Genomic DNA, 225,990 nt, shown 5'->3' with positions numbered 1-225,990 from the left:
CTCCCGGGGGCCGTCGCCGTGCTGGACGGCGGCCGCGCGACGCTCCTCGACGAGGCGCTCGCGCGCAACGGCCTCGACCGCCTCCCCGCGTCCCGGTCCGACCTGGCCGAACGCCACCAGGCGGCCCTCGACCGGATCGCCGCGATCCTCGCCCGGGAGGGGCAGGCATGACGGCGCTGGACGACCTGCTGCGGCGGCTGTATGAGGCCGCCGCGACCGACCCGCCCGACGACGCCACGGCCGCCCTCGCGGACACGGTCCTCGCCCTTCCCGCCTGGACGTCGCTCGACGGGACGGCCCCGCCGATCGGCACGCGGGCGGAACCGGTGCCGCTCGACCACATCGCGGAGACCGACCCGGCGAACCCCGCGATGCTCGGCTGGTTGGCGGCCCGGTTCCGGGGCCGCCACGCGCGGACCGGTGACGCCGCCGACCTCGCCCGGGTACGGGAGCTCGCGGCCAAGGCCGTCCAGCGGACCGGCACCGACGACCCGTCGCTCGGGCTCCGGCTCAACAACCTCGCCGGGGTGCTGCGCACCCTCTACGGGACGACCGGGGACCCCCGCCATCTCGACCTGGCCGCCGAGCACTACCGGCGTGCCGTCGAGGCCACCGCGCCGGACGATCCGGACCATCCCGTGTACGAGGGCAACCTCGCCGTCGTCCTGTCCGACCGGTACGACCTCCTCGGCGACCCGGGCGACCTCGACGCGGCGATCACCGCGGCCCGGCGGGTCGTGGCGCATCCCCTGATCGACGGCGACGACCTGGCGCGCAACCTCGGGAACCTCGCGGTCTACCTGTCCGACCGGTTCGACAGGTCGGGCGACCTCGGCGATCTCAGCCAGGCGCTGGCGCACCTCGCGGAGGCGCTGCGGGTACCGGGGCTCGACGCGCCGGACCGCGCCCGCCTCCAGTCGAACGCGGCGATGCTGCTGCTCGACCGGTACGAGCGCACCGGCAACCTCCCCGAGCTGGAGGTGAGCGTGCGGTACGCCATGGCGGCGGTCGACACGGCGGACGGCGACTCGGCGGAGGGCGAGACGGCGGACGGCGAGACGTCCCGCGATCCGGAGCTGCCGGGCTATCTCAACAACCTCGGCAACAGCCTCCGGCTGCGCTACGAGCACGAGTCGGAGGCGGGCCCCGCCTCCGGCCAGGGCGGCGTCACGCACCTGCGGGCCGCGATCCGCGCGTACCGCCGCGCCACGGAGACTGTCTCGGCCGACTCGCCGTACCTGCCGAAGTTCCTGAAGAACCTCGGCGACGCGCTCCTCGACCTGGCGGCGGTCCTCTCCTCCGCCGAGATGTTCGACGAGGCGGTCGGCGCGCTGGAACGGGCCGTCGAGGTGACCCCGGCCGGCTCGCCCGACCTGCCCGGACGGCTCAGCAGCCTGGCGACGGCCCTGCGGTACCGGCTGGCGCACGGCGGCCCGGACGGCGACCGCGACCGGGCCGTCGGGATCTACCGCGAGGTCTGCCGCGTCGCGCTGGACCTCCAGGTCGAGATCGCGCTGACGACGGCCGAGACCTGGGGCCGGTGGGCGGCCGAGCGGGAGGCGTGGGCGGAGGCGGCGGAGGCCTACGACGCCGGCCTGCTCGCCGCCGCCCGGCTGCACCGGTTGCAGCCGCTCGCCGAGTACCGCCGCACCTGGCTCCGCAGCAGCCGGGGCATGGCGGCCGAGGCGTCCCGCGTCCAGGTGGCGCTCGGCCGCCTCGCCGACGCGGCCGTCACGGCGGAGCGCGGCCGGGCCCTGCTACTCGCCGACGCGCTGGACCGCGATCGCGCCGACCTGGACGCGCTCGGCTCCGCGCGCCCCGCCCTCGCCGAGCGCTACCTCGCGGCGGTGGGACGGCTGCGGGCGATGGAGGACGGCACCCTGGTCCCTTGACGGGCCGGATGCGCGTCGGCCCCGAGCGGTCGCTAGGCCCGCGATGCCCACTTCTTGAGCGCGGCGTGGTTCTTGAAGTGGGCGACGTTCTTGTCCAGCGGCTCGGAGGTGTATTGGTGGAAGCACCATTCGTCGTGGATGAGCGGGTGACCGGCCTTGCGGTAGTCGGCGATCCAGAGACCGTCGGCCTTGTAGTCGGTGGTGCTCTTCCTCGTCCACAGGTCGCGGTTGACGTAGAGGATCAGCCGGTGGTCGGGGCGGAGTCTGGTCACCTCGCGCAGGAACTTGTCCTTTTGAGCGCTGGTGGCGAGCCGTCCCTTGGGATCGGTCTCCCAGTCGAGGGCGAGGATGTCGCCGCGCTCGGCGCCGCAGTGCTCGACGAAGTAGCGGGCCTGCGCGGTGATCCGGGCCAGGCTCAGCCCCTTGCGGCCGTGCAGGAAGTGGTAGAACCCCACGACGCAGCCCGCGCGGCGGGCGTGCGCGGCCTGCCGGGCCCGGTAGGGATTGATGTAGGAGCGGCCCTCGGTCGCCTTGACGATGACGAAGTCCAGCCCCTCGGTCTCATAGGAGGGGTTGTGTGACGAGACGTCGATGCCGTGCAGCATGACGGCCCCCTTCCGGCTCTCACGCCGACCCCGTCCTACGCATTCCGCGAGCACCCGGCCGGCAACGTGCCACCGGGCGACAAAGACCGTTCGTCGCGGCCACACCGCCATGGCGTCAACGAAACTCCATCGGTCTCGTATATGGGGGCGGGGCGCTAGTTCGTGCGGGCGCTGGGGAGGTGCTCGCCGACGTAGCCGATGTGTATCTTCGCCCGGTCGGCCAGGACGTCCAGGAAATGGACCCGGGGGGCGGGCGCCAGCGTGTCGAGTTTGATGTGGGCGCCCATGAAGGCGCGGCCGGACGGGTCGGTGCCGGGGTCGACGGGGAAGGTGCGGGCCTGGCGGTAGCGGTGGTTGCGCTCGGACATGTCCGATTCGCTCATGGCGATGATGTGGGCGCTGATCAGCGCGCCCGGGTGCCCGGAGGTGAGGAAGGCGTAGAAGGTCGCGAGGTCGGGGCCGGGGGGCCGGCCGTCGTCCAGGCATCGGCGCTTCGCGGTCGCGTAGTGGTGGAGCGAGGTGAACGCGTCGGCGAGTTTGCGGCGCCAGCCGTCGGCCTTCGGGTGGTGGTCGAGCCGGTCGCTCGGGTCGAGGTCGAGCCGGGTGAAGTCCAGCAGCGGGTACCGGTCGGCGGCCTGGGCCAGCAGCTCGCGCATGCTGCCGGGGACGGTGTCGGTGATGACGGCGGCGTCCGGGGCGGCCTGCCCGGCGCGGGTGAGGGCGGCCAGCCGGTTGGCGAGGATGCCGCGCTCGCGGACGGCCGTGTCGCGTTCGGCGGACAGGCGCTGGTTCTCGGCCGACAGGGTGTCGTTCTCGGCGGTGAGGTCGGCGAGCAGGTTCAGTTGCGGGCGGGTCTGCTGGAGCTGCTCGTCCAGCGAGGTCACCTGAGTGCACGCGCGTTGGTGCTTCTCGCGCAGTTGCCGGTGCTGCTCGCGCAACCGCTGGTGGGCGTCGCGCAGCCGCGTGAGCTCGGCCCGGGCGTCGGCCAGCTCCGCCTGCTCGGACCGTTCGGGCGGGGCGGCGGGCGAGGGCGGCTTCGGGGGCGCCGGACGCTTGCGGTGGTGGGCGCCGCGCCGTGGAAGGTCGAGGTCGGGCCGGCGCGGCGCGGGCAGTGACGGCGCCGCGGGCAGCGACGGTGCTTGCGCGGGGGCGCCCGCGTCCCGGGGGGCGGCGAGCTTGCGCAGCACGGGGTGCTCGTCCAGGATCACCGCGGCCTCGGCGGCCGGACCGGTGGGCGCCTGCCGGACGCAGGCCGTGGCGCAGTTCTCGAACAGCGGCTCCGACCAGCCGAGCCGCCGCAGCGCGGCCTTGGAGAAGACCACGTCCCGCGCCGCGTCCTCGGCCCGCGTGGCGGGTGCGAACCACCGCGCCCCGCCCACCGGGACGGGACGCTGCGGCAGTCTTCGGGCCAGCGACTTGCGCGCGCGTGCGGAGGCCACCACCACCGTGCACAGTCCGGGCCAGACCGTCGCCGCCAGCTCGTCGGGGGTGGGGCCCGCGGGTCCGGGCGCCGCGGTGATCAGCACTCCGGTGGTCCGGGCCGGGTCGGCGAGGGCGCGGGTCAGCCGTTCGTGATCGTCGGCGGTGGCCATGACGATCAGGCGGCCGAGCGGCGGGCATCCTGGCATCTCGCTCGTCCCGAGCTCGGTGGTCTCCAGGTCCGTCCAGTTCGGGGCGTCGGCCGCGATGACCGGACCGGCGAACACCGGTACGCCGCTCGGATCGCGCACTCCCGCCCCGGCGACCGCGAGCGTGGCGGCGGGCGAGTCGGCGGCGCCGCTCCAGCCGTGGTCGGCGAAGGCGCTGCACCCCCACTCCACCCTGCCGCGCTCGCCCGGGCCCGCCCGCTCCCCCACCACCAGCGCGGCGATCACCAGGCCCGCGACCGGATCCCGCCAGGACGCGGTCGTCGCCATCGACCGGTCGGCGGTTCCGGTGGGCTTCCACGGCCGGAAGGTGACATCGGCCGCGTCGAACTCCTCCGTCAGGTGGGAGACCAGCGCCCCGACCGGATCGGTGGGGCTGCTGTGCAGTTCACCCCGCATCCACAACCGCGTGAAGCGATCGGACCGGACGGCGGCGGCGGGTGCGCTCATGGGAGGGGCCCCTTCTGCCCGGCGGGCGGACGCCGCCGGACGGTAACGCGACGCAAGCATCCGTGTGCTCACTGACACCGATGATGCCGGGCCTCGCCCGTCCCGTCCCCGGATCGTCAAGATCTCGGCGCCCCTATCTCCCACGCCCGACGCCTCCGTACCGCCCGCTCGGCCCCGGCCGGGCGTCCACGTCATCGAAGGAGGTGCGCGGGTCGGCCTACGGGTTCTGCTGGAAAATCTCGACGAGGTGGCGCGCGTCGCCGAAGAGGGACTCGTTCAGCTGCTCGCCTTCGGCGTTGGCGGCGGCGCTTCGGGGGAACATGGCCTGCTCGTACACCTCCAACGCGGTCTCGATGTCGTCGGGGTGCGCGGCGATGGCCTCGCCGAGTTCGGCGCCGTCGAGCAGGGCCAGGTTGGCGCCCTCACCGTTCGGGGCGGCGAGGTGGGCCGCGTCGCCGACCAGGGTGACGCCCGGTGCCCGGTCCCAGCGGTGCCCGGTCGGCAGCGCGTGGTGCGGGCGCGGGACGGGCGCGGTGTCGGACTCGGTGATCAGCGCTGTGAGCTCGGGGGCCCAGCCGTCGAACTCCGCGGCGATGCGCGCGGTGGCCGCGCGGGCGTCGGTGAAGTCGACGGCTTCGAACCAGCCCCGCGGTCTGCGCAGCGCGACGTAGGCGTGCAGGGTGCCGCCGGTCTCCCGGTGGGCGAAGATCTGCCCGTCCCGGGCGGGCGCCATCATGGACCCGCCGCCGACCGCCTTCGCGGCGCCCGGGTGCCGGGTGTCGGCGTCGAACAGGTAGGTCTCGACGAACGTGGTGCCGGTGTACCGGGGCGCGGCGGCGGTCAGCAGCGGCCGGACCCGCGACCACGCGCCGTCCGCGCCCACCAGCAGGCTCGTGGCGAGGGTGCCGCCGTCCGCGAACCCCACCTCGTGGCGGCCCCCGCCCAGCGCGCGGGCGCCGGTGACCTTGCGGCCCCACCGGACGGTGCCGTCCGGGAGCGAGTCGAGCAGGACGCGGCGCAACTCGGCGCGCATCACCTCGGGGCGCCCGCCCGTGCCGTCGTCGGCCTCGTCGAGCAGAACGGTCCCGTCCCGGTCCAGGACGCGCATCTGCTGGCGGCCCTCCAGGACGATGGCGCGGAACTCCTCCGTCAAGGCGGCCGCCTCGATGGCGACCTGCCCGTTGTAGTCGTGGACGTCGAGCATTCCGCCCTGGGCGCGCGCCCGCGGGGAGGACTCCGCCTCGTAGACCGCGGCCGGGATTCCGTGGACGTGCAGGACGCGGGCGAGCGTGAGCCCGCCGAGCCCGGCACCGATGATCGTGACGTCAGCGCTCATGGGAGTCCCCCTACAGATCGGCGCCCGCCGGACGGGCGCCCGGCAGGCATTCACCGAAGCTGCCAAACCCCGCTGACGGGTTGCTGACGTCGGACCGACACGCCTCTGACACCCCGAGGCCGAGGGCTCGGGCCGGTCAGCCGGGGTGGATCTCTCCTCCGGCGGGGACGAGGTTCTGCCCCGTGTAGTAGGAGGACAGCCGGCCGCTGGCGAAGAACACGTAGGAGGGCGCGATCTCGTCGGGGTCGGCGGCGCGTCCCATGGGGGCCTGCTCGCCGAAGCCCTCGACGCGGTCCTCGTCGAAGGTGGCGGGGATGAGCGGTGTCCAGACCGGCCCCGGGGAGACGGTGTTGACGCGGATGCCGCGTTCCAGCAGCGACTGGGCCATGCACTGCGCGAACGTCATCGCGGCCGCCTTGCTGGCCGAGTAGTCGATCAGGCTCTTGTTGCCGCGCAGCCCGTTGATCGAGCCGGTGATGACGATCGACCCGTCGTCGGGCAGGTGGTCCAGGGCCTCCTGGACGGTCCAGAAGAGGCTGTGCACGTTCACGCGGAAGGTGCGGTCGAGCTGCCCGGTGTCGATCTCGCGGACGTCGTCGACGGGCTCCTGGGTGCCGTGGTGCAGGACGAGGACGTCCAGCCCGCCGAGCTGCTCGGCCGCGAGCCGGACGACCTCGCGGGTGTGGCGCTCCTCGGCCAGGTCGCCGCCGAAGGTCAGGCAGCGCCGCCCCTCGGCCTCGACCAGCCCGGCGGTGTGCCGGGCGTCGTCGTCCTCCTCCAGGTAGGTGATCGCGATGTCGGCGCCCTCCTTGGCGAAGGCGACCGCGACCGCCCGGCCGATCCCGGAGTCGCCGCCGGTGATCAGCGCCCGCCGTCCCGCGAGCAGGCCCCGCCCCTCGTAGCCGCGCATCTCGTCGCGCGGTCGCGGGTCCATCTTCGACGTCTCGCCCGGATAGGACTGGCTCTGGCCCGAAGGGCTGTTCACGGTGGTCACCTCTTTGGATCGCTCCTGCCACGGCTTCTCTCGCCGCGCGTGCCCGGTGGCGCCGTCACGGCGGCTCGTCCGCCCCTTCCCGTCTGTCACGGGCCTTAACGCTCGCGCGGTCGTTTCACACCGGCAGGGCGGGAAGGGCGTGGAATGTCCGAACCCACACGCTGGAGGGGATGATCATGCCGAACCCGCAGCAGCCCGAGATGCGGCGGTCGGAGCGGACCGCCGTGACCGAGGAGCCGGCGCCGGAGGCCGCCGACCCGAAATCGACCGGGTCCAAGGGCCGCGCGCACGGCACCGACAAGGGGGACAAGGGCGGCGGCGAGGGCGGCGGGACCCCGCCCGGCCAGCGTCCGCCGCACCCCGAGTAGCGAGGTCAGGACGGCGGGGCGGGGATCGGGTTCGCGGCCAGCGCCGAGGCCGCCGCCACCAGGTTGGAGGCCATCGCCCGGCCGGTGCTGTGCGACCAGTCCTTGCCCTCCTCGCTCTCCAGGTAGCTCGGGCCGGGCCCGGGGCCCCGGTTCCAGTACGTCCACGCCTGGCCCGGGATCGTGTAGCCGAACTCGTTCAGCGCGCCGCTCAGATTGTTGATCACGTGGTGGGCGCCGTCCTCGTTGCCGGTGACGATCACCCCGGCGACCCGGTTGAACGCGACGGGACGTCCGGCGTCGTCGGTCTCCGACAGCATCGCGTCCATCCGCTCGATGACCCGCTGGGCGACCGAGGACGGCTGCCCCGCCCACGTCGGCGACGCGATGATCAGGATCTCCGCCGCCAGCAGTGAGCGGTGCACGGCGGGCCACGGGTCCCCCTCGCCGAGGTCGGTCTCCACGCCCGGCGGGATGTCCAGGTCCACGGCCCGGATGCTCTCGACCGTGACGTCCCGCTCCCGCAGCGCCTCCTCGACCACCGCCGCGAGCGCATGGGTGTTCGAGGTCGCCGGTGAGCGCTTCAGGGTGCAGTTGATCACTACGGCGCGCATCGGCGCCTCCCTCCGGTAAGGCTGGTCGGTCCCCGGCGGGGTACCCGGCCCACCGCCGCGAAACGTCGCTGGTCGCGCGGGCCGCGGGCGGCGGGCGCGGGCGCTCAGGCGGTGAGCGTCGGCACCGGGCGCAGCGACGACCGGCCGCGCGACGCGACGGCGGGGACGGCCTGGGTCAGCCGCGCGGTCTCGTCGTCGGCCGCCACGGGATCCGACATCGCTTGCAGGCGCCTGATGATCAGGCCCTCGCGGATCGCCCACGGGCAGATGTCGACCCGGTCGACCTCCAGCGTCGTCATCAGCGCCTCGGCCACGATCGCGCCGGCCAGGATCTGCGACGCCCGGGGCCGGGACACCCCGCGCAGCTTCGCCCGGGCCGTGGCGCGCTTCGCCGCCAGGACGGGGATCTGCTCGCGGAGCCGCTCCAGCTCCAGCACCCGCCGCGTGTACGGGCCCGCGTCGCGCTTGGGCGCGCCGGTCAGCCGGGCCAGCTGCGTGAAGGTCTTGGACGTCGCCACCGGCCGCACCGGCGGTCCCCCCTCCAGCTCCGCGAGCACCTGCGCGGACGTCTCGCTCAGCCGCTCGTACACCCGGCGGCGCAACCGGCGTATGTGCTTGCGGGAGGGCGGGTCCCCCGGCAGGTGCGCCCGGGTGAGCCGGCCCGCGCCCAGCGGCAGCGACAACGCCAGCGCCGGCTCCTGCCCGTCGCCGTGCGCGACCTCCAGCGACCCGCCGCCGATGTCGGCCAGCAGCAGCCGCCCGCCCGACCACCCGTACCAGGCGCGGGCGGCCAGGAACGTCAGCCGCGCCTCGTCCCTGCCGGACAGGAAGCCGAGCCGCACCCCGGTCGCCGCCGCGACCTCGGCGACGATCTCCTGCTGGTTCGTGGCGTCCCGCACCGCCGACGTCGCGAACGCCACCAGTTCCTCCACCCCGTGCGCGGCGGCGGCGCACACGGCCTCCCCCACCGACACGACCAGCCGCTCCATCGCCTTCCGCTCCACCGCTCCGTCCGCGTCGACCGCCTCGGCCAGCCTGGTCGGACGCTTGACCGTCGTCACCGCCGCCGGCGGCGCCCCCACCCTGAGGTCCGTCACCTTGAGATGAGCGGAGTTGGAACCCACATCGAGCACACCGATTCGCATGCCGACGCCTTACCCACACAAGACCGTTTCATTGACGTTTCTGGCACAACACACCCTTTCGACCCCGCACCACACAGGCCCGTGCCGTCCCCGAGGCCCCTCCCGGGAGGCCGTTTCGCTGCGGGGCGCGTCGCTGCTATTCGTTGCGGGCGAGCGGCTTGGTGTACTGCCAGAAGGCTCTGTTGATGCGGGCCGTGAGGGTTTTGGAGAAGAGGCCGACGGGGCCCGCCCAGCCGATCTCGGCGGTGCGCAGGCCGAGGCGGTCGCGTTGTTCGGCCAGGCAGCGCTTCATCAGGACCGTTCCCAGCCCGGCGCGGCGGTGGGCCGGGTCCACGGCCAGCGGGCCGACGATGTGGAGCTGGTTGAGGCCGTAGGCGACGAAGCCGACGGCCTCCTCCCCGTGCGTCGCCACGAGGAGGCCCGCCTCCGGGTTGTCCAGGATGACCTCGATCTCGTCCGCCCAGGCTTCTTCCATGTCCGCCGCGCCCGTACGGACCCAGGCCTGGAGGGCGGCCCTGTCCCCGGGACGGGCGCGCTGGACGCGGATTCCTGAGTCGCCCAGCCGCTTCTCGTCCTCGGCGGTGTCGAGCGGGGCCTCGAACAGGTCGACGTCCATGTTGACAAAGCAGTGCCTGCGGGAGAATCCCAGGGCTTCGAAGAAGCCGATCGCCGGGGTGTAGCGGAGATCAACTCCCGGCCACAGATAGCAGGGCGAGTTGCCCTGCACGGTGATCGCACCGCAGCCCCGATCCAGAAAGTCCGCTTCGAGATATGCGACGAGACGGCGCGCTATTCCCGCGCGCCGGGCTGACCGGTCGACGGCGATCAGGTCGATGACTCCATCGGGCTCGGATGGCCGCGTCAGGGAGCCGAAAGCCGCGCCCAGCAGAGTTCCGTCGCAGGTGGCGACCACCACGGAACGCGGCCGGCGCATCAGCAGAGCGGGGTATCCGGCGGCCGCCCGGTCGAGGTGGAGTTCTCGTTCGCAAAGGTCGCTGATCGACGGCAGGTCCGCGTCCGAGGCCGCCCGCACCGTGATCTGCCGGGTTGAATCCGCCAATGAGCCGACCCCACTTTCAGCACCGTACGACGCACCTTCGACATCGCGTTGCCCGTACCTTTCCATTGCTTGGTCCTCTGGTCAAGAGGTCCATTCTTCGATGGATTCACCAGTGATCATTCACAAAAAATAGGGGTTGCGAAAGTTCGATCGGTGAGTACTCGGCTCCGGGGGCGCCCGCGTTAGGGACGCGTTAAGCCTGGCCCGCCGGGCGCTAAGAAGGCGTCAAGACACCTCGAATCACCCCTGAGCAGGCGCTCTACTCGTCTGGTGCCCGTCCGGGCGGACGGGCGGCCCTCGACACGACCCCTTAGTGATATGTCGCGATTAGGGGTCCTGTTGGCGCCTTGCTAGATTTCGCCAGGCCGGAAAGCGGGGATGGCCCCGGCGGGGAGGTGAGCCCGGGATGGGCACGCGGGGAACCGGGGGCACGCGAGGCGCCCGGGGCACGCGAGGGACATGGCGCGTCTATCTGGGCGCGGCGCCGGGGGTCGGCAAGACCTACGCGATGCTGAACGAGGGACGGCGGCGCGCCGCACGGGGCACCGACGTGGTCGTCGGGCTCGCCGAGACGCACGGGCGGCGGCACACCGCCGAGCAGCTCGGCGCGCTGGAGGTCGTCCCCCGGCACGAGCGCGTCCACCGGGGCGCGCGGTTCACGGAGATGGACCTGGACGCCGTGCTCGCCCGCCGTCCCGAGGTCGCGCTGGTGGACGAGCTGGCGCACACCAACGTCCCCGGCTGCCGCAACGCCAAGCGCTGGCAGGACATCCAGGAGCTGCTGGACGCGGGCATCGACGTGATCTCCACCGTCAACATCCAGCATCTGGAGTCGCTGAACGACGTGGTCGAGCGGATCACCGGCGTCCGGCAGCGCGAGACCGTCCCGGACGCCGTCGTGCGCCGCGCCGACCAGGTCGAGCTGGTCGACATGACGCCCGAGGCGCTGCGCCGCCGCCTCGCGCACGGCAACGTCTACGCGCCGGGACGGGTCGACGCGGCGCTCGCCCACTACTTCCGGACGGGCAACCTCGCCGCGCTGCGGGAGCTGGCGCTGCTGTGGGTGGCCGACCGGGTGGACGAGGGCCTCGCCCGCTACCGCGACCAGCACGACATCACCGAGCGGTGGGAGGCGCGGGAGCGGATCGTGGTGGCGCTGACCGGCGGGCCCGAGGGCGAGACGCTCGTCCGCCGGGCGGCGCGGCTCGCGGCCCGCGCCGGGCACGCCGACCTGCTCGCGGTCCGGGTGGTGCGCAGCGACGGCCTCAGCGAGGGCTCGCCGCGGACGCTGGCCGACCAGCGCGCGCTGCTGGAGAGCATGGGCGGGACGTACCACCAGGTCGTCGGCGACCAGGTGGCGCGGGCGCTGCTGGAGTTCGCGCGCGGCGTCAACGCCACGCAGCTCGTGCTCGGGTCGAGCCGCCGCCCGGCGTGGCAGGCCCTGCTCGGGCCCGGCGTCGGTGCCACGGTAAGCCGGGACGCCGGCGACCTCGACGTCCACATCGTCACCCACGAGCACGTCGGCAAGGGGCGCGGGATCGCGCGGACGGCCGGTCCGGCGCTGAGCCCCCGCCGCAGGGCCGCGGGCTGGGCGCTGTCGGCGCTCGGGCCGCCGCTGCTGACGGCCCTGCTGTCGCACGGCTTCGGACGGTTCGGGCTGGTCACCGACATCCTGCTCTACCTGGCGCTGACCGTCGGGGTCGCGCTCGCGGGCGGGCTGTGGCCGGCGGTGGCGGCGGCGGTGCTGGGCAGCATGCTCGCGAACTGGTTCTTCACGCCGCCGCTCCACACGCTGACGATCGCCGACGGGCAGAACACGCTGGCGCTGGCGATCTTCATCGGGGTCGCGGTGGCGGTGTCCTCGGTGGTGGACCTGGCCGCCCGCCGCACCCGGCAGGCGGCGCAGAGCAGCGCCGAGGCCGAGACGCTGGGGCTGCTGGCCTCCAGTGTGCTGCGCGGGGAGCGGGCGCTCCCCGCGCTGCTCGAACGCGTCCGGGAGACGTTCGGGGTGACCTCGGCCGCGCTTCTGGAACGCGACGACGGCAGGTGGAGCGTGCTGGGCGCCACCGGGCCCGACCCGTGCGCGCGTCCCGAGGAGGCGGAGGTGCGGGCGCCGGTCGCGGAGGGGCGGAGCCCGGGCGGCGAGGGCGAGACGGTGCTCGCGCTGCGCGGACGGGTGCTCCCGGCGGCCGACCGGCGGGTGCTGTCGGCGTTCGCCTCGCAGGCGGCGGCCGTCCTGGAGTGGCGGCGGCTGGCGGAGGAGGCGGCCCAGGCCCGGCGGCTCGCGGAGGGCAACAAGATCCGTACGGCGCTGCTCGCGGCCGTCTCGCACGACCTGCGGACCCCGCTGGCCTCGATCAAGGCGGGCGTGAGCAGCCTGCGCGCCGCCGACGTGGACTTCGCCCCCGAGGACGAGGCGGAGCTGCTCGCCACGATCGAGGAGTCCGCCGACCGGCTGGACGGGCTCATCGGCAACCTGCTCGACATGAGCCGGTTGCAGACCGGCGCCGTCGTCCCGCTCACCCGGCACGTCAGCGTGGAGGAGGTGCTGCCCGGCGCGCTGCGCGGCGTCCCCGGGGACCGTGTCGAGACCGACGTGCCCGAGACGCTGCCGCCGGTCGAGGCCGACCCCGGGCTGCTGGAGCGGGCGCTCGCCAACGTGGTGGAGAACGCCGTCCGGCACAGCCGCGACCCGGTGCTGGTATCGGGCAGCGAACTGCGGCTCGGGCGCGGGCCGGGACGGATCGAGATCCGCGTCGCCGACCGGGGCCCGGGCGTCCCCGACGCGGCGAAGGAGCGCGTGTTCGCGCCGTTCCAGCGGCTCGGCGACGCGCCCCGGGGCACCGGCGTCGGGCTGGGGCTGGCGGTCGCCCGCGGCTTCACCGAGGCCATGGGCGGGACGCTGCACGCCGAGGACACCCCCGGCGGCGGCCTGACCATGGTGTTCGCGCTGCCGCCCGCGGGGCCGGGCGAACCGCTGGAGGGACGATGACGCGCGTGCTGCTGGTCGAGGACGAGCCGCAGATCGTCCGGGCGCTGCGGATCAACCTGCGGGCGCGCGGCTACGAGGTGGACGCGGCCCCGGACGGTAAGAGCGCGCTGGAGACCGCGGCGCGGCGGCCCCCGGACGTGGTGGTCCTCGACCTCGGGCTGCCCGACATGGACGGCGTCGAGGTGATCCGGGGCCTGCGCGGCTGGACCCGGGTGCCGATCATCGTCCTGTCGGCGCGGCACGCCTCCGCCGAGAAGGTCGCGGCGCTCGACATCGGCGCCGACGACTACGTCACCAAGCCGTTCGGCATGGACGAGCTGCTGGCGCGGCTGCGCGCGGCGGTGCGGCGCGCGCAGCCCGCCGAGGAGGCGCCGGTGGTGGACGCCGGGGACTTCGTCGTGGACCTCGCCGCCAAGCGGGTGGCGCGGGACGGCGCGGACGTCCGGCTGACGCCGACCGAGTGGCACATCCTGGAGCTGCTCGTCCGCGACGCCGGGCGGCTGGTCAGCCAGCGGCAGCTGCTGCGCGAGGTGTGGGGGCCGTCCTATGAGAAGGAGACCAACTACCTGCGCGTCTACCTCGCCCAGCTGCGCCGCAAGCTGGAGCCAGACCCGGCGCGCCCGCGGCATCTGATCACCGAGCCGGGCATGGGCTACCGCTTCGAGCCCTGACGCCGCGCCGCCGGGACCGGGCTCAGAGCATGACCCGGCCGCCCGCGACGTCGACGGTGAGGCCGGTCAGCCAGGACGCCTGCGCGGACGCGAGGAACAGCGCGGCGCCCGCGACGTCGGCGGGCTCCCCCAGCCTGCCGAGCGGGTGGGAGGCGGCGACGGCGTCCTGGACCTCCGGCGGCATGTGGCGCGCGGTGCGCTCGGTGCGGATCGTCGCGGGTGCGAGGCAGTTGGCGCGCACGCCGTCCGGCCCGGCCTCGGCGGCGACGTGCCGGGTGAGCGCCTGGACGCCCGCCTTCGCCGCCTCGTAGGCGACCGGCGCGCCCCACCGGTTGCCCATCTCGCGCCCGCCGCCGCCCGGGAGGTTGGTGGGCAGCCGCCCGGCCGAGGACGACATCGTGACGATCGAGCCCGCCCGCCGCTCCTGCATGCCGGGCAGGAAGCCCTTCAGCGTGAGGAACGTCGCGGTGAGGTTGCCGTCGACGACCGAGCGCCACTCCTGCTCGCTCATGGCCGCGGTGGGCCCGGGCCGGGCGATGCCACCGCCGGCGAAGGCGCACAGGACGCCGACCGGGCCGAGTTCGTCCTCGATCAGACCCCGGGCCTCCTCGATCGCGGCGAGGTCGGTCACGTCGGCGACCAGGCCCAGGCCGCCGGTCTCGGCGGCCACCTTCTCCAGGGCCGCGCCGTCGCGTCCGAGGACCGCGACCTTGGCGCCCTCGTCCGCGAACGCGCGGGCGGTGCGGGCGCCGATGCCGCGCGAGCCGCCGGTGACCACGACGACGGCTCCGTCGAGTTCGGTGTACATCAGGGCTCCTCAGCTGGTGGGTGGGACGGGACGAAGGTGCAGGTGAGCACCGCCATCACCAGACTGAGTGAGCGCTCACCCATTTGTCAAGCACGAAGCCCGGCACGCCGCGCGGCGGCGGGCGTCAGGTCTCGCGGCGGCGGAGGGCCTGGTCGAGGGTCACGGCTGACAGGATCAGCAGGCCTTCGATGACCTGCTTGTAGGTGGGGTTCCAGCCGAGCAGGTTGAAGCCGTTGGAGATGAGCGTGAGGATCAGCACGCCGACCATGCCGCGCCACACCGCGCCCTCGCCGCCGAGGATGCTGGTGCCGCCGAGGACGACGGCGGCGATCGCGGTCAGCTCCAGCAGGTTCCCGATGCCGGGCTGGGCGGAGCCGCCCCGGGCGGCCATGACGAGCCCGGCCGTCCCGGCGCAGGCGCCGCTGGCGGCGAACACCGCGACCCGAACGGGCCCGGTCCTGATCCCCGACAGGCGCGCCGCCTCCGGGTTGCCGCCGACGGCGCGGACGCACCGTCCGAACGCGGTCGCCGACAGCAGCACCGTGGCCGCGGCGGCGACGCCCGCGAGGACGAGGGTCGCGGCGGTGATCCCGCCGAGCGCGGTGGGCCAGCCGATCCGCTGGAACGCGTCCAGCTGCGCGGCGCGCGGGTAGACGATGGCGCCGCCGGTGATCACGACGGCGAGGCCCCGGTAGACGATGCCGAGCGCGAGCGTCGCGATGAACGAGTGGACGCGCGACAGCACGACCGCGAGCCCGGTGGCTGTCCCCATCAGCGCGCCGGTCGCGACGCCCGCCGCGTATCCGGCGGGGACGCCCGCCGACCGGGTGACGATGACGGCGACGACCGCGCTGACCGCGAGCACGGCGCCGCAGGCGAGGTCGAACACGCCGCAGACGACGCACAGCGTCATGCCGCAGGCCAGCAGCCCGACGACGACGGCCTGGTCGAGGAGGTTGACCAGGTTTCCAGTGGTGAGGAAGGTGTCGGTGGCCAGCGACAGCGCGAGGACGAGCACGCCGAGGGCCACCACGACGCCGTGGTCGCGGATCCGCCTCACCGCAGGCCCGCGAGCGCGAGGACGTCCCCGGCGCGCGCCGAGCCGCGCGGGCACTCCCCCGCGATCGCGCCGCCGCGCATGACGAGCACGCGGTGCGCGAGCCCGAGCACCTCCTCGACCTCGGAGGAGGCGACGAGCACCGCCGTCCCGCGCGCGGCCAGGCCGGTGATCAGCCGGTGGATCTGGGCCTTGGCGGCGACGTCGACGCCGCGGGTCGGCTCGTCGGCGAGCAGCACCCGGGGGCGGCGGACGAGCCACTTCCCGAAGACCGCCTTCTGCTGGTTGCCGCCCGACAGCGTCCACGCGGGGCGGTCGAGCCCGGTGCCGCGGACGCCGAGGTCGTCGGCGGTGGCCTGGGCGGCGCGGCGCTCGGCGCCCTTGCCCACGATTCCCAGGAGGCGGCGGCCGGGCAGCGTGGCCATGCGCAGGTTCTCGGTGGTCGGCCTGACCAGCACGAGCCCGTGCTCGGCGCGCGACTCGGGGACGAGCGCCATGCCGAGCGCGATCGCCGCCGCCGGTCCGCCCCGGGCGCGCAGGGGCCGTCCGGCGACGCGCACCTCGCCGGAGTCCCGGCGGTCGGCGCCGAACAGCAGCCGGAGCGTCTCGGTGCGCCCGCTGCCGACCAGGCCCGCGAGCCCGACGATCTCCCCGGCCCTGACCCGCAACGACACCCCGCGCACGGCGTCGCCGCGCGACAGGTCGCGGGCGTCCAGAAGCACCGGCGCGTCGGCGGGGACGGGCTCAGGCTCGGGGTAGCGGGTCTCGACGGGGCGTCCGGCGATCTCCTCCAGCAGCCCGTCGGCGCTGCGGCCGGCTGCGGGCGCGGTGGAGACGTGCCGCCCGTCGCGCAGGACGGTGACGGCGTCGCAGGTCTCCAGCACCTCCTCCAGCCGGTGGGAGATGAGCACGACCCCCGTCCCGGCGGCGGCGAGGCGGCGGGCGAGCGCGAGCAGCCGGGCGGCGTCGGCACGGGGCAGCAGCGCGGTCGGCTCGTCCAGCACGAGGAGCCGCGCGCCGTGCGCGAGCGCGCGCAGGATCTCGGTCTGCTGCCGCTGGACGAGCGGCAGGTCCCCGGCGCGCGCGGCGGCGGGCAGGTCGAAGCCGGTGCGGTCGAGCAGCGCGGCGAACCGCTCCCGCCGCCGGGCCGCGCGCGGGGTACCGAGGAGGACGTTGTCGAGGACGCTCAGCCCCGGGACGAGCGCGCCCTCCTGCGTGACGAGCGCGATGCCGTGGCGCAGCGCGTCGCGGGGCGCCCGCAGCCGGACGGGCGCGCCGTCGACGCTGACGTGCCCGGCGTCCGGACGGACGGCCCCGCACAGCACCCGCGCGAGCGTGCTCTTGCCCGCGCCGTTCTCCCCGACGACGCCGTGGACCCGGCCGCCGGGCAGGTCCAGCGACACCTCGCGCAGGACGGGCGTCCCGCCGTAGCTCTTGCCGATCCGGTCGAGCGCGACATCCATGCCCCGGCTACTCGTCGTACTCGCCGGTGACGCCGGGGAGCGTGGCCTTGGTGAGCCTGCCCTCGCCCGGGACGAGCGAGGCCATGTCGACGGCCGCCGGCACGTTCTGCCCCGCCGCCTTGGCGAGGCCCAGTTCGGCGGCCTTGGCGCCCGCCGTCCGCACCGGCAGGTACGGGATGCCGAACCAGCGGCCCTCCCGGACGGCCGCGACCGCCTGCCGCGACGCGCCGTTGCCGACGTAGAGGATCTTCTTGCCCTTCGCGACGCCCTCCGCGCCGAGCAGCGCCTGCGACGACCCGATCACGACCTGCACGTTCGGGTGGGCCTGGAGCACGTCCTGCATGGCCTTGCGTCCGGAGTCCTTGGTGTAGCCGCCCTCCACGGTCGAGAGCACCCGCACGCCCGGGGAGTTCTTGAGCGTGGACACGACCGCCTGCGTGCGGGCGTTGTCCAGCGGCAGCGTCTTCATGCCCTCCAGGTAGGCGACCTCGCACGGCTTCAGCCTGCGGCTGGCGCAGGCGGCCGCGCCCAGCTCGCCGAGCCGGCGGCCGTTGCGGGCGGGCACGTCCACGAGCGAGACCGCGCCGGGCACCTGCGGCTGCTCGGTGTCGTACCGGGTGCCGACCGGGGTGAACTGGACGACGACCGCGATGCCCTCCCGCACGGCCGCGCGGACGGCGGGGAACACCGCCGTGCCGTCGTTGGCCTGCACGACGAACACGCCGAAGCGCTTCGCGGTCACCGCGTCCTGGATCTGCCGAACCTGGAGCTGGGCGTCGAACGCCGAGTCGAAGAACTCCGCCGTCGCGCCCGACTTTCCGGCCTGCTGTTTCACGCCGTCGAACGTCGCGACCGTGAACGAGTTCGCCTTGGCGAACCCGAAGAACGCGATGTGCTTGGCATTCTTCGTGTCGGCCTTCTTCTCGCCGTCATTCGGGTCGGAACAGCCTCCGACCAGCAACGTCATACCGATGGCGGCGACGGCCGCCGCGTGATGCGCTCTCATGGCTTGCGTCCGACCCCCACATAGAACCATTCGCCACCGGGACGGGTGCGGTCCGCCTCGTCGTCGGGCCGCCATTCGTGCACCTCGGTCACACCGGGTTCGACCAGGTCGAATCCCGTGAAGAAACGGGAGATGGCGGCGTGCGAGCGGTGGACCAGCGGCGCGGTCGCGCCCTCGTAGACCTCGCGCGCGGCGGCGCCCTCCTCCGGGTGCGCGTCGTCGGTCAGATGGGAGACGATCAGGTGGCTGCCCGGTGCCAGCGGAGCGGTGAACTCGCGGACGACGCCCCACGGGTCCTCGTCGTCGGTGAGGCAGTGCAGGATCGCCACGAACATCACCGCGACCGGCTGGGAGAAGTCGATCAGGCGCCGCACGTCGGGGTGCGCGAGGATCTCGCCGGGCCGCCGGATGTCCTTGGAGACGACGGTCGTGGTGTCGTCGATCGCCCGCAGCGCCCGCGCGTGCGTGAGGACCACGGGGTCGTAGTCGACGTAGACGACGTGCGCGTCCGGGACCACGCTCTTGGCGACCTCGTGGACGTTGTCCTGCGTCGGCAGGCCCGTGCCGAGGTCGAGGAACTGGCGGATGCCGTGCCGCGCCGCGTGCCGGACGGAGCGCCCGAGGAACCGCCGGTTGGCCACGCAGATGTCGCGGCTCGGGCCGAGCGCCATGATCTTCTCGGCGGCCTCGCGGTCGGCGGGGTAATTGTCCTTTCCGCCCAGGTAATAATCGTACATTCGGGCAGCATTCGGGGTATCCACGTCCGGCGTGTACGGCTCGGTGCCGGGCTCGGTCAACGCGGCACCTCCCCGGGGGAGCGGCGTTCGGGGCGAAAGATCGTCACCGCAGGGATCATAACGCCGGAAGACCGTGCTCTCGTCGTTTCACCCGCGATAAGCGATATTCATCAATGTTTCACCACGGAACCGGCCAAGAACGACAAGGCGGGCCCGCCAGGGCGGGCCCGCCTCGTCCTCGAAGAGAATTCAGAGCAGGGGGCGCTGCGCCTTCTTGCCCTCCTCGTAGGCGACGCGGGCCCGCGCGGTGGACTCCAGCGTGGAGACCTCCGCGACCGGCACGTCCCACCACGCCTCGCTGTCGGGCGCGGGCACGGCCGGGTCGGTCTCCACGTGCACGACCGTCGTCCTGGACGAGTCGCGCGCCTGCGTCAGCGCCGTGCGGAACTCGGCGGCGGTGCTCGCGCGCAGCACGTCGGCGCCGAGCGCGGCGGCGTTCGCGGCGAGGTCGCCGGGCAGCCGGAACCGGGTGCCGAAGCGCTCCGCGCCGACCGACTCCGACAGGTTGCCGATCGAGGCGAACCCGTGGTTCTGGACGAGCACGACGACGAGCTTCACCCCGTCCGCGACGGCGGTGACCAGCTCCTGCGCCATCATCAGGTACGAGCCGTCGCCGACGAGGACGAACACCTCCCGGTCGGGCGCGGCGAGCTTCACGCCGAGGCCCCCGGCGATCTCGTAGCCCATGCAGGAGTAGCCGTACTCGACGTGGTAGCCCTTCGGGTCGCGCGTCCGCCACAGCTTGTGCAGGTCGCCGGGCATCGACCCGGCCGCGCAGACCACGACGTCCCGCGGCCCGCTGACCTCGTTGACGATGCCGATGATCTCCGACTGGGCCGGGAGCGGGCCGTGGCCGAGCCCGTAGGCGCGGTCGACGGCGGCGTTCCAGCGTCCCGCCAGCGCGGCGGTCTCCCGCCGGTAGGACGCGGCGACCGCGTGGCCGCCCAGCGCCACGCGCAGCGCGGCGAGCCCGGCGCGGGCGTCGGCGAGCAGCGGGACGCCCGCGTGCTTGGCCGTGTCCAGCGCCGCGACGTTGAGGTTGACGAACCGGACGCCGGGACGCGCGAACGCCGTCCGCGAGGCGGTCGTGAAGTCGCTGTAGCGGGTGCCGACGCCGAGCACGACGTCGGCGTCGCGGGCCAGCGCGTTGGCGGCGGTGGTGCCCGTCGCGCCGACCGCGCCGACCGCGGCGGGATGGTCCCACGGCAGCGCGCCCTTCCCGGCCTGCGTCTCGGCGACCGGGATGCCGGTCTGCTCGGCGAGCGCGGCCAGCTCGGCGGTCGCGCCGGAGTAGATCACGCCGCCGCCCGCGACGATCAGCGGCCGCTCGGCCGTCCGCAGCAGCGCCGCCGCCTCCTCCAGCGCGGCGGGCTCGGGGACGGCGCGCGGGACCCGCCAGGTCCGCTCGGCGAACAGCTCCACCGGCCAGTCATGCGCCTCGGCCTGCACGTCCTGCGGCAGCGCGAGCGTGACCGCGCCGGTCTCCGCCGGGTCGGTCAGCACCCGCATCGCCGCGAGCAGCGCGGCGGGGAGCTGCTCGGGACGGTTGATCCGGTCCCAGTACCGCGACACGGGCTTGAAGCAGTCGTTCACCGACACGTCGTAAGACCGTGCGTCCTCCAGCTCCTGGAGCACGGGGTTCGCGACGCGGGTCGCGAACACGTCGCCGGGCAGCAGCAGCACCGGAATCCGGTTGATCGTCGCCAGCGCCGCGCCGGTCACCATGTTCGTCGCGCCCGGCCCGACCGACGTCGTGCACGCGTACGCGCGGAGCCGGTCGTGCATCCGCGCGTACCCGACCGCCGCGTGCACCATCGCCTGCTCGTTGCGCGCGGCGCGGTAGGGCAGCGCGTCGTCCTGGAGCAGCGCCTGCCCGAGGCCCGCCACGTTGCCGTGGCCGAAGATGCCGAAGCAGCCCGCGAAGAAGCGGCGGCGCTCGCCGTCGCGCTCCGTCCACTGGTTCGCCAGGAAGCGGACGACCGCCTGCCCGACGGTGAGGCGCTCGGTCGCGCTCATCGTTCTCCCTCCGGGGTCTCGCGGGGTCCGGCCGCCGAGGTCATCGGCAGCCTCGGGTCGGGCGGCAGTTCCGGCCAGGTGCCGCGGATCCAGGCGTGCGCCGGGTCGTCGCAGATCTTCCAGACGCGCTCGCCGGGCCCGGCCATCACGTTCAGGTAGTACAGGTCGTAGCCGGGCACCGCCATCGACGGGCCGTGCCAGCCGTGCGGGATCAGCACCGCGTCGCCGGTGCGGACCTCCTCCAGCACGTCGGTGCTGCCGTAGACGCGCTGGTAGCCGATGCCCTGGCCGCCGTCCGGCGCGTCCGCGACCTCGAAGTAGTAGATCTCCTCCAGGACGGACTCGTCCGGGGTGTCCTCGTCGTGCTTGTGCGGCGGGTAGGACGACCAGTTGCCGCCCGGCGTCAGCACCTCGCAGGCGATCAGCCGGTCGGCCTCGAACGCGTCCGGCGTGCAGAAGTTGGTGACCTGCCGCGCCATCCGCCCGGCGCCGCGCAGCTCGACCGGGACGTCCTCGGCCGGGCCGTAGCGGGGCGGGAGCCGCCGCTCGCAGCGGGCCGAGGGCAGCGCGAACCGTCCACCGTCCCGCGAGACGACCCGCAGCGTCGCGTCGCGCGGCGCGTAGGCGAAGTCGGTCACCCGGGAGAACACGTCGGGACGGCCTTCGAGGTCGAACGTCTGCGTGACGTCCTCCGCCTGGACGGTGACCGTGCACGATCCGGCGAGCGGCAGCACGAGGGTCTCGGCGGCGCCGGTCTCCAGCACCGCCTCCTCCCCCGGCGCGAGCGTGAGGACGCGCAGGCCCGAGTACGTCCAGCCCGCGCCCTCCGGCGTGATCTCCAGCGAGACCTCCCGGGCGCTCACAGCAGCCCCACCGCGGCGTCGACGGCGGCCGCGACATCGCCGTCCGGCGGGTACAGCAGCGTGCGCCCCACCACCAGCCCGCGGACGGACGGCAGCGCCAGCGCCTTCGCCCAGCCGGCGAGCGCCGCGTCCGGATCGGCGGGCACCTCGCCGCCGAGCAGCACGGCGGGCAGCGTCGAAGCCGCCATGACCTCCTCCATCCGGTCCACCACCGGGACCTTCAGCCACGTGTGCGCCGACGTCGCGCCGAGCCCCGACGCGATCGACATCACCTGGATCATCGCCTCCGGCGTCAGCACGTTGCGGACCCGTCCGCCGCTCCCCCGCGTCGACAGGAACGGCTCGACCATCGCCATCAGCCCGTGCTCGGCGAGGCCCGTCACCGCGTGCGCGCACGACTCCAGCGTCCGCGCGGTCGCGGGGTCGTCCAGGTCGACGCGCAGCAGCATCTTGCCGCCGTCCAGCCCGGACGCCGCGATCGCGGCGGGGGTGTACCCGGTGAAGCGGTCGTCGATCTCGAACGCCGCGCCCGCGAGCCCGCCCCGGTTCATCGACCCGAGCACGACCTTGCCGTCCAGCGCGCCGAGCAGCAGCAGGTCCTCGATGACGTCGGGAGTGCCGAGCACGCCGTCCACGCCGGGGCGGGCGAGCGCGGCGCACATCCGCTCCAGCAGGTCGCCGCGGTCGCCCATGGCGAGCGGGTCCTCCCCGGCGCGCAGCGCGCCGCGCGCCGGATGGTCCGCCGCGATGATCATCAACCGCTCCGGCGGCGCGGTCGGTCGCCTCCGGTTCGCGGCGGCCCGCGCGATCGCGCCCGGCCGCGTCGCCCGGGTCTCGATCACCTCGGCGAGCCGTTCGGCGAACATCCCGGTCAACGCAGCGCCTCCCCGTGCTGGGCCTTCTCCATCAGTTCCTCGACCTCCGGTTCGGTGGGCATCGCGTCCGCGCATGCGAGCCGCGAGGCGACCAAGGCCCCGGCGGCGCTCGCGAAGCGGAGCGTGCGGGCGAGGTCCCAGCCGTCCAGCAGGCCGTGGCAGACGGCGCCGCCGAACGCGTCGCCCGCGCCGAGGCCGTTGACGACCTCGACCGGCGTCGGCGGCACCTGCACGACCTCCTCGGACGTGGCGGCCAGCGTGCCGCGCGGCCCCTGCTTGACGATGGCGATCGACACGCCGCGCTCCAGCAGGGCGCGCGCGGCGGCGTGCGGCTCGCGCTCGCCGACGGCCAGCTCGCACTCGTCCAGGTTCCCGATCGCGACGGTGGCGTGGTCGAGGGCGCGGCCGACGCGCTCGCGCGCCTCGTCCCGCGACTCCCAGAACATCGGCCGCCAGTCCAGGTCCAGGACGGTCGTGCCGGTGTTCGCGGCCATCGCGGCGAGCGTGCTGCCGAAGCTCGGCTCCTGCGACAGGCCCGTGACCGTCGCCCAGAAGATCCGCGCCCCGGCGATCGCGTCGAGGTCCAGCTCGTGCCGGTGGATCTCCAGGTCGGGGGCCTTGGGATAGCGGTAGAAGTACAGCGGGAAGTCGTCGGGCGGGAAGATCTCGCAGAACGCCAGCGGCGTCGGGAGCCCGGGGACGTCGGTGACGAACCGGTCGTCCACCCCGTACCCGGTGAGCGCGCGGTGGACGAAGCGGCCGAACGGGTCGGCGCCGGTCCGGGTGACGACGGCGGCCCGGTGGCCGTACCGGGCGGCGGCGACCGCGACGTTGGTCGGGCTGCCGCCGAGGTACTTGCCGAACGACTCGACGTCCTCCAGCGGGACGCCGGTCTGGAGCGGGTAGACGTCGACGCTGACCCGCCCCATGGTGATCAGGTCGTGCTCGGTCGGGTCGTGCGTCATGCCGCCGCCAGGAAGTCCAGGCAGGCGCGGACGTCCCGGGCGGGGCCGGCGGACGGGTCGGGCTCGGCGTCCAGGACCATGTCCTGCTCCAGCACGTACCAGCCGTTGTAGCCCACGCCCTCCAGCGCGTCGATGATGCCGGTGATGTCGATGTCGCCCTGCCCGAGCGGGCGGTAGATCCCCTCGCGGACGGCGGCGGTGTAGCCGATGTCGCCGGTCTGGACGCGGCGGGCCAGCGCGGCGTCGACGTCCTTCAGGTGGACGTGCGCGACGCGCCCGGCGGACGCGCGGGCCAGCTCCAGGGGGTCGGTGCCGCCGATGAGCAGGTGCCCGGTGTCCAGGCAGAGCGCGGCGTCCGAGCCGTCCAGCACGCGGCCGACCTCCTCGCGGGTCTCCACGACCGTGCCGACGTGCGGGTGCAGCACCGCGCGGTGGCCGCGCGCGGCGGCGTGCTCGGTGGCGCGGCCGAGGTTGGTCAGCAGCGCGGTCCAGTGCTCGGGGCCGAGGACGGGACGCTCGTCGTAGCCGTCCAGGCCGGTCGTCGCGGCGAGCACCACCGTCGCGCCGTGCTCTTGAGAAGCGGGTTCGCCGAAGGAGTCGAGCGCGCGGGACAGCTCGGGCAGCGGGTCGCGGCCGGGGTCGTGCAGGACGAGCGGCACGAACCCGCCCACGGGCCGCAGCCCGTAGGAGCCGAGCAGCGCCGCCCGCTCGGCGGGGTCGGACGGGAGGAACCCGTCGGGTCCGAACTCGGTCGCGGCGACGCCGAGGTCGCGCATCTCGGCCAGGACGCGCTCGGCGGCGAGCTGGTGGCCCCAGCCGGGGACCTCGCAGACGCCCCAGGAGATCGGGGCGGCGGCGACACGGGACGCGGCGATCATCGCCGGACCTCCTCGATCGTGACGGTGCGCCGTTCGCGGCGGGAGATGTCGCATGCCTCGGCCACGTAGAACGCCTCCAGGCTCTCTTCGGGTGGACATGGGCTCTCCGTACCCGCGTTCACCATGTCGACGAACGCGCGCAGCTCGGCGGCGTAGGCGTCGGCGAAGCGCTCCAGGAAGCCGGTGTGCGGCGGGCCCGCGGGGCGGAAGCCCGCGCCGGACGGGGCGAGCGGGGTGCGGTCGTCCAGGCCGACGACGACACCGTCCTCGGAGCCGAGGACCTCCAGGCGGACGTCGTACCCGGCCGCGTTGTAGCGGCTCGCGGAGACGACCGCGAGCGTGCCGTCGTCCAGGGTGAGGACGGCCGAGCCGGTCGAGACGTCGCCGACCTCGGCGAACACCGGGGCGCCGCGCTGGGCGCCGGTCGCGGTGACCTCGGCGACGGCGCGGCCGGTGACGAAGCGGACGGCGTCGAAGTCGTGCACCGAGCAGTCCCGGAACAGCCCGCCCGAGGTCGGGATGTAGGCGTCCGGCGGCGGCGCCGGGTCGAGCGTGAGCGAGCGGACGGTGTGCACCCAGCCCAGCCTGCCCGAGCGGACGGCGTCGCGCGCGGCGACGTGCCCGGGGTCGAAGCGGCGCTGGAATCCGACCTGGACCGAAACCCCCGAACCGCGGACGGCCGCCAGTGTCTGGATCGTTCCATCGAGGTCGGCCGCGACGGGCTTCTCGACGAACACGGGCAGGCCCGCCTCGACCGCGCGCACCACCAGCGGGGCGTGCGCGGCGGTCGGCGTGGTGACGACCAGCGCGTCCAGCCCGGCGCCGAATAGCGCGTCGACGGAGTCGGACCGGTCCACGCCGAGCTTGTCGGCCACCTCGCGCGCGCGTCCGGCGTCCGCGTCGGCGACCACCACCTCCTCGACCAGGCCGCGCAGCGTCTCCGCGTGCCCGGCCCCGATCCGGCCCACACCGGCCAGCCCGACCCTCATACGGTCCCCCTCCCGTTTCCTGTGCCGAGTTTCATGGAACGCTCCAATTCCTGTCAACAGTATGTCCTGACATAAGGACTTTAGCCCCCCGGTGGGACCGCGTCCGCTATCCTCGTCGCGATCAAGGCGAAGGAGTCCTGACGTGCACGGACCCACCGTGAAGCTGGATCGCGGCAGCCCCGTCCCGCTCTACTTCCAGGTGGCCCGCCAGCTTGAGGAGGCCATCCGGACGGGCGAGCTGCCGCCCGGCACGCGGCTGGAGAACGAGCTGGAACTGGCGGCCCGGTACCGGCTGTCGCGGCCGACCGTCCGGCAGGCGATCCAGCATCTGGTGGACAAGGGCCTGCTCGTGCGCAGGCGCGGGGTCGGCACCCAGGTCGTCCAGCCGCGGGTGCGGCGGCCGATCGAGCTGTCCAGCCTGTACGACGACCTCGCCGCCGCCGGGGCCGAGCCGGGCACGAAGGTGCTGGCGCTCGGCCCGGTCGCCGCGTCCGAGGAGGTGGCCGGGCAGCTCGGCGTCCCGGCGGGCACCGAGGTCCTGCGGCTGCACCGGCTGCGGCTCGCCGGGGGCGAGCCGCTCGCGCTGATGACCAACCACCTCCCGGCGGGCCTCGTCGAGGTCACCGCCGAGCGGCTCGCCGAGCACGGCCTGTACGAGACGCTCCGGGACGCGGGCGTGAACCTGCGGATCGCGCACCAGACGATCGGCGCGCGCGCCGCGACCACGGCCGAGGCGCGGCTGCTGGACGAGCGGCGCGGCACGCCGCTGCTCACCATGACCCGCACCGCCTTCGACGACACGGGCGCCGCCGTCGAGTTCGGCACCCACGTCTACCGCGCGGACCGCTACACGTTCTCGCACACGCTCGTCGGCAAGTAGGGCACCGCCGCGCCGGGCCGTGAACTCACGGACCCGGCGCGACAGCGTCACCTCACGTCATCTCACCTGATGGTGGCGACGTCGCTCGCCGTGCCCCCCTCCCGCGCCTCGAAGGCGAGGGTCACCACGCCGCTCGTGCCCGGAACCGTCACGGTCTGGACGCCCGCGCGGGTGATCTCGACCTTCTTCGTGCCGAGCACCTTGCCGTCCCACACCTGGAGGTGCGCCGTGCCGGGCCCGGTGGCCCGCAGCCTGACGCCGACCGAACCGCTGGAGGGCTTCGGCCTCCCGGTGATCCGCGCCGTGTCCGAGCGGGGCGCTTCGGGGCCGGCCGCGAGCGGGACCCCCGTCCGCACCGACTGGAGGATGGACTCCGGCGAGTTCACCGAGGACGCCGCGTCCGTCGGCATGACCGGCTCCGGCGGAGTGGTCGGCATCCCGGCGGGCGGGGTGTGCCCGGGCAGGGACACAAGGCCCCAGCGGTACGGGTCGCCCTGCACGCCGCCCCAGGTGGACCAGCCGATACGGGTCTGGCCGGTCTTGTCCTGGGTGTCGGAGTCGTACACGAAGATGTTCAGGCCCATCCGCGCCGGGTCCACGGCGGTCGGCAGCGCCTTGAAGGGGATCTTCGTCTCGATCACGTACCCGTCGTAGGGGTCGGCGACCGTCGAGGCCACCTGCATCCCGGGCGCGGTCTCGGGCCCCCCCTGGTGCGCGTCGGCGTCGCGCTCGAAGCACGGCTTGCCGTCGGACATCCGGGGGAAGATGCCGGTCTTGAACGTGGTGGAGGTGTTCTCGGAGTCGCCGCGCGGGTCGATCGCGATCTCGACCGAGTCGCTCCGCCAGTGCCGCTTGCAGTCGTCCGCGCCGAGCACGGTCCCCTGCTTGTCGTCGCGGACCTTGACGAGCAGGTACAGCGCGTCGTCGGTCCAGGTGACCTTGCCGGTGGCCGAGCAGTCGTCCGCCGAGGCGCACGCCTCGCCCTCCCAGACACGGGAGAGGTTCAGCTCGGAACCGGGGTACTCGCCGGCCGTCTCCTTGCCGTCCACGGCCGGGGTACCGGTCGCCTTCGGCAGGACGGTGGTCGGGACGAGCTCCAGGCCGCCCTTCTGCACGTCGGCGGCGCCCGAGGACGGCGTCGTCGTGATCGTCACGTCGTAGTCGCCGCCGGTGCCGCCCTCGTTGGAGGTGGGCAGCGAGGCGTCGGTGTTGGTGACGGTGAAGGTCGCCGAGCCCTTCGCGCCGGCCGCGAGCGTGTAGGGCTTGGACGGCGCGTCGGCCGAAAAGCCCTTCGGCAGGTCGAGCTTGACCGTGCCCGACTGCGCGGACGCGGTCGTGTTCGCGAGGTCCACGCGGACCTTGCGGGACTTGCCGGACGCCAGCGACAGCACCGGCTTGACCTGCCCGGTGAGGGACTGGACGCCGGTTTTGGCCGCCCATTCGTCGAAGTCGGAGACGCGCGGCAGCGGCTCCATCGTCCCGGTGACCGCGGGCTGCACTTCGACCTGCGTCGTGGCCTGGCCCGTGGCCTTCCCGGCGGTGAGTGTCGCGGCGAGCTGGACGCGCCCGGCGGCGGCCCCGGCCGGGGGCGTCACCGTGAACGTCGCGGTCCGCTCCTTCGAGCCGACCGTGCCGAGGTCACCCGATCCTGCAACGTTCCAACCGGACGGAACGGACAGAGCAGCCTTCGCCCCGCGCAGCGAGCGCGGCGCGCTGGCGTGCGCGGTCACCTTGAACCCGGCGCCCGGCGTCACGCCGAGCGACTGCGTGGTCAGCGAGAAGCCGGTGCCGAGCGGCAGCCCGCCCTTGCCCGGCTGCACCGCGCCCTCCAGCATCGCCGTCGGGCTCGTGTTGTTCAGCGTGAACGGGACCCGGCTGTGGATCTGCGTGAAGAAGTCGCAGCCGATCTTGGACGGGTCGGACGGCACGTCCGGGAACCCGCCCCAGCCCTGGCTCACGTAGGTGCGCTGCGCCTCGCGCTCGACCTGCGCCCACGTCTTGCCGCCGTTGCGGGCGGACGCGCGGCCGCCCCACACGCCGCGCACGAGCGTGCCCGCGCGGGACGGCTTCAGGTCGGTGGCGCACGCCTCGCCCGTGGGCCCGGACGCGCCGCCGGTCTGGAAGATCCGTCCCGGTGCCCAGGTGCTCAGCCCCTCCTCGCGGAGCTGCGCGGGGTAGGCCTTCGGGTCTGCCGCGGCGAAGTACGCCTCGGTCGCGAGCCGCGCCGCCATCTGGTGGTTGCCGTGCTGGCCCGGCAGCGGCGCCGGGACCATGGTGACGATCACCTTGGGCCGCGTCTCGCGGACAAGCCGGACGACCTTCTCCAGCGACTTGTCATGGTCCCAGGTCTTCGCGGTGAGCGGCGTGCTCACCGTGTAGTAGAAGTCGACCTTGTCGAGGTAGTGGATGTCGGTGACGCCCGCCTTGCCGACGGCGCGCCGCTCCTCGTTCTCCCGGAGCAGGCCGAGCGCCGGCCCCTCCTCGTTCCCGGCGGCGTTGCCGCCGCCCTCGCCGCGCGTGACGGTGAGGACGCCGGTCCTGGCCTTGTCGAACTCGTTCCACTGGCCGAGCGTGGACAGCGTCCCGGCCTCGTCGTCGGGGTGGGCCCCGACGAACAGGACGTCCAGCCTCCCGTCACCGGACGGGGCGCCGCCCTTGGCGGACGGCGCGCCGGCCGGTCCGGGCGCCGCCTGCGCGGGCGGGGACGCCAACGCGAGGGCGGACGCCGCGAGCGCGGCGGACAGGACGGCGGGTAGGGCGAGTCTTCGCAAGTGAACTCTCCTTTACTTTCCCTACTCCTTGATGGCCCCCGAGAGCATTCCTGCGATGAACTGGCGTTGCAGGAAGACATAAACGATCACGATGGGCGCGGCGATGATCAGCGCGCCCGCCATGAGCAGCGAGTAGTCGGTCTTGTGCGTGCCCTGGAAGAACGACAGACCGAGCGGCGCGGTGCGCAGCGCCTCGTCCGAGTTGATGATCACCAGCGGCAGCAGGAACTCGTTCCAGGTCCACATGGTGGTGAGCAGGAGCATCGTGAGGATGGCGGGGCGGCCGATCGGCACCAGCACCCGCCACAGCGTCGTCCAGCTCGACGCGCCGTCGATGCGCGCGGCCTCCAGCAGGGACGGCGGGATGCTGCGGAAGTAGGCGCGCATCCAGAACGTGCCGAACGCGACCGACATCGCGACCTGCGGCAGGATCAGCCCGGCGTAGGTGTTGTCGAGCCCCATCGACCGCAGGTCGAAGTAGAGCGGCACGACGATCGCCTCGGTCGGGATCGTCAGCCCGGCGAGGAACACCAGGAACAGCACCGAGGCGCCGCGGAACCGCATCGCGCCGAGCGCGTACCCGGCCATGATCGACAGGACCGCCGCGATCACGACCGTGCACGCGGTGACGATGACGCTGTTGCGCAGGTAGGTCGCGAAGTGCCCGTCGCGCCAGGCCGTCCCGAACGAGGAGACGTCGAAGTCGCCCGGCAGCTTCAGCGCCTGCGTCACCACGCCGATCATCGGGAACACCGCGATCACCGCGAAGACGGCGAGGAGCGCGTGGTTGACGAACCTTTCCCCGCGCGGGTTCATGCGTCCTTCCCTTCCACCAGGCGGCCGATCCCGGCGGTGACGGCGAACGCCAGCACCGCCAGCGTCACGCCGATGGCGCATCCGAGCCCGACCTCGCCGGTGTTGAACGTGCGGTTGTAGACCTCGTAGGCGGGCACCTTCGTGGCGTTGCCCGGCCCGCCCTCGGTGGCCATGTAGATCAGGTCGAAGTTGCGGATCGCCATGATCGTGGTCAGCGTCAGCGCGACCGCCAGCTCGCGGCGCAGCGCGGGCAGCGTGACCGTGAAGAACTCCCGGATCGCGCCGGCGCCGTCGATCCGCGCCGCCTCGTACAGCTCCCGCGGGATCTTCTGGACCCCGGCGAGGAACAGCACCAGCGCCAGCCCGATCCCGACCCACGTCCCGACGAGGCCGACGGCGGGCAGCGCGAACGTGAAGTCGCCGAGCCAGCCGTGCCGCCAGTCGGGCAGGCCCGCGCTGTGCAGCCAGCCGAGGACGGTGTTGACCGGGCCGTCCGCGGAGTAGACCCACCGCCACGCCACCGCGACCGCGACCATCGCGATCACCTGCGGCAGGAACAGCACGGTCCGGAAGAACACCAGGCCGCGGATCTTCGTCCTGGACATCGCGCCGACCAGCACGAACGCGATGCAGCACGGGAACACCGAGTAGAACACGATGAGGACCAGCAGGTGCCCGAACGCGCCCCGCAGCGCGGGGTCGGTCCAGGTGCTGGCGTAGTTGGAGAAGCCCGCCCACTCCGCCGTCCCGAGGCCGTCCCAGTGGTACAGGGAGAACTGCGCGCCGCGGATCAGCGGCCACAGCAGGAACCCCCCGTACACCAGCAGGGCGGGCAGGACGTACAGCCACCCGATCGCCCGGGGCTCCCCGGGAGGCCGGCCCCCGTTCCGGCCCCCCGGGCGCCCGGCCGCGCGCGTGTCCGCCGGTTCGCTCCGGTTCTTCCCGGTCTTGTGCCGCGCGACGGTCGTCATGTGCGGGCTCCCTCTATCTCCGTGTCCGCCCGGTCACTTCTTCTTCTGGAAGGCGGTGTAGTCGTTCTGCGCCGCCTTCATCACGGCCTCCGCCGACTTCTTGCCGGCGACGAGCTCCTGGAGCGGGCCGCCGAACGCGTCGGTGAAGGTGGGCGTCGCGTAGTCGATGTAGGGCGTGGTGCCGTCGTTCTTGCTGAGCTCGCCCCAGGCCGTCAGCACCTCCTTCATCAGCGGCGCCGAGGGCTGCTTGGACGGGGCGGGCAGCACCGGCAGGCTGCCGGTCTCCACCGCGACGTCCATCGCCTCCGGCGAGGTGATGAAGTTGATGTAGGCGGCGGCCACGTCCGCGTGCTTGGTCTTCGCGGTGATCGACCACGGCAGGCTCTCGCCGCCCATCGTCGCCACCGGCGCGCCGGCCTGGGAGGCGGGCGGCAGCGTGAAGCCGACCTTCTCCTTCATCCGGTCGTTGAGGTCGGGCGCCCACCAGGTGCCGCCGAACATGAACACGCCGTCGCCCTTGGCGAAGTTCACGGGCGTGTCGTCCCACTTGATGGAGTTGGCGTTCGGGGTGAGGTAGCCCTTCTTCGCCCAGTCCGACAGCTTCTGCGCCGCCTGCACGTTCGGGCCGTCCGTCCAGGAGCCGGCGCTGCCGAACACGAGCTTGCGGACGGACTCCTTGTCGGTCAGGCCGTCCTGGAGGAGGCCGTAGAGCTGCATGGCGGGCAGCTTCTCGACGTTGCCGAACGCGATCGGGATCTCGCCCTTGCCCTTCGCGGTCGCGAGCGCCTGGTCGAACTCCGCCCACGTCTTCGGCGGCTGGATGCCGAGCTTGGCGAGCTTCTCCTTGTTGTAGTAGAGCCCGACGATCTCACCGTTCAGCGAGACGCCGTACAGCTTGCCCGACCCGATCAGCTTGCCGTCGTCGGTGACGCTGTTCAGGTCCATCAGGCCCTTGGGGAAGCGCTTCTTCCACCCGTACACCTGGTCGTAGGAGTCGAGCGGCAGCAGCATGCCGGCCTTGACGAACTGCGCCATGGCCGCGTAGCCCTGGTTGGCCTCCACGACGTCGGGCGGGTTGCCGCCCGACAGCGCGAGCCGCAGGGTCTTCTGGAGGTCGCTGAACGAGCGCGCCACCCGGTTGATCTTGACGTTGGGGTACTTGGCCTCGAACCGCTTGTTGAGCGTCTCGATCTGCTCCTTCAGCCCGCCCTGGACCTCCTGGTCCCAGACGGTGAGCGTCACGTTGCCCGCCCCCGCGACGTCGGTGCTGACCGCCGCTGGCGCCTTGCTCTCGGGCTTGTCACTGGACCCGCCCGGAGCGCACGCGGCGGCGAGGGCGGTCACGAGGGCGGCGGCGGCCGCGACCGCTCCCCGCCTCATCAGTGCCGGCATAGCGGCTCCCTTCTCTTGCTGATCCTGCGCGGTGTACTCGTCCGCGTCAGGACGACTGTTGGAGGTCGGCCCGGAGGGTGGGCTCGGCCCGGACGACGGTCTCCGACGCCGAGTCGGGGATGTAGTCCACGACGAAGGCGTACGGTTCGAGCTCGGCCTCGGGGATCTCCCCGGACTCGCCGAACGCGGCGATCTCGCCCCAGCAGGGCGCGCCGAGCGAGCCGCTGCGGTGCCGGACCGACAGGCCCGCGCACAGGTTCGCGAACCGCAGCCGCTCGGCGAGCGGCAGCCCGGCGAGGGTGCCGAACAGGAACCCGGCGGCGAACACGTCCCCGGCGCCGGTCGCGTCGAGCGCCTCGACCGGCAGCGCGGTCGTCTCGGCGACCTCGCCGGTGGTGGAGTCGATCGCGATCGCGCCGTCCCCGCCGCGCTTGACCACCACGACCGGGACCCGCGCGGACAGCGCGCGCGCCGCCTCCTCCGGCGAGCCGGTGCGGGTGTAGGCCATGGCCTCCACGGCGTTCGGCAGGAACACGTCCACGTGCTCCAGCCGGTCGAGCACCTCGCTCGACCAGGTCTCGGTCGCGTCCCAGCCGAGGTCGGCGAACACGGTGGTGCCGGACCTGCGCATCTCCTTCGCCCAGCCCGGCACCGGGCGCTCGATGTCGACGAAGCAGGCCCGCGCGGGGGGCGGTGGGGAGCCGAGCACCGCCTCCTCCGCGTCCGCGCCGTCCTCCCCCGTGCCGGACGCGATGTCCGGCATGGGCTTGGCGTAGGTGACCATGCTGCGGTCGGAGTCGTAGGCGAGCGACACCGTCACCGGGGTCGGCCAGGCCGTCACCCTGCGGGAGTGGCCGAGGTCGACGCCCTCCTGCTCGGCGAGCGTCCGCCACAGGTAGGCGCCGAACAGGTCGTCGCCGAACGGCGCCGCCAGGCCGACGCGGAGCCCGAGGCGGCTCATCGCGACCGCGATGTTGGCGATCCCGCCGGGCGCGGAGCCGAGGCCGTCGGTGAACAGCTCGGTCCCGGGCGGCGGCAGGCCGGGCAGTCCGGTGAAGATCATGTCCATGAAGACCTGGCCGGACAGGAACACGTCCAGCCCGGGTCGCTCGCCCGGCTCGGTGTCGCGGTGGAGCAGCTCGCCCGCCAGGCCGCGCTCGGCGCAGGGGTCGGCGAGCGATGGCTCGGGCGGGCGCCCGGGCGCCGCGGCCTCGCCCCGTCCCGCGTCCGCGGCCGGATCCACCCCGTCAAGGGTCTCTGCTGTCATGACGCCTCCTCACGAGGTCCGTCGGTGCTGATGATGGTGCGGGCTGGGGTGGGGATGGCTGAAGTGGTAGGGGCAGGGGGGTCGGGGGTCGTGGTCGGGGTCGTCCCGGTCACAGGATGGCGGTGAGCAGTGACACGGCCGAGTCCTGGCGGGAGATGTCGGCGCGGTCGAAGGGACCGGCCCAGTTCAACCCGTACTGGTCGCCGCTGCGCCCGCGCTCGTACAGGGACGCCGCCTGCGCGCGCAGGTAGCCCCGGTACGGGTGGCCGGGCAGGACGGCGTCCAGCTCGGCGAGGTTGCGGTCGAAGATCCCCTTGAACGACGCCTGGTCGGCGTTGCAGGTTCCGGCGGGCTCGCACGGCTCGGTCAGGACGCCCCGGGGCGACAGCTCCGGGCTCCTGATCACCGCGTCGGCGATGCGCCGGGCGGAGGCCAGGTACCGCCGGTCGTGGGTGGCCTTGTACAGCTCGGCGAGGCCGCCGAGCACGACGCCCTGGTTGTAGGTCCAGGTCGTGCCGTGGTTGCTGGCGCAGCCGCCGTCCTGCGTGGTGAGGCCGTCGTTGACCAGGTTCGCGCTGTTGATCATGCCGCTGCGCTCGAACCAGCGCCACGCCTCCTGGGCGCGCGCCAGGTACACGCGGTCGCCCCGGACGCGGTTGTGCAGGGACGCCAGCAGTTTGAAGTACAGCTCCAGGCTGATCGCGTTCTTGTACGACTTACCGGGAATGTCCCACCAGACGCCGCCGCCGCACGTGTCGTCCCAGTACTTGCGGATGTAGCGCTCGTCGGTCTCGGCGATGCCGAGGTAGCCCCGGTCGCGGGTGAGGTCGTACATCCGGACCATCGCGAGGGCCCACCAGCCGGTGTCGTCGGTGGAGTCGGCGCGGAACTCGCCGCCGCCCTCGGGCCACCACGGCAGCGGCTTGCGCTGCTGCTCGATCGTGTGGCGCACCTGCGGCATGTACCGGGTGGAGCGGGTCTTGGCCATGTAGTCGAGCAGGGCCTGGAGGGCGTTGCCCGACTGCCACCACGGCGACTCGGGCTGCCAGCGGCCGGACTCGCGGTCGTAGAACCGCATCATCGCGTCCACCGCCGCCGTGGCCCTGGCACGGTCCCGCGCGGGCCGAGACCCGTGCCCGTGCTCCGCCGCCTGCCCGTGCTGGGCCGCCTGCGCGGACGGGACGACCGCGAGCAGCGCCGCCGCCACCACGGCCGCGAGGGCGGCCGCGAGCGCGCGGCCCCCGCGTGGTCCTCGGGTCATCGGTCGCACTCCTGTCGGGGGGTCACGGCCGCCGGCCGGGGGTGAAGACCGCCGCCACCTCGGGGATGCGGTCGATGTAGCCGTCGAGCAGCTTCCGGCCGAGCGTGGCCGAGTCGACGAGGGGGTGCAGCGCGAACGCCTTGACGGCGTCGGTCCGCGAGCCGGTGAGCGCCGCGCTGATCGTCAGCCGCTCGACGGCCTTCATCTGCTGCATGAGCCCGGTCTGGTGCAGGTCGGGCTGCTCCAGGACGAGCGGGTGGATCCCGTTGGCGTCCACGGTGACCGGCACCTCGACGACGGCGTCCCCGGGGAGCGCGGCGACCGTGGAGCCGTTGCGCACGTTCAGGATCATCCGGGCGGGCTCGTTGCGGCTGATCGCGGCCATCACGCTGAGCGCGACCCCGGCGTACCCCTCGTCCACCGGGTCCACCCCGGCGTGGTCCGCCAGGGCCTCGCCGGTCTCGGCGCCCTTCATCTCGGCCATGTAGCTGGCGCTGCGGGAGGCGACGGTCTCGCGCCACAGCTCCAGCGCCGCGCCGCCGGACGCCGCCGCGATCCGCTCGTAGAACGCGGCCTGCTGGGTGGCGAGGAACTCGCCGCGCGTCTGCGGCGCGTCCAGGGTGGCGCGCACCGCCTCCCGGTTGAAGTAGTAGTAGTACAGGTATTCGTTGGGGATCACGCCGAGGTCGCGCAGCCACTCGCGGCCGAACACGACGCCCTCCTCCAGCGAGCCGAGCAGTTCGTCGTCGGCGAGCATGCGGGGCAGGACGTCGACGCCGTCGTGCAGGATGCGGCGCATCCAGCCGAGGTGGTTGAGGCCCACGTAGTCGAGCTGGAGGCGGGCGGGGTCCAGGCCGAGCGCGGCGGCGACGCGGGTGCCGAGCCCGGACGGGGTGTCGCACACGCCGAGGACCCGGTCGCCCAGCACCGACCGCATCGCCTCGGTGATCATCCCGGCGGGGTTGGTGAAGTTGATGACGTAGGCGTCCGGCGCGAGCGCCTTCACCCGGTGGGCGATGTCGACCATGACGGGGATCGTGCGCAGCCCGTAGGCGAGGCCGCCGGGGCCGGTGGTCTCCTGCCCGAGCACGTTCAGGTCGAGCGCCACCCGCTCGTCGCACACCCGTCCGGCGAGGCCGCCGACGCGCACGGCGGCGAAGACGAAGTCGGCACCCTCCAGCGCCTTGTCGAGCCCCGTGCTGGTGTAGACGGCGGGCGCGCCCTCGACGCCCTCGGCGAACGTGGCGAGGACCGCCGCCATCGCCTCCAGCCGGCCGGGATCGGAGTCCTGGAGCCATACCTCCTCGATGCGCGGGGAGCCGTGGTCGTTCAGCAGCGCCTGGTACACGTAGGGCACCCGGAAACCGCCGCCGCCGAGAATGGCCAGCTTCATGCGATGACAACCTTCCCGCCCGCCTGCCGGCAGAGCTCAAGAGTCTTCGGGTCGGCACCGGCGGTGGTGACCAGCGTGTCGATCTGCGCGAGGGAGCACACGCGCAGCGACCCGGTGCCGGGGAACTTGGCCTCGGACGCGACGAGCGCCACCTGGTCGGCGGCCTCGATCATGGACCGTTTGATCTGCGTCTCGATCTCCATGTCGTCCACGACGTGGCCGTTCGGGCGCACGCCGGTACAGCTGAGGAACACGAGGTCGGAGCTGACCTGGCGGAGCGCCGCCTCGGTCAGCGACCCCACGAGCGAGAGGTAGTTGCGCCGGACGACGCCGCCGAGCAGGCACACCCGGACGGCCTCGTCGTCGCGCAGCTCGTCCAGCACCGCGAGGTTGGCGGTGATCACCGTGACCGGGCGGCCGCGCAGGTGCCGCGCGATCAGCCGGGTACTGGTGCCGATGTCGAGCACGACGACCATGTCGTCCTCGACGAGGGCGGCCGCCCGCTTCGCCACCGCCTCCTTCTCGGCGCTGTCACGTTCCGCCGACGCCGCGAAGGAGATCTCGGGCGCCGCCGCCTGCGGGGAGAGCGCCGCTCCCCCGTAGGTGCGCACGAGCTCGCCGTTGCGGTCCAGCACGTCGAGATCACGACGGATCGTCGACTCGCTCACCTGGAGCGTCTCCGCCAGCTCCTTGACGGAGGCGGCCCCCTTCGTGCGCAGGGACGACACGATCTGCGCACGACGCTTGCTCGATGTCACGCAGGCGAACGTAACACTTCTGCACGACTTCGGTCATCTGTCACTGTGAATTTGCTTGAGGTCGGTCAACAAGGGGTCTGACGTGCGCGAACTCGGTCAGGGGCGCGGTCGAGTCAGAGTTGCGTGTCAATCGTGGGAACGTTCCATAAACGAGTGGACCGCCCACGGGCGATCACGTGGGCGGTCCACCCCTACCGGCCAGTCAAGCCGACCGGTCAGCCCGGGCCGGCGGGCCTGGAAAGGTCACGGAAAAATCAAGGCCGGACGAAGACCCCGATCCCGTTGGCGACGGCGCGCTCGACCCCGTCCGAGGGGACGTTCCGCACGGTCACGGCCGGTTCCTCGCTCCGCCGGGCGACGAACGTGGAGGACCCGCCGCCGTCCAGGTTGACGCCGTCGTCGACCCCCGCCTTGTCGAGCAGCGTCGCCAGCTCGGCCACGGTCAGGCCCGCGCTGCGCTGCGAGCGGCCGTCCACGACCATCAGGTAGAGGTGGCGGCCGTCGCGGCTGACGCCGGCGGCGGTGCGCGGCGCCGGGCCCTTCGGGTCGAGCCCCGCGAGCGGCTCGCCGTCGCGCAGGATCGGGAAGCCGCCGACCGCGAACCGCACCCGCTTGGCGCTGGCGAACCGGTAGCGGACGCCCACCCGCTCCCCCGGCGTCAGCGTGCGCAGCTGGTCGGCCGCCGCGCCGCGTCCGACCAGCACGGTCGTGCCGGGCGGGATCGCGCCCGCGCCGATCGTGTCGGTCACCCTCGTCACGACGCCGCGCTCGAGCGTGACCTCGGCGGTGTCGGTGTCGCACGGGTCGTCGCGGCGCGCGTCGCTGCCGCAGACCGCGCGCAGCCGCGACACCGTGCCCCACTCGCTGGTGAACGCCCCGGCGGCGCCCTGCGGCAGCGCGTACTGGTTGAGGCCGCGCAGCGGCAGGTCGAGGCGCCGCGCGCGGACGGTCCCGACCAGGTGCAGCCGGGTCACGCGGGCGCGGTGGTCGTCGGTGACCGCGATGCCGTCCTCGGCGGACGTGCCGGGCGGCAGCCCCGGCCCGAACCGCTGCTTGTCGGGCACGGCGGCCTTGAGCGGCTCGCCGTCCTCGATCTCCGGGCCGGACGCCGAGCCGGTCGGGGTGACGCCGGGGTGCGTCTCGCTGATGTTGAAGAAGTCGCCGTTCACCCCGGCCAGGGCCTGGCGCGCGTTCGCCATCTGGGAGACGGTGCCGCGCGCGGCGACCGCGCCCGGGGACAGCAGGCCGACGCGCACCCGGGGGTCGCTCAGGTCGACGTCCAGCAGGTCGCCGAGCACGGGCCCGGCGGGGGCGGACGTCTCGAACGTCTTGAACTCGACCCCAGGTGCCAGCCGCGTCGTGGACGTGTAGCGCGGCGGGTCGACCTCCCCGGGGTCGGCGGGCGCGACGGTCGCCGACCGCGCGTCCGGCCGCTCGCCCGAGCCCGCGCCGTCCACGTCCGGCGGGCGCGGCCCGTCGGCGGCCGCCGGGACGACGCAGAGCGCGACCACGGAACCGGCGGCCGCCAGCGCGGCCGCGAACCTCCGCACCGGAACCCGCATGCCGATCGTTCTGAACACTCTCAACTCGGACGGTCTCACTGTTGACCACGCCTTTCTCAGCGATCTCGAAGCCTGCCGATCATGGCGTGCGGGGGGTGAAGCGACGGTGGGATCGGAGTCAACAGTGATCGAAGATCCGCGTGCGCCGACGTGTCCCCGGCGGGCGTGGGCCGTCGCGGCGGGCGGCGTGGAGGCGGACGGTGAACGCCGCGCCCGCGCCCGGACGCCCCGCCACCGTGAGTGTGCCGTCGTGCGCGTCCACGACCTCGCGGGCGAGGGCCAGGCCGAGCCCGAACCCCTCCGCGTGGCCGCCCGCGAACCGGGTGAGGTAGCGGCCGGCGTCGCGCGGGTCGAGCCCGGCGCCGTCGTCCTGGACGGTCAGCTCCACCAGCCCGGACGGCCCGCGCGCCACCAGCACGCGCACGTGTCCCTCGGCGTGCCGGACCGCGTTGTCGAGCAGCGCGGTCACCACGCGGCGCAGCGCGGGCTCGGTCCCGCGCACGAGGTGGTCGCCGCCGCGCCGAAGCACGTCGATCGTCACGCCGCGCGCCTCGGCCCTGGCCTTCTCCGCCGCGGCCTCCTCCTCGGCGAGCGCGGCCAGGTCGACCGGGCCCCGCCCCTCCCGCCGGGGCGCGGGCCGGGCCGCGAGCAGCACGTCGTCCAGGACCTCGCCGAGCTGCCGGGTGCCGACGACGAGGCGCTCCATGTCGTCGGCCACGTCGGTGCCGGGCTGGAGCCTGCGGGCGACGAGCTGGGCGCGCAGGTGCAGGCGGCTCAGCGGGGCGCGCAGCTCGTGGCCCGCGTCGGCGGCGAGACGGGCCCGCCGGTCGAGCGCGTCGCCGAGCGGCGCGAGGGCGCGGCGGGCGAGCAGGTGGCCGGCCAGCGGCGCGGCGAGCAGGCCCGCCAGCTCGGCGGCGGCGAGCGCCCGCCGGACGCGGCGCCGCGCCTCCGCCGCGTCCCCGCCGCAGACCGTCTGCCCCGGCGGGCCGCCGCCGATCGCGCGGTGCGACAGCGCCCACGCCAGCGCGAGCGGGCCGGAGACCCCGGCGGCGACCTGGAGGGTGACGAGCCGCCGCGTCCGGGTGAGCAGGCGCCGTTCCAGGTCGGCGGCCGTCACAGCTCCCCCAGCCGGTAGCCGACGCCGCGCACCGTGCGCACGACGCCGTCGCCGAGCTTGCCGCGCAGGTAGTAGACGTAGGTGTCGACGATCGACTCGGTCCGGGCGCCATCGAACACGTCCTGCCGCAGGACGGCGCGGGTGTGCACCTGGCGCGGCCGGGTCGCGAGGGCGCGCAGCAGCCGCGCCTCCCGGCCCGACAGCGCCACCTGCTCGCCGGTCGGCAGGGCGACGACCCGGTTGTCGGCGTCGAACCAGCCCGCGCCGAGCGGGAACTGCCCCGCCCGGTCCAGGTGGCGGCGCAGCAGCGCCCGGACGCGCGCCAGCAGCTCGTCGACGTCGAAGGGCTTGACCAGGTAGTCCTCGGCGCCCGCGTCCAGGCCCGCGACCCGGTCGGCGACGCTGCCCGCCGCGCTCAGCACGAGCACCGGGACCGTGCAGGCGCGGCGGCGCAGCCGCAGCACCAGCTCGATCCCGTCGGCGTCGGGCAGGCCGCGGTCGACGATGATCGCGTCATGGTCGTGGCCGAGCGCGAGGTGCAGGCCGCGCTGCCCGTCGGGCGCGAGGTCGACCGCGTACCCCTGCTCGGCGAACAGGCCCGCGAGCATCCGGCCGAGCTCGCCGTCGTCCTCGACGATGAGCAGCCGGTCGGTGGCATTCCGCCGAGCCGGGCTGGCGGTTCCCGATGGCGCGGACACGACGCCACGGTCGCACCGTGATCAGGAAACCGCCAGCCTTGAGGGCAATTGTGGACACTTCCGGAAATCATTGAACCGGTTCGGGGATTGGCACGTTCTTTTCGTGTGCCTCCAACCGCTCGGGAAGGGCCAGCTTGTAGAGCGGAAGGGTGCCGGCGGTGGTGACGACGGCCACCAGGACGAGCATCGAGAACACCTCCCGGCTGATCATCCCCTGCGCCAGCCCGATATTGATGAAGATCAGGATCATCAGCCCGCGCGCGTTCATCAGCGCGCCGACCGCGTACGACTCGCGCCACCCGAACCCGATCGAGCGCATCGCCAGCGCGCAGCCGAAGTACTTGCCGCTGAACCCCGCCGCCATGATCAGCAGGAGTGAGAGCAGCAGGGTCAGGCTGCTGATTCCGCCGAGGTCGGTGTTCAGCCCGGAGAAGGCGAAGAACACCGGCAGCAGCAGCGTCGAGACGGCGCCCATCATGCGCTCGTGCACGGCCCGCCGGAACGCCATGTCGCGCGGCATCGCCAGGCCCGCGACGAACCCGCCGAACACCGAGTAGACGCCGATCCAGTCGGTGAGCCAGCCCGCGACGAGCGGGACGAGCACGACGGCGTACATCGCGGTGGCGCCGATCTCGCCCCGCCGGGCGAAGTCCTCGCCGAGCGGGCGCAGCAACCGGGTGACGACGGTCAGCATCACCACGGCGAACACCGCCGCGAGCCCGATCGTGCGCCACGCGTCGCCCATGCCCGACCCGAGGTGCAGCGCCGACAGCACCGCGAGCAGGCACCAGGCCAGCGCGTCGTCGACGGACGCGGCGAGCAGTGACAGCCGTCCGAGCGGGGAGTTCTCCAGCCCGCGCTCGTACAGGATGCGGGCGAGCATCGGGAACGCGGTGAGCGACAGCGCGCCGCCGATGAACAGCGCGAACTGGAACCGTCCGACGTCGGGGCGCGAGAGCGTGCCCCACAGCAGGGCGCCGGCGGTCACGCCCAGCAGCAGCGAGGGCACGACGCCCGACACCGCGAGGCCCATGGCCCGGCGCGCCTCACCGGGCCTCGCGGCCTGGTGGTCGAGCCCGGCGCCGACGAGGAACATGTAGAGCGTCAGGCCGATCGTGCTCAGCACGTACAGGATCGGTCTGACCTCGGCGGGGAACACGGCGCGCTGCGCGTCCGGGAACAGCGCGCCGAACAGGGTGGGGCCGAGCAGGACGCCCGCGACCATCTCGCCGAGGACGCGGGGCTGCATCACCGTCAGCGCGAGCCGCCCGCAGATCGCGGAGGCGATCAGGATGACGACGAGCGCGGGCATGACCTTCAGGGTCAGTTCGAGGTTCGGGTCGGTGCCTCCCGAAGCGAGGGCGGGGGTGGAGACGAGGACGGGAGCCGGGGTGGAGGCGAACACCGTTCCTCCGTTTCGTGGTCGGTCGAACGCGGAGCCGGTCGGGTTCAGGAGCGGTGGGACTGGAAGTGGCGGGCGCACAGCCGCTGCCGCCGCGCGTCGCGGACCATGCGGGTGCCGAGGACGAGCTGGACGAGGCTGTGCCACACGTCCTCGAACCGGTCGCGCGCCCACATGGCGAGCAGCGCCGCCCGCCGCGCCCGCACGGGCGCGGCCGTCCGGGGGACGAGCAGGCACGGCCCCCGGTTGGGCAGCGACCGGGTGTGCGAGGCGGACGTGGCGAGCGCGTACCGGCGCAGCACCTCCCGCACCGCGACCCGCATCGTGATCGGTGCGAGCCGCCAGGCGGGGCACGGGCGGTTGGCGGCGACGCCGAACGGGATGTGGTGCGGGGTCGCGCCCCCCTCCCGGCGCCGGAAGGGGGCGAAGCGGCCGGGGTCGAAGCGGTCCGGGTCCTCGATCCCGGCGTGGTGGAACTCCGGGTAGTTGAAGCAGAGCACCGATCCCGCCGGGATCGTCGTCCGCTCGTCGATCTCGATGTCGCCGGTCGTGATGCGGTGCGCGACGCCGAACAGCGGGTAGAGCCGCATCGTCTCGGCCATCACCTGGTCGAGCTCGCGGTCGTCGCCGGTGCGGGCGGTCTCTTGCGTCTCCGGGTGCTGCGCGAGGACCATCAGCAGGTGCGCCATGGCCTCCGACATCTGGACCACCGCCGTGTTGAAGAACGTGCCCTGGAGGTAGAAGCACTTCTCCTCGTCGGTGAGCCCCTCGGGGAGCGGGCACCGGACGTCGTCCAGCCGTCCGGCGAGGTAGCGGGTCAGCCGGTGGCGGCGGTCCATGTGGCGGAGCCCGCAGCACTTCAGGGCGGTGACGACGTCGTCGGCGTTCCCCACGATCAGGTCGCGGGCCTCGCGCGGGCACGGCTCGCCGAACACCAGCTCGTAGTAGAAGACGGCCCAGACCGGCATCATCAGGTCCCGGAGCCGGACCATGCCTCCCCGCATGCCGCCCTGTCCCGCGCCGTCCAGCACCTCGGCGACGCTGCGGCGGGTCAGCTCCTCGGCGTCGGCGCGCGGGACGGACAGGAACCCCCGGGTGGCGCGGGCGACGGCGTCATAGCGCTCCCCCGCCTCCAGGTGCTCCTGGTGGACGTGCGGCCCCGGCGCCAGCCAGTACCAGAACAGGTCCGACAGGACGGCGCCCTCGCTCCGGCCGTTCGCGGCCGGATGCGAGTACACCTCCAGGAACCGGTCCACGCCGATGGTCTGGCCGGGGACGGGGATGCCCTCGTCGCCGTTGATCCGCGCGAACAGCCGGACCCGCAGCGCGACGACCCGTCCGGGCAGCCACCACGGCAGGCTGAGCGCCACCGCGACCGCGGCCAGCGCGACGACCGCCGCCGTCAGCATGTCCGCCGCACCATGGTCGGGTCGAGGTCGGCCGGGGACGCGCACCCGCACAGGGCGAGCGCCTCGCGGACCTCGGCGCGAAGCAGCGCGAGCACGCGGGCGGCGCCGCGCTCGCCGCCCGCCGCCAGGCCCCACAGGACCGGGCGGCCGACGGCGACGGCGGCGGCGCCGAGCGCGAGGGCCTTGACGACGTCGGTGCCGCGCCGGACGCCGCCGTCCAGCAGCACCGGGACGGCCCCGCGCGCGGCCGCGACGACCGAGGGGAGCATGTCGAGCGTGGCGGGGAGCGTGTCGAGCTGCCGGCCCCCGTGGTTGGAGACCAGCAGCGCGGCGGCGCCGTGCTCGATCGCGGGCCGCACGTCCGCCGGGTTCATGATCCCCTTGAGCACGATCGGGAGCTCGGTCATCCGGCGGAGCCGGTCGATGTGCTCCCAGCCGATGTCCGGGGACATCACGAGCGACCGCACGGCCTCGCCGTCGCGGAGGTTCTCGCAGCGCAGGCCGTCGGGGAGGTCGTGGAAGCCGTGCGCCAGCTCGCGTTCGCGGACGCCGCGCGCGGGCGAGTCGACGGTCACGACCAGCGCCGCGCAGCCCGCCGCCTCGGCGCGCCGGACGACCGTCTCGGTGAACGGCATGTCCGGCTGCACGTAGAGCTGGAACCACAGGGTGGCGTCGGGTGCGGCGGCCGCCACCTCCTCGATGCCGACCGTGCTGGCCATGCTCACCATCATGATCGTCCCGTTGGCGGCAGCGGCGCGCGCGGTGGCGCGCTCGCCCTCGGGATCGGCGAGCCGGTGGAAGGCGGTGGGAGCGACGAGCACGGGCATGCTCGCCCGGCCGCCCGGGAGCGCGACCTCCGTCCGGGGTTCCCCCGCGCCCCGCAGGACGCGCGGGAGCAGCGCGAGCCGGCCGAACGCCGCCTCGTTCGCCCGGAGCGTGACCTCGTCGCCGGCGCCGCCCGCGAAGTAGTCGTAGTGCGCCGGGTCGAGGCGGGCGCGCGCCGCCTCCTCGAACTCGCGCGGCGTGGCGGGGAGCCTGGGGATGGTGCCCATCGTCATGCGGAGGCCGTGGGGAGGTGCTTGGCGATGAACGCGCGGAGCGGCTCGACGTGGACCTCCTGGGAGGTCCAGTCGTTCTCCAGGTTCTCGGTGACGTGGTGGACGGCGGGCGGCCCGTCCGGGCCGTGGAAGCGGACGACGGGATGCAGGTAGTGGCCCTCGTGCGCGTGTTCCGCGTCGCGCTGGGAGATCCGGCCGAGCGAGACGTCGAACGGGTCGCGCTTGGCGTGGTCGGGCCCGTACTCCAGCGTGACGGTGAAGTGGCCGCGCCCGCCGCCGGCGAGCGGCTCCCTCAGTTCGAGCGGCAGTTCCTCCAGGTAGCGGGCGCCGTCGCCGGGGAAGTCGATGACGTCGCCGAGCACCTCGAACTGCTGCCACAGCCCGGAGGTCCGGTTGACGCGCTCGATCACCGCCGCCGCGATCGCGTCCGCGTCGGCGGGCAGGTCGCGGGCGGGCCACGGGGTCTCGTGGTGGCGGCTCTCCAGCACGCGGTGCAGCGCGCGGACGCTGTAGCGGAAGCCGTGGATGAACCCGCTGGTGCCGTGCTTGAAGTCGCGGGACTGCATCAGCGTCCCGGCGAAGTACATGCCGGGGACGTTGACCGACTCGAACGCGGGGGTCAGTGCCGGGAAGCGGTCCCGGATCATCGTCTCGGGACGGCAGCCCTCCCCGAAGATCGAGGCGTCCATCCGGAAGCCGGTGCAGACGATCACCTTGTCGTAGGGGATGTCCTTGGTGACCTCGTCGGCGCGGACGAAGGCGACCGTGACCAGGTAGGTCCCGTCGGGCCGCTGCTCGATCCGCCGCACGTGGCCGTCCAGCACCGCGTTCTGGAGCTTGAGCTGGTAGGTGTCGAGGAAGTTGTTGTTCACCGCGCGCAGGTGGCCGACGAAGTGCGTCCGCCACGCGAGGTTCAGCGTGTGCGGCCCGGCCACGTGGATGACGGCGGCGGTCTCCAGCAGGTTGTCGGCCGTCTCGAAGGCCGAGTTCGCCTTGCCGAGGACGAGCACCCGCTTGCCGAGGTAGTCGGCGGGGTCGGTGGACGCGGTGCTGTAGTCGTCGGCCGTCTCGATGCCGGGGATGTCGGGGGTGTTCGGGCCTCCGAACCCGGTCGCGACGACCAGCCGCCGGGCCCGGCGGACCGTGCCGTCCTGGTCGGTGACCAGGAACGGGCCGTTCCGGGGGGTGTGGGGGGTCGTCTCCCCACGAGAGACTGGCCCGTCGGTGCCCTCGCGGGTGACGTTCACGACGCGCGTCCCGTAAGAGATCCGTAGGCCGGACGCGGAGGCGTAGTCGGCTAGGTAGCGGAGCATCTCGTCGGCGGGCGGGAAGTAGCGGTCGCTGTAGCGGGTGAACAGCAGCTTCGGGTCGTCGGACAGGAGCGAGTTCCAGTCCATGCGCAGGTTGCGCTCCGGGTCGTCGGTCCCGGTGTGCTTCTTGTTGATCGAGATCAGTGTGCGGTGGCGCGGGAACGTCTTGAAGAACGTCCCCGGCGCCTCGCCCTCCTCCAGGATCAGATAGTCGCGCCCGGCCTTCTCCAGGAAGTATCCGAGTTGCAGGCCGGCGGGCCCGGCTCCGATGACCAGGCTGTCCAGGATCGTGTCCGGCACGGCACCCTCCATCACGACGATGTGGTTGAACGGACAACATCGATCGTGACGAAGAATTCTCAGAGCTTGATCAGAAAGAACCGGTCAAGAAGGCTCAGAGCAGCCGCAACAGCGCTTGTTTGTCGGGTTTGCCGCTGGCCGCCACGGGGACCGCCGACAGCTCCGTCACCGTGCGCGGGACGGCGTCCCCGCCCAGCTCGGCGCGGACGAGCGCGGCCAGCTCGTCCCGGTCCGGGCTCCGGCCGGCGACGGGCACGACGAACGCGTGGACGGCCTCGCCGGTCCGCTCGTCCGGCGCCCCGGCCACATACGCCTCGGCGACGTCCGGATGAGACGCGAGCGCCCGCTCGACCGGGCCCGCGTACACCACCATCGCGTTCACGATGATCACGTCGCGGGCGCGGCCGGTGAGCCGGAGCAGCCCGTCCGCGTCCAGCCGGCCGAGGTCGCGGGTGCGCAGCATGCCGTCGCGCAGCACGTCGCGGTTCTCCTCGGGCTGCCCCCAGTAGCCCGTCATCTGGTACGGGGTGCGCACGAAGATCTCGCCCTCCTGGCCGACGCCGAGTTCGCGGCCCGCCTCGTCGCGGATGCTGATCTCGACGCCGGCGCAGACGCGGCCGACCGAGTCCAGCGCGGACGGCGCCGCCGCGATGTCGGCCGGGGTGAGCATGGAGATCAGGTTCGCCTCCGTCTGCCCGTACCCCTGGTAGACCACCGGGCCGAGCCGCTCCACCGCCTCGGCCAGCCGGCGCGGCGGCAGCGGCGACCCGGCGACGACCAGCGCGCGCGGGGTGCCGCCCGCCGCGTCCGGGTCCTCGCGCAGGATGTCGAGCATCGCGCACAGCCGGGGGACGGTCAGGATCGAGCCGGTGATCCCGTACCGGCGGAGCGCGTGCGGGAACAGCGGCCGCCCGTCGTCCTCGGGGATGACCGCGACGCCGCCGCCGAGCAGGCAGAGGCCGAGGAACTCCAGCACGACCATGCTCGCGAGGGTCCCGAACAGCAGGTAGCGCTCGAACCCCTTCGCCAGTTCGGCGGCGAGCGGCGACCAGATCCGGGGCTGCCAGGTCCAGTGGACGGTCATCGCCCGGTAGGTGACCGCGCAGCCCTTCGGGTTCCCGGTGCTGCCGCTGGTGAAGGTCAGGAGCGCGACGTCGTCCGGACGCCTGCGGACGTCCGGCACCCCGGCCCCGCTCGCGGGCGAGGCCAGCAGGTCGATCGCCCCGGGGCACGGGCCGAGCGAGAGCAGCGCGCCCGCCCGCGCCGCTTCCGGGCCGGCCGTCGAGGCGTCGACGAGGACGGCGGCGACGTCGGTGTCGAGGACGTGCGCGAGCTGGCCGGCCGAGTAGCCGGGCCGCACGCACACCACGCGGCAGCCCAGCACGTGCGCGGCGACATGCGCCGCGAACGCCTCCGGTGTCAGCGCCGTGCGGACCGCCACGCCGACGCCCGGCCCAAGGCCCGCGCCGAGCATCGCCTCCGCCAGCCGCCCGATCAGTTCCAGCAGCTCACCACGCGTGACGACGCGGTCCCCGTGTTCGAGGGCGGCGCTCCCGGGCGACTCGTGGAGAACGTCCAACAGCGGCTGCGGAAAGGTGTTCTGGTTGGGCACAGCTCGTCTCCTCACCACCGCGACTCTTGTCCGGTGCGGCGAATCGTCGTACAACCGGTCTGTCGTCCATGAAATTAGGCGGCGCGGATTAGAGAACCATCAGAACATCTCGGGAGGAGCACGGCGTGAAGGTGATAGGCGCTGGATTCGGGCGAACTGGTACATCGTCGTTGCGGACGGCCCTCGAAATGCTCGGTCTGGGTCCCTGTTACCACATGCGCGTGGTCATCGAAGAGCCGTTCCGCATCCGCCAGTGGCTGGACGTCGCCGAAGGCGCCCCACCCGACTGGGATGCGATGCTCGCCGGTTTCCAATCGGCGGTCGACTGGCCTTCCGCCGCGTACTGGCGCGAGCTGGCCGAGCACTATCCGGACGCCAAGGTCGTGCTCACCGTCCGCGACCCGGAACGCTGGTACGAGAGTGCCGACTCGACCGTTTTCACCGCCAACCGGCAGGCTTTCGAGGGCCGCCGCCGGCCGCTCCTGCGGCGGATCCTCAGCGCCCTCGCCGTGCGGCGGCACCCCGAGCTGCCGCTGTTCCCGACCATGACCAGGAAGATCGTCCTGGACGGCGTGCTGGAGGGCCGTTCGGCGGACAAGGCCCGCACCATCGACCGCTTCGAGCGGCACATCGAGGAGGTCAAGGCGGCGATCCCGGCCGACCGGCTGCTCGTCTACGAGGTCCGGGAGGGCTGGGAGCCGCTGTGCGCGTTCCTCGGCGTGCCCGTCCCCGACGAGCCGTTCCCGCGCGAGAACGATCGCGAAGCCTTCCAGCGCGCGTACAACCGCGTGTTCCTGAAGCTGATCCTGCGCCGCCGCCCACACCCGCGGACACCCGTCAAGGCCGGCTCGTAGGCCCGCTGGAAGACAGGGCTATGCCGGCCAGGAGGTGACCTTGACCGTGACCGCGTCGTCCTGGACGGCGGCGACGACGAGGGCCGCGAGGGAGGAGGGGGTCTTCACGCAGAAGCCCGTCCTGGGCCTCGCGCGAAACGACCGGGCGGGCTCCTGACCGGACACGAGCCCGCGGCACCGCTCCTCCGTCGGGGCCGACTCGGGCGACGGCACCAGCACGGTCGACTCGGAGGCGGACAGTCTCCGGTGCCGGTACCGGACGTCGCCGAGTTCCGTCGTCGAGTCGGGCGCCGGGTCGAGCGTGAGCCAGTCCTTGACGGTCACCGTCACCGTGACCGCCCGCGGTGCCGCGGAGCTGGTCGCGCTGGGCGGCGGGTCGAGCGTCTGCCCCGTCGCGTCGCCTCGGCTCGCCGACAGGCCGACGGCGAGCACCGTCACCGCGGCCGCCCCCAGCAGGCCGCCGCCGCCGAGGAGCGCGGGCACCAGCCGGTTCGTCCCGCCCACGGGACGGGGCGCGGGCGCCTGCGGTTCCGGTGCGGGACGCGGCCGGACCGGCGGGCGGGGTTCGGCCGCCGGACGGGACGCGGCGCGTGCGGGCTCCTCGACCACGCCTAACCGGATCGCGCCGAGCCCGGCCGGGGTCACGCCGCGCGGCACGGACTCCCATCCGAGCACGACCGTGACCGGGTGGACGGCGACGTTCGCCTCGTCCCATGCCTCTTCCCAGCCGGACGGCGGCACCACCTCCACCCCGGCCGGAGGAGGGGCGGCGGAGAACGGCCGGAGCGGCGGCGCGGGCCAGGGCGGGGGCTCCGGACGCGACCGGCGCGGCCACCGGAGCTCGCTCAGCGGCGCCGTCCACACCGGGGCCGTCCACCGCTCGTAAACGTCCCCGGCCCACCGCCGGTAGGAGTCCCGCAGCAGGGGCCAGGGCGGCCCGGCCGGCGGCGGCCCGGCGGGACCGCCGGACGCCGCCCATCCGACGAAGCAGTACATCTCGCGCGCGCCGTCGGAGTGCGGGGTGTCGGAGTGCAGGGTGTCGGAGGGCAGGGTGGCGCTGAGGTCGGCGGCCTGGCAGGCGACGCCGACGAGCCGGTGCGCGCCCGACCGCGCGAGGACGAAGCGCGGCGCGCCGCGCAGCCCGGCGCCGCCCGCGAGGGCCGCCCGGACGACCTCGTCCAGCCAGCCGTGCTGGTCGATGCCCTCGGGCAGGGCTCTCCACCATGTGTCGGCGTGCCGGGTGCGGCCGTAGACGACGGGCGCCCAACCGGGCTGGCCCGGCACCGCCTCAGCCACGCCCGGTCCCGGTCCGGATGGACAGTCCGATCCTGTGCAGATCCGTCATCTCGCCCCGTCCTCGCCGCCCGTCCCCGGTCCCCACCGGGGTCTTTACATTGAGACGCGCGACCATTGGCGGCAGAACCCGAGCCAGATATCGATCCGGATAACACTGGTCGGTAATATCGCTTGATCATCTGCCCAAAGAATCGATCACTTTGTTTTCGGATATACCGGACGCGGTGTTGACTGCGGCACGAAAAGAAAGTTAGGGCGGCGGCCAGGAAATGGTCAGTGGGCGGCGGCGTCCCAGTCGGGGCCCACGCCGATCGCCACGTCCAAGCCCGCGATCTGCGGGTAGGCGGCGGCCATCTCCGCGCGGACCAGCCCGGCGACCCGCTCGCCCTCCTCCGGCGCGACCTCCAGCACGATCTCGTCGTGCACCTGGAGCAGCAGGCGGCTGCGCAGGCCGGCGCGGTCGAGCGCCGCGTCCACCCGCAGCATCGCGATCTTGACGATGTCGGCGGCCGAGCCCTGCACGGGCGCGTTCAGCGCCATCCGCTCGGCGGTCTCGCGGCGCCGCCGGTCGTCGCTGGACAGGTGCGGCAGGTAGCGGCGGCGGCCGAGCAGCGTGCGGGTGTAGCCGGTCTCGCGGGCCTGCGCGACGACCCGGTCGAGGTAGTCGCGGACGCCGCCGAACCGCGCGAAGTAGGCGTCCATCAGCGGGCGCGCCTCGGCCACCGGGACGCCGAGCTGCCGGGCGAGGCCGAACGCCGACAGCCCGTAGGCGAGGCCGTAGGACATCGCCTTGATCCTGCGCCGCTGGTCGGCGGTGACCGCGTCCGGTGGGACGCCGAAGACCCGCGCGGCCATGGTGGTGTGCAGGTCCTCGCCCGACTCGAACGCGGCGAGCAGCGCCCGGTCCCCCGACAGGTGCGCCATGACGCGCAGTTCGAGCTGGCCGTAGTCGGCGGTCATCAGCGCCGCGAAGCCGGGGCCGGGCGTGAACGCCCGCCTGATCTCCCGCCCCTCCCCGGTGCGGACGGGGATGACCTGGAGGTTCGGGTCGGTGGAGGTGAGCCGTCCGGTCGCGGCGACGGTCTGCTGGAAGGTCGTGTGGATCCGGCCGTCCGCGCCGATCTCCCGGATCAGCCCGGCGACGGTGGCGCGCAGCCGGGCCTGGTCGCGGTGGCGCAGCAGCACCTGCGGCAGGCCGTTGTCGGTGCGGGTCGCGAGCCAGGTCAGCGCGTCCAGGTCGGTGGAGTACCCCGACTTGATCTTCTTGGTGCGGGGCAGGTCGAGCTCGCCGAACAGGACCTCCTGGAGCTGCTTGGTCGAGCCGGGGTTGAAGCGGCGCCCGGCGATGGCGGCGGCCTCGTCCGCCGCCTTCTCCATGCCCGCGACGAACCGCCGTTCGAGGTCGCGGAGCAGGTCCTGGTCGACGTGGACGCCGGTGCGCTCGGCGCGCGCGAGGAGCGCCGAGAGGGGCAGCTCCACCTCGTCCATCACCCGGTCCATTCCCGCCTCGGCCAGCTCCGGCCCGAGCTTGGCGGCGAGGTCGAGGACGGCCCCGGCGCGCAGCATCGTCCCGGCGGCGCCCTCAGCGGAGGGGCGGCGGCCGAGGTGGCGGGCCGCGAGGTCCTCGACCCCGTACGCGGCGAGGCCGGGCAGCAGGAGGTAGGCCGCCAGCGCCGTGTCGGTGGTGACGCCGCGGAGCGTCCAGCCGTACTCGGGCAGGACGCGCAGCAGCGCCTTGACGTCGTGCGGCGCCTTCGGACGGTCCGGATCGGCGAGCCAGTCGGCGAAGGCGCGCTCGTCGTCCGCCGACAGGTCGCCCAGCAGGAAGGACGCGGCGTACCCGTCGGGGGTCGCGAGCGCGATCCGGACCTGCTCCTCGTAGTCGGCGGCCAACCCGACCGGACCTGTCGCGTGCGAGTCCAGCCATCCGGCCAGCTCGCCGGGGCGCAGCTCGCGGCCGCGCAGCCGCGCCCGCGCCTCGGGCGGGCGCCCGCCGCCGGGGTCGGCGGCGAACAGCCGCTGCCGCAGGCTCGCGTTGCGGAACTCCAGGTCGTCCAGGAGTTTGCTGAAGGCGGCGAGGTCGTAGGGGCGGCGTTCCAGGTCGTCCAATTCGACAGGCAGGTCGAGGTCGCGGACGAGTTCGGTCAGGCGCCGGTTGAGCCGGACGGTGTCCAGCGCGTCCCGCAACCGCTCCCCCGCCTTGCCCTTCACTTCGTCGGCGCGTTCCAGGAGCGCGGCGAGCGACCCGAACTCGCGCACCCATTTTGCGGCGGTCTTCTCGCCGATGCCGGGAATGCCGGGCAGCCCGTCGGACGGGTCGCCGCGCAGCGCCGCGAAGTCGGGATACTGCGCGGGCGTCAGGCCGTACTTCTCCTGGACGAGCGCGGGCGTGTAGCGGATCATCTCCGCCGCCGTCCGGTAGAAGTACAGGACGGTGACGTTCTCCCCGACGAGCTGGAGGGCGTCCCGGTCGCCGGTCATGACGAGCACGCGGAACCCGGCCGCGTCCGCCTCCGTGGCGAGCGTCGCGATGACGTCGTCGGCCTCGTACCCCGGCATCCGGACGGCGGGCAGCCGCATCGCGGCGAGCAGGTCGTCCAGCACCGGCAGCTGCGCGCCGAACGCCTCCGGCGACCGCGCCCGCCCGGCCTTGTATTCGGGGAACGCCTCGGCGCGGAACGTCCGGCGGGACACGTCGAACGCGACGGCGACGTGCGTGGGGCGCTCGTCGCGCAGCACATTGGCCAGCATGTTCGCGAATCCATAGACGACGTTGGTCGGCTGGCCCGCGGTCGTGCTGAAGTTCTCGACCGGCAGCGCGTGGAAGGCCCGGTAGGCCAGCGAATGGCCGTCCAGGAGCAGCAGAGATGGCCGGTCGGTCATGTCCCCATCCTGACATCGGGCCGGCGGGCATGATGGGGCGGTACCTGATGTTGGAGGGGAAATGACGAACATCAACGTTGGACGTTTCGGAGTCTGGCGCCGCTGGCAGGACCTCACCCCCGAGCTGGCCAAGGACATCGAGGACCTCGGCTACGGGACGATCTGGATCGGCGCCTCGCCGAGCGGCGACCTCGAGATCGCCGAGCGGCTGCTCGCCGCGACCGACCGGATCGTGATCGCGACCGGCATCGTGAACATGTGGGCGACGCCCGCCGAGGAGGCCGCCGCGTCCTACCACCGGCTCGTAGGTGAGTACGGCGACCGGTTCCTGCTCGGCGCGGGTATCGGTCATCGCGAGATGTCCGAGGAGTACCGCACCCCGTACCAGACGATGGTGGACTACCTCGACCGGCTGGACGCCGCGAAGGTCCCGGCGTCCGGGCGGGCGCTGGCCGCGCTGGGCCCGAAGGCGCTGCGGCTCGCGGCCGAGCGCGCGGCGGGGGCGCACCCGTACCTGACGACGCCCGAGCACACGCGGAAGGCGCGGCAGGAGATGGGCGAGGGGCCGCTGCTGGCGCCGGAGCAGAAGTTCGTGCTGGACGCCGATCCCGAGCGCGCCCGCGCGGTCGCCCGCGCGAACATCGGCGGCAGCTACCTGTTGCTCTCGAACTACACCGCCAACCTGCGGCGGCTCGGCTGGAGCGAGGAGGACATCGCGGACGGCGGCAGCGACGCCCTCGTCGACGCGCTCGTCCTGCACGGCGACGCGGACGCGGTCGCCGCGCGGCTCGGCGGGCATTTCGAGGCGGGCGCCGACCATGTCGCCGTGCAGCCGCTGTTCGGTGACGCCGGGGCGGACCCGCTGCCCGCGCTCCGGGAACTCGCCGCGGCACTGAAGCCGGCGGAATGATCGGCCGCCCAGATGATCACTGCTCGGGGGCCGCGCCATTCGGTCCGGACACACCTTACGGGCCTGCACAAAAGATATCTGTATAACGGGTAGAAAATCGCGCTATACCGCTGTATGGCTACGCTTGCCTTTCAGCTGACCATCCGGCGGGAGGCGCATGGCGTGAACGCTGATGTCGAGGCCGGCGGGCGGCCCCCCGACCCGGCCCCGGCGGGCACCCTGCTCGCGCGGTTGAACCTGCTGAACCTGGCCGGTGCGCGCATGGCGGGCACGCTGGATCTGGAGCAGGTCGCGCGGCGGTTGGTGGAGGTGGCCCTCACCGGGTTCGCCGATGCCGCCGGCGTGTACGTGGCCGAGCACCTCATCGCCCGCGACGAGGTGCCGCGGCCGTCCGGGGCGCGGTCCGCCGAACTGCGGCGGATCGCGCTGGGCGCCGCCGACGCCGGGCTGGAGGAGTGCTTCCCGTCCGGCGAGGTGGTGGCGTTCGCGGCCGACACCCCCGGCGCGGCGTGCCTGCGGGACGGCGCCGTCCAGCGGTTCGCCGCGCTGCCGCCCGAGGTCGCCCGCGCGCACCCGGGCGCGGCGGTCGGGCTGGGCGACCTGGTCGACTTCCTGCTCGTCCCGCTGCGGGCGGGCGTCGGCGTGCTCGGGTTCGTCGCGTTCGCGCGCGGGCGGGCCGCCGGGCCGTTCACCGCCGAGCAGGTCGGGCTGGCGCGGGAGCTGACCGCGCTCGCGGCGGGCTGCCTGGACAACGCGCGCCGCTACCAGCGCGAGCACGCGGCCGCGCGCGCCCTGCAAGCGGGATTGCTGCCCCGGCTGCTCGGCGACGTCCCCGGCGTCCAGGTGGCGCACCGGTCGGTGCCCGCCGGGCGCACCGACCTGGTCGGCGGCGACTGGTGCGACATCATCCCGCTCGCCGCCGGACGGGTCGCGCTCGTCATCGGCGACGCGATGGGGCACGGCTCGGCCGCCGCCGCGACGATGGTGCAGCTGCGCGCCGCCGCGCGCACGCTCGCGATGCTCGACCTCGGCCCGGCCGAGATCCTCACCTGGCTCGACCGCGTCGCGCCGAACCTCGGGCCCGTCCAGTTCGCGACCTGCGCGTGCGCCGTCCTGGACACCACCGAGCGGACGGGCGTCATCGCCCGCGCCGGGCATCCCCCGCCGATCCTGCTGCGCCCCGACGGCCGCTGCGACACCCCCGACATCCCGCCCGGCCTCCCGCTCGGCCTGGGCGGAACGGTCTACGAGGACGTGCGGGTGCCCTTCCCCGACGGGACGACGCTCGTCCTGTACACCGACGGGCTGATCGAGTCCCGCGACCGCGACCTGGAGGCGGGGATCGCCGCGCTGCGCACCGCGCTCACCACGGCCTCGGCCGGGCTGGACGACGCGTGCGGCGCGGTCGTCTCCGAACTCGTCGCCACGCCCATCCAGGACGACGTGACGGTGATGCTCGTCCGCGCGCACGGCGAGGGCACGGCACGGCACGGCGACGCCGCGTCCCGGCCGTCCGAGGAGTGGTAGCCCGCGAAAGGGGTCAGGACGGTCGTTCGGCCAGCTGGCGGAGGCGGACGTGCAGGCCGTCCAACACGCGCTGGAGGCCGTAGTCGAACTGCTCGTCGCGCGTCGTGCGCGGGTCCGTGCCGGTGAGCGAGTCGAACAGCGCGGCCAGCTGCGGGTAGGGGCCGGTGATCTGGGTCAGGGCGGGCCGCAGGGCGTCCAGCCACTCGGCCTCGGTGTCGCCGGCGAGGGCGATCCTGTTGAGCGCGGCGGCCTCGCTGGTGGCCGCGCCGAGCACGTAGGTGAACACGGTCTTCGTGGCCCGGTCCGCCTCGGCGAGGTCGAAGCCCGCCGCCCGCAGCAGGGTCAGCATGTGGTCGGTGAGCAGCATCAGGTTCGGGCCGAGATGGGTCACCCCGACCTCGCCGACCAGCAGGGACGCGACCCACGGGTGGCGCAGGACGACGTCCCGGGCGCTGTGGCCGCACCGGGACACCGCTTCGCTCCAGCGCGCCGGATCGTCGGAGACGGGCGGGCTCATCTCGCCGTAGATCTCGTCGACGACGAGCTCGATCAGCTCCTCCTTGCTGGCGACGTGCCAGTACAGCGCGTTGGCGGCGACGTTCATGCGCGTGGCGAGAGCGCGCATTGTCAGGGCGGGCAGCCCCCGCTCGTCCAGCAGCCCGATCGCCTCGGCGACGATCTGCCCCCGGTCGAGCGCCAGACGGTCGCGGCGCCTGCGGGGCGGGCGCGCCCACACCGACACGGCCACCTGCTCATCGGCTGACATCGCGGTCAGGGTCCTCTTCGCTGCCGGGCGCGCCTCTCGCACGCCGTCCGGGCCATCGATTCTCGCATGCCGTCCACCGGCGGGATCACCGCCTGCCTTCCTGGACGGCGTCCACTTATTGTACGACGTCCAGTAGCCCTGTACGTTGTCCACCATGAGCGATTCCCTGCCCCTCGTCGAGCAGATGCCGATGGAGCGCCCCGCCGGATGTCCGTTCGACCCGCCCGCCCGGCTGGCCGAGCTCCGGTCGCAGGCGCCCGTGACGCCGTTGCGCTTCGGGGACGGCCACCTGGGCTGGCTGGTCACCGGCCACGCCCAGGCCCGCGCCGTCCTGGCCGACCCCGCCTTCAGCTCCCGTCACGAGCTGATGCACCTGCTGGACCCGCAGCACGTCGACATACCGCCCGCCGGGCCCGGCGAGTTCATCGGCATGGACGCGCCGGAGCACTTGCGCTTCCGGCGCCTGCTCGCGGGCAAGTTCAGCGTCCGCAGGATGCGGACGCTGGCCGAGCGCGTCCACGAGCTCACCGCCCAGTGCCTGGACGACATGGCCGCGCGCGGCCCCGGGGTCGACCTCGTCGAGGCCTTCGCCTTCCCCATCCCGGCCCAGATGATCTGCGAACTACTGGGGGTTCCGTTCAGCGAGCGCGCGCACTTCCAGCACCTGGGCGCCGTCGCCAACCAGGCGGACATCCCCATGGAGGACAAGCTGGCCGCGTTCCAGGAGATGGGCGGCTACATCGCCGGCCTGGTGGAGCGAAAACGCGCCCAGCCCACCGACGACCTGCTCAGCGACATCATCGCCAGCGACCTGGAGCACGAGGAACTTGTCGGCGTCGGGTCGCTGCTACTGGGCGCGGGCCTGGACACCGTCGCCAACATGATCGCGCTCAGCACGTTCGCGCTGCTCACCCACCCGGGCCAGCGCGACGCCCTGCACGCCGACCCCGAGCGCGCCGTCGAGGAACTGCTGCGCTACCTGACGATCGCCCACACCGGCTTCCGCGTCGCCCTGACCGACATCGAGGTCGGCGGCGTCACCATCACCAAGGGGCAGACCGTGGCGGTCTCACTCCAGGCCGCCAACCGCGACCCCGCCCGCTACGCCTCCCCGGACACCCTGGACCTGACCCGCCAGGCCGCCGGGCACCTGACGTTCTCCCACGGCGCCCACCAGTGTCTGGGCCAGCAACTCGCGCGCCTGGAGCTGAAGGTCGCGCTGCCCGCTCTATTCGAACGCTTCCCGGGCCTGCGGCTGGACATCGCGCCGCGGGACGTCCCCCTGCGCGCGGGCGACGACGTGTACGGAGTGCAGCGACTCCCCGTCGCCTGGTGACGTCGCCGCGCGACGCCTATCGGCGCCGGATGTATTGACCATCACTGATCGAGAAAGCAGGACCGATGCCCGCCTATATGCTCGCCCACCTTCGCAAGACCGAGGCACCCCACCCGGAGGTGCTGGAGTACCTGGAGAAGATCCAATCGGCGTTGGACCCGTTCTCGGGCCGCTTCCTGGTGCACGGCGCCGAGGTGGACGTCCGGGAGGGGGAATGGGCCGGGGACGTGGTGCTGGTGGAGTTCCCGTCGCTGAAGCGCGCTCGCGACTTCTACGGCTCCGCCGCCTACCAGGCGATCCTGCCGCTGAGGCGCGCGCACCTCGAAGGCGACCTCATCATCGTCGAGGGCGTCGAGCCCGGCCACGACTCGGCCGCCATGGCCGCCGAGATCCGCCTGGCCACCGCCGAGAACCACCGCTGACCAGCGTCAACGTAAATCTCGGTCGGAAAGTGCAGGCTGGCAATGACCGCCCGACTTTCCGACCGAGATTTACAGATCCGACAGGTCCTTACGATTTTCGCTTACTCGGCCGCGTACTGTCCGGCCCGGCGCGGGGCGGTGCCGCGCGCCGGAGCGCGCCGCTTGGCGAGCTCGTTGCCGTTCACCGTGAGGGTGCTGTTGGCGAACAGCTCCGTGACCGCCGCGGCGGCGTCGATGAACTGGTCGTAGCCCTTGAGGTTCACGTTGTCGTAGCGGTCGCACGCCAGGTGGTAGCACGGGTCGTAGGGCTGGCCCGCCTTGCCGCCGTACGTCGCGGCCTGCGCGGGCGTCTTGATGCCCTCGGCCCCGGCGTCGATGCCGCCGGCCGGGATGCCCGCGACGATGAAGGCGTTGTAGTCCGAGCGTCCGTTGAAGGGCGCCGGGTCGGTCGCGAGCTTGCGCGAGGCGAAGTGGTCGGTGAACGCCTTCTCGATCGCCCCGGACCCGGCGGGCGCCTCGACGTTGTTCTGCCCGCTGCTGTTGTCGCCGTCGTAGACGAACCGCACGAAGTTCGGCGAGGCGAGCATGTCGAAGTTGAGGTTCAGGGCGATCTTGTCCAGCTCGGCCTTCGGCAGGCTGTCGACGTAGTGCTGCGAGCCGAGCAGGCCCTCCTCCTCGGCGCCCCAGAACGCGAAGCGCACCTGGTTGCGGACCTTCGCGCCGAGCTTGCCGATCTGCTGCGCCATCGCCAGCAGCGTCGCGGTGCCCGAGCCGTCGTCGTTGATGCCGGGCCCGGCGACGACGCTGTCGTTGTGCGCGCCGATGACGACGACGTTGTCCGCGCGCCCCCGCTTGGTGTTCGCGACGACGTTGGAGGTCTGCCGCTTCTCGTTGACCGTGTCGGTCTTGACGTGCAGCGTCAGCGGGCCGGCCTGCGCCTGCTTGACCAGGTCGGTGCCGACCGCGTTGGTCGGGCCGACGACCGGGATCGCGTAGGGCTTGGTCAGCGTGCCCGCGACCGGGCCCGGCGTGCCGGGGAGCTGGTAGATGACCACGGCGGTGGCCCCGGCGGCGATGGCGTTGTCGGCCTTCACCGAGAAGAAGCAGCCGCCGCGCTGGATCAGCGCGACATGGCCCTTCGGGAAGCCCGCGAAGTCGGTGGCCTCGCATCCGCTGCCCGCGCCGGTCGCGCCCGGGTCGACGGGGGTCGCGGCGGCCGTGACGTCGCCGCTGCCGGAGTACTGCAACGTCCCGAAGTCGGTCCCGGGCGTGAACGTCTTCGGCGCCGGCGCGGTCTCGGCGAACGTCGCCGGCGTCTTCTCCTGCCAGAAGTCGAAGGTGAAGTCCTGGACCTGCGGGGTGTACCCGGCCCGTTTCAGCTGGTCCGCGATGTACTTCACGGTGATCTTGTTGCCGGCGAGCCCGGCGGCCCGGTTCCCGCCGTTCGCGTCCGCGATCTTCTGTAGGTTGAGCTGGTGGTGCCGGACGTCCTTGAGCGTGACCAGCCCCGGGAGTCTGGACGCGGCCGTGCCCGATGGGGCCGGTGCCGCCTGGGCCCCGGCCGCCGTCAGGGTGGTGGCGACGAGCGACAGGCCGAGGAGCGACGCTAGCGCGGCATTGCGCATGACTCGGTCTCCGAAGGTGAGGGGGACAAAGCATGCGAAGCCTGGCATGCACGATTTATCGCTACAAGGCGTCGCATCCGCTTCCGGTCGGCCGGTACCGGCCGCCCCCGCACGCCCGGGACGCACACCGGGAGGGCACCTGCCGCGTCCACCGCCGCGTCCGCGGCCGCGCCGCGCCAGGCCCTCTGGAACGTCCCACCAGGCAGCATGATCAAGGGACCACCAGGCGACGCGCGGCCGAGTAACGGGAGAACGCTGGTATTCGCCAAATCAAACTAAGTATGCTCACACACCGCTTGATGGCGGTTTCGGATGAGCAGGGAGTAAATCAGTGACGCGACCCGAACAGGTCCCCGCCCCACCGCCGTCACGCCCGCGTACCCGATCGATCACACGCCGGATCTGGCTGCTGCTGGCGATCCCGCTCGTCTCGCTCATGATCCAGTGGGGCGTCCCGACCGTCGTCACGCTGTCCCAGGCGCTCCAGCGGTTCCAGTACTCGACGGTGTACGACAACGTCGCCCAGCCCGCGCGGGCCGTCACCGAGGCGATCCAGGAGGAGCGCGGCGCGGCGGTCGGCGTGCTCGCGACCGGCACCGCCGAGAACGACCGGTACTACCAGTCGCTCGCGGCGCGCACCGACGCGGCGGTCGCGGCGTTCCGCAAGAAGGCCCTCTCGTCCGACACCAAGGACGCGATGGACGACGCCGCCAAGCAGCGCGTGCGGCAGCTCAGCGAGGCCTTCGACGGCCTGGAGGGCGTGCGCACGCAGGTGCGCGGCGCGGTCATCTCCCGGCTCGACGCCATCAACGGGTACAGCGCGATCACCGACACCACGATCCGCGTGATGAGCACGCTGGTGAGCGTCGACGACGTCACCGTCTACCAGCACAGCAACGCGATCGTGTACGACTACTGGGCGCGCGAGTTCATGCTGCGGGAGAACGCGCTGCTCACGGGGATGCGCGCGGGCCGGATGAACGCCGCGGACCGCGCCGCGTTCGCGTCCTGGGCGGGCAGCCGCGCGCAGTACGCCGACCTCGGCCGCGCGGGCGCGGGCGGCGAGATCGGCAAGATCATGACCGACCTCACCGAGACGTCCGCGTTCACGGCCTACGCCGACCTGGAACGTACCGTCGTGCGCACCGGGTACGCGCCCGACCCGCGGCGCTGGCGCGGCGTCGTCGCGTCGGTGTCGTCGGTGTGGCTGCGCGCCGCCACCCGCGCGGGCGACGTCGTGAACCGCAAGGACGTGGAGCCCGCCGGCGACCGCATCCTCGTCGGCTTCTACACGGTCGGCGGGCTCGGCCTGCTCGGCTTCATCGCCTCGGTCGTGCTGTCGATCCTGTTCGCGCGGCGCCTCACCGAGGAGCTGCGGGCCCTGCAACGGACGGCGCAGGTCCTCGCGCACGAGCGGCTGCCCCGGGTCGTCGCGCGGCTGCGGCGCGGCGAGACCGTGGACGCCGAGGCCGAGGCGCCGCCACCGGAGACCGGGCGGACGCGGGAGGTCGCGGCGGTCAGCGAGGCCTTCCACGCCGTCCAGCGGACGGCGGTGGCCACGGCGGTCGGCGAGGCCGAGCTGCGCGCCAACATCAACCGCGTCTTCATCAACCTGTCGTGGCGCAGCCAGTCGCTGCTGCACCGCCAGCTCCGCCTGCTGGACGCGATGGAGCGCCGCGCCCGCAGCCCCGAGGAGCTCGACGACCTGTTCCGGCTCGACCACCTCACCACCCGCATGCGGCGGCACGCGGAGGGCCTGGTCATCCTGTCCGGGTCGCCGACCATCCGCGCCTGGGACCACCCGGTCGCCGCCGAGGACGTGATCCGCGCGGCGATCGCCGAGGTCGAGGACTACCGGCGGGTCGAGGTGACCGGCGCGTCCACGGCGGCGGTGACCGGCGCCGTCGTCGCCGACATCATCCACCTGCTCGCCGAGCTGATCGAGAACGCCGCGTCGTTCTCGCCGCCCGCCACCGAGGTCACCGTGAAGGTCGAGACCGTCGCCAACGGGCTCGCGGTCGAGATCGTCGACCGGGGCGTCGGGCTGCACCCCGAGGAGATGGACGAGCTGAACCGGCGGCTGTCCACCGACCTGGAGTTCGACCTGGTCGACACCGAGCGGCTCGGGCTGTTCGTCGTCGCGCGGCTCGCCGCCCGGCACGGCGTCAAGGTCGCGCTCCAGCCCTCGCCCTACGGCGGGACGACCGCGATCGTCCTCGTCCCGCACTCGCTGGTCGTCCTGGACGAGGAGTTGCAGCTCACCCGCGGCTCCGCCGAGGCGAGGGTGGCCGAACCCGCCCTTCCGGCCCTGACCGCCCCCGCCGCCTACACCCCGGCCTCCTACACCCCGCCGTCCTACACGCCGCAGGCCGAGCCTCCGGCTGAGCCCCCCGCCGAACCCGCACCCGGCGAACCGCCGTCCGGCGTGCCCCGTCCCGCCGAGCCGGCGGGCACCGGGGCGGCCTTCGACGCGCCCGCTCCGTCCAACGGCCGGACCCGGCCGAACGGCGCGGACGCCGAACCGTCCGAGCCGTCCGAGCCGTTCGGCACCGAGCCCGGCACGGAGTCGAGCGAGGTCACCGGCCGCCTCCCCCGCCGGGTGCGGCAACGCAATCTCGCTCCGCAGCTCCGCAAGCGCCCCGCGCCGGGGCGCGCCGCGGAGCAGGCGGAGGAGTTCGAGGAGCCCAGCCCTGAGCTCAGCCGCGACCTGATGGCCTCGCTACAGTCGGGATGGCTGCGCGGACGGGACACCGATGACGACATCCGCGATCCCGGCGCACGCGACGAATGGGGGGAATCATGAAGCAGCAGACCCACGCCACCGGCGAGCTCGACTGGCTGCTCGACGATCTGGTGGAGCGGGTCGGCGAGGTCCGCCAGGCGGTCCTGCTGTCCCGCGACGGCCTGGTCATGGGCGCCTCGGGCGGTGTCACCCGCAAGGACGCCGAGTTCCTCGCGGCGCTGTCGTCGGGCTTCCACAGCCTGGCCAACGGCGCGCGCGAGCACTTCCAGGCCAAGCAGGTGCGGCAGACCGTCGTCGAGCTGGACGGCATGCTGTTCTTCGTCATGCCCGCCGGCGAGGGGAGCTGCCTCGCGGTGCTGAGCGACGCGGGCGGCAACGCGGGGCTCGTCGCCTACGAGACGACGATGCTCATCAAGCGGGTGCGGCGGCAGCTCGGCACCGCGCCGCGCTCCGGCGACCCGGCGGACCCGGCGGCGAGGGCCTGAGCCGGCGGTGGACGCGCCGAAGGAGCGCTGGGTGGGCCGCGACGCAGGGCCGGTCGTGCGGCCGTACGCGATGACCCGCGGCCGCACCCGGCCCCGCGGCCCGGCCATCGACCTCGTCACGATCCTGGTCGCCACCGGGCAGCAGCCGGGCGAGCGGGTGTGGCTCTCGCGCGAGCAGCGGCGGCTGCTGGAGCTGTGCGCGCGGCCCTCCACCCCCGCCGACCTCGCCTCCGAGACCGACCTTCCGTTCCAGGTGGTGCAGATCCTCCTGGCCGACCTCCACCAGTACGGCCTCATCGAGGAGATGCGGCAGTCCGAGGAGCCCGACCGTCCCGACCCCCGCATACTGATGAGAGTGCTCGATGAACTCCGCCGCCTCTGACACCTTCGGCCGCGCCTCCTACGGCGACGCCGACGACATCCCCCAGCACACCCTCAAGATCCTCGTGGCCGGCGGCTTCGGCGTGGGGAAGACGACGTTCGTCGGCGTGGTCAGCGAGGTGCGCCCGCTGCGCACCGAGGAGACGCTGACCGACGCCTCCACCGGCGTCGACGACCTCGACGGGGTCGAGGGCAAGGTCACCACGACCGTCGCCATGGACTTCGGGCGGCTGACGTTCTCCGGCGGCGTCCGCCTGTACCTGTTCGGGACGCCCGGCCAGGAGCGGTTCTGGTTCATGTGGGACCAGATCGCCTACGGCGCGGTGGGGGCGATCGTCCTGGTCGACACGCGGCGGCTGTCGACGAGCTTCGCCTCCATCGACTTCTTCGAGCAGCGCGAGATCCCGTTCGTGGTCGCCGCGAACGTCTTCGACGGCGCGCGCCGCTACACCGCCGAGGAGATCCGCTCCGCGCTGGACGTCGACCCCGAGGTGCCCGTCCTGCTGTGCGACGTGCGCCGCCCGGACGTCGCGCGGGGCGTGCTGGTCACGCTGGTCGAGCACGCCCTGCGGTCATCCGGGCCACGATGAGGGACGCGAGCGCGGCGTAGGCGGCCGAGTCGTCCAGGCCCGTCCGCGCCTTGATCTCGCCCCGGTGGATCGACTCCATCACCTGGCCCGCGACGGCACCGACGAACGCCGCGTCGGACGCGGCGTCGGACGGGGGCTCGGATGCGGCCTCGTCAACGAGGGCCTGCACGCGCCGGACGGCATATCCGGTGTTGCGCTGGTAGATCTCGCGGGCGGGGGCGAACGCGTCCAGATCGGCGAAGAACGCGGGCGAGGCCGGGGCGAGCGCGGTCGAGATGGCGTGCAGGTACGCGCCGACGCGTTCGCGCGGGTCGGCGCTCGCGTCGACCGCGGCCTCGACCTCCTCGGTCGCGCGGCGGAAGAACGCGCGGACGACGGTGACGATGATCTGCTCGCGGCTGGCGGCGACGGTGTAGAGCGTGCTCTTGGAGCAGCGCAGCGCGGCCGCCAGCTCCGCGACGCTCAGCCCGGCGAAGCCGCGGTCCAGGAACAACTCGATGAGGCGGTCGAGAAGCTCCTCGCGCCGCCGCTCCGCCCGTGGTGCGCCGATCCGCGAGGCCGTCCCTCCAGAAGTGGCCGTCCCGTTCATCCGACGACAGTACCAAAATCGGTTCCGTGGTACTCGTTCTGGTACTGTGCGAGGTGCCGAAAGGAGTTGCGCATGCCCGCCAGCCGGTACCTGCCGACCCCCGAGTCCGCCGACCTCATCGCACTCGCCCGCGAGATCGCGGCCAAGGAGCTCGCGCCCCGCGCGGCCGACGCCGAGCGCGCCGGCGCGTTCCCCCGCGAGGCGTTCGCCACGCTGGGCAGGGCGGGCCTGCTCACGCTGCCCTACCCGGAGGAGTACGGCGGCGGCGGCCAGCCGTACGAGATCTACCTCCAGGCGCTTGAGGAGATCGGCGCGGTGTGGGCGAGCGTCGGCGTCGGCGTGAGCGTCCACGCGCTGTCGTGCTTCCCGCTGTTCGCCTACGGCACCGAGGAGCAGCGTCAGCGGTGGCTGCCCGACCTGCTGTCGGGCGAGCGGCTCGGCGCGTACTGCCTGTCGGAGGCGCACGCGGGCTCCGACCCGGCCGCGATGCGCACGAAGGCCGTCCGCGACGGCGACTCCTACGTCCTGAACGGCGCCAAGGCGTGGACGACCCACGGCGGCGAGGCCGACTTCTACACGGTCATGGCCCGCACGTCCGAGGAGGGCTCGCGCGGCATCTCCTGCTTCCACGTCCCGGCGGGCACCCCCGGCCTGGAGTTCGACGCGCCCGAGGACAAGATGGGCCTGATGGGCTCGACGACCGCGACGGTCCGGCTGGTGCACGCGCGCGTCCCGGCGGGCAACCTCATCGGCGCCGAGGGCCAGGGCCTCGCCATCGCGCTCGCCGGCCTGGACGCGGGCCGCCTCGGCATCGCCGCGGTCGCCACCGGCCTCTCCCAGGGCGCGCTCGACACCGCCGTCGGCTACGCCAAGGAGCGCGAGGCGTTCGGCAAGGCGATCATCGACCACCAGGGGCTCGCGTTCGTCCTCGCCGACATGGACGCCGCCGTGGAGACCGCGCGCGCCCTGTACCTGTCGGCGGCGCGCCTCAAGGACGCCGGCCGCCCCTACGGCCGGGAGGCGTCGATCGCCAAGCTGGTCGCGACCGACAACGCGATGCGGGTGACGACCGACGCCGTCCAGGTCCTCGGCGGCGCCGGCTACACCCGCGACTTCCCGGTCGAGCGCTTCATGCGCGAGGCCAAGGTCATGCAGATCTTCGAGGGCACGAACCAGATCCAGCGCCTGGTCATCTCCCGCCACCTGGCCCGCTGATCACCCCGTCCACCCGGGATCTCTTGGCCCTGCAATCATTGCGCAGGCACCAGAAGCGGGCTGTTGTGGTAGGCGGCGATCAGCCACCGGCCGTCCCGCTTCTCGAAGACCCAGGTCGCGTTCACCTTGCGCGCGTCCTCCGGAACCTCGGGGTCGCCGGGGAACCGGATGGCGGACTCGCTGATGACGATCGCGCCGTCCGTCCCGACGAAGCGGATGCCGAGCTGCTTGTTGTAGGTCGAGCTGCCCTTCAGCGGCCCCTCGAAGCCCAGGGCCATGCTCCGGCGGATCGCCTCACGGCCGTCGCGGAGTGAACCGGGCATGATGGCGGTCGCGTCCGCGGTGTAGTCGGCGACCATGCCGTCGGCGTCGCCGGCGGCCCACGCCTTGTAGGAGTCGGCCAGCACGGCCTGGATCGCGGCCTCGTCTTCCACACGACTGTTCGGCATCGGATGCTCCCTTGTGATCGGCTCATCCGGGGTACTCCGGTGAGCTCGCCAGTACCTACCAGCGGGGAGGTCCGAACTCATCGCACGTCCGCCGGGAACTTCGTCGAGGCGGTCGGTTCGACCTGGGTGGTCTACCGAGGGTCGTTGAGCGCCATTCGGGCGGCGCGCATCTCCGCGTACATCTCCCAAGGCCCTTGCGGGAGGACGTGCCCGGTCTCCAGGAGGCTCTTGAGGTTGGCCAGCACGCACGGCCACCCGGCGGAGACCGAGACGTACTCGTCGTGGTCGGCCAGGTTCTCGTGAGTGACGGTGAGCCGGACGATGTCGCCATGCGGCTCGATGTCGAGCGTGACCTGGCCGGGACCGTCGGGCCGCTCCTCGTTCGGACCCGTCCGGGTGTACACGAGCCGCTTGGGCGGCGCGGCCGCCAGGACCGTGCCGACGAGGTCGACGATCCCGGAACCATCGGTGCGCGGGTGCTCCCAGGCCGAGCCGACCTGCCAGTCGGAGACATTGCTGTGCTCCGCCCAGTATTCGGCGGTCGCGTCGGCGTCGGTCAGCGCGTGCCAGACCTGCTCCGGCGTGGCCTGGATGAAGGTGACGTACACGAAAGTCGGCGTGTCGGCCATGTCATGCTCCCCTGCTCGTCGTGTGCGGCAGCGTCGGCATGTCCGCGCCCCCTCTACCTTGAGCTGCCAATGCAAGCTAGGCGAGCTGACCTTGACCCGTCAAGGTAAGGCGCCGATCGGGGCCGCCGCTTCACGGGTCGAGCATTTGCGTCACCAGGTCCCGCCACCAGGTGAGGGCGTCTGCCGCGTCCTGCTTGGGAGGTCCGGTCAGGCCCGCGCTGCGGCGGAACTGCCGGCCGACGATCGGTTCCATCGCGAGCGCCTGATGAAGGGCGGCGACGGTGAGCTGGGTGTGGCGGCGGTCGGGCGCGGGACGGTGCCGCTGCCGCGCTCGGGCGGTGATGCGTTCGTGGAGTGCGTCGACGACCTCGTCGAGCATTCCGCTGCCCTGGTCGCGCCATCCCGACTGGTGCAGGGCCAGGGCCAGTTCGGCATAGCCGTCGGCGTACACCTCCGCGAGCGCCTGGACGAGTTCGCCGATGTCGGCGTCGGCGCTGACCCAGCCCCGCACCACCTCACCGATGCGTTTCCGCACACGTCCACCGCCGTGTTTGAGCAGCGCGGCCAGGAGCTGATCGCGGCCGCCGAAATGGTGGTTCACCGCGGCGTCGGTGACGCCGACCTTGGCGGCCACAGCCCGTACCTGCACGGCCGCGAGCCCGCCGTCGGCGAGCAGTTGCTCGGCCGCCTGGAGGATGAGCCGCTTGGCCTCATCGGGATCACGTCGCACCCGTCGCTGCATCCACCGATCCTACTTTGACGTTCCAAGGTTATCGTGTACCTTGGCAGGCCAAAGTAACTCAGGGAGGGGTGACCCGTGCTGACGCTCGAGCAGATCGTCCACGACCTGCCGGGGACTTCCACACCGGCGTCGCTCACGCCCTTGTTCCGGGGCGTGTGGCGACCGGCTCCCTACGCGACCCTCGACGGAACGCCGGCGGGCACCCGGGTCATCATCGACCTGACGGACGGGATCATCGAAGGCCGAGGCCTCACCGCCCGCCTCCAGGGGGCAGCCGCCGACTGGTTCGTCATCGGCCCCGACGGCACCGGGACACTGGATTGGCGCGGCCGGGTCGTCACCGATGACGACGCGCTCATCTACATGTACGGGACCGGACGGATGGACACCTCGCCGGGCTCCGGCGGCAAGATCGTGGGTGCGTGCCTGTTCGAGACCGGAGCCGAACGCTACCGGTGGCTCAACAGGTTGCAGGCGGTCTACCGGGCGGGCATGACCGGCCAGGGCACCGCCGACGCCCTGTACCACGACGAATACTTCGAGCTGAGATGAAGACGCCGCACGCTCCCCCGCGTGGGGCTCGGAACTGCGCAGCCTCCCTTTGAGCATGTTCATCTACGACCTTTCGCCGCGATGACCACGGACCGTGATGGGCGGCAGGTTCGTGTCGCCGAAAAGCGAGGAGTGCGCGTGCAGCCGGATCCACCGCAGCCCGGGTTTCCCCAGAATGGCCAGCCGCCGATGCCGGGCGGACCCGCGCCGTGGGGTGGCGGGCCGAGGCCGTTCGCGAGGCCGAATGCCGCGGCGACATTGGTCGCCGGCTATCTGTCGCTGCTCACCGCCGGCCTGCTCGTCTGGTTCGCGACCTACAACGTCGTCTACTCCGGCGGGGCGGTCGGTCCTTCGTCCGGACCGGTGTGGGAGAACGTGGTCGGCGGCGTCATCGCCGCCGGGTTGCTGTTGCTCGCAGCGGTGTTCACGTTCGCCCGGACGATGTTCGGCGTGTGGGCACTGTACGCGCTTTGCATGTTCTACGTACTGGCGATCCTGGTGGTGCAGCCGCTGGCGGGGAGCACGACCTTCGGCGCTCAGTTCAAATGGGTCTTCGGCTTCCAGAAGAGCAACGGCATCGCCATGGGGATGGTGATCATCTCCTGCATTCTGACGGCGATCACGGCGGCGATCGCCGGCCTCGCGAAGTCGTACGACTCAGGAGGGCGTTGACGGACGACGAGTTGCGAGCGCACGCGGTCTCTGTGGCGGCGCAGGTATCCGCCAAGCTGAAATGATACTGCCCTGAACAGCACCGCTGCCTGATCGCCACATCGTCGTGGGCACGGGGTCGTCCCATCCGGTCCGCAGGGCGCAGCAGGAAGTGCTTTCCGTCCTCGTCCTCGACCAAGGACGCGGTGTAGCGACTATGAAGCCGTAGTGGCTGAGGTCCTCGCAGCCGTAGAGCGCTCCGGCCTCCAAGTCCCGGCAGGGACGCGGCGCGGTCCAGTTCGCGCATGGGGGTCTCGCGGTCCGGCTCCGCTTTCGCCGTGTGGTGCGCGTGGGCCAGGTCGAAACGGGCGAGGGGTGCGGCGGGGTTGTCCTCTAGCCAGTCGGCGAGGTCCCTCAGCCCCTTGATGAAGGCGTCGCGGTAGGTCTGCTCGCTCCGAGGACCTGTTCGCCGTTGTCGGGGGCGCCACGCACGCCCTGTGCCCTCGTCCACGGTCGGCTCCCCTCGCCTTATCGGGGTCGGCGCAGGCCGTCGACCAGGAGGGCGACGAGCCGGCGCGCGTCATAGCGGGGGTCGCTGCCCGCGCCGACGCACAGGTTCCCCACGGCGCGCATCAGTTCGTAGGCGCCCACGTCGGAGCGGATCTCGCCGGACGCGGACGCGGCGGAGAGTAGGTCGGCGCACACGGGCACGAGGCGGTCGAGGAAGTAGGCGTGCAGGGTGTCGAAGCCGCTGTTGTCGGGTTGCAGGACGGCGGCGAGGCCGTGCTTGGTGACCAGGAAGTCGACGAACCGGTCGATCCAGCGCCGCAGCGCGGAGTAGGGAGAGGCGTCCTCCGCCAGCAGGACGGGGCCCGCCTCGGCGCAGGCGTCGACCTGGTGCCGGTAGACGGCGATGATCAGGTCGGACCGGGTCGGGAAGTGGCGGTAGATCGTGGCCGTGCCGACACCGGCCTCGGCCGCGATGTCGCGCACCGGCGCCTCGACCCCTGCCCTGACGAACACCGCGGCGGCCGCGTCGAGCAGGGTCTGCGCGTTGCGCCGGGCGTCGGCCCGCTTGGGCCGCGCGCCCACGCCTCGTACGGGTCCGCCGTCCTGGCCGTCCTTGTTCACCGCGCCGCTCCTCCGGTGCCGGGGTTGCTAAACGGGACAGCGTTCCGTATCGTCCGAAACGGGACGCTGTTCCGGTTGTGCTCATCATGCCAGAGCGACGGGACGGCGACCAACCCGTCCCCCGCATCCATGGAGGAGCACGAGCATGCAGTACCGCACCTTGGGCCGCACCGGTGTGCAGGTCAGCGCCCTCGCGCTCGGCGCGATGAACTTCGGCGCGATCGGCCGCACCACCCAGGAGGAGGCCACCGCGATCGTCGACGCCGCCCTGGAGGGCGGCGTCAACCTCATCGACACCGCCGACCACTACGGCGGCGGCGAGTCGGAGACGATGGTCGGCAAGGCCATCGCCGGACGGCGCGACGACATCGTGTTGGCGACCAAGGCGGGCCTCCCGATGGGCGAGGAGCGCAACCACCGGGGCGGCTCGCGCCGCTGGCTGGTCGCCGCGCTGGAGGGCAGCCTGCGCCGACTGGGCGTCGACCACGTCGACCTCTACCAGATCCACCGGTGGGATCCGGCGACCGGCGACGAGGAGACGCTGTCGGCGCTCACCGACCTGCGGCGCGCGGGAAAGATCCGCTACTTCGGCTCCTCGACGTTCCCGGCGTACCGCATCGTCCAAGCGCAGTGGGCGGCGCGCGAGAACCACCTGGGCCGGTACGCGACGGAGCAGCCGGGCTACTCGATCCTGCAACGCGGGATCGAGGCGCACGTCCTGCCCGTGGCGCGGGAGTACGGGCTCGGGGTGCTGGCGTGGAGCCCGCTGGCCTCGGGATGGCTGTCGGGCGCGGTCCGCGAGGGCCGGGAGGTCACCACCAACCGGTCGACGTTCATGCCGCGGCGCTTCGACACCTCGATCCCGTCCAACCGGGCCAAGCTGGAGGCGGTCGAACGGCTCGCCGAGGTCGCCGACCAGGCGGGCCTGACGATGATCCAGCTCGCGCTCGGGTTCGTGACCGCGCATCCCGCCGTGACCGGCGCGCTCATCGGCCCCCGGACACCGGAGCACCTGCGCTCGCAGTTCGCCGCCGCCGACACGGTGCTGCCCGGCGACGTCCTGGACGCGATCGACGCGATCGTCCCGCCCGGCGTCGACCTCGCCCCGGACGAGAAGCACGACACCCCGCCCTCGCTGCTCGACCCGTCCCTGCGCCGCCGCTGACCTACTCCGGGCGACCGCGAATCCGCTACGAACGCGAACCTGTCCACCTCACCACATGAGATACGGTCTACGCTTTCCGAACTGTTCCGCGCATCATGGACCGCGGGCGTTCGAACTCCCTCCACAGACGATCCATGGTGAGGACGGGCATGGGGCTTGGTCGGTATCGGGGGCCGTCGAACCGTGTATCACCACCCCGTTCCCTCGGACGGTGGATCACGATCGCATTGGGGCTCGGTGTCCTTGTGACGGCACTCGCCGCCGCCGCCGGTCCTTACCGGCACACCCGGGAATTCCGAACGGCTGTGAACTGCGATCAGCGCGCCGACTGCTTCGACGAAGAGGCGACGACGATCGTCGACCGCCGCACCTACACGACATCGAGCACCGACGCCGACGGCAACACGACCCAGACCACCCACTATGAGCTCACCTGGCGGCGCGCCAACGGTTCGCGGCAGGCCCACGATGTGTCGTGGTCCTTCTATGACAAGGCCCGCGAGGGGGACCCGGCCCGGCTGCGGCTCTGGCGCGACGAGGTCGTCGGGGTGGAGATGATGGGCAGGGAGGCGTGGTTCCTGCCCGGGTCGGGGAGAACGCTCGCCGCCTGGATGTTCCTGGCCCTCTTCGGCCTCGGCGTCCTGCTGTGGGGGCTGCTGTTCGGCTGGTGGGACGGATTCTTCATGCTCGCCTTCCGCGCTTTCTGCTGGATGTTCATGGGCATCCTCCCCATAGCATTCGGCGCGGGTATCTCGGCCTTCGGCCTGGACTCCGGGAGCGAGCTCGCCGTCCTGGCCGGGGTCACCCTCCTCTTCAGCGGAATCGCCGGTTGGATGCTGTTCTCCACGTTCAAGGAGCGATGGTGACGGGCGTCTAGCCTGATGGCCATTTCCCAGCAGAAATCACCGGCTGTTTCACCCTCCAAGCGGCAGTCGGCTCCGCACGCGAACGGCCGCTAGACCGCTCCCCCGGTGCTCATTCTCTCCAGCACCAGACCGATTTCTTCTCGATGAAGTCGATCTGGACCGTCCGGCGCTCAATATGCCAGAAGCCGCCCTCCCGCCGGTAGGCGTCGCTGTAGCGGAAATGCCACGCGAAGTCGGTGGGCTTTCCCGACTCCTCCTCGCTGAGATGGTGCGCGACGCAGGCGACGTGCCCGGTCGCCGTCGCGTTCTCGCGTCCCGGATCGAACACCTGGCCCACGATCTCGTGCGACGTGCGCGGGAACCGCTCCAGGGATCGGAGCGCCTTGCCGATCTCGTCCCGTCCCTTGAAGGAACGGACGGGTTCGAGCTGCTCCGGAGGGTCCGGCAGTACGAGCACCGCGTCGTCGGCGAACAGCCCCACGAGACTCGTGTACCTGAGCTGGTCGGCGTAGAGCGCGTACCTGGCGACGAGGTCGGCGAGCGCGATCCGGTCGCGCGGATCGAGCACCCTCATGAGAGCCCCGGGCGTTCGGCGCCGATCGCGGCGACCCTCTCCGGCGACCAAGGAACCCCGCCGTAACGCGAGGTGGAACACCCAAGATCCAGCGACATGTCCGGAGCATACAGGGGGCGGGAGAAGTTCAGTGGCGGAGCGTTGAGCGGGCTGTGGGCCGGGACGCCTGATGTGCGACGTCGTCGCTGGCGATCCGGCGCGGACTGTCCCGCGACCTGATGGATTTTCTACCAGTTCCGTTACGCCGACATCCGCGACCATCTCGCCCAAACCGCGCCCTGAATATGTGCGTCCACAACCTCGGCCGCCGTCGTAGCTGATCGTCGGCCCTTTATCGTCGGCCACCGCGGCGAGTCAAGGTTTTTGTGTAAGATTGCGTCTGGACGGCAGGCTCGGGGATCGGAGAGATATGCAGGCCAGCTCTGACGGCGCGGCGCCCCACGAGGAGCACTCCGATCGGTCCTCGCAGGAGCACGATGACACCTCGCCGACGACTTCATCGCAGGGAGCGGCGAGTTTGACATCGGATATCGAAGATTCCGAAGATGCTTCGCCCGGCACCGACGATTCAAAAGAATCGAAAAAGAGAAAGAAGAAGGGCTCCTTTTGGAAGGAGCTGCCCGTACTCGTCCTGGTGGCCGTGGTCCTCGCCCTGCTGATCAAGGCCTTCGCGGTCCAGGCCTTCTACATCCCCTCGGGCTCCATGGAGAACACGCTGCAAATCGGGGATCGGGTCCTCGTCAACAAGATCGTCTACCATACGCGCGATGTCGAGCGCGGTGACATCGTCGTGTTCGACGGGATGGATTCCTGGGATCCCGAAGTCGCCTACTCGAAGCCGACGAACCCGGTCGGGAGGTTCTTCCGGTGGGTCGGTGGAGCCTTCGGCGTCTCCCCGGGTGAGAAGGACTACATCAAACGGGTCGTCGGCATCCCGGGCGACAGGGTCAAGTGCTGCGACGCGCAAGGGCGCGTCTCGGTCAACGGCGTCCCCCTGGACGAGCGGCAATACCTCTACACCAACCCCGCCACGCACGAGCAGAACAGGCCCTCCGACCAGGCCTTCGACGTGACCGTCCAGCCGGGCACCCTCTGGGTCATGGGAGACCACCGGGCCTTCTCCTCCGACTCGCGTGCGCATCTCGGCGACCCCGGCGGCGGCGCGATACCGAAGGATCGCGTCATCGGCCGCGCCTTCGTCGTGGTGTGGCCCCTCAACCGCATGGACACGCTGCCCGTCCCGCACACCTTCCGGCAGCACGCCCTTCAGGCCGCGATGGACGATCTCGTACCTGCGGCACCATCGGCAGTCGCACTGCTGGTCACGCAACCGGCCCTCTGGCGGCTGCGACGTCGAGAGCGCAACCGGCCTCAACGTCGGTGACCGCTCCGAACAGCGCGTCGATGTGCGGGCGTCGCTCCGGAGCCCCGGCGCGACCAGGGAGTTGGTCAGTGGTCGGCGGCTCGCCATCCGATGGGGAGGGAGATCGCGTGATAGCCGGGGTCGCCGCTTCGACGACGCTCGTCCAGCGCGCACCGGTCGGCTGCGTCCCGGTCGGTGAAGACGGCGACACCGATCGGGTCGCGCTCGGGATCGGGTTCGCCACCGCCGAGTAGGACGATGTGAACGGTCTCGCCGTCGGCCAGTGGACCGGTCCGGTCAGCGGCGCCCTGAAGCCGAAACTCTTCCCAGGACGCGTAGCGGCTGCGAACGGAACTCGCCTCCTTGACCTGATCCGCTTCTCGCGCGGTCGCGCACACCGCGATCAAAGGTTCGGCGCCGGAGTCTTCACCGGGCGGGCTGGTGCGCTCGTACACCAGTCGCACGATGGGCTCAGGCACCGCAAGGGTGGGTTGTGGGAGAATTGTAGACACGCGCGTAATAGGTCTTGCCGAGGTAGACGAGCGTGCCGAGCGTGGTTCCGGCCCATGTGGTGGAGCCTCTGCCCTTACAGATCCACTGGACGTTTCGTTGCTGGTAGCGCGCCACGCCGTTGTTGCCACCGGTGTAACTGGCGGCAAGGTGCCACCAGGCTCCCCACTGGTAGCGCAGATCGGTCTGGTGGCGGATGGACGAAACCGCCACACCCTTGCAGTCGGTGTACGGCTTCGTGCCCAGACCACCCGAGGTGCGCATGTAGATGGGGGTGGGAAAGAGCTCGCAGGGGCCGTAGACGACACCCGCGGCGGCCGCCCGGGCGGAGGCGCTCGCCCTCTCGAGGGACCGCAACGCGTCGAGGACCCGCACGGCCTGAGCGGGGGACGATGCCTGCACGTAGGGCGAGGCGCCCGTGCTGGTAGCCGCCGAACCCGCAGCGGCGGTGTTCTGCGCGCCGGCCCGGGTCTCGGAGCCGCCACTGGCGTGGGCGGCGACACCGGCCCCCGTGGTCAGCAGACCGGCGGCGGCGATGACCAGCACTCTTGCGGTCGTGTCCATGATGACCTCCGAGCTCACCTCGACTGCACGAAGAGTAAACATATAAGTGCACTGAGTAAGGAAGGTCCACGGTGAGGGCATGATGGCCGCAAGTAGCGATCAAGATGTCGGGGTGGATACCGCGCGGGGTCGGTGACTCCCGTGGGGCTCGGTTCGACCGCGACCGGGGATCAGTTCAGGGGCGGGGTGCTCGCCGGTGGTCGGCGGTGATGTGTCGCCTGCTCGTAGGCGAACCCCAGGCCGAGCAGCTTCGGTTCGCTGAACGGCCGTCCCAGCAGCTCGACTCCCACCGGCATGCCCTCGGGCGTGAACCCGGCGGGAACGGTCAGGGCGGGGAACCCGGTGTTGGCGGCGAGGCCGCAGATCCTGATGCCCTGCTGGGGCTGCCCGACCGGCGCGGCCGGTTGGGAGACCGCCGGGTAGACCAGCGCGTCCAGGCGGTATCGCTTCAGCAGCCCGTGCAGCAGCCGTTGCGCCTGCGCGCGCCGCGCCAGCCGTTGGCGGTAGGCGTCCTGCGGGCCGGTCGAGGTGCCCAGCCGTTCCCTGAGCCGCTTCAGGACGGTGGGCGTGACCTGCCCGGAGGCGACGATGTCGGCCAGCGTGACGACGTCGGCCGGTGGCTCCAGCCGGGCCAGCCGGCGCGGGAACCGCGAGCCCGGCGCCGCGAGGTAGCGGTTGAGGTCGCGTTCCGTCTCGTCGGCGAACACGCTGGAGCCGTCCACCGCCGACGTCAGCTCGGGCTGGGCCGGCACGTCGACGACGGTCGCGCCGCGCGCCGCCATGTCCGCGGTGGCCGCCCGGACCAGCGCCGTCGTCGCCCGCTCGGGCGGCGTGGTGCCGAGGTAGTCGGTGAACACGCCGATGCGGGCGCGGGCCAGGGCGGTGCCGTCCAGGGCGGTGGTGTAGGTGCGGGGAATCCGTCCGATGGACGCCCTGGTGGACGGGTCGTCCGGGTCGTATCCGGCGGTCGCGTCCAGGAGCAGGGCGATGTCGCCGACCGACTTGGCGATGGGGCCGCCGACGTCCTGGGTGTCGGACAGGGGCGCGATGCCGTCGCGGCTGGACAGGCCCCGGCTCGGCCGCAGGCCGACCAGGCTGTTGTGCGCCGCCGGGCTGCGGACGGAACCGCAGGTGTCCGAGCCCAGACCGGCCGCGCCGAAGCCCGCCGCGACACCGGCGCCCGTGCCGCCGCTGGAGCCGCCCGGGTTGCGGGTCTGGTCGTAGGGGTTGCGGGTCTGCCCGCCGAGGGAGCTGATCGTCTCGATGCCGGAGGCGAACTCGTGCAGGTTGGTCTTGGCGACGATGATCGCGCCGGCCGCCCGCAGCCGTGCGACCTGCTCGGCGTCGTCGGCGGGACGCCCGTGCCGCAGCGCCAGCGAGCCGCTGGTGGTGGGCAGGTCACCGGTGTCGTAGTTGTCCTTGATCAGGATCGGGATGCCGTGCAGCGGGCCGCGGACGTGCCCCCGCCGGCGTTCGGCGTCGAGCCGGGCGGCGTCGGCGATCGCCGTGGGGTCCCGGCGGATGACCGCGTTGACGCCGGGCTGGTCGGCGTACGCCTCCTCATAGGCGTCGATGCGCGCCTGGTAGGCCCTGACGAGGGCCACCGACGTGACCCGGCCGCGCGCCAGCAGTCCGCGTAATCCGGTGGCGTCCATGGTCACCACCCATCGGGCGACGTCGGACGGTGTCGCCCGGTCGGCCGTGTCACCGAGCGCGGCGCCGTTGCCTGTCGCCGCGCCGACCGTGACCACGGGCGGCGTCAGGACGAGGATGCCGGCGGCCAGGGCCGCCGCCGGGACGCGCAGGTTCCGCCTTCGCCTTGCCACATCGGCCTCCTCGGCACCGATCGGCGCCTCGACGCACAGCAGGAAGGACGTGCGTTCGGCCCTGCCGATCGTGACCGGCCGCTGACGGGCCGCCTTGATTATGGCTTGGGGTACGAACCGGATCCAGCGGCTGGCCATCTGTCGCCACCTCGACAGGCCGCGTGCGGGCATGAGTAGGGCCGCGCCCTTCCCCGAGTAAGGACGCGGCCCTGATCCTCTATGGCCGTGAGCGGGGGCCGGCTCGTGTCAGCTAGGCGCCGGGGCAGCGCTTCCAGGCGAAGTGGTACGTCGTCTTGACGCTGCCGTCGGTGGAGTCGAAGGCCATGAAGCTCGTCTTGGACGCGTCCGAGCTGCCCTTGTTCACGCGCAGTTCGGTGTTGACATTGAAGTTGCGGTCCTCACCGCAGGGCTTGAAGACCAGTTCGGTGACCGGCGTGCGGTCGGAGAACTGCCAGTCGTCCGAGAACGAACCCTTGATCGTGTGGCTGACCGGGGTCGACTGCTGCATGCCCTGGTGGTAGTAGTTCGCGCGCTCCAGCCCGGACGCGCCGTCCTCCAGGTGTGCGAAGCCGCGGTAGTCGGCACCGGCGATCGCGTAGGTGAAGCCCTGCGGCACGTGCACCCGCAGGTTGATCTGGCAGTTCTTCCTGAAGTCCGTCGCCCTCGAGTCCCCGCCCGCCTGGGCGAGGTAGTTGCTGTAGGTGACGGTGAACGCGGTGTTGTCGCTCGCCGTGGCGACGGCGGTGGTGCCCGCGGGGCAGCCGGAGCCGTTCACGGTAAGGACATCGATGACGATCCGGTCCGACGGGGGCGGGTCGTCCGTGGTGGCGGACGCGGACGGAGCCAAACCGCCGGCCAGGGCCAGTGCGGCGGCGCACGCCGCCGAAGCGGTCATTGCCTTGCGCATGGGTGCTCTTCTCCTAACTCGGGTGGAGAGTGTTTCTCGGGGACACGCTGCTGCCGTTCTAGACGCAATTCCCGGCAGTCGCGATGTGAAAGGAGCGCTGGACTAGGGGCAGCGCTTCCAGGCGAAGTGGTAGGTCGTCTTGATGCTGGTGTCGGTCGAGTCCATGGCCATCATGCTGACCTTGGCCGGGTCCGAGGTTCCCTTGTTGACGCGCAGCTCGGTGTTGATGTTGAAGTTGCGCTCCTCGCCACACGGCTTGTACACCAGCTGCGCGACTTCGTTCACATCGGTGAACGCCCAGTTGTCGGCGTACTCGCCCTTCAGGCCGTGCTCCGCACGACCGGTCTGGGGCATGCCCTGGAAGTAGTAGCTGGCCTTCTCCAGTCCGGTGGCGCCGGGCTCGAGCGAGGCGAAGCCGCGGTAGTCGGCCGACAGGATCGCGTAGGTGAAGCCCTGCGGGACGTGCACCTTCATGTTGAGCTGGCAGTTCTTGCGGAAGTCGGTCGAGTTGGAGTTGCCGCCCACCTGCACCATGTAGTTGCTGTAGGTGACGGTGAACGCCTCCTTGTCCTCGGACACGGCCACGGCCGCGGTTCCGAGCGGGCAACCCGAGCCGTTCACCGTCGCGAGTTCGATGGTGACGCCGTTCGGGCCGCGGGTGAAGTAGGCGGCGGATGCCGTTGCCGGTGGGGCGGCGACGGCGGCCGTGGCGGTCATCGCCAGGGCGGCAGCGGAAATTGCGATCCCTTTACGCATGCGATTTCCTCTTTGCTGGGGGCGGACGCGGTTTCTACGGCCGAAGAGTTGGAACGTGATCCAGGATCTGCCCGAGAGAGTAGACGGCGCCGATCAAGCCGGTCAACGTCTTCTTTTTAACTTCCCTTGAATGTCGGGGTACGGCAACGCGTAATCTCATTCCGTAACCGGGCGAAAACCCGTCCAATCTGCGAAAACGGACTGTCCAACATTCAACCGGCACCCCCCATTGCAGGGGGACCGTTCCAGAAACAGGGTCAATCGAATTTCAGGAACCGTTCAGAGTCGCTAGAAGAGTGGCCCCGCCTGGCGCGGGACGCGGGGTCGCGGGCCGGCCGCCGGGTCGCCCGGCGGCCCATGCAGGCGGGCGGGGCGTAGGCCCGAAATCGCGGGCCCCCGCCGGTCGAACGCCTGGAAAGCGGCACGGGGCCGCGGCGACCCGAGGTGTAGGGCGCGCGACGAGGGGAAGGGTGCCTTGGCCTGGGCGTCGTTGGAGGTCGTGGGGATGAGCAGCCTGATCGGACGCAACCTGCTCGCCGGAGCCGAGCCCGGCGTCGCCGCCGACGCCGGGTACGCCGACGCGCCCCCGCGCATGGGCTTCTTCACCGACACCTCGGTCTGCATCGGGTGTAAGGCGTGCGAGGTCGCCTGCAAGGAGTGGAACGCCGTCCCCGAGGACGGGTTGGAGTTCACAGGGATGTCCTACGACAACACCCAGGGGCTCGGCTCGGACACCTGGCGGCACGTCGCGTTCATCGAGCAGGACAAGCCGGTCGGGAACGCCGAGACGGGCGCCGCCGAGGGCGGGCTCCGCTGGCTCATGGCCTCCGACGTCTGCAAGCACTGCACGCACGCCGCCTGCCTGGACGTGTGCCCCACCGGGTCGCTGTTCCGCACGGAGTTCGGCACGGTCGTCGTCCAGCAGGACATCTGCAACGGGTGCGGCTACTGCGTGCCCGCGTGCCCGTACGGGGTCATCGACCAGCGCAAGGAGGACGGGCGCGTCTGGAAGTGCACGCTGTGCTACGACCGGCTCGGGGCGGGGCAGACGCCCGCGTGCGCCAAGGCGTGCCCCACCGAGTCGATCCAGTTCGGCCCGCTGGAGGAGCTTCGGGAGCGGGCCGCCGCGCGCGTGGACCAGCTCCACGACCAGGGCGTGGACGACGCGCGCCTCTACGGCGAAAACCCGGCGGACGGGGTCGGCGGCGACGGCGCGTTCTTCCTCCTGCTGGACGAGCCGGAGGTGTACGGGCTGCCCCCCGACCCCGTCGTGACGACCCGCGACCTGCCGTCGATGTGGCGGCACGCGGGCGCCGCCGCGCTGACCCTGCTCGGCGGCGCCGCCGCGGTCTTCGCCGTCCACGGGCGCCGGGGCGGCCGCCGGTGAGCGCGGCCGGGGCACGGAAGGGCACCCGCGGACGCCGGGGGCGGCGTGGCGAGCGGGCGATGGTGCCCGACGCGGAGTTCACCTCTTACTACGGCAGACCCGTCCTCAAGGCGCCGAGGTGGAAGGCGCCGGACATCGCCGGGTACTTCTTCCTCGGCGGGCTCGCGGGCGCGGGCTCGGTGCTCGCGGCGGGCGCGCAGCTCACCGGGCGTCCCGCCACCGCCCGCGCGTTGAAGGTCTCCTCGCTGCTGGCGATCAGCGGGTCGGCCGCCGCGCTGGTCCACGACCTCGGACGGCCCGCCCGGTTCCACCACATGCTGCGCGTCCTCAAGCCGACGTCCCCGATGAGCCTCGGCTCGTGGCTGCTGATGGCCTACGGCCCGGCGGCGGGCGGCGCCGCCGTCCTGGACGTGGCGCGCCTGTTCCCCCGGCTCGGCGCGGCGGCCACGGCCGGCGCGGCCGTGCTCGGGCCCGCCGTCGCGTCCTACACCGCCGTGCTCGCGGCCGACACGGCTGTTCCCGCCTGGCATGAGGCGTACCGCGAGCTGCCTTTCGTGTTCGCCGGTTCGGCGACGGCCGCCGCGTCCGGGATGGCGTTGCTCACCGCACCGCCTGCGGAGACGGGACCGGCGCGCAGCACGGCGGTCGCCGGCGCGGTGCTGGAGACCGCCGCGTCCAGGCTGATGCGGCGGCGGCTCGGCATGGTGGCCGAGGTGTACGAGGGGGGCCGCGCGGGCGGCCTGACGCGCGCGGCCGAGATCCTGACCGTCGCGGGCGCCGCCGGGGCCGCGCTGCTCGCCGGACGGAGCCGGACGGCGGCCGCCCTCAGCGGGGCGGCGCTGCTCACCGCGTCCGCGTGCACCCGCTTCGGCGTCTTCTACGCGGGCGTGCGCTCGGCGGAGGACCCGAAGTACACGGTGGTCCCGCAGCGCGAACGCCTGAACGCCCGCGCCGAGGGCGACAGCGTGTCATAACGGCGCACCTCTATCTCCCCTCCCCTCGGCCCGGAGAAAGCCGACCGGCCCGGTCTTTTACCAGGCCATCCCCATCGCGGCACACTCCGCTCGGGGACAGGTGACATAAATCTGTCGCGCCGTTGACTACTGAGTGTGATTAGCCTGTTGCGAGACGTCATCCCGGACATGATCTCGACGAGGGAGGCACACCCCGTGAACGGAGCCATCCACGGCGGCGGCGAGCTGCACGTGTGCATGACGCGGAACGCCTGTGCGGGGCCGGGCGGCTGCGGCTACCTGCGGCTTGAGGCCGAGTGGTCCGTCCCCGGCAGCGCCGCGTGGCGGCGGGCGCGCAGGGTCTTCGAGCAGCGGATGGTCGAGGCGGGCGCGCCGCTCGGTGCGGGCCCCGGGCTCCCCGGAGGGCCCGCCCCGGGCCGCGACGTGCGCGACGCCGGCGCGACGACCTCCGGGTCATGACGGCGGAATCCGCGGAGCGGGCGCCCGTGCCCGAGGCCACGGCCGGTGCCGCCGCGCCCGACCGGCGGTGCGCCCTGCCGGGCGGCGACGCGTCCGGGCTCGGGCTGGGGCTGCGCTCCTCGCACCTGAGCCAGATCCTCGCCGAGTGGCCGGACGTCGGCTGGTTCGAGATCATCTCCGAGAACTTCATGGACTCGGGCGGCTACCCGCGGCACGCGCTCGGCCGCATCGCCGAGCGGTACCCGGTCGTCATGCACGGGGTGTCGCTGTCGATCGGCAGCACCGACCCGCTCGACTTCGGCTACCTCGCCCGGCTGCGCCGGCTGGCCGACTCCACCGGCGCGCGGTGGGTGTCCGACCACGTGTGCTGGACGGGCGTCGCGGGCGTCAACACCCACGAGCTGCTGCCCGTCCCGTTCACCGAGCGGTCGCTGCGGCACCTCGCGCGGCGCGTCGAGATCGTGCAGGACGTGCTGGAGCGGCCGCTCGTGCTGGAGAACCCGAGCACCTACGCCGCGTTCGCGCACTCGACGATGACCGAGTGGGAGTTCCTCGCGCGGCTGTGCGAGGAGTCGGGGTGCGGGCTGCTGCTGGACGTCAACAACGTCCACGTCTCGGCGTTCAACAACGGCTTCGACCCCGAGGAGTACATCCGCGCGCTCCCCCACGACCGGGTCGTCCAGATCCATGTGGCCGGGCACGCCGACATGGGCGACCACCTGATCGACACCCATGACGGCCCGGTCTCCGAACCGGTCTGGGACCTGTACCGGCTGGCCACGTCGCTGGCCGGCCCCGTGCCGACCCTCCTGGAGTGGGACGACCGCCTCCCGCCCCTCCCCGCGTTACTGGACGAGCTGCACAAGGCCCGCGACCACCTGGGCACGCCCGGTGCCGGGCTGCGCGACGCGGGGGCCGGCGATGGGTAGCGCGCCCCCGACGCTGGACGCGGCGCAGCAGTGGCTGCTGCACGCCCTCACCGTGCCGGGCGCGTCGGCGGAGCAGGCCGAGGCCATGCTCGCGGGCACCGGCCGCCTCGGCGCGGCGCGGCGGCTGGAGATCTACCGCCTCGGCTACCGGCGCCGCCTGCTGGACACCATGCGGCACATGCATCCCGCGCTGCGCGAGCTGCTCGGCCCCGACCTGTTCGACGTGTTCGCCGCCGGGTACCTCGACGCGCACCCGCCGCGCGCCTACACACTGGCCCGGCTCGGCGACCGGTTCGCCGCGTACCTGGAGGAGCAGCGGCCCGACCGCGGGCTCCCGGTCGAGGAGCGGGAGCCGTGGGCCGACCTGATGGTCGACCTCGTCCGCTACGAGCGGCTGTTCGCCGAGGTGTACGACGGCCCGGGCACCGAGGAGGAGCCGCCCGCCCCCTGGCCCACGGGGCTGCCCGACCGGGTGCGGGGCGCGCCCGGCGTGCGGCTGCTGCGGGCGTGCGCTCCGGTGCACGCGTACCACTCGGCCGTCCGGCGCGGCGCCCGCCCGGCGCCGCCCGCGTTCGTCCCGGCCCGGATCGTGGTGTTCCGGCGCAACTACCGGGTGGTCACCGCCTCCCCGCCGGCGGACGCGTTCGTGCTGCTGGAGGCGCTGATGGGCGGCGCGCCGCCGGAACAGGCGTCGGCGCGCGCCGGGCTCGACCCCGCCGACGCCCGCCGCCACCTGCGCCGCTGGCTCGCGCAGCGCTGGATCGTCGCGCTCCCGGCGCTCCCGGCGCCGCCGCCGCGGGAGCCGCCCGGGCGGGAGCCGCCGTAGCCCTGCGGCTACTCGGTGGTGAGGCGCCAGTAGCCGTGCGGGTTGAAGAAGATGTCGTCTTCCTCGTACCGGTCGCAGGGGCGGTGCCGCAGGATCCAGCGGGGCGCGTCCAGCGCGAGCCGGAAGCCCTCGCCGTCCTCGATCTCCTCGGCGCGATGCTCGGTGAGCAGGTAGATGGCGAGCCCGTCGATGAGGGCCGCGACCTCCTCCGGGGACGGGGCGAAGGCCGGGTCGCCGAGCGGCGCGATCTCGATGTCGGGCGCGCCGAGCAGGTGCATGCCGCAGCTGTGCAGCAGCGACCCGTCGGCGATCGGGCGCTTCACCCACGCCCGGTACAGCGGCAGCGCCGACTCCTCCGGCCCGCCCCCATAGACGCCCGCGGCGAGGTCGAGCCACCGGTCCCGGCCGTGGGTGAGGCCGCTGCTCTCGTTCTTCACGGCGGTCGCGCCGGAGCGCAGCAGCTCGGCGGTCAGCACGAGGGTCCGCCGCGCGACCGTGAACGCGACGCCCGGCAGGATCGGCGGCGACAGCACGTAGGCGACCGTGTCGTGCGCGTCGACGGCGTCCCAGTCGGCCCGGGTGAAGGACGCCCGCGCCACGCACGCCTCGAACGCCTCCGGCATCCGCGGGTCGGCGCCGGGCCCGGAGTACTCCCAGTCGAGCTCGAAGCCCTCCCGCGCCGCCACGGCCTCCACCGCGTCGAGGTCGAGCCCGGTCCCGAGGACGCACAGCACATGACGGGAGCTCATCAGGGTCTGGTCGTCGATCACGCGGCGCAGGTTACGCGACGGGCCGTGCCCCGGGCAGCGATTTCGGCCGAACCGGAGCGTTCCGGTGAGACCCGTATCACCGCTGGTGATGCCCTTACATGTCACATTCGAGAGGTCCCGCCCATCTCCTGGGGAGAGGTCGGTTGCCGGGTGTGCCGAGGGGCGGGGTGCGAGGGATGGGTGCGGGGTTGGACGACAGCGCGCGGCGGCGTTTCGATCTGACGATGCTGCACGCCGTGCACGGCGCGTTCCGGCGCGACATGACGGTGATGGAGCTCGCGGGACGGCTGGCGGCCGGCGGGCCGTTCATGGCCGACGCGGGACCGTTCCCGGTCGACGCGAACGCCTGGACCCTGTTCCGGTTCCACTGGCTCGCGCAGCGGGCGGCGGAGCGGCGCGCGCTGTGGAGCGTGCTGCGCGGCCGGGTCAGCGGCGGCCGGTCGGCGGCGCTGGAGGCGATGGACGTGCAGGCCGTCCGGCTCGTCGCACTGATGGACCGGGTCGACGCCGCGCTGGAGCACGAGGACGACGACGTCCTCGTCCTGCTGGCGCGGAAGCTTCCGGCGGCGCTGGACGCGCATCTGGACTTCAAGGAGGCGCACGTCCTGCCGCTGATCCACGAGGCCCTCACCCCGTACGAGTGGGGCACCTACGAGGTGGAGTTCCGCCGGGAGATCGGCGTGCGGGGGCTGCGGGTGTTCCTGCCGTGGCTGCTGGACGGCGCGTCCGACCGGACGTGCGCCGCGGTGCTGCGGCTGCTGCCGCCGCCGGTCAGGCTCGCCTACCGGACGCGCTGGCTCCCCCGCTACCGGCGCTCCCTCCGCCACTGACGTCACACGGACGCGCGTCCCTGTGACGAGGGGCACACCTCTACATGTCACGTTCGCGGGTCGAGATCTGTCTTAGGGCCAGAGGCTCGACGAAAGGACTGTGACGATGGCGGGGATTCGGGCGCCCGGAGGCCGGGCGGCGGACGGGCGCACGGGCGGCCGCGCGGGCGGGCGCGGTTCGGGCGGGGCCGTGGACTCGGTGTCCCGGGCGCTGGACGAGCGCTTCGGCAGCACCGGCTTCGCCCGCAAGGCGCTGCGCAAGGCGTTCCCGGACCAGTGGAGCTTCCTGGTCGGCGAGATCGCCATGTACTCGTTCGTGATCATCCTGTTGACCGGGGTGTACCTCACGCTGTTCTTCAAGCCGAGCATGCACGAGGTCATCTACGACGGCTCCTACACCAAACTGCGCGGCGTCGAGATGAGCGAGGCCTACGCCTCGTCCCTGAAGATCAGCTTCGATGTGCGGGGCGGGCTGCTGGTCCGGCAGATCCACCACTGGGCGACGCTGATCTTCATGGGGGCGATCCTCGTCCACCTGCTGCGCAACTTCTTCAGCGGCGCGTTCCGCAAGCCCCGCGAGCTGAACTGGATCATCGGCGTCACCATGCTCGTGCTCGTCATGGTGAACGGGCTGTTCGGCTACTCGCTGCCCGACGACCTGCTGTCGGGCACCGGCATCCGCATCCTCGAAGGGGTCATCGCGGCGGTGCCGCTGGTCGGCTCCTACCTGGTGATGTTCGTGTTCGGCGGCGAGTTCCCCGGGGCGGACATCATCCCGCGGCTGTACGTCGTCCACGTCCTGCTGATCCCGGGGCTGCTGGCGGCGCTGATCCCGCTGCACGCGGTCGTGCTGACCTGGCGGCAGACGCACACGCAGTTCCCCGGCAAGGGCAGCTCGAACACGACCGTCCGGGGCTACCCGTTCTTCCCGGTGTTCATGGCCAAGACCTCGGCGCTGTTCCTGTGGGTCCTCGGCGTGACGACGCTGCTGGCGGCGTTCGTCCAGATCAACCCGATCTGGCTGTTCGGCCCCTACGACCCGGGCGCGATCAGCGCCGGCTCGCAGCCCGACTGGTACATGGGCTGGCTGGAGGGCTCGCTGCGGATCATGCCGGCGTGGGAGATCACGGCGTGGGGCCACACGGTGTCGATGAGCGTGGTCGTCCCCTCGCTGGTCGTCCCCGGGCTGCTGTTCACCGGCCTCGGCGTCTACCCGTTCGTCGAACGCTGGGTGACCGGCGACCACCAGATCCACCACCTGCTCGACCGGCCCCGCGACGTCCCCGCCCGGACGGGCATCGGCGTCGGCGGCATCGTCTTCTACGGATTGCTGTGGCTGGCGGGCGGCAACGACGTCCTCGCGCACAAGTTCAGCGTCTCGCTGTACGCGACGACGTGGTTCTTCCGCATCGCGGTCATCCTCGGACCGGTGCTGGCCTACATCGTCGCCTACCGGATCTGCGTCGGGCTCCAGCGCCGCGACGCCGGCCTCGTCGAGCACGGGCTGGAGACGGGCGTCATCCGGCAGTCGCCCGACGGGCGGTTCAGCGAAGTGGAGCGGCACCTGCCGGCCGAGCGGATCGCGGCGATCACCGACCCGCGGCCGGCACCCGCCGTCGACCTGGCCGTCCCGCCGCCGGTGGACGGCGTCGAGAACCCGCGCGGCCGCCGTCTCACGGGACGGGTGCGCGCCGCGCTCAACCGCCGCTTCCGCGCGGACCTCGCCACCATCCCCGAGCGGAACGGGCACTCCGGGCAGCGGGAGCTCGGCGAGCGGCGCGAACTGGCGGAGTCCGAGAGCAACCCCGGCTGAGCAGCGCCGGCTGAGCGGGGCGGGCGGGGCGGTCAGCGGGCGAACAGGTGCCGGATGACCGGGCTGGCGGCGGCCACGGGGTCATCGCCCAGGCCGTCGCCGAGCCCGCCGCCGAACGCGCCGCTCAGCCACAGCTCGGCGAAGCCGTGCACGATGCACCAAGCGGCGATCGCGGCCGTCCGGTCGTCCTCCTGGTCGCGCGCGCCGGTCTCGCCGGTCGCCGCCCCCGGTGCGACGCTGCGGACGCCGCGCCGGAGGATCTCGTTCGCGCGCCGCCGGGCGGCGTCCACCTCGGGGTCGTCGGTCCGGTACAGCTCGGGCCGGAACATCACCTCGAAGTGCGCCCGGTGGTCGACGGCGAAGCGGACGTAGGCGAGGCCGAGGTCGTAGAAGTCGTCGCCCGCCCGCTCCAGCGCGTCCGCGAACAGCGTGTAGCCCTCGGCGGCGACGGCGGTGAGCAGGCCCGTCTTGTCGCCGAAGTGGTGGGCGGGCGCCGCGTGCGAGACGCCCGCGCGGCGCGCCAGCTCGCGCAGGCTCCAGGTGGCGGGGCCCGACTCGGCGATGGCCCCCACCGCCGCGTGCATGATGGCCCGCCGCAGGTCGCCGTGGTGATAGCTCGGCTGCTCGATCCGGCTCGCCCCCTCGTGGTCGCGATGCCCCCGACGTCACCCGGCAGCCTATCTTGTCATTGACAAGTTCGGATCGTATGGCGCAATCTAGACAGTGACAAGATTCGCCGACCGACAGGACACCGCCATGCCGACCCTTCCGTGGATCCCCCTGGAGAAGGCCGAACCGGACGCCGAGGTGCTGATCATGGCCTCACGGCTGGAGGTGCGCTCGCTCCGCCACGTCCCCGGGTTCTTCCTCGCCTCGCTGCGGCTGCTGCGCCAGGCCCGCCGATCGGACGGCGCCCACGGCGTCACGCTGAAGGCCGAGTTCCTGAAGCGCACCTTCTGGACGCTCTCGGTCTGGCGGGACCGCAAGGCCGTCCACGCCTACGCCGCCGCCGAGCCGCACGCGTCCACGATGCGCCGCAAGCGCTCGGTCATGCGCGACTCGACGTTCGTTTTCTGGACCGTCAAGGAGTCGGAGCTGCCGCTCGACTGGCCCGAGGCGCAGCGCCGCATCGCCGAGCACCCCGGCGGCTCATGACGATGGTCAGTCGTGGTCGTCGGCGACGGCGCGGAGGCCGGACGGGTCGACGACCGTGATCCGCCGCCATCCGGTGCGGATCAGGCCGCGGCGCCGCAGGCCGTTCAGGGCGCGCGCGACGGTCTCGCGGGAGGCGTCCATCCAGCTTCCGAGCTCCTCCTGCGACAGCGGCGGGCCGATCTCGACGCTGCCGTCCGGCGCGGGCGGGGTGTGCTGGGCCGACAGCTCGGCGAGGTCGGAGAGCAGCCGCGCCAGCCGCCGGGTGCCCTTGCTCGTGACGTGCGCCTTCAGCCGCCGGTCCGAGTCGTCCAGGCGCTGGACGAACGTGCCGGTGACCAGCATCCACACCTGCGGGTGGGCGTCCAGGAACCCGGTGAAGCGGGCGGCCGGGACGACCAGGGCGCGGATCGGCGTCAGCGCGGTCACGGTGGCCGAGCGGGTGCGGCCGCCGAGCACCGCGCTCTCGGCCAGCAGGTCGCCCGGGCCCCGGACGGCGAGCACGACGTCGTGCCCGTCCTCGGTGGTCGAGGTCACCTTCGCCCAGCCGCGCTCGATGATGATCACATGGTCGGACTCGTCGCCCTGGTAGACCAGCGGCGCCTTCACCGCGAAGTGCCGGGGGCGCGCGGCGGCCCGGAGCGCCGCCTGCTGGACGTGGTCGAGCGCGGCCCAGAATCCCGGACGCGGCGGGGACGGCGCGTACGGCGGCAACGGCCTCCTCCTCGCGATCGGTCGGTCACCCGAACCGGGTCGGTCACCCGTACCCGGTCGGTTACCCGAACCGTAAACCGCCTGTGCGGGCAAGGGAAGAAGGTTGCGGGGTGGTCCCCGCCACGCACCGTGTCGCGTACGCGACGCCCGTAATGTCTTGCCGCGGCGACCGTTTCGCCGCGGCCGTCCCGCCGCGGCGCCGCCGGGCGGTCGCCCGCCGCGGCGTCGATGGGGAGCCCGCGCCAGGCGACCGTTTCAGTCGGCTTTAGTCGAATTAAGCCGATTCAAGCGTGTTCAAGCCGGTTCAATCCCACAACAACCCACAACGATCCACATCCGTTCGCACCGCCTCACATCGACCCACGTCAACCGCCCTTCGAGGACGGTTCGACCCGCTTGGATCCCGCTGATTTCGCTGATCAGACTGATCGGGCTGGTTCCGTCGCGTCCGGCGTCAGTCCACACGGTCGATGCCGGTCGCGGCCGCGCGGTAGGCGCTGGGCGTGACACCGTAGGCCGCCCGGAACGCGCGGCTGAACGCGGCCGCGTCGGGCAGCCCCCACCGGCACGCGATCGCGCCGATCCGCTGGGTGGCGAGGAACGGGTCGCGCAGCTCCCGCCGGCAGTGGTCGAGCCGGCGGGCGCGGATGTAGCGGGCGACCGTCGTCCCCTTCGGCTGGAAGACCCGGTAGAGCTGCCGGACGGAGATGTGGTGCGCCGCCGCGATCGCGGCGGGCGTGAGCCCCGGGTCGTGCAGCCGTGTCTCGATCCAGTCGACGATGGCGCGCAGCATCTCGGCGGCCTCCGGGGACGGGGTCGGCTCGGCGCCGAGCCACTCGGTCGCGGCGCCGGTCACCAGCTCGACGATCGCGCCGCCGAGGTGGTGGGCGTAGGGCTCGTCCGCAGCGCCGCCGTCCTCGGCGAGCGCGGCGAGCAGCGAGGCGACCATCCGGCCCGTCCCGGCCTGGTCGCTGAGCAGGGTGCCGCCGAGCTCGGCCATGCGGTCGGCCGACAGCGGCACCGCCCGGTGCGGGATGACGACGGTGAAGATGTGGTGGGCGTCGAAGGCGATCTCGACCGGACGGGTGAGGTCGTAGAACACGACGTCCCCCGGCCCGACCCTGACCTGCCGGTCGTTCTGCCGCAGGACGCAGGAGCCGCGCAGTACGAGGCCGAGCTTGTAGCACTCGCGGCTGTCGTGGTGGATCTGCCGGACACTGCGCCGGACGGCGTGCGCCGGCGCGCGTACCTCGCTGGCCTCGATCTGGCCGAGGGCACGGGCGACCAGCCGCGCCGCGAACGGGCCGCGTCCCGCGGGCTGGAGATGGAACGGCCCGAAGGCCGAGGTGATGAGGTGGCGCCAGTAGTCCGCCTGGTCGGCGGCAGGTTGGTCCGAGGTGCTGACGAGCGTGGGCATTGCGCTCCCTCGCGCTGGATGGACTGTTCCCGGACGCCACATGCCAGGCTTCTACGCCGGGTCAAGAAGGTCAATAAGCGAGTCGGCACGACGATGGCGTCGGTCTTTGGCACACGCCGCCAAAGATGCGGCAGGCAAGGCCAAGACCCCCGACTCCGGCGCGGCCTATACATAACCGACGAACGTCCTGGGTGCGCGCCCCAACCACCTCGAAGACCCGCCGAGAGGAACCCGCCATGCCAGAGGACGAGCAGGAAACCAGCGGCATCAGCCGCAAGCACTTCATCGTCGCCGCGGGCGTCGGTGCGCTGGCCGTCCCGGCCGCGCTCTCCGCCGCCGGACCGGCCTCGGCCCGCGTGCGGCCCGAGGCAGGCCGCCTGCTGACGCCCACCCCGAAGTGCACCGACGGGGACAGCACCGCCACCCCGTCGCAGATGGAGGGCCCGTACTTCAAGCCCAACTCGCCTGAGCGCGCCGACCTGACCACGCCCGGCATGCCCGGTACCAAGCTGACCGTGAGCGGCATCGTCTACTCGCAGTCGTGCAAGCCGATCAACCGGGCACTGCTGGACTTCTGGCAGGCCGACAACAACGGGAACTACGACAACACCGGATTCACGCTGCGCGGTCACCAGTACACCGACGCGCAGGGGCGGTTCACCCTGACGACGATCGTGCCCGGCCTCTACCCCGGCCGCACCCGGCACATCCACGTCAAGCTCCAGGCCCCGGGCCGCTCGATCCTGACGACGCAGACGTACTTCCCGAACGAGCCGCGCAACCAGACGGACTCGCTGTACGACCCGCGGCTGCTCATGAAGGTCACGAGCGGCCCCAACGGCCGCGACGCGGTGATCGACTTCGTCCTTCGCGTGCCGTAACGCTCCAGGTGCCGTAAAGCTCCCATTACGGAACCCCGTCCCCGCCAGGCCACCGCTGGGCCTGGTGGGGGCGGCCTATTTCCGCACCGCGACAAGGACGTGACGCGTTTCCACCACGAAACGTCGGGCGAATGGATAGTCTCCCAAGGATCACTCTTGTTTGGGTAAGGAAATCTGGAGCACACCCCGCATGAGCGCTGCCAACCGGGCACAGGCCATCACACGCTGGGGGGCCATCGCTTTCATGGCCGCGGCGGTGATGACCGCCACCGTGGGCGGCTTCGCCCAGTCCTATGCCGGTCTCTACCACTGGGCGCTGGAGCACGGCCTGCGCGGCTGGAAGGCCGACTCGTTCCCGCTGCTGGTCGACCTGTTCATCATCGTGGGCGAACTCGGCCTGTTCCTGCTGGCCGTGGACGCCTTCGTGCTGCACCGCCGGCAGCTGCTGAGCTGGCTGGACTTCTTCCTGCCGCTGAGCATCGCCCTCGCGGGCTGGACAGCGAGCCTCATCTTCAACGTCGGCCACGTCGGGCACCGGACGTTCTCCTACCAGGCGACGGCCGCCGTCCCGCCGATCGTGTCGATGCTCGGCCTGTTCGTCCTGCTGCGGACGCTGCACCGGTACGTCTCGCGCGACGAGGAGCAGGAGCCCAAGCAGCCCGATCCGCAGCACCGCGCCATCGCCGGGCCCGTCACGCTCCAGCAGATCACGCTGATGCCGCTGCGCAACACCGGCCCGTTCCCGCAGATCCAGGTCCCGGGCCACTCGGGCAAGGCGCTGGAGTCGGGCGACGCTGCCACGGTCAACGGGAACGCCGCGAACGGCACCCGGGAGGCCGAGCCCGAGCCCGCCGCGTCCGCCGCCTCCTCAGGTGAGGCGTCCGCGACCCGCGCGGAGGCGCCGCGTCCCGCGCCGGAGCCGGTGCCCGAACCCGAGCCGGAACTGGCGGTCGCCAGCGCGGCGGCGCGCAGCGGCCTGAACGGGCACGGCGGCCTCGGCTCCGTCACCGAGGAGCCCGCGCCCGCGCAGAACGCGGAGAACCTGCGCGCCCTGGTCATCGACGTCCTGGAGCGGCGGCACGGCGACGTCGCGGCGACGCTCGCGGAGGTCCGCGCCGAGGGCTACACCTGCGACGAGGCGGAGATCCAGCGGATCAGCGACAACCACTGGTTCCCGTACGCGGTGTACCGGCTGCTGGCCAAGCACCACGGCGACGGCGACCTGGTCGCCCAGGAGCTGATCTCGCAGGGCATCCTCTACGACCAGTCCGCGCTGGACGAACTCGTCCGCTCCTGGCGCGTCTGACCCGCCGCGCCGCCCCGGCCGGAGGCGGACCCTGAAGCGCGGGACGCGTCCCGATCCTGCGATCCTGCTCGGTATGCAGCGGACAACACGACACGCGATCAGGGCCGACGACGAGCGGCTCCTGGCGTTCTGGCGGGAACGGCACGTGTGCACGCTCGCCACCGTCCGCCCGGACGGGACGCCGCACGCCGTCCCGGTGGGGGCGACGCTGGACGCCGCCGCCGGGGTCGTCCGGGTGATCACCTCGGGGACGTCGGCGAAGGCGCGGCTCGTCGCGGCGGCGGGCCCGGACGGGGCCGCCGCGGCCGTGACCCAGGTGGACGGGGCGCGCTGGGCGACGATCGAGGGGCGGGCCGTCCTGCGGACCGACGCGGAGTCGGTGGCCGACGCCGAGCGCCGCTACACCGAGCGCTACCGGCCGCCGCGCGCGAACCCGCAGCGCGTCGTCATCGAGATCACGATCGACCGCGTCCTCGGCCATGTCTGACGTCACCGTGGTCGGGATCGGCGCGGACGGCTGGGACGGCCTGTCCGGCACCGCGCGCGAGGCGTTCCGCGCCGCCGAGGTCGTCATGGGAAGCACGCGCCAACTGGACCTCCTGCCGGAGGACGTCCGCGCCGAGCGCGTCGCGTGGCCGTCGCCGATGATGCCCGCGCTGCCCGGCCTGTTCGCCGAGCACCGGGACCGCCGGGTCGCGGTCGCCGCGAGCGGAGACCCCATGTTCTACGGCGTCGGGTCGGCGCTGGTGCGGCTCCTGGGCCCGGTGCGGGTGCTGCCGCACCCCTCGTCGGTGTCGCTGGCCTGCGCGCGGCTCGGCTGGCCGGTCGAGGACACCGAAGTGGTCAGCGCCGTGGGCCGCCCGCTCGCCGCGCTGGGCGCGGCGCTGGCTGAGGGACGGCGCGTCCTCGTGCTGTCGGCGGGCGCGGCGACGCCCGGCGAGGTCGCGGCGCTGCTGCGCGAGCGCGGTTTCGGCGGCAGCGAACTGACGCTGCTGGAACGGCTCGGCGCCCCGGACGAGCGCGTCGGCCCCCTCCACGCCGACCCGGACCCGCTCAACATCGTCGCCGTCCACTGCCACGGCGCGGGCAGGCCCGCCGTGCCCGGCCTGCCCGACGACGCCTACGAGCACGACGGGCAGCTCACGAAGCGGGAGGTCCGCGCGATCACCCTCGCCCGGCTCGGTCCCGTGCCCGGCGAGCTGCTGTGGGACGTGGGGGCGGGCGCGGGCAGCATCGCCGTCGAGTGGGCCCGCGCGCACCGCTCGTGCCGCGCCGTAGCGATCGAACGGGACGCGGAACGCGCAGCGCGCATCGGGAAGAACGCCGCATCTCTGGGCGTCCCGGGCATCCACGTGGTGACCGGCGCGGCGCCGGACGCCCTGGCGGGCCTGGACGCCCCGGACGCGGTCTTCGTCGGCGGCGGCGTCACCGTACCCGGCGTCCTCGACACGTGCTGGGACGCGCTCCGTCCGGGCGGCCGCCTGGTGGTGAACGCCGTCACGCTGGAGTCGGAACAGCTCGTCGTACAGGCCCGCGAACGCCTCGGCGGCGACCTGACCAGAATCGCGATCAGCCGAGCCGCACCGGTCGGCGGCTTCACGGCCTGGCGCCCCCTGATGCCGGTAACCCAGTGGACAGTGACTCGCCGGTGAGCGGCACGGCGTGTGCGGGCTTGGGAGCAGGCGTTGCGCGCGTGTGGGGGTTCGGGCGGGACGTGGCACTGCCGGTTCTGGGGGGCTCGCGGATTTACCATGCTCACGTGACCATGCGTGTACTGCTGCTCGCCGGGACCGGTGAGGCCCGCGCGCTAGCCGGGAGGCTGGCGGCCGATCCGTCCTGCGAGGTGATCAGTTCATTGGCGGGGCGCACCGCCGCGCCCGAGCCGCCGCCGGGACGCGTTCGCGTCGGGGGTTTCGGTGGGCCGGACGGGCTCACCGCCTGGCTGCGCGCCGAACGCGTCGACGCGGTGATCGACGCGACGCATCCGTTCGCGGCGCTGATGACCGCGTCCGCCGTGGTGGCGGCCGAGCGCACCGGCGTGCCGCTGCTGGTGCTGCGTCGCCCCGGCTGGACGGCGCGGGAGGGCGACGACTGGCGACGCGTCCCGTCGCTGCGGGCCGCCGCCGCGAACCTGCCCGGCGAGCGGGTGTTCCTGACGACCGGCCGCAAGAACCTCGCCGCGTTCGCCGGGGACGCGCGCCGCTGGTTCCTCGTGCGCTCGGTGGACCCGCCGGAGCCGCCGGTGCCGCCGCGCATGGAGGCCGTCCTCGCCCGGGGACCGTTCAGCGTGGACGACGAGCTGGAGCTGATGCGCGGCCACGCCGTCGACACGCTCGTCACCAAGGACAGCGGCGGCGCGATGACGGCGGCGAAGCTCACCGCGGCGCGGACGCTCGGGCTGCCGGTCGTGATGGTCGACCGGCCGCCCGCGCCCGAGGGCGTGCCCGTCGCCGGGTCGGTCGACGAGGCGGTGGACTGGCTGTCCGCTCAGGGGTAGCGGCGCGGGGTGTAGACGGCGGGGCCGTCCCCGCGCTCGGTCCATCGCGTCCTGGATGAGCCGACGAGCAGCAGGCAGCGCATGTCGACGCCGTCCGCGTCCAGGTCTTCGAGGCGGATCACCCGGACGCTCTCCTCGGGGCCGCCGACGTCGCGTCCGATGACGACGGGGGTGTCCGGGGAGCGGTGCGCCAGCAGGACGTCGCGGGCCTTGGCCATCTGCGCGGTGCGGGTCCGCGAGGCGGGGTTGTAGATCGCGATGACGAGGTCGGCCGCGGCGGCGGCCGACAGCCGCGCCTCGATGACGTCCCACGGTTTGAGCCGGTCCGACAGCGACAGCACGCAGTAGTCGTGCCCGAGCGGCGCGCCGACCCGGGACGCGACCGCGTTCGCGGCGGTCAGGCCGGGCAGCACCCGCACCGGGACGTCCCGCCACCGCTCCCCCGCCGCCACCTCCAGCACGGCGGCGGCCATCGCGAACACGCCAGGATCGCCGGACGAGACGACCGCGACCCGCCGCCCGCGCTCGGCCAGCGCCAGCGCGAACTCGGCGCGCTCGGCCTCCACCCGGTTGTCGGAGGCGTGCCGGGTCTGCCGGGGGTTGGCGGGCACGCGGGCCAGGTAGGGGGCGTAGCCGACCAGGTCGTCGGCGGCGGCGAGGGCGTCCTGCGCCTCGGGCGTCAGCCACGCGCGCCCCGCCGGGCCGAGCCCGACGACCACGACCTCGCCGGTCCGCGGCGCGGCGCGTTCGGGCAGGCTGCGGCGCGTCTGCTCGTGAACGCGGCTCGGCAGCACCGCGACGGAGAAGTACGGGACGGTGCCGGGGTCCACGTCCGCGAGCGGCAGCGCGCGCTGATCCTCGGTCGTGGCGCGTTCCACATACCAGGCGTCGTCCAGGCGTCCGGCCTGGTCGAGGGCCTGCCGGACGTTGCCGAACGTCCGGCCGAGCTTGAGGATCGCGGCGGAGTCGGTCGCGGCGAGCCGCTCGGCCAGCGCGTCCGGCGGCAGCGTCCCCGGCAGGACGGTCAGCACCTCGTCGCGCTCGACGAGCGGCCGCCCCAGCTCGGCGGACGCGCCGCTCACCGACGTCACGCCCGGGACCACCGTCGTCGGGTAGCGGCCGTCGAGGCGCTTGTGCAGGTGCATGTAGGAGCCGTAGAAGAACGGGTCGCCCTCGCAGAGCACCACGACGTCGCGCCCGGCGTCCAGGTGCCCGGCGAGCCGCTCCGCGCACCGCTCGTAGAACTCCTCCAGCACCCCCCGGTAGTCGCCGGTCGCCTCGGTGGTGACCGGGTAGACCAGCGGCTCCTCGATCTGGCCCTCCCGCAGGTGGCCTTGCGCGATGGACCGGGCGATGCTGCGCCCGTGCCGCGCCGAGTGGTAGGCGACCACGTCCGCGGCGCCGATCAGCCGCGCCGCCTTCAAGGTGATCAGCTCGGGGTCGCCGGGGCCGAGCCCGACCCCGTACAGGTGTCCGGTCATCACTCTTCCTCGCTGGCGATGGCGTTGACCGCGGCGGCGGTCATGGCGCTGCCGCCCCGCCTGCCGCGCACGACCAGGTAGGGCAGCCCCGAGGCGGCGAGGGCCTCCTTCGACTCCGCCGCGCCGATGAACCCGACCGGGACGCCGAGCACCGCCGCCGGGACGCCCGCGCCGTCCCGGACCATCTCCAGCAGCCGGAACAGCGCGGTCGGCGCGTTGCCGACCGCCACCACCGACCCGGCGAGGCGGTCGCGCCACAGCTCCAGCGCGGCGGCGCTGCGGGTGGTGCCCAGCTCGCGCGCCAACTCCCGGACGCGCGGGTCGCCGAGCGTGCAGACGACGTCGTTGTCCCTCGGCAGCCGCTTGCGCGTCACGCCCGCGGCCACCATCATCGCGTCGCACAGGACGGGCCGCCCGTCCAGCAGCGCGGCGCGCGCCGCCGCGACGACGCCGGGCGCGTAGTCCAGGTCGTCCACCAGGTCCGTCATCCCGCACGCGTGGATCATGCGGACGGCGACCCGGGCGACGTCGGCGGGCAGCCCCGAGAGGTCCGCCTCCGCCCTGATGGTCGCGAACGACCGCCGGTAGATCTCCGCTCCGTCGCGGACGTAGTCGATCACTCGCTCCTCCGTGTCGCGGCGACGGCCGCCGCCGTCGCCGCCATGTCACCTGGCCGTGCCCGCACCGCCTCGCCGAGCCGCACCTCGTATCCGCCGGGCCCCGCCACGACCGCCACGTGCCGGTCGGCCGGGCGCCCGCACTGCCGCTCGCAGCCCGACCAGTGCACCGGCAGGCCGCCCTCTGCGTGGCGTGCCCGGGCGGCGTCGGCGCGGACGTCGGTGAGCGACTTGGCGCAGCCCGGCCGTCCGGCGCAGGAGGTCAGGCCCTCCCACTCCGGCGCGGTGACCAGGCCAGGGAAGTCTGACATGTCCGGAAGATCCGGGATCACGACCCCCCGCCACGGCGTGACGATGATCTCCGCGAGGCCCGTGAGCGGCGCGGGGTCGAGCCGTCCGAACGGAACGAGGCCGGAGAACGCCGTCCGCCCGTCCCGCTGGGGGATCTCGCCGAGCGGCGTGCGTCGCGGCACCGCCGGAACCGGTACCGGCTCCTCGCGCGCGCCGGGCATCGGGAGGCCGCCGGGCAGCTCGGCCACCCGCCACTCCTTCGATCGGACGCGCAAGAACGCGCGCGCCGCGTCCAGGACGAGCCCTACCGCGTCCTCGGGGCGGGCCCGGAGCCCGCTGTCGGCACCGGCCAGGACGAGGGCCAGCCGGTCGGGTCCGAGCGCGTAGAGGCCGACGTCCCCGCGCATCGCGACCACGTCGCCGCGTCCGTCGTCGAGCGTGAACAGGAACCGGCCGGGCAGCTCCGCCAGCCCGGGGTCGGCGCACAGGCCCGCGTCCAGTTCCGCGACGAGGGGCCGGACGTCGAGCAGCCCGGCGCCGTCCCGTCCGGTGAGCACGCTCGCGGCGATGTTGCGGACCCGCTCGTGCGTCATGGACGGCAGCAGTCCCGCCGCGCGCAGCCGCGCCGCGAGGTCGCGCTCCGCCCCGTCCGCGAGGCCCCTGATCTGCACGTTCGCTCGCGAGGTCAGCTCCAGAAAACCGTCCCCGAGGTCGGCGGCGGCGCCCGCGAGCACGGCGAGCCGCGCCCCGCTCACCACCCCACCGGGCAACCGGACCCGCGCAAGCCCTCCGTCGGCGGCGGCATGTATCCGCAAGGCCCCCGGACACCCGTCCGCCCCTGACCGCATGCCCGGATCCTAACCCCGGTCCACCTGCGGTTCTTACTCGATCACCCGCAGCGACCCGCGCCCACCCCCGGCTTCCGCGCTACCGCGATGACCTCGATGAGCTTTATTCGACCCATTTTGTCAATGGTCGAGTCAGCCAGAAAATTATGACCACCGAGAATTTTAGAAATGCCTGCTCCGAATCTTAAAATGATCAAGAACCGAAGCGAATGGGGGAAAGATGCTCGGTACCAGAATGGCGGCTCTCACCACCACGGCGGGCGCGGCGCTCGCGCTGACCGCGTTCGCCCCGGCGGCGCTGGCCGACGCGGCACCGGTCGCGCCCGCCAAGGCGCCGGCGGCGGCACCGGTGGCGACGGGGGCGGCCGACACGGGGATCGCGGCCGCCAAGAGGAAGTCCTTCAAGTGCGCGTCGCCCAGGAACCAGAAACTCAACATCTCGTGGTCGCCGGGGAACATCTCGATCACGGTCTACTTCAACAACCACTGCAAGCAGAAGCGCCACATCAAACTGGTCTTCAAGCAGGCCACCGACGTGTGCTTCACCGTCAACCCGAGGACCAAGGGAAAGAAGAAGGTCTGGACGACGGGCGGCAAGCTCGAAAAGATCACCTCGCCGTCGAAGTGCTAGCCCAGCAGTAAAGGCACCGTTCAGGGCCGGGAGGCCGACGCGGAAAGGCACGACAGGGGCAGTCCGCCGTCCGATGTGTAGAGCCCGTCGGTCTCCCGGCCGAACGAATCGACTCCGCCCAGGCAGGCGTAGGGGGGCGGGTCGCGCAGCACGACGCTGAAAGACACCGTGAACCCGTCGTCCGGCGGCTTCGTCCTGGTGACGTGGATGCCCCGGCCCTCGGCGAACGTGAAGTAGACGGTCGAGGGCGGCGTGCCCCGCTTCATCGTGCCGTGGCCCGTCCGGCCGTCCGGCCCCATGACGCCGCTGGTCAGCCTCGAACCGTCCGGCGTGCGGAACAGTACCCGCCCCGCCCGCAGGTCCCCGCCCCCGGCGCCGGTGTCGAGCGCGTGGACGGCGGCGTGCTCGATGACGGTGCCGGTCCTCCCGAAGCGCGCCGTCTCCCACTTCCCGCCGACATCGCCGAGGGTGTAGCCGACGGTACGGCTGTCGGCGGCCCAGATGATCTCACCGATCACCGTCGCGCCGGACGCGCCCCACATGCGGCGCCGTCCCGTCCCGAGGTCGAGGACGGTGAGCGCCGCACGCGGCGGACCGGCGGCCGGGCGCCCCTCCGCGCAGGGAGCGGTGGCGAAGGCGAGACGGCGCCCGTCGGGGCTCATCGCCAGCCCCGCCACCAGGGCCGGGACCACCCCGCCCCGCACCGGTTCGAGCCCGGTCACATGCCCGGCCCGGGTCAGCCGGAAGCGATGCAGGCGCGTCTCGCACCGTCCCTCGAAGGACGAGGCCGCCACGAACACGCCCTTCGGCCCCGCGATGACCTCCGTCGCCTCACCGGTGGAGGAGGGCGGCCGCTCGGCGTCGGTCAGCCGCTGCCGGTGATCCGCCGTGCTCGCGTCCACCCGGATCCACGGTTCGGGCCCGCGAACCTGCGGCTCCGCGTTGACCCTTCCCACGGTCACCGTGAACCGCGACGCCCGCTCGTACCCGTACGGGTCGCCGTCCACCCGGAGCGCCACCCCGGCGACGGCGCCGACGACCAGCACCACCAGCGCGACCGGCGCCGCCCACCGCCGCAACCGCCAGAGTCCCGGCACCACGTCCATGATCAGTAGGCTATGGCGACCCGACAAAGGTCGGAGCCGTACCGCGCCGAATACTTCCCCTCAGGCGCCCGGCCGAACGCATCGATACCGTTCAGACAGGCGTAGTGCGATGTGTCGTCCCCCATGACGACGATTCCGGTACTCACGATGCCCCGCTTGGACTGGAACGTCTTGGTGACGCGCATCGGCTCACCCTCGGTGAAGCCGAAGATGATGGTGGTATCGGTCGCCTGGTCGGCCTTGTGGGCGAGGCCGTAGCCGGTTCGCCCGTCCGGGGCCATCGTGACGAAGCTGATCCGCCCCGCGTCGGCGGGCGGACGGAACAGGACGCGGCCGCCCCGCAGATCGGTCCCCGGAGCGGCGGTGTCGAGCGCGCGGACGGCGAGGTGCCGGATCGTCCCCGCCGGGACGTCGCTCAGCGTGTACCCGACCGTCCGGCTGTCGCGGGCCCACACGATCTCGCCGATGATCGACTCCTCGGGCGCGTCCCAGCTGTGACGTCGCCCGCTGCCGAGATCCACCACGGTCAACACGGCGCGCGGGCGGGCCGCCGGACTCAGTCCGCCTTCGCACGGGGCCGTGGCGAAGGCGGCGTGGCGACCGTCCGGGCTTATCGCAAGGCCCGCGAGCAGGCCCGGGACGGCGCCTCCCGCCACCGGCGCGAGGCCGGTCACGTGTCCGTCCACGGTCAACCGGAACCCGTGCAGCCGCGACTCGCACGGCTCGGCGCGGGAGGAGGCGACAAGGAACCTCCCACCCGGCCCGGCCCGGATCTCCCGCGCCTCCCCCACGGCAGGGGGCGGCTCGACCGCATCGACGAACCCCGGCCAGGAACGGCCAGGCCGATGCACCTGGAACCACACCCCGGGCTCGCCCCCGGCGTCGTGCCCGACCGTGACCTCGAAGCGCGGCGTGCGGTACTCCGTCGAGTCCAACGTCTGGGCGGGTGTGTCGTCTGCCAGCAGGCTCGTCATGCCGATGGACGCGGTGACCAGCGCGGCCAGGACGACCGGTGCCGCCCACCGCCGTAACCGCCAGGACGCCGGTTCCCTTTCCTGTGTCTCGATCATCCGATGATCATGCCGTTGACGAGAGGTGTCTGTGCCCGTTCGCGGTGATCGTCCCCGCGACGGGTTAGGGTGTGGGCGGCGACGTGTGGAGGAAGCCGGTGCGAATCCGGCGCGGTCCCGCCACTGTCACCGGGGAGCGGACCCCCAACCGAGGCCACCGCGCGAGCGGGAAGGCCGGGGCGAGCGCCGATCCGGGAGCCAGGAGACTCCGGTCGCCGCCGTTTCAGCCTGCGATTCGGGGCGCGGACCCCGGGTGAGGACGCGATCCACTGTGATCTTGCTGCTGTCCACCTCGGACACCGATCTGCTCAGCGCGCGCGCCAGCGGCGCGGACTTCCGGCTCGCCAACCCCGCGCGCACCGGCGTGGACGACCTCCCGGGCCTCGTCGAGGGCACCGACCTCGTCGTCGTGCGGCTGCTCGGGGGGCGGCGCGCATGGGAAGAGGGGCTGGACGCGCTGCTCGCCGAGCCCCGCCCGGTGGTGGTGCTGAGCGGCGAGCAGTCCCCCGACGCCGAACTGATGGGGCTCTCGACCGTCCCGGCGGGCGTCAGCGCGGAGGCGCACGCCTATCTCGCCCACGGCGGGCCGGAGAACCTCGCGGACCTGTTCCGGTTCCTCTCCGACACCGTCCTGCTGACGGGGTTCGGGTTCGGCCCGCCCACCGCGACGCCCACCTGGGGCGTGCTGGAACGCGAGGGCGCCGGGCGGGACGACGGGCCCCTCGTCGGCGTCCTCTACTACCGCGCCCACCATCTCGCGGGGAACACCGCGTTCGTCGACGCGCTGTGCAAGGCGATCGAGGACGCGGGCGGACGCGCGCTCCCCGTCTTCTGCGCCTCGCTGCGCACGGCCGAGGCCGGCCTGCTGGAGACGCTCGGACGCGCCGACGCGCTCGTCGTCACCGTCCTCGCGGCGGGCGGGACGCGACCGGCCACGGTGGGCGCGGGCGGCGACGACGAGGCGTGGGACGTCGGGGCGCTCGCCGAACTGGACGTGCCGATCCTGCAAGGCCTGTGCCTCACCGGCGAGCGGACCGCGTGGGAGGAGAGCGACGACGGGCTGTCGCCGATGGACACCGCCACGCAGGTGGCCGTGCCCGAGTTCGACGGGCGGATCATCACGGTCCCGTTCTCGTTCAAGGAGACCGACGAGGACGGGCTCAGCGTCTACGTCGCCGATCCCGAGCGGGCCGCGCGGGTCGCGGGGATCGCCGTCCGGCACGCGGCGCTGCGGCACGTCCCGGCCGGGGAGAAGCGGGTCGCGCTGATGCTGTCGGCCTACCCGACCAAGCACGCGCGGATCGGCAACGCGGTCGGGCTGGACACGCCCGCCAGCGTCGTGCGGCTGCTGGAGGCGATGCGCGAGCGCGGCTACGACGTCGGCGACGACCTGCCCGGCGAGGGCGACGCGCTGATGCACGCGCTGATCGCGGCGGGCGGGCAGGACCCCGACTGGCTGACCGAGGCGCAGCTGACCGGCAACCCCGTCCGGATTCCGGCGGGCAGGTACAAGGCCTGGTACGCGGCGCTCCCGGCGGACCTGCGCGCGAGCGTCGAACGGCAGTGGGGCCCGCCGCCGGGCGAGCTGTTCGTGGACGACTCGGGCGACGAGCCGGAGATCGTGCTCGCCGCGCTGCGGTCGGGGAACGTGGTGCTGATCGTCCAGCCGCCGCGCGGGTTCGGCGAGAACCCGGTCGCGATCTACCACGATCCGGACCTGCCGCCCAGCCACCACTACCTGGCCGCCTACCGGTGGATCGCGGACGAGTTCGGCGCGCACGCGGTCGTCCACGTCGGCAAGCACGGCAACCTGGAGTGGCTGCCGGGCAAGTCCGCCGGGATGTCGGCCTCGTGCGGTCCGGACGCGGCGATCGGCGACCTGCCGCTCATCTACCCGTTCCTGGTGAACGACCCCGGCGAGGGGACGCAGGCCAAGCGGCGCGCGCACGCGACGCTGGTCGACCACCTGATCCCGCCGATGGCGCGCGCCGAGAGCTACGGCGACATCGCCCGGCTCGAACAGCTGCTGGACGAGCACGCCAACATCGCCGCGCTGGACCCGGCGAAGCTCCCCGCGATCCGCGCGCAGATCTGGACGCTGATCCAGGCGGCGCGGCTCGACCACGACCTCGGCCTGGACGACCGCCCGCACGACGCGGAGTTCGACGACTTCCTCCTGCACGTGGACGGCTGGCTCTGCGAGGTGAAGGACGTCCAGATCCGCGACGGGCTGCACGTGCTCGGCGCCGCGCCGGTGGGCGAGACGCGCGTCGACCTGGTGCTGGCGATGCTGCGGGCCCGGCAGATGTGGGGCGGGTCGGTGTCGCTGCCCGGCCTGCGCGAGGCGCTCGGGCTGGACGAGGAGAGCACCGTCCGGCAGGACGTCGACGCGATCGAGGAGCGGGCGCGCGCGCTGGTCGCCTCGATGGAGGCGCGCGGCTGGGACCCGGCGGCGGCCGACGAGATCGCGGACGGGAAGGTCGCGGAGATCCTGCGGTTCGCCGCGTCCGAGATCGTGCCCCGGCTCGCCCGGACCGCCGACGAGATCGGGAACGTGCTGCACGCGCTGGACGGCGGCTATGTCCCGGCCGGGCCGAGCGGCTCGCCGCTGCGCGGGCTCGTCAACGTGCTGCCGACCGGGCGGAACTTCTACTCGGTCGACCCGAAGGCCGTTCCGAGCCGCCTCGCCTACGAGACCGGCCGCGCGATGGCCGACTCGCTGCTCGCCCGCTACCGCGAGGACACCGGCGAGTGGCCGCGCTCGGTCGGGCTGTCGGTGTGGGGCACCAGCGCCATGCGCACGTCCGGCGACGACATCGCCGAGGTGCTCGCGCTGCTCGGCGTCCGCCCGGTGTGGGACGAGGCGTCCCGCCGCGTGACCGGCCTGGAGCCAGTCCCGCCGGCGGAGCTCGGCCGCCCGCGGGTGGACGTCACGATCCGCATCAGCGGGTTCTTCCGCGACGCGTTCCCGCACGCGGTCGCGATGCTGGACGACGCCGTCCGGCTCGCGGCGGGCCTGGACGAGCCCGACGAGGACAACTACGTCCGCGCCCACGTCCGCGCCGACCGGGAGGCGCACGGCGACGAGCGGCGCGCGACGCTGCGGGTGTTCGGGTCGCGGCCCGGCGCGTACGGCGCGGGCATCCTCCCGCTGATCGACAGCCGCAACTGGCGCGACGACTCCGACCTCGCCGAGGTGTACGCGGTGTGGGGCGGCTACGCCTACGGCCGCGACCTGGACGGCGTGCCCGCGCGCGGCGACATGGAGAACGCCTACCGGCGGATCAGCGTGGCGGCCAAGAACACCGACACGCGCGAGCACGACATCGCCGACTCCGACGACTACTTCCAGTACCACGGCGGCATGATCGCGACCGTCCGGGCGCTGACCGGGAAGGCGCCGAAGGCCTACATCGGCGACAGCACCCGCCCGGACGCCGTCCGCACCCGCACGCTGGACGAGGAGACGTCCCGGGTGTTCCGCGCCCGCGTCGTCAACCCGCGCTGGCTGGCGGCGATGCGCCGGCACGGCTACAAGGGCGCGTTCGAGCTGGCCGCGACCGTCGACTACCTGTTCGGCTACGACGCGACCGCCGGGGTCGTCGCCGACTGGATGTACGAGAAGCTCGCGCACACCTACGCGCTGGACGAGGAGAACCAGAAGTTCTTCAACGAATCCAACCCGTGGGCGCTGCACGGCATCACCGAGCGCCTGCTGGAGGCAGCCGACCGTGGCATGTGGGAGCACCCCGACCAGGACACCCTGGACGCCCTCAAGCGCCTCTACCTCGAGGTCGAGGGCGACCTCGAAGCGGACTGACCTTCGCGGGGGGTCAGCCGGTGTAGGCGGCGATGGTGCGTTCCGCGCAGGCGCGGGCCAGCGCCTCGTCGCCGTCGGCGGCCGCGTGGGCCTCGCCCCACGCGGCGCCGCTGAGCCGCATGAACTCCTTGCCCTCGTCCGTGCCGGGCCAGTCCATCCCGATCGGGATCGGGGCCCCGCCCGAGGCCAGGTGCAGCGCCAGGCCGAGGACGCTCAGGTCCCAGCCGATGCCGACCGCGCCGGGCCCGAACTCCTCCCAGCGGTCGTCGACGTGGGCGATGTGCTCCAGCTCGAACCGCGTCCGGCCGCCGGCCTCCGGGGTCAGCCGCACCTCGATCCAGCTCACCTGGCCGCCGAACTCCCAGGTCGCGGCGAACCCCTTGGGCGGATCGCAGCGCTCGATGGTCCCGCCCGCGTTGCCTTCGAGCTGGTAGCGGCCGCCGAGCCGCAGCTCGCCCGAGATCGGCAGGAACCAGCGCGGGATGCGCTCGGCGTTGGTGCAGGCGTCCCACACGTCCTCGACGGCGGCGTCGTAGCTCTGGCTGATCGTGGCGGTGCGGGCGGTGCCCGCCTCCAGCACCCGGTCGCCGACCCGGCGCCGGACGGCGTTGATCTGCTCGGTCACTTCGATCATCATTCGCTCCCTGGTGGTCGTCGCGCGCGCCTGCCCCGGGCCAGCTCGGTCCCGAGCGCGTCCAGGCGCGGGGCCCAGTACCGGCGGAAGCGGTCGAGCCAGGCGTCGACCTCCCGCAGCGGCGCCGCGTCGACCGCGTAGAGGCGGCGCGTGCCCTCGGCGCGCACCACCGCGAACCCCGCCTCGCGCAGCACCCGCAGGTGCTGCGACACGGCGGGCTGCGAGATCCCGAACTCCTCCTGGATGACCGCCGACACCTCGCCCGAGGAGCGCTCGCCGTCCGCGAGCACCTCCAGGATCCGGCGCCGGACCGGGTCGCCCAGCACATCGAAGGCGTGCACGGCCACCAAGGTACAGCCTCAGCGTATATAAGTCACCTCTAAAGTTAGCCGTTGCCCGCGAGCAGCTCCGCGAACGGGACCGGGTCCTCGTAGGGGTCGCTCCTGGCGGGCGCGGGACGGGTCTCGACCAGCGCGGCCAGCTCCGCGCCCGCGCGGGCGACACGGTCGGCGAGGTCGGTCTGGGCGGCGCCCGCACCCCAGTCCTCGGGCGCCGCGTACACGGCGGTCGGGACGGGGGCGGCGCGCAGGTAGGCGAACAGCGGGCGCATCGCGTGGTCGATGGCGAGCGAGTGCCGCGCGGTGCCGCCGGTCGCGCCGAGCAGCACCGGCTTGCCCTCCAGCGCACCCGGTTCGAGGACGTCGAAGAACGACTTGAACAGTCCACTGTAGGTGGCGTTGAAGACGGGCGTGACGGCGATCAGGCCGTCCGCGCCGGTCACGGCCTCGACGGCGGCGCGGAACGCCCCCGACGGGAAGCCGGTGAGCGCCGCGTCGACGATCGCGTGCGCGTGGTCGCGCAGCTCGACGGTCTCGACGGGGAGGTCGCGGCCGAGCGCGGCGGTGGTCGCGGCGGCGAGCCGGTCGGCGAGCAGGCGCGTGGACGACGGCTGCCCGAGCCCGGCGGAGACGACGGCGAGCCCGCTCATCGGACGACCTCCTCACCGGTCTGCTCGGCGGCCTGCTTGGCGGCGACGCGGGACGCGTGCGTCGGCGCGGTCGCCGGGACGTGGGCCGGACGGAGCGCCTCGAACTCCTTGCGCAGCACCGGCACGACCTCCTCGCCCAGGATGTCGATCTGCTCCAGGACGGTCTTCAGCGGCAGGCCCGCGTGGTCGATCAGGAAGAGCTGCCGCTGGTAGTCGCCGAAGTAGTCGCGGAACGTCAGCGTCTTCTCGACGACCTGCTCCGGGCTGCCCACGGTCAGCGGCGTCTCGGCGGTGAACTCCTCCAGCGAGGGCCCGTGCCCGTACACCGGCGCGTTGTCGAAGTAGGGGCGGAACTCCCGGACGGCGTCCTGCGAGTTGCGCCGCATGAACACCTGCCCGCCGAGTCCCACGATCGCCTGGTCGGCGGCGCCGTGCCCGTAGTGCTCGTAGCGGCGCCGGTAGAGCGCGATGAGGCGCTGGAAGTGCTCCTTCGGCCAGAAGATGTGGTTGGCGAAGAAGCCGTCGCCGTAGTAGGCGGCCTGCTCGGCGATCTCCGGGCTGCGGATCGAGCCGTGCCAGACGAACGGCGGCACGCCGTCCAGCGGGCGCGGCGTCGCGGTGAACGACTGGAGCGGGGTGCGGTGCTCGCCCTGCCAGTCGACGACGTCCTCGCGCCAGAGCCGGTGGAGCAGGTTGTAGTTCTCGATCGCGAGCGCGATGCCGTCCCGGATGTCCTTGCCGAACCACGGGTAGACGGGGCCGGTGTTGCCGCGTCCCATCATCAGGTCGACCCGGCCGTCGGCCAGGTGCTGGAGCATCGCGAAGTCCTCGGCGATCTTCACCGGGTCGTTGGTGGTGATCAGCGTGGTCGCGGTGGACAGGATCAGGCGCTCGGTGCGCGCCGCCACGTAGCCGAGCATGGTCGTCGGCGAGGACGGCACGAACGGCGGGTTGTGGTGTTCGCCGGTGGCGAACACGTCCAGCCCGGCCTGCTCGGCCCGCTCCGCGATCGCGACCATGGCCTTGATCCGTTCCGCCTCGGACGGCGCGCGCCCGGTCGTCGGGTCGGGGGTGACGTCGCCGACCGAGAAGATCCCGAACTGCATGCCGGCCTCCAAGGTAGTAGAAACTTCAATTAAGCTACCGGAACCGCATCACACCCCACGCTATTCCCCCGGGTCAGGGCCCCCTCTCCCGGCGGCCAGACCGGGCGGTCCCGGCGGCTCGGGAGGCTCAGCGGGCTCAGGCGACCGCGCGGGCCAGGGAGTCGACCAACCAGATGTGCGCGCCGCCGCCGTTGACGCGCTCGCCGGTGACCGCGCCGTACAGCGTCCAGTACCGGCGCATGCGGGGATCGGCGTCCACGGAGGTGCCCGCGAGCAGCGAACGCCGGAACCGCGGGGTGTCGCGCTCGCCGCGCGCGTAGGCATGCGCGTCCACGAAAAGGTCCAGTTCGGGCCCGGGGCGCGGCTCCTCCCCGGCGGCGACCCTCGGCAGCGCCAGCCGGATCGCCTCCGACATGCCGGACAGCAGCGTCCGCTCGTCGCGGACCGCCTCGACGTTCAGCCGCCCGCGCGCGAGCATCCGGCGGACCAGCGACCGGTCCCCCACCAGCGCGACCATCTCGGCGTAGGCGAGCACCTGCCCCGGCGTCGGGACCTCGGGCGGCGGCGGGACGCTCATGTCCACGAACGAGAACTCGATCTCGGGCGAGACCGGCGCCAGGACGAGGCGGCGCCAGAACGCCGCGAGCGCGTCGCGCGCGGCGGGGCCGTCCTCGGCGGCGGCGAGCAGCTCCAGCCGCGCGGCTCGCTCGGCCGGACCCGCCTCCTCGACCGCGCGCAGCGCCGCGCGGCGCCAGGCGAGCGCCGCCAGCTCGACGTCCATCGCGGCCCGCTCGGCGGCGGCCGCCTCGCCGACCGACCGCTCCCCGCGCAACACGGACGCGATCGCGGGCAGCCCGAGCCCGAGGCCCCGCAGCCGCCGGACGAGCCGGAGCCGCTCCACGGCGGCGGGCCCGAACCGCCGGTGCCCGCCCGCGCTGCGCGCCGGTTCGAGGAGGCCCTCGTCGCAGTAGAAGCGGATCGTCCGGACGGGCACGCCGGTCACGGCCGCCAGGTCGCCGATGCCCAGCGCCTCCGCTGTGGCGTGCGTCACATCCACTTGAACCTCCACCCGAGTGGAACTCCTACGGTACGGGCGCACCCGGAGAACGGGCACCCGACGAGAGGACACCGCCATGAGCACACCGGAACCCGCGCGGCTCGCCGAGGGGCTGCGCGCGCACACCGCCGCGCTGGCCGAGGCCGTCACGGGGGCGGACCCGGCGGCACCCGTGCCGACCTGCCCCGAGTGGAGCCTGCGCGACCTCGTCGGGCATGTCGGCCAGGCGCACCGCTGGACGACCGCGCTGGTGCGGACGGGCCGGGCCGACGCCGTCCCCGACCCGGCCGACGCCGACCCCGGCCCGCCGGACGTCTGGCGCGGCTTCCTGAACGAGGGCGCCGAGGACCTGGTCAAGGCCGCCGAGGACGTGGGGCCCGAGACGATCGTGCACCCCTTCGTCGGCCCGCTGCCGGTGCGGTTCTGGCTGCGGCGGATGGCGCACGAGACGGCCGTCCACCACGCGGACGCGGCCCTCGCCACCGGCGCGGCGTTCACGGTCGCGCCCGACCTCGCGTCCGACGCGATCTGCGAGGCGCTGGAGTTCATGGCCTCGCCCGTCGCGGAGACGCTCCGGCCGGGGCTGGCCGCCCTGCGGGGCGAGGACCAGTCCCTCCACCTGGACCCCGAGGACACCGACGACCCGGGATGGCTGATCGTCCGGACGCCGGAGGGGCCGCGCTGGGACCGCGCCGACGGCGAGACCGCGGACGTCGCGCTGGGCGGGCCCGTCCGGGACCTGCTGCTGGTGTTCACGCGGCGGCTCGCCGTGCACGACGCCGACGTGACGGTCACCGGGGAGCGGGCCCTGCTCGACCACTGGCTGGCGAGCACCGCCTTCTGACAGACCAGGAGGCGCCGGGCTAGGGTCGAGATCATGGTGACGCCCGTGGAACCTCCCCCCGAACCGTCCGAGCGGCTGACCGACCCGCGCGAGCTGCTCGCCGGTTACCTCGACTTCTACCGGGACGCGCTGCTGCGCAAGCTGGACGGGATGCCCGAGGCGGCGCTGCGCGCGAGCGCGCTGCCGTCCGGGTGGACGCCGCTGGAGCTGCTCAAGCACCTGACCTACGTCGAGATCCGGTGGCTGCGCTGGGGCTTCGCGGCGGAGGAGATCGCGGTGCCCTTCGGCGAGTTCGGCCCTGACGACCGCTGGCACGTGGGCGAGGAGGAGACCCTCGACGGGCTGAGGGCCGCGTTCCTCGACACGTGCGAGCGGTCCCGCCGGATCGTCGGCGCGGCCCGGCTGGAGGACTTCGCGGCGGAGGGCGGGCGCTTCGACCAGCCGGGTCAGGAGCCATCGCTGATCTGGATCCTGTTCCACGTCCTCCAGGAGTACGCGCGCCATCTCGGCCACCTGGACGTGGTGCGCGAACTGGCGGATGGGACGATCGGCCAGTAGCGCCGCTTCAGCCAGCTCAGGAGGAGACACATTGAGCCGATCCCCGAACGCCCCCGGTTCGCTGCGCGACGACGCCGCCGCGCTCCACGACGACCTCGCCCGGCTGCGCCTCGACCTGCACCGGGAGCCCGAACTCGGCCTCGACCTGCCGCGCACGCAGGAGAAGGTCCTCGCGGCGCTGGACGGCCTGCCGCTGGAGATCACCACCGGGAAGCGGCTGACCTCGGTGACGGCGGTGCTGCGCGGCGCCCGGCCGGGGCCGACCGTCCTGCTGCGCGGCGACATGGACGCGCTCCCGGTCACCGAGCGCGGCGACGCCGACATGATCTCGCGGGCGGAGGGGCGGATGCACGCCTGCGGCCATGACCTGCACACCACCATGCTCGCGGGCGCGGCGCAGCTGCTGTCGGCGCGCCGCGACGACCTCGCGGGCGACGTCGTGTTCATGTTCCAGCCGGGCGAGGAGGGCCTCGGCGGCGCCCGCATCATGATCGAAGAAGGGGTGCTGGACGCGTCCGGGGAGCGCCCGGTCGCCGCCTACGCGCTGCACGTGTTCTCCTCCGGGCTGCCGAACGGGACCTTCTCCAGCCGGGGCGGGCCGATCATGGCGGCCGCCGACCGGCTGCGGGTGACCGTCCGGGGCGCGGGCGGGCACGGCTCGACGCCGCACCGCGCCAAGGACCCGCTGCCCGTCGCGGCCGAGATGATCACCGCGCTCCAGACGATGGTGACCCGCGCGTTCGACGCGTTCGACCCCGTGGTCATCACGATCGGATCGTTCCACTCCGGGACGGTGGACAACGTCATCCCGGACGAGGCGTCCTTCTCCGGGACCGTCCGCTCGTTCTCGCGCGCCGCGCACGAGCGGCTGAAGGAGCGCACGGTCGAACTGCTGGAGGGCCTCGCCCGGGCCCACGGCCTGGAGGCCGACGTCACCTACTTCGCCGACTACCCCGTCACGGTCAACGACGGCGGCGAGGCCGCGTTCGTCGCCGACACCGTCCGGGACGCCTACGGGGAGGACCGCTACGCCGCCGCGCCGCGTCCGATGCCCGCCTCCGAGGACTTCTCGTTCATCTGCAACGAGGTGCCGTCGGCGTTCATCGCGCTCGGCGCGTGCCCGCCCGACCTGGACCCGGCCACGGCCGCCTTCAACCACTCCCCCGAGGCCCGCTACGACAGCGGCGTCCTGGCCGACGGCGCCGCGCTGTACGCCGAACTGGCCGCCCGCCGCCTGGCCGCGTCGCCGCCCCGCCCCTTCTGACCGAGGCGCGGTCACGTCCCGAGCCGCCGGGCGAGGGACGTGACCGTCATCGACACGGCTCAGGCCGTCCCTAGGTCGTCCCCCGGGCGAACCAGGTGCTGATCTGGGCGCGGGACGCGAAGCCCAGCTTGGAGAGGATGTGCTCCAGGTGGGAGTCGACGGTGCGCTTGGCGATGACGAGGCGCTCGGCAATCTGCCGGTTGGTGAGGCCCTCGGCGACCAGGGCGGCGATCTCCCGCTCACGCCGGGTCAGCGCCGCGGCGGGCGAGGCCGCCGGGGCGGACGCGTCGTCCGGGTCGGGCGGGAGCTCGCCCAGCGCCTCGGCCATCGCGGCGGGCATCGCGAGGCCCGCGCCGTCCTGCCGGGCGGCCTCGAACGCGGTGTCGCCGAGCGCCTCGCGCGCCTGCCGCTCGTACAGCTCGCGCAGGACCGCGTGCTGCGGCCCGAACATCGAGGTCCCGGTGTAGTCGCGGGCCCAGTCGGCGGCGGCGAGCAGCCGGACGCCCGCCACCGCGTCCCCGAGGGAGACCAGGCAGCCGCCGACCATGTCCAGCGCGAGCGCGACGCCGAGCCGGTCCTCCATGTCGCGCTTCATGCGGAGCCCGGCGCGCAGGTCGGGCAGCGCGGCGCCGGGGTCGCCGCCGACGAGCGCGGCGAGGCCGCGCACGCACAGCCCGTAGGAGCGGCACCACTGCTCCCCCGCCGCCTCCATCGCCCGGACGACCTCGTCGGCGTGCGCGACGCCGGCGGCGCCGTCGCCCGCCATCGTCCGCGCCACCGCGAGGAACACGCCGGTGATCGGGACGAGCACGTCGGTGTTGGCGGCGCGGCGGTGCAGGTCGCGCGCCTCCTCCAGCCGGGCGGTGGCCTCCTCCAGGTCGCCGCCGCACAGCGCCGCCACGCCCTCGGCGAGCCGGACGTAGCCGAGGCCGCGCGCGTCGCCGCCCGCGAGCGCGCGGGCCTCGGCGCGGCGCAGCAGGTCGCGGGCGGGCGGCAGGTCGGCCTGGAGGGCGGCGAGGACCCCGCCGAGCGCCAGCACCTCCGTCCACTCCGGCCCGGGGACGTGCTCGCGGCTCTCGATGACGCGCAGCGACCAGTGCCGCGCCTCGCCGGTCATGCCCTGTAGGGCGAACAGCCGGCCCAGCCCGAGCGTGACCGCGCAGAGCACGTCGCCCGGCGCCCGCCGCAGCCCGTAGTCGATCATGTCGCGGACGTTGGCCTGCTCGCGCCGGAACCAGGCCAGCCAGCGGGTCTGCGCGGCGCCGCCCAGCCCGCCCGCCGCCTCGCGGATCGCGTCGGCGAACCGCTCGAACGCGCGGGCGCGCATCGGCTCGGCCTCCCCGGCCTCCTCCAGCCGGTGCGCGCCGTACTCGCGCATGATGTCGAGCATCCGGTAGCGGACGGCGCCGTCCCGGTCGACGCGCAGCACGACCGACTTGTCGACCAGCCCGGCGACCACCTCGAAGACCCGGTCGGCGGGCAGCGCCTCGTCCGCGCAGACCTGCTCGGCGGTGTCGAGGTCGACGTCGGCGGCGAACACCGACAGCCGCGCCCACAGCAGCCGCTCGTCGGCCGAGCACAGCTCGTGGCTCCAGTCGATCGCGGCGCGCAGCGTCTGGTGCCGGGGCAGCCCGGAGCGGCGGCCGCGCACCTGGAGGAGGCGGCGGTCGAGCCGGTCGACGATCTGCTCCACCGACAGCGCCCGGAGCTGGACGGCGGCCAGCTCGATCGCCAGCGGGATACCGTCGAGCCGGTGGCACAGCAGCGCCACCGCCGCGCGGTTGCGGGGGGTGAGCGTCCAGCCGGGGACGACGGCGGCGGCGCGCTCGGCGAACAGCGTCACCGCGTCGCCGGGCAGGTCGGGGTCGTAGTGGCCGGGTTCGGGACGGGCGAGCGGCGCGACCACCAGCGTGTGCTCGCCGGGGATGTCGAGCGGCTGGCGGCTGGTGGCGATGATCCGCAGCCCGGCGGCGTTCTGGAGCAGCACCTCCGAGAGCATCGCGCACGCGTTCACGAGGTGCTCGCAGGTGTCGAGGACGAGCAGGAGCTCGCGGTCCGCCAGGTGGTGGACGAGGGCGTCCAGCGCGGCGGCCGGGCTGTGGTCGGGCAGCCCGAGCGTCTCGCCTACGGTCTGGGTGAGCAGACCGGGCTCGTGCAGCGCGGACAGGTCGACGAAGGCCACCCCGTCGCGGAACGATCCGGCGAGCGAGGCCGCAGCCCGCAGCGACAACCGCGTCTTGCCGACCCCGCCCGGCCCCATCAGCGTGACGAGCCGGCACCGGTCGAGGAGCCGCGTGATCTCCGCCAGCTCCTCCCGGCGGCCGACGAAGCTGGTCAGCTCCGCGGGAGGCCGCCCCGAACGCAGTTCCAACCTTTTGATCGGTAACACCGCCGCCTCTGTTCGGATCTCGCCGGCCCGGGGCCGGTACGCGTGGGACGACAGCCCGATCGTACTCGTACATGAACTGATCGCAACCGTTCCATTACACGGAGCGTCAGACCCCGTGGCCTACTCCGGCCCGCGCGGGGTGGTTCGGCGGCGCCGAAGCGGGGGGCGCGGGCAGGAACAGGCGGCCGCTCACCGCACCCAGGAGCGTCCGGTATCCGGCGACGGCCCAGGCGGTGACGAGCAGCAGGTAGAGCAGGACGGCGACACCGGTCAGCGCGTCCAACCCCGTGGTCCGCGCCAGCCCGGACGCGCCTGTCACGCACGTGCCGACCGGGAACGTGAACGCCCACCACGTCATCGCGAACGGCATGCCGCCGCGCAGCGCCCGCGCGTTCGCCGTCCCGGCCAGCGCCAGCCAGAGCAGCGCGAACCCGAGCACCGGCGTCCCGTACAGGACGGCGAACGCCCGCGTCGCCTCGGCGTACTCCGGGAGCGCCCGTCCCGCCGCCCCGGCGATCTGCACGACCGCCGTGGTGGACTGCCCCAGCGGCCCGAGGACGAGGAACAGCGTCGGCGTCATGACCGGCGCCGTCCGTCCGGCGGCGAGCGCGCTCCAGATCCCGGGCAGCAGGACGAGCGTGCCCAGCAGGCTCGCGCCGAACATCCCGTAGCAGCCGTACAGCAGCGTCGCGGCGCCCTGCCCGGGCGGCAGGTGCGGGACGAGCGCGGGCCCGAGCGCCGCCGCCACCATCGGCGCGACGACCGGGAGCAGCCAGGTCGGGTCCGCGCGGCCCGGCTCCAGCCGCGTGATCATGAGGTAGGGCACGCCCGCCGCGACGGCGACGGCGTAGATGGTGCCGAGCGTCCACAGGACGGCGTCCACCGCGACCGCCGCCTGGAGGCCGATCACGCCGGGGCCGAGCACCAGCGTCCCGTAGCCGACCGCGAGCATCGCCATCGGCGGGCAGCCATAGAAGACGGCCGTCGCCGAGTTCTCCAGGAGCTGCGACCGCGCCACGTCCCGATGCCGGACGAGATGGACGCCCCGCGCCGCCATCAGCGCCAGCAGCATCACCAGCGACGCCGCCCACACCGCGACGGCGAACGCGTGCAGCCCCGGGAACCCCACCGGCAGCGCGTTCGCGCCGTTCGCCACGATCGCGGTGCCCATCACCGCCGCGTACCAGTTGGGCCCGAGGTGCCGGAAGAGGCCGGCGGGGCGGTCGAGTTCCCCGAGCGGCAGGCGGGCGGGTGGTGCGGTGGCGATACCCATGCGTCCACCGTGGCCCCGCCGGAACCGCGTCGGTAGAGGTCACCGGCCTATGGACCCATAAGGCGGGCTTATGCTCGCGGGCATGGCGGTCTCGCGTCGCGTCCCCGATCTGGGCGCCCTGGAACTGCTGCTCGCGGTCGTCCGGCTGGGCAGCGTCGGCCGCGCGGCGGCGGAGCTGGGCGTCACCCAGCCCGCCGCGAGCGCCCGCATCCGCTCGATGGAGCGGCAGGTTGGGGTGGCCTTGTTGGAGCGTTCCCCACGCGGGTCGCGGCCCACCGAGGCGGGCGTGCTGGTCGCCGGGTGGGCGCGCCAGGTCGTCGACGCCGCCGAGGCGCTGGACGCGGGCCTGTCGGCGCTGCGCGAGCGGCGCGACGGGCGGCTGCGCGTGGTGGCGAGCCTGACCGTCGCCGAGTACCTGATGCCGGGGTGGCTGGTCGCGTTGAAGTCCGTCCGCCCGGACGTCGCGGTGACGTTGCGCACGGCGAACTCCACGCAGGTGGCCGAGCAGGTCCGCGGCGGCGAGGCCGACCTCGGGTTCGTGGAGGGCCGGCGGACGCCCGCCGGGCTGAACGGCGCCGCCGTGGCGGCCGACAACCTCGTCGTCGTGGTCTCCCCGGCGCATCCCTGGGCGCGGCGCCGCTCCGGGGTGAGCGCGGCCGAGCTGGCGCGGACGCCGCTCGTCCTGCGCGAGGAGGGCTCGGGCACCCGCGAGATCCTCGACCTGGCGCTGGCCGCCCACGGCGGGACGGCGGCGCCGCTGCTCCAGCTCGCCTCCACGACCGCGTTGAAGGCGGCGGCCGTCTCGGGCGCGGGCCCGGTCGTGGTGAGCGATCTCGCCGTGGCCGACGAGCTGGCGAGCGGACGGCTGGTCCGCGTGCCCGTCCCGGAACTGGACCTGTCCCGTCCGCTGCGCGCGGTGTGGCCCGCCGGTCAGCGTCCGGCCGGGCCGGCCCGCGACCTGCTGGCTTTGACGCGCGCCGCGTCCTGACCCGGTCTTAGCCGGCGGGTGCGTGGACGACCTGGATCTCCAACGCGATGCCGATCGTGTCGCCGAGCATGACCTTGTCGCCCTGGAGCGGGACGTTGAACTCGATGCCGAAGTCGCGGCGGCTGATCGAGGCGGTCGCGGTGAACCCGGCCCGGACGCCGCCCCACGGGTCGGCCTCGACGCCGTGGAACTCCGCCAGCAGCCGGACGGGCCGGGTGACCTTCTTGATCGTCAGCTCGCCGTCCAGGTGGTAGCGGGGGACGCGGGCGCGGCGGCCCACGCTGGCGGGCTCCACGCCGGTCCCAACGAAGGTCATGACCGGGTGGTTCTCCACGTCGAGGAAGTCGGCGGAGCGGACGTGCTCGTCGCGTTCGGCGCTGCGGGTGTCGATCGAGGCCATCTGGATCTCGGCCGTCGCGCTGGAGTCGAGCGGATCCGCGCCGATCACCACCTCCCCGCCGAAGTCGGGGAACGAGCCGCGCACCGTCGTCATCAGGTGCCGGATCGTGAAGGTGATCTCCGAGTGGACCGGATCGATCGTCCAGCGGCCGGTGTCGAGATCGGGCACCTCGCGCTCCATTGAACCCCCCAAATAGCATCAATCCCATGCAATCTAGGAAAGTTACCCCAAATCATGACAAGAGCATGCCGAGGCGGCCCACGTCTGACCCGCCGCGCGGAGGGAATGCTCCGTACATGATCGGTGAACACGTCCTGGCCGGATACGCCCACGACGCGGGCGGCCGGGAGGCCCTCGGGCTGGCCCGCGCCATCGTCGGCCTGACCGGCGGACGGCTGAGCGTCGCCATCGTCCACCCGCCCGACGTGCCCGCCGCGCCGGGCGAGGCCCGCGCATTACTGGAACAGGCCGCCGCGTACCTGGACGACCTGCCCGTCGACCTCCTCGTCCAGGAGGGACGCGGCGTCGGGCGGGGCCTGACCCTGCTGGCCAGCCGCACCGGCGCCGACCTCATCGTCGTCGGCTCCCCCGAGGGCGGCGCACGGGGCCGGATTAGCGTCGGCGCCGCCGCCGACCACCTGCTGCACTCGGCGACCGAGGCCGTGATGCTCACCCCGTCCGGCTACACGCCGCCGGAGGACCTGGAGCGGATCACGGTCATGTACGTCCGGCGCCCCCAGTGCGACGACGCCGTGATCCGCGCCGCGCAGGCCGCCGAACGGCTGGACGTCCCGCTCCGCCTGGTCACGCTCGCGCTCGGCGACGCCCACCCCGAGCGGCTCCGCGACGACCTCGCACTGGCCATCCGCCTCGCCACCGACTCCGCCGAACTCCCGCCCGAGGACGTCTCCGCCGAACTCGCCGAGGGCGACGACGTCGCCGACGCCATGGGCGATCTCGACTGGGCCGAGGGCGAGATCCTGGTGTGCGCGTCGAGCGAGGACGCCTCCGTCCACCGCGTCTTCCTCGGCGAGGTGGCGCTGAAGGTGCTGCGCGCGGCTCCGTGTCCGGTGACCGTCCTTCCCCGGGGATACTTCTGAGTGGTCCGTTTCGCCCGTTCTCCCGGAACGACTTGCCGCTACCTCTTTACCTGCACTACATTCCGTCGAGATCGGAACGTGACCTAACACGTTCGGTCACCACCCGGTCGGGCGCCTCCTGCCCGAACGCAGTCAGACGGCGGTTGTCAGGCGGCAGGGAGCGTGATGGACCCGATCGGCAAGAAGCTGCTCGACGTGGCCAAGAGCCAGCTCGGCTACACCGAGAAGGGCGACGGCTACACCAAGTTCGGCGACTGGTACACCGCCAACATCGACGGCGACCACGACTCCTACTTCAAGACGGCCCCCTGGTGCGACATGTTCCTCGCCTGGGCCGCCGACAAGGCGGGCGTCACCGAGCAGGCCGGGCAGTTCGCCTCGACGGTCGAGCACGCCGAGTGGTTCCGCAAGCACGACGCCTGGGGCAGGACCCCGGAGCCGGGCGCCCTCGTCTTCTTCGACTGGAACGGCTCCGGCGACCCCGACCAGATCGACCACGTCGGCCTCGTCGAGCGCGTCGACGGCAAGACCCTGCACACGATCGAGGCCAACGCCGACGGCTACAAGCTCATGCGCAAGACCCGCGACATGGACTCCGTCGTCGGCTTCGGCTACCCGGGCAAGATCAAGGTCGAGGCCCCGAAGTACACCCCCCGGCACGCCGCCCCGACCCCGACCGTCGACAAGGTGGGGGCGCCCGCCGCGTCCACCAACACCCAGGAGCGCGAGCACAGCTCCCCCGACCAGCCCTTCCCCACCCAGGAGGTCGTGCTCGGCGGCATCCTCGCCTTCGTCCTCTGCGGCACCGTCGCCCTCGCCGCCGGACGCGCCGCCGCCGCGAAGGCCCCCACGGCCGCGCCCATCCGCGTCCGCAAGCGCGGCAAGCACCACCGCCCCGCGACCCCGGTGACCCTCCCCGCCGACGTCACCCCGGCCGACCTCGACGCCGCCGACGCCGGCACCACCGTCATGCCCGCCCTCTCCCTCGCCGCCGCGCACGAGGCCGAGGACCGCGAGTTCTGGGGCCGCATCGCCCACCTCGAAGAGGACAGCGAGCTCGCGTTCTGGAACTCCCTGCACGCCGAGGCCACCGACGCCGAGTACGCACCAGCCCCGGGGTTCCGCTAGAGTTGGCCATGCGCGCCGGGAGGAACCCCGGAGCCGGCACGCGGACGTGGCTCAGTTGGTAGAGCATCACCTTGCCAAGGTGAGGGTCGCGGGTTCGAATCCCGTCGTCCGCTCTGAGAGGCCGACGGCCTCGCTCTGGTGGAGTGGCCGAGAGGCGAGGCAACGGCCTGCAAAGCCGTGTACACGGGTTCAAATCCCGTCTCCACCTCGCAGTACACGCAAGGGCGATTAGCTCAGTGGGAGAGCGCTACCTTGACACGGTAGAGGCCACTGGTTCAATCCCAGTATCGCCCACTTGCTCCCTTATGCTCGTTGAGCCCTTCGGGCTCAACTTCGCCGGAGCCTGGCGTCCACCCGGGGGGCGCCCCCCGGACCCCCGAGGTGCTCGCGCGCTAGCGCCCACTGCGCCCTGCCGGTACAGGCCCGCGCACCCCCTGGCGCCCGAATCGATCTTGCAGAGAAAACCTCAATGCATGGTCGGAAACGGTGTTTTCGGGTTGTCCGACTTGTCTCCGCATTTTGGGGACCGGTTGTGTCGAGTCAGACAATTCGCCACAAACATACCGTTCGGCGCACCGATCGACCGCTCGGCCGACAGGCCCTGACCGCCCTCCTGACCAGCCGTCGTGATCATGAGATGCTCCGCCCGAGGACGTCGAACAGTCGATGGGCGGCCCGGCCGCCCCGGCCAGGAAGGGGTTGCGGCGATGCGTGCGAGACGGCGGACGATCTGGGCGGACAGAAGAAGTCGCAGCTGGCGGCTGTCCCTCTTAGCGGCGGCTGTGGTGCTGCTGGGTGGCGTCTCCGCCGCGCCCGGGGCGGCGGCCGGCGCCCCGCCGAAGGCGCAGGAATGCGAATTCAGTGTCCAGAAGGACGTCCCTGCCACTATGCGGGACGGGACGGTGTTGCGCAGCAACGTGTTCACGCCGAAAGGGGACGGCGGGTTCCCCGTCATCCTGATGCGGCTGCCCTACAACAAGGAGGGCGCCCTGAGCTTCGTCTACGGCGCCCCCGACCGTTACGCCAAGGCCTGCTACCTCGTCGTGGTGCAGGACGTCCGCGGCGAGTACAAGTCGGACGGCACCTTCTACCCGTACCGGACTGAGGCTGAGGACGGCTACGACACCATCGAGTGGTCCGCCGCTCTGCCGCACTCCAACGGCAAGGTCGGCATGTACGGGTTCTCCTATCCAGGGCTCACGCAGTGGCTGCCCGCCACCCTCACGCCTCCGCACCTGGTCACGATCGCCCCGGCGTTCACGTCCTCCGACATCTACGACGGATGGACCTACGAGGGCGGCGCGCTGTACCAGGCGTTCATCCAGGACTGGCTGCTGACCTTCCTCAACGGGGGCGTCATCAGCAAGCTCCCGGACGGCGCGAAGCTGCGGGCGGAGATGACCCAGGCGTCGCGGGACCTGCACACCAAGTGGTACCGGTACCAGCCGCTGAACAACTTCCCGCCGCTGTACCCGGAGGACCACCGCATCGCGCCGTACTACTTCGACTGGATCGAGCACCCGAGCGACGACGACTACTGGAAGCGCTGGAGCATCCGCACGAAGTATCCGCAGGTCAAGGTGCCGTCGCTGAATTTCGGCGGCTGGTCCGACATCTTCCTCAACGGGACGGTGGAGAACTTCGCCGGGATGCGCGCCCAGGGCGGGTCCGAGGTCGCCCGGCAGGGCACGCAGCTCCTCGTCGGGCCGTGGACGCACGGCGGCTCGGGCAGCAAGGTGGGCGACGTCGACTTCGGTCCGGAGGCGGTCGTCGCGGTGGGCGATCTGCACCTCCGCTGGTTCGACCACTGGCTGAAGGGGATCGACAACGGCGTGGACAAGGATCCGCCGGTGAAGGTCTTCGTGATGGGCGCCAACAAGTGGCGCACGGCTGACTCCTGGCCGATCCCCGGCACCGCCAACACCACGTACTACCTGCACAGCAAGGGCGACGCGAACACGGCGGCCGGCGGCGGCACGCTCGATACCACCGCGCCCGCGACGGACGAGAAGGCCGACCAGTACCAGTACGACCCGGCGAACCCGGTACCGAGCGTCGGCGGCCGTTTCCAGAGCTCGGTGCCCGGCGGCCCGCGGGACCAGCGGTCCGTCGAGCAGCGGCGGGACGTGCTGGTCTACAGCACCCCGCGGCTCACCAAGGACACCGAGGTCACCGGCCCGATCTCGGTCACGCTGTACGCCAGGTCCTCGGCGAGGGACACCGACTGGACGGCGAAGCTCACCGACGTCCAGCCGGACGGTACCTCGATGCTGGTCCGGGACGGCATCCAGCGCGCCCGGTACCGGGTCTCGCTGGAGAAGCCGGAGCTGATCACCCCCGGGGAGGTCTACAAGTACACGATCAAGCTGTGGCCGACCAGCAACATGTTCAAGGCGGGCCACCGCATCCGGCTGGCGATCTCCAGCAGCAACTTCCCGATGTACGACCGGAACCCGAACACGGGCGGGAAGTTCGGCGCCGACACGACCACGCAGCCCGCGTCGCAGGCCGTCCTGCACGACCCGGAGCACCAGTCGTCGATCACGCTGCCGATCATTCCGACGCCCGTCCGCTGACCCCGGCGTAACGGCTGACCCGCGCCCCTGCCGCGGGTCAGCCGGAGGCCGGGTAGACCTGCTCGAAGCGGGCGTTGCCGAACGTCCGTCCGGAAAAGTCGTTCTTGGGCCAGCCGCCCGGTCTGGACCTTGTGGGCGTTCTCGACGTTGGCGATGAACGGGATGATCCAGCCGCCGCGGTCGGTCCGGATCCGGTACATCCGCTCGGTGAGCCGCACCCGCTCGGCCTGGTCGCCGGTGGCCTGCGCCTTCTCGGAGATCGACCGCAGCTCACGGAGGCCGGCCTCGGGCGGGTGAGTCAGCGTGGCGATGTCGACCTGCCGGACCTTGATGGGCATCCCGATCTCGGCGGCGCCCTTCGCCAGCACCGTACACATGGGCATGGCCTCGGGCGAGACCGGGCCGATGACCAGCTCGACCGTGACGCCCTCCCTACCTGCCTCCTTGAGCAACTGGCGCGCTCGGGCGACGTCCTGCCTGCGCACCAGCGACTTGGGATAGCCGGGCGTGAACGGCTCGGGCAGGTCGTGCGACAACACGCCGTGCCCGGCCGTGCACGCCTGCTACCAATCGATCGCCAACCGCAACGCCTGCCGCACCTGCGGTGTACCCCTGCACCGGCCAACTGCCGGTCCTGATCGACCCCGGCTACCGGGGCGGGTCGGTCCCCGAACGAATCGGCGATCGACGAGGTCGGCTGCTGTCGAGGTCTGGTGGACCGGACGGCGCCGCCGGGAGCCGGGCAGGCCGCGCGGCCCGGCGCGGCGCATCAGCATTTCCACGGCTCCGTGTCCGACCTGGATGCCCGGGCCGAGAGTGAGTTCGGCGTGTACGCGCTGGCCGCTGTAGATGCCGCGGGACTCGCTGTGCGCCCGGCGGACCTGTTCGGTCAGCCAGGCGTGCCGGATCGCTCGCATCGGAGGTGGCCGCTTGTGCGACATGTGGAATTCGGATTCAGAGACGTCCAGCCTACGGGTGACGGCCAGTTCGGCGTGATCGAGTGATCCCCGGCGCCGGCAGGTCTGCGCTGAAGCGCCTGGGACCGCGAGCGGCCTCGGCCACGTCGATCTCCCGAGGCCGTCAGGCGATATCTGGTTTCGGGGATGGCACGGGCTAGTTACCTACTTAATTGGTAGATATAGTGCACTTGGTCGAGGTCGCGCTAGGAGGACGTGATGGCCCTGCCGGACTTCCTGGTGATCGGTGCTCCGAAGACGGGGACCACCGCGCTGCACGCGGCGCTGGCCGGTCACCCCGGGCTCCACCTGTCGGCGGTGAAGGAGCCCAAGTTCTTCCTGACCGGCGGCGCGCCCCCTCCGACCCGGGGAGGGCCGGGTGACGCGCAGACCTACCGGGAGCACGTCTGGCGCAGGGCGGAGTACGAGGCGCTGTTCGCGGATGCCCCGCCCGGCGCGCTGCGCGGGGAGTCCACCCCGTTCTACCTGTACGACCGGGCCGCCCAGCGGCGCATCCACGAGCTGATCCCCGAGGCCCGGCTGATCGCCGTTCTGCGCGATCCGGTGGAGCGGGCCCACTCCAACTGGACGCATCTGTGGTCGGCCGGGCTGGAGCCCATCGACGACGTCGTCCTCGCCTGCCGGGAGGAGGACCGGCGGATCGACGCGGGCTGGGCGGCCTTCTGGCACTACGTCCGGCTGGGCCGGTACGGCGAGCAGTTGGAGCACCTGTACGGGTTGTTCCCCCGCGAGCAGGTCCTGGTCTTCCGGTACCGCGAACTGCTGGAGCGGCCGGCGCCGACGCTGGACCGCATCTGTTCGTTCCTGAACGTCGAGCCGGGCATCCTCACCGAGGTCCCGCGGGAGAACGTCACCGTGCATCCCGGCCGCACGACGCGTCATCGCGTCCTTTCGCGGATGCTGCGGGCCGGTGTGGCGGCGGGCGCGGCCCTGCCCGGCGACCTGGCCACCCGGGTCGCCGCGCCGCTGGAACGCGCGCTCCAGCGCAACGGCCCGGCCCGGCGGCCGCTGACCTGGGAGCAGCGCGAGGCCCTCATCCCCCTGTTCGAGGCCGACGTCAAGCTGCTGGAGAAGGTCACCGGCGAGGACTTCGGCGACTGGCTGGAGCCGAAGGAGGCCTCCGGCGGGCGGGTGGGCGCGCGGCCGGACGGCCAGCGCCAAGCCCGCAACGGCCGTCCGCACGCGCGCTGAGACACGGGACCGGTCAGCGCAACTCGGTACGCAGCTCGTGCGCTCCGTCCGCACGAGTCACCTCGTAGAACAGACGGAGGCGACCGTCCTGAGTGGTGAGGGCGTCCAGGTAGCGGAACCCGCCGCCGTGGTGGGACGAGGACGCCCACGGGGCGGATCCGACGGCCGAGAGCGCGGCGGGGTCGTCGCCGAGGGCGAAGCCGGTGCGCTCCTCGAAGTTCTCGGCCGCGCTGGCCCGGCCGTCATAGGCCGCCACGATCCCGTCGGGCGCGAAGCGCACCGCACTGACCCGCACGCCCCGGGCGTCCCACTCGCCCGGCCGGGGGCTGAGAGCCGTCCCGTGCCAGATCCATTCCAGCCCGTCGGCGCTGGTGGCGTACTCGGTGGTCATCTGGTCGGCCTCGGCCGCGTCGGCCAGCGGATGGCATGAGGCCCACAGGTGCCAGCGGCCGCCGTGCCGGACGATCACCGGATCCTTCACGCCCGTCTTCTCGTCGCCGGGCAGGACGACCCGCCGGTCGCGGGCGCTGAACCGGTCCGGGGCGGCGGCCTGGAGCACCTCCACGCGCCAGTGCTTGGTTCCCGGCGTGGCGCAGCTCAGGTAGAGCCGCCACGTTCCCTCGGCGGTCCGGACGAGGGCGGGCCGCTCCAGGGATTCGGCCTCCATGGCGTCCTTGCCGATCGTGACCAGCGGCTCGAAGCGCTCGCCATCGGCGGAGCGGGCGACCACCACCGCGTAGCCGCGGCCCTTCCCGATGGGCCGCCGCAACCGGTACGCCAGGTAGATCCACCCCTCGCTCTCGACGGCGCTGGGCGCTCCAGCCCAGTACCCGTCGCCGTCACCCGGCGGTTCCACGGCGACGACCGAACGGTCCGGGCGCGGCAGCAGAGCGGCGACCCGCGGGTCAGTTTCCCCCAATTCCATATCGAAATAATAGGCATGCCCCGGGGGTCGAGGTCCAGGCATCCGGCGGGTCCAGGATGGCCGCGCGCCCGAGGCGGTCGATCCCGGAGGGCGCGACGGCCGGGGAGCAGGCCCAAGCCGAGCGACCCAATAACCTAGTCAACTGATCGGTTTTGTCCTATATTTTCGTGCTGATCCGATCGGCAAGGAGCGTGGACCCATGCGCCGCATCATCGCCGCCCTCACCGGGCTCTTCCTGCTGCTCGGATCGGGCGCGCTCACCGCGTGCGGGGGTGAGCGGGAGGCCGGGGCGTCCGGTGGGGCGCTGCGCGTCGGCTACCAGCGGTTCGGCGGGCTCAGCCTGCTCAAGGCGCGGAACGCGGCGCCGCCGGGGACGAAATGGTCGCTGTTCGAGAGCGGTCCGGCGCTCACCGAGGCGCTCAAGGCCGGATCGGTCGACATCGGCCAGGTCGGCGAGGCCCCGCCGATCTTCGCGGCGGCCGGGCGCGTCGACTTCAAGATCATCGGCACCTCGGCGCCCGTCCCCAGGGGCGAGGCGGTGCTGGTGAAGGAGAGCAGGGGGTTCCGGTCGTTCCGGGACCTCAAGGGCAGGACGATCGGGCTCAACAAGGGCTCCAACGTGCACTGGCTGCTGCTCCGGCTGCTGGAGTCCAACGGGATGACGGCCGAGGACGTCCAGATCCGGTACCTCAAACCGGCCGAGGGGCGGCCCGCGTTCGACAACGACCGGATCGACGCCTGGATCATCTGGGACCCGTACTTCGCGTTGGCCGAGCGGCCCGGGGTGAGAGTCCTCGCGGACGCGAGCGGGCTCGCCAACAACCGCGAGTACGTCCTGGTCTCGCCCGAGGCGCTGAAGGAGAAGGCCGAGCAGCTCACCGGGTTCCTGCAACAGTACCGGCGGGTGACCGACTGGGGGCGCGCCAACCCGGCGGACCGCGCGAGGGTCCTGGCCCCGGAGCTGAAGATCCCCGAGGACGCCACCCGGCGGGCGCTGGCCCGCAGCGCGCAGCCGCTCGCCCCCGTGGACGCCACCGTAGGCGCCGAGTTGCAGAGGATCGCGGACGGATTCGCCGGGCTGGACCTGATCCCCGGCAAGGTCGACATGAGGGCCCGGGTGGACGAGCGGTACTCGGGGATCTTCAGGTGAGCCTCCGGGTCCGGCGGCTGACCACGCCGATCATGCTGCTGGCGGTCTGGGAGGGGACGGCGCGCGCGGGCGTCCTGGCCCCGGACAAGCTGCCCCCGCCCAGTGCGGTGCTGGAGGCGGCGTGGCGGCTGTCCCGGGACGGCACGCTCGGGGCCTCGCTGCTCGACTCGCTGCAACGGGCCGTGCTCGGGCTGCTGATCGGCGGCACGGTCGCGCTGGTCCTCGGCGCGATCGCGGGGCTGGTGCGCGCCGGCGACGACCTGGTCGACCCGACCGTCCAGGCGGCCCGGATGCTGCCGCACCTCGGCCTGGTCCCGCTGCTGATCATTTGGCTGGGCATCGGGGAGTCGCTGAAGGTCACGCTGGTGGCGCTGGGCGCGTTCTTCCCGATCTACCTCAACACCTACGCCGGCATCCGCGACATCGACGAGCGGCTGGTCGAGGCCGCCCGCACCTGCGGGCTGACCTGGTCGGAACGCGTCCGGCACGTGGTGCTGCCCGGGGCGATGCCCTCGCTGTTCCTCGGGCTGCGGCTGGCGTTCTCCGCCGGGTGGCTGAGCCTGGTCGTCGGCGAGCAGGTCAACGGGCAGAGCGGGCTCGGCTTCATGATGATGGAGGCGCGCGAGTTCTCCCAGACCGAGGTCGTGGTGCTGGGCCTGCTGGTGTACGCGCTGCTCGGCCTGCTGTCGGACCTGGCCCTGCGGATGGGAGAGAGGAGGCTGCTGGCATGGCGACGCGGACTGCGAGCCGCCTAGTCGAGGCCGCCGGGGTGCGCCGCTCGTTCGGCGGCACGACCGTCCTGGACGGGGTCGACCTGGCCATCGACCGCGGCGAGGTGGTCGCGCTGCTCGGCGCCAGCGGCTCGGGCAAGAGCACGCTGCTGCGCATCCTGGCCGGGCTCGACGACGAGGCGTCCGGGACCGTGTCGGTGCCCGCCTCGCGTGCCGTGGTGTTCCAGGAGCACCGCCTCCTCCCGTGGAAGCGGGTGGCGGCGAACGTGGCTCTGGGCGTCCGCACCGGGGAGGCCGCGTCCCGCGCCGCCGCCGCGCTCGCCGAGGTCGGCCTGGCCGATCGCGGCGACGCCTGGCCCGCCGAGCTGTCCGGCGGCCAGTCCCAGCGGGTCGCGATCGCCCGCGCCCTGGTCCGCCGGCCCGAACTGCTCCTGCTGGACGAGCCGTTCGGCGCCCTGGACGCGCTCAACCGGCTGAAGATGCAGGCCCTCTTCACCCGCCTTCGCGCCGCCCACGGGTTCGCGGCGCTCCTGGTGACCCACGACGTCGATGAGGCGATCCTGCTCTCCGACCGCCTCCTGGTCCTGGACGGCGGCCGCATCGTCGAGGCGATCGGCGTCGACCTGGACCATCCCCGGGCCGTGGACGCCCCCGGCTTCGCCGCCCTGCGCCGCCGCCTCCTGACCCTCCTGCGCGTCCCGGCCACCCCGGACGACGCCCTCTCCTAGAGCGGCGCCTGTCCTTGAGGGGGTATCCGGGTCGGGCGGGAGGGGCGGACCGGCGTCCGCCCGGACGCCTCTCGACGGTCGCGGTCCAGGTCGCGTTCGTCCCCGTCTGGAGCAGCGGTTACGTCGCGGGGTCCATCGGCGCGCGCAGCAGCCACTCGCTCGCCCTGGTGGCCTGGCGCTTCCTGCTCGCCGCCCTCGTCCTCGGCTCGTTCGCCCTGGCCACCCGGGCACCGTGGCCGTCCGGCCGCCGCGTCTGGGGCCACCTCCTCGTCGCCGGGACGCTGCTGCAAACGGTGCAGCTCGGCGGTGTCTTCCTGGGGTTGGGACGCGGCGTCCCCGCCGGGACGTCCGCCCTGATCCTCAGTGCCTGCCCCCTCATCGTGGCCGCGATCGCGGTTCCGCTGTTCTCCGAACGGCTGACCCGGCGCCAGTGGGCGGGGCTCGGGCTCGGCCTGACCGGGGTGGCCCTCTCGGTGAGCGAGCGGCTGGCCGCCGGCGGCCGGCTCACCGGGTACGCGCTCACGGGCGTGGCGCTGGTCGGGCTGGCCGCCGGAACGCTCTACCAGAAACGGTTCGGCCACTCCGTCGATCTCCGCACCGGGACGACGATCCAGTTGATCGGCGCCGCCCTCACCTGCTTCCCCCTCGCGCTCGTCCACGGCGGGCTCGGCCTGCCGCTGACGGCCGAAGCCCTGGGCTCACTGGTGTGGCTGGCGACGGTCAACTCGATCGGCGCCCTCATCCTCCTGTTCGTCCTGCTCCGGCGCGGCTCGGGCGGGGTGGCGACGAGCCTGCTCTACCTGGTGCCGCCGGCGACCGCGCTGCTCGCCGTCCCGCTGCTCGGGCAGGGCCTCACCGCGAGCACCGTCGCGGGCATGGCGGTCGCCGGAGCCGGGGTGCTGCTGGTCGTGCGTCCCGCGTCGGCTAGTCGCGGGCGACCAGATCGGCCAGGTCCGGGAGGACGGCGTCGGCGACGGTGATCTTCCGGTCGATCAGGCCGTTGGCGTGCAGCAGGTCGGCGGCCCGCTGCTGCTCGGCGACGAAGTCGTCGCTGACCGGGAGCAGCCCGAACGGACGGCCGCGCAGCGCGTGCTCCCACGTGTCGAGGTCGCCGCCGTCGTCGGCGGCGAACAGCGCGGCCGCCTCGCGGGGGTTGGCGCGGATCCAGGCGTCCGACTCCTGCAACGCCCCGACGATGGCCGCGAGCGTGTCGCGGTGCCGGACGGCGAAGTCGCGCCGCGTGAACCACAGCGAGCGGTGGCTGAACAGCCCCTCGGTCTCGATCAGCGTCCGCGGCTGCGTCTCGCTCTCCAGCGCGGCGAGCGCGGGGTAGCTGCCGGTCCAGGCGTCGACCTTGCCGTCCAGGAGCAGTTGCGCGCCCTCGTTCCCCGCGTCGACCGGTTCGATGTCGCGCCAGGTCAGCCCGGCCTGGTCGAGCGCGAGCAGCAGCAGCGTCGTCTGCCAGGAGCCGTGGCCGAGGGCGACCCGCTTCCCCGCCAGGTCGGCCGGGGAGTCGATGCCGGAGCCGGGCAGGGAGACCAGCCGCCCGTTGTCCACCCGCGGCCCGGAGATCGCCACGTAGACGATGTCGTGGCCGCGGGCCTGCGCGGTGACCGGCGGCGTGGAGCCCGTGCCGATGAAGTCGTAGCCGCCGTCGAACAGGTGGTCGCCGTGCACGGAGGGCAGGCCCTCCGTGGGCGCGGGACGGTCGCCCGCGGGAAGCGACCGCAGGTCCACCCACTCCACGTCCGGCAGCGAGCGCTCCAGTATCCCCCGGTGCCGCAGCACCCAGAGCGAGTTGTTGTGGGGGAAGTAGCCGACGCGGGTCATCGGGTGGATCCTTTCGCTTCGAGGGTTTCGAGAGAGGGGACGGACGTGCCGGGCGCGCCGTCCGGCCGGCGGCCGCGCAGCAGGGGCAGGACGTTCTCGCCGACGCGGCGCGCCTCCTCCAGGTGCGGCACGCCGGCGAGGACGAACGCGTCCACGCCGAGCGCGATCAGCTCGTCGAGCCGGGCGGCGACCTGCGCGTAGCTGCCGACCAGCCCGAACGCGGGACCGCCGCGCAGCAGGTGGAACCCGCCCCACACGTTGGGGCTCGCCTCCAGCTCGCGGGGCTCGCGCACCGGCCAGTCGATGAACTGCGAGCTGCGCAGCCAGCCGACCGAGTCGCCGGTGGACTCGGGGCCCCGCAGCTGCTCGGGGTCGACGTGCCGCCAGCCGCGGCGAATCTCCGCCCACGCCTCGTCCTCGGTCTCGCGGGCCAGCACGTCGATGCGCACCGCGAACCGGGGCGACCGGCCGATCGCGGCGCTGTGCTCGCGGACCTGGTCGAACTTGGCGGCCAGCGCGGGGAACGGCTCCAGCCACGACAGGTAGTAGTCGGCGTGCCGCCCGGCGGCCTCGATCGCCGCCTTGGACGACCCGGAGAAGTAGATCTCGGGGAAGGGCTGCCCGGCGAGGCGCTCGGGCAGGCCCGCGCCCTCGACCCGGTAGAAGCGGCCGCGGTGGGTGACCGGGCCGCCGTCCCACACGGCCTTGAGGACGTCGAGGAACTCCGAGGTCCGGGCGTACCGGTCGTCGTGGCCGACCTTGTCGCCCCACCACAGCTGGGCGGGGCCGCCGCCGCCGGAGATGATGTTGTAGACGACGCGTCCGCCGGTGGCGCGCTGGAGGCTCGCCGACATCCGCGCCGCCTGCACCGGGTGCAGGAAACCGGGCTGGAAGGCGATCATGAAGCGGTAGGTGGTGGTCTCGCGCGCCAGGCTCGCGGCCGCCGCCCAGGGGTCGTCGGTGAAGGGGAACGAGGGCAGCAGCCCGCCGACGAACCCCGACAGTTCGGTGGAGCGCGCGACGTCGGCCATGTGGTCCAGATGGCTGTACCCGTCCGGCCTGCCCTCGCGGAGGCCCGGGGTGATGCTGCCGGGCACGCCCGGCGACCAGTCGCCGCGGGTCACCAGGCGGCGGCGCAGCGACGGCTGGTCGCCGTGCGTCCCGATGCGCCAGTAGATGTCAATCGACATGGGCGTGCTCCCGAACGAAGAGGGGCAGCAGCTGCTCCCCGAGCCGGTAGATCTCTGCGACGTCCGGCGGCGGCTCCAGGACGAACGTGCTCACGCCCCGGTCGGCATAGCCGCGCAACTCCGCCGCGACCTGCTCGAACGACCCGGTGAGGGCGTGCTCGGGGACGGCCCGGACGCCGCGCGCCTCGTCCTCGTCCTCGCGCGCCGCCACGGTCAGCCGCAGACCGGAGGCGACGCTCCGGCCGTGCTCGGCGGCGCGCTCGCCCAGGTCGGCGATGAGCGCGTCGAGGTCGTCGGACGCGTCGAAGACGTGGACGTCGGCGTGCTTCGCGGACAGCTCCAAGGCGTCGGCGGAGAGGCCGGACAGGTGGACGGCCGGGAAGCGCCGTCCGGCCAGCGGCCCCTGGAATCCCCCGGCGAGGACCTGGAAGAACCTGCCCTCGTAGGTGAAGTCCTCCTGCGCCCACACGCCCTTGGCGATGGTGAGGAACTCGTCGGCGCGGGCGTACCGGTCCGGGCCCTCCAGGAAGTCGCCGTGCGCCCGCGCCGCCGCCGGTGGGAGGTCGACGACCGGCCACCAGCCGAACCGGTCTCCGGTGAACCGTTGCAGCGACGCCGACAGCTTGGCCGCGTACACCGGGGTCCCGATGCCCGGGTGGAGGCCCGCGACGCCGTGGATCCAGCGGTTGCGGCGCAGCAGTCCCGCGACCACCACCAGCGACTCCTCCGCGTCGGGCGCGAAGGGGGCGACGACCCCGTCGAAGCCGACGACCTCGGCGGCGCGCCCCACCTCGCCGATCGCGTCGAAGGCCCCGTACCGGCCCTGGCGGGTGTCGGTGACGAACTCCGGCAGCGGCGCCGGGACCGCGTCCGGCCCGGCCGTCGGCAGCGTGACCAGGAACCTCGCTGGCGGGGTCATGCCGCCGTCCTCTCGGTGACCTCGCGCAGCGGCTCGTGCGCCGCCCACGACGCGACGTCCACGTCGGCGGCGAGGAAGCCGTGGATGAGCAGGAAGTCCTTCTGCTTCACGAGCAGGTCGAGCCGTTCCTGCGAGAGGTCGGGACGCAGCGTGCGGTGGAACCCGTCGCGGTAGGCGGTGCGCACGCCGGACGCGCCCGACCGGGTCTCCCCGGCGAGGATGCCCCGCACACCGTCCAGGTCGGCGGCCGCCCAGTCGGCCGCGCGCAGCGTGGCGGCGAGGAACGCGGTCACCAGCTCGGGCCGCTCGTCCAGCAGCCGCTCGTGCACGGTGATCGGCCGCGGCGTGCCGTTGTTGACGCGGGTCGCCGGATCGGGGTGGGCGTCCAGGTCGACGCCGACGGCGAGGTCGAGGGCGGCGGCCTGCTCGGCGGCGCGGGCGCCCTTGACGTAGACGGCGTCCACCTCGCCGCGGGCGAGTTCGTCCAGGCCGGGCCACGCGATGCGTCCGCCGCGCGCGTCACGTCCCACCGAGGGCGACAGGTCGGCGTCGACCTCGACGAACGTGACGTCGTCCAGAGTGAGGCCGCCCTGGGTGAGCGCGCCCTTGATGCCGTGCAGCGCCATCGCGCGCGGGAAGCTCTGCGCCCTGGTCCGGGCCCAGCCGGGCAGCGCCACGCGGGCGCCGCGCAGGTCCTCCGGGCCTTCGATGCCCGAGCCGGGACGGACGAGGACCGACTGCCACTCCTCGATCCACGTCAGCCCGATCAGCCTGGTCGGCGCGCCCTCGCTGCGGGCGGCCAGCGCGGGGACGTTGCCGCCCTCGCGGAACAGCCCGGGCAGGTCGTGGTCGAAATGGTGGCGGGCGAGCTCGGGTTCGGCGTCCTGAAGGACGCCCACCTCCAGCCCGAACGGCGCGAACGCCTCGGCCAGCCCGCCGCGCCTGTGCGCGAGGCCGCTGGCGGTCGGAACCGGGCAGCGGGTGAACCAGATCTTGTCGACACCACTGCTGTGCGGACTGCTCACGCGATCACTCCTCGGTCGGACGTCAGGCCGGATCGGCCGGACGGCGGGGTCACTTCGCCGGACGGCGGGGTCACCCGGTCGGGCGGCGACAGGACGCCCAGGCGGGTCAGCAGCTCACGGCGGTGCTCCAGCACCGCCGGGTCGGACGCGGTCGACGACGCGCCGCGGGGGCGGGGCAGGTCGATGGCACGGTCCACGACGAAGGCGCCGGCGTCCAGCACCGCGACCCGGTCGGCCAGCCGCACCGCCTCGTCCACGTCGTGCGTGACGAGCACGACCGCGGGACGGTGCCGCGCGCACAGCTCGGCCACCAGGTCCTGGGCCTGGAGCCGGGTCAGCGCGTCGAGGGCGGCGAACGGCTCGTCCAGCAGCAGCACCTGCGGGTCGCGCACCAGTGCGCGGGCCAGCGCCACCCGCTGCGCCTCCCCGCCCGACAGAGTGGCCGGCCAGGCGCGCTCGCGCCCGCCCAGCCCGACCTCGGTGAGCATGCGGCTGCCCTTGTCCCGCGCCGAACGCGGCAGCCCGAGCGTGACGTTGGCCAGCACGCGTCTGGCCACCACCAGCCGCGGCTCCTGGTAGACGGTGGTGACGCGCGGCGCGGTCAGCACCGTCCCCGCGTCGGGCCGCTCCAGGCCGGCGAGCATGCGCAGCAGCGTCGTCTTCCCGGTGCCGCTCGGGCCGAGCAGCGCGAAGAACTCGCCGCGCCTGACCTCCAGGTCGATCCCGTCCAGGACGGTCTTGGTACCGAACGTCTTGCGCAGGCCCCGGACCCGCACCGCCACCTCGTCCCCGTCGCGGGTCATCGGGCCGTCACCTGCCCGCGCCACGGCGTGGCGAGCCGTTCCAGGCCCCTGATCGCCAGGTCGATGAGCAGCCCGAGCAGCGCGTAGATCAGGATGCACAGCACCATGTAGTCGTTGCGGTAGTACTGCTGGGCGAGCGTCACCAGGTAGCCGATGCCCTCGGTCGCGCCGAGCTGCTCGGCGGCGATCAGCCCGGTCAGCGACACCGACAGGCTGATCCGCAGGGCCATCAGCACACTGGGCAGCGCGGACGGGAGCACCACCGACAGCGCCAGCCGGGCGCCGCGGAGCCCGAACCCGCGCGCGGCCTCCACCACCTTGCGGTCGACGCCGCGCACGCCCAGGTAGACGTAGGCGTACATCGGCGCGAACGCCGCGACCGCGATGAGCGCGACCTTGAACGTCTCGCCGACGCCGAACCAGGAGATGAACAGCGGCACCAGCGCCAGGAACGGCACCGCCCGCTTCATCTGGAGGGTCAGGTCGATGAGTTCCTCGCCGAGCGCGGACAGCCCGGCGGCCGCGCCGAGCACCAGCCCCGCGCCGCAGCCGACCAGGACGCCGAGGGCCACCCGGCGCGCCGAGGCGAGCACGTAGTCGGCGAGCTGCCCGGTTGAGGCCAGCTCTCTCAGCGCGGACAGCACCGCTCCCGGCCCGGCCAGGACGTCCGGCGAGATGCGGCCGCTGCTCGCCCCCCACCACCAGGCGACCAGCAGCGCCAGCGGCACTGCCACCCGCAGGGCCAGCGAGACCGCCGGGCGCCGCCGGCGCTGCCCCAGCCACGGCGGCGGACGCAGCTCGTCGACGGGTCCCTCCACCGGCCGCCGCCGCACGGTCGCGGCGTCGGGCGCGATCTCGGCGGTCATCGGGCGGCCCCCAGCTTGAACAGGACGTCCTCGGGCCGGATCGCGTTCGGCAGCACGCCCTGCTCCTGGAACAGGCCGGCCACCGCGGCGACATGCCCGCCGTCGGCGTCGGTGACCGCGCGCGGCACGGACTGGTAGCGGGCCTTGGCGATCGCGTCGTCCAGCCGCGCGCCGGACAGGGCGGTCGGGCCCTTGTCGAGGAACACGTTCTGGAACCTGCGCGGGTCGCGCTTCTCCTGTTCGGTCAGCTCGCGGACCACGTCCAGGAAGACCTGGACGGCGCGCGGGTTGGCCTGGAGCACCTCGGTCCGGGCGGCGAAGATGGTGAGGTCCCGGTCGGGCAGGTCGCGGCCGTGCAGCAGGACCCGCGCGCCCTTGGCGACGACCTCGGGATAGGCGTCGACGATCGCCCACCAGGCGTCCACCTTGCCGGTCGCGAACGCCGACGCGCCCTGCGCCGGGTTCAGGTGGACGCGCTGGACCTGCGACGCCGGGATTCCGGCCTGCTTGAGCGCGAGCAGCAGCAGGTACTCGCCGCGTCCGGCCTTGTTGACGGCGACGCGCTTGCCGACGAGGTCGCGCACCGTCCTGACCGGGCTGCCGGCCTTGACGACCAGGCCGTCCTCGTAGGGTGCGGCCTTGTCGGTGACACGGTCGGCGGCGGCGAAGATGCGCAGGTCGCGACCGTTGGCGAGGTAGCCCACGGCCGGTGAGATCGCGCCCTCCAGGACGTTCACGGACCTGGACCGCACCGCGTCGATCGTCGCCGTGAACGAGGCGTACGAACCGCCCCACTGCACCCGCGCGCCGACGGCTTCGAGCCGCTTCTCCAGGATCTTCTCGCGCTTGGCGTAGGCGAGCACACCCGCGTTGCCCGGGTCGCTCAGCCTGATCACCGAGCCGGGCCCGGAGCCGCCGCCGGCCGTGGCCGACCCGCCGCAGGCGGTGGCCAGGCCCAGCAGCAGGGCGATGACGGCGCAGACCAGCGGTGACCGGCGGCGTGGGACTTTCGCCCGGGAGGCGTGCGGAACAGAACTCGACATGGCTGACTGGCCCTTCGCGAAACGAGCAAGACGACGGCCGCCGCGTCCGGGCAGGACACGACGACGGTTCTCGCAGGAGGGGGACTCGGGGAGGAGGAGGGGAGGGCAGATCCGGATCAGCGACAGAGAGTGCTGTCCAGCCGCATGTGGTCAACCACACGCCGGACGGTCAGTGCGTGCGCCATATTCCTATATTTATGGTAGGAAAAATATATGTCAAGCCCGTATTCGCAGATCAGCCCGACCGCTGACCCCGGCACAGCGGGCGGTCGCTGGTCCGCTCCCCCGCGCTTCTGCATCATCGGAGGCATGACGAGTGATGCCCTGGCGGCGCTGGAGTCGATGACCGAGCAGCAGGCGGGCCGCTGGCGCGACGTCCTGGACCGGGTGGCCGGGATGCTGCCGGACGGCACGGTGTGCGTGCTGGTCGAGGGCGGCGGGCACGCCGGCGCGGTCGCCGCGCGGCTGGCCGATCACCTGACCGCCGCCGGGCGCCGCTGCGTCCGGCCGCGTGACGGCGACCCTGAGATCACGCGGGAGCCGGGCGCGGTCGCGATCGGGGCGGGCACCGGGGAGCGCGCCCGGCCGCCGGGCGAGTGGGACGTGGTGATCCGGCTGCGCACCCGCCATGCCCCGGAAGCTGACACCGAGCAGGTCGCGGACATCGTGATCGACCTGAACGACACCCGCTGGCCGGTGATCCGCCGCGTCGTCCCGCGGCTGGCCGGGCACGACGACTGGTACGTCGCCGAGAGCCGGGCGTTCTTCGCGCCCCGCGCCGCGACCTGGGACGCCAGGTTCGGTGACGACATGCCCGCCTACGCCGCCGCGGTCGGTGAGGCCGCCGTCCCGCCCGGCGCGACCGTCCTGGACGCCGGATGCGGCACCGGCCGTGCGCTGCCCGCACTGCGCGCCGCCGTCGGCCCGACCGGGCGGGTGTTCGGCGTGGACGTCACCCCGGAGATGCTCGCCGTCGCCAGGACGACCGGCCGCGCGCACCGCGCCACCCTGCTCGTCGCCGACGCCCGCCGCCTCCCCTTCACCGGCACCCGGTTCGACGCGGTCTTCGCCGCCGGGCTGGTGCAGCACCTGCCCGACCCCGCAGCCGGGCTGGCCGAGCTGGCACGCGTCACCCGGCCCGGCGGCGAACTGATCGTCTTCCATCCCTCGGGACGGGCCGCGCTCGCCGCCCGCCACGGCCGCACCCCGCGCCCCGACGAACCACTCGCCGAGACCCGGCTGGTGCGACTGCTGGCCTCCACGGGGTGGCACCTGAAGCGCTACGACGACGCCGACCACCGCTTCTTCGCCTTGGCCGTGCGCCGCTGACCGCGCCGGGCGCCCGGGAACGACGAGGACCGGCCCGCATGGTCCGAGGTGAACAGGTCGGTCAGGAAGGGGCCGTCAGCCGGCGCTGCCGTACGTGAGCGTGAACGTGTCCCCCTCGTGCATGGAGAACAGCTCCGCCGCGCTGCCGAGGTTGACCGCCAGCGCGAGCCGGTCGGCCGAGTCGATGTGCGCCAGCGACTCACCCTCGCCGACGCTACAGAAGGTCTCGACATAGGGGACCACGGCCGTGGTGTCGCCGGCGGTGAGGACGAACTCGGTCCCGAGCGCGACGCCCGCCTCCTTGAGGAGACCGATGTCGAGCGTCGTCTGCAAATTGCCGAAGCGGTCCTCGATCACGACCTGGCCGTACAGGGTGTCGTCCGCGAGGCGGCGCACCTGTTCGGGGAGGCGGACGAGTTCGGAGACGTCGACGGGAGGCCCGAGCTCGGCGGGTGCGACGCCGCTGGCCAGGTGCGCCGCCACCGGCGAGAAGATGTCGCGGCCGTGGAACGAGTGGGAGACATTGTCCAGGTGGAACCGGGGGTCGCTGAGCTCGTACGCCGCGTCGACACCGCCCAGGACGTCGGCGGCGGGCAGGAGCAGGCCGTTGTCGGGGCCGACGAACACGTTCTCCCCCACCACGAGCGCCACGGCCTTGCGCGACCCGCCGACACCGGGGTCGACCACGGTCAGGTGCACCCCGGTCGGCAGGAATGCGATCGCCTGCTGGAAGACCTCTGCGCCGTGCGCGATGTTCCCGCGCGGTACGAAATGGGTCACGTCGAGGACCCGCGCCTCGGGCGCGATGCCGGCCATCACCCCGTGGCACACGCCGACGAACTTGTTCGCCAGGCCGTAGTCGGTGAGAAAGGTGATCCACTTGCTGCCGCTCATGGCACGGTTTCCTAACGTAGAGACTTGAGGTTCCCCGATACAGAGGTAATCGCCTTTTTGGGCCCGTGCAAGGCCAGCCCCAGATAACCGATCGGCTCGGTGGAGAGCCGCTTCTCATATTCGTCGTAGGTGCGGCTGTTGCGCGCCGCCTCGTTGAAGTCGATGACGACGATGCCCAGCTTGAGCGCCTTGAGCCGGAGCGGGGCCAGTTCCCCGCTCGGCGCGGCGAGCACGGGCAGTGGGACGGTGCCGATCCCCGGATGCCGGCCGCCCTCGTGGTCCTCCAGGTCGGGACCGGCGGGGATCAGGCCATGGGCGCCCAAAGCCACGCCGAGGACGGCGGTCGTGTTGGCGGCGAGCCAGCGCGGGAGCTCCTCGGCCACCACGAGCGCACAGCGCACCTGTGTCCCGCCGGCCGCGGCACCGCCGGCTGTAGCGTTCCTTCCTTGGCCGGCGCGGTCGTGGCCGTCGCGCGGGGACGCGGCGTCCGGTCGGCGGTCCTCCCCTGGACGGTCGTCGGACATCGGGCTCTCCTCATGCGCGAGTCGTGCGGGGGGATCACCGGAGCCGGGCGGTCACATGCGCACAGCGGCACGGACGACCGCGCTGGCACGGACGCGGGCTGGACCATCGAGACCATAACACCGGGATCGATCCGTACGGCCACAGCCGCACCGTTCAGGACCCACCAAACCGGCAATCTCCGCACTGAATTCGCGGCAACCCATTGATCACCGAATTCTGTTCTGTCTTGCCCTCGACCAAGGGACGCTTTCGAAGGTTTTCGTTGCCCTCCAACGCGGGCGCGATCGCCCCGGCCGGTGGCCGAACCCCTGCCTGACCGGATTACGGTCGCACTATATTGCCCTTTACCGACACTATCCACATTGGGTCCGCGGATCATTCAGCCGCACCAGAAGAGTCGTCCGCTCGCACCACCATCATGATCACCAAAGTTGCCTATATCTCCGCCCATGAAAGCTTTAATAAGCGGAGAGTGACGAGCGTTACGCCTGATGCCACAGGCGTGGAGTGGTCTGGAACAGTCCTTGACAGACCACTCAGGCTCATAAATACTGACTTGCGTCAGCGACCAGATTTTCGCAGGCGATCGATGCCACCCGCATGGCATCGCGCACCGGAATCTGAATTCTCCCGCACCGCCGCTGGCCACAATAAATCGAATCACGGAGTTGACGCCTGCTCACTCGTCAGTGGACGGGAGTGATTCTCCACGGGGTGCAAGTTGGATGGACGGGGGTTCGTCCACACAAGTACATCGCTGAGCTTTGCGGACCGGTCATTACGCTCTCCACTGCCATGCCCGAGTACGGGCGCGATTAAGCAGATGCTTCGGATACCCGGAGCACGCCAAGCTACTTGATCGGAGTGCGACCATGTTGCATGTGAAGATTGTTCAGCAAGGCGTCTGGCACATGTCGAAGGAGTCGATGCCGCTGGCCGCCGGCTATCTGGCTGCGACGATAAAGGCCGACCCGGTCCTGCGATCCAACTGCGACGTCGCCATCGAGAACTTCTCCGGAAGTAGCAGCCCCTTAGAGATGGCGGTGCGTTTACTGCGCGAGCAGCCGCCGGATGTCGTCGGCTTCTCGGTGCTGGGATGGAACGTTCGCCAGTTCGCCATGGTCGCGGAGGCGATCAAGCAGGCGAACCCGCGGTCGCTGATCGTTTTCGGCGGGAACCATGTCGCCAACCAGGGCGAACGGGTCTTCCGCCTCTATGAGGCCGTGGACGTCGTCGTCAACGGCGAAGGCGAGATCCCCTTCCGCGAGCTCGTCCACGCGGTGCTGGAAGGACGCGGCTGGGAGGACATCGACGGCATCTCCTTCCGGGGTGGCGAAGGCGAGGTCGTGACGACCGCCGTACGGCAGCGCATCGACGACCTCGACGAGATCCCTTCTCCGATCCTCACGGGCACCATCCCGTTGCTGAACGACGACGGTGAGTTCCGCTACGACGTGGCGCTCCTGGAGACCAACCGGGGCTGCCCCTACCACTGCGCCTTCTGCTACTGGGGCGGCGCGGTCGGTCAGAAGGTCCGCGCGTTCTCGCGGCAGCGGCTGCGCATGGAGCTGGAGTGCCTCGCCGAGGCCGGGGCGGAGACGATCGTGCTCTGCGACGCCAACTTCGGCATGCTTCCGGCCGACCGGGAGTTCGTGGACGACCTCATCGAGGTCAAGGAGCGCTTCGGCTACCCGCACGCGTTGGAGACCTCCTGGGCGAAGAACAAGAACGCGACGTTCTACGACATCGTCCGCCGGATGCGCGACGCCGGCCTCCAGAGCTCGTTCACGCTGGCCCTCCAGACGCTCGACGACCAGACGCTGACCGCGATGAACCGGCGCAACATGAAGATCAACCAGTGGCGGGACCTCGCCGACTGGCTGGCGGCGGAGGGGCTCGACTCCTATGCCGAACTGATCTGGGGCGCGCCCGGTGAGACGCCGGAGAGCTTCCTTCGCGGCTACGACGAGCTGGCCCAGTATGTCTCCCGGATAGCGGCCTATCCGCTGCTGCTGCTCCCGAACACCGAGTACACCGACCACCGCGAACGGTATGGCTTCGTGACGGTGCGGGGCGAGCGCGACGATTTCGAGTACGTCCTGGCCAACAAGGACGTAAGCCTGGAGGAGAATCTGCGGATGCAGCGGTTCCTCTTCTGGGCCCGCCTGCTGGCCGAGAACCTGGTGCTTCGGGACACCTGGGCGATCCTGCGGGAGGTCGGGGATCTCTCCCAATCGGCGGCGATCCTCTCCCTGGCCGACTACATCGAGGCCCAGGACACCCCCGGTGCCCGCCTGCTCAAGGCGGCCGCGGAGAGCTCCACCGCCGACCCGGACTCGCTCGCCCCCGCCCTGGAGTTCTGCTTCACCGAGGGGGGTTTCGACGAGATGGTGCAGGGCTGGTTCGCCCAGCGGCTGGCGACGGCGGTTCCGGCCGAATGGCGAAAGGCTGTCGGGGAGGTGCTGCAATTCGACCTCGACAGCCGCCCCCTCCCGCAACCCGAGAAGCGCGGGTTCTCGCGTGCGGAACTGGTCGTGGTCAACGGTGTTCGGCAATGGCGGGTGAAACGTGAGTACGGCTACGATGTCGCCGCCATCGTCCGCAACGCCAGGCACGCCGACGAATTCAAGCGGGCGCCGCGTCCCCGTCCGGTCGCCATGACGCTGTGGTTCCGCCACGGCTTCGCCGAGCTCGCCCGTTCGACCAATCACGAGGAGACGACCCACTACGTCGCCCGAGCCGAACGCACGTCCGGGTTGGCGGTCGGTTAACGTCCTTCGAGCCCAGGCCCGCCGCCTCCACTGCCGGTCTCCGTGACCGGTCGCGGAGGCGGCGGGCCGAGCCCATTCACCTCCGATCACAGCTGGCCGAACAGGATGAACACACCGAGCGCACCGAGCGCCGCCCCCGCGCCGGCGTCGATCCACATCCGCACGGACCGCTTCGCCATGACGCGTCCCAGCCGGCCGATGATGGTGATGTAAAGGCCCCACCAGACGGCCGCGCAGCAGACGACGAGAAACCCCAGCAGCAGAGCCTGCCCGAGTATCTGCCTAGCCGGATCCAGGAACTGGGGCAAGAAGGTCAAGTAGAATATCAGCGCCTTCGGGTTGAGGACGTTGTTGAGGAAGCCTTGGACCAGCGGTAGGGCGATCACTTGCCGGGGCGGTGCGGCTACCGCCGTCGTACCCCTGCCGATCGGTTCCGCCGCTTTCAGTACGGGCGCCTCCGCCTCCGCCTGCCGGCCCCTGGCGGCGCCGATCAATTGCCAGGCGAGCAATAGGAGGTATGAGCCACCCGCTATGCGAAGCGCCGTGGACATCGTGTCGTTCTGGGCGATGACCGCCGCCACACCCGTCGCGGTGAGAGCGGTCAGAAAGACCAGACTGGCACAGATGCCCAAAGCGGTGAGGTATCCCTGGGCGCGACTTCCCGTGAGAGTGTTCCTGGTCACCAGCACGAAATCGGGACCGGGCACCACCAGCACGAGGAAGGTCGTTCCTACGAAGATAAGGAGATTGTTGATCATCACCTGAGCCGTTGACAGTCGAATGGACAACGCATCCCAGTCTGCCTGCCGGACGGCTTCGACCAATCAAGCTCGTATAGGATTCGTGGAGTGACTCCAGACCTCAAACTCGATACGACGGACATCAAGATCTTGGCGGCGCTACAGAATAATGGACGGATTAACAACAAGGATCTCGCCGCGACCGTTCACCTTGCACCCTCGACGTGTTTAGAACGGGTGAACCGGCTCCGCCGAGCCGGTATAATCACCGGCCATCGCGTCGAGGTCGATCCGGAAAAGCTCGGCCGTCCGCTGGAGGCGCTGCTCTTCCTTCAGGTGCGCCCGCACAAACGGCCGCTCGTCGATCCCTTCGTCGAGTTCGTGCTGAGTCAACCGGAGACGCGCTACCTCTACCACCTGGCCGGCCCCGAGGACTTCCTGGTGCATGTGGCCGTGGAGAGCGCGAACGATCTGCAACGCATCGTCCTCGACAAGTACACGGCCCGTGACGAGATCGCCCTGGTGCGCACCAATCTCGTATTCCAGAGGTGGAACAGGGCCTCGCTTCTTCCCCCCGGTATCGACCCGGCTCAGTTGTAACACCGCAGCGTGCTCCCGGAGGCGGGCTGTGTGAAAGCGCCCGTCGGGCTCATTTTGTTCGATCAGTTGGACGGGGACGGGACCAGGGCGGCTTGGTGGAGGGGGGCCGAGGGGTCGGTCGTCAGGGTCAGGCCGGCGGGTGGGGCGTCCGCGCCCACGAGGAGTTCGCCGACGGCGGCGATCATCGCGCCGTTGTCGGTGCACAGCCGCGGGGGCGGGACGCGCAGGACGAGACCGGCGGCGGCGCAGCGTTCGGCGGCCAGTTCCCGCAGCCGCCCGTTCGCGGCGACGCCGCCGACGATGGTCAGGGTGTCGACGTCGTGCGCGCGGCAGGCCGCGACGGCCTTGGCCGTCAGGACGTCCGCGACGGCCTCCTGGAACGAGGCGGCGATGTCGGCCAGCGGCGCGCGGGCGCCTGTGTTCTCCACGTGCCGTGCGCCTGAGGCCTCCACGTGCCGGGCGACGGCGGTCTTGAGGCCGGAAAAGGAGAAGTCGAACCCCGCGCCGAGCATCGCGCGGGGGAAGCGGACGGCGGCGGGGTCGCCGTCGCGGGCGGCGCGGTCCACGGCGGGTCCGCCCGGGTAGCCGAGGCCGAGGATGCGGGCGACCTTGTCGAACGCCTCCCCCGCGGCGTCGTCGCGGGTGTCGCCGAGGTGGACGATCGGGTCCCGGGCCAGGTCGCCCAGCAGGAGCAACGACGTGTGCCCGCCGGAGACGATCAGCGCGACGGACCGCCGGGGCAGCGGGCCGTGCTCCAGCGTGTCGGCCGCGACGTGCCCGGCCAGGTGGTGGACGCCGTACAGCGGCAGGTTCCAGGCGAGCGCGTACGCCTTGGCGGCGGCCACACCGGTCTGGAGCGCGGTCGCCAGGCCCGGCCCGGAGGTGACGGCGATCGCGTCCAGGTCGGACGGGCGGATGTCCGCCTCGTCCATCGCCGTGCGCACGCACGGCGCGAGCGCGTGCAGGTGCGCGCGGGCCGCGATCTCCGGGACGACGCCTCCGAAGCGGGCGTGCTCGTCCATGGACGAGGACAGCGCGGAGCCGAGCAGCCGTCCGCCGGACACCACGCCCGCGCCGGTCTCGTCGCACGAGCTCTCGATGCCGAGCACCACCGCCACACCGGCCCCCTTGTCGCAATAGACTCGCAGTTGCAAATCTAATGCAGCAAAGGAGCGGACATTGCGTACGGCAGAGGTCAGGCGGCGGTTCCTCGCGCACTTCGAGGCGGCGGGGCACCAGGTGGCCGCCAGCGCCCCGCTCCCGGCCGACGACCCGACGCTGCTGTTCGTGAACGCCGGGATGGTGCCGTTCAAGCCCTACCTGCTCGGGCAGCGGACCCCGCCGCGCCGGCGGATGGCCGGCGTGCAGAAGTGCGTGCGGACGCTCGACATCGACGAGGTCGGCAGGACCACTCGGCACGGCACGTTCTTCCAGATGAACGGCAACTTCTCCTTCGGCGACTACTTCAAGGAGGAGGCGATCGCGCTCGCCTGGGACCTGGTCGTCAAGCCGGTGGCCGACGGCGGGTACGGGCTGGACGCCGGCCGGATCTGGGCCACGGTCTACCAGGACGACGACGAGGCGTACGCGCTGTGGCGCGACCGGATCGGGCTGCCCGAGGCGCGGATCGTCCGGCGGGGCAAGGCCGACAACTTCTGGTCCATGGGCGTCCCGGGCCCGTGCGGCCCCTGCTCGGAGCTGTTCTACGACCGGGGCCCCGCGTACGGCCGCGACGGCGGCCCCGAGGTCGACGAGGACCGGTTCCTGGAGTTCTGGAACCTGGTCTTCATGCAGTACGAGCGCGGCGAGGGCAGCGGAAAGGAGGACTATCCGATCCTCGGCGAGCTTCCGTCCCGCAACATCGACACCGGCATGGGCCTGGAGCGCATGGCGGTACTGCTCCAGGGCGTCGACAACCTCTACGAGATCGACGAGACCCGTCCGATCCTGGACGCCGCCGCCGAGCTCACCGGCACCGCCTACGGCGCGGGGCAGGGTGAGCAGGACGTGCGGCTGCGGGTGGTCGCCGACCATGTGCGCACGGCCCTGATGATGATCGGGGACGGGGTGACCCCCGCGAACGAGGGGCGCGGCTACGTGCTGCGCCGCATCCTGCGCCGGGCCGTCCGCAGCGTCCGGCAGCTCGGGTACGAGGACCCCGCGCTCCCCCACCTGCTGCCCGTCGCCCGCGACTGCATGGCGCCGTCCTACCCCGAGCTGGCCACCGACTTCGAGCGGATCGCCTCCTACGCCTACGGCGAGGAGGACGCCTTCCGCGGCACCCTGCGCCAGGGCAGCGCCCTGCTGGGACGGGCCCTCTCCGGGACGTCCGGTCCGCTGCCCGCCGCGACGGCGTTCCAGCTCCACGACACCTACGGGTTCCCGATCGACCTGACCGTCGAGATCGCCTCCGAGCGGGGCCTCGACGTGGACGTCGACGGCTTCCGGCGGCTCATGGCCGAGCAGCGGCGCAAGGCCCGGCAGGACGCGCAGGCCAAGAAGACCGGCCACGCCGACGCCGGGCTCTACCGGTCGCTGCTGGACGCCGGCGGCCCGACCGACTGGGTCGCCTACGACACCCTCACCGCCGAGGCGACCGTCCTCGCCGTGCTGCGCGAGGGCGCCCCGGCGGGCTCGGCGGGCGAGGGCGAGATCGTCACCGTGATCCTGGACCGCACCCCCTTCTACGCCGAGTCCGGCGGGCAGGACAGCGACGCGGGCAGCCTGCGCGCCCCCGGCCTGGCAGCCGAGGTGCTGAACGTCCAGCGGCCGGTCAAGGGGCTGATCACCCACCAGGTCCGGATCACCGGCGGCGAGATCGCGCCCGGCCTGCGGGTGCGCGCCGAGGTCGACCCCGAATGGCGGCTCGGCGCCCGCCAGGCGCACTCGGGCACCCACATCGTGCACGCCGCGCTGCGCGCCGCCCTCGGCCCGGGCGCCGTGCAGTCCGGCTCCTACAACCGTCCCGGCTACCTGCGCCTGGACTTCTCCTGGCAGGGGACGCTGTCGGACGCCGCGCGCAGCGAGATCGAGGACATCGCGAACCTCGCCATCCGCCGCGACCTCCCGGTCGAGGTCCGCCACATGCCGCTGGCGCAGGCCCGCGAGCTCGGCGCGCTGGCGCTGTTCGGCGAGACCTACGACGACGTCGTGCGGGTGGTGGAGATCGGCGGCGCGTGGTCGCGGGAGCTGTGCGGCGGGACCCATGTGGAGCACGCCGCGCAGGTCGGCAGCATCACCGTCACCGGCGAGTCGTCGGTCGGCTCCGGGCGGCGGCGCGTCGAGGCCGTCACCGGCCTGGAGTCGTTCCGCTACCTCGCCCGCGAGCGGGACCTCGTCGCCGAGATCGCCGCGCGGCTGAACGCGCCCAGGGACCAGCTCCCCGACCGCGTCGCGGGCCTGGTCGAGAAGCTCAAGGAGGCCGAGCGCGTCAACCGGCTGCTGCGCGACCAGGTGGCGGTCGCCGAGGCCGACACCGCCGCCGCCCAGGCCGCGGACGCGGGCGGGGTCCGCTTCGCCCGCGCCCGCACCGACGCGTCCCCGCGCCGCCTCGCGGAACTGATCGTCGATCGGCTGCCCGCCCGCCGTCCGGGCGTCGCGGCCGTGACGTCGCCGTCGGGACTCGCGGTCGCCGCCAACCAGGCGGCCCAGGACGCCGGGGTGTCCGCCGGCGACCTGGTCAAGCGGGTCCTGGACGGGCGGGGCGGCGGGAACGCCCGGCTGGCGCAGGGCCGGCCGCCCGCCGACCCCTCCGCGACACTGACGGCCCTCGCCCACCACCTCGCCGCGTCCACCGACGGCTAGCGGCGCGTTCGGGTGGTGTCGCGCCGTCAGCGGAGGCGGCGCAGGTACGGGTCCCATGCCTGGTGGGGGGCGAGGCGGACGCGGGCGTCAACGGCCACGGCGCCGTCGGGGCGGACGATCGTGGGGTTGAGTTCGAGCTCGATGATCTCGGGGTGGTCGGCCGCGAGCCGCGACAGCCGCAGGAGGGCGTCGCGCAGCGCCGCGAGGTCCGCCGCCGGACGGGCGGGATGGCCCATGAGCAGGGTGGACACGCGGGGTTCGCGGATCAGCTCGGCCGCCTCCCCGGTCGTCAGCGGGGCGAGCCGGGCCGCCCGGTCGGCGAGCGCGTCGGTATCCACGCCGCCCGCCCCGAAGATCACGACGGCGCCGAAGACCTCGTCCTGGACGGCGCCGCACAGCACCTCGACGCCCTCCCCCGCCCTCGCCTGGACGACTGCCCCTTCCATGTCGCCGCCGAAGCGTCCGGCCAGGTCGGCGAAGGCGGCGCGGACGGCTTGTTCGCCCTCCAGACCGAGACGCACGCCGCACGCCGCCGACTTGTGCAGGACGCCGGGGACGTGCCCCTTCACCGCCACCGGGACGCCCAGCTCGCGGGCCGCGGCGACGGCCCGGTCGGCGGACTCCGCCCAGCGCCACGGGGCCGGCGGCAGCCCGTAGGCATCCAGCAGCCGGAAGGCGGCGGCGGGCGGCAGCCAGCCGCCGGAGGGGTGGTCGACCAGGAAACCGGCGATGGCGGCCGCCGCCTCGTCCGGGCGGAGTCCGGGCGGAGTCCGGGCAGGGCCGGGGGCGGTTCGCGGGGGAGGTCGCGGCGCCGGGCGTAGGACCGGGCGTGGGCGAGCGCGCGGACGGCGTTCTCGGGATAGGCGTAGCAGGGCACGCCGGTCTCGTTGATCGTGACGGTCTCGGCCTGCTACAGCACCACCGCAGCCGTCGGTTTGGCGGTACCGCCGAGCGCGTCCCGCAGGTCGGCGAGCGCGGTCGGGGCGACCAGGGCCAGGACGGCGTCGACCGACGCGTCCGCGGCGATCACGTCGAGGGCCTCGCGGAAGGCGTCGGCGGAGACGGCGGCGGTGGTGTCGACGGGGTTGGCGGTCGCCGCGCCGTCCGGGAGCAGCCGAGCGAGGCGCGCCTGCGTCTCCTCGTCCAGAAGCGGGACGGGGAGCCCCGCGTCGGCGCACGCATCGGCGGCCAGCACCCCCGCCCCGCCCGCGTTGGACACCACCGCCACCCTCGGGCCGCCCGGGGCCGGCTGGGTCGCCAGCAGCGCCGCCGCGTCCACCAGCTCGCCGAGGTCGTCGGTCGCCACGATCCCGGCCTGCTCGAACAGCGCCCGACGTGTGATCTCCGGGGTGGCAGCCGCAGCGGTGTGGGACGCGGCGGCCCGCGTGCCCGGCGCGGACCGCCCGGCGAGAACGGTCAGCAGCGGCATCCGGGCGGCGACCCGGCGGGCCGCCCCGGCGAACTTGCGGGGGTGGCCGAACGACTCCACGTGCAGGATTCCGAGCCGCGTCGTCTCCTCCGACTCCCACCACATGAGCATGTCGTTGGCGCTGACGTCGTACTTGTCGCCGACGGAGGCGAACGAGGAGACACCCACGCCCAGCCGCGACAGCTCTTCCAGGAGGGCGATCCCGACGCCGCCCGACTGGACGCCACCCCCGCGCGGCCGGGCACGGGATGTCGGATGCCGAACGTCGCGTCCAGCGAGACGTCGGTGTTGGCGACGCCCAGGCAGTTCGGACCGACCAGCCGCATCCCGTACTCGCGGCAGACCGCCATGAGCTCCCGCCCGTCCGCGACGCTCAGCCCCGAGCTGATCACCACGAGCGCGGAGGCGCCGGACCGCCCGCAGTCGGCGGCCACTCCCACCACGGCGTCGGCGGGCACCGTGACGACCACCAGGTCCGGCCGCTCCGGCAGCTCGGCGAGCGTCGCCACGCAGGGGACGCCGTGCAGGTCGGCCCCGGCGGCGCGGGGGTTCACCGCGTGGACGGCGCCCTTGAAGCCGCCGGAGACGATGTTGCGGACGAGTTCGGCGCCCACCGTCCCGCGCCGCCAGGACGCCCCGACGACCGCGATCACCCGCGGCCGCAGCAGCGGTTCCAGGCTCGCCACGTCCGCCCGCCGCTCCCGTTCGGCCACCGCGCTCAGATACCCCTCGTCGGAGACCAGCGGCATCGTCGTGTTCGCGGCGAGCGCGTCGGCGCGGAAGGCCACGACCCCGCGTGCGCGGGCCAGCGAGCCGAGATGTTCCAGCAGCAGCGTCCCGACCCGGCGGTGCCGCACGCGGTCGGCGACCTGGGCTCCCATGGGCCGGTTAAGGCCGAGGAACCGCAGGTGGAGGCTCTCCTCGCTCAGCTCGCGGTGCAGGTCGCACACCGCGTCGAAGTCGGCCGCGCGCAGCCGCCTGATCTCCACCTGGACACCATCGGTCAGCAGCGCGAACACCGGCGCGTCCGCGGGGTTCTGTGTCATCCCCCCAGCCTCGGGCGGGACGGGCCGCCGGGGCAGGTCCCCAAGGTCATCCCCCTCCGGGACCTTCGTCCCTACCTGACGCGGGGGCCCGAGGCATCGACGCGCTCGTCTTCGGTGCCGGTTTCCGGGGTAGGCGCAGCACTGACTCGCGGACGGTCCGCGGCGAGAGGGTGGGAACGCCATGCAGGACGGCAGGGACGACTGCGCCGCCGTCACCGAGACCCACATCGGCGTGGTGTTCTTCGTCGGCGACCGCGCGTACAAGCTCAAGAAGCCGGTGGACCTCGGGTTCGTGGACTTCAGCACCCCCGAGCTGCGCGCGCGGGCCTGCCGGGAGGAGGTCCGGCTGAACAGGCGCTTCGCCCCGGACGTGTACCTCGGCGTCGCCGAGGTGAGCGCGCCCGGCGGCGCCTGCGACCACCTTGTCGTCATGCGCCGGATGCCCGCCGACCGGCGCCTGTCCACACTGGTCGAGGCCGGGGCGCCGGTGCGGGACGCGCTGCGCGACGTCGCGCGCGCCCTGGCGGCCTGGCACGCCCGGGCGCCGCGCGGCCCCGAGATCTCGGCCCAGGAGACCCGCGACGCGGTCGAGAAGCGCTGGCGCGCCGGGTTCGAGCAGGCGAGGCCCTTCCACGACGACGTGATCGACGCCGGAGCGGCCACCGAGATCGAGGACCTCGCCACGGAGTTCCTCGCCGGCCGCGAGGCCCTGTTCGACGCGCGCATCGCCGACGGACGCGTGGTCGACGGCCACGGCGACCTGCTGGCCGGCGACATCTTCTGCCTGGACGACGGCCCGCGCATCCTCGACTGCCTGGAGTTCGACGAGAGGCTGCGCCGGCTGGACGGCCTGGACGACGCCTCGTTCCTCGCGATGGACCTCGAACGCCTCGGCGCCGCCGACCTCGCGACGGATTTCATCGGCTGGTACACCGAGTTCGCCGCCGACCCCGCCCCGCCGTCGCTGCGCCACCACTACGTCGCCTACCGCGCCTTCGTCCGCGCCAGGGTGGCCTGCCTGAGGCATGCCCAGGGTTCCCCGGACGCCGCCGCCGAGGCGCGGTCCTATGCGGACGTCGCGCTGCGGAACCTGCGCGCCGGACGGGTGCGGCTCGTCCTCGTCGGCGGGTTTCCCGGCACGGGCAAGACCTCGCTCGCCGGTGCGCTGGCCGACCGGCTCGGCTGCTCGGTGATCAGCAGCGACCGCGTCCGCAAGGAGCTCGCGGGCCTGGACCCCCTGCGCCCGGCCCCGGCGGACTACGGCGAGGGCATCTACGGCGCGGAATGGGGCAGGCGGACCCACCGCGAACTGGCGGCGCGCGCGGAGGGGCTGCTCCGGCTCGGCGAGACGGTGATCCTGGACGCGTCGTGGACGTCGAAGGAGAACCGGGACCTCCTCGCCGCCGTGGCCGGGCGAGAGCACGCGAGCCTCACGTCGCTGCGCTGCGAGGTCCCCGAATCCGTCTGCGCCGAGCGCATGCGGAGCCGCCCCCGGGGCGCGTCCGACGCCGACGCCGGCACCGCCGCAGACATGCGCGCGCACGCCGACCCCTGGCCCGAGGCGACCACCATCGACACCGGTGGAACGTTGGCGGACGCCGTTTCCCGCGCCCTCGCCATCGTCCGGCCGCACGGCCACCCTGAGAGATGAGGCACGGGCGTCAGACTTCGTTCGTGGCCCTTCCCACCAACGGCGGGGGCCCGAGTGATCGGGGACCTTTGGTACCTGCTGAGCGGGTATCCGAAGCGGAGACTGGAACAGAAGGCGGAAGTTCCCCGACGACCAGGGGGAGGCGGACGATGGGCAGGTTGCCGAGAAGTCAGCGACCGAACGTTCTGTTCGGCTACGACGGGACCGAGGAGAACGATGCGGGCCTGCGCTGGGCGGTCACCGAGGCCCGGACGCGAGAGCTCACCCTGGTCATCTGCCACTGCTGGCACTGGCCGTACCCGCCGGGGCACGTGGACGACGGCGTCGAGGCGATCGTCCGGCGGGCGGGCGAAAGGCTCCTCGAACGGGGCGTGCGCCGGGCGCGGGAACTCGGCGCGGACGCGGTGCGCAGGCGGCTGAGGCGCGAACCGGTGCTGGACGCGCTGGCGCGCGAGTCCGAGAACGCCGAGCTGATCGTGGTCGGCACCCACGAATGCCACCGGCTGCCCGCCGGGTCGACGGCGATGCGGCTGCCCGCGCAGGCGCGCCGTCCGGTGATCGCCGTCCGGCACGGCGCGCCCCCGCGCGGCCTGGTGGTGGCCGGGGTCGACGGCTCCGTGGGCGGGGACGCGGCGCTGGGTCTGGCCGTCGAGGAGGCCGTCCTGCTCGGCTGGCCGCTGCGCGTGGTGTGCGGCGCCTGGGAGCCGGGCGCGGTGCCCGAATCCGAGCTGCCGCTGTTCACCGACAAGGCCCGGCTGACCAGGACGCGCACCACCATGCTCGAACGGGTCGCCGGGCCGTGGCGGGAACGCTACCCCGATCTCGACATGCGGATCTCGCTGGTGCTGGAACGGCCCCGCGAAGCGCTGCTGGACGCGGCGCGCGACGCCGATCTGCTCGTGGTGGGCGACCGCGGCGGCGGCCATCTCGACCCGCTGCTGCTGGGGGCGACCAGCTCGGCGATGCTCCACCACGCCCCCTGCACCGTCGCCATCGTCCCGCAGAGCGGAGAGCCCAGCGAATCGGCCGCGTGAGCCGGGGCCTCGCGGCGTGGTCACTTGAGGACGGGGAAGCGCTCGACCAGGCGGGTCCCGGCCCACCAGCGGCCGAGGCCGAGGGTGTCGCCGGCGCTGACCAGCGCCAGACCGACGATCAGCAGCGCGTCGATCAGGTGCTCGTCCATGAACACGTTGTCCGCCCATCCGGCCCCCGGCGATGGCGTGGTAGAACCCCGCGAGCGGGCCCTTCGGCGAGTGCCTGAGGAACCCCTCGGTGGGGCTGCCGCCGTCCACCCACGCCTTGGCGGAGGGACCCAGTGCCCCAGCAGCCGCGGCTTGATGTGGACGAGCCGCAACGGCTCACGCAGCAGCGGATTGCCCAGCAGATAGATCTGGCCCGCCGACAGATAGTTCGCCGCCCGCCAGTACGCGTCGACCAGCTCGAAGTCGACGTCGTGCGGCCGCTCGGTGCTCAGGACGTTGGGCGTCACGGTTCCTCCAGGGTTCGCTGGAACCACCGCACCACGCGCCCCGCCGCAGGTATCAGGGCCGAACGTCCCATCCTCGGGGCGGCCCGTCCCGACGGTGTAGGCGGTGACACCATCGATCGGGGGGCGCGGTCCGATGTGAGCGAGGACGGGCGGACGGGAAGCTGATCTTCATTCACGAACGGGAGATCACGTGCTTCTTCGGCTTTTCCTCGCGACCACGGTCGCCCTCGGTACCGCGCCCGCGCCCGCGTCCGCCTCGCCCTCGCCCTCGCCCGATCCGCGCGGACCGCTCCAGCGGGATCTGGACGGAATGGTCCGGGACATCGGCGCGCCCGGCGCGCTGCTGTCGGTCACCGGCGCCCGGACCGTCACGCTGCGGAGCGGGACCGGTGATCTGCGCACCGGGCGTCCCGTGCCGCTGAACGGGCTCGTGCGCATCGGCTCCACGACCAAGGCGTTCGTCGCGACCGTCGTGCTCCAGCTGGTGGGCGAGGGGCGGGTGCGGCTGGACGCCCCGGTCGAGACCTACCTGCCCGGCGTGGTGCGGGGGCGGGGCGGCGACGGACGGTCGATCACCGTCCGGCAGCTCCTCCAGCACACCAGCCACCTCCCCGATCCCGGACCGCTGTTGCCCCACGGCAGGGAATGGGCCGAGCAGAGGTTCCGGCACTGGGACCGGGACGAGCTGCTCCGGTACGCGTTCGCCCAGGAGCCCACCACCGGTGCCTGGTCGTACACCAACACCGGGTACCTGCTGCTCGGCAGGCTGATCGAGGCGGTCACGGGCGCGCGGACGTGGCGCGGCGAGGTCGCCCGCCGGATCGCCCGCCCGCTGCGGCTGCGGAACACCTACGCGCCGCGACCGTACTCCTTCCGCATCGGCGGGCCGCACCCGCGCGGCTACGTCAGGGTGCCCGGCTTCGTCGACGTGACCGAGCAGGACACCGGCTACCTGGACGCGGCCGGGGCGATGGTGTCCACGCCCGCCGAGGTCAACCGGTTCTTCTCCGCGCTGCTGCGGGGACGGCTGCTGCGTCCGTCCGAGCTGGCGGAGATGCGGCGCGTGCTCCCGGCCGGGGGCGCCGTCGACGCGTACGGGCTCGGGCTGGAGGTCAACCACCTGTCCTGCGGAGACCTGGTCGGGCACGCCGGTCAGATGCACGGCTACGCGACGGTCGCCGGTGTCCTCGTCGACCGGCGGGGCCGCCCGCGCGCCGCCGCGACCATGTCGATGACCACCGAGCCCGAGGACATGGACGACTTCCGCCGCGCCATGCACGTCATCGACACCGCCCTGTGCGGCTAGGCGGGGCCGCGCGGCGGGGGGCGCTCTCCACGGGCGCGGGCAGGGTCGATCGGCTGGCCATGAACCAGGCGAGGGCGGCGGCGGCGACGCAGATGGCTGCGGAGATCCACAGCACCATGACGTAGCCGCCCTCCGCGGGTCGACCGTCGCCGCCCGCGTGGGCGGCCAGGATGGTGGCGGTGAGCGCGCTGCCCAAGGAGAATCCGGTGAAGCGGACCACCTGGTAGAAGCCCATGGCACTGCCCGTCTCCCCGGCGGGGATCGCCTGCACGATCAGACCGGGAATCGCGGCGAAGGTGGTGCCGAGCCCCACTCCGAGGACACCCGTCGTGACGAAGGCCTGCCACAGGGCGCCGTGGAAGACGGCGAAGAACCCGCAGCCCAGCGCGGCCACGAGGCAGCCCAGCGCGAGCACTCCCCGGGCCCCGACGAGTGCCACCAACACCGGCAGGGCGCGGGAGCTGCTCAGCATGAGGAAGGACAGCGGGACGAGGACGAGGCCGGCCACGACGGCCGATGCGGAGAATCCGAACCCGCCCGAGCGCGGGGACTGCACGAACTCCGTCACCGCCGAGAGCACCATGTACATCGCGACACCGAGCACCATGGCGCAGGTGTCACCGGAGAACACGGAGGGATGGCGGAGCAGGCGCAGCTGGACGAGAGGGTTCTCGGCGCGCAGCTGCTGCACGGCCCAGACCGCGAAGAGCACCACCCCGGCGGCCAGCAGGCCGATGATCGCCGGTGAGCCCCAGCCCCACTCCGTCCCCTCCGCCACCGCCACCAGCGAGACGACCAGCGCCAGGGCGAGCAGCACGGTTCCGGCCCAGTCGAGCCGGTCGGCGGCGCCGCGTCCCGCGCTGGACGGTACGACCGCGGCGACACAGGCCAGCGCGAGGCCGGACACGATCGCGCCGAACCAGTAGGCGCCCGCCAGTCCCCACGCGTCGACGAGCAACCCGCTGATCGGGTAGCCGGCGCCAAGGCCCGCCCCCGCCGACACCGACAGCAGCGCGATCATCGGCGCCACCTTGGCCCGGGGCAGCTCGTCCCGGGCGGTGGCCATCGCCAGCGGCACCAGCCCGAGCCCGACGCCTTGCAGTCCGCGGCCGACGATCAGCATCTCCAGACCGCCCGCCAGCGCGGCGACGGCACCGCCCGCCGTGACCACCGCCAGGCCGCCGAGCATCGTCGCCCGGCGCCGCGGGCCGTCGCCGAGCCGCCCCAGGACCGGGGAGCTCACCGCGCCGACGAGCAGCGCCACCGTCAGCGACCACTGCGCCGTGCTCAGCGACTCGTGGAAGTCGCGGGCGACGGTGGGGATGAGCGGGGCGCCGAACGAGCTGATGATGCTGGCGACCAGCGTGGCCAGCACCAGCACCGGCCCGATCAGCGCGCCGCGAAAACCGGTCTCGGGCGGGACGTGACGGGTGTCCATGGGGCCTCCTCGCGCAAATGCGTGCGACTTGCACGCAATCACCCTACGTCCGTTCCGTGCGGCTTGCACGTATCATGGGCGGATGACGGATGCGGAACTGGCACGTGACCTGGGGGAAGCGCTGGGACGGTTGCTGCTGCGGCGCAACCGGAGCGCGCTCTACACCGCGATCCTCGACGCGGCGCCCCCGGGCGTCGATCGCCAGACCTATCCGATGCTGAGCGGGCTGGCGCGGCTCGGTCCGCAGTCCGCGGCGCGGCTCGCCGACGAGGTCGGCATCGACCGGTCCGGCGCGAGCCGCTATGCCGACCGGCTCGAAGCCGCGGGCCTGCTCGAACGCAGCCCCGACCCCCGCGACGGCCGGGCCACCCTGCTCGCGTTGACGCCCGAGGGACACGACACGGTCGCCGGGCTCCGCGACGCGCTGACCCGGCACCTCGCGGACCGGATCGCGGACTGGCCCGACGGGCAGGCGCAGGCGCTGGTCGACGGCATTCGCCTGCTCATCGACCCGCCCACGGACTGACGCCTTCGCCGACACCTCCCTCTCGCACGGCCGTCACCGGACGGCCGTCAGCTGTTCGCCACAGCTTCAAGCACGCGGCCATGAAGGGGTGATTACGCTCCGTAGGCAAGGGGATGCAAACCGCGAACCTGCTGCTGCGCATGAGCGAACCGCCGTGCCGGAGGAAGGAAGAGGCAAACAGATGACCATGCTCGTTGAGACGCGGCCCGAGACGATCGAAGAGTTCATCTCAAAGATCAGGGAATGGCACGAATCCGACCACGACGGCTTCCGAACCAAGTACGAAGCGGCGATCGCCGATGTGATGCCGCCTCCGTCCTGGCCCAGCGACGGCCCCTACTACGACTGGCGCAACGCCGGTATCGACGAGCTCTGCGCATTCTTCGAGGACTGGTACAACACAGAGCCGACGGTCAAGACCAGCCTGGACTACATCGAGAAGTTCAGCTGGATCAACTACGAGAACTACGCCGGCATGGAGTTCGTGACCACCGGCCCCGGGCTGGAGATGACCGCCGACTTCACCTATCTGCAAGGGAAGCAGATGGACGACCCGAAGTCCAAGAGCCTCATCTCGAAGTGGATCAAGGACATCGGAACGAAGCGGATGGAGGACTACGAGATCGAGGACTGGGAGACCTTCAACGAGTTCTTCCTCAAGAAGGTCAAGCCCGGCAAGCGAAAGATCGACGGGGAAAATGATCTCAGCGTCGTGGTCGCCCCGACCGACTGCATCATCAACATGATCGTCGACAACCTGACCGCGGAGACGCGTATTCCGGTCAAGTCGGTGGCCATGAACGTCCGCCAGCTGCTCAACGGGTCCGAACTCGCGGACAGGTTCGTGGGCGGAACCGCGGTCTCGTGCATTCTGATGCCGGACACCTACCACTGGTACCACGCCCCGGTCGGAGGCAAGGTCGTGGACTCCGACGACAGCGTCGGCGGGATCTACTACGGGATGTGGGACTTCCCCGAGCTGCTCAACAACAACAATGTCGGCTACAACTACGATTACGGGATGTTCGACCGCTTCCGCCGGGGCTACGCCATCTTCGAAACCCCGTACCTGGACAAGGACGGAAAACAGGAAAAGAAGCCGGGCTATGTCGGGCTGGTGGCGGTCGGCCTGAACTCAATCGCCTCCGTGGAGTTCGATGAGGCCTACCAAAAGATCACGTATGGCGAGACGGACCCGGTCCCGATCAAGAAGGGAGGCAGGGTCGGGCACATCAAGTACGGCGGTTCGCTCAACATTCTGCTGTTCGAGAAGGGGCGGTTTCCCGCCATCCAGCTCCAGCAGGGGCAGCGCATAGGCGTCCTGGAGCACATCGAGCGGACGGAGGCGCTGTTCAACCGTCCCCGCCACATGCGCGCCCTCGGCCACATGCCCTTCGCCACCCAGTACTGAGGTACCGGTCATCGAACGGCGGTGGACCCATGCCCGATATCAAGCCCGACCTGGTCAAATCCATTCCCGCGAACGTGTCCAACACGCTCAGCATCGACTTCAACGGCGGCGGCGTCCAGCAGGCCCGGTCCTATGCCGGTCACGTGCACATCGCCGAACCCGAAAGCACGGAGAAGAAGAACCACCTGTTCTACTGGTTCTTCGAGAGCCAGACGTGCAACCCGCGCGCCGAGCCGGCCGACCAGCAGGACCTGATCAGTGGGACACCCCTGCTGATCTGGCTCAACGGCGGCCCCGGCGCGTCCTCGCTGCTCGGGCTGTTCCTGGAGAACGGGCCGCTGTCCATCGGCCCCGACGCCGCCGGAACGGTATCGGTCACCTCCAGCAGCTGGAACCAGGAGGCGCACGTCATCTACTGGGACCAGCCCGTGGGCACCGGGTACAGCTTCTCCGACAACAAGAAGTACGTCACCGATGCCGCGGCTCTGACCGAGATGTTCTGGCAGGCGCTCCAGGAGTTCTTCGACCTTCATCCAGAATACTTGAACTGCCCGCTCTACGTCTGCGGTGAGAGCTATGCCGGGAAGTACGTTCCGGCGATCGCCCTGAGGATTCTGGAGAAGAACGAGAAGAAGGCGGGGAAACAGCTCAACCTCCAGGGGATCGCGGTCGGGAACGGCTGGATCCAACCCCTGCTCTCGCTCCGCATCCTGATCGGCTACTCCTACGCGAGCGGGTTCGTCGGCATTTCCCAGAAAGAGTCACTCGAAAAGGAGTTCAAAGTCGTCGAAGGGCTCGTCAAGGACAAGAAGATGAAGGAGGCGAAAGAGGCGGGCGACCGGCTGATCAACCATGCCCTCGGAGACGGCGGCGGGTTCGACATCTACGACGTGCGGCGGTGGGAGGACCTCCCCGCGGGGGCGCTGAAGTTCTATCTCAACACCACCGCGGTGAAGTCGGCCCTGCACGTCCTGCCCGACTACGACACCTACTGGGACATCGAGGACAACAAAGGCCCGGTGACCGACCATCTCATCAACGACAACATGCTGGACTACACCGACAAGTACAAGCAGCTGATCCAGAAGGGCTGCAAGACCCTTCTGTACACCGGGAACTTCGACACCGCCTGCGGCTACCAGAGCACCGAGGAGATCCTGGACCAGATCATGAAGGAGCTCGGGGATCAGGAGCACGGGGCGTGGCGCAACGCCCAGCGCATCATCTGGACGCAGGCGCAGGGCGTCCCCAAGGGGTATGTCCGCCGCTACAAGGAGAAGCAGGCCAAGGGCAAGGATCTGACGCAGGTCAGCATCCCGCACTCCGGGCACCAGGTGCCCGCGTACCAGCCGGAGGTCTGCCGGGAGATGCTCTACAACTGGATCTTCGACCGCCCGTTCCACGGCTACGACCCGCAGTCGCTCAAGGACGGCGGCAACGCCGGGCAACGGAAGAAGTGAGCGGGCTCGGCAGGGGCCGGGTGCCGGCGGTCAGGACGGTTCGGCCGGCACGGGGCCCAGTGAACGGATCACGGCGTCGATCGTGGCGGCCAGCCGCGCGGCGTCATGGCCCGCGCGTTCCCGGACCCGCAGGCCGAGCAGGGTGGTGAACAGCAGTTCCACGGCCGCGTCGATGTCGAGGTCGCCCGGCAGCTCGCCGTTGCGGCGGCCCTGCCGCAGCAGTGAGCGCATCGCCTGCCGGGTGACCTCGAAGGCGGCCTCGGTCCGCCGGCGGACCTGGGTGTCGGTGGTGCCGAGTTCCGTCGCGGTGTTGACCACGAAGCAGCCGCGCCCGGGCTCGCTCTCGGACGGGCAGGAGACCAGCCACAGCATCCAGTCCCGCAGCACCTGGCGCACCGGACGACCGGCGGCGTCCAACCGCCGCTCGGCCTCGGCGGAGTCCGTCGCGCGGTAGTGGTCGAGCGCGCGCAGGAACAGCGTGTGCTTGTCGGTGAACGTCCGGTACAGGCTGCTGGGCGTGAGGTCGAGTTCGGCGCCGAGGTCGCGGACCGAGGTGGCGTGGTAGCCGCGGCGCCAGAACAGGTCGGTGGCCCTGGTGACCACGTCCTGCTCGTCGAACTGCCGGGGGCGTGCCATGCCCGTCACCCTACCCGACTTGTGGAGCGATCGCTCCCATATTAGAGTCCACCCTCATATGGGAGCGATCGCTCCCGAATAGGTGAGGGAGGGCGCACGTGACGACCACAGACCGGGCCGGGACCCGGGCGACGGACCGGGACGCGCCGCCGGGAAGCCGCTGGGCGGCGGTGAGCGCGGTGGCGCTGGGGACGTTCCTGCTGGTGACCGCCGAGCAGTTGCCGATCGGGCTGCTGACCGCCGTCGGATCGGCGCTGGAGGTGTCCGAGGGGACGGCCGGGCTGATGGTGACGGTCCCCAGCCTCGTCGCCGCCGTCGCGGCGCCGCTGGTGCCGATGCTCGTCGGCGGCATGGACCGGCGCCTGCTGCTGCTCGCGCTGATGGCGCTGATGACGCTCGCCAACCTGGCCTCGGCCCTGGCGCCGAGCTTCGCCGTGCTGGTCGTCTCCCGGGTGCTCGTCGGCGTGGCGATCGGCGGATTCTGGGCCATCGCCGGGGGCTTGGCGGTCCGGCTCGTGTCCCCCGCGCAAGTGGCGCGCGCCACCGCGATCATCTTCGGCGGCGTCGGAGCCGCGAACGTCTTCGGCGTCCCGCTCGGCACATTGCTCGGCGAGTTCTCCGGCTGGCGCGTCGCCTTCGCGTCGCTGAGCGGCCTGGCGCTGCTCGCGCTGGGCGGGCTGCTGACCGTGCTGCCGCCGTTGGCGGCGTCCCAGCCCGTCCGGCCGCGGCTGCTGGCCGAACAGTTCCGCAACCCGGGCGTGCGCGCCGGCATCCTCGCGACGTTCCTCCTCATCACCGGCCATTTCTCGGCCTACACGTTCGTGAGCCCGGCGTTGCAGCGGCTGTCGGGCATCGACGAACGGCTCGTCGGCCCGCTGCTGTTCGCCTTCGGCATGGCCGGAATGGTCGGCAACTTCGTCGCGGGGGCCGCGCTGACCCGCAGCCCGTACCGGACCGTGCTGGTCATCGCCCTCGCCCTGGCCGCCGCGATGCCGCTCTACCTGCTGCTGGGCGGCGGCCCGGTCGGCGGGGCCGTGCTGCTGATCGCCTGGGGCCTGGCCTTCGGCGGGGTGTCGGTCGGCCTCCAGACCTGGATGATCAGGAGCGCGCCCCGGGCCGTGGAGGCGGCCTCGGCCCTGTGGGTGGCGGTGTTCAACCTCTCGATCGGCCTCGGCGCGCTCACCGGCGGCGTCATCGTCGACTCCCTCGCGCTCCAGGCCGTCCTGTGGCTCGGCGGCGCCTGCGCCCTGGCGGCCGCACTGGCGATCTGGAGCGCCCGCGGCACCGGGAACCTGCGGTGAGCGGGCCCGTCACGCCGCGTCCCGGACGCGGTGCCCGACGCCTCACCCCCCGGTCACGCCAGGTGGTCGAGGAGGGCGTGGAAGGCGAGGAAGACGGCGAGGCCCAGGAGGAGGCTGCCCAGTGCGTAGGCCGCCGCGCGGGCGTGGTGGCCGTCCTGGAACAGGTGGACGGTGTCGAGTTCGAACGTGCTGAACGTGCTCAGCGCGCCGCAGAGCCCGGTGCCCGTCAGGGCCTCGACGTCCGTGCCGGCGCCCGCGCCGTGCAGGGCGCCCAGGACGGCCGCGGCCAGGACGTTCACCGTGAGCGTGCCCCACGGGAACGACTTGCCCGCCGCCGACTTGACGAGGCCGTCGAGAACGTAGCGGAGCGCCGCGCCGATCGCGCCGCCCACCAGGACCAGGAGCGCCTCCATCACGGTTCCTCCCCCGCCTCGCGGTGCGGCAGCCTCCGCCCGATCCGGAAGCCCGCGGCGATCGAGGTCCAGCCGAGGACGACGCTCGCCGCCGCGTAGCCGATGCCGAGGGCCGCCCGGCCGTCGTCGCCGAGCGTGTAGACGCCGTCGATGAGGTGCGAGAACGTCGTGAAGCCGCCCAGGTAGCCGGTCACGGCGAAGGGGCGGGCCAGCGGGTGCGGGCGGCCGCGCAGCAGGTAGGCAGTCAGGGCGCCCATGATGAGGCAGCCGAGGATGTTGACGGTGAAGGTGTTCCAGGGGAAGCCGGTCTCGGAGGCCGGGATCGCCTCGCCGAGCAGGTGCCTCGCGAGCGCGCCGAGCGCGCCTCCCATCGCGACCTCGGCGATGACGCGCGGTCCCAGGCCGGGACGGGGCGTCCTGCCCCTGTGCGGGTGCAGCGCGACGGCCTCGGCCCGCTCGCGGTCCCGGAGGCGGCCGAGCATCGAACCCCTCATCCGGACCGGTCCGGGGCCGGGACGCCGAGGAGGAGGCGGCGGACGGCGTCCCAGGTCCGGAAGAACCCCTCCTCCAGCTCCGGGGACCGGTCGCCGAGCATCCTCGCCCACGCGCCCCGGTCTCCGGGCAGGACGCTCGCGCCGCCGCGCAGTCCCGTCCCGGCGAGCGCCTCGTGCATCGTGTCGGCGATCTCCAGGGCCGGACGCGACGCCGTGACGACGTACAGCGACGCCGTGATCCCGTAACCGTCCATGCATGCGGGGCCGGTCACGGCGCGCTCGCCCGGGACGAGCCGGACCGGGTCCGCGAACAGGAGCCGTCCGTCCGGGTCCCGGACCTCCAGGTCCGCGCAGTAGGCGGTGTAGGCGTGCCGTTCCCCGCGCGCCAGGCGTCCCGCCATCAGCTTCTCCCCCAGGACGACCGTCGCGTCCGGGGAGGCGGTGACGTCCGTGCGCTGGTAGAAGCGCGAGCCGCCGAACGGGATCGTGGCGGCCGGCAGGTACTCGACGTAGCTGCCGGGCCCGGCGCGCAGGTCCACCGCCTGCGTGGCGTAGTCGTGCTCCATCCGGTACAGGCGCGTGGCGGTCTGCGTCGTGAAGTGCACGGACGTCCCGGGCCCGCAGTCCAGCCCGATCCTGTAGCGGTCGCCTTGCAGCACGCCCCCGCCGGACGACATGAACATCACCGTCGGCATGTCCGGCCGTCCCGCGTCGGGGTAGAGGGGGCGCGTCGTGTGCAGGGGCGCCTTCTGGAAATGGGCGGTCATCTCCGTCCGGCCGCCGGCGAGGCCGAAGCCCAGGTCCAGGACGCCGGCTTTGCCGGGCGCGCCGACGGGCAGCGTGTCGGGGACGGCGGCGTGATCGGCCACGGCCGCGGGCGGCGGGCCCGTCAGCGGGCCGGTGAGCACATCGCCTCCCGGCGCGCCAGGACGAAGTCGGCGACGTCCGCGACCCCGGTTCCGGTGAGGCAGTCGGTCAGCACGACGGGGCCGTCGCCGCGCACGGCATGGGCGTCGCGCTCCATCACGGCCAGATCGGTGCGCACGTACGGGGCGATGTCGATCTTGTTGATGACCAGCAGGTCGGAGTCGGTCGTGCCGGGTCCGCGCTTGCGCGGCATCTTCTCGCCCTCGGCCGTGTCCAGGACGAAGACGAAGACGTCGGCGAGCGCCGGACTGAAGGTGAGGGTCAGGTTGTCGCCGCCGCTCTCGAACAGCAGCAGGTCGACGCCGGGATGGCGGTCGAGCAGGTCCGCCGCCGCGGCGAGGTTCATCGTCGGGTCGTCGCGGACGGCGGTGTGCGGGCACGCCCCGGTCTCCACGCCGACGACGCGGTCCGGGTCCAGCGTCCCGGCGAGCGTGCGGCGGACGTGTTCGGCGTCCTCCTGGGTGTAGATGTCGTTGGTGATCACGCCGGGGGTGTGCCCCCGGGCGACGAGGAGGGGCACCAGCGCCTCGATGAGCGCGGTCTTGCCCGATCCCACCGGCCCGCCGACACCGATCTTGAACGTCTGCTCCAGCTCCATGCGTACCCCTCCTCGGGTCAGGTGATGAACAGGCGGGCCCGGGCCCGCTCGTGCCCGGCCGCGACGGCGTCGGCGACCGGCGTCCAGGAGTGCAGGTCCCGGGGGTCGCGGGCGGCGAGCGCGGTGCCCACCGCCCGGACGAGCTCCGGCCGGACGTCGCGCAGCAGGGCCTGCGCCGCGCGGAAGTCGATCCGGCCGAGCCGCACCGGCGCGGCGGCGCAGCTCGCGGCGAAGGCGAACAGGTCCCCGGCCACCGCGTCCCGGACGGGGACCCCCTGGCCCGCGTGCACCGCCCCCACGACGACGGCGTGGTGGCCGGGCGTCACACGGTCGTCGACGAGGCGGGCCAGCCGCGCGGCCGGGGCGGACCCGAACGCGGGCCCGGCGGTCGCCAGGACCTGCCGGCCGGTGCGCGCCGACGCGGTCCGCTGCTCCCGGTTGAGTTTGATCGCGTGGAGCCTGCGGTCGGTCTCCACCAGCCGGTCGTCGTCGCCGGCGGTGACGGCCCGGTGCGCGAGGGCCAGCGCCGCCGCGTCGGCGGTGCCCATGGCCCGCACCAGGTCGCCCACCAGGTCGCGCAGACTCTCCGGCCGGACGAGTCCGAGCTGCGTGAACCCCTCCAGCCCGTGCGACAGCGTGTAGAGGCCGCTGGGGAAGCCGGAGTCGGTGAGCTGGAGCTGCGCCAGCAGCGCCTCCAGGCTCGCGGGTCCCGGCGGCCCGCCGGTCATGCGATGAAGAACAGCCGCGACAGCGGCAGCGAGCGCGCCGGTTCGATGGAGACGGGCTCGCCGTCCACCGTGACCCGGTAGGTCTCCGGGTCGACGCCGATCTCGGCGAGGGTCGAGTTGTGGAGCATGTGCCGCTTGTCCACGCTCCGGCACTGCCGGACGGGGCGGATCAGCCGCCGCAGCCCGAGCCGCTCGGGAACGCCGTCGGAGATCGCCGCGTCCGACATGAACGTCACGCAGGTCCCGCGCAGCGCCTCGCCGAAGCTCCCGTAGGTCGGCCGCAGGTACACCGGCTGCGGGGTGGGCAGCGAGGCGTTCGGATCGCCCATCTGCGCCCAGCCGATCAGCCCGCCCTTGATGACCATGAACGGCTTCGCGGCGAAGGAGTGGATCGGCCACAGGACGATGTCGGCGAGCTTGCCGTCCTCCAGCGAGCCGATCGTGTCGGCCATCCCGCTGGTGCGGGCCGGGTTGATGGTCAGCTTCGCCAGGTACCGCAGGACGCGGTGGTTGTCGTTGCGGGAGGAGTCCTCGGGCAGGGCCCCCCGCTTGTCCTTGCAGTGGTGGGCGACCTGGAACGCGCGGGTGAACGACTCGCCGACCCGTCCCATCGCCTGCGAGTCCGAGCCGATCATGCTGATGACGCCGAGGTCGTGCAGGACCGTCTCGGCGGCGATGGTCTCCACCCGGACGCGGCTCTCCGCGAACGACAGGTCCTCGGGGACGTCGTAGCTGAGGTGGTGGCAGACCATCGTCATGTCGAGCAGCTCGTCGGCCGAGTTCACCGTGTAGGGCAGCGTCGGGTTCGTCGAGGCGGGCAGCGCGTTCGGCTCCGAGGTGATCCGCAGGATGTCGGGCGCGTGCCCGCCGCCCGCGCCCTCGGAGTGGTAGGTGTGGATCGCGCGGCCGTCGATCGCGTCGATCGTGTCCTCGACGAACCCTGCCTCGTTGAGCGTGTCGGTGTGGATCGTGATCTGGACGTCGTGGTCGTCGGCGACCCGCAGCGCGCAGTCGATCGCGGCCGGGGTCGAGCCCCAGTCCTCGTGCACCTTGAGCCCCGCGGCGCCCGCGCGGATCTGCTCGTCCAGCGGGCCGGGCAGGCTGTTGTTGCCCTTGCCGTAGACCGCGATATTGATCGGAATGTCCTCGTACGCCTGGAGGATCCGGGCGATGTTCCACGGGCCCGGCGTGCAGGTGGTGCCGCGCGAGCCGTCGGCCGGGCCGGTTCCGCCGCCGACGAGCGTGGTGATCCCGTTGCTCAGCGCGTGCTGCGCCTGCTGCGGGGCGACGAAGTGGACATGGGTGTCGATCGCCCCCGCCGTCGCGACGAGGTTCTCCCCGGAGATGACCTCGGTGCCGACGCCGATGATCAGCCGGCGGTCCACCCCGTTCTGGGTGTGCGGGTTGCCGGACTTGCCGATCCCCGCGATCCGGCCGTCCTTGATCCCGATGTCGCCCTTGACGACGCCGAGCACCGGGTCGATGACGACCGCGTTGGTGATCACCGTGTCGAGCGCGATCGTGGCGTTGCGCGAGGCCGGGTCGGACGACATCCCGTCCCTGGCCGTCTTCCCGCCCCCGTACTGGGACTCGTCGCCGTAGTGCCCTTCGGTGTGGTCCTTCTCCACCTCCACCACCAGGTTGGTGTCGCCCAGGTGGAAGCGGTCGCCCACGGTCGGGCCGTACATGCTCGCGTACCGCTCGCGAGAGATCGTCGTCATGGCGTCAGCCCTTCCTGGAGCGGGACGCGGCGGCCCGCGCGCCCGCCCTCTTCGGCGCGCTCCGGGCGGCTGTCTTCGGGGTCCTTTTCGCCGTGCTCTTCGCGACGTGCTCCGCCGCCCCCGCGCGGCCGGTCTCCGGCTCCGGCTCGTCCAGATATCCCCGTTCCCGCATTCTGGTAAGGGCCCGTTTCTTCGCGGCGGAGGAGCGGATGCTGCCATCGAGCAGGCCACCGAAACCGACGATGCGCATCCCGCCCCCGAACTCGACCAGCCGCACGTGCTTGGTGTCGCCCGCCTCGAACCGGACGGCGGTTCCGGCCGGGATGTCCAGCCGCATTCCGAACGCCTTCTCCCGGTCGAAGCCCAGCGCTCGGTTGACCTCGAAGAAATGGAAGTGGGAGCCGATCTGCACGGCCCGGTCGCCGGTGTTGCGCACGGTGAGCGCCTGTCTGCGCTGCCCGGCGTTGAGCTCGATCGGACCCCGTCCGAACATGTATCCGTCATGTGCCATGCGCGACCGCCCCCCTCAGGCTCGACCCCGCGAGCGCGCGGGGTCCTGTGGTCTCGTGGTGGTGGTGATGGTGGTGCTCCGGCGTGATGTCCAGTCCGTCGTCCGCGTCGCGGAGCCACCGCTCCTCCGCCTCGCCGGCGCGGCGCCGGACGAGCGCCTCGACGGCGGCCGGGGCGAGCAGCGGCCCCGCGGCCCGGACGCCCGCGCACGGCGGAGGCGGGGGCGGCGCCAGCGAGGCGGGGACGAGCACGATCTCCCGGGCGCCCAGGCGCCGGCAGCGGTCCACCCCTTCGGCCACCCCCTTGCCGAAGGCGACCTCCACCGGGCCGGACGGCAGGTGCCGCGCGGCCAGGCACGCCGCCTTGCACAGCTCCGCGTCGGCGTCGGGGCCGCCCTCCGGGGCGACGAGGAGCACCGCCCGTCCGGCACCGCCGCCGAGCAGCGCCCGCGCGACGGCCGCCCGGAGCCAGCCGACCAGGTGCGTGAGCGTGCCGAGCGGGCGGGCGAGCAGCAGGCCCCCGGGTTCGCCGCCGCGCGCGGCCCACGCGATCGTCTGCGCGGCGGCGGAAGCCAGCCCCGGGTCGCGTCCGAGGGTCATCGGCACCGCCACGGCGTGCCGGTGGTCGGCGAGGGCGAGCGCCAGCGCCCGCCCGGGCCCCGGGGTGGCGGGGGCCTCGTGCCCGCCCACCCGCAGGACCACGCGGCCGAGCGGTGCGGTCACCTGCCGCCGCCGACGGGATCGTGGCAGGACACCAGCTTGGTCCCGTCGTCGAAGGTGGCCTCGACCTGGATCAGCTTCAGCATCCCGCGCACTCCGGGGAGCACGTCGTCCGGCCCGACGACCTTCCTGCCCAGCTCCATGCAGTCGGCGACGGACCTGCCGTCGCGGGCGGCCTCCACGATGGCGTCGCTGATCAGCGCCACGGTCTCGCCGTAGTTGAGCTTCAACCCGCGCTGGCGGCGCCGTTCGGCGAGCCGCGAGACGGTGAAGACGAGCAGCTTGTCGATCTCTCGCGGTGACAGGTTCATCGGGATCGGTCCTCTCTGCGGCCGGCCCTCAACCGGCCCGCGCAAGCCTGGAAAGATGCGGGACGGCCGCCGTGAACACCCACATGACCAGCACGAACGGCCAGGTCAGGGTGTGCCCCCCGACCACGGTGAACAGGTTGGTGAGCCCGGCGGTCAGCGCGGCCGACGTCGCCGCCCCGATCACCGCGTAGAGCGTGCCGACCGGGCTCAGGGCGATGTAGGTCCCGGTCAGCGCGATCCCGGTCAGCACGGCGTTGTAGCCGTACAGACCGGCGCCGATGTCGGCCGCCTGCGCGCCCAGCCACCATCCGGTGAGCAGCCCGACCAGGCTTCCCACCAGCGCCGTCGCGGCGACGAGACGGCTCGCCACCGCCAGCCCGGCCAGGAAGATCAGCCCGACGTACCACCGGTCCTGGAAGAACACCTGGCCGATCCCGCTGAACAGGCCGTGCCAGAAGTCGTGCCAGGTCATCGCCGTGCCCGGGGCGGACGCCGAGGGCGGCGAGCTGTCCGGGTGGTGCGCCCAGACGCGGTCGAAGGACGGCGCGCCGAGCACCATCACCAGCGTGACGACGCAGAACGGCGCCGTGGAGGCGGGCAGGCCGTAGGGGGCGAGGAGGGTCCCCATCGCGGAGGTGAGCACGCTCACGGCGACCGCCGAGCCGATGACCAGCGCCACCGTCATCCAGTGCACGCCCAGGTAGAGCACCAGGGCCACGCCGACGAGCGTCCCGCAGAACCCTTCGAGCCCGGCCGACACCCGGTCGCGCGCGACGCCGAGCAGGTAGGCGGTCGCGGTGGCGGCGATGGTGCCGAGCAACCCGAAGACGCCGAACCGCCAGCCGCCGACGAAGAGCGCGGCCAGGAAAATGAGGCCGGTCCAGTAATTGGGCTGGAAATCGACCTGGGCGATTCCCCTGAGAATCGCCGCAACGGCCTCCTGCGGGCGGTTCCGCGCCGGGGAGCCTTGCGAAGCGGGTGCGTCCGCCACCGATGACGACACGGCCCACCCTCCCCGATCGAAAGCCCCGCTCCGGCGCGGACGATCATGGTGAACGGCGGTCCGGCCGTGATTTCGGATTCCCGGAATTCGCGCCACTAAGACGATGTCCGGTCAACAATGCACCGCGCTCCGGGAAAAGGTCGTTTGCCTGACGGCGGGTCCCGCGGCGGGCAGCGCTTCAGCCGCTGATCCGGTACGGGAGGACGCACACCAGCGCGCCGGGTGCATGCTCGCGCAGCGCCTCCGCCAGGAGCAGGCCCCACTGGTCGTAGAGGAAGCGGTAGCGCGGACGGCTCGACTCGACCATGGGGATCAGGACGATCACCGACCGGTCGCCGCCGGCCAGGGCGCGCCTGGTGTACTCGACGATCGGGCGGATCCTGGCCTCCCGGGGGCTGTCGAGGATCTCCAGCCGCACCCCGGGGTCCCAGCGGTCCCACTGCCGCCTGAGGGCGATGGCGCGCTCCCCGTCCTCGGCGACGGCGACCGCGACGGCCTCCCCGTCCAGGCCCAGGGCGGTGCCCAGCGCCCGGCCGGTCATGGCACCGACGTCCTCCATCGGCACGATCAGCAGCCGCGCGGCGCGATCGGGCCGGGGACGCTCGGCGGGGACGGTACCGAGCCGCAACTCCCGCGCGACCCGGTCGTAGTAGCGCCGGATCCGCGTGAACAGCAGGATCAGCAGCGGGACCACGACGACGACCACCCAGGCGCCCGCACTGAACTTGGTGACGAGGAGTACCAGCGTCGCGAGCGCGGTGAGCGTCGCCCCGGTGCCGTTGAGCAGCGCGGTACCCGCCCAGCGCGGCGGCCGCTCCCGGGCCCAGTGCAGCACGAGCCCGGCCTGGCTGATCGTGAACCCGGTGAAGACGCCCACGGCGAAGAGCGGGAGCAGCCGGTGCGTGCGCGCGTCCACCGCGACCAGCAGCAGCGCGGCGGCGGCCGCGACCGCGAGCACGCCGTACCGGTGGACGGGGCGCTCACCGCGCAGCGCGAACAGGTGCGGCAGCCGGTGGTCCCGGGCCAGCAGGCTCAGCAGGACGGGCAGGCCGCCGAAGCTGGTGTTCGCGGCGAGCGCCAGCGCGAAGGCGACCACGATGCTCGCGGCCTGGAAGGGCCATCCCGTGCCGAAGGCGCCCGCCGTCAGCTGGGCGAGGATCGTCACGCCCTCCTTCGGCACGACGGCGTCGCGCCGGATCAGCAGCGCCAGGCCGATCAGCATCACGGCGAGCAGCGCGCCCAGCATCAGCTCGGTCCGCTGGGCCCGCGCGACGCGGGGCGTGCGGAACATGGGCACGCCGTTGGCGATCGCCTCCACCCCCGTCAGCGCGGCGCAGCCGGCGGAGAACGCCTTGAGGACGAGCATCACCCCGAGCGCCTCGTGGGCGTGCGGGGCCACGGCCGTCCCCACGGACGCGGCGGGGTGCGACCGCGCCAGCCCGGCCACGACGATGCCGAGGACCGTCGCCACGAACAGCAGCGTCGGGAGCATGAGGACGCGGGCGCTGTCGGCGATCCCGTACAGGTTCACGGCGGTCAGCACGGCCAGCACGAGCAGCGAGATCTCCAGCAGGTACGGCCGCAGCGCGGGGAAGGCGGAGGCGAGGGTGGCGGCGCCCGCCGCGAGGCTGACCGCCACGGTGAGGACGTAGTCGACGACGAGCGCGGCGGCGGCCAGCGTGCCCGCGCGGGGCCCGATGTCGTCCCGCGCGACCGCGTAGGAGCCGCCGCCGTCCGGGTGCACGGCGATGACCTGCCGGTAGGACACCACCAGCACGGCGAGCAGCCCGGCGATCGCGAGCGTGACCGGCAGGGTGAGCCGCACCCTGGACACCCCGGCGGTGACCAGCACCAGCGCGATCGCCTCCGGCCCGTAGGCGACCGAGCTCAACGCGTCCAGCGAGAGCGCGACCAGTCCCTGGAGGCTGGTCAGCCGGCTCCTGTCGCCCTCGCCGTGCAGCAGCGGGAGGCGCGGTCCGCGCGGCGCCGCCAGTGGACCGCGCGCGGGGACGACGCCGCGCCGCGGTCCAGCACCCCCGTCCTCGCCCACCTCGCGCACCGGAGTTCGCCCGGTCAGCCGTCGGCGAAGGCCGCGTCGGTGCCCCGGGCCTGTTCCTCGTCGGTCATGTGCATCCGCGTGAGGCGGTCGACGGCGATGCCGACGAGGTAGGTGACGGCGAACGCGTAGGCGCCGACGGCGAGCACCGCGACGACCTGCTTGCCGAGCACCGAGGCCGAGCCGCCGTAGAACAGCCCCGCGGAGCCCTCGTCCCAGCCGGTGGCCAGGAAGCCGAGGGACACGACCCCGACGATCCCGCCCGCGCCGTGGATGCCCGTCACGTCCAGGGTGTCGTCGTAGCCCGCCACCAGCTTCAACTCGACCGCGTAGATGCACACCGCCGCCGCGACGACCCCGACCGCGAAGGCGCCCTCGACGCTGACGTACGCGCACGACGGGGTGATGGCCACCAGCCCGGCGAGCGCCCCGCTGGCCGAGCCGAGCCGGGTCAGGTGCCGGACGCGCAGCCACTCGATGAGCCGCCAGGTCAGCATCCCCGCGCAGCCGGCGATCATCGTACTGACGAACGCGCGGGTGGCGAGCGCGCCGTCGCTCAGCGCCGAGCCCGCGTTGAACCCGAACCAGCCGAACCACAGCAGCCCGAGCCCCAGAAGGACGAACGGGATGTTGCCCGGGCGCGGCCCCTCCCCGCGCCGGAACTCGACACCGCGTCCGAGCACCAGCGCGAGCGCGAGCCCGGAGACGCCCGAGCTCAACTCGACGACCAGGCCGCCGGCGAAGTCCATGACGCCCCACCTGTTGATCCACCCGGAGGACGCGAACACCCAGTGCGCGACCGGCAGGTACACCAGCGTCACCCAGGCCACCACGAACAGCAGCCACGGGCCGAACCTCGCCCGGCCCGCGACGGAGCCGCTGATCAGCGCGACCGTGATGATGGCGAAGGTGAGCTGGAAGCAGACGTAGATCTGCTCGGGGATCGTGCCCTGCAACGCGTTCACGGAGACGTGGCCGAGCCGCCAGTCGCCCCAGCCGATCAGCCCGGCGCCGCCGACGTCGTCGCCGAACGCGATCCCGTATCCGTAGAGGAACCAGAGGATCGTCACCAGGCCGATGCAGATGAAGCTCATGTAGAGCATCGTCAGCATGTTCTTGGAGCGGACCATTCCGCCGTAGAAGAACGCGAGGCCCGGCGTCATGAGCAGGACCATCGCGGTCGCCGTCATCAGCCATGCCGAGTCGCCGGTGTTCAGCCCCGCAGACATCGCAGCCCCGAATGCATTTCAGACCTTCCGGCCGTCTCCCCCGCACCCCGCCGGTTTCCGTGGAGGCATTTTCCGGGCTATGTTCACGCCCCGGCCGCAGGCCAAACGCGGTACGCCGCATTCTTGGCCCACGCTTGGACGCCGCATCGATGGACGTGAAGCCGGGGAGCCCGCCTAGGATCGGCCGGATGGATGTACTGGCCACGGAACGGCTGCGCCTCGTCCCCTGGCGGGAGGAGTTCAGGGAGGACGTGGCGAGGCTCACCGCCGACCCCCGCGTGTACCGGACGCTGGGGCTCGGCACCCGCTGGACGCCCGAGTACGTCGACGAAAGGCACCGCGCCTACCTGGAGCATTGGCGGTCGCACGGTTTCGGGTGGCGGGGCGTCCTCGCCGCGGACGGCGGGGAGTTCCTCGGGATCGCCGCGCTGAACTACGCCGGCACCCGCGTTCCCGGCGTCGACGGTTCCGCCTTCGAGATCGGCTGGTGGCTCGACCCGGCGTACCAGGGACGCGGGATCGCGACGGAGGCGGCGCGCGCCACCCGCGACGACGCGTTCGGACGGCTCGGCGCGCCCCGCCTCGCGGCCCGGGTGCGGATCGAGAACACCGCGTCCGCGCGCGTCGCGGCCCGGGTCGGCATGCGCCTGCGCGGCGAGGCCGTGGCGGCCCGGGGCGAGGCGATCAAGGTGTTCACGCTGGACCGCCGCGCCTGGCCGGGCCCCGGGCGCGCTACCGCTTGAGGCGGTAGGTCAGGTGCGCGACGGAGCCGGAGCCCGCCACGCCCACCTGTTCGAGCGCGAGGTCGCCGACGCCGTCCAGCAGCCGCTCCCCCGCCCCGAGGACGACCGGCGCGAAATGCAGCCGCAGCTCGTCGATCAGCCCGGCCGCCAGGTACTGGTTCACCGTGTGCGCGCCGCCCGCGATCGAGACGTTCCGCTCGCCCGCCGCCGCCCGCGCCCGCGCCAGGGCCTCCTCGATCCCGTCGGTGACGAAATTGAACGTGGTGCCGCCCTGCATCGTCACCGCCTCGCGCGGGTGGTGGGTGAGGACGAACACCGGCGCGTGGTAGGGCGGCTCGTCGCCCCACCAGCCGGTCCAGTCCAGGTCCCAGTCGCCGCGCCCCGGGGAGAACATGTTGCGGCCCATGATGAACGCGCCCGCGTCCGTGATGCCCTTGATGACCTCCGCGTTGGCGTCGGCCTCCTCGAACATCCAGCGGGTCAGCCGGCCGTCCTCGCCCTCGCCGAACGGCTTGTCGAGGCTCTGGTTCGGGCCCGCGGTGTATCCGTCGAGGGAGACCGCCATGTCGCAGGTGACCTTGCCCATCGTCTGCTCCGATCATCAGGGCGCCCGCTCGGCGCCGCTCACCTGGTGATCGGAGCCGCCGGGTCGTCCTCGACATCCCCCACCGAAAAATCTTCAACCGGCGGGCGGGTGAGCCGGGGGCGGGCGTCCGGGTTGTCGGCGAGCCAGCGGAGTTCGGCGGTGTGGCGGCGCACCAGCGACTCGTACAGCGAGGCGAAACTGCGGTGCAGGATGTCGATCTCCTCGGCGGTCATCCCGGAGTTGCGCCAGCGCAGGACGCGGTGCGCGTCGGTGGCCCGGCCGGCGAGCGCGACGACCGCGACGCCCTCGGTGGGACGCCAGGTCGGCGAGACGAGCGCGATCGCGAACCCGGCGGCGACGAAGCCCGCCATGCCGCTGAGGTCGACGTCGTGGTAGCGGAAGCGGGGGGTGAACCCGGCGGCCTCGCACGCGGCGCGCAGCATCGCGGTACCGCCGTCGTCGCCGCCCTGCGGCGGGATCCAGATCTCGTCGGCGAGGTCGGCGAGCTCGACGCGGCCGCGGGAGGCGAGCGGATGCCCGGACGGGAGCGCGACCCCGCACGGCTCGACGCAGACCACGCGCTCGCCCGTGCCGGGCGGGCAGGGCGGGGCGTGGTGGTCGGCGACCCGTCCCATGAACACGACGTCGACCTGGTCGTTGGCGAGGAGCTGGTTGAGGACGCCGCCGGAGTAGTCGAGGCTGGTGCTGACCGTGCGGCGCAGCGGGCCGCCCTCCAGGCGCCGTAACCACTCCCCGAGCAGGATGCTCGGGTGCGTCCCGAGCCGGATGACGGAGCGCTCGCCGTTCTTGCGGGCGGTGGCGAGCAGGTCGTCGACGTCCGACAGCACGCCCCGGGCCCGGGCGAGGACGTGGCGGCCGAGCGCGGTGGGCGTGATGCCGTCCGGGCTCCGGTCGAACAGCGGCCCGCCGAACGCCTGCTCGATACGGCGGAGCTGGGCGCTGAGCGTCGGCTGGGAGACGCCCAGGTCGGCGGCGGCGCGCGTGATACTGCCCGCCTCGGCGATTCGGCTGAGCACGCGCAGATGGCGCAGTTCAACCTGCATAGCCGCGAAGCTATGCCTAAATGCGAGGCCCCGCAAGCGTTGATCAGGTGTCAATCTCATCTTCGCAGGACACGACGGCCGCTCCCGCGCGAAACCCACCCCCATTCCCCGTTCGCTCGGCCAACGCCGGGGTCGTCGCCGTGTCGGCCGCCGTCCCGTTCCCCTGCGGGACGGCCTCGTCCCCCGCACCAATGGAGGCATGCGGCTGTGAAACGCAAACCCCTTCTGGCGGTCCTTGCGGCCGTCGCGCTCCCGGTCACCGGCTTGGCGACAATCGCCATGTCGGCACCGCCGAGCGTTCCGAAATCCAGCGCCGATCCGAAGACCGCCGCAATGGCGTCCGCGGATCGGATCGTCACCGGGCGCGTCGCCGAACTGCACGCGAGCAAGGGCGAGAAATTCGTCCGCACGCAGGTCGTCGGCACCCCGTGGAACCAGTACTACGTCGCCTATGAGCGCACCTACCGCGACCTTCCGGTGGTCGGCGGCGACTTCGTCGTCGCGACCGACGCAAAGGGCCATGTGCGCACGCTGTCGGTGGCGCAGAAACAGCAGATCAAGGTGGCGACGACCCCCAAGGTCGGCGCGGACGCCGCCGCGCGCGCTTCCCGCGGCGCTGTGGCGAAACCTGACAAGAGCCAGCTCAAGCCCCACCTCGTGGTGCACGCGCTGGGCAAGCCCCGCCTCGCCTGGGAGACGACCGTCTCGGGCCGCGAGGGCAAGCAGCTGAGCCGCAAGAAAGTCTATGTCGACGCGCTGACCGGCAAGCGGTTCGACGCGAAGGAGACCGTTTACGCGGGCACGGGCACCGGAATCTGGGAAGGCCCGAACCTCAATATTGGAACGACCCAGTCGGGTGGTTCCTACACGATGCGTGACCCGAAGCGGCCAGGGCTCACGTGCGCCGACTACAGCGGCGGCATCTTCACCAAGTCCAGCGACGTCTGGGGCAGCACGTCCAAGACGAGCAAGGAAGCCGGCTGTGTCGACGTCATGTACGCCGCGGGCGGGTTCTGGGACCTGCTGAAGACGTACGGGCGCGACGGCCTGCGCAACGGCCAGTGGGCTCCCGCGAGGGTCGGCCTCAACGAGGTCAACGCCTACTGGAACGGTACGGACGCGCAGTTCGGCCACAACCAGTCCAACCAGTGGATCACCTCGACCGACGTGGTGGACCACGAGTTCGGCCACGGCCTGGACAACTTCACCCCGGGCGGGATGTCCGGCGGCGGAACCCAGGAATTCGTCGGTGACGTGTGGGGTGCCGCCTCCGAGGCGTTCCTGAACAACCCGGAGGACGCTCCCGACTACACGGTCGGCGAGGAGATCAACCTGGTCGGGCAGGGCCCGATCCGCAACATGTACAACCCGTCGCTCGTCAACGGCGACCCGAACTGCTACTCCAGTTCCGTGCCGAACATGGAGGTGCACAAGGCGGCGGGACCGGGCAACCACTGGTTCTACCTGCTCGCCGAGGGCTCCAACCCCGGTGGCGGCAAGCCGAACAGCCCGATCTGCTCGGGCGGGCCGACCTCGGTGACGGGGATCGGCGTGCTGAACGCGGCGAAGATCTTCTACAACGCGATGCAGCTGAAGACGTCCAGCACCAGCTACCCCCGGTACCGGACGCTGACGCTCACCGCCGCGAAGAACCTCGACCCGTCCTGCACCTGGTACAACCGGGTCAAGGACGCCTGGAACGCCGTCCAGATGGGCGCGCAGTCCGGCGAGCCGAGCTGCGTCCCGAGCGGCAACGACTTCTCCCTGTCGGTGGCGCCGAACTCCGGGACGGTCAAGGCGGGCGAGTCCGTGCAGGCGACGGTCAACACCACCGTCAGCAGCGGCTCCTCCCAGCCGGTGAACCTGTCGGCGACCGTGTCCCCCGCCAACCCCGGCCTGACCGCGACCTTCAACCCCTCCCAGGTCCAGTCCGGGAACACCGCCACGCTCACCCTCGCGGCGAGCGACACCGCCAAGACCGGCCCGTTCACGGTCACCGTGACCGGAACCGGGACGAGCGGCTCCCACACCGCCACCTACAGCGTCAACGTCAGCGGAGGGTCCGACACGGGCAACCCGCCCGACATCAGCGTCGAGAACGTCAAGGCCCACCTCCAGCAGCTCCAGACCATCGCCACGCAGAACGGCGGCACCCGCCGGTCGACGGGCGCCGGGTACACCGCGTCGGTGAACTACCTGGAGCAGGCGCTGAAGAACGCCGGGTTCACCACGGTCCGGCAGACGTGCACGTCCGGCTGCTCGGCCGGCGCCGGTCCGAACCTCATCGCCGACTGGCCGGGAGGGGACGAGAACAACGTCTACATGTTCGGCGCCCACCTCGACAGCGTCGCGGCGGGTCCGGGCATCAACGACAACGGCTCCGGCTCGGCGGCGCTGCTGGAGGCCGCGCTGAAGCTGGCGCAGACCAAGCCGACGATGCTGAAGCACGTCCGGTTCGGCTGGTGGACGGACGAGGAGCAGGGCCTGCGCGGCTCGCAGAACTACGTCTCCCGCCTGTCGGCCACCGACCGCACGAAGATCAAGGGCTACTTCAACTTCGACATGGTCGGCTCGCCCAACCCCGGCTACTTCATCGACGGCGTCAACTCGGCCCTGTCGCAGTACCTGAAGGGGTACTTCGACTCGATCAGGCTGGTGCCGGACGAGATGTCGGAGTGCTGTAGCGACGACGGGCCGTTCCGCGACGCCGGAATCCCGACGACGTTCCTGTCCACCGGCGCGTCCGCGATCAAGTCGGCGGCCCAGGCGCAGAAGTGGGGCGGCACCGCGAACCAGGCGTTCGACCGGTGCTACCACCAGTCCTGCGACAGCTACCCGAACAACATCGACACGACCGGGCTGGACCGCAGCTCGGACGCGATCGCGTGGGCGCTGTGGAAGGTCGCGGTCGGCGACTCGACGCCGGCCAACGACTTCTCCATCAGCTCCGACCCTCCGACAGGGAGCGTCAAGCCCGGAGAGTCGGCCACCGCCACCGTCAAGACGGCGGTGACGAAGGGCAGCGCCCAGCAGGTCGACCTGACGGCGACCGTGTCGCCGGGCGGCCCGACCGTGACCCTCGACCCGACCTCGGTCACCGCGGGCGGATCGTCCAAGCTGACGGTCGCGACCACGGCCCAGACGGCCGCGGGCAGCTATACGGTCAAGGTCACCGGCAGCGGCACCGGTGGGGCGGTCAAGCACACCACCACCTTCACCGTCACCGTGCAGGGCGACGACACCAACGACTTCTCGGTGTCGGTCGACCCGGGCACCGGGAGCGTGGACGCCGGGAAGTCGGCGACGGCCACCGTCAGGACGGCCGTCACCGCCGGTGTCGCGCAGCAGGTCAACCTGTCCGCGACGGTGTCCCCGGCGGGGCCGACGGCCACCGTCAGCCCGTCCTCGGTGAAGGCCGGGGGCACGGCGACGCTGACGGTGGCGACCGCCGCCGACACGCAGCCGGGCGACTACACGGTGACGGTCACCGGGCAGGGGGCGGTCGCGAGGTCCGCCACCTACACGCTGACGGTCAAGAAGGCCGACAACCGGACGTCCACCAGCACCACCCAGTACCCGATCAACGACTACCGGTGGGTCAGCAGCCCGCTCCAGGTCAGCACGCAGGGCCAGGCGGCGAGCACGGTGACGCTGAGCGTCGACATCCAGCACACCTGCTCGGAGGACATGGCGATCGGCCTGGTCTCCCCGTCCGGCCAGACCTACGAGGTCAAGCCGATGGGCGAGGGCCAGTACGAGTGCACTCCGTGGGACGGTCCGATGACCTTCACCGTCCCGGGCGTCAACTCGCAGGCCGCCGGAAACTGGCAACTGACCGTCTACGACCAGGGACCCGGTGACGTCGGGACCCTCAACGGCTGGAGCATCACGCTCTAGCCCGCCGGGGCTGCACGCTCTGGCATGACCCGAAACGTGCCCGGCCCGGCCGGCCTCCGCAGGGGTGGGAGGCCGGGCCGGGCACACCCGTGTCCGGCGCCGATTTCCCCTTCTCGGCAATTGTCGTGGTAAATCCGGGTGCACGAATGGCCCGGAAACAGTAGCGTTGCGCCGGTCACGCCACGGGGAGGGTGCCGCACATGACGAAGCTGAACCAGATCATCGCGGTGGAGAAGGGGACGAAATCCCGCGCGCAGCGCGAGCTGACCGACATTCACCACCGCATCCAGAAGACGCCGCTGCTGTCCGGCATCTCGCGGACCTACCAGCCGCTGGACGACGAGGGCGAGCAGCTTCCGCCCGAGTCGACCCGGGTGCAGGTGAAGGCGGAGGAGGCGCTCGCGGACGCCGCGAAGGCGCTGACCCGGCTGTTCGACGTCACCGCCACCAAGGACTGGGCGAACTGCGACGCGCGCGCCGACGTCGTCGTGGACGGCCGGACGATCGTCGCCGACGTCCCCGTGTCGTACCTGCTGTTCCTGGAGAAGCAGCTCACCGACCTGCACACCTTCGTCGACAAGCTGCCCGTCCTGGACGCGGCGGAGTCGTGGACCTTCGACGAGTCCGCCGACGTGTGGCGCACCGAGCCGGTGAAGACGACGCGCACCAAGAAGATCCCGCGCGCCCACGTGCTGTACGAGGCCACCACCGAGCACCCCGCGCAGGTGGAGACCTACACCGAGGACGTGATCGTGGGCACCTGGACGAAGACGGCGTTCTCGGGGGCGCTGCCCGCCAGGCGCGTGAACGAGCTGCGCGAGCGGGTGACCAAACTCCAGGCCGCGGTGAAGTTCGCGCGCGAGGAGGCCAACGGCGCCGAGGTGACCGATCGGAAGATCGGCGACGCGGTGTTCGGCTACCTCTTCGCCTGACGCGCTGCGGGAACGACAACTACAGAAGACTCCCCCGCTGGAGCGCGGGGGCGGGGCCGATCAGGCCCCGAAGCTGAGGATGAGGCTCAGTCTGAACCACGGTGACAGTGGAGGTTCGACTCCTCCCCGGGGCATCCGCGTCCCGGTAGCCCAAATCGGTAGAGGCAGCCGTTCAATCTCAGGCTCTCGCTCCAGAATCAGCATTTCCGCTCATCGCCGGATCGACCGGAGGCAGGCGTCAATCACCGAGATGCCAGTTCGAATCTGGCCCGCACCTCTCGCGGCGCGGTAGTTCAATGGAAGAACGCGGTGACCTGAGAACTGACCTGCCCCCTTAAAAGCCGCCGGCGTGCCGTGCGAGCGGATTCTCTCAGGGCCCCGGAACATGGGAAGTTCCGGGGCCCGCCGCTCTTTGGGGGCTACCCGTATTCGGTGCTACTCGTATTCGGTGCCGCCCTTGCGGGTGAGGTAGGCCGGGGAGACGAACTTGGCGATCGCGCGCCCGCCGGTGATCTCGCTGTAGCGTCCGGTGGCCGGGCGGACGACCAGGCCCTCGCGCAGGTGCGCGGCCTTGCCCGACACGCTCTCGCGTCCGACGGCCAGCTCCGTGAGCACGGCCTCGTCGTAGGGCCCCTCGTACAGGCGGGGGACGGCCGGGAGGCCGGTCTCTTCAAGGACGTCGGCCAGCTCGGCGGGGTCCAGCCAGCGCACCGGCCCCTCCCCCGCGGCCACCGCGACGTCGAAGACGGCGTAGCCGATCTCCTGGCGTCCGTAGTGCAGGTCCTGGACGCCGCGCCCGTAGACCTCGCCGAACACGCCGGCGCGGTCGGCGCCGAACCGGGCGGCGATCGCCGCCGCGGCGGCCGGGACGCCGTGCGTCTCCACGGCGCGCCAGTAGAGGTTCCGCTCGTCGCGCACCAGCGCGAGCCGTTTGTGCCCGAAGCCCTTGGACGACACGAACGCCTCGTCCCCGACCAGGGAGAACAGGCACGCGGTGCCGTGGATCTTCTCGGTCGCCACGACCGCCTCGCCGGGCTCGAAGATCGCCGGATAGCGCTTGACGTCCTCGATCTCGACCCAGGGGAGCAGATCGGGCGCGGGCACGACCTCGCCGTTCATGTGGACGGGGACGGGCGGCACCCACTTGGTGACGCCGAGGAGGCCGGCGAAGTCGCGGGACTCCGCGCGCGCCGCCGCGAGGTCGGTCCCCGCCAGGGCGCGAGGCAGGCAGACGATCCCCTGCGACAGCTCCCCGCGCAGCCGGACGGCCTTCACCCGGTTCTTCGCCGAACCGGCGAGCTTGCCCTCCAGCCCGAGTTCGCCGATCAGCTCGGCGGGCAGCAGCGCGCCCTCGGGAATGTAGACGGCGAGGTCCCCGGTCCGGAACTGTCCCTTCCCGACGACCGCGCGGTAAAGGCCGACCTGGGCCAGTTCGAGCGCGTCGGCATTTCCGTGCGGATGGATCGTCAGTTCTTCGGCGGTCACACGCAGTGTCGACATGGGCATTCCCCCTCGGATCGGTTTCCGCAAGGGTGGCGATCGCCGCGGGCGGCGGGCAACTCAATAAGTCCCGAAGGGGGTGATGCCCTGCTGCGTCTCACCGTGGTAGCGGGGCAGCAGGCCGTCCAGTTCGCGTTGCGCGGGCCGGTACCCGGCGTCGGCGGCGCGGTTGAACAGCAGCATGGCCTCCCACGTCTGCCCGTACTGCATGCGGTGCAGGCCGGAGCGGTAGGCGGCCTCGTGGACGCCGTTGTCGGCGGCGCGTTCGAAGAAGACGGCGGCGGCGTGCGGATACCCGTTGGCCTCGTAGTCCATCCCGATCTCGAAGGCGGCCTCGCCCCGCTTCCAGTAGTGCGGCGGCCACGGGTCGGTGCGCGGGTCCCACTCGACGGCGAGCCGGCGGGCCAGCCGGTGCCCGACACGAGCAGCGCGCTGCAACCAGTACAGCGCCTCGTGCGGACGGTTGTCGCAGGCCAGCAATGTCGCCAGCCGGTAGGCGGGCACGCCGTGGTCCTGCCCGTCGTCGGCCTCGGCGTGGCGCAGCAGGCGCATGCCGGTGCGCCCGTAGGCGTCGGCGTAGCGGCGCGTCATCGTGGTCGCCCCGAACGGGGGTGTGATCGAGGGCGGCTCTGGCTCCTCGTTCGGGGGCTGCGGGACGGCGTCGCCGGCCGCCGGGCCGGGCCCGGCGTCCGGGACGGGGTCGGGGACAGGCGCGGCCAGCGGGGGCCGCTGCGCGTCGAGGATCGCGGTCCGGGCGGCGAGGTAGCGCGCGTGCCAGTCGCGGGTGCTGCCGATCTCCTCGGGGTCGAGCCCGTTCTCCCGCGCGGCGATCCGCAGCACGTGCAGGAACGACGACACCCACGGCCAGGGCGGAAGCTTGTCGCGTTTGCCGGAGAGGATGTCGTGGGTGGTCGAGTGGGGCAGGACGCGAACCCGCTGGCCGCCCGGCGGACCGGTGTCGCGCGGACCCATGTCACGCGGACCCGTGTCGCGCGGACCGGTGTCGCGCGGGCGCGCGGTCGGGCCGGGATCGCGGCAGTGCTCGGACAGGGTCTCCAGGCGCGCGAAGGTGGGCGGCCCCGCGAGCTCGAACGCGGCGCGCAGGTCGCCGATGAAGGTGTGCAGCGCCGCGCCGGCGCGGGTGTCGTCAGGCATCTGTGCGGCCCGGCCACTTCCTGTGGATGACGATCTCCGGTGAGGGCGACATGTTCCCACCGCGCGACACGCCGTTCTGTCAGGTTTGCCACATCTCGGAGTGCTTACGTCGGTCAGGAACGCTTCGCCACTGCGAATTCCATCGCGACTCGCCGTCCGGAGCATGAATACTCGCCCGTACCCGCGAAAACCCGGACCACAGTGGATCGGTCCGGATGTCAGCGGAGAGATCCGGATGAAACCGGATAGGACGGGATGCCACGTCCGGCTGCGCTGGAACATCCGCGCGCATCCGGCCCCATCCGGGGGTCTCCGCGCGGTTCCGGGTAGCCGGAAACCACCATCGCGGCGGGCGCCGGACCGTCCATATTCGGCGCCATGGACACCTCGACCAGAGCCCGCCCGGCCCCCGTCGCCGCCGGCGCGCCGGTGCCGGGCCATGCGCCCGGCGCGCGCCGTCCCCGCTCCGACGACGAGCTCATCGCCTACACGCTGATCACGCTGTGGGCGCTCGCCACCGGCCGCTCCCTGCCGGACGGCGTGCCGCCGGCGCGGCTGGACGAGCACGAGCTGATCGCCTTCTGGGCCGATCCCGTCTTCGAGGAGGCTCGCCTGCCATGACCGCGCCCCCGCCCGCTTCCCCGACCGCGCACCCGGACGCGCTCCCGTCCGGGCTGCGCGCCGTCGACCTGCCGCTCGCCGGACGTCCGCCGCACGTCGCGCACGTCGACCGCGAGCTGCCGCTGCTGGCCGTGGACATCGCCGCGTTCGGCGACCCGCGCCGCGACGACGAGGTCCAGCTCCACCTGCGGCGCGCGCTGTACGCGCGGCTGGAGGAGGCGTTCGCGATGACCGGGCTGCCCTGGCCCGGCTGCTACCGCGAGGACCGCGGCGACGGCGCGCTGGTCGTCGTCCCGCCGCAGGTGGACCCCGGGAACCTGCTGGCGCCGCTCGGCCACCACCTGAACGCCGTCCTGCGGCGCTCCAACAAGATGGCCAGCGAGGCCGCCCACCTGCGGGTCCGGGTGGCGGCGCACATCGGCCGCGTGCACGGCGACGACAACGGCGTCGCGGGGACGTCGCTGGTGCGCCTGTTCCGGCTGCTGGAGGCGCCCGCGTTCAAGCGGGCGCTGGACGCCTCGGGCGCCGACGTCGGGCTGCTCGCCTCCGACCACCTGCACGAGATCGCGCGGGCGGGCGGCGGGTTCTTCGACCCGGCCGCCTACGAGCCGCTGGCGGTGCGCTGCAAGGAGACACGGACCCGCGCCTGGCTGTGGCTGCCGTGCCCGGGTGCCCGCCCCCGGTAGCCGTCCGTCACCGGAAAGCATTCATCGCTCCCGCCTCCGGGAGTGATGAATGTGAAGAGGAACGCGAAGTACTGAAATTTCAATGACGTCCTGAAATCTGGTTGCGGACAGTTCCTCGCAGTACGTTGCTCCCACGCGACACCCGGTCACGAGACTCCCACCCCGAGTCCTCGTGATCAGGTGTTCGTCCCCCGCCAACCCCCGGAGAAGCCGCCGCCACCCGACCGGTGAACGGCGGCGAAAGGTGGACGACAGTGAACCGTGGATCGCACCTCAAACGCGTGGTTCCCCCGCTGCTGAGCGCCGCGGCGCTGATCACGCTCCCGGCTTTCGGAACCGCTCCCGCGTCCGCACAGACGCATTCCGCCGGGACCGTCAGGCTCGCCCATTTCCCCCAGCAGACCCTCGCCGACCAGATCACCCACCGGCTCGGCGCCCGGCACGCGGGCTCCTACCTCGACCGCGCCGGGACCCTCGTCGTCAACGTCACCAGCCGGGACGCCGCGCGCCAGGTCGAGGCGTCGGGCGCGAGGGCCCGCGTGGTCGAGCACGGCATCCGGCCGCTCAACGACGCCAAGGCCCGCCTCGACCGGTTCGCCGGGACGCGCGGCGCCGTCGGGCTGTCGTGGGGCGTGGACGTGGTCTCCAACGCCGTCGTGGTCCGCGTGCCCCAGAACGACAACGACGCCGCGACCCGCGCGTTCCTCGACCGGGCCCGCGCGCTCGGCGACACCGTCCAGATCAAGCGCGTCGGCGCGGCGGCCCGCGTGGTGCTCTCCCCGGGCGAGGCGATCCTGACCGGCGGCTCGCGCTGCTCGGTGTCGGCGATCGCCGTCGGCGGCGGCACCACGTACGTCGTCACCGCCGGCCACTGCACCAACGCCGGCGCCAGCTGGAAGACGTCCGGCGGGCAGACCGTCGGCACCCGGCAGGCCAGCAGCTTCCCCGGCAACGACTACGGCACGATCCGGGTGACCAACAGCTCGTTGCAGACCAGCAACGCCGGGCTCACCCAGGTCGGCCGCCCGCCGGTCGGCTCGCAGATCCAGAAGAAGGGCTCCACCACCGGCACGACGTCCGGGACCATCCGCGCCTATGACCAGACGGTCAACTACCCGCAGGGCGCGGTCACCGGCCTGATCTCGACCAGCGCGTGCGCGCAGCCCGGCGACAGCGGCGGCTCCCTCCAGACCGGCAACACCGCCGTCGGCATCACGTCCGGCATCAGCGACAGCTCCTGCGGAGGCAGCGGCTTCGAGTCCTACTTCCAGCCCGTGGACGAGGCGCTCCAGTCCCAGAACCTCACCCTGAAGTAACAGGGCCATGATGGGGCTCCCGCCGCCCACCCCCGGGAGCCTCATCATCGGCTCCGATCGTCACAGGGACCGGTAATGGGCGGCGATCTCGTCGCTCGTGGTGATCCAGATGTCGGGCTGCGCCGCCAGGAACTCGAGCGCGAGGTCCAGATACTTGGCGCGGAACGCCTGCCCGATCACGAACGGATGCAGCGCCAGCGCCATGACCCGGCCACCGTGCTCGGAGTCGGCGTGCAGTTGCTCGTACTGGTCCTTGACCATCTGCACGAATTCCGGGCCCGTGGTGCCGTTGGCGAACAGCAGCAGGTCATTGAGTTCGAGCGTGTAGGGGACGCTGAGCATTCCGGGGACGTTCAGCCGGTAGGGCTGGTCGTCGCTCGTCCAGTCGAGGACGTAGTCCAGGCCGAGTTCGGCGAGCAGCGCCGGGGTGTTGTGCGTCTCGGTCAGCCCCGGGCCCATCCAGCCGCGCGGCCGCTGACCGGTGGCGTCGGCGATGGTGTCGACGATCTCGGTGAGGACGGCGCGCTCCTCGTCGATGGCCATGTCGGCGTGCAGGACGGAGTTGGTGCGCCCGTGCGCGAGCCAGGCCCAGTTCCGTTCCACGCCCGCCCTGACGATCTGCGGGTAATGGCGGGCCGCGTCGGAGTTCAGCAGCGCGCTCGCCCGGAAACCGTGCCGGTCGAGGCTCTGGATCGTGCGCCAGATCCCGACCCGCGGCCCGTAGTCGCGCCAGCCGTGATTGAGCGCGTCGGGGTCCAGTTGCGAGGTGCCGGACCAGATGCTCGTGGACGGACGTCCGATCAGGAAATGCTCGATGTTCAGCCCGACATAGGCGGCGACCCTGGCGCCGCCGGGCCAGTGCAGCGGCGGCCGCTCGGTGATCGGGCTGTAGTCGTAGAGCCGGTTCTCGCCTGTGTGCGTCATGCCGACACGGTAGAAGTTAACATTGGTGTCAGGTTCAACTCCGCGGCGCGATTGTGAGGCCGAGATGCGGATCGGTGAACTCGCCCGCCGCACCGGGGTGAGCGAGCGGTCGCTGCGCTACTACGAGCAGCGGGGCCTGCTGGCGTCCACCCGCACGCCCGGCGGCCACCGCGACTACCCCGAGCGGGCGGTCGACCGGGTCGTCCGGATCCAGGAGATGTTCGCGGCGGGCCTGAGCAGCGGGAAGATCGCCCGGCTGCTCCCCTGCATGCGGGACGCCGACGGCGGCCCGTCCGAGCTCGCCACCCCGCGCCTGACCGCCGAACTCGCCGCCGAACGCGACCGCATCGACCGGATGATCACCGAACTGGTCAACTCCCGCGAGATCCTCGACCAGGTCATCGACGCGGCATCCGGTTAGGCAGTGTTTCAAAGTCCCGGCCCACGTCCCTCGCCTGGCGGCCGAGGGAGGTCGCTCGTGCCCGCTCACGATCATCCGCCGACGGAGCAGTCCGTCCCGGAGACCGGTGCCGCTCCGGGCGGCCACGCGGGGCCGGTGACCTGGGCGGTCGCCGCGCAGGCCACCCTGCACTGCCTGACGGGCTGCGCCATCGGCGAGGTGCTGGGAATGGTGATCGGGACCGCGTTCGGATGGTCGAACCTCGCGACGATCGTCGCGGCGGTGGCGCTGGCGTTCGTGTTCGGCTACGCGTTGACGATGCGCGGCGTCCTGAAGGCCGGGCTCTCCCTGCGCGCGGCGTTCGGCGTCGCCCTCGCCGCGTCAACCGCTGGATGATCGGACGCGGCAGGGGCCACGCGGTGGTCCACCAGTACCACCACTGACCCCCGTGCCAATGACCCCCGTGCCCGTTCAGCCCGTCATCTCGGCCATGCGGCGTACCAGCTCCTCCTCGGAGACGTCCTCGACGTGCGTCGCGATGGTCCAGCCGTGGCCGAAGGGGTCGATGACGTAGCCGTCCCGGTCGCCGTAGAACTGGTCGGTCGCGGGGCGCACGAGCCTGGCCCCGAGCTTCACCGCGTGCTCGATGGCGGCGTCGACGTTCTCGACGTAGACGAACTGGAACACCGGGGAGCCTTCGAGGCCCCCGGCCGGCGGGGCCTTGGTGCCCTGCTCGGGGAACTCGTCCTGGACGATGACGACCGCGTCGCCGATCTCGATCTCGGCGTGGACGATCGTGTCGCCGGGGCCGGGGAAGCGCAGCCGCTCGGTCGCTCCGAACACCTCGCCGTAGAACTCGATGGCCTTGGCGGCGTCCCGGACGACGAGGCTCGGGGTGACGCGGCGGTAGGTGTCGGGAATCGGTTGCGTTGCCATGGTCGATCCTCCGGTGAGGGTGATGGATGTGCGCGAGCGAAGGCGGAGCCCGCTCGACGCCGAGAACGTTAGTGGTCACTTACGCAAGCGTCAACCGTCGCTTGCCGCGCCGGCGGATCCCCTACCCCCGGCCGAGTTCTTGACACGGTCGTCGAGCGTGGCACCTCCGGGGGGTCGTGGCGGGTGGGAGTTGCGCCGCGTCCGAAAAGCGGGTGGAACGTCCTGAAAGGGCCACCACGTTCGAGTTGGGGAGCAAGTAAGGGGAGCCAATCGGCATGACGTGCTCGCACCCGCCGCCCTGGGACGGCGCCGACCGCCCTTCCCTCGACGGCCGGACGCACAAGCGCCTGAGCTGCGATGAAGCGACCTGGAGGGGCGGAAACAAAGTCGGTTGAAACTGTGCGCGATCGCCTCGGTGATCCTTTTTCCCGGCCTTCGCCGCCGATATGATCTCGCTTTGCCGAGAGACTCCCACCGGCCCGACCTTTTCGGCCTGTCTCCTTTGTTTCCGGCATGCGTAGTACGCTCGCCGGGTCCGACGAGTGAAATCGCGGAGGTGGCCGATGCACATTTCCCGAACTATTCTCGCCTTCGCGATCGCCGCATTGCGCGTGCCGGAAAGCCGCCAGCCCAGGTGGCTCGGGCCGGAGGGAGCGGTCCGATAGACGTCCGGACGAAGGGCCTCACGGTCGAGCTCGCCGGACGCGGCGCACGGGCGGTCGACCATCTGACGGTGTCGGTCGGGGACGGCGAGCAGGTCGCGCTGCTCGGCCCGGCCGGCTCCGGGAAGACCACGCTGCTGCGCGCGGTCCTCGGCGCGGTCGCGGCCACCGGGACGCTCCGCGTCGGCGGGCACGACCCGCGCGACCGGCGGGCGCGGCGGGCGACCGGCTTCGTCCGGCAGGGGGACGACCTGGTCCTCGGGGCCTCGGCGCGGTTCAACGCGCTGATGGGCACGGCGTCCGGCTGGCGGGCCCGCGACTGGACGGCGGCCTTCGCCGGCCGGGTGCCCGCCCCGCACGCGGAGCGCCTGGCCGAGCTGGCCGAGACGCTCGGCGTCACCGACTGCCTGCTCGCCCGCGCCGTCGACCTCTCCGGCGGCCAGCGCAGACGGATCTCCCTGATCAGGGCGCTGCTCCCCCGTCCCCGCCTGCTGCTGGCCGACGAGCCCACCCACGGGCTGGACCCGGTCGCGGCCGGGCGGACGATGGAGGCGCTGCGCTCCGCGGGCGCCACGCTGATCGTCTCGACCCGCGACCTCGCGCTCACGCGGCACTTCTCCCGCGTCATCGCGCTCCGCAAGGGACGGCTCGTCCATGACGGCTCCTACCTCGACGACCGGACCGCCGCCGCGATCTACGGGGACGGCGCTCCCCGCCTGACCCGCCGCGCGCCATGATCCCCGACGAGCTCTCCTGGCGCGCGCGGGCCCCGCTGCCCCTGCCGCGCGGCCGCCCGCGCGGGCGGTGGTCGGCGGCGCTGGCCGTGGCGGCGGCGCTCGGCTGGGCCGTCACGGGAACCGGGGCGAGGCCGGGCGCGCTCATCGCGGGCCGGATCGGCGGGGTCCGGCTGCTGCGCGCGTTCGCCCACCCCGACCTGGCGCCCGCGTTCCTCCGCCTGGTCGGCCGTGCCGTGGTGGAGACCGTCCAGATCTCGCTGTCCGGCCTCCTGTTCGCGGTCGTGCTCGCCGTCCCGGCGGCGGTCCCGCTGGCGGACAACGTCGGGGGCCCGTCCCTCCTCCGGACGGCGGCCCGCATGTACGCGGCGGCGCTGCGCGGCGTCCCGGACCTGATCTGGGCGCTGCTGTTCGTCGCGACGATCGGCCCGGGGCCCGGCGCGGGCACGCTCGCCATCGGCCTGCACGGCGGCGGGGTGCTCGCCAGGCTCGGGGCGGAGCAGCTGGAGGCCGTCGACCCCGCGCCGGTCGAGGCGATCCGGCTGACCGGCGCCGGACGGTTCGCGACGGCCGCGCTCGCGATCGTGCCGCAGGCGGCGGCCGGGCTCACCTCGCTGCTGCTCTACCAGTGGGAATGCAACATCCGCACCTCGACGGTCCTCGGCTTCGTCGGGGCGGGCGGCATCGGCCAGGAGCTCGCGAGCTCGCTCAGGCTCCTCCGCTACGCGGACCTGTCCACACTCGTCATGGCGGTGCTGGCGCTGATGCTCGTGGCGGCCGTGCTGTCGCGCCTGGCACGCCGGTGGGCGGGCGCGGCCGCCTAGCGGCCGGAGCGTCTCCACCGTCGCGGAGGCGCGGTCCGGCTACCCTGGCCATGCTCGCGCCGTGCGACGTTGCCAAGCGGGAGGACCACGAGGATGAGCCGGCCGGTCGACCTCAGGGACGTGGTGCGCCAGACGATCGCGGTCGCCGCCGACCGGGAGCTGGCGTTCCGCGTGTTCACCGAGCAGTTCGGGGCGTGGTGGCCGAAGGAGTACAGCGTCGGCGAGGCCGAGATGGCCGACTTCGTGCTCGAACCGAGGGCGGGCGGCCGCTGGTACGAGGTCGGCGTGAACGGCAGTGAGAGCGACATCGGCCGGGTCACGGCGTTCGAGCCACCGGCGCGGCTCGTCCTGGCCTGGCATCTGGACGGCGACTGGCGGTTCGACCCCGACCCGGACCACGCCAGCGAGGTCGAGATCCGCTTCCTCGCCGAGGACGGTAACCGGACGCGGGTCGAGCTGGAGCACCGCTACTTCGAGCGGCACGGCGCCGGCGCGGCGGCCGTCCGGAGCGCGGTCGAGTCCCAGGGCGGCTGGACGTGGTGCCTGGCGGCCTACGTCGACTTCCTCCCCGCGTAAGCCGGGTCGGACGGAGAATTAAGAGCTACCTAGCGGGGCTCGATCTCGAACATCGCGGCGAACCTGCGCAGCGCGGCGAGCCAGCCGCCCGTGTGGCCGGTGTAGCGGTCGAGCAACGCGGTGCTCAGGTACTCCCAGCCGTGGTGGACCATGACGACGCGGGTCAGCGCCGGGCCGAGCCGCTGGAACCGGAGGTGCACCTCCGTGACCTCCGTGCCGGGGGCCACCTCCCAGGTGAAGGCGAAGGAGCTGGGCGGGTTCCAGCTGGTGACCCGGCCCCGCTCGCGCTCGGCCCCGCCACGTCCGCCCTGGTAGACGCGGCCGCCGACCCACTCCTCGACCCGGACGTCACCCGTCCCGCGGGTCATGCCGCCCATACCGCCCATGGCCGCGCGGCCCTCGATGGGCCACCAGGCGGACAGCCGCCTGACGAACGTGTGGAACGTCCTCTCCTGGCTCGCCTCGATCATCAAGGCCTGCCGGATCGGCTCAACAGGCTTCACAGTGCGTGTTCCTACCCCCGTGAGGTCGGCGCCTCAGCGGTGCCGAGCGTGCCGCGTCCCACCACCGTCCCACGGCTCCCACGCGCCCAGGACCCGCCGAAGAGCGCGGCGGCCGGAACGGGCCAAAATCGCGGGAGGCCCGGGTCAGCCGGCGGCGGCGCCGCCGACGTCCTCGGAGCCGGCCTCCAGGACGTCGCGGGTCATCTCGAAGCTCTGCCGCCACAGATCCTCCAGGAAGGCGCGCAGCTCGACCAGGGTCTCCTCGCTGGCCCGGTAGAGGCGGCGGGTGCCATCCCGGCGCTCGGTCACGAGCCCCGCGTCCTTCAGCACCTGGAGGTGCTGCGACACGGCCGACCGGGTGACCTCGAAGTGTTCGGCGATCTTGCCGGCGGGCAGCTCGGCGGAGGCCACCAGGCTCAGGATCGCGCGCCGCCGCGGTTCCGCCAGAGCGCGGAAGACGACGTCCTCGTCCAGGCCGGATCGTTGGGGTGGCATCGGTCTCAGGCTAGCAGTCGGCAGCTCAGCGCCGCCAAGCGCCGGAGCGGCCGCAGGATACCCCTACGGGCTATGCCGTGACAGGCATTTCGGCCACTTCAAAAGTGGGCGCCTCGTTCCGTTAGCGTCAGCTTACGCAAGGGTTCACCTCTCCCCTTGTCGGGGCGCCGCATCAGTGACATCGTCACTCCCGCGAGCCGAGACCGTCCGGTTGCGACCAGTGACCCTCGGCGCGGACATATGACCAAGGACGAGGTATGACGCATGCACAAACGGCGTCGTTAGGCGCCGTCATCGGCCTGATCGGCGCCGCCGAGGTCGCCGCCGGGCTCGATCTACGGAGGCTGCTCGTGACGCGGGTGACGCCATGACGCCATCACCGGTTCTCGACCTCGGTTTTCTGGGTTTCGAGCAGGGCGCCCACCTGCTGGTGCAGCGGGCGCTGCGCGACCTGCCGCCCGGCGCGGAGCTGGGCGTGACCGGCCTGGACGCGGCGCTGCCCGTCCACCTCCGGGCGTGGTGCGACGTGCGGGGCCACGGCGTCCGGGAGCCGGACGGCCACTCGGACACCGGCATCCGCGCCTGGGTGATCCGGGGCCGCGCCGACCTGGACCACTGGGCGGGCGCGCAGCGCGCGGGCGGTCCGCGCCCCGACGGGATCGTGGCCCGCGCCGACCCGGGCTGGGGCCTGGCGGCGCGCGGCGCGCTGGTCGAGCCCGGCGGTCCGGTGCCCGGATACGACCTGATCGACCGCGACCTGGTGTGGGCCGACATCGCGCCGACGCTGTACGCGAGCGCGGTCGCGGCGCAGTGGAAGCCGGACGAGGTGATCGCGTGGGACGCCACGTTCGCGCTCCCGGACGAGATCGAGCGCGCGGTCGTCCAGGTCATGACGTACCTGGTGGAATGCGAGCAGGTGGCGCTGGTCGTCCCGGCGCGCCTGCTCGCCCGGATCCACCCGCACTTCCGCGAGGTGCAGCAGCTGCTGGCGGTGCAGGCCGCCGACGAGGCGCGGCACCTGGAGGTGTTCGCGCGGCGGGCGCTGCTGCGCGGCGGCGAGCTCGGCACGTCGTCGGTGAGCGGGCGCGAGTCGCTGGCCACGCTGCTCACCGAGCCCGACTTCTCGCTCGCCACGTTCCTGCTGTCGGTGCTCGGCGAGGGCAGCTTCCTCAACCTGCTCAGCTTCCTGGACCGGCACGCCCCCGACCCGGTGACCCGGCAGGTGACCCGGCTGGCGCGGCAGGACGAGGCGCGGCACGTCGCGTTCGGCGTCGCGCACCTCCAGCACCAGGCCGCCGTGGACCCGGCGCTGCGCGGCCGGCTGCGGGCCGCGGTCGAGCGCCGCCACGACGCGCTGTCCGACAGCACCGGCCTCAACCAGGACGTGTTCGACTCGCTGGTCGTCCTCGCCGCCGGGGAGTGGACGCCCGAGGCGATCCGGCGCGGTCACGAGGCGGTGCGGCTGCTCCACCAGGAGATGGACGAGGGACGGCAGCACCGGCTGCTCCGCCTCGGCTTCCGCGCCGACGAGGCCGCCGAGCTGTCCGCACTGCACACGCACAACTTCATCTGAACGGGGAGCGGCCGAAGCATGGCGCATATTCGAGGATCTCCGCTCAGGACTGTGATCCTGCTACTCGTGGGCGGGCAGGTCGAGGGCGCGCAGTAGCCGGGCGAGGGCCCGCTTCTCCGCCTCGGGGTCGACGAGCGGGCGCAGCGCCGCGCACTGCGCCTTCAGCGCCCGGTAGAGGCCGCCGTGATCCTCCTCGGCGGCGTAGAGCAGGGCGGCGAGCGCCTCGCTGTCGCCGGGCGGGAAGTAGCCGGGGTAACCGGCGCCGAGCAGGCCCGTCGACCCGGGGATGGCCGAGGAGACGACCGGCACCCCGGCGGCGAGGGCCTCCGACACCACGTTCGCGCCGCCCTCGTGCAGGGACGTGAGCAGCAGCAGGCGGCTCCCGGCCAGGACGCGGAGCGCCTCCTCGCGCGGCACCGCCCCCCGCCACTCGTAGCGGGGGTTCGCGCGCGTCTCGGCGGCGGCCCGCGCGGCGAGCTTCGGGTCGCGTCCCTCGCCGAGGTGGACGACGCAGGTCCGGGACGCGGCGGGTAGCAGCCGCACCGCCGCCGCCGGGCGCAGCGGGTCCTTCACCGGGCGGATGTGGGCGAGGAAGGCGACCTCGAAGCGGTCCGTGCGCGGCGGGCGCGGCGCGATGTCCGGGCCCGACTGCACGATCACGTCGGTGCGTCCGGCGAGCGCGGGGCCGAGCTGCGCCGCGCCCTCCCGCTGGAGCACGACCAGGCGGGTCGCGATCGCGAGCACCTCGGGGTCGACCTGCGCGGACACGAGGTCGGGATACAGGTCGGTGCCGGTCATCGCGATCACGACCGGCGCCTTGGGGTGGTCGGCGTGGAAGGCGCGGACCGCGTCCGCGCTCTTGCGGGCGTGCAGCGCGATCAGCGCGTCGCGGGGAGCGCCGCCGCGCCGGTAGCCCTCGCGGACCTCGACCTCGTGGCCGAGTCGCCGGAGCAGCTTGGCCCAGCGCTGCGCGGTCACGCCGTTGCCCTGGGCGCCGACGACCGGCGCGGGGGTGACGATGAGGATCACGTCATCACCGCGCCGACGCGGACGGGGCGCAGGTGCGGAACCCGGCCGGCACGTCCCGCCGGTCGGGGGTGAAGTAGTTGCGCAGCGCGGACCGGACGTAGCGGCCGCGGGTGGCCCACGCCCCGCCGCGCAGCACTTTGCGGTCGCCGAAGAACGGCTCGGAGTTCGCGGCGTAGGCGTCGCGCTCGAAGTTCGGGTAGGCGGCGAAGTCGCTCGCCGTCCACTCCCAGACGTTGCCGATCAGCTGCCGGCAGCCCGCGGGCTCCTCCCCCGCCGCGCAGGCGCCGACGTCCACCGGGCCGGTCGAGCGCCAGTCGGTCGCGGCGGTCGAAGCGGTGGGCGGCTTGTCGCCCCACGGGTAGGCGGGCCGCGCGCGGGCCCCGCCGGTCGCCGCGAACTCCCACTCGGCCTCGGACGGGAGGCGCCGCCCGGCCCACCGGCAGTACGCGTCGGCCTCCCACCAGGACACATGGCACATCGGCGGGTGCGGCTCCAGGTCGACCCAGGTGTCGAAGCTCCGCCGCTGCCACCCGCCGGCGCCGCCCCGCCAGTAGGCCGGCCGTGTCGCGCCGGTCGCGGCGAGCCAGGCGCCGCCGTCCGACCACAGCCGGGCGTCGGCGTAGCCGCCGTCGTCGACGAACGCGGCGAACTCCGCCTGCGTGACCGGCGCCCTCGCCATCGCGAACGGTGCGACCACGACCTCGTGCGCCCATTTCTCGTTGTCGTAGACAAACGGGTCGGACATGCGCGCGCCGAGCGCGAACGCGCCCCCGGCGAAGTCGACGTCTCCGGGAAGCGCGCCCGCGTCCCGTCCCTCGGGCGGCCCTGCGTCGGTCAGTCCCGGCAATACGGGCGGCGGATATCCGAGGTTCTGGCGCATGTAGGTAAGTGCTTCGGTGTGCGTGTCGTAATGGTGCACGGTGTACCTGGCGAAATGGCGGACGACGTCGATCGCGTCCGCGCGCTCCACCTGTTCGGCGACGCGTTCGGCGACCGTGCGCACGTAGCCGGCGGTCTCCTCGCGCGGCGGCAGCCGCAGCCGCCGGCGGGTGTCGTGCGGGACGGCGCCCGAGTCGTACAGGGCGTCGGCGCCGGCGATCGCGGGCTCCAGGCCGCACACGTTCCGCAGCACGAACTTCTCCTGGAACCAGGCGAGATGCCCGATCTCCCACAGTGGCGGGTTGACGGTCGGCAGCGGCGGGCCGGCCATCTGCTCGTCGTCCAGGTCCGCGACGAGGTCCAGCGCGCGCCCGGCCGCCTCGACGACCCACCCGGCCAGTTCGCCCGCCGCCGGAGCATTCGGACGCACGGCGCCCCCTTACTAATTGTCACGGCCATTTCCTCAGGTCATTCGCAGGGTATTCTCATCGGTGAATCCCGGCCAGGCCCAAGACGCAGGTGACGGCGAAACTTTCGTGATCACCAGGGCAATTCACGTTGACGCGGCGCGGTGGCGTGATTACGCTCGCCCCCATGGAGGCCAGACGCCGATTGAGCCAGTTCAGCCACGGCGCCGGTTGAGCCTGCAAGCTCGCGCCGAGCGAGCTGGCGCAGGTCCTGCGCTCGTTGACGCCGACCGGTCATCCCGACCTGCTCGTCGGCACGGAGACCGGCGACGACGCCGCGGTGTGGCGCGTCGACGACGGCCGCGCGCTGGTCGCCACGGTCGACTTCATCACCCCGCTCGTGGACGATCCGTGCACCTGGGGGCGGATCGCCGCCGCGAACTCGGTCTCCGACGTGTACGCCATGGGCGGCCGTCCGCTGTTCGCGCTGAACCTGGTGGAGTGGAACAGCGCCGAGCTGACCGCCGAGGAGCTGGCGGAGCTGCTGGACGGCGCCGCCGAGGTCGCCGCCGAGTGCGGCTACGTCACGATCGGCGGGCACACGATCGAGGACGACGTGCCGAAGTTCGGGCTCGCGGTGATCGGTGAGGTCTCCCCCGACCGCGTCCTGACGAACGCGGGCCTGCGCCCGGGCGACGTCCTCGTGCTCACCAAGCCGCTCGGGACGGGCGTGGTCGCCACCGCGATCAAGCGCGGGATCGCCGAGCCGGAGGTGTCGGACGCCGCGATCCGCTCGATGACCACCATCAACGCGCGCGCCGCGGCGGCGGCGGTCGCCGCGGGCGCCACCGGCTGCACCGACGTCACGGGGTTCGGGCTGCTCGGGCACCTCGGCCGGATGGCCGAGGCGTCCGGGGTCGACGCGGAGTTGGACGCGGCGGCCGTGCCGCTGCTGCCGGGCGTCCGCGACCTGGTGGAACGCGAGATCGTCCCCGGCGGGACGCGGCGCAACCTCGACTGGACGCACGACCGCGCCGACCTCACCGCCGTCGACGGGACGACCGCGCTGCTGCTGGCCGACGCCCAGACGTCCGGCGGGCTGCTGTTCGGCGTCGAACCCGGCCGGGCGGACGCGGCGCTCGCCGCCCTCGCGGGCGACGGTGTGCCGGCGGCGGCGATCGGGACGGTCACCGCGGGCACCGGCCGCCTCGTCGTCCGCTGACCGCGCGGCCGTGCGGAAACGCCGGCGAGTCAGCGGGTGCCGGCGGGTTCCAGCTCGCCGTCGCCCGCGTGCACGGGCAGCCCGGCGGCCTTCCATGCCTGGAAGCCCCCGATCAGATCGGTGGCGTTGCGGAGGCCCAGGTCTTGCAGGGACGCGGCGGCCAGCGAGGAGGAGTACCCCTCGTCGCAGACCACGATCCACGCGACGTCGTGGTCGGCGGCCTCGGGAATCCGCCATGCGCTCGACGGGTCCAGCCGCCATTCGAGATGGTTGCGCTCGATCAGCACGGCACCGGGGATCAGGCCGCCCGCCCGCCGCTGGAGCAGCGGACGGGTGTCAACGAACCGGGCGCCGTCGGCGACGGCGGCCGCCGCCTCGGCCGGGCCGAGCCTGCGCAACCGCGCGCGGGCCTGGGCGAGCACTTCCTCGATGGTCTTCAAACCGGTGCGCCCTTCTCAGCGGAAACGGGGAGATGACGCGGAGCCGACCGTTCCGCACACCATGATCCCCGGAGCTCATGCCCGGTCCCTCCGGTCCCATGCGCCCCCGCCGCGAGATCGACCGTCCCCTCAGGGTGCGCGCGGTCGCGTGCGGCTAGGCGGAGGCGTCGCGGAGCGTCCGGGACAGGGTGAGCGCCGCCGTGTGGACGGCGGGGGCCACGGCGGCCAGCCGCATCCGGGTCGGGCGGCCCGACACCGAGAGCGCGCCGAGCGGCGCGCCGTCCGGGCCGAGGACGGGGCTCGCCGCGCAGACGATGCCGCTGCCGGACTCCTCGCGGTCGTAGGCGACGCCCTCCTCGCGGACCCGGGCGAGCTCGCGGACGAGCAGCCCCGGCGCGGGGACGACCCGGCCGCCCGCCGGCCCCGCCGCGAGCACGGAGCGGACGACCTCCGGCGCGGAGAACGCGAGGATCGCCTTACCGACGCCCGTCACGTGCGCGGGCAGCCGTCCGCCGACCTTCGAGGGCAGCGGCGGCCCGCCGGGCGAGCCGAGGATCTCGACGTAGACGACCTCGGCGCCCTCCAGCACCGCCAGGTGGACGGTCTGCCGGGTCGCCTCCCGCAGGTCCGACATCAGCGGGACCGCCGCGTCCCGCAGGACCCGCTGCCGGGGCACCCGCTGACCGATCTCGAACAGCGCCAGCCCGAGCCGCACCCGCGTGCCCCGCCGCTCCAGCAGCCCGGCCTCGACCAGGTCGAGCGCGATCCGGTGCGCCGTGGAGCGCGGCAGTCCGCTGCGCCGGGCCAGCTCGGCGGCGCCGAGGTCGTCGTCGTCCGCGCGGAAGGCGGACAGCACCGCGACGGCGCGGCGGAGGAAGGTGTCCTCGGACGGCATCCCCCCACTGTAGGAGACGTGTCCCACGTGGCGGGACGCGTTCGTTGCCGCCCGGCCGCCCGCCGGGACAGGCTCGACCGCGACGAGGCGTCCGCCGGGACCGGAGCGGTCCGGTCCCGGCCCGCCCCAGCGAGGAGGGATCATGAGCAGGCTGACGGCGGCGATCGTCGGCCCCGGCAACATCGGCACCGACCTGCTGGTCAAGCTGCTGCGCAGCGACCTGGTCGAGGTGCACTCGATGGTCGGGGTGGACCCGGAGTCCGACGGGCTCGCGCGGGCCCGCGCGCTCGGCGTGCCCGCCTCCGCCGAAGGCGTCGACTGGCTGCTCGCGCGGCCGGAGCGGCCCGACCTGGTCTTCGAGGCCACGTCCGCGAAGGCGCACCTCGCCAACGCCCCCCGCTACGCCGCCGCCGGGATCACCGCGATCGACCTGACCCCGGCCGCGGCCGGGCCGTTCGTGTGCCCGCCGGTCAACCTGGACACGCTCGCGGACGCCGCGAACCTCAACATGATCACGTGCGGGGGGCAGGCGACGATCCCGATCGTGCACGCGGTCTCCTCGGTGGTCCCGGTGCCCTACGCGGAGATCGTCGCGTCCATCGCGTCCCGGTCGGCGGGGCCCGGCACCCGCGCCAACATCGACGAGTTCACGCAGACCACGGCCCGCGCGATCGAGCGCGTCGGCGGTGCCGCGCGGGGCAAGGCGATCATCATCCTGAACCCCGTCTCGCCACCGATGATCATGCGGGACACCGTGTTCTGCGCGATCCCCGCGGACGCCGACACCGACGCGATCGCGGCGTCGGTGGAGAAGATGGTCGACGCGGTCGCGGCCTACGTCCCCGGCTACACGCTGCGCGCCGAGCCGCAGTTCGACGGGCCCCGCGACATCTGGAACGGCATGGCCAGGGTCGCGGTGTTCCTGGAGGTGCGCGGCAACGGCGACCACCTGCCTGAGTGGGCGGGCAACCTCGACATCATGACGGCGGCGGCCGCCCGCGTGGGCGAGCAGATCGCGCGCGGGAGGGCGGCGGCGTGAACGCACCGGCGGACAAGATCAGGATCACCGACTCGACGCTGCGGGACGGCAGCCACGCGATGGCGCACCGCTTCACCGAGGAGCAGGTCCGCGGCGTCGTGCACGCCCTGGACCGCGCGGGCGTGGAGGTCATCGAGGTCACGCACGGCGACGGGCTCGGCGGCTCGTCCTTCAACTACGGCTTCTCGCTGGAGGACGACATCAAGCTCGTCGGCGCCGCCGTCGACGAGGCGACCGCCGCGAAGATCGCCGTTCTGCTGCTGCCCGGCCTCGGGACGGTCGAGGACCTGCGCAAGGCCCATGGCGCGGGCGCGTCGGTCGCCCGGATCGCCACCCACTGCACCGAGGCGGACGTGTCGCTCCAGCACTTCGCCGCCGCCCGCGACCTCGGCATGGAGACCGTCGGCTTCCTGATGCTCTCGCACCGGATCGGCCCGGCCGAGCTGGCGGCGCAGGCGCGGATCATGGTGGACGGCGGCGCCCAGTGCGTCTACGTCGTGGACTCGGCCGGGGCGCTCGTCCTCGGCGAGGCGCAGGAGCGGATCAGCGCCCTGGTGCGGGAGATCGGGCACGAGGCGCAGGTCGGCTTCCACGGCCACCAGAACCTCTCGCTCGGCGTCGCCAACTCCGTCCTCGCGCAGCAGAACGGCGCCCGGCAGATCGACGGGGCGCTGTGCGCGCTCGGCGCGGGCGCGGGCAACTCCCCCACCGAGGTCCTGGTCGCGACGTTCGAGCGGCTCGGCGTCCCGACCGGGGTGGACGTGCAGGGCGCGCTGGCCGCCGCCGACGACGTCGTCAAGCCGTTCCTGCACCGGCTGCCGTTCGCCGACCGGGGCGCGATCACCCAGGGCTACGCGGGCGTGTACTCCAGCTTCCTGCTGCACGCCGAGCGCGCCGCCGAGCGCTACGGCGTCCCGGCGCACGAGATCCTCCAGCGGGTCGGCGAGGCCGGGTACGTCGGCGGCCAGGAGGACATGATCATCGACGTGGCGCTCGGCCTCGCCGCCGAACGCGAACGCGCGTCCTGACCCCGGCGTTCTCCGGTCAGCGGGCGGGGGCGCCGGTCTTCGGGTCGAGGATCAGGCGGCCGGCGCGCGGGCGGCGGAAGTCGAACAGGCCCTCCAGCGTGCCAGCCCGCGCGTCGAAGGAGGCGCCACCGACGCGTCCGAGACCCCAGTTGTCCTCGATGAACCGCAGCACGGACGTCTGCTCGGTGGGCCGGTGGTCGACGTGGTTGACCCGCGCGTACGGCGACACGACCAGCAGCGGCAGGCGCTGGCTCGGACCGCAGCGGTCGCGCAGGCCGCCGGCGGCGGGCGGGCCCTGGACGCACTGCGGGGAGTCGACCGCCGCGTCCGCCGAGCCGTTGCGGATCACCGGCGCGCGGTGGTCGTACCAGCCGTCGGAGTCGTCGTAGGCGAGGACGATCGCGGTGGAGCGCCACTCCGGCGACCGCTGGACCGCGTTGACGGACGCGGCGACGAACCGCTGCTCGTCCAGCGGGTCGGAGTAGCCGGCGTGCCCGTCCTGGGAGGCGGGGGCCTTGAGGAAGCTGACGGCGGGCAGGTGCCCGGTCTTCAGCGCCGTGTCGAAGTCGGCCAGGTCGTACTGGTGGTTGGCGCGGTCGGCGCGCCCGATCGCGGCGGGCGAGGACGGCGGCAGGTGCTTCTCGTTCGCGGTCGAGGCGTAGTACTGGAACGGCTCGTGGTGCGGGATGTAGTCGACGACGGGGTTCCCGCCGATGTTCTCGTGCGCCGCGCCGCACACCGCGTAGCCGTTCGCCTCGCCGGTCGGGCGGAACCCGCCCTGGAACCAGCCCCAGGTGACGTTCTTCTCGTTCAGCAGGTCGCCGATGTTGCGGCCGGTCATCACCGCGAGGTTGTTCTTCGCGGTGTGGTTCTTGGCGGAGCAGTCGTCGAAGGCGGGCTGCGGGTCGTTGATGACCGTGCCGACGCCGTGCTCGTCCGGGGACTGGACGACCGAGGCGTCCGTCACCCTCTTGTGCGTGTACGGGTCGACCGCGTAGCCGCCGTGGGTCTGCCCGGACGCGAGGTTGAGCGCGCCGGGCGTGGACGGCCCGAAGATCGTGTCCCAGGAGTTGTCGCTCATCGCGTAGTGCTGCGCGTAGTTCCACATGGCGGTGACGGTGTTGCCGTCGTAGTAGTCCATGACGAGGCCGGGCGTGCCGAACAGGATCGGCTGCCCGTCGCACTTCCCTCGCTCGGTGTACTCGACGAACTTGTCCATGCGTCCGCCGTTCACGGCCTTCTGCTCGGCGGCGTAGGAGTGGTCCTGGTCGCAGGTGAGCGCCTGCTCGTGGGTGAGGCGGCGCGGGTTGTAGCGGTTGGGGTTGTGCTTGAGCAGCCGTTTCGTGAGGCCGTCGGCGCGGGGCGTGCCCTTCGCCGGGGTGAACCGCGTCCCGTCGGTGTTCGCGGCCCGGGGATAGGTGCCGAAGTAGTGGTCGTAGGAGATGTTCTCGCCGAAGATGACCACGACGTGCTTGATCGGCGTCCGCGTCCCGGCGAGGGCGGCGGAGGGGCTCGGCGGCCCCGACCGGCCGCCGCCGGTTCCGCAGGCGGACGCGAGCGCCACGGACATCGCCGCGGACATCGCCGCGGCGAGGACGACCCGGTGTCTCCGGCCCATTCCGCCACCCTAGGTGATCAATGCGCGACCGAGGAAGTCCGCCGCGTCCCGAACGCCGGGCAGGACGAAAAAGTACCCGCCGCCGAACGGGCTGACGTAGTCGGTCAGCGGCTCGCCCGCCAGCCGCCGCTGCACGGCCTCGAACTGGGCCCGCGGGTCGCGCTGGTAGCTGGTGAAGACCATGCCCATGTCCAGCTCGCCCGCGCCGTCCAGGCCGCGGTCGTAGTTGTAGGCGCGGCGCAGGATGCGGCGGCCGGACGCCTCCGCCGTGCGCGGGTTCGCGCGCCTGATGTGGCTGGTCAGTGGGATGACCGCGCCGGCGGGGTCCTCGGCGTAGCGGGGTTCGTCGTGCTCGTGGACGCCGTCGAGCGGCGCGCCGGTGTCGCGGCGGCGGCCGAACATCCGCTCCTGCTCGGCGAGCCCGACCCTGTCCCAGAACTCCACCAGCATCCGGATCAGCCGGACCACCAGGTACGTCCCGCCCGCCGTCCGGGCGTCCCCGCGCAGCCAGACGAGCCGGTCCATCTCGCGGGCGTCGGACGGGTCGGGGTTCGCGGTGCCGTCCTTGAAGCCCAGCAGGTTGCGGGGCGCGCCGTCCGGGCGCGGCGGGGCGCCGAACCCGCTGATCCGCCACCGGGGCTGCGCCGCCCCGCGCGTGTGGCGGGTGATGTCGCGCAGCGCGTGGACGACGGTGTCCTCGTCCCACGCCGACAACTGGACGCTGAGGTCGCCGTGGCACCAGGCGGGGTCGAGGGCGTCGTCGGGGAAGACCGGCATCCGGACGAGGCCGGGCGGCCTGCGCGCGGCCAGCCCGAACCGTCCGTCGAACAGCGACGCGCCCGCGCCGACCGTCACCAGCAGCCCGCCGCCCGGCACGTCCGGGCCGAGCACGCCGGAGTCGGCGGGCGGCGCGGCGATGCCCGGTTCGTCGGGCGCGCCGCCGGAGGTCAGGACGCGGGCTCGCTCGGTCAGCGCGCGCAGCAGGTCGGCCAGCTCGCGGCGGCCGTCCGCGATGACGTCGAACGACGCGACGACCGTGCGGCGCGCGGGCTCCTCCAGGACGCCCGCCTGGTGCTCGCCGTGGAACCCCCGCGCGGGCGGGGCGGCGGCGGAGGCGTCGCCGAGGCCCGCCACGGCGCCCGCCGCGAGCGCGCCGCGCAGGAACGCGCGCCGGCCCGTCACCGGGTCCGCCTCGGCCGCGCGATGGTCGCGACGGAGGCGAGCAGCTCGACCAGCCGTCCCACCGTCCCGTTCAGCCGACCGCGCGCCTCCCGCGACAGCTCCGCGAGCGAGGAACGGCCGCTGAGCTGCGCGGTCAGGCGGTCCATCCAGGCGTCCACGGCGGCGAGGGCGGGGAACCTCGTCCGCAGGACGGGGCGGAGCACGCCGACGACCTCGCGCGTGCCCTCCAGGTGCGCCGCCGCCGTCCGAAGTTCGGTGCCGCTGCCCTGGTCGGCGGCGCCGGTCAGCTCGAAGCGCAGGGTGTCCTCCAGGATCTCGTGGGCGCGCAGCGGCAGGTCGGCGGGATCGACGCGCTCGTCCCGGAACCCCGTCCGGAGGGCCTGGACGTCGCGGGCCAGCCGGTCGGCGACCGGCGCGAGCGCGGGCATCTGCTCACCGTGCCACAGCCCGCGCTCCAGCCGGTGGAACCCGGTGAACCCCGGGTCGCGGACGCCGCCGGGGAGCCCGCGCGGGAGGCCGTCGACGGCGTCCGCGAGATCGCCGAAGGCCCCGTAGGCGGCGCCGAGCCGGGCGTAGGCGAGGTGCGCGGGAAGCCAGGCGGCCTTCGCGGCGTCCCGGTCACGGCGGTGGATGGCGTCGCGGAGCCGCTCCGTCCGGGAGACCAGGGTTTCGAGCCCGCTCGTGACGTAGGCGCGGTAGGAACGCGCCGGGCCGTACAGGTCGCCCTCCCCGACCGGGACGACCGCCGGGCCGCCCCGTCCGGGCCCGGCGACCCGGACGACGGGCCCCACCACCGGATCGACCGCGTCCTCGACGGCGCAGCGGAACCGGTACGCGCCCGCGCCGAGCCGGACCCGCAGCGTCCGGACGGTCCCCGGCGCGAGCCCCTCGACCTCCGCGTGGACGGCGCCGGTCGCGGCGTCCACCAGCGTGACCTCGGCGACGGCGGCGCCGGTGTTGCCGACCAGCAGCGTCTGCCGCCCGGCGCGCGCGGCCGTCCAGCCGGCGCCGCACCGCCCGGCCGCCGCGTCGATCACCCGCCGGTGGGCGGCCGCACCGCCCACCGCGCCGCCGGACGCGACGTCGCCGGACGCGGCGAGCAGCACCGCCGCGCCCACGATGATCGGAGACACCCGCATGACGCCGCCACTCTAGGACCGCCGGGCCCGGCGTCCCACCCCCTCCCGGGACGCATACGACCGTCCGCGCGCGGGGAGAGGGTGGGGAGGCGAGCAAAGGAGAACGCCATGCTGGTCCGTGAGGCGATGACGTCACCCGTCGTGACGATCCCGCCGTCGGCGACCGTCCGGCAGGCCATCCGCGTCCTGGACGAGCACGAGGTGACCGCGCTGCCCGTCGCGGACGGCGACGGGAGGCTGGTCGGCATCGTCAGCGAGATGGACCTGCTGCTCGGCGAGTTCGAGGCCGACCCGCGCGCGTTCGCCCGCCCCCTTCCCGGGACCACCGCCCCGGGGACGCCGTCGCCGCGCCACGTCGGCGACGTCATGACCCGCGAGGTGACGACCGCGCGCCCCGGCGCCGACGTCGCGGAGGTGGCCGAGCTGATGATGCGGACGCGGATCAAGAGCGTCCCGGTCCTGGACGGCCCCGACATCGTCGGCGTCCTCAGCCGCCGCGACCTCGTCGCGGTGCTGGCGCGCGGCGACGCGCGCATCCGCGACGACGTGCTCGCCGCGCTCGCCGAGTTCGGCGCCGGCGCCCCGTTCGACGTCTCGGTGGACGACGGCGCGGTGGAGCTGCGCGGCGCGGCGGGCGAGCCCGCCCGGCGGATCGCCGAGGTGCTCGCGCGGACCGTCCCGGGCGTGCGGAACGTGTCGATCCGCCCGGTGGGCCCCTGACGCCCTGCCCCGGGGGCTACGCGCCGTCGAACGCCTTCCTGATCGCGGCGATGTCGATCTTCTGCATCGACAGCATCGCGCTCATGGCGCGCGCGGAGCGCTCCTCGTCGGCGTCGCCGATCATGTCGATCAGCCCGTCCGGGATGACCTGCCACGACACGCCGTACTTGTCCTTGAGCCAGCCGCACTCGGACTCGGCGCCGCCGCCCTCAGTGAGGCGCTGCCAGTAGTAGTCGACCTCCTCCTGGTCGGCGCAGTGGATCTGGAACGAGACGGCCTCGTCGAAGGTGAACTGCGGGCCGCCGTTCAGCCCGACGAACCGCTGCCCGTTCAGCTCGAACTCGACGGTCAGCACCTTCCCGGCGGGTCCGGGACCGGCCGGTCCGGTGCGGACGATCCGCCCGAGCGCGGCGTCCTTGAAGATCGAGACATAGTGGTGCGCGGCCTCCTCGGCCTGGCCGTCGAACCACAGGCAGGTGATCAGTCCCTTGCCGGTCATCGGTACCTCCGGTCGTTGTTGCTTTCACCGGTATTGACCGGTCCCGTGCCCGGAACTCATCGCCGCACGCGGACCCGGTGCGCGGCGATTTTCTACACTAAATCGGTAGGAATAGTTGCTTTTCGGTCGCGCCGCGTGTTCTGATACCGGCATGCGTTCCCGGCTCGTCCTCGTTCGCAGGCGGCATGTGGACCTCCTCCGCGTGACCTCCGCCGGCTGTCCGGCCTGACCGTCCCCGACCGCCCGCCGCCAGGCCCGCCGACAGACCAGCCGAGAGGAACGAACCATGTCCCAGACCATCAGCGAGCCCGTCCACCGGACCGCGCGCCGGATCGGCGGCCGCATCGGCGCCGAGTTCACCGGCGTCGACCCGCTCGCCCTCCCCACCGAAGAGATCATCGTCGCACTGCGGCGGCACAAGGCGCTGGTGTTCCGCGACGCCGGGCTCGACGACGACGGCCAGCTCGCGTTCGCCGCCCGGTTCGGGAAGCTGACCAGGGCGCATCCCACGGTCCCGTCCGTGGACGGGCGGCCCGACATCCTGCCCGTCAAGGGCGAGGAGGGCATCCGCTCCAACACCTGGCACACCGACGTCAGCTTCGTCCGGACGCCGCCGAAGCTGAGCACGCTGCGCGCCCTCGTCGTCCCGGCCTACGGGGGCGAGACGCTGATCGCCAACGCGGCCACCGCCTACCGCGACCTGCCGCGCCCGCTCCGCGAGTTCGCCGACGGGCTGTGGGCCGTCCACACCAACGACTACGACTACGCGGTGCCGAGCGTCAACGCCGAGAAGGCCGCCGAGTACCGCAGGGTGTTCGCGTCCCGCCGCTACCGGACCGCGCACCCGGTCGTGCGGGTGCACCCCGAGACCGGCGAGCGCGGCCTGTTCATCGGCGGGTTCGCGCAGAAGCTCATCGGCCTCTCGGGCACGGAGTCGCGCGACATCCTGCGGATCTTCCAGTCGTATGTGACCCGGCCGGAGAACATCGTGCGCGTCCGGTGGCGGCCGGGCGACCTCGTGCTCTTCGACAACCGGATCACCCAGCACTACGCCCCCGACGACTACGGCGACCAGCCGCGCGTCCTGCACCGCGTCACCGTCGCGGGCAACGCCCCGGCGGGCGTGACCGGCGACCGCAGCTACATCATCGAGGGCGACTCGGCGGCGCACTACACCCCGGCGCTCGCCGCCTGACGGGACCCGCCCGGGGGCGTGCCGCCACCTCACGTCCCCGGGCGCCTTGGGCTACGGCTTGCCGTCTTCGGCGGCGCGGCGGGCGCGGGCGCGGCGCTTGCCCTCGTGCATGGCCTGGACGCGGGCGATCGGGATCGTGTGCCCCTCCTCCACGAGGTCCGCGGGCAGCGCCTGCGGGCCCGGCATCAGCTCGGCCCAGGGGTCGCGGTCGGCGAGCAGGCGGGCCGCGTCGCGGATGGTGAACGCGCGCGGGTCCACGTCGTCCAGTTCCTCCCACGGCACCGGGAACGACACCGGTACGCCGGGGCGGATCCGCGGGCTGTAGGCGGCGGCGACGGTCGCGCCGCCGGCGCGGGTGGAGTCGAGGAACACCTTGCCCGCGCGGTCCTCGCGGATGAACGCGGTCGTGGCGAGGTCGGGATCGAGGCGTTCGGCGCGCGCGGCGAGGGCGCGGGTCGCGGCGGCCACGTCCTCGACCGGCGTCCGGCCGTCGAGCGGGACGAACACGTGCACGCCCTTGGCACCGCTGGTCTTCACCGCGCCGTCCATGCCCATGGCGGCGAGGGCGCGGCGGACCAGGTGCGCGGCGCGGGCCACGGACGCGAACGCGCCGCCGGACGGCGGGTCGAGGTCCATGACGAGGTGCGTGGGGCGGCCCGGGTCGGCGGCGAGGGCGAGCGGCGGGTGGTACTCGACCGCGCGCTGGTTCGCGAACCACAGCAGCGTCCGGCGGTCGTCGCACAGCGCGTAGGACACCTCGCGCTGGGACGTCTCCGCCCAGATCGTGACCGTCCGTACGAACGGCGGCGTATATTTGGGGACGTTCTTCTGCATGAACGGCTTCTGGCCGCGCAGCACGCGGACGACCGACAGCGGCCGCCCCGCGAGCTGCGGGACGAGCCGTCCCGAGACGGCGTCCAGGTAGTCGACGAGATCGCGCTTGGTCGCCTCCGCCCCCGCGAACAGCGGCTGGTCGAGGTTGGTCAGCGCTACCCCGTCCCGTTCTTCATCGGCGCTCACCCCTCCAGCTTCGCACGCGCCACCGACAGCACTCCTGTATCGGGCACTCTTGTAACGTCATGATCCGAACGAGGCGAGGGAGACGCGGGTGTACGTACCGCCCAGGCTGGTCGGGCGCGTCCGCGAGTCGGGCGAGCTCGACGCGGCCTTCCGCGCGGCGCGCGGCGGGACGCCCTCGGCGGTCCTGCTCGGCGGCGAGGCGGGCGTCGGCAAGACGCGGCTGCTCGGCGTGCTCGCCGACCGGTGGCGGGCGCAGGGCGCGCGGTTCCTGGCCGGCGGCTGCCTGGAGCTCGGCACCGAGGGGCTGCCGTTCGCGCCGTTCACCGCGGCGATGCGCCAGCTCGTCCGCGACATCGGCGTGGACGGCGTCGGCGCGCTGCTGCCCGCCGGGGCCACCGCCGACCTCGGGCGGCTGCTGCCCGACTTCGGGGAGTCCGACGGGGACTCCTTCACCGCCGAGGCCAGGGCCCGGCTGTTCGAGCTGGTGCTCACGCTGCTGGAGCGGCTCGCCGCGGACGGCCCGGTCGTGCTGGCCGTCGAGGACGCCCACTGGGCCGACCGCTCGACCCGCGACCTGCTGGTGTTCCTCGTCCGCAACCTCGGCGCGGGCGTCCCGCTGCTGATCGTCGCCACCTACCGGACCGACGAGGTGCACCGGTCGCATCCGCTGCGGCCGCTGCTGACCGAGCTGGACCGGGTGCCCGGCGTCCGGCGCGTCGAGGTCGCGCGGCTCGGCCGGGAGGAGGTCCGCGAGCTGGTCCGGGGCGTCCTCGGCGCGGAGCCCGCGGCCGCCACGCTGGACAAGGTGTTCGCGCGCAGCGAGGGCAACCCGCTGTTCGTGGAGGCGCTGCTCGGCTCCGGCGGCGACTCCGACCTGCCGGAGTCGCTGCGCGACCTGCTGCTCGGCGCCGTCCACCGGCTGCCGGAGGAGACGCAGGAGATCCTGCGGGTCGCGGCCGGGAGCGGCGCGCGGATCGAGCACGAGCTGCTCGCCGCCGTCGCCGGGCTGGACGAGCAGGCCCTCACGCGGGGGCTGCGCCCGGCCGTCGCGTCCAACGCGCTCGTGGTGGACGGGGACGGCTACGCGTTCCGGCACGCGCTGATCCGCGAGGCCGTCCACGACGATCTGCTGCCCGGCGAGCGGACCCGGCTGCACGCCCGCTACGCCCGGGTCCTGGAGGAGCGTCCCGGGCTGATGCCCGCCCGGCAGCGCGCGGTGACGCTGGCCTACCACTGGCACGCGGCGCACGACGTCGTCCGGGCGCTGACCAGCGCGTGGGAGGCGGTCGCCGAGACGCGCAAGGCCCTCGCGCACGCCGAGTCGCTGCGGATGGCCTCGCGCGTGCTGGAGCTGTGGGACCAGGTCCCGGACGCGGCGCACCGCGTCGGCGTCCCGCACGCCGAGGTCATGGAGCAGGCCGTGACGTTCGCCTGGCTCACCGGGGAGTCGGAGATGGGCATGCGCCTCGCGACCGCCGCGCTGGCCGCGCCGGGGCTGGAGGCGGGCGACCCGATGCGCGCCGCCCGCCTGTACGAGCGGCGCGGGCTGATGGGCATGAAGCTCGGCCGCGACGACGCCGTGAACGACTTCCGCGCCGCCGCCCGGATCGTGCCCGCGGACCCGCCGAGCCGCACCCGGGCGCGCGTCCTCGCGACGCTCGCCCACGAGACCGCCGGGCTGCACGGCACGCAGGACGAGTCGCGGGCGACGGCCGAGGAGGCGATGGAGGTCGCGCGGGCCGTCGGCGACGCGGAGGCCGAGATCGAGCTGGGGCTCCGGCTCGCCTGGGACCGGGTGATCAGCGACGGCGACCTGGCGGCGTGCCTCGCCCGGATCGACCGCGTCGCCGAGTTGGCCGGGGAGGTCCGGGCGTTCGAGCCGCTGCTGCGCTCGCTCGTCAACCGGGCGGACGTCCTGGAGATGTTCGGCCGACACCGGGAGGCCGCCGCCGTCGCCGCGGACGGGATCGTCCAGGCCGAGCGGTACGGGGTGGCGCGCACCACGGGGGCGTTCCTCGCGGTCAACACGGCCGAGCCGCTGGTCTCGCTCGGCCACTGGGACGAGGCGCTCGCCGTGATCGGCCGGGCGCTCGCGCAGGACCCGCCGAACGTGATCCGCGGCGGGCTGTGCTTCCTCGCGGGCGGGGTCGCGGTGGCCCGCGGCGACCTGGACACCGCGGCGGCGGAGGCGGCGGCCGCGCGCAAGCTGATCGCCCTCGGCGCCACGCGCCGCGCGCAGGACCTGTTCCCCGTCTGCCGGCTGGAGGCGCTGGTCGCGCTCGGGCGCGGCCGGGCGGCGGACGCGCTGGCGGCGCTCGACCCGGTGCTCACCGACGAGGGCCTGCCCGACGGCCCCCGCTACGCGCTGCCCGCGCTGGTGACCGCCGCGACCGCCTGCGCGGCGCTCGGCGGCACCGCCGCGCTCGGCGACGCCGGTCCGCTCGCGGCGATCCGGGCGCGGGTGGCGGGGCTCAGCGTCCTCGGCCCGGTGCAGGAGGCGCACCTGCTCACGTTCACCGCCGAGGCGGCGCGGGCGGAGGGCACGCTCGACCGGGCCGCGTGGGAGGCGGCCGCCGCCGCGTGGGACGCGCTGGAGCAGCCGCACTCGACCGCGTTCGCGCTGGTCCGGGCGGCTGAGGCGGCGATCGAGGGCGGCGATCGGGACGCGGCGGGCGCCCGGCTGCGGCGGGCCGACCGGCTCGCGGCCGACCTGCGCGCGGCGCCGCTGCGCGACAAGGCGGCGCGGCTGGCCCGCCGGGCGCGGATCACGCTCGGCGGCGACGAGCCGGAGCCGCCCCGGCTCGGGCTGACCCCGCGCGAGGCGGAGGTGCTGCGGCTGGTCGCGGCGGGACGCAGCAACCGGGAGATCGCGGCGGCGCTGTTCATCTCCGCCAAGACCGCGAGCGTGCACGTGTCCAACATCCTGGCCAAGCTCGGGGTGTCCGGGCGCGGCGAGGCGGCGGCGACCGCGCACCGGCTCCGCCTGTTCGACGACGGCTGAGGCCGCTCCCTCAGCGGGGGCGCCAGGGCGAGTCGGGGTCGGTCGGACGGGCGTCCGCGACCACCTGGAGCGCGTAGGCGGGCCGCTCGCCGGGCGCGTCCGTGGAGGCGACGGGCCCGAGGTAGGTGTGGCCGGTCAGGTGGCACCAGGCGGGCAGGTCGATGGGCGCGGCCGGGTCGGTGGCGATCAGGTGGACGACCGTCCCCGGGCCGAGCCCCGCGATGTGGCCGCGCAGCTCCAAGAGCAGCCGGACGCAGGACTTGTCGCCCCCGTCGATCAGGACGGGGGCGTGCAGCGTCGCGCGGGCGGTCTCGCCGGTGTCCGGGCCCGCCTGGGCGATCACCGCGCCGCCCGCCGCGCGGACGCCGGAGTGCCCGGCCGCCGGGGCGTAGGGGCCGGTGTTCCCGGCGAAGCTGGCGACGGCCACCCACACGTCCCGGGTCGTCGCGACGCGGTGGGCGCGCTCGCCGAGGACGACCGGGTCGTGGTCGCAGACGCCCGCGACGTAGGCGTCGATGCCGAGCGCGGCGGTCCGGGCGGCGTGCTCGGGGACGCCGAGGTCCTTGCAGATCGCGAGGCCGAGGCGCCATCCGTCCACGGTCAGGACGGCCGGCCGCGCGCCCGGCGTGAACCGGTTCGCCTCGGCGTCGCCCAGGTTCAGCTTGCGGTAGGCGATCGTCACCTCGTCGCCGACCGCGAGCATCCCGATCGCGTCACCGGACGGGTCGCCGGGCACCGGGGCCCCCGCCAGGGCGAGGGTGCCGGTCTCCCGGCAGGCGTCAAGGAGGGGCGCGAGGCGCGGGTCGTCCGGGGAGAGGGCGGGGGCGTCCAGCTCGTAGCCGGTCAGCGACAGCTCGGGGAAGACCACGACCCGCGCCCGCGCGGCGCGGACCGCCGCCGCGTGGGCGCGCGCGTTGACCCCCACGTCGTAGGGCACGCAGACGGGCTGCGCCACGGCGACGGTGAGCGGTTCGCGCATGCGGTCTCCCAAGACGGCAAATCCGGATCAATCGTAGTAAACGCGGGAGAGGCCATGATGGTGGAGGGAGTCCCGAGACTTGACCATCTCTTTCAGGTTTCGTCCAACTTGGGGGCTTACAGTCGCAGTGGAGTACCCCCGGCTGCCGTCCAGTGAGGACTCGAATTTTGGGGCTGGCGATGGACCTCGGTGTAGCGCGAGTGGAGAGCACGGAGACCTGCGGTGTGCTGGAGTTCCCCGCCGAGGTCGATCTGAGCAACGGCGAGGCGATCCTCGCCCAGGCCCTCGGTGTGCTCGACGCCGGGGCGCCCGGGCTCGTCCTCGACCTGACCGGGTGCGCGTTCTGCGACTCCAACGGGCTGAACGTGGTCCTCCGGTCGCAGACGCGGGCGAGCGAGCTGGGCGTCCCGATGTGGGTCGTGCTGCCGCAGCGGGGGATCGTCCGCCGGGTGTCGGACGTGGCGGGCCTGCAACGCCGCGTCGCGATCGCCCCGGACGTCGCGACCGCGATGGAGGCGCTCGCCGTCCCGCAGCGCTGACCCGCCCGCCGGTCCCGCGCGTGACCGGTCAGGTGAGGAGGGAGGCGGCCCTGATCGAGTGCAGGTGGATCAGGGTGTCCTAGACGCGCGGGCCGGACGGCCGCCGGACGCGGCGGCGGGCTGGGGCGGCGAGCGGCACGGCCGAGCCGGCGGAGAAGGATTTCATGCCGTCAAGGCTCGCTCCGGCCCTGCCGGTCCGAGACCCGGCGGCCCCCCATCTACCGGGTAGAGGCAGCTACACCCGCGCGGGAGTCCGTTGGTGTGATCCCGTCCTCCGCGAGACGCCCGGGACGTGCGGGCGGGACATGGACGCCCAGGTAGATCGGGGATGGGCCGTCAGGCGGGCGTCGTCCCGCCCCGGCACGCGGTGAAGGCCGGGCCGAGCCCCTCGCGGTCGATGATCTCCCGGAGCCGGGCCGGCGGCGCGGGCAGCGACAGGCAGCCGCCCTCGGCGGCGACGCGCCAGCGGATGCCGAGCAGCACCGGCAGCGGGTCGCAGCGCAGCCCGAGCCGGGCGTGCATGCGCACCATGAGGTGCCGCAGGTTGCCCTCGACCAGCGTGGTCAGCGCCTCGCCGAGCCGCCGCACCGTGCTCTGGTCCAGGACGCCCGACAGGTGCACCACCGTGTGGTCGCCGTCGCCCGCACCGGTCGTGGTGATCGCCAGCTCGGACGCGGGCGGCGACGCGAGCGGCAGGCCGCCGTCACAGGGATGCATCGTCCGGATCGCGTCGAGCACATGCGCGGTGTCCACGGCAGCCGGGGCGCCCTCGGGGGACGGCGCGGCCGTCGCCGCCGCCACGTCGGGATATACCGGGACGATCCGGTCGAGGCCGGTGAGCCGCAACGCCCGCCGCACCGGCCCGTCGACCGCGGGCACGACGGCGCGCAGCGGGCAGCCGAGCAACTGCGCGCGGGTCTCGGTGCGGGCCAGCAGCACGAGGCCCGACGCGTCCAGCAGCACCGACTCACCGAAGTCGACGACGACGCCCTCGCTACGCCGTCCCGCGCCCGCCGCCCGCGCCGCCGCGGCCAGCGCCCGGCACACGCCCTCCCTGATCCCCGCGTAGTTCTGCCAGCTCACCTGCGCGGGGAGGCGCAGCACGGTAAAACCTCGCCGGGTCCCGATCTCCAGGCCCGGCACGGTGGTGTCTCGCATGTGTCACATCCCGATCGGAGAACGCGCGGCCCCGCGGGCCAGGGTGGGCGGAGCGGTCCCGCCGCCGGACGGCAGGGGCGACCGGCGGCCGTCCGGACAAGGCGGGTGATCGGGATAAGGCGGGCGGGCGCCGCGCACCACGCCCGTCAGCCGGGACTCCGCGAGGCTCTCGATCGCCTGCTCCTCGGGCCGCACCCCGAGATGCGCGCAGCAGCACCACAGGTCGTCCACGCAGCGGCGCACATGCTCGGCCGGGACGTCGGCGAAACGAACGCGCAGCCGCGCCACGAGGTCCTCGCGCGCCGGCACGACCGATGACGACTTCTCCGAGCGCTCCACTGCCCCTCCGATCGCCTCGGACGCGAAACCCCATCGGTCCGGTGGTCATTGGCCGCCCGCCGGCGCGCCTTGGGCGGCGGGCCTTGAGCACGGAGGCGATCTACCCGGGCACCACGGCGAAAAAAGCGACGAATCTAAAAACACGGACATGACACAACCGCCGGGCGGCAAGCGGCACGGTCCCGGACGATCTACCCGGCGCCTCGCCTTTCCTCCCGGACGGGCGCGAGCCCGCTTCTGGAAGGAGAGCATCCGCCAGCCACGATGCGTACTGAGACTTTTGAGGATTGCCTGTCGCGCACGTCCCGGACGCGGCCGCCGGGGAATCGCTGATCTAGATGTCTCCAGCACTCCGGGGTGGCTCATGCACGTCCAGAAGAGCGCCGAGGGCTACTCCTCCTGGTTTCAGCTCACTCCACCGGAGGACGCGGAAACCGAGAGGCTCGCCTGACCGTGCTGCCGCCCGAGGACGTCCTCAAAAGGGACATCGCCGAATGGCTGCCCCGGCAGCAAGCACATCCCCATCGGCCACTACCCACTCCTCCTCGGCACCCGCCGCGACCTCCCCGACCGGCTCGGGCACGCCGCGATCGGCGGCTCGCCCGAGGAGAAGGCGCACCGCTCTCACGGCCGAGTCGTCCGTCGGCCCGCTGCGCTTCCGGTGCGCCGGCGGCGCCGGGCTCCGCACCGACCTGACGAGCCTGCCGATCACAGTCGAGCTCTCAACCTACCTGCGCACCGGCGCGGACGGCTGGAGCTTCGCGATCGCCAGCGTCCGCAACTGGTACGCCCACACCATGCCGCCGGGCGAGGCCGAGCGGCTCGGCGCCGCCACCGCCGAGGTGCGCCAGGCCCTCGCCGGAGCGTTCGGCGTGACGACGCTGCCGCCCGACGCGGGCGGCGCCGCTGCCCGTCCAGCGCGATTACCACCTGGGCCAGGTGCTGCGCACCGAATGCGGCTGGACGCTACTGGACTACGAGGGCGAACCCGCCCGAACCCCCGGAGAACGCCGCGCACTCGCCCGCCCGCCGACCACCAAGGCGGGCGCCTTGCCGCCCGAGTCCGGGCGCCGTCTGGAGACCCGCGCGCACGCGTGGGCCGCGCGGAACCGCCTCGCGCGGCTGCCCGTTCCGCTCCGCTCTCCGGGCCATCTGACCACATGATCAAAGACACGAAACGCCGGATCCAATTCCGCCCCATGATCATGTAAAATCCCCGCACTCTCCCCATTCGCTCGCGACCAACGGGTACCCGAACTGTCGGCAGGAGATCATCCAACATCACGAAAACGGAGCGCGCGAATGTGCGAAGCACGCCAGTTCGACCGGGAGAACGACCGGCCCCGGGCTTTCCCCGGCCGGCCCCGCCACGGCGGAACGAGCGAACGAAAACGCAGGACGCTCCGGCGCGCGGCCACCGTGACCGCCGTCGGACTCGCCCTCAGCCTCCCGGCGGGCACGCAGGCGCTGGCGGCGCTCAACCCGGTTGTCTTGAAAAGGCTCAACCTGGACGCGGTGACGCTGGGCAAGGTCAAGGCCTACGACCGGTACCGCACCCGTGAGGCCGCGCAGAAGACGAAGGCGAGAAAGGCGCTTTCCTTCGCCCGCAAACAACTTGGCAAGCCCTACAGCTGGGGTGCCGCCGGACCCGCGCGCTACGACTGCTCGGGCCTCGCGATGGCCGCCTGGCGCAGAGCGGGCGTCAGGATCCCGCGTGTGACCTACTCGCAGTACTCCGGCGTCCGGCGCAAGGTCGCGCTCAAGAACCTGCGTCCCGGCGACCTGATCTTCTTCCACGGCCGGAGCCACGTCGGCATCTACATCGGCCACGGCAGGTTCCTGCACGCGCCGAACAGCCGCTCCCGGGTCCGGATCGACAAACTCGGCGCCGCCCGCAGACGGCAGTTCGCGGGGGCCGTCCGTCCGGGCGCGCCCGCGTACAAGAAATGGTCGCCCTCTATCCGCGAACTCGTCGAGAAAATCGACCGGATGAGCGTCCAGGAAAAACCCAAGAAGGCACCGGAGCCGACGGTGGAGGCGCCGCTCGGTCTGACACCGGGCCTGATTCTGCGAACCACGCCCACCACACCCGCGCCGCCCGCCAACGAAGCGGCCTCCACGCCGCACCAATGGCCCACGCCACCCGACTACGACGCACCGTCCATCCACCACACACCGTTCACGAACACGGCCCCGCCCGCAAACAATGCGGCGCAAGCGGAGGACGCCGCGAACGCGGACGACTCGGCACCCACGAATGACGGGAAGCCCGAGGAGAACGCGGCGCCCGCGAACGAGACGGCGCCTGCAAATGGCCCGGCGCAGGCGGAAGGGCCCACGCACGCGAACGGCGCCGCGCCCACGGAGGCCCCTGCGCAGGCGGAGGGGGCTGCGCACGCGAACAGCGCGGCGTCCGCACAGGACCCGACGCAGGCGGAGGGGGCTGCGCACGCGAGCGGTGCGGCGTCCGCGGAGGAGCCGGTGCAGGCGGAAGGCTCTGCGCACGCGGGCGGCGCGGCGCCTGGAAACGGCTCGGCGCAGGCGGAGGAAGCCACGCACTCAGAGGACCCGGCTCCCGTGAATGGCGGGGAGCAGGCGGAGGGCGCGGCGCACTCGGACGATCCGGAGGCTATCGCGGAGGCGGCGGCCGCGGCTGCGGACGAGGCGAACCACGCGAACGAGCAGGCCATCGAACAGGAGATGGCGGCCCTGGACGGCGCCGTGGGCGGGAGGCAGGTCAGGCGTGAGCGCCGGCCCGTACCGCCTCGGGGTGTGTCCTCGCCCGTGCACGGGGTGAAGGCGCCGGTCGGCACGCACGAGGGGCACGGACGGCCCGCGAACCTGGCCGCCGTACAGCCCCGGCCCGCCGCCCTCGCGAAGGGTGAGAGGCCCCTCGCGCACAAGGCGTCCCGGAGCTGACAGGACGCGGACCGGCCGGGCGCGCGACGGGGGCGCGCCCGGCCGGTCCGTCATGTGCGGGGGTGTTGGGCGGCGGTTTGCGGGATGGTGGGAAATTTCGCTTTTTGGGTGGCTTGGACGGGAAGTCTGGAACTGGGCATGGGGCAAAGGTCCCTTTTACTTGGTCAACTTCCTTCCTTGGCGGGTATTGGTTTGGGGTTTTGGTGAAAGGCGGGTGGGGGCGGGCGGGAGAGTTGTCCGGCGGGGAGACGCCCCGCCTCGTTTCATGACGGAGGTTGTATGCCGCTCCTGGTCGATCGTCACGGGCTCGGCGTTCCGCGGGGGCCTGGGGCCTTGGCCGTCGCGCGTGGGTTGGTTCGCGATCCTGTGGGGTTGTTGCAGGGTCTGCGGGAGGTGGGTCCCGTCGTGGTGGTGCGGGTCGGGACGGTGCCGGTCTACGTGGTGAACGCGCCGGACCTGCTGCGGCGGATGCTGGTGACCGATGCCGGGTCCTTCGTCCGGGGGCGGGCCTACGATCGGGCGCGGCCGGTCCTCGGCGGCGGGCTGGCCACCTCGGACGGGGACGCGCATCTGCGCAGGCGGCGGCTGATGATGCCGTCCTTCCATCGGGCGCGGCTGCTCGGTTACACCGGCGTGCTGCGGGAGCAGGCGGAGGCGCTCGCCGGGTCGTGGCGGGACGGGCGGCGCGTCGACCTGGACGTGGCGCTGCACCGGGCGAGCGCGGCCGGGGCGCTGCGCGCGCTGCTCCGCGCCGATCTGGACGAGGCCACCGTCGCCGAGGTCGACCACTGCGTCACGGTGTTCCTCAAGGAGATCCCGCTGCGGGCCGTGCTGCCGCGTTTCGCCACGCGGCTGCCGCTGCCCGGCAACCGGCGGTTCGAACGGGTCGCCGCGCGGCTGCGGGAGATCGTCGACGGGATGGTCGAGGAGCGGCGCCGCGATCCCGGAGAGCGCGACGACCTGCTGTCGCTGCTGATGGACGCGCGGGAGGAGGGCACCGGCGCCGCCCTGTCGCCCGTGCAGCTCAGGGACGAGATCGTGACGATCCTCGCGGGCGGGTCCGAGACCGTGCCGACCACGCTGTCGTGGCTGTACCACGAGCTGGGGCGGAACCCGGAGATGCAGGTCCGGTTGCAGGGCGAGCTGGACACCGTCCTGGACGGGCGTCCCGTCGGGTTCGACGACCTCCCGCGGCTGCGCTACACGCGGCGGCTCATCGACGAGACGCTCCGGCTGCACAGCGTCGCGTGGATGATGTCGCGGCGCGCACGCGTGGACGTCGATCTCGACGGGTACCGCATCCCGGCGGGGGCGGAGTTGTTGTACAGCCCTACGACGCTTCATCGGGATCCGGTTCTTTATCCGGAGCCGCTCCGTTTCGATCCCGACCGGTGGCTGTCGCCGCCGCCGCGGGAGCATTTCGTGCCGTTCGGCGCGGGGCCCCGAAAGTGCATTGGGGATCATTTCTCCTACATTCAGCTGAGCGTGATCGTCGCGACCGTGTCCGCGCGGTGGACGGTGGCGCCCGTGCCCGGGGTCGAGGTGCGGGAGCGGGTCGCGGGCGCGTTGCGTCCGGACCGCCTGCCGATGCTGGTGTCGCGCCGGACGGCTACGGCGCGGCGGTAGGCGCGGTGCGGGCGGCGGCGAGCGCCGCCCCGGCCAGCACCGTCGAGGACGAGACGTCCCGTGGCGTGTAGAGGCTGCGTCCCACCCAGAGTTCCGGGAAGGGGCCGTCGAGGTGCTCGCGCAGGTAGCGGTGGGCGCCGACCCAGGTCGACCTGGGGACGCGCATGCCGTGGCGGGCCAGCGCGTCCAGGTTGAGGACGGCGCAGCCCGTCTCCTCCGGCGTGCCCGTCCCGTACCAGCCCCACGACCCGTCCGGCCGCTGGGTGCTGAGGAGCCAGGCCAGCGTGCCGTCCAGCGGCAGGGCGGACGCTCGTGTCAGCGCGAACGTCACCTGCGCGGTCGCGTAGTACGGGGACGCGTGCCATTTGTCGTACCACCAGGCGTCCTCGCGCCGGGTGTCCAGGAGGAACTCGACGATCTTCGCCATCGGACGCGCGTAGGCGGCGGGACGGAGCGCGAGCGCCTCCAGCACGCGGGCGTTGGGGGTGACCGATCCGTCCCGTTCGCCGGGATAGGTGAAGAAGCAGTGCTCGCCCTCGAAGTCGAGCAGGGCGTCCAGCAGGTGCGCGACCGCGTGGCCCGCCGCGTGGAGCACGATGATCGCCATGGCGGTGTCGTCGGGGTCGGGCAGCGGGAAGCCGCCGCTGAGCCCGAGGTGGCCGCGCGGTCCGAGCAGGGCCCGCAGGCGCGCGACGCGGCGGGCGGCCGACGGCGCGCGGGTATCCAGGAGCCCGCCGCGCTGGAGGTGGTGCAGTACCCAGGCCAGCTCGAACGCCTCGGTCGGGTGGAGGGACGGGACGCCGCCGTCCGCCGCGCCCACGCCCTCCAGATACGCCGCCATCCGGGGGTCCGGACCGGCCGCCCAGAGCGCGGCCGTCGCCGAGGGGGAGTTGGCGAGCGAACCGTCCGGGCTCACGAAACGCGTGAGCGCGCGCAGCGCGGGGTCGGGATCGACGGCTTCGAGGGAGTACATCAGCGACGTGGGCTCGCGGAGGAGCCGCTCCCTCGGGATGAGGTCGAGTTTCGCCTGGCGGGTCTTGGCCAGCTCGTCCCAGTCGCCGTAGGGCAGGGCCAGGCCCCGCGCGGACGCCTGGCCGAGCAGGAACGGGACGGCCAGCTCGAACCCGATCGTCTCGCCGACGTCCGCGGCCCGCCACGCGGTGGAGTGCGCGCGCAGGTGGGCCAGCCCGGCGCGGACCGCCTCCGCGCGTCCGGGCAGCGGCGGCCCCGGGTCGGTCAGGGCCATGACGGCGGCGAGGGTGCAGACGGTCCGGTCGTGGGGAAGGCCGATCTCGCCGCCCCAGGAGCCGTCCGCGCGCTGCCGGTCGACGAGCCAGCGGCGCGCGCGCGGGAACAGCACCCGGTCGCGGTCGCGCAGGCGCGACAGCCATGCCGTGGTGTACGGGCAGGGGCTGAACGTCCCGCCGTCGCCCAGGCCGTCGAGCAATACCTCCGCGCGGGCATGCAGGGACGCCCGAAATGTTCGTACGTTCATGCCGCGTGCCCGGCGTCGACACGCTCGTAGTGGCGCACGGCCCACAGCAGCTGGCGTTCCAGGGCGAGTGCGGGCCCGGGGAGCGGCCCGATGTGCGGACGCAGCGCCCGGCGGCACCGCGCGACGTACTCGCCTGAGCGCGCCCGCGCCTCGTCCGGGGTCATCCCCAGGACGAGCGCGTTCAGCACGCCCTCGCCACGCTCGCGGCGGTGCCCGCTCAGGTCGTTGGCCAGCCGGACGGCCAGGCACGCGTCCCGCAACGGCCGCGCCAGCGCGCGCAGCACCGGTGCCGGGCAGGCCATGCCCGACCACATCGCGAAGACGAGCGGGGCCAGCGCGACGCTCGCGGCGCCGTGCCGCAGGTACTCGCCCAGCGACGGCGGCGGGCCCCCGGCGGCCACCCGCCGCGCCGCCTCGTACTCGAACAGCGCCCCGACCAGCGCCGCGTCCACGGACCGGCGCCACGGGCCCGGCACGTCCGGTGCGGCGGCGATCCCGTCCCGGATCTCCGCGAGCCCCGTCCCCAGCGGGCCGGACCCCGCGGCCCCGGCCGCGACGGCGCGCAGCTCGGCCACGCCGCCGCGCAGGGCGGCAGGGTCGCGGCGGGCGGCGGGGCCGTCGGTCCAGGCGTCCAGCGCGAAGATCCACAGGCCGGTGCGGGCGACGAGGTCGGCGCCGGGCCGCGACGTCCAGGGCGCGACGAACGCGGCGAGCAGCCCGCACAGCGGCGCGAGCCCCGGGTCGAGGGGCGGCCCGAGCCGCCGCGCCCACGCGGCGGCGCGGGCGGTGATCCGGGCGGCGGCGACGGCCGCGTCCGCCGAGGCGAGAACGTCCAGACCCGGGCACGCGTCCGCTGAGATGTTCATTGAGTTCGCTGCTCCCCTATCTATGCCATCGATACGCCAGAAGTTCTGCCTGACACCTCCGATCTAAGCGGTAGGGGCGGCATCGCTGGCGCCGCTTTGCCAGGTCACCCCCCCTTTCGTTCCGGGACCTTTGCCAGGTTGTCGAGAGGTAAGGAGAAGGTCAGGGAAAGGCAATGCCGGGCCGGAACGGCCATGTCTCGCCCCGTTGTTCTGGATGGGTCCGAATACGGTGGCCCTGACCTACCGGGCGGACGATGGAGGGGATCGAACATGACGGCGACCGAGGCACCGGCACCGCCCACCGGAGCCGCCGAGCCCCCCGGAGCCGCCCCGCCCGCCGGAGACGCCCCGCGCCCGCTCGGCACCGCGTTCCAGGCCGAGCACCTCGCGCTGTTCGAGCCCGCGCTGAGCGCCGCCGTGCACCGCCTGCCCGCCGCCGTCCGCCGCGTCGCGGGCTACCACCTCGGCTGGTGGGACGAGCACGAGCGCCCGCTGTTCGGCCCGGACACCACCGACGAGGCGGCCTCGATCCGCCCGGCGCTCGCGCTGCTGTGCGGGGAGGCCGCGGGCGGCGACGCGGCCGCCGCGCTGCCCGCGGCGGTCGCGGTGGAGCTGGTCCACCACTTCACCCTGCTCCACGACGACATCATCGACGGCGGCGGGACGCGGCGGCGCAGGCCCGCGGCGTGGACGGTGTTCGGCACCGCGCAGGCCCTGCTGACCGGCGACTCCCTCATGGTCGCGGCGATGGACGTGCTCGCCGCGGGCCCCCGCGACATCGCGCCGAGGGCCCTGCACGACCTCGCGGCGGGCCTCCAGGACCTCGGCGCCGGACGCGGCGCCGAGCTGCGGCTGGCCGCCGCGCCCGCCCCGACGCCCGACGACTGCCGCGAGGTGATCGCGGGCAAGACCGCCTCGCTGCTCGGCTGCGCCTGCTCGCTCGGCACGATGTTCGGCGGCGGGAGCGCGGGCCGGGTGCGGCTGATGCGGATGTTCGGCGAGCGGCTCGGCCACGCCTCCCACCTGGCCGACGACATGCTCGGCCTCTGGGGCGACCCGCGCGGGACCGGCGGCGCCGTCCACCGCGACCTGGCCCGCCGCAAGCGGTCGCTGCCGGTCGTGGCGGCGCTCGCCTCCGGCACGGCGGCCGGACGCGAGCTGGCCGCCGCCTTCGAGACCGGGGCCGAGTTCTCCCCCGCCGTCCTGGCCCACCTGGCCGGGCTCGTCGAGCGGACGGGCGCGCGGCGGCTCGCGGCGGACGCGGCCGCCGAGCACCTCGCGGCCGCGGCGGCCTGCCTGGACGCCGCCGACCCGCCGCCCGGGCCCGCCGCGGCCCTGCGCGCGGTCATCGGCCGGGTCGCGGCCCGGATTCCCTGATCACGGCCCCGCCGGAGCCGGGACGCACGAAGTCGGGCCGGGTTCGGACGTTCGCCTTACCAGGCGCTGTCGCGCGGCTACCGTCGAGAGTCCCGGAGAACGCGGAACGGTGGCGGGAGATGAGCGCATCGACGACGGCGGACGGCGGGCGGGGCGGGAACCTGCCCGTGGGACTGCCGAGCTTCGTGGGACGGGCCGTGGAGCTCGCCGAACTGGACGGCGCCCTGGAGGAGTCGCCGCTGGTCACCCTCACGGGGGTGGGCGGCGTCGGCAAGACGCGCACCGCACTGGAGGCGGCGCGGCGCGCCCGGGGCCGGTTCCCCGACGGGATCTGGCTGGTGGAGCTGTCCCGGCTGCGCGACCCGGTGCTGCTCGTCCCGACGGTCGCGACGACGCTGCGCGTCCACGACCCCGGGACGCGGCCGCTGGCCGAGGTCCTGGCCGGGCACCTGGCGGGACGCTCCACCCTGCTCGTCCTGGACACCTGCGAGCACCTGACCGGCGCGTGCGCGGCGCTCGCGCGGGCGCTGCTGGCCGAGGCGCCCCAGCTGCGCATCCTGGCGACGTCCCGGCAGCCGCTGGAGGCCGACGGCGAGCGGGTCATCGCGCTCGCGCCGCTGCCCGTCGACCCCGGCGCCAAGGGAGACGCCGGCGACGCGGTGCGGCTGTTCGCCGAGCGGGCCCGGCACGCCGTCCCCGGGTTCGCGGTGGACGAGGCGAACCGCGACGCCGTCACGCGGCTGTGCCGGCGGCTGGACGGGCTGCCGCTCGCGCTGGAGCTGGCCGCGCCCTGGCTGCGGGTGCTGCCGGTGGAGGCCGTCGCCGACCGGCTCGACGACCGGTTCCGGATGCTCGCGCGGGGCCCCGGCCACGAGCCGGGCCGGCACGAGAGCCTGCGCACGGCGATCGGCTGGAGCCACGAGCTGTGCGGGCCCGCCGAGCGGCTGCTGTGGGCGCGGGCGTCGGTGTTCGCCGCCGACTTCGACCGGCAGACCGTCCAGGAGGTGTGCGCGGGCGGGCCGCTCACCGCCGCCGAGCTGCCGCGCGTGCTGGCACGGCTGGTGCACAAGTCGGTGCTGACGTGCGACGGGACGGGCCCGCACGCCCGCTACGGGATGCTCGACACGGTCCGCGAGTACGGCGCGCGGTGGCTGCGGGAGCTGGGCGAGGAGCAGGAGATCGCGCGCCGGCACCGCGCCTTCCACCTCGCGATGGCCCGCCGCGCCTACGCCTTCTGGATGGGCGGGCGGCAGATCGACTGGTACGAGCGCGTCCGGGCCGTCCACCCGGACGTGCGGGCGGCGCTGGAGGGCGCGCTCGCCGACCCGCGCGACGGCGACGACGCGGTCGAGCTGGCGGGCGCGCTGTGGTTCTACTGGTACGCGTGCGGCTACCAGCGCGAGGGGCGCCACTTCCTCGAACGGGCGCTCGCCGTCTCGTCCAGGCCCGGTCTCGCGCGGACGCGCGCGGCGTGGGCGCGCGGGCTGATCACGCTCGCCCAGGGCGACCTCGCGGCGGCCGACCAGTGCGTCGAGATCTGCCGCGCGGACACCGGGCGGCTCGCCGCGACGGCCGCCGAGTTCCTGGCCGGATCGTCGATGACGCTGCGCGGCCGGAACGCCGAGGCCCTGCGGATGATGCGGGCGCTGCGGCCCGACCCGGCGCGCGGCGGCGTGGACGAGGCGATCTGGTTTCTGGAGCGCGGCGTCCGCGCGTTCGCGCACGTCCAGCTCGGCCAGCTGGCGGAGGCGGCGGAGCTGGCGCGGGAGTCGCGGACGCACAGCGCCGAGCGCGGCGAACGCTGCCTCCAGGCGTGGGCCGACTACGTGCACGCGCTCGCGGAGCTGGGCCTCGGCCATCCCGAGGAGGCCGCCGCGCACGCCCGCGACGCGCTGGTGGCCAAGCGCCCGCTGAACGACACCTGGTTCCTCGCCCTGTGCGTGGACGCGCTGTCGCTGGCCCTCGCCGCGACCGGGGAGGCCGAGCCCGCGGCGCGGCTCATCGGGGTCGGGCAGCGGCTGTGGCGCTCGCACGGCCTCCCCCAGCTCGGTTCGCCCGAGCTGGTCGCGGCGCGCCGGGAGTGCGAGCGGGGCCTGCGCGCCGCGCTCGGGGACGAGGGCTACGAGGCCGCCCACACCGCCGGGCTCCGCATGCCGACCGAGGACGGCCTCGACTACGCCCTCGCCCCGGCCGGCCCGCCCTCCGAGGACGACGCGGGACGGAACTGATGATCTCTTGGGCCCGGCGCGGGATTGCGGCGCGGGCCCACGGGAGGCCGCCCCACCTCTGTCCGACATTCCGGATGCGCGTTCGCCGTGCCGTTGCCATTCGCTTACCCGGCGGTGGGCATTGCCCCGGGCACCGGGGGCATCAACAGGACTCCGTGCGCATTCCGGGCGATTGGGGGGACGCGACGATGTGGGACTACGCGGGCCGGGACACGGCGATCGACTTCGGCAGCGCGACCGTGCGGATGCACGTCAGGGGCCGCGGGGTCGTGTGCCGAGAACCGTCGCTGCTGGCCCGCTCACGGCGGAGCGGGCGGATCCTCGCGCTCGGCGTCCCGGCCCAGCAGATGGCGGGACGGAGCCCCGACGTCAGGCTCGTGCGGCCGATCCGCGAGGGCGCGCCGACCGAGACCGACGAGGCCGAGTACCTGATGCGCCATCTCGTCCGCACCCACCACCGGCGCCACTACATGGCGCGGCCCCGGCTGGTCATGACGGTGCCGAGCGGGCTGTCGTCCGTCCACTACCGTGCCCTCCAGTTCTCCGCCTACCAGGCGGGCGCGCGCCGCCTCACGCTCGTGCCGACGCCCATCGCCGCCGCCGTCGGCATGGGGCTGATCGAGTCCGGCCCGGAGATCGCGGTCGTCGCCGACATCGGCGCGGAGGTCACCGACGTCGGCGTGATCGCGTTCGGCGGGCTGGTCACCTCGCACACCGCGCACGTCGGCGGGTCCACGCTGGACCGCGCGATCGCCGCGCTCGTCCGGCGCGAGCACGGGGTGGCGCTGTCGCCCGCCGCCGCCGAGGCCGCCAAGATCGCGGTCGGCGCGGTGCCGCCGATCGGACGGCACCCGGCGCGGCAGGCCGCGGTCGAGGGACGGGAGGTCACGACCGGGCTGCCCCGGCGGCTGGTGCTCACCACCACCGACGTGCAGCGCGCGATCGAGGGCCCGGTCACGCGGATCGTCGAGGCGATCCGGACCGGGCTCGGCGGCTGCTCCCCCGAGATCTCCGGCGAGCTGCTCAGCGTCGGCGTCACGCTGACCGGCGGATCGGCGCGGCTGCCCGGCCTGGACCGGCTCGTCCGCGAGCGCACCGGCCTGGACGCCTGGCTCGGCGACGACACCGGCGACGCGGCCGTGATCGGTGCGGCGGGCGTCCTGCGCGCGGCGGGCTCCCAGCCGTCCGCCCACGACATCACGCCCCACCCGCAACCCCTGACGACCGTCCCGCAGTATTGACCCTTCGCCAAGCTCCCCCATATCGGGAAAAGGGGGCGTGACGAGCACGGGTTTGGTGACCGTGCGGTCGTTTGCTGCGCGGCGCGGCGGTCGCGGCGTCACGATGGGTGCATGGCCAGCGAGGGCATGCCCGGATACGACCTGATCAACCTCGTCCGGGATCTCGGGCCCGTCGAGGCGGTCCGCGACCAGGAGTCCGCCGAGCGGATGCGCGTGTACCCCAAGATCGTGGGCGCGGGGCCGCCGGACTTCGGCGTCGCCGAGCGGTCCGGCGGCGCGTGGCGGATCCGGCATCTCGGCGCGCTGGAGCCCTACGGGGCGCGCATCGACCTCGCGATGCACCTGCGCCACAGCGCCGGGCGGCACGAGCGGCGCGTCCGGGAGAGGATGCTCGCGATCGCCGACCGGTGCGACCCCGAGGTGGGCGAGCAGACGGGCGAGACCGACTTCGCGGTGGGCGGGCTCCGGTACCGGATCGTCCGGGTGCTGGGCTTCACCCGGTTCGGCGAGGACGGCCCCGAGCCCGCGCGCCCGACCGACACCGAGGAGGGCCCGCTGCGCTCGTTCCTCATCGACCCGACCGCGCCGGTCGGGCCGTCGGACGCGGCGCTGCGGCTGGAGCTGCTGAGCCTGCTGCCCGCCGCCGGGACCGTCCCGGAGGCGGTGCGCCGGGAGGCGGTCGCCGCGATCCGCGAGCATCCGGGCGTGGTGCTGCTGCCGCCGGAGTTCACCGTCGCCGAGGACCTCGACGACCGGTGGCGGCCGCTCACCGGCGGCGACGGCCCGCAGGACGCCCGGGACGCGCTCGCGCACTACTTCCGCGTGATCCTGCCCCGGCACGCGCCGGGCGGCGGGCCGCCGCCGAGCAAGGGCGAGCTGGCCGAGTACGCGCGCGCCGCCGACCAGGTCGACGCCGAGCGGGGCGTGGAGTTCGTGGCGTGCGGGCGGCGGTTCCGCATCGTCCGCGTGGTGCGGATGGTCCGGGTCGGCCCGGACGGGCCCGAGCCCGCCCGCCCCTCCGACGAGGACCCGGGCGACGGCTGAGCACGGAGGACCCGGCGACGGCTGAACGCGATCTTCATCCCGGGGAACCGAGGGCGGAATGTCCGCTGTTTCGCTAGGCTGCCGCACGGCAGGGCCGTAGCGCAGAGGTCGTCGCGCCACCGCAGCTCGCTGGAGGACGCCGGTTCGAATCCGGTCGGCTCTGCCCCATCCGTCCCCGGGGAGCGAGGAGCGCCGTGCCGACCGTCCCGGCCGAGGATGCGCCGGACCCGGCCGACCTCGCCGCGTGCCTGCGGCTGCTGGAGCGGGCGCGGCACGCCGACCCGGGCGATCCGCGCTGGCGGGCCGTGCACGAGGCCGCCTCGCAGGTGCACCGGTCGGGCAAGAAGGCCCGCCGGACGGCCCGCGCCGCCGAACGCCGCCGCCGCGACCTCGCCGCGCTCGCGTCCACGACCCGCTTCCAGGACCAGAACCCCTCACCCGAGCTGGAATCCGCCGCGCCGCCGGACGGCGCGTGGCGGACGCTCGTGGCGGCGCGGCGCTGCTACGTGTGCAAGACCCCCTACCGGGACGTCCATCCCGACTACCACCTGCTGTGCCCGGAGTGCGCGCGGGAGAACGCGGCGCGCCGGCACGCGCGCTGCGACCTGCGCGGGCGCCGCGCCGTCGTGACCGGCGGCCGCGTGAAGATCGGCTTCCAGGTCGCGCTGAAGCTGCTGCGGGACGGCGCGGAGGTGCTGGTCACCACCCGGTTCCCGCGCGACGCGGCGCGCCGGTTCGCGGCGGTCGGCGACCACGGCGACTGGATCGGGCGGCTGCACGTCCACGGCGTCGACCTGCTCGACCTGCCCGGCGTGGCGGGGCTGCTGGACGCGGTGCACGACCGGTTCGACCATCTGGACGTCCTGGTCAACAACGCGGCGCAGACCGTCCGGCGGCCGCCGGCCTACCACCGGGAGGTGCGCGCGGCGGAGGCGCTGCCGCTGACCGGCCCGGCCGCGCGGGTGGACGTCGCGGAGGGCGTCCGCGCGTCCCTGGCCCCGGCGCACGGCGCGATCGCGGCGCTCGCGGCACGGGACGACGCGCTGTTCCCCCTCGGCCGCACGGACGAGACCGGTGAGCCGCTCGACCTGCGCGACCGCAACAGCTGGACGCTGCGGCTGCACGAGGTCGACCCCGCCGAGTGGGCCGAGGTGCACATGGTGAACGCGTTCGCGCCGTTCCTGCTGACGGCGCGGCTGCGCGGGCTGCTGGAGGCCTCGCCCCGGCCCGACCGGTACGTGGTGCAGGTGTCGGCGATGGAGGGCAGCTTCGCCCGCCGCGACAAGACCGTCCGCCACCCGCACACCAACATGGCCAAGGCGGCGCTGAACATGCTGACCCGCACGTCGGCGGCCGACTACGCGGCGGCGGGCATCCACATGACCAGCGTCGACACCGGCTGGGTGACCGACGAGCGCCCGCATCCGGGCAGGCTCGCGCAGCGGGAGGCGGGGTTCCGGCCGCCGCTGGACGTGATCGACGGCGCCGCCCGCGTGTACGACCCGATCGTGCGGGGCGTCGGCGGCGAGCGGCTGTCCGGGCTGTTCCTGAAGGACTACCGACCGGTGGAGTGGTGATGGCTCCGACCCCCGTGCGCTGCCCCGCGATCGAGCACCCGGACGTGCCGCTCGCCGACCCCGCCGCGCTCGACCCGCTGCTGGCGCGGCTCGCCGAGGGCGCACCGCCCGAGGCCGACGAGGGCTTCCCGCTCGGGACGCTCTGCCGCGACGGGCGCGTGGACCTGTGCAAGCGGGGCCTCGGCGCGGCGGGCGTCGCGCGGCTCGTCCCGGCGGCGGTCGCGTCCCCGCACGCGGCGCACCTGCTGCTCGGCACGAACGCGATGGGCGACGCGGGCGCCCGGGCGATCGCGGACGCCCTCGCCCCCGGCCACGGTCTGAGCACGCTCTACCTCGGCTGCAACCGCGTCGGCGAGGCCGGCGCGGCCGCGCTGGCCCGGCGGCTCGCCTCCGACGGCGAGGTGCGGGCGCTGTGGCTGAAGCGCAACCCGGTGGGCGACGCGGGCGCCACGGCGCTCGCCGCGATGCTGCGGACCAACCGGACGATCCGCACGCTCGACCTGGTCAACACAGGTCTCGGCGTGGCGGGCCTGCGTGCGCTGCTCGACGCGCTGGCAGCGCGGGACGCACCGCTGGAGCGGCTGTTCCTCGGCGGCAACGGGCTCGGCCCGGACGCGGCGCCCCTGCTCGCCGCGCTGCTGCGCGACGCGGGCGTCCGCGAGCTGTACGTGCCGGTGAACCATCTGGGCGACGACGGCGCGGCGATCCTGGCGGACGCCGCGCGGTGCGGGGAGCGTCCCGTCCGGCTCGGGCTGGGCGGGAACGGCGTCGGGCCCGCCGGAGCACGGGCCCTCGCGGCGGCGCTCGACCGGATCGAGGCGCTCGACCTCGGCCGCCCGCCGTCGGAGCGCGCGCTCGGCGCGCCGTCCAACGCGACCGGCGATGAGGGGGCGGCGGCGCTCGCCGAGGCGCTCCCCGGCAGCCCGCTCCGCCGTCTCGAACTGCGGCACAGCGGCGTCACCGGACGCGGCGCCAAGGCCCTGCTCGCGCGGGTCAGCGACGGGACGCGGCTGGAGTATCTCGGGTTCGGGCCGGGCGTGCCGCGCCGGGTGAAGCGGGCCGTCGCGGGGTTCCTGCGCCCCGCCACCCGCGCCCACCCGGACATGCGCGCGATCGTGAGCGTCTACCGGTGACCGGGACCTCCCGGGAGGCCCTGGTCGCCGCGCTCCGGATCCGCCGGCACGCCGTGCCCCGCTCGATGATCGAGAAGGCCACCGAGCGGCGGCTGGCGGGCGACTGGCGCGGGGCATGCGCGGCGGCGAACGTCGACGTCGCGTTCGACCTCGCCGACGTCGCGGGAAGGTCCGGCGCCAAGGTCGCGTCCCGGCTGGAGGACGACCTGCGGCACTTCGCGCCCGACCTGCTGCGCTGGCACCTCCCCCGGGCCGGCGGCGGCCAGACGGCCGTCGCCCCCAGGGAGGTGCTCTGCCTGGCGAGCTACGGCAAGGGCTCCCGCACGGCCGTCCTCCAGGTGGTCGCGCCGCGCCACGTCCACGGGCCGCAGCGGCTGCGGCTGGCCGTGCTCCCCTGGCCCGAGGGGGCACGGGACTGGACGTCGGCACCGCACCTGTTCGACGCCCGCCGGTCCGGGGACCTGCTCCGCTACTGCGGCGACGGGGACCGCGCCCCCTTCTTCCACCCGGACGGCACGCCGCTGGCACCGGACGAGCTGCCCGCGTCCCCGCCGGAGGGCGGGCCCGCGCTCCACGAGTGGACCGCTCTCGCCTGGGAGCGCGGCGACGTCGAGGCCGCCTTCGACGCCGTCGGCATCGACTTCGACCTGACCGGCGACGAGCGGTACCCGCGCTGGCTCAACGCGGCGACGTTCGCGTCGGCGCCGGTGGCGCCCGCGCTGCTCGCGCGCGAGATCGCCCGCCACCTGGGCGGAGTGTCCCCCCTGTGGGTGGCGGTGCGGCCGTATCAGGAGCTGGTCGTGCGGGCGGACGGGAAGCGCGCGCGCCCGCTCCTGCGGCCCGTGTCGCGCAAGGAGCGCGACAGGCCGGCCGTGCGGCTGGCCGAGCACCGGTGGCGCCGGCTGCCCGACCTCGACCTGCTGCGCGCCGGGATGGTGACGCCGGAGGAGCTGCACCCGCTGGTCACGGCGGCGCTGTTCCCGGGCCACCCGCCCGCCTCGGGCCCGCCGGGGATGGTGCCTCCCGGGCCGACGCGGGTGCGGTGCGAGGGCGAGTGGCACGAGGTCATGTCGGGCGGTCACGGGCTGCTGGTGCCGCACACCGCCGAGGAGCAGCAGCGTGAAGGCGCGCTGCTCGCGCTGGGCGGGCGGACCCAGGGCTGCTTCGCCGTCCAGCGGTCGTGGCGGGGCGGCGGGTTGCTGCCGCGCGTCCTGCGCGAGTTCCGGCGCGAGGTGTTCCTGTGCGTGCAGCACGGCGACACCGAGGCCGTGCTGCGGCTGCTGGACGAGGGGCTCGACCCGTTCGTCCGGGACGGGCGCAGGCGCACGCTGCTGCACCAGATCCACATGGTGGACCACGAGGTGCTGCTGCCGAGGCTGCTGGACGCCGGGCTCGGCCTTGAGGGCACCGACCACGAGAATCGGACCCCGCTGCACGTCGCGGTCGGCGAGTTCGGCTCGCCGGAGGTGGTCCGCGCGCTGGTCGAGGCGGGCGCCCGCACCGGCGTGCGGGACGTCCACGGACGGTCCCTCGCCAAGATGATCAAGGTGTACCAGCGGACGGAGCTGGACTGGCTCCGCGACGGAGCGCAACGATGAGCGCCGACCCGCTCGCGGCGGCCGACGAGCTGAACGACCACGTCGGCGCGGCCCGCACCGAGCCCGCCCGCAGCGTCCAGCTGGAGGCGCTGG

Annotated in this window: 206 protein-coding genes, 5 tRNA genes, 2 pseudogenes and 1 riboswitch (2 of these 214 cut by a window edge); of the genes and pseudogenes, 95 read left to right on the top strand and 118 right to left on the bottom strand. The window is 73.1% G+C overall.

Annotation, left to right across the window (positions count from 1 at the left end; all coding sequences use genetic code 11):
* Nucleotides 1–171 carry the final stretch of a tetratricopeptide repeat protein gene (locus tag K2F47_RS24375; RefSeq protein WP_242907405.1) on the top strand. Its footprint begins 2,478 nt before the window's first position, so 171 of the gene's 2,649 nt are visible here — the last part of the coding sequence; its start codon lies off the left edge, out of view; the stop codon is at nt 169–171.
* The gene (locus K2F47_RS24370) at nt 168–1,892 is read left to right on the top strand and encodes a hypothetical protein (RefSeq protein ID WP_242907403.1); all 1,725 of its coding nucleotides are present in this window, start codon (nt 168–170) and stop codon (nt 1,890–1,892) included. The genes K2F47_RS24375 and K2F47_RS24370 overlap by 4 nt, the downstream gene beginning before the upstream one ends.
* Before the next feature lie 32 nt (nt 1,893–1,924).
* On the opposite strand, the gene K2F47_RS24365 is transcribed toward K2F47_RS24370, so the two are convergent.
* The 4 genes from K2F47_RS24365 to K2F47_RS24350 form a co-directional block, all read right to left on the bottom strand.
* Complete coding sequence (locus K2F47_RS24365) at nt 1,925–2,497, bottom strand: glycoside hydrolase family 25 protein (RefSeq protein WP_242907401.1); 573 nt, start codon at nt 2,495–2,497, stop codon at nt 1,925–1,927.
* 155 nt (nt 2,498–2,652) lie between these two features.
* Nucleotides 2,653–4,593, bottom strand: a complete 1,941-nt coding sequence (locus tag K2F47_RS24360) for a hypothetical protein (RefSeq protein ID WP_242907399.1) — start codon at nt 4,591–4,593, stop codon at nt 2,653–2,655.
* A 217-nt stretch (nt 4,594–4,810) separates the two neighbouring features.
* The gene (locus K2F47_RS24355) at nt 4,811–5,929 is read right to left on the bottom strand and encodes an FAD-dependent oxidoreductase (protein ID WP_242907397.1); all 1,119 of its coding nucleotides are present in this window, start codon (nt 5,927–5,929) and stop codon (nt 4,811–4,813) included.
* 136 nt (nt 5,930–6,065) lie between these two features.
* A complete protein-coding gene (locus K2F47_RS24350; RefSeq protein ID WP_242907554.1) occupies nt 6,066–6,863 on the bottom strand; it encodes an SDR family oxidoreductase in 798 nt (265 codons plus the stop codon).
* A gap of 230 nt (nt 6,864–7,093) precedes the next feature.
* Between K2F47_RS24350 and K2F47_RS24345 the strand changes: the two genes are divergently transcribed.
* Nucleotides 7,094–7,291, top strand: a complete 198-nt coding sequence (locus K2F47_RS24345; RefSeq protein ID WP_242907395.1) for a hypothetical protein — start codon at nt 7,094–7,096, stop codon at nt 7,289–7,291.
* A 5-nt stretch (nt 7,292–7,296) separates the two neighbouring features.
* Here K2F47_RS24345 and K2F47_RS24340 read toward each other — a convergent pair whose 3' ends face one another.
* From K2F47_RS24340 to K2F47_RS24330, 3 genes are all read right to left on the bottom strand, one after another.
* Complete coding sequence (locus tag K2F47_RS24340; protein ID WP_242907393.1) at nt 7,297–7,902, bottom strand: flavodoxin family protein; 606 nt, start codon at nt 7,900–7,902, stop codon at nt 7,297–7,299.
* A gap of 104 nt (nt 7,903–8,006) precedes the next feature.
* Nucleotides 8,007–9,047, bottom strand: coding sequence for a Ppx/GppA phosphatase family protein (locus tag K2F47_RS24335; RefSeq protein ID WP_242907391.1), 1,041 nt, complete (start codon nt 9,045–9,047; stop codon nt 8,007–8,009).
* Between the two features lie 136 nt (nt 9,048–9,183).
* Nucleotides 9,184–10,107: a GNAT family N-acetyltransferase gene (locus tag K2F47_RS24330; RefSeq protein WP_242907389.1), complete on the bottom strand. Its 924-nt coding sequence runs from the start codon at nt 10,105–10,107 to the stop codon at nt 9,184–9,186.
* Between the two features lie 406 nt (nt 10,108–10,513).
* On the opposite strand from K2F47_RS24330, the gene K2F47_RS24325 reads away from it, so the two are divergent.
* Together K2F47_RS24325 and K2F47_RS24320 are read left to right on the top strand one after the other, a co-directional pair.
* A complete protein-coding gene (locus K2F47_RS24325) occupies nt 10,514–13,099 on the top strand; it encodes a DUF4118 domain-containing protein (RefSeq protein ID WP_242907387.1) in 2,586 nt (861 codons plus the stop codon).
* On the top strand, nt 13,096–13,770 hold the full coding sequence (locus K2F47_RS24320) for a response regulator (protein ID WP_242907385.1): 675 nt from the start codon (nt 13,096–13,098) through the stop codon (nt 13,768–13,770). The genes K2F47_RS24325 and K2F47_RS24320 overlap by 4 nt, the downstream gene beginning before the upstream one ends.
* A gap of 22 nt (nt 13,771–13,792) precedes the next feature.
* Here K2F47_RS24320 and K2F47_RS24315 read toward each other — a convergent pair whose 3' ends face one another.
* The 11 genes from K2F47_RS24315 to K2F47_RS24265 all read right to left on the bottom strand — a co-directional run bounded on the left by K2F47_RS24315 (nt 13,793) and on the right by K2F47_RS24265 (nt 25,487).
* Entirely contained in the window at nt 13,793–14,578 is a 786-nt protein-coding gene (locus tag K2F47_RS24315) for an SDR family NAD(P)-dependent oxidoreductase (protein WP_242907383.1), read from the bottom strand.
* Between the two features lie 124 nt (nt 14,579–14,702).
* Nucleotides 14,703–15,638 carry an ABC transporter permease gene (locus tag K2F47_RS24310; protein ID WP_242907382.1) on the bottom strand — a complete coding sequence of 312 codons (936 nt, stop codon included), beginning with the start codon at nt 15,636–15,638 and terminating at the stop codon, nt 14,703–14,705.
* On the bottom strand, nt 15,635–17,098 hold the full coding sequence (locus K2F47_RS24305) for a sugar ABC transporter ATP-binding protein (RefSeq protein WP_242907379.1): 1,464 nt from the start codon (nt 17,096–17,098) through the stop codon (nt 15,635–15,637). Before K2F47_RS24305 ends, K2F47_RS24310 begins: the two co-directional genes overlap by 4 nt.
* Nucleotides 17,099–17,105: 7 nt before the next feature.
* Nucleotides 17,106–18,104 (bottom strand): sugar ABC transporter substrate-binding protein, encoded by a 999-nt coding sequence (locus tag K2F47_RS24300; RefSeq protein WP_242907377.1) that lies wholly within the window; start codon nt 18,102–18,104, stop codon nt 17,106–17,108.
* The gene (locus tag K2F47_RS24295) at nt 18,101–18,841 is read right to left on the bottom strand and encodes an SAM-dependent methyltransferase (protein ID WP_242907375.1); all 741 of its coding nucleotides are present in this window, start codon (nt 18,839–18,841) and stop codon (nt 18,101–18,103) included. The genes K2F47_RS24300 and K2F47_RS24295 overlap by 4 nt, the downstream gene beginning before the upstream one ends.
* A gap of 249 nt (nt 18,842–19,090) precedes the next feature.
* Nucleotides 19,091–20,917 (bottom strand): 3D-(3,5/4)-trihydroxycyclohexane-1,2-dione acylhydrolase (decyclizing), encoded by a 1,827-nt coding sequence (gene iolD, locus K2F47_RS24290; protein WP_242907374.1) that lies wholly within the window; start codon nt 20,915–20,917, stop codon nt 19,091–19,093.
* On the bottom strand, nt 20,914–21,780 hold the full coding sequence (iolB, locus tag K2F47_RS24285; RefSeq protein WP_242907372.1) for a 5-deoxy-glucuronate isomerase: 867 nt from the start codon (nt 21,778–21,780) through the stop codon (nt 20,914–20,916). The genes iolD and iolB overlap by 4 nt, the downstream gene beginning before the upstream one ends.
* Nucleotides 21,777–22,646 (bottom strand): Cgl0159 family (beta/alpha)8-fold protein, encoded by an 870-nt coding sequence (locus tag K2F47_RS24280; RefSeq protein WP_242907552.1) that lies wholly within the window; start codon nt 22,644–22,646, stop codon nt 21,777–21,779. Before K2F47_RS24280 ends, iolB begins: the two co-directional genes overlap by 4 nt.
* A 5-nt stretch (nt 22,647–22,651) precedes the next feature.
* Nucleotides 22,652–23,620, bottom strand: coding sequence for a 5-dehydro-2-deoxygluconokinase (gene iolC, locus K2F47_RS24275; protein ID WP_242907370.1), 969 nt, complete (start codon nt 23,618–23,620; stop codon nt 22,652–22,654).
* Nucleotides 23,617–24,498: a TIM barrel protein gene (locus tag K2F47_RS24270; protein WP_242907367.1), complete on the bottom strand. Its 882-nt coding sequence runs from the start codon at nt 24,496–24,498 to the stop codon at nt 23,617–23,619. Before K2F47_RS24270 ends, iolC begins: the two co-directional genes overlap by 4 nt.
* The gene (locus K2F47_RS24265) at nt 24,495–25,487 is read right to left on the bottom strand and encodes a Gfo/Idh/MocA family protein (RefSeq protein ID WP_242907365.1); all 993 of its coding nucleotides are present in this window, start codon (nt 25,485–25,487) and stop codon (nt 24,495–24,497) included. The genes K2F47_RS24270 and K2F47_RS24265 overlap by 4 nt, the downstream gene beginning before the upstream one ends.
* Before the next feature lie 142 nt (nt 25,488–25,629).
* Here K2F47_RS24265 and K2F47_RS24260 point away from each other — a divergent pair, with 142 nt between their 5' ends.
* Entirely contained in the window at nt 25,630–26,367 is a 738-nt protein-coding gene (locus K2F47_RS24260) for a GntR family transcriptional regulator (protein WP_242907363.1), read from the top strand.
* A 62-nt stretch (nt 26,368–26,429) separates the two neighbouring features.
* Here the strand turns inward: K2F47_RS24260 and K2F47_RS24255 are convergent, their stop codons facing one another.
* The 16 genes from K2F47_RS24255 to K2F47_RS24180 all read right to left on the bottom strand — a co-directional run bounded on the left by K2F47_RS24255 (nt 26,430) and on the right by K2F47_RS24180 (nt 47,464).
* Nucleotides 26,430–29,138, bottom strand: a complete 2,709-nt coding sequence (locus K2F47_RS24255; RefSeq protein WP_242907361.1) for a sugar-binding protein — start codon at nt 29,136–29,138, stop codon at nt 26,430–26,432.
* A gap of 21 nt (nt 29,139–29,159) precedes the next feature.
* The gene (locus K2F47_RS24250) at nt 29,160–29,954 is read right to left on the bottom strand and encodes a carbohydrate ABC transporter permease (RefSeq protein WP_242907359.1); all 795 of its coding nucleotides are present in this window, start codon (nt 29,952–29,954) and stop codon (nt 29,160–29,162) included.
* On the bottom strand, nt 29,951–30,925 hold the full coding sequence (locus tag K2F47_RS24245) for a carbohydrate ABC transporter permease (protein ID WP_242907357.1): 975 nt from the start codon (nt 30,923–30,925) through the stop codon (nt 29,951–29,953). Before K2F47_RS24245 ends, K2F47_RS24250 begins: the two co-directional genes overlap by 4 nt.
* A 33-nt stretch (nt 30,926–30,958) precedes the next feature.
* Nucleotides 30,959–32,317 (bottom strand): extracellular solute-binding protein, encoded by a 1,359-nt coding sequence (locus tag K2F47_RS24240; RefSeq protein WP_242907355.1) that lies wholly within the window; start codon nt 32,315–32,317, stop codon nt 30,959–30,961.
* 46 nt (nt 32,318–32,363) lie between these two features.
* Nucleotides 32,364–33,584: a carbohydrate kinase family protein gene (locus K2F47_RS24235; protein ID WP_242907353.1), complete on the bottom strand. Its 1,221-nt coding sequence runs from the start codon at nt 33,582–33,584 to the stop codon at nt 32,364–32,366.
* A gap of 109 nt (nt 33,585–33,693) precedes the next feature.
* Nucleotides 33,694–34,845 carry a glycoside hydrolase family 76 protein gene (locus K2F47_RS24230; RefSeq protein WP_242907351.1) on the bottom strand — a complete coding sequence of 384 codons (1,152 nt, stop codon included), beginning with the start codon at nt 34,843–34,845 and terminating at the stop codon, nt 33,694–33,696.
* 22 nt (nt 34,846–34,867) lie between these two features.
* Nucleotides 34,868–36,238, bottom strand: a complete 1,371-nt coding sequence (locus tag K2F47_RS24225) for a 6-phospho-beta-glucosidase (protein WP_242907349.1) — start codon at nt 36,236–36,238, stop codon at nt 34,868–34,870.
* Nucleotides 36,235–36,996: a DeoR/GlpR family DNA-binding transcription regulator gene (locus K2F47_RS24220; RefSeq protein WP_242907347.1), complete on the bottom strand. Its 762-nt coding sequence runs from the start codon at nt 36,994–36,996 to the stop codon at nt 36,235–36,237. The genes K2F47_RS24225 and K2F47_RS24220 overlap by 4 nt, the downstream gene beginning before the upstream one ends.
* Nucleotides 36,997–37,250: 254 nt before the next feature.
* Complete coding sequence (locus K2F47_RS24215; protein WP_242907345.1) at nt 37,251–38,558, bottom strand: phosphodiester glycosidase family protein; 1,308 nt, start codon at nt 38,556–38,558, stop codon at nt 37,251–37,253.
* Nucleotides 38,559–38,676: 118 nt separating this feature from the next.
* Nucleotides 38,677–39,675, bottom strand: a complete 999-nt coding sequence (locus tag K2F47_RS41485) for a sensor histidine kinase (RefSeq protein ID WP_242907343.1) — start codon at nt 39,673–39,675, stop codon at nt 38,677–38,679.
* Complete coding sequence (locus K2F47_RS24205; RefSeq protein WP_242907341.1) at nt 39,672–40,373, bottom strand: response regulator transcription factor; 702 nt, start codon at nt 40,371–40,373, stop codon at nt 39,672–39,674. Before K2F47_RS24205 ends, K2F47_RS41485 begins: the two co-directional genes overlap by 4 nt.
* A 67-nt stretch (nt 40,374–40,440) precedes the next feature.
* Nucleotides 40,441–41,778, bottom strand: a complete 1,338-nt coding sequence (locus K2F47_RS24200; protein WP_242907339.1) for a cation:proton antiporter — start codon at nt 41,776–41,778, stop codon at nt 40,441–40,443.
* 44 nt (nt 41,779–41,822) lie between these two features.
* A complete protein-coding gene (locus K2F47_RS24195) occupies nt 41,823–43,184 on the bottom strand; it encodes a cytochrome P450 (protein WP_242907337.1) in 1,362 nt (453 codons plus the stop codon).
* Nucleotides 43,178–44,242: an alpha-hydroxy acid oxidase gene (locus K2F47_RS24190; protein WP_242907335.1), complete on the bottom strand. Its 1,065-nt coding sequence runs from the start codon at nt 44,240–44,242 to the stop codon at nt 43,178–43,180. Before K2F47_RS24190 ends, K2F47_RS24195 begins: the two co-directional genes overlap by 7 nt.
* Complete coding sequence (locus K2F47_RS24185) at nt 44,239–45,852, bottom strand: NAD(P)-binding domain-containing protein (RefSeq protein WP_242907333.1); 1,614 nt, start codon at nt 45,850–45,852, stop codon at nt 44,239–44,241. The genes K2F47_RS24190 and K2F47_RS24185 overlap by 4 nt, the downstream gene beginning before the upstream one ends.
* A 94-nt stretch (nt 45,853–45,946) precedes the next feature.
* Nucleotides 45,947–47,464 carry a class I adenylate-forming enzyme family protein gene (locus tag K2F47_RS24180; protein ID WP_242907331.1) on the bottom strand — a complete coding sequence of 506 codons (1,518 nt, stop codon included), beginning with the start codon at nt 47,462–47,464 and terminating at the stop codon, nt 45,947–45,949.
* A gap of 125 nt (nt 47,465–47,589) precedes the next feature.
* On the opposite strand from K2F47_RS24180, the gene K2F47_RS24175 reads away from it, so the two are divergent.
* On the top strand, nt 47,590–48,318 hold the full coding sequence (locus K2F47_RS24175; protein ID WP_242907328.1) for a sulfotransferase family protein: 729 nt from the start codon (nt 47,590–47,592) through the stop codon (nt 48,316–48,318).
* A gap of 18 nt (nt 48,319–48,336) precedes the next feature.
* On the opposite strand, the gene K2F47_RS24170 is transcribed toward K2F47_RS24175, so the two are convergent.
* Nucleotides 48,337–49,614, bottom strand: a complete 1,278-nt coding sequence (locus K2F47_RS24170; protein WP_242907326.1) for a hypothetical protein — start codon at nt 49,612–49,614, stop codon at nt 48,337–48,339.
* 273 nt (nt 49,615–49,887) lie between these two features.
* Nucleotides 49,888–52,497: a DNA polymerase I gene (gene polA, locus K2F47_RS24165; protein ID WP_242907324.1), complete on the bottom strand. Its 2,610-nt coding sequence runs from the start codon at nt 52,495–52,497 to the stop codon at nt 49,888–49,890.
* 61 nt (nt 52,498–52,558) lie between these two features.
* On the opposite strand from polA, the gene K2F47_RS24160 reads away from it, so the two are divergent.
* Both K2F47_RS24160 and K2F47_RS24155 read left to right on the top strand, forming a co-directional pair.
* Entirely contained in the window at nt 52,559–53,407 is an 849-nt protein-coding gene (locus K2F47_RS24160; protein WP_242907322.1) for an LLM class F420-dependent oxidoreductase, read from the top strand.
* Between the two features lie 162 nt (nt 53,408–53,569).
* Complete coding sequence (locus tag K2F47_RS24155) at nt 53,570–54,934, top strand: PP2C family protein-serine/threonine phosphatase (RefSeq protein ID WP_242907320.1); 1,365 nt, start codon at nt 53,570–53,572, stop codon at nt 54,932–54,934.
* Between the two features lie 13 nt (nt 54,935–54,947).
* Here the strand turns inward: K2F47_RS24155 and K2F47_RS24150 are convergent, their stop codons facing one another.
* Complete coding sequence (locus K2F47_RS24150; RefSeq protein ID WP_242907318.1) at nt 54,948–55,700, bottom strand: TetR/AcrR family transcriptional regulator; 753 nt, start codon at nt 55,698–55,700, stop codon at nt 54,948–54,950.
* A gap of 154 nt (nt 55,701–55,854) precedes the next feature.
* Here K2F47_RS24150 and K2F47_RS24145 point away from each other — a divergent pair, with 154 nt between their 5' ends.
* Nucleotides 55,855–57,036: a cytochrome P450 gene (locus K2F47_RS24145; protein WP_242907316.1), complete on the top strand. Its 1,182-nt coding sequence runs from the start codon at nt 55,855–55,857 to the stop codon at nt 57,034–57,036.
* 65 nt (nt 57,037–57,101) lie between these two features.
* Nucleotides 57,102–57,458: a DUF1330 domain-containing protein gene (locus tag K2F47_RS24140; RefSeq protein WP_242907314.1), complete on the top strand. Its 357-nt coding sequence runs from the start codon at nt 57,102–57,104 to the stop codon at nt 57,456–57,458.
* 101 nt (nt 57,459–57,559) lie between these two features.
* Here K2F47_RS24140 and K2F47_RS24135 read toward each other — a convergent pair whose 3' ends face one another.
* Nucleotides 57,560–59,083, bottom strand: a complete 1,524-nt coding sequence (locus K2F47_RS24135; RefSeq protein ID WP_242907312.1) for a M20/M25/M40 family metallo-hydrolase — start codon at nt 59,081–59,083, stop codon at nt 57,560–57,562.
* Between the two features lie 331 nt (nt 59,084–59,414).
* Between K2F47_RS24135 and K2F47_RS24130 the strand changes: the two genes are divergently transcribed.
* Genes K2F47_RS24130 through K2F47_RS24115 form a run of 4 tightly spaced genes read left to right on the top strand, consistent with a single transcriptional unit; the run spans nt 59,415 to nt 63,282 of the window.
* Nucleotides 59,415–61,886: a sensor histidine kinase gene (locus tag K2F47_RS24130; protein ID WP_242907310.1), complete on the top strand. Its 2,472-nt coding sequence runs from the start codon at nt 59,415–59,417 to the stop codon at nt 61,884–61,886.
* On the top strand, nt 61,883–62,311 hold the full coding sequence (locus K2F47_RS24125; protein WP_242907308.1) for a roadblock/LC7 domain-containing protein: 429 nt from the start codon (nt 61,883–61,885) through the stop codon (nt 62,309–62,311). Before K2F47_RS24130 ends, K2F47_RS24125 begins: the two co-directional genes overlap by 4 nt.
* A 31-nt stretch (nt 62,312–62,342) precedes the next feature.
* Nucleotides 62,343–62,693, top strand: a complete 351-nt coding sequence (locus K2F47_RS24120; protein ID WP_242907307.1) for a DUF742 domain-containing protein — start codon at nt 62,343–62,345, stop codon at nt 62,691–62,693.
* On the top strand, nt 62,674–63,282 hold the full coding sequence (locus K2F47_RS24115) for a GTP-binding protein (protein WP_242907305.1): 609 nt from the start codon (nt 62,674–62,676) through the stop codon (nt 63,280–63,282). The genes K2F47_RS24120 and K2F47_RS24115 overlap by 20 nt, the downstream gene beginning before the upstream one ends.
* Here K2F47_RS24115 and K2F47_RS24110 read toward each other — a convergent pair.
* On the bottom strand, nt 63,239–63,871 hold the full coding sequence (locus tag K2F47_RS24110; RefSeq protein ID WP_242907303.1) for a TetR/AcrR family transcriptional regulator: 633 nt from the start codon (nt 63,869–63,871) through the stop codon (nt 63,239–63,241). The genes K2F47_RS24115 and K2F47_RS24110 overlap by 44 nt on opposite strands.
* A gap of 72 nt (nt 63,872–63,943) precedes the next feature.
* Between K2F47_RS24110 and K2F47_RS24105 the strand changes: the two genes are divergently transcribed.
* A complete protein-coding gene (locus tag K2F47_RS24105) occupies nt 63,944–65,086 on the top strand; it encodes an acyl-CoA dehydrogenase family protein (protein ID WP_242907301.1) in 1,143 nt (380 codons plus the stop codon).
* A 35-nt stretch (nt 65,087–65,121) separates the two neighbouring features.
* Here the strand turns inward: K2F47_RS24105 and K2F47_RS24100 are convergent, their stop codons facing one another.
* From K2F47_RS24100 to K2F47_RS24090, 3 genes are all read right to left on the bottom strand, one after another.
* On the bottom strand, nt 65,122–65,535 hold the full coding sequence (locus K2F47_RS24100; protein ID WP_242907299.1) for an SgcJ/EcaC family oxidoreductase: 414 nt from the start codon (nt 65,533–65,535) through the stop codon (nt 65,122–65,124).
* Between the two features lie 131 nt (nt 65,536–65,666).
* Entirely contained in the window at nt 65,667–66,164 is a 498-nt protein-coding gene (locus K2F47_RS24095) for an SRPBCC family protein (protein ID WP_242907298.1), read from the bottom strand.
* Between the two features lie 130 nt (nt 66,165–66,294).
* A complete protein-coding gene (locus K2F47_RS24090) occupies nt 66,295–66,906 on the bottom strand; it encodes a TetR/AcrR family transcriptional regulator (protein WP_242907296.1) in 612 nt (203 codons plus the stop codon).
* A gap of 75 nt (nt 66,907–66,981) precedes the next feature.
* On the opposite strand from K2F47_RS24090, the gene K2F47_RS24085 reads away from it, so the two are divergent.
* Together K2F47_RS24085 and K2F47_RS24080 are read left to right on the top strand one after the other, a co-directional pair.
* Nucleotides 66,982–67,458 carry a DUF3237 family protein gene (locus tag K2F47_RS24085; RefSeq protein WP_242907294.1) on the top strand — a complete coding sequence of 159 codons (477 nt, stop codon included), beginning with the start codon at nt 66,982–66,984 and terminating at the stop codon, nt 67,456–67,458.
* A gap of 81 nt (nt 67,459–67,539) precedes the next feature.
* Nucleotides 67,540–68,130 (top strand): hypothetical protein, encoded by a 591-nt coding sequence (locus K2F47_RS24080; protein ID WP_242907293.1) that lies wholly within the window; start codon nt 67,540–67,542, stop codon nt 68,128–68,130.
* Nucleotides 68,131–68,637: 507 nt separating this feature from the next.
* On the opposite strand, the gene K2F47_RS24075 is transcribed toward K2F47_RS24080, so the two are convergent.
* Entirely contained in the window at nt 68,638–69,240 is a 603-nt protein-coding gene (locus tag K2F47_RS24075) for a TetR/AcrR family transcriptional regulator (protein WP_242907290.1), read from the bottom strand.
* Between the two features lie 145 nt (nt 69,241–69,385).
* On the opposite strand from K2F47_RS24075, the gene K2F47_RS24070 reads away from it, so the two are divergent.
* The gene (locus K2F47_RS24070; protein ID WP_242907288.1) at nt 69,386–70,405 is read left to right on the top strand and encodes an aldo/keto reductase; all 1,020 of its coding nucleotides are present in this window, start codon (nt 69,386–69,388) and stop codon (nt 70,403–70,405) included.
* Nucleotides 70,406–70,710: 305 nt separating this feature from the next.
* Nucleotides 70,711–71,271 carry a hypothetical protein gene (locus K2F47_RS24065; protein ID WP_242907287.1) on the top strand — a complete coding sequence of 187 codons (561 nt, stop codon included), beginning with the start codon at nt 70,711–70,713 and terminating at the stop codon, nt 71,269–71,271.
* A gap of 109 nt (nt 71,272–71,380) precedes the next feature.
* Here K2F47_RS24065 and K2F47_RS24060 read toward each other — a convergent pair whose 3' ends face one another.
* On the bottom strand, nt 71,381–71,845 hold the full coding sequence (locus K2F47_RS24060) for a nuclear transport factor 2 family protein (protein ID WP_242907286.1): 465 nt from the start codon (nt 71,843–71,845) through the stop codon (nt 71,381–71,383).
* A 409-nt stretch (nt 71,846–72,254) separates the two neighbouring features.
* Here K2F47_RS24060 and lepB point away from each other — a divergent pair, with 409 nt between their 5' ends.
* The gene (gene lepB / locus K2F47_RS24055) at nt 72,255–73,229 is read left to right on the top strand and encodes a signal peptidase I (RefSeq protein ID WP_242907284.1); all 975 of its coding nucleotides are present in this window, start codon (nt 72,255–72,257) and stop codon (nt 73,227–73,229) included.
* Between the two features lie 65 nt (nt 73,230–73,294).
* Here the strand turns inward: lepB and K2F47_RS24050 are convergent, their stop codons facing one another.
* The 5 genes from K2F47_RS24050 to K2F47_RS24030 form a co-directional block, all read right to left on the bottom strand.
* The gene (locus K2F47_RS24050; RefSeq protein WP_242907283.1) at nt 73,295–73,663 is read right to left on the bottom strand and encodes a hypothetical protein; all 369 of its coding nucleotides are present in this window, start codon (nt 73,661–73,663) and stop codon (nt 73,295–73,297) included.
* Between the two features lie 16 nt (nt 73,664–73,679).
* A complete protein-coding gene (locus K2F47_RS24045) occupies nt 73,680–74,282 on the bottom strand; it encodes a hypothetical protein (RefSeq protein WP_242907281.1) in 603 nt (200 codons plus the stop codon).
* Nucleotides 74,283–74,452: 170 nt separating this feature from the next.
* Complete coding sequence (locus K2F47_RS24040; RefSeq protein ID WP_242907279.1) at nt 74,453–76,246, bottom strand: amidase; 1,794 nt, start codon at nt 76,244–76,246, stop codon at nt 74,453–74,455.
* Nucleotides 76,247–76,358: 112 nt separating this feature from the next.
* A complete protein-coding gene (locus tag K2F47_RS24035) occupies nt 76,359–77,015 on the bottom strand; it encodes a DUF4360 domain-containing protein (RefSeq protein WP_242907277.1) in 657 nt (218 codons plus the stop codon).
* Nucleotides 77,016–77,117: 102 nt separating this feature from the next.
* A complete protein-coding gene (locus K2F47_RS24030) occupies nt 77,118–77,771 on the bottom strand; it encodes a DUF4360 domain-containing protein (protein WP_242907275.1) in 654 nt (217 codons plus the stop codon).
* Nucleotides 77,772–78,363: 592 nt separating this feature from the next.
* Between K2F47_RS24030 and K2F47_RS24025 the strand changes: the two genes are divergently transcribed.
* The 5 genes from K2F47_RS24025 (at nt 78,364) to K2F47_RS24005 (ending at nt 82,346) form a co-directional block, all read left to right on the top strand.
* A complete protein-coding gene (locus K2F47_RS24025) occupies nt 78,364–79,158 on the top strand; it encodes a 4Fe-4S dicluster domain-containing protein (RefSeq protein ID WP_242907550.1) in 795 nt (264 codons plus the stop codon).
* Nucleotides 79,155–80,132 carry an NrfD/PsrC family molybdoenzyme membrane anchor subunit gene (gene nrfD / locus K2F47_RS24020; protein WP_242907273.1) on the top strand — a complete coding sequence of 326 codons (978 nt, stop codon included), beginning with the start codon at nt 79,155–79,157 and terminating at the stop codon, nt 80,130–80,132. The genes K2F47_RS24025 and nrfD overlap by 4 nt, the downstream gene beginning before the upstream one ends.
* Before the next feature lie 195 nt (nt 80,133–80,327).
* Nucleotides 80,328–80,591: a hypothetical protein gene (locus K2F47_RS24015; protein WP_242907271.1), complete on the top strand. Its 264-nt coding sequence runs from the start codon at nt 80,328–80,330 to the stop codon at nt 80,589–80,591.
* Entirely contained in the window at nt 80,588–81,520 is a 933-nt protein-coding gene (gene bufB / locus K2F47_RS24010; protein ID WP_242907269.1) for an MNIO family bufferin maturase, read from the top strand. Before K2F47_RS24015 ends, bufB begins: the two co-directional genes overlap by 4 nt.
* The gene (locus tag K2F47_RS24005) at nt 81,513–82,346 is read left to right on the top strand and encodes an HvfC/BufC N-terminal domain-containing protein (protein ID WP_242907267.1); all 834 of its coding nucleotides are present in this window, start codon (nt 81,513–81,515) and stop codon (nt 82,344–82,346) included. The genes bufB and K2F47_RS24005 overlap by 8 nt, the downstream gene beginning before the upstream one ends.
* An 8-nt stretch (nt 82,347–82,354) precedes the next feature.
* Here K2F47_RS24005 and K2F47_RS24000 read toward each other — a convergent pair whose 3' ends face one another.
* Nucleotides 82,355–83,116 carry a DUF4261 domain-containing protein gene (locus K2F47_RS24000; protein ID WP_242907266.1) on the bottom strand — a complete coding sequence of 254 codons (762 nt, stop codon included), beginning with the start codon at nt 83,114–83,116 and terminating at the stop codon, nt 82,355–82,357.
* Between the two features lie 176 nt (nt 83,117–83,292).
* Here K2F47_RS24000 and K2F47_RS23995 point away from each other — a divergent pair, with 176 nt between their 5' ends.
* Complete coding sequence (locus K2F47_RS23995; protein WP_242907264.1) at nt 83,293–83,946, top strand: hemerythrin domain-containing protein; 654 nt, start codon at nt 83,293–83,295, stop codon at nt 83,944–83,946.
* 106 nt (nt 83,947–84,052) lie between these two features.
* Nucleotides 84,053–85,759, top strand: a complete 1,707-nt coding sequence (gene qcrB, locus K2F47_RS23990) for a cytochrome bc1 complex cytochrome b subunit (protein WP_242907262.1) — start codon at nt 84,053–84,055, stop codon at nt 85,757–85,759.
* A gap of 32 nt (nt 85,760–85,791) precedes the next feature.
* Here the strand turns inward: qcrB and K2F47_RS23985 are convergent, their stop codons facing one another.
* Nucleotides 85,792–86,343 carry a TetR/AcrR family transcriptional regulator gene (locus tag K2F47_RS23985; protein WP_242907260.1) on the bottom strand — a complete coding sequence of 184 codons (552 nt, stop codon included), beginning with the start codon at nt 86,341–86,343 and terminating at the stop codon, nt 85,792–85,794.
* Between the two features lie 172 nt (nt 86,344–86,515).
* Between K2F47_RS23985 and K2F47_RS23980 the strand changes: the two genes are divergently transcribed.
* Nucleotides 86,516–86,914 carry a DUF3291 domain-containing protein gene (locus tag K2F47_RS23980; protein WP_242907258.1) on the top strand — a complete coding sequence of 133 codons (399 nt, stop codon included), beginning with the start codon at nt 86,516–86,518 and terminating at the stop codon, nt 86,912–86,914.
* A gap of 6 nt (nt 86,915–86,920) precedes the next feature.
* Here K2F47_RS23980 and K2F47_RS23975 read toward each other — a convergent pair whose 3' ends face one another.
* Entirely contained in the window at nt 86,921–87,625 is a 705-nt protein-coding gene (locus K2F47_RS23975) for a Crp/Fnr family transcriptional regulator (RefSeq protein WP_242907256.1), read from the bottom strand.
* A gap of 454 nt (nt 87,626–88,079) precedes the next feature.
* Nucleotides 88,080–89,042 carry an AraC-like ligand-binding domain-containing protein gene (locus tag K2F47_RS23970; RefSeq protein ID WP_173390870.1) on the bottom strand — a complete coding sequence of 321 codons (963 nt, stop codon included), beginning with the start codon at nt 89,040–89,042 and terminating at the stop codon, nt 88,080–88,082.
* A gap of 236 nt (nt 89,043–89,278) precedes the next feature.
* Between K2F47_RS23970 and K2F47_RS23965 the strand changes: the two genes are divergently transcribed.
* The 5 genes from K2F47_RS23965 (at nt 89,279) to K2F47_RS23945 (ending at nt 93,726) form a co-directional block, all read left to right on the top strand.
* Nucleotides 89,279–89,923, top strand: a complete 645-nt coding sequence (locus tag K2F47_RS23965) for a dioxygenase family protein (RefSeq protein WP_242907255.1) — start codon at nt 89,279–89,281, stop codon at nt 89,921–89,923.
* 190 nt (nt 89,924–90,113) lie between these two features.
* Nucleotides 90,114–91,229, top strand: a complete 1,116-nt coding sequence (locus K2F47_RS23960; RefSeq protein ID WP_242907253.1) for a DUF2637 domain-containing protein — start codon at nt 90,114–90,116, stop codon at nt 91,227–91,229.
* Between the two features lie 73 nt (nt 91,230–91,302).
* Nucleotides 91,303–91,716 carry a pyridoxamine 5'-phosphate oxidase family protein gene (locus K2F47_RS23955; protein ID WP_242907251.1) on the top strand — a complete coding sequence of 138 codons (414 nt, stop codon included), beginning with the start codon at nt 91,303–91,305 and terminating at the stop codon, nt 91,714–91,716.
* On the top strand, nt 91,709–92,881 hold the full coding sequence (gene cbiE, locus K2F47_RS23950) for a precorrin-6y C5,15-methyltransferase (decarboxylating) subunit CbiE (RefSeq protein WP_242907249.1): 1,173 nt from the start codon (nt 91,709–91,711) through the stop codon (nt 92,879–92,881). The genes K2F47_RS23955 and cbiE overlap by 8 nt, the downstream gene beginning before the upstream one ends.
* 113 nt (nt 92,882–92,994) lie before the next feature.
* Nucleotides 92,995–93,726, top strand: a complete 732-nt coding sequence (locus K2F47_RS23945; protein WP_242907548.1) for a cobalt-precorrin-6A reductase — start codon at nt 92,995–92,997, stop codon at nt 93,724–93,726.
* On the opposite strand, the gene K2F47_RS23940 is transcribed toward K2F47_RS23945, so the two are convergent.
* From K2F47_RS23940 to K2F47_RS23930, 3 genes are read right to left on the bottom strand one after another with little or no spacing between them, the layout of a single operon-like run.
* On the bottom strand, nt 93,717–95,207 hold the full coding sequence (locus K2F47_RS23940) for a precorrin-2 C(20)-methyltransferase (protein ID WP_242907247.1): 1,491 nt from the start codon (nt 95,205–95,207) through the stop codon (nt 93,717–93,719). The two genes, K2F47_RS23945 and K2F47_RS23940, sit on opposite strands and share 10 nt — an antisense overlap.
* Nucleotides 95,207–95,827, bottom strand: a complete 621-nt coding sequence (locus K2F47_RS23935) for a precorrin-8X methylmutase (RefSeq protein WP_242907246.1) — start codon at nt 95,825–95,827, stop codon at nt 95,207–95,209. The genes K2F47_RS23940 and K2F47_RS23935 overlap by 1 nt, the downstream gene beginning before the upstream one ends.
* Complete coding sequence (locus K2F47_RS23930; RefSeq protein ID WP_272497307.1) at nt 95,824–96,963, bottom strand: ferredoxin-like domain-containing protein; 1,140 nt, start codon at nt 96,961–96,963, stop codon at nt 95,824–95,826. Before K2F47_RS23930 ends, K2F47_RS23935 begins: the two co-directional genes overlap by 4 nt.
* Before the next feature lie 220 nt (nt 96,964–97,183).
* Between K2F47_RS23930 and K2F47_RS23925 the strand changes: the two genes are divergently transcribed.
* Nucleotides 97,184–97,594 carry a hypothetical protein gene (locus K2F47_RS23925; RefSeq protein WP_242907244.1) on the top strand — a complete coding sequence of 137 codons (411 nt, stop codon included), beginning with the start codon at nt 97,184–97,186 and terminating at the stop codon, nt 97,592–97,594.
* Nucleotides 97,595–97,614: 20 nt separating this feature from the next.
* Here the strand turns inward: K2F47_RS23925 and K2F47_RS23920 are convergent, their stop codons facing one another.
* Both K2F47_RS23920 and K2F47_RS23915 read right to left on the bottom strand, forming a co-directional pair.
* Nucleotides 97,615–98,700, bottom strand: a complete 1,086-nt coding sequence (locus tag K2F47_RS23920) for a hypothetical protein (RefSeq protein ID WP_242907243.1) — start codon at nt 98,698–98,700, stop codon at nt 97,615–97,617.
* A gap of 2 nt (nt 98,701–98,702) precedes the next feature.
* Nucleotides 98,703–99,770, bottom strand: coding sequence for a beta-propeller domain-containing protein (locus tag K2F47_RS23915; protein WP_242907241.1), 1,068 nt, complete (start codon nt 99,768–99,770; stop codon nt 98,703–98,705).
* Between the two features lie 32 nt (nt 99,771–99,802).
* Nucleotides 99,803–99,997, top strand: a riboswitch (cobalamin riboswitch).
* Between the two features lie 44 nt (nt 99,998–100,041).
* Between K2F47_RS23915 and K2F47_RS23910 the strand changes: the two genes are divergently transcribed.
* Nucleotides 100,042–103,590 carry a cobaltochelatase subunit CobN gene (locus tag K2F47_RS23910; protein ID WP_242907239.1) on the top strand — a complete coding sequence of 1,183 codons (3,549 nt, stop codon included), beginning with the start codon at nt 100,042–100,044 and terminating at the stop codon, nt 103,588–103,590.
* Between the two features lie 13 nt (nt 103,591–103,603).
* Here K2F47_RS23910 and K2F47_RS23905 read toward each other — a convergent pair whose 3' ends face one another.
* The 5 genes from K2F47_RS23905 to K2F47_RS23885 all read right to left on the bottom strand — a co-directional run bounded on the left by K2F47_RS23905 (nt 103,604) and on the right by K2F47_RS23885 (nt 107,369).
* A complete protein-coding gene (locus tag K2F47_RS23905) occupies nt 103,604–104,227 on the bottom strand; it encodes an SRPBCC family protein (RefSeq protein WP_242907237.1) in 624 nt (207 codons plus the stop codon).
* Entirely contained in the window at nt 104,224–104,565 is a 342-nt protein-coding gene (locus tag K2F47_RS23900; RefSeq protein ID WP_214619944.1) for an ArsR/SmtB family transcription factor, read from the bottom strand. Before K2F47_RS23900 ends, K2F47_RS23905 begins: the two co-directional genes overlap by 4 nt.
* Nucleotides 104,566–104,609: 44 nt before the next feature.
* Entirely contained in the window at nt 104,610–105,212 is a 603-nt protein-coding gene (locus K2F47_RS23895) for an FMN reductase (protein ID WP_242907235.1), read from the bottom strand.
* Nucleotides 105,209–106,318 carry an LLM class flavin-dependent oxidoreductase gene (locus K2F47_RS23890; protein ID WP_242907234.1) on the bottom strand — a complete coding sequence of 370 codons (1,110 nt, stop codon included), beginning with the start codon at nt 106,316–106,318 and terminating at the stop codon, nt 105,209–105,211. Before K2F47_RS23890 ends, K2F47_RS23895 begins: the two co-directional genes overlap by 4 nt.
* A 136-nt stretch (nt 106,319–106,454) precedes the next feature.
* On the bottom strand, nt 106,455–107,369 hold the full coding sequence (locus K2F47_RS23885) for a MerR family transcriptional regulator (protein WP_242907232.1): 915 nt from the start codon (nt 107,367–107,369) through the stop codon (nt 106,455–106,457).
* An 82-nt stretch (nt 107,370–107,451) separates the two neighbouring features.
* Here K2F47_RS23885 and K2F47_RS23880 point away from each other — a divergent pair, with 82 nt between their 5' ends.
* The 3 genes from K2F47_RS23880 to K2F47_RS23870 are packed head-to-tail and all read left to right on the top strand — an operon-like array spanning nt 107,452 to nt 110,041.
* Nucleotides 107,452–108,219, top strand: a complete 768-nt coding sequence (locus K2F47_RS23880) for a maleylpyruvate isomerase family mycothiol-dependent enzyme (protein ID WP_242907230.1) — start codon at nt 107,452–107,454, stop codon at nt 108,217–108,219.
* A 33-nt stretch (nt 108,220–108,252) separates the two neighbouring features.
* A complete protein-coding gene (locus K2F47_RS23875) occupies nt 108,253–108,777 on the top strand; it encodes a DinB family protein (protein WP_242907228.1) in 525 nt (174 codons plus the stop codon).
* 31 nt (nt 108,778–108,808) lie between these two features.
* Nucleotides 108,809–110,041: a M20 metallopeptidase family protein gene (locus K2F47_RS23870; protein WP_242907226.1), complete on the top strand. Its 1,233-nt coding sequence runs from the start codon at nt 108,809–108,811 to the stop codon at nt 110,039–110,041.
* A 70-nt stretch (nt 110,042–110,111) separates the two neighbouring features.
* Here K2F47_RS23870 and K2F47_RS23865 read toward each other — a convergent pair whose 3' ends face one another.
* Complete coding sequence (locus tag K2F47_RS23865) at nt 110,112–112,412, bottom strand: ATP-binding protein (protein ID WP_242907225.1); 2,301 nt, start codon at nt 112,410–112,412, stop codon at nt 110,112–110,114.
* A gap of 124 nt (nt 112,413–112,536) precedes the next feature.
* Nucleotides 112,537–113,703 carry a TDT family transporter gene (locus K2F47_RS23860; RefSeq protein WP_242907224.1) on the bottom strand — a complete coding sequence of 389 codons (1,167 nt, stop codon included), beginning with the start codon at nt 113,701–113,703 and terminating at the stop codon, nt 112,537–112,539.
* An 82-nt stretch (nt 113,704–113,785) separates the two neighbouring features.
* On the opposite strand from K2F47_RS23860, the gene K2F47_RS23855 reads away from it, so the two are divergent.
* On the top strand, nt 113,786–114,691 hold the full coding sequence (locus tag K2F47_RS23855; RefSeq protein ID WP_242907223.1) for a LysR family transcriptional regulator: 906 nt from the start codon (nt 113,786–113,788) through the stop codon (nt 114,689–114,691).
* A gap of 7 nt (nt 114,692–114,698) precedes the next feature.
* On the opposite strand, the gene K2F47_RS23850 is transcribed toward K2F47_RS23855, so the two are convergent.
* Nucleotides 114,699–115,259, bottom strand: coding sequence for a YceI family protein (locus tag K2F47_RS23850; protein WP_242907222.1), 561 nt, complete (start codon nt 115,257–115,259; stop codon nt 114,699–114,701).
* 128 nt (nt 115,260–115,387) lie between these two features.
* On the opposite strand from K2F47_RS23850, the gene K2F47_RS23845 reads away from it, so the two are divergent.
* From K2F47_RS23845 to K2F47_RS23815, 7 genes are all read left to right on the top strand, one after another.
* Nucleotides 115,388–116,191: a universal stress protein gene (locus K2F47_RS23845; RefSeq protein WP_242907221.1), complete on the top strand. Its 804-nt coding sequence runs from the start codon at nt 115,388–115,390 to the stop codon at nt 116,189–116,191.
* A gap of 165 nt (nt 116,192–116,356) precedes the next feature.
* Nucleotides 116,357–117,319 (top strand): CHAP domain-containing protein, encoded by a 963-nt coding sequence (locus tag K2F47_RS23840; protein ID WP_242907220.1) that lies wholly within the window; start codon nt 116,357–116,359, stop codon nt 117,317–117,319.
* A gap of 40 nt (nt 117,320–117,359) precedes the next feature.
* Nucleotides 117,360–117,432 (top strand) — tRNA-Gly (locus K2F47_RS23835).
* Between the two features lie 24 nt (nt 117,433–117,456).
* A tRNA-Cys gene (locus K2F47_RS23830) sits at nt 117,457–117,527 on the top strand.
* Between the two features lie 14 nt (nt 117,528–117,541).
* A tRNA-Val gene (locus K2F47_RS23825) sits at nt 117,542–117,613 on the top strand.
* Between the two features lie 593 nt (nt 117,614–118,206).
* Complete coding sequence (locus tag K2F47_RS23820; RefSeq protein WP_242907219.1) at nt 118,207–119,895, top strand: CocE/NonD family hydrolase; 1,689 nt, start codon at nt 118,207–118,209, stop codon at nt 119,893–119,895.
* Nucleotides 119,896–121,070: 1,175 nt separating this feature from the next.
* Nucleotides 121,071–122,063, top strand: a complete 993-nt coding sequence (locus K2F47_RS23815) for a sulfotransferase family protein (RefSeq protein ID WP_242907218.1) — start codon at nt 121,071–121,073, stop codon at nt 122,061–122,063.
* Between the two features lie 13 nt (nt 122,064–122,076).
* On the opposite strand, the gene K2F47_RS23810 is transcribed toward K2F47_RS23815, so the two are convergent.
* A complete protein-coding gene (locus tag K2F47_RS23810; RefSeq protein ID WP_242907217.1) occupies nt 122,077–122,988 on the bottom strand; it encodes a hypothetical protein in 912 nt (303 codons plus the stop codon).
* A 199-nt stretch (nt 122,989–123,187) separates the two neighbouring features.
* On the opposite strand from K2F47_RS23810, the gene K2F47_RS23805 reads away from it, so the two are divergent.
* Genes K2F47_RS23805 through K2F47_RS23790 form a run of 4 tightly spaced genes read left to right on the top strand, consistent with a single transcriptional unit; the run spans nt 123,188 to nt 126,577 of the window.
* Nucleotides 123,188–124,138 (top strand): aliphatic sulfonate ABC transporter substrate-binding protein, encoded by a 951-nt coding sequence (locus K2F47_RS23805; protein ID WP_242907216.1) that lies wholly within the window; start codon nt 123,188–123,190, stop codon nt 124,136–124,138.
* Nucleotides 124,135–124,893 carry an ABC transporter permease gene (locus K2F47_RS23800; RefSeq protein ID WP_242907215.1) on the top strand — a complete coding sequence of 253 codons (759 nt, stop codon included), beginning with the start codon at nt 124,135–124,137 and terminating at the stop codon, nt 124,891–124,893. Before K2F47_RS23805 ends, K2F47_RS23800 begins: the two co-directional genes overlap by 4 nt.
* Entirely contained in the window at nt 124,866–125,597 is a 732-nt protein-coding gene (locus K2F47_RS23795; protein ID WP_242907214.1) for an ABC transporter ATP-binding protein, read from the top strand. The genes K2F47_RS23800 and K2F47_RS23795 overlap by 28 nt, the downstream gene beginning before the upstream one ends.
* A 14-nt stretch (nt 125,598–125,611) precedes the next feature.
* A complete protein-coding gene (locus K2F47_RS23790; RefSeq protein ID WP_242907213.1) occupies nt 125,612–126,577 on the top strand; it encodes a DMT family transporter in 966 nt (321 codons plus the stop codon).
* Here K2F47_RS23790 and K2F47_RS23785 read toward each other — a convergent pair.
* The 7 genes from K2F47_RS23785 to K2F47_RS23755 are packed head-to-tail and all read right to left on the bottom strand — an operon-like array spanning nt 126,522 to nt 133,273.
* The gene (locus tag K2F47_RS23785; RefSeq protein WP_242907212.1) at nt 126,522–127,427 is read right to left on the bottom strand and encodes an ABC transporter substrate-binding protein; all 906 of its coding nucleotides are present in this window, start codon (nt 127,425–127,427) and stop codon (nt 126,522–126,524) included. The two genes, K2F47_RS23790 and K2F47_RS23785, sit on opposite strands and share 56 nt — an antisense overlap.
* On the bottom strand, nt 127,424–128,617 hold the full coding sequence (locus K2F47_RS23780; RefSeq protein WP_242907211.1) for an LLM class flavin-dependent oxidoreductase: 1,194 nt from the start codon (nt 128,615–128,617) through the stop codon (nt 127,424–127,426). The genes K2F47_RS23785 and K2F47_RS23780 overlap by 4 nt, the downstream gene beginning before the upstream one ends.
* Nucleotides 128,607–129,536: an LLM class flavin-dependent oxidoreductase gene (locus K2F47_RS23775; protein ID WP_242907210.1), complete on the bottom strand. Its 930-nt coding sequence runs from the start codon at nt 129,534–129,536 to the stop codon at nt 128,607–128,609. The genes K2F47_RS23780 and K2F47_RS23775 overlap by 11 nt, the downstream gene beginning before the upstream one ends.
* Nucleotides 129,533–130,561, bottom strand: coding sequence for an ABC transporter substrate-binding protein (locus K2F47_RS23770; RefSeq protein WP_242907209.1), 1,029 nt, complete (start codon nt 130,559–130,561; stop codon nt 129,533–129,535). The genes K2F47_RS23775 and K2F47_RS23770 overlap by 4 nt, the downstream gene beginning before the upstream one ends.
* A complete protein-coding gene (locus K2F47_RS23765; RefSeq protein WP_242907208.1) occupies nt 130,558–131,364 on the bottom strand; it encodes an ABC transporter ATP-binding protein in 807 nt (268 codons plus the stop codon). The genes K2F47_RS23770 and K2F47_RS23765 overlap by 4 nt, the downstream gene beginning before the upstream one ends.
* Nucleotides 131,361–132,230 carry an ABC transporter permease gene (locus K2F47_RS23760; RefSeq protein ID WP_242907207.1) on the bottom strand — a complete coding sequence of 290 codons (870 nt, stop codon included), beginning with the start codon at nt 132,228–132,230 and terminating at the stop codon, nt 131,361–131,363. Before K2F47_RS23760 ends, K2F47_RS23765 begins: the two co-directional genes overlap by 4 nt.
* Nucleotides 132,227–133,273, bottom strand: coding sequence for an NrtA/SsuA/CpmA family ABC transporter substrate-binding protein (locus tag K2F47_RS23755; protein WP_242907206.1), 1,047 nt, complete (start codon nt 133,271–133,273; stop codon nt 132,227–132,229). The genes K2F47_RS23760 and K2F47_RS23755 overlap by 4 nt, the downstream gene beginning before the upstream one ends.
* Nucleotides 133,274–133,582: 309 nt before the next feature.
* Between K2F47_RS23755 and K2F47_RS23750 the strand changes: the two genes are divergently transcribed.
* Nucleotides 133,583–134,602, top strand: a complete 1,020-nt coding sequence (locus K2F47_RS23750; protein WP_242907205.1) for a class I SAM-dependent methyltransferase — start codon at nt 133,583–133,585, stop codon at nt 134,600–134,602.
* A gap of 75 nt (nt 134,603–134,677) precedes the next feature.
* Here the strand turns inward: K2F47_RS23750 and K2F47_RS23745 are convergent, their stop codons facing one another.
* Both K2F47_RS23745 and K2F47_RS23740 read right to left on the bottom strand, forming a co-directional pair.
* Nucleotides 134,678–135,496, bottom strand: a complete 819-nt coding sequence (locus K2F47_RS23745) for an SAM hydrolase/SAM-dependent halogenase family protein (RefSeq protein WP_242907204.1) — start codon at nt 135,494–135,496, stop codon at nt 134,678–134,680.
* A gap of 11 nt (nt 135,497–135,507) precedes the next feature.
* Entirely contained in the window at nt 135,508–136,020 is a 513-nt protein-coding gene (locus K2F47_RS23740; protein ID WP_242907203.1) for a DUF2000 domain-containing protein, read from the bottom strand.
* 882 nt (nt 136,021–136,902) lie between these two features.
* Here K2F47_RS23740 and K2F47_RS23735 point away from each other — a divergent pair.
* Nucleotides 136,903–138,792 carry a KedN5 family methylcobalamin-dependent radical SAM C-methyltransferase gene (locus K2F47_RS23735; protein ID WP_242907202.1) on the top strand — a complete coding sequence of 630 codons (1,890 nt, stop codon included), beginning with the start codon at nt 136,903–136,905 and terminating at the stop codon, nt 138,790–138,792.
* Between the two features lie 86 nt (nt 138,793–138,878).
* Here K2F47_RS23735 and K2F47_RS23730 read toward each other — a convergent pair whose 3' ends face one another.
* On the bottom strand, nt 138,879–139,616 hold the full coding sequence (locus K2F47_RS23730; RefSeq protein ID WP_242907201.1) for a LysE family translocator: 738 nt from the start codon (nt 139,614–139,616) through the stop codon (nt 138,879–138,881).
* Nucleotides 139,617–139,640: 24 nt separating this feature from the next.
* Between K2F47_RS23730 and K2F47_RS23725 the strand changes: the two genes are divergently transcribed.
* Nucleotides 139,641–140,132, top strand: a complete 492-nt coding sequence (locus K2F47_RS23725; protein ID WP_242907200.1) for an Lrp/AsnC family transcriptional regulator — start codon at nt 139,641–139,643, stop codon at nt 140,130–140,132.
* Nucleotides 140,133–140,194: 62 nt separating this feature from the next.
* Here the strand turns inward: K2F47_RS23725 and tsaD are convergent, their stop codons facing one another.
* Nucleotides 140,195–141,244, bottom strand: coding sequence for a tRNA (adenosine(37)-N6)-threonylcarbamoyltransferase complex transferase subunit TsaD (gene tsaD / locus K2F47_RS23720; protein WP_372490904.1), 1,050 nt, complete (start codon nt 141,242–141,244; stop codon nt 140,195–140,197).
* A 67-nt stretch (nt 141,245–141,311) separates the two neighbouring features.
* Here tsaD and alaS point away from each other — a divergent pair, with 67 nt between their 5' ends.
* Nucleotides 141,312–143,936, top strand: coding sequence for an alanine--tRNA ligase (gene alaS, locus K2F47_RS23715; RefSeq protein ID WP_242907196.1), 2,625 nt, complete (start codon nt 141,312–141,314; stop codon nt 143,934–143,936).
* A 26-nt stretch (nt 143,937–143,962) separates the two neighbouring features.
* Here alaS and K2F47_RS23710 read toward each other — a convergent pair whose 3' ends face one another.
* The 3 genes and pseudogenes from K2F47_RS23710 to K2F47_RS23695 form a co-directional block, all read right to left on the bottom strand.
* The gene (locus K2F47_RS23710; protein ID WP_272497461.1) at nt 143,963–144,628 is read right to left on the bottom strand and encodes an acetate--CoA ligase family protein; all 666 of its coding nucleotides are present in this window, start codon (nt 144,626–144,628) and stop codon (nt 143,963–143,965) included.
* Between the two features lie 218 nt (nt 144,629–144,846).
* On the bottom strand, nt 144,847–145,533 hold the full coding sequence (locus K2F47_RS23700; RefSeq protein WP_242907194.1) for a hypothetical protein: 687 nt from the start codon (nt 145,531–145,533) through the stop codon (nt 144,847–144,849).
* A gap of 131 nt (nt 145,534–145,664) precedes the next feature.
* Nucleotides 145,665–146,114: pseudogene (locus K2F47_RS23695) on the bottom strand (CoA-binding protein); the annotation flags it as partial.
* A gap of 478 nt (nt 146,115–146,592) precedes the next feature.
* Between K2F47_RS23695 and K2F47_RS23690 the strand changes: the two are divergent.
* Nucleotides 146,593–148,062 (top strand): bifunctional aminoglycoside phosphotransferase/ATP-binding protein, encoded by a 1,470-nt coding sequence (locus K2F47_RS23690; RefSeq protein WP_242907192.1) that lies wholly within the window; start codon nt 146,593–146,595, stop codon nt 148,060–148,062.
* Between the two features lie 149 nt (nt 148,063–148,211).
* The gene (locus K2F47_RS23685; RefSeq protein ID WP_242907190.1) at nt 148,212–149,096 is read left to right on the top strand and encodes a universal stress protein; all 885 of its coding nucleotides are present in this window, start codon (nt 148,212–148,214) and stop codon (nt 149,094–149,096) included.
* Nucleotides 149,097–149,362: 266 nt separating this feature from the next.
* Here K2F47_RS23685 and K2F47_RS23675 read toward each other — a convergent pair.
* Nucleotides 149,363–149,551, bottom strand: a pseudogene (locus tag K2F47_RS23675) (phosphoketolase family protein); the annotation flags it as partial.
* 190 nt (nt 149,552–149,741) lie between these two features.
* On the opposite strand from K2F47_RS23675, the gene K2F47_RS23670 reads away from it, so the two are divergent.
* A complete protein-coding gene (locus tag K2F47_RS23670) occupies nt 149,742–150,857 on the top strand; it encodes a serine hydrolase domain-containing protein (protein WP_242907188.1) in 1,116 nt (371 codons plus the stop codon).
* On the opposite strand, the gene K2F47_RS23665 is transcribed toward K2F47_RS23670, so the two are convergent.
* Complete coding sequence (locus tag K2F47_RS23665; protein ID WP_242907186.1) at nt 150,832–152,295, bottom strand: MFS transporter; 1,464 nt, start codon at nt 152,293–152,295, stop codon at nt 150,832–150,834. The two genes, K2F47_RS23670 and K2F47_RS23665, sit on opposite strands and share 26 nt — an antisense overlap.
* Before the next feature lie 82 nt (nt 152,296–152,377).
* Between K2F47_RS23665 and K2F47_RS23660 the strand changes: the two genes are divergently transcribed.
* The 3 genes from K2F47_RS23660 to K2F47_RS23650 all read left to right on the top strand — a co-directional run bounded on the left by K2F47_RS23660 (nt 152,378) and on the right by K2F47_RS23650 (nt 155,692).
* Complete coding sequence (locus tag K2F47_RS23660) at nt 152,378–152,821, top strand: MarR family winged helix-turn-helix transcriptional regulator (RefSeq protein WP_242907185.1); 444 nt, start codon at nt 152,378–152,380, stop codon at nt 152,819–152,821.
* Nucleotides 152,822–153,002: 181 nt separating this feature from the next.
* Nucleotides 153,003–154,232 carry a phosphatidylserine decarboxylase gene (locus K2F47_RS23655; RefSeq protein WP_242907183.1) on the top strand — a complete coding sequence of 410 codons (1,230 nt, stop codon included), beginning with the start codon at nt 153,003–153,005 and terminating at the stop codon, nt 154,230–154,232.
* 29 nt (nt 154,233–154,261) lie between these two features.
* Nucleotides 154,262–155,692 (top strand): S10 family serine carboxypeptidase-like protein, encoded by a 1,431-nt coding sequence (locus K2F47_RS23650; protein ID WP_242907181.1) that lies wholly within the window; start codon nt 154,262–154,264, stop codon nt 155,690–155,692.
* A gap of 30 nt (nt 155,693–155,722) precedes the next feature.
* On the opposite strand, the gene K2F47_RS23645 is transcribed toward K2F47_RS23650, so the two are convergent.
* Entirely contained in the window at nt 155,723–156,328 is a 606-nt protein-coding gene (locus tag K2F47_RS23645; RefSeq protein WP_242907179.1) for a TetR/AcrR family transcriptional regulator, read from the bottom strand.
* A gap of 98 nt (nt 156,329–156,426) precedes the next feature.
* On the opposite strand from K2F47_RS23645, the gene K2F47_RS23640 reads away from it, so the two are divergent.
* Nucleotides 156,427–157,629, top strand: coding sequence for an MFS transporter (locus K2F47_RS23640; RefSeq protein WP_242907177.1), 1,203 nt, complete (start codon nt 156,427–156,429; stop codon nt 157,627–157,629).
* A gap of 53 nt (nt 157,630–157,682) precedes the next feature.
* On the opposite strand, the gene crcB is transcribed toward K2F47_RS23640, so the two are convergent.
* The 12 genes from crcB to K2F47_RS23580 form a co-directional block, all read right to left on the bottom strand.
* On the bottom strand, nt 157,683–158,042 hold the full coding sequence (gene crcB, locus K2F47_RS23635) for a fluoride efflux transporter CrcB (RefSeq protein WP_242907175.1): 360 nt from the start codon (nt 158,040–158,042) through the stop codon (nt 157,683–157,685).
* Nucleotides 158,042–158,524: a fluoride efflux transporter FluC gene (locus tag K2F47_RS23630; protein ID WP_242907173.1), complete on the bottom strand. Its 483-nt coding sequence runs from the start codon at nt 158,522–158,524 to the stop codon at nt 158,042–158,044. The genes crcB and K2F47_RS23630 overlap by 1 nt, the downstream gene beginning before the upstream one ends.
* Before the next feature lie 8 nt (nt 158,525–158,532).
* Nucleotides 158,533–159,444 carry an urease accessory protein UreD gene (locus K2F47_RS23625; RefSeq protein WP_242907172.1) on the bottom strand — a complete coding sequence of 304 codons (912 nt, stop codon included), beginning with the start codon at nt 159,442–159,444 and terminating at the stop codon, nt 158,533–158,535.
* Nucleotides 159,426–160,061, bottom strand: a complete 636-nt coding sequence (ureG, locus tag K2F47_RS23620) for an urease accessory protein UreG (protein ID WP_242907171.1) — start codon at nt 160,059–160,061, stop codon at nt 159,426–159,428. The genes K2F47_RS23625 and ureG overlap by 19 nt, the downstream gene beginning before the upstream one ends.
* A 17-nt stretch (nt 160,062–160,078) precedes the next feature.
* Entirely contained in the window at nt 160,079–160,789 is a 711-nt protein-coding gene (locus K2F47_RS23615) for an urease accessory protein UreF (protein WP_242907170.1), read from the bottom strand.
* Nucleotides 160,786–162,510, bottom strand: a complete 1,725-nt coding sequence (gene ureC, locus K2F47_RS23610) for an urease subunit alpha (protein ID WP_242907169.1) — start codon at nt 162,508–162,510, stop codon at nt 160,786–160,788. The genes K2F47_RS23615 and ureC overlap by 4 nt, the downstream gene beginning before the upstream one ends.
* A 4-nt stretch (nt 162,511–162,514) precedes the next feature.
* Nucleotides 162,515–163,021, bottom strand: a complete 507-nt coding sequence (ureB, locus tag K2F47_RS41915; RefSeq protein WP_443611975.1) for an urease subunit beta — start codon at nt 163,019–163,021, stop codon at nt 162,515–162,517.
* The gene (locus tag K2F47_RS23600; RefSeq protein ID WP_242907168.1) at nt 163,011–163,742 is read right to left on the bottom strand and encodes a sirohydrochlorin chelatase family protein; all 732 of its coding nucleotides are present in this window, start codon (nt 163,740–163,742) and stop codon (nt 163,011–163,013) included. Before K2F47_RS23600 ends, ureB begins: the two co-directional genes overlap by 11 nt.
* Nucleotides 163,739–164,050 carry an urease subunit gamma gene (locus K2F47_RS23595; protein ID WP_242907167.1) on the bottom strand — a complete coding sequence of 104 codons (312 nt, stop codon included), beginning with the start codon at nt 164,048–164,050 and terminating at the stop codon, nt 163,739–163,741. Before K2F47_RS23595 ends, K2F47_RS23600 begins: the two co-directional genes overlap by 4 nt.
* Before the next feature lie 28 nt (nt 164,051–164,078).
* Nucleotides 164,079–165,053, bottom strand: a complete 975-nt coding sequence (locus K2F47_RS23590) for an urea transporter (RefSeq protein WP_242907166.1) — start codon at nt 165,051–165,053, stop codon at nt 164,079–164,081.
* A 178-nt stretch (nt 165,054–165,231) separates the two neighbouring features.
* On the bottom strand, nt 165,232–167,103 hold the full coding sequence (locus tag K2F47_RS23585) for an APC family permease (RefSeq protein ID WP_242907165.1): 1,872 nt from the start codon (nt 167,101–167,103) through the stop codon (nt 165,232–165,234).
* Nucleotides 167,104–167,126: 23 nt separating this feature from the next.
* Entirely contained in the window at nt 167,127–168,338 is a 1,212-nt protein-coding gene (locus K2F47_RS23580) for an ammonium transporter (protein ID WP_242907163.1), read from the bottom strand.
* A gap of 188 nt (nt 168,339–168,526) precedes the next feature.
* Here K2F47_RS23580 and K2F47_RS23575 point away from each other — a divergent pair, with 188 nt between their 5' ends.
* Nucleotides 168,527–169,081, top strand: coding sequence for a GNAT family N-acetyltransferase (locus K2F47_RS23575; protein ID WP_242907161.1), 555 nt, complete (start codon nt 168,527–168,529; stop codon nt 169,079–169,081).
* Here K2F47_RS23575 and K2F47_RS23570 read toward each other — a convergent pair.
* Nucleotides 169,071–169,667 (bottom strand): dihydrofolate reductase family protein, encoded by a 597-nt coding sequence (locus K2F47_RS23570; protein WP_242907159.1) that lies wholly within the window; start codon nt 169,665–169,667, stop codon nt 169,071–169,073. The genes K2F47_RS23575 and K2F47_RS23570 overlap by 11 nt on opposite strands.
* A gap of 38 nt (nt 169,668–169,705) precedes the next feature.
* Nucleotides 169,706–170,731, bottom strand: coding sequence for a LysR family transcriptional regulator (locus K2F47_RS23565; RefSeq protein WP_242907158.1), 1,026 nt, complete (start codon nt 170,729–170,731; stop codon nt 169,706–169,708).
* A 333-nt stretch (nt 170,732–171,064) separates the two neighbouring features.
* Here K2F47_RS23565 and K2F47_RS23560 point away from each other — a divergent pair, with 333 nt between their 5' ends.
* The 3 genes from K2F47_RS23560 (at nt 171,065) to K2F47_RS23550 (ending at nt 175,694) form a co-directional block, all read left to right on the top strand.
* A complete protein-coding gene (locus K2F47_RS23560; RefSeq protein ID WP_242907156.1) occupies nt 171,065–174,628 on the top strand; it encodes a M28 family peptidase in 3,564 nt (1,187 codons plus the stop codon).
* Nucleotides 174,629–174,828: 200 nt separating this feature from the next.
* Nucleotides 174,829–175,560, top strand: a complete 732-nt coding sequence (locus K2F47_RS23555; RefSeq protein ID WP_242907154.1) for a DUF7873 family protein — start codon at nt 174,829–174,831, stop codon at nt 175,558–175,560.
* Nucleotides 175,561–175,624: 64 nt separating this feature from the next.
* A tRNA-Phe gene (locus tag K2F47_RS23550) sits at nt 175,625–175,694 on the top strand.
* Between the two features lie 301 nt (nt 175,695–175,995).
* On the opposite strand, the gene K2F47_RS23545 is transcribed toward K2F47_RS23550, so the two are convergent.
* On the bottom strand, nt 175,996–177,060 hold the full coding sequence (locus tag K2F47_RS23545; protein WP_242907152.1) for an RNA ligase (ATP): 1,065 nt from the start codon (nt 177,058–177,060) through the stop codon (nt 175,996–175,998).
* A 60-nt stretch (nt 177,061–177,120) separates the two neighbouring features.
* On the bottom strand, nt 177,121–178,215 hold the full coding sequence (locus K2F47_RS23540) for an SEL1-like repeat protein (RefSeq protein WP_242907150.1): 1,095 nt from the start codon (nt 178,213–178,215) through the stop codon (nt 177,121–177,123).
* Nucleotides 178,216–178,593: 378 nt separating this feature from the next.
* Here K2F47_RS23540 and K2F47_RS23535 point away from each other — a divergent pair, with 378 nt between their 5' ends.
* The 3 genes from K2F47_RS23535 to K2F47_RS23525 all read left to right on the top strand — a co-directional run bounded on the left by K2F47_RS23535 (nt 178,594) and on the right by K2F47_RS23525 (nt 180,838).
* Nucleotides 178,594–178,836: a hypothetical protein gene (locus K2F47_RS23535; protein WP_242907149.1), complete on the top strand. Its 243-nt coding sequence runs from the start codon at nt 178,594–178,596 to the stop codon at nt 178,834–178,836.
* Complete coding sequence (locus tag K2F47_RS23530; RefSeq protein WP_242907147.1) at nt 178,833–179,522, top strand: hypothetical protein; 690 nt, start codon at nt 178,833–178,835, stop codon at nt 179,520–179,522. The genes K2F47_RS23535 and K2F47_RS23530 overlap by 4 nt, the downstream gene beginning before the upstream one ends.
* 254 nt (nt 179,523–179,776) lie before the next feature.
* The gene (locus K2F47_RS23525) at nt 179,777–180,838 is read left to right on the top strand and encodes a S1 family peptidase (protein WP_242907145.1); all 1,062 of its coding nucleotides are present in this window, start codon (nt 179,777–179,779) and stop codon (nt 180,836–180,838) included.
* Nucleotides 180,839–180,898: 60 nt separating this feature from the next.
* Here K2F47_RS23525 and K2F47_RS23520 read toward each other — a convergent pair whose 3' ends face one another.
* Nucleotides 180,899–181,762 carry a polysaccharide deacetylase family protein gene (locus K2F47_RS23520; protein WP_242907143.1) on the bottom strand — a complete coding sequence of 288 codons (864 nt, stop codon included), beginning with the start codon at nt 181,760–181,762 and terminating at the stop codon, nt 180,899–180,901.
* 64 nt (nt 181,763–181,826) lie between these two features.
* On the opposite strand from K2F47_RS23520, the gene K2F47_RS23515 reads away from it, so the two are divergent.
* Both K2F47_RS23515 and K2F47_RS41480 read left to right on the top strand, forming a co-directional pair.
* The gene (locus K2F47_RS23515; protein ID WP_242907141.1) at nt 181,827–182,183 is read left to right on the top strand and encodes a MerR family transcriptional regulator; all 357 of its coding nucleotides are present in this window, start codon (nt 181,827–181,829) and stop codon (nt 182,181–182,183) included.
* A 57-nt stretch (nt 182,184–182,240) separates the two neighbouring features.
* Nucleotides 182,241–182,558, top strand: a complete 318-nt coding sequence (locus tag K2F47_RS41480; RefSeq protein WP_242907139.1) for a DUF4396 domain-containing protein — start codon at nt 182,241–182,243, stop codon at nt 182,556–182,558.
* A 75-nt stretch (nt 182,559–182,633) separates the two neighbouring features.
* On the opposite strand, the gene K2F47_RS23505 is transcribed toward K2F47_RS41480, so the two are convergent.
* The gene (locus K2F47_RS23505) at nt 182,634–183,098 is read right to left on the bottom strand and encodes a VOC family protein (RefSeq protein ID WP_242907138.1); all 465 of its coding nucleotides are present in this window, start codon (nt 183,096–183,098) and stop codon (nt 182,634–182,636) included.
* A 634-nt stretch (nt 183,099–183,732) separates the two neighbouring features.
* Between K2F47_RS23505 and K2F47_RS23500 the strand changes: the two genes are divergently transcribed.
* The 3 genes from K2F47_RS23500 to K2F47_RS23490 all read left to right on the top strand — a co-directional run bounded on the left by K2F47_RS23500 (nt 183,733) and on the right by K2F47_RS23490 (nt 185,894).
* Nucleotides 183,733–184,497, top strand: a complete 765-nt coding sequence (locus tag K2F47_RS23500; RefSeq protein WP_242907136.1) for an ATP-binding cassette domain-containing protein — start codon at nt 183,733–183,735, stop codon at nt 184,495–184,497.
* On the top strand, nt 184,494–185,318 hold the full coding sequence (locus tag K2F47_RS23495) for a PhnE/PtxC family ABC transporter permease (protein ID WP_242907135.1): 825 nt from the start codon (nt 184,494–184,496) through the stop codon (nt 185,316–185,318). Before K2F47_RS23500 ends, K2F47_RS23495 begins: the two co-directional genes overlap by 4 nt.
* A 93-nt stretch (nt 185,319–185,411) precedes the next feature.
* On the top strand, nt 185,412–185,894 hold the full coding sequence (locus tag K2F47_RS23490) for an SRPBCC family protein (protein WP_242907134.1): 483 nt from the start codon (nt 185,412–185,414) through the stop codon (nt 185,892–185,894).
* A 29-nt stretch (nt 185,895–185,923) separates the two neighbouring features.
* Here the strand turns inward: K2F47_RS23490 and K2F47_RS23485 are convergent, their stop codons facing one another.
* Together K2F47_RS23485 and K2F47_RS23480 are read right to left on the bottom strand one after the other, a co-directional pair.
* A complete protein-coding gene (locus tag K2F47_RS23485; protein ID WP_242907133.1) occupies nt 185,924–186,397 on the bottom strand; it encodes an SRPBCC domain-containing protein in 474 nt (157 codons plus the stop codon).
* A 144-nt stretch (nt 186,398–186,541) separates the two neighbouring features.
* A complete protein-coding gene (locus K2F47_RS23480) occupies nt 186,542–186,892 on the bottom strand; it encodes an ArsR/SmtB family transcription factor (RefSeq protein WP_242907132.1) in 351 nt (116 codons plus the stop codon).
* A 367-nt stretch (nt 186,893–187,259) separates the two neighbouring features.
* On the opposite strand from K2F47_RS23480, the gene K2F47_RS23475 reads away from it, so the two are divergent.
* Entirely contained in the window at nt 187,260–188,465 is a 1,206-nt protein-coding gene (locus K2F47_RS23475; protein ID WP_242907131.1) for a ferritin-like domain-containing protein, read from the top strand.
* Nucleotides 188,466–188,525: 60 nt separating this feature from the next.
* Here the strand turns inward: K2F47_RS23475 and senB are convergent, their stop codons facing one another.
* Both senB and senA read right to left on the bottom strand, forming a co-directional pair.
* Nucleotides 188,526–189,494 (bottom strand): selenoneine biosynthesis selenosugar synthase SenB, encoded by a 969-nt coding sequence (gene senB / locus K2F47_RS23470; protein ID WP_242907129.1) that lies wholly within the window; start codon nt 189,492–189,494, stop codon nt 188,526–188,528.
* Between the two features lie 4 nt (nt 189,495–189,498).
* Nucleotides 189,499–190,803, bottom strand: a complete 1,305-nt coding sequence (gene senA / locus K2F47_RS23465) for a selenoneine synthase SenA (RefSeq protein ID WP_242907127.1) — start codon at nt 190,801–190,803, stop codon at nt 189,499–189,501.
* Nucleotides 190,804–190,967: 164 nt separating this feature from the next.
* Here senA and selD point away from each other — a divergent pair, with 164 nt between their 5' ends.
* Entirely contained in the window at nt 190,968–192,002 is a 1,035-nt protein-coding gene (gene selD, locus K2F47_RS23460) for a selenide, water dikinase SelD (protein WP_272497303.1), read from the top strand.
* A gap of 29 nt (nt 192,003–192,031) precedes the next feature.
* Here the strand turns inward: selD and K2F47_RS23455 are convergent, their stop codons facing one another.
* Both K2F47_RS23455 and K2F47_RS23450 read right to left on the bottom strand, forming a co-directional pair.
* Entirely contained in the window at nt 192,032–192,442 is a 411-nt protein-coding gene (locus K2F47_RS23455; protein ID WP_242907123.1) for a rhodanese-like domain-containing protein, read from the bottom strand.
* A gap of 154 nt (nt 192,443–192,596) precedes the next feature.
* Nucleotides 192,597–193,337 carry an IclR family transcriptional regulator gene (locus tag K2F47_RS23450; protein WP_242907122.1) on the bottom strand — a complete coding sequence of 247 codons (741 nt, stop codon included), beginning with the start codon at nt 193,335–193,337 and terminating at the stop codon, nt 192,597–192,599.
* Nucleotides 193,338–193,479: 142 nt separating this feature from the next.
* On the opposite strand from K2F47_RS23450, the gene K2F47_RS23445 reads away from it, so the two are divergent.
* Nucleotides 193,480–194,376 carry an acetaldehyde dehydrogenase (acetylating) gene (locus tag K2F47_RS23445; RefSeq protein ID WP_242907120.1) on the top strand — a complete coding sequence of 299 codons (897 nt, stop codon included), beginning with the start codon at nt 193,480–193,482 and terminating at the stop codon, nt 194,374–194,376.
* Nucleotides 194,373–195,404: a 4-hydroxy-2-oxovalerate aldolase gene (gene dmpG / locus K2F47_RS23440; protein ID WP_242907118.1), complete on the top strand. Its 1,032-nt coding sequence runs from the start codon at nt 194,373–194,375 to the stop codon at nt 195,402–195,404. The genes K2F47_RS23445 and dmpG overlap by 4 nt, the downstream gene beginning before the upstream one ends.
* A 16-nt stretch (nt 195,405–195,420) precedes the next feature.
* Here dmpG and K2F47_RS23435 read toward each other — a convergent pair whose 3' ends face one another.
* The 3 genes from K2F47_RS23435 to K2F47_RS23425 are packed head-to-tail and all read right to left on the bottom strand — an operon-like array spanning nt 195,421 to nt 199,343.
* Nucleotides 195,421–197,022, bottom strand: a complete 1,602-nt coding sequence (locus tag K2F47_RS23435) for a phospholipase C (RefSeq protein ID WP_242907116.1) — start codon at nt 197,020–197,022, stop codon at nt 195,421–195,423.
* Between the two features lie 9 nt (nt 197,023–197,031).
* Nucleotides 197,032–198,204: a Dyp-type peroxidase gene (locus K2F47_RS23430; protein WP_242907114.1), complete on the bottom strand. Its 1,173-nt coding sequence runs from the start codon at nt 198,202–198,204 to the stop codon at nt 197,032–197,034.
* Nucleotides 198,201–199,343: an EfeM/EfeO family lipoprotein gene (locus K2F47_RS23425; RefSeq protein WP_242907113.1), complete on the bottom strand. Its 1,143-nt coding sequence runs from the start codon at nt 199,341–199,343 to the stop codon at nt 198,201–198,203. The genes K2F47_RS23430 and K2F47_RS23425 overlap by 4 nt, the downstream gene beginning before the upstream one ends.
* Before the next feature lie 108 nt (nt 199,344–199,451).
* On the opposite strand from K2F47_RS23425, the gene K2F47_RS23420 reads away from it, so the two are divergent.
* Nucleotides 199,452–200,063 carry a CBS domain-containing protein gene (locus tag K2F47_RS23420; protein ID WP_242907111.1) on the top strand — a complete coding sequence of 204 codons (612 nt, stop codon included), beginning with the start codon at nt 199,452–199,454 and terminating at the stop codon, nt 200,061–200,063.
* A gap of 16 nt (nt 200,064–200,079) precedes the next feature.
* On the opposite strand, the gene K2F47_RS23415 is transcribed toward K2F47_RS23420, so the two are convergent.
* The gene (locus K2F47_RS23415; RefSeq protein ID WP_242907109.1) at nt 200,080–200,562 is read right to left on the bottom strand and encodes a VOC family protein; all 483 of its coding nucleotides are present in this window, start codon (nt 200,560–200,562) and stop codon (nt 200,080–200,082) included.
* Nucleotides 200,563–200,713: 151 nt separating this feature from the next.
* Between K2F47_RS23415 and K2F47_RS41760 the strand changes: the two genes are divergently transcribed.
* Together K2F47_RS41760 and K2F47_RS23410 are read left to right on the top strand one after the other, a co-directional pair.
* Entirely contained in the window at nt 200,714–200,791 is a 78-nt protein-coding gene (locus K2F47_RS41760) for a putative leader peptide (protein WP_372490902.1), read from the top strand.
* Nucleotides 200,792–200,848: 57 nt separating this feature from the next.
* Nucleotides 200,849–201,757: a TauD/TfdA dioxygenase family protein gene (locus K2F47_RS23410; protein ID WP_242907107.1), complete on the top strand. Its 909-nt coding sequence runs from the start codon at nt 200,849–200,851 to the stop codon at nt 201,755–201,757.
* Between the two features lie 51 nt (nt 201,758–201,808).
* On the opposite strand, the gene ligD is transcribed toward K2F47_RS23410, so the two are convergent.
* Nucleotides 201,809–202,777, bottom strand: a complete 969-nt coding sequence (ligD, locus tag K2F47_RS23405) for a non-homologous end-joining DNA ligase (protein WP_242907105.1) — start codon at nt 202,775–202,777, stop codon at nt 201,809–201,811.
* A gap of 88 nt (nt 202,778–202,865) precedes the next feature.
* Between ligD and K2F47_RS40845 the strand changes: the two genes are divergently transcribed.
* Nucleotides 202,866–205,778, top strand: coding sequence for an ATP-binding protein (locus K2F47_RS40845; protein WP_308198444.1), 2,913 nt, complete (start codon nt 202,866–202,868; stop codon nt 205,776–205,778).
* Nucleotides 205,779–205,788: 10 nt separating this feature from the next.
* Here the strand turns inward: K2F47_RS40845 and K2F47_RS23390 are convergent, their stop codons facing one another.
* Nucleotides 205,789–206,757, bottom strand: coding sequence for a nitrilase-related carbon-nitrogen hydrolase (locus tag K2F47_RS23390; RefSeq protein ID WP_242907103.1), 969 nt, complete (start codon nt 206,755–206,757; stop codon nt 205,789–205,791).
* 179 nt (nt 206,758–206,936) lie between these two features.
* Between K2F47_RS23390 and K2F47_RS23385 the strand changes: the two genes are divergently transcribed.
* Nucleotides 206,937–207,296 (top strand): STAS domain-containing protein, encoded by a 360-nt coding sequence (locus K2F47_RS23385; protein ID WP_242907101.1) that lies wholly within the window; start codon nt 206,937–206,939, stop codon nt 207,294–207,296.
* Between the two features lie 336 nt (nt 207,297–207,632).
* Here K2F47_RS23385 and K2F47_RS23380 read toward each other — a convergent pair whose 3' ends face one another.
* Together K2F47_RS23380 and K2F47_RS23375 are read right to left on the bottom strand one after the other, a co-directional pair.
* Nucleotides 207,633–208,454: an STAS domain-containing protein gene (locus tag K2F47_RS23380; RefSeq protein WP_242907099.1), complete on the bottom strand. Its 822-nt coding sequence runs from the start codon at nt 208,452–208,454 to the stop codon at nt 207,633–207,635.
* A gap of 3 nt (nt 208,455–208,457) precedes the next feature.
* On the bottom strand, nt 208,458–208,793 hold the full coding sequence (locus K2F47_RS23375) for a hypothetical protein (protein ID WP_242907097.1): 336 nt from the start codon (nt 208,791–208,793) through the stop codon (nt 208,458–208,460).
* Between the two features lie 939 nt (nt 208,794–209,732).
* Between K2F47_RS23375 and K2F47_RS23370 the strand changes: the two genes are divergently transcribed.
* The 3 genes from K2F47_RS23370 (at nt 209,733) to K2F47_RS23360 (ending at nt 213,338) form a co-directional block, all read left to right on the top strand.
* Nucleotides 209,733–209,957: a hypothetical protein gene (locus K2F47_RS23370; protein ID WP_242907095.1), complete on the top strand. Its 225-nt coding sequence runs from the start codon at nt 209,733–209,735 to the stop codon at nt 209,955–209,957.
* A 351-nt stretch (nt 209,958–210,308) separates the two neighbouring features.
* Nucleotides 210,309–211,712, top strand: a complete 1,404-nt coding sequence (locus K2F47_RS23365; RefSeq protein ID WP_242907093.1) for a C40 family peptidase — start codon at nt 210,309–210,311, stop codon at nt 211,710–211,712.
* A 372-nt stretch (nt 211,713–212,084) separates the two neighbouring features.
* Nucleotides 212,085–213,338: a cytochrome P450 gene (locus K2F47_RS23360; RefSeq protein WP_242907092.1), complete on the top strand. Its 1,254-nt coding sequence runs from the start codon at nt 212,085–212,087 to the stop codon at nt 213,336–213,338.
* Here K2F47_RS23360 and K2F47_RS23355 read toward each other — a convergent pair.
* Together K2F47_RS23355 and K2F47_RS23350 are read right to left on the bottom strand one after the other, a co-directional pair.
* A complete protein-coding gene (locus K2F47_RS23355) occupies nt 213,322–214,833 on the bottom strand; it encodes a prenyltransferase/squalene oxidase repeat-containing protein (protein WP_242907090.1) in 1,512 nt (503 codons plus the stop codon). The genes K2F47_RS23360 and K2F47_RS23355 overlap by 17 nt on opposite strands.
* A complete protein-coding gene (locus K2F47_RS23350) occupies nt 214,830–215,699 on the bottom strand; it encodes a terpene synthase family protein (protein ID WP_242907088.1) in 870 nt (289 codons plus the stop codon). Before K2F47_RS23350 ends, K2F47_RS23355 begins: the two co-directional genes overlap by 4 nt.
* A gap of 270 nt (nt 215,700–215,969) precedes the next feature.
* Here K2F47_RS23350 and K2F47_RS23345 point away from each other — a divergent pair, with 270 nt between their 5' ends.
* The 9 genes from K2F47_RS23345 to K2F47_RS23305 all read left to right on the top strand — a co-directional run.
* Complete coding sequence (locus K2F47_RS23345) at nt 215,970–217,076, top strand: polyprenyl synthetase family protein (RefSeq protein ID WP_242907086.1); 1,107 nt, start codon at nt 215,970–215,972, stop codon at nt 217,074–217,076.
* Nucleotides 217,077–217,195: 119 nt separating this feature from the next.
* Nucleotides 217,196–219,304 (top strand): ATP-binding protein, encoded by a 2,109-nt coding sequence (locus K2F47_RS23340; protein ID WP_242907084.1) that lies wholly within the window; start codon nt 217,196–217,198, stop codon nt 219,302–219,304.
* 188 nt (nt 219,305–219,492) lie between these two features.
* Nucleotides 219,493–220,545 carry a rod shape-determining protein gene (locus tag K2F47_RS23335; RefSeq protein WP_242907082.1) on the top strand — a complete coding sequence of 351 codons (1,053 nt, stop codon included), beginning with the start codon at nt 219,493–219,495 and terminating at the stop codon, nt 220,543–220,545.
* A 111-nt stretch (nt 220,546–220,656) separates the two neighbouring features.
* Nucleotides 220,657–221,589, top strand: a complete 933-nt coding sequence (locus tag K2F47_RS23330; protein ID WP_242907080.1) for a DUF5954 family protein — start codon at nt 220,657–220,659, stop codon at nt 221,587–221,589.
* Nucleotides 221,590–221,679: 90 nt separating this feature from the next.
* Nucleotides 221,680–221,752, top strand: a tRNA-Leu gene (locus K2F47_RS23325).
* A gap of 31 nt (nt 221,753–221,783) precedes the next feature.
* Nucleotides 221,784–223,166 (top strand): SDR family NAD(P)-dependent oxidoreductase, encoded by a 1,383-nt coding sequence (locus K2F47_RS23320; protein ID WP_242907078.1) that lies wholly within the window; start codon nt 221,784–221,786, stop codon nt 223,164–223,166.
* Nucleotides 223,166–224,299, top strand: a complete 1,134-nt coding sequence (locus tag K2F47_RS23315) for a leucine-rich repeat domain-containing protein (RefSeq protein WP_242907076.1) — start codon at nt 223,166–223,168, stop codon at nt 224,297–224,299. Before K2F47_RS23320 ends, K2F47_RS23315 begins: the two co-directional genes overlap by 1 nt.
* Nucleotides 224,296–225,897, top strand: a complete 1,602-nt coding sequence (locus K2F47_RS41475) for an ankyrin repeat domain-containing protein (protein ID WP_242907074.1) — start codon at nt 224,296–224,298, stop codon at nt 225,895–225,897. Before K2F47_RS23315 ends, K2F47_RS41475 begins: the two co-directional genes overlap by 4 nt.
* Nucleotides 225,894–225,990, top strand: partial view of an AAA family ATPase gene (locus K2F47_RS23305; protein ID WP_242907072.1) — the 5' end (the start) only. Its footprint extends 1,127 nt past the window's final position; only the first 97 of its 1,224 coding nucleotides appear in the window; its start codon is at nt 225,894–225,896; its stop codon lies beyond the right edge, outside the window. Before K2F47_RS41475 ends, K2F47_RS23305 begins: the two co-directional genes overlap by 4 nt.

Origin of the sequence: Actinomadura terrae, assembly GCF_022751215.1 — a bacterium.
GTDB lineage: Bacteria > Actinomycetota > Actinomycetes > Streptosporangiales > Streptosporangiaceae > Spirillospora > Spirillospora terrae.
This window is presented reverse-complemented; position numbering and strand designations above follow the sequence as displayed.

Excerpts from the sequence above, each read along its gene's own strand:
- K2F47_RS24225 (WP_242907349.1), bottom strand. The coding sequence starts at position 36,238 with ATGAAGCTGGCCATTCTCGGCGGCGGCGGTTTCCGGGTGCCCTACGTG.
- K2F47_RS23615 (WP_242907170.1), bottom strand. The coding sequence starts at position 160,789 with ATGACCGGCGGGCCGCCGGGACCCGCGAGCCTGGAGGCGCTGCTGGCG.
- K2F47_RS24025 (WP_242907550.1), top strand. The coding sequence starts at position 78,364 with ATGGGCTTCTTCACCGACACCTCGGTCTGCATCGGGTGTAAGGCGTGC.
- K2F47_RS41760 (WP_372490902.1), top strand. The coding sequence starts at position 200,714 with ATGCGTTCCCGGCTCGTCCTCGTTCGCAGGCGGCATGTGGACCTCCTC.
- K2F47_RS23690 (WP_242907192.1), top strand. The coding sequence starts at position 146,593 with ATGCAGGACGGCAGGGACGACTGCGCCGCCGTCACCGAGACCCACATC.
- K2F47_RS24215 (WP_242907345.1), bottom strand. The coding sequence starts at position 38,558 with ATGCGGGTTCCGGTGCGGAGGTTCGCGGCCGCGCTGGCGGCCGCCGGT.
- K2F47_RS23785 (WP_242907212.1), bottom strand. The coding sequence starts at position 127,427 with ATGACCCGCGTCGGCTACTTCCCCCACAACAACTCGCTCTGGGTGCTG.
- K2F47_RS23655 (WP_242907183.1), top strand. The coding sequence starts at position 153,003 with ATGACCATGCTCGTTGAGACGCGGCCCGAGACGATCGAAGAGTTCATC.
- K2F47_RS23335 (WP_242907082.1), top strand. The coding sequence starts at position 219,493 with ATGTGGGACTACGCGGGCCGGGACACGGCGATCGACTTCGGCAGCGCG.
- K2F47_RS24160 (WP_242907322.1), top strand. The coding sequence starts at position 52,559 with ATGACGAACATCAACGTTGGACGTTTCGGAGTCTGGCGCCGCTGGCAG.
- K2F47_RS24030 (WP_242907275.1), bottom strand. The coding sequence starts at position 77,771 with ATGCGTAAAGGGATCGCAATTTCCGCTGCCGCCCTGGCGATGACCGCC.
- K2F47_RS23665 (WP_242907186.1), bottom strand. The coding sequence starts at position 152,295 with ATGGACACCCGTCACGTCCCGCCCGAGACCGGTTTTCGCGGCGCGCTG.
- K2F47_RS24335 (WP_242907391.1), bottom strand. The coding sequence starts at position 9,047 with ATGCGAATCGGTGTGCTCGATGTGGGTTCCAACTCCGCTCATCTCAAG.
- K2F47_RS23945 (WP_242907548.1), top strand. The coding sequence starts at position 92,995 with ATGCGTGTACTGCTGCTCGCCGGGACCGGTGAGGCCCGCGCGCTAGCC.
- K2F47_RS24370 (WP_242907403.1), top strand. The coding sequence starts at position 168 with ATGACGGCGCTGGACGACCTGCTGCGGCGGCTGTATGAGGCCGCCGCG.
- iolC (WP_242907370.1), bottom strand. The coding sequence starts at position 23,620 with ATGACGCACGACCCGACCGAGCACGACCTGATCACCATGGGGCGGGTC.
- K2F47_RS23355 (WP_242907090.1), bottom strand. The coding sequence starts at position 214,833 with ATGAACGTACGAACATTTCGGGCGTCCCTGCATGCCCGCGCGGAGGTA.
- K2F47_RS23545 (WP_242907152.1), bottom strand. The coding sequence starts at position 177,060 with ATGTCGACACTGCGTGTGACCGCCGAAGAACTGACGATCCATCCGCAC.
- K2F47_RS24250 (WP_242907359.1), bottom strand. The coding sequence starts at position 29,954 with ATGAACCCGCGCGGGGAAAGGTTCGTCAACCACGCGCTCCTCGCCGTC.
- K2F47_RS24005 (WP_242907267.1), top strand. The coding sequence starts at position 81,513 with ATGGGTAGCGCGCCCCCGACGCTGGACGCGGCGCAGCAGTGGCTGCTG.
- K2F47_RS23410 (WP_242907107.1), top strand. The coding sequence starts at position 200,849 with ATGTCCCAGACCATCAGCGAGCCCGTCCACCGGACCGCGCGCCGGATC.
- K2F47_RS24095 (WP_242907298.1), bottom strand. The coding sequence starts at position 66,164 with ATGGCCGACACGCCGACTTTCGTGTACGTCACCTTCATCCAGGCCACG.
- ureC (WP_242907169.1), bottom strand. The coding sequence starts at position 162,510 with ATGACGACGATCTCTCGCGAGCGGTACGCGAGCATGTACGGCCCGACC.
- K2F47_RS23880 (WP_242907230.1), top strand. The coding sequence starts at position 107,452 with ATGAGCACACCGGAACCCGCGCGGCTCGCCGAGGGGCTGCGCGCGCAC.
- K2F47_RS23570 (WP_242907159.1), bottom strand. The coding sequence starts at position 169,667 with ATGGGCAAGGTCACCTGCGACATGGCGGTCTCCCTCGACGGATACACC.
- K2F47_RS23750 (WP_242907205.1), top strand. The coding sequence starts at position 133,583 with ATGACGAGTGATGCCCTGGCGGCGCTGGAGTCGATGACCGAGCAGCAG.
- cbiE (WP_242907249.1), top strand. The coding sequence starts at position 91,709 with ATGTCTGACGTCACCGTGGTCGGGATCGGCGCGGACGGCTGGGACGGC.
- K2F47_RS24040 (WP_242907279.1), bottom strand. The coding sequence starts at position 76,246 with ATGGCCAGCCGCTGGATCCGGTTCGTACCCCAAGCCATAATCAAGGCG.
- K2F47_RS23435 (WP_242907116.1), bottom strand. The coding sequence starts at position 197,022 with ATGGGCCGGAGACACCGGGTCGTCCTCGCCGCGGCGATGTCCGCGGCG.
- K2F47_RS23330 (WP_242907080.1), top strand. The coding sequence starts at position 220,657 with ATGGCCAGCGAGGGCATGCCCGGATACGACCTGATCAACCTCGTCCGG.
- K2F47_RS23955 (WP_242907251.1), top strand. The coding sequence starts at position 91,303 with ATGCAGCGGACAACACGACACGCGATCAGGGCCGACGACGAGCGGCTC.
- K2F47_RS23660 (WP_242907185.1), top strand. The coding sequence starts at position 152,378 with ATGACGGATGCGGAACTGGCACGTGACCTGGGGGAAGCGCTGGGACGG.
- K2F47_RS24280 (WP_242907552.1), bottom strand. The coding sequence starts at position 22,646 with ATGTTCGCCGAACGGCTCGCCGAGGTGATCGAGACCCGGGCGACGCGG.
- K2F47_RS23630 (WP_242907173.1), bottom strand. The coding sequence starts at position 158,524 with ATGCTCGGCCGCCTCCGGGACCGCGAGCGGGCCGAGGCCGTCGCGCTG.
- K2F47_RS23930 (WP_272497307.1), bottom strand. The coding sequence starts at position 96,963 with ATGCGGTCAGGGGCGGACGGGTGTCCGGGGGCCTTGCGGATACATGCC.
- K2F47_RS23965 (WP_242907255.1), top strand. The coding sequence starts at position 89,279 with ATGCCAGAGGACGAGCAGGAAACCAGCGGCATCAGCCGCAAGCACTTC.
- K2F47_RS23475 (WP_242907131.1), top strand. The coding sequence starts at position 187,260 with ATGACGCCATCACCGGTTCTCGACCTCGGTTTTCTGGGTTTCGAGCAG.
- K2F47_RS23755 (WP_242907206.1), bottom strand. The coding sequence starts at position 133,273 with ATGTCGAGTTCTGTTCCGCACGCCTCCCGGGCGAAAGTCCCACGCCGC.
- K2F47_RS23575 (WP_242907161.1), top strand. The coding sequence starts at position 168,527 with ATGGATGTACTGGCCACGGAACGGCTGCGCCTCGTCCCCTGGCGGGAG.
- K2F47_RS23560 (WP_242907156.1), top strand. The coding sequence starts at position 171,065 with ATGGCGTCCGCGGATCGGATCGTCACCGGGCGCGTCGCCGAACTGCAC.
- K2F47_RS24265 (WP_242907365.1), bottom strand. The coding sequence starts at position 25,487 with ATGAGGGTCGGGCTGGCCGGTGTGGGCCGGATCGGGGCCGGGCACGCG.
- K2F47_RS23960 (WP_242907253.1), top strand. The coding sequence starts at position 90,114 with ATGAGCGCTGCCAACCGGGCACAGGCCATCACACGCTGGGGGGCCATC.
- K2F47_RS23980 (WP_242907258.1), top strand. The coding sequence starts at position 86,516 with ATGCCGACCCTTCCGTGGATCCCCCTGGAGAAGGCCGAACCGGACGCC.
- K2F47_RS24090 (WP_242907296.1), bottom strand. The coding sequence starts at position 66,906 with ATGCAGCGACGGGTGCGACGTGATCCCGATGAGGCCAAGCGGCTCATC.
- K2F47_RS24145 (WP_242907316.1), top strand. The coding sequence starts at position 55,855 with ATGAGCGATTCCCTGCCCCTCGTCGAGCAGATGCCGATGGAGCGCCCC.
- K2F47_RS24045 (WP_242907281.1), bottom strand. The coding sequence starts at position 74,282 with ATGGACACGACCGCAAGAGTGCTGGTCATCGCCGCCGCCGGTCTGCTG.
- K2F47_RS24305 (WP_242907379.1), bottom strand. The coding sequence starts at position 17,098 with ATGGATGTCGCGCTCGACCGGATCGGCAAGAGCTACGGCGGGACGCCC.
- K2F47_RS24355 (WP_242907397.1), bottom strand. The coding sequence starts at position 5,929 with ATGAGCGCTGACGTCACGATCATCGGTGCCGGGCTCGGCGGGCTCACG.
- ureB (WP_443611975.1), bottom strand. The coding sequence starts at position 163,021 with ATGGCACATGACGGATACATGTTCGGACGGGGTCCGATCGAGCTCAAC.
- K2F47_RS23350 (WP_242907088.1), bottom strand. The coding sequence starts at position 215,699 with ATGAACATCTCAGCGGACGCGTGCCCGGGTCTGGACGTTCTCGCCTCG.
- K2F47_RS23780 (WP_242907211.1), bottom strand. The coding sequence starts at position 128,617 with ATGTCGATTGACATCTACTGGCGCATCGGGACGCACGGCGACCAGCCG.
- bufB (WP_242907269.1), top strand. The coding sequence starts at position 80,588 with ATGACGGCGGAATCCGCGGAGCGGGCGCCCGTGCCCGAGGCCACGGCC.
- K2F47_RS23875 (WP_242907228.1), top strand. The coding sequence starts at position 108,253 with ATGGTGACGCCCGTGGAACCTCCCCCCGAACCGTCCGAGCGGCTGACC.
- K2F47_RS23820 (WP_242907219.1), top strand. The coding sequence starts at position 118,207 with ATGCGGGACGGGACGGTGTTGCGCAGCAACGTGTTCACGCCGAAAGGG.
- K2F47_RS24100 (WP_242907299.1), bottom strand. The coding sequence starts at position 65,535 with ATGCCGAACAGTCGTGTGGAAGACGAGGCCGCGATCCAGGCCGTGCTG.
- K2F47_RS24125 (WP_242907308.1), top strand. The coding sequence starts at position 61,883 with ATGAAGCAGCAGACCCACGCCACCGGCGAGCTCGACTGGCTGCTCGAC.
- K2F47_RS24080 (WP_242907293.1), top strand. The coding sequence starts at position 67,540 with ATGACCACGGACCGTGATGGGCGGCAGGTTCGTGTCGCCGAAAAGCGA.
- K2F47_RS23505 (WP_242907138.1), bottom strand. The coding sequence starts at position 183,098 with ATGGCAACGCAACCGATTCCCGACACCTACCGCCGCGTCACCCCGAGC.
- K2F47_RS24340 (WP_242907393.1), bottom strand. The coding sequence starts at position 7,902 with ATGCGCGCCGTAGTGATCAACTGCACCCTGAAGCGCTCACCGGCGACC.
- K2F47_RS23450 (WP_242907122.1), bottom strand. The coding sequence starts at position 193,337 with ATGCCGTCCGAGGACACCTTCCTCCGCCGCGCCGTCGCGGTGCTGTCC.
- K2F47_RS23445 (WP_242907120.1), top strand. The coding sequence starts at position 193,480 with ATGAGCAGGCTGACGGCGGCGATCGTCGGCCCCGGCAACATCGGCACC.
- K2F47_RS23740 (WP_242907203.1), bottom strand. The coding sequence starts at position 136,020 with ATGTCCGACGACCGTCCAGGGGAGGACCGCCGACCGGACGCCGCGTCC.
- K2F47_RS23390 (WP_242907103.1), bottom strand. The coding sequence starts at position 206,757 with ATGCGCGAACCGCTCACCGTCGCCGTGGCGCAGCCCGTCTGCGTGCCC.
- K2F47_RS24060 (WP_242907286.1), bottom strand. The coding sequence starts at position 71,845 with ATGAGGGTGCTCGATCCGCGCGACCGGATCGCGCTCGCCGACCTCGTC.
- K2F47_RS24135 (WP_242907312.1), bottom strand. The coding sequence starts at position 59,083 with ATGCGCAATGCCGCGCTAGCGTCGCTCCTCGGCCTGTCGCTCGTCGCC.
- K2F47_RS23940 (WP_242907247.1), bottom strand. The coding sequence starts at position 95,207 with ATGACCGGACACCTGTACGGGGTCGGGCTCGGCCCCGGCGACCCCGAG.
- K2F47_RS24150 (WP_242907318.1), bottom strand. The coding sequence starts at position 55,700 with ATGTCAGCCGATGAGCAGGTGGCCGTGTCGGTGTGGGCGCGCCCGCCC.
- K2F47_RS23490 (WP_242907134.1), top strand. The coding sequence starts at position 185,412 with ATGAGCCGGCCGGTCGACCTCAGGGACGTGGTGCGCCAGACGATCGCG.
- K2F47_RS23580 (WP_242907163.1), bottom strand. The coding sequence starts at position 168,338 with ATGTCTGCGGGGCTGAACACCGGCGACTCGGCATGGCTGATGACGGCG.
- K2F47_RS24315 (WP_242907383.1), bottom strand. The coding sequence starts at position 14,578 with ATGTACACCGAACTCGACGGAGCCGTCGTCGTGGTCACCGGCGGCTCG.
- K2F47_RS23855 (WP_242907223.1), top strand. The coding sequence starts at position 113,786 with ATGGCGGTCTCGCGTCGCGTCCCCGATCTGGGCGCCCTGGAACTGCTG.
- K2F47_RS23860 (WP_242907224.1), bottom strand. The coding sequence starts at position 113,703 with ATGGGTATCGCCACCGCACCACCCGCCCGCCTGCCGCTCGGGGAACTC.
- K2F47_RS23385 (WP_242907101.1), top strand. The coding sequence starts at position 206,937 with ATGGACCTCGGTGTAGCGCGAGTGGAGAGCACGGAGACCTGCGGTGTG.
- K2F47_RS23685 (WP_242907190.1), top strand. The coding sequence starts at position 148,212 with ATGGGCAGGTTGCCGAGAAGTCAGCGACCGAACGTTCTGTTCGGCTAC.
- K2F47_RS23595 (WP_242907167.1), bottom strand. The coding sequence starts at position 164,050 with ATGAACCTGTCACCGCGAGAGATCGACAAGCTGCTCGTCTTCACCGTC.
- K2F47_RS23535 (WP_242907149.1), top strand. The coding sequence starts at position 178,594 with ATGGACACCTCGACCAGAGCCCGCCCGGCCCCCGTCGCCGCCGGCGCG.
- K2F47_RS24105 (WP_242907301.1), top strand. The coding sequence starts at position 63,944 with ATGCCCGCCAGCCGGTACCTGCCGACCCCCGAGTCCGCCGACCTCATC.
- K2F47_RS23915 (WP_242907241.1), bottom strand. The coding sequence starts at position 99,770 with ATGATCGAGACACAGGAAAGGGAACCGGCGTCCTGGCGGTTACGGCGG.
- K2F47_RS23895 (WP_242907235.1), bottom strand. The coding sequence starts at position 105,212 with ATGAGCGGGCTCGCCGTCGTCTCCGCCGGGCTCGGGCAGCCGTCGTCC.
- crcB (WP_242907175.1), bottom strand. The coding sequence starts at position 158,042 with ATGGAGGCGCTCCTGGTCCTGGTGGGCGGCGCGATCGGCGCGGCGCTC.
- K2F47_RS24240 (WP_242907355.1), bottom strand. The coding sequence starts at position 32,317 with ATGCCGGCACTGATGAGGCGGGGAGCGGTCGCGGCCGCCGCCGCCCTC.
- lepB (WP_242907284.1), top strand. The coding sequence starts at position 72,255 with ATGCAGGCCAGCTCTGACGGCGCGGCGCCCCACGAGGAGCACTCCGAT.
- K2F47_RS23420 (WP_242907111.1), top strand. The coding sequence starts at position 199,452 with ATGCTGGTCCGTGAGGCGATGACGTCACCCGTCGTGACGATCCCGCCG.
- K2F47_RS24140 (WP_242907314.1), top strand. The coding sequence starts at position 57,102 with ATGCCCGCCTATATGCTCGCCCACCTTCGCAAGACCGAGGCACCCCAC.
- K2F47_RS23985 (WP_242907260.1), bottom strand. The coding sequence starts at position 86,343 with ATGCACGCGGCGGTGGGGGCCATCGCCGAGTCGGGCCCCGCCACCTGG.
- K2F47_RS23775 (WP_242907210.1), bottom strand. The coding sequence starts at position 129,536 with ATGACCCCGCCAGCGAGGTTCCTGGTCACGCTGCCGACGGCCGGGCCG.
- K2F47_RS23495 (WP_242907135.1), top strand. The coding sequence starts at position 184,494 with ATGATCCCCGACGAGCTCTCCTGGCGCGCGCGGGCCCCGCTGCCCCTG.
- K2F47_RS24190 (WP_242907335.1), bottom strand. The coding sequence starts at position 44,242 with ATGACGATGGGCACCATCCCCAGGCTCCCCGCCACGCCGCGCGAGTTC.
- K2F47_RS23515 (WP_242907141.1), top strand. The coding sequence starts at position 181,827 with ATGCGGATCGGTGAACTCGCCCGCCGCACCGGGGTGAGCGAGCGGTCG.
- K2F47_RS23565 (WP_242907158.1), bottom strand. The coding sequence starts at position 170,731 with ATGCAGGTTGAACTGCGCCATCTGCGCGTGCTCAGCCGAATCGCCGAG.
- K2F47_RS24345 (WP_242907395.1), top strand. The coding sequence starts at position 7,094 with ATGATCATGCCGAACCCGCAGCAGCCCGAGATGCGGCGGTCGGAGCGG.
- K2F47_RS23645 (WP_242907179.1), bottom strand. The coding sequence starts at position 156,328 with ATGGCACGCCCCCGGCAGTTCGACGAGCAGGACGTGGTCACCAGGGCC.
- K2F47_RS24365 (WP_242907401.1), bottom strand. The coding sequence starts at position 2,497 with ATGCTGCACGGCATCGACGTCTCGTCACACAACCCCTCCTATGAGACC.
- K2F47_RS23540 (WP_242907150.1), bottom strand. The coding sequence starts at position 178,215 with ATGCCTGACGACACCCGCGCCGGCGCGGCGCTGCACACCTTCATCGGC.
- K2F47_RS24070 (WP_242907288.1), top strand. The coding sequence starts at position 69,386 with ATGCAGTACCGCACCTTGGGCCGCACCGGTGTGCAGGTCAGCGCCCTC.
- K2F47_RS23520 (WP_242907143.1), bottom strand. The coding sequence starts at position 181,762 with ATGACGCACACAGGCGAGAACCGGCTCTACGACTACAGCCCGATCACC.
- K2F47_RS24270 (WP_242907367.1), bottom strand. The coding sequence starts at position 24,498 with ATGATCGCCGCGTCCCGTGTCGCCGCCGCCCCGATCTCCTGGGGCGTC.
- K2F47_RS24115 (WP_242907305.1), top strand. The coding sequence starts at position 62,674 with ATGAACTCCGCCGCCTCTGACACCTTCGGCCGCGCCTCCTACGGCGAC.
- K2F47_RS23555 (WP_242907154.1), top strand. The coding sequence starts at position 174,829 with ATGACGAAGCTGAACCAGATCATCGCGGTGGAGAAGGGGACGAAATCC.
- K2F47_RS23315 (WP_242907076.1), top strand. The coding sequence starts at position 223,166 with ATGGCTCCGACCCCCGTGCGCTGCCCCGCGATCGAGCACCCGGACGTG.
- K2F47_RS23415 (WP_242907109.1), bottom strand. The coding sequence starts at position 200,562 with ATGACCGGCAAGGGACTGATCACCTGCCTGTGGTTCGACGGCCAGGCC.
- K2F47_RS23650 (WP_242907181.1), top strand. The coding sequence starts at position 154,262 with ATGCCCGATATCAAGCCCGACCTGGTCAAATCCATTCCCGCGAACGTG.
- K2F47_RS23810 (WP_242907217.1), bottom strand. The coding sequence starts at position 122,988 with ATGGAATTGGGGGAAACTGACCCGCGGGTCGCCGCTCTGCTGCCGCGC.
- K2F47_RS23760 (WP_242907207.1), bottom strand. The coding sequence starts at position 132,230 with ATGACCGCCGAGATCGCGCCCGACGCCGCGACCGTGCGGCGGCGGCCG.
- K2F47_RS23380 (WP_242907099.1), bottom strand. The coding sequence starts at position 208,454 with ATGCGAGACACCACCGTGCCGGGCCTGGAGATCGGGACCCGGCGAGGT.
- K2F47_RS23425 (WP_242907113.1), bottom strand. The coding sequence starts at position 199,343 with ATGCGGGTGTCTCCGATCATCGTGGGCGCGGCGGTGCTGCTCGCCGCG.
- K2F47_RS24295 (WP_242907375.1), bottom strand. The coding sequence starts at position 18,841 with ATGTACGATTATTACCTGGGCGGAAAGGACAATTACCCCGCCGACCGC.
- K2F47_RS23795 (WP_242907214.1), top strand. The coding sequence starts at position 124,866 with ATGGCGACGCGGACTGCGAGCCGCCTAGTCGAGGCCGCCGGGGTGCGC.
- K2F47_RS24360 (WP_242907399.1), bottom strand. The coding sequence starts at position 4,593 with ATGAGCGCACCCGCCGCCGCCGTCCGGTCCGATCGCTTCACGCGGTTG.
- K2F47_RS23920 (WP_242907243.1), bottom strand. The coding sequence starts at position 98,700 with ATGGACGTGGTGCCGGGACTCTGGCGGTTGCGGCGGTGGGCGGCGCCG.
- K2F47_RS23840 (WP_242907220.1), top strand. The coding sequence starts at position 116,357 with ATGGACCCGATCGGCAAGAAGCTGCTCGACGTGGCCAAGAGCCAGCTC.
- K2F47_RS24195 (WP_242907337.1), bottom strand. The coding sequence starts at position 43,184 with ATGCTGACGGCGGCGGTCGTCGCGCTGGCCGCGGTCGCGGTGGCGCTC.
- K2F47_RS23905 (WP_242907237.1), bottom strand. The coding sequence starts at position 104,227 with ATGATGATCGAAGTGACCGAGCAGATCAACGCCGTCCGGCGCCGGGTC.
- K2F47_RS23345 (WP_242907086.1), top strand. The coding sequence starts at position 215,970 with ATGACGGCGACCGAGGCACCGGCACCGCCCACCGGAGCCGCCGAGCCC.
- K2F47_RS23805 (WP_242907216.1), top strand. The coding sequence starts at position 123,188 with ATGCGCCGCATCATCGCCGCCCTCACCGGGCTCTTCCTGCTGCTCGGA.
- K2F47_RS24325 (WP_242907387.1), top strand. The coding sequence starts at position 10,514 with ATGGGCACGCGGGGAACCGGGGGCACGCGAGGCGCCCGGGGCACGCGA.
- qcrB (WP_242907262.1), top strand. The coding sequence starts at position 84,053 with ATGGCGGGGATTCGGGCGCCCGGAGGCCGGGCGGCGGACGGGCGCACG.
- K2F47_RS23890 (WP_242907234.1), bottom strand. The coding sequence starts at position 106,318 with ATGCAGTTCGGGATCTTCTCGGTCGGCGACGTCACCCCCGACCCGACG.
- K2F47_RS23530 (WP_242907147.1), top strand. The coding sequence starts at position 178,833 with ATGACCGCGCCCCCGCCCGCTTCCCCGACCGCGCACCCGGACGCGCTC.
- K2F47_RS23995 (WP_242907264.1), top strand. The coding sequence starts at position 83,293 with ATGGGTGCGGGGTTGGACGACAGCGCGCGGCGGCGTTTCGATCTGACG.
- K2F47_RS24350 (WP_242907554.1), bottom strand. The coding sequence starts at position 6,863 with ATGGACCCGCGACCGCGCGACGAGATGCGCGGCTACGAGGGGCGGGGC.
- K2F47_RS24320 (WP_242907385.1), top strand. The coding sequence starts at position 13,096 with ATGACGCGCGTGCTGCTGGTCGAGGACGAGCCGCAGATCGTCCGGGCG.
- K2F47_RS23745 (WP_242907204.1), bottom strand. The coding sequence starts at position 135,496 with ATGAGCGGCAGCAAGTGGATCACCTTTCTCACCGACTACGGCCTGGCG.
- K2F47_RS23970 (WP_173390870.1), bottom strand. The coding sequence starts at position 89,042 with ATGCCCACGCTCGTCAGCACCTCGGACCAACCTGCCGCCGACCAGGCG.
- K2F47_RS23765 (WP_242907208.1), bottom strand. The coding sequence starts at position 131,364 with ATGACCCGCGACGGGGACGAGGTGGCGGTGCGGGTCCGGGGCCTGCGC.
- K2F47_RS24230 (WP_242907351.1), bottom strand. The coding sequence starts at position 34,845 with ATGACCCGAGGACCACGCGGGGGCCGCGCGCTCGCGGCCGCCCTCGCG.
- K2F47_RS23845 (WP_242907221.1), top strand. The coding sequence starts at position 115,388 with ATGATCGGTGAACACGTCCTGGCCGGATACGCCCACGACGCGGGCGGC.
- K2F47_RS24300 (WP_242907377.1), bottom strand. The coding sequence starts at position 18,104 with ATGAGAGCGCATCACGCGGCGGCCGTCGCCGCCATCGGTATGACGTTG.
- K2F47_RS24235 (WP_242907353.1), bottom strand. The coding sequence starts at position 33,584 with ATGACAGCAGAGACCCTTGACGGGGTGGATCCGGCCGCGGACGCGGGA.
- K2F47_RS23925 (WP_242907244.1), top strand. The coding sequence starts at position 97,184 with ATGCTCGGTACCAGAATGGCGGCTCTCACCACCACGGCGGGCGCGGCG.
- polA (WP_242907324.1), bottom strand. The coding sequence starts at position 52,497 with ATGACCGACCGGCCATCTCTGCTGCTCCTGGACGGCCATTCGCTGGCC.
- K2F47_RS23340 (WP_242907084.1), top strand. The coding sequence starts at position 217,196 with ATGAGCGCATCGACGACGGCGGACGGCGGGCGGGGCGGGAACCTGCCC.
- K2F47_RS24035 (WP_242907277.1), bottom strand. The coding sequence starts at position 77,015 with ATGCGCAAGGCAATGACCGCTTCGGCGGCGTGCGCCGCCGCACTGGCC.
- iolD (WP_242907374.1), bottom strand. The coding sequence starts at position 20,917 with ATGAGCGCGACCGAGCGCCTCACCGTCGGGCAGGCGGTCGTCCGCTTC.
- K2F47_RS23815 (WP_242907218.1), top strand. The coding sequence starts at position 121,071 with ATGGCCCTGCCGGACTTCCTGGTGATCGGTGCTCCGAAGACGGGGACC.
- K2F47_RS23480 (WP_242907132.1), bottom strand. The coding sequence starts at position 186,892 with ATGCCACCCCAACGATCCGGCCTGGACGAGGACGTCGTCTTCCGCGCT.
- K2F47_RS24110 (WP_242907303.1), bottom strand. The coding sequence starts at position 63,871 with ATGAACGGGACGGCCACTTCTGGAGGGACGGCCTCGCGGATCGGCGCA.
- ureG (WP_242907171.1), bottom strand. The coding sequence starts at position 160,061 with ATGGAGCTGGAGCAGACGTTCAAGATCGGTGTCGGCGGGCCGGTGGGA.
- K2F47_RS24245 (WP_242907357.1), bottom strand. The coding sequence starts at position 30,925 with ATGACGACCGTCGCGCGGCACAAGACCGGGAAGAACCGGAGCGAACCG.